The 230,686-nt window shown below is 68.9% G+C and carries 178 protein-coding genes and 1 tRNA gene; 97 read left to right on the forward strand and 82 right to left on the reverse strand.

Annotation, left to right across the window (positions count from 1 at the left end):
- Window positions 1-170: 170 nt before the first annotated feature.
- The 6 genes from ACLJQ7_RS34325 to ACLJQ7_RS34350 all read left to right on the forward strand — a co-directional run bounded on the left by ACLJQ7_RS34325 (window position 171) and on the right by ACLJQ7_RS34350 (window position 8,685).
- Complete coding sequence (locus ACLJQ7_RS34325; RefSeq protein WP_410652313.1) at window positions 171-467, forward strand: DUF1330 domain-containing protein; 297 nt, start codon at window positions 171-173, stop codon at window positions 465-467.
- Between the two features lie 167 nt (window positions 468-634).
- A complete protein-coding gene (locus ACLJQ7_RS34330; protein ID WP_410652314.1) occupies window positions 635-1,048 on the forward strand; it encodes a hypothetical protein in 414 nt (137 codons plus the stop codon).
- A gap of 53 nt (window positions 1,049-1,101) precedes the next feature.
- Entirely contained in the window at window positions 1,102-3,837 is a 2,736-nt protein-coding gene (locus tag ACLJQ7_RS34335; protein WP_410652315.1) for an ATP-binding protein, read from the forward strand.
- Window positions 3,838-4,081: 244 nt separating this feature from the next.
- A complete protein-coding gene (locus tag ACLJQ7_RS34340) occupies window positions 4,082-5,632 on the forward strand; it encodes a S8 family serine peptidase (RefSeq protein WP_410652316.1) in 1,551 nt (516 codons plus the stop codon).
- A gap of 26 nt (window positions 5,633-5,658) precedes the next feature.
- Window positions 5,659-7,119 carry a trypsin-like serine protease gene (locus ACLJQ7_RS34345; RefSeq protein WP_410652317.1) on the forward strand — a complete coding sequence of 487 codons (1,461 nt, stop codon included), beginning with the start codon at window positions 5,659-5,661 and terminating at the stop codon, window positions 7,117-7,119.
- A gap of 27 nt (window positions 7,120-7,146) precedes the next feature.
- Window positions 7,147-8,685 (forward strand): S8 family peptidase, encoded by a 1,539-nt coding sequence (locus tag ACLJQ7_RS34350; protein WP_410652318.1) that lies wholly within the window; start codon window positions 7,147-7,149, stop codon window positions 8,683-8,685.
- 206 nt (window positions 8,686-8,891) lie between these two features.
- On the opposite strand, the gene ACLJQ7_RS34355 is transcribed toward ACLJQ7_RS34350, so the two are convergent.
- Both ACLJQ7_RS34355 and ACLJQ7_RS34360 read right to left on the reverse strand, forming a co-directional pair.
- On the reverse strand, window positions 8,892-9,707 hold the full coding sequence (locus ACLJQ7_RS34355) for a hypothetical protein (RefSeq protein WP_410652319.1): 816 nt from the start codon (window positions 9,705-9,707) through the stop codon (window positions 8,892-8,894).
- Entirely contained in the window at window positions 9,704-10,093 is a 390-nt protein-coding gene (locus tag ACLJQ7_RS34360; protein WP_410652320.1) for a hypothetical protein, read from the reverse strand. The genes ACLJQ7_RS34355 and ACLJQ7_RS34360 overlap by 4 nt, the downstream gene beginning before the upstream one ends.
- 62 nt (window positions 10,094-10,155) lie before the next feature.
- Between ACLJQ7_RS34360 and ACLJQ7_RS34365 the strand changes: the two genes are divergently transcribed.
- The 3 genes from ACLJQ7_RS34365 to ACLJQ7_RS34375 all read left to right on the forward strand — a co-directional run bounded on the left by ACLJQ7_RS34365 (window position 10,156) and on the right by ACLJQ7_RS34375 (window position 17,495).
- Window positions 10,156-15,846: a CHAT domain-containing protein gene (locus tag ACLJQ7_RS34365; RefSeq protein WP_410652321.1), complete on the forward strand. Its 5,691-nt coding sequence runs from the start codon at window positions 10,156-10,158 to the stop codon at window positions 15,844-15,846.
- A gap of 108 nt (window positions 15,847-15,954) precedes the next feature.
- Complete coding sequence (locus ACLJQ7_RS34370; RefSeq protein ID WP_410652322.1) at window positions 15,955-16,725, forward strand: alpha/beta fold hydrolase; 771 nt, start codon at window positions 15,955-15,957, stop codon at window positions 16,723-16,725.
- Complete coding sequence (locus ACLJQ7_RS34375) at window positions 16,722-17,495, forward strand: MerR family transcriptional regulator (RefSeq protein ID WP_410652323.1); 774 nt, start codon at window positions 16,722-16,724, stop codon at window positions 17,493-17,495. Before ACLJQ7_RS34370 ends, ACLJQ7_RS34375 begins: the two co-directional genes overlap by 4 nt.
- 136 nt (window positions 17,496-17,631) lie before the next feature.
- Here ACLJQ7_RS34375 and ACLJQ7_RS34380 read toward each other — a convergent pair whose 3' ends face one another.
- Both ACLJQ7_RS34380 and ACLJQ7_RS34385 read right to left on the reverse strand, forming a co-directional pair.
- Window positions 17,632-18,795, reverse strand: coding sequence for a serine hydrolase domain-containing protein (locus ACLJQ7_RS34380; RefSeq protein ID WP_410652324.1), 1,164 nt, complete (start codon window positions 18,793-18,795; stop codon window positions 17,632-17,634).
- Between the two features lie 62 nt (window positions 18,796-18,857).
- Window positions 18,858-21,983 carry a BTAD domain-containing putative transcriptional regulator gene (locus ACLJQ7_RS34385; protein ID WP_410652325.1) on the reverse strand — a complete coding sequence of 1,042 codons (3,126 nt, stop codon included), beginning with the start codon at window positions 21,981-21,983 and terminating at the stop codon, window positions 18,858-18,860.
- A gap of 193 nt (window positions 21,984-22,176) precedes the next feature.
- Between ACLJQ7_RS34385 and ACLJQ7_RS34390 the strand changes: the two genes are divergently transcribed.
- Complete coding sequence (locus ACLJQ7_RS34390; RefSeq protein WP_410652326.1) at window positions 22,177-23,136, forward strand: aldo/keto reductase; 960 nt, start codon at window positions 22,177-22,179, stop codon at window positions 23,134-23,136.
- A 223-nt stretch (window positions 23,137-23,359) separates the two neighbouring features.
- On the opposite strand, the gene ACLJQ7_RS34395 is transcribed toward ACLJQ7_RS34390, so the two are convergent.
- Together ACLJQ7_RS34395 and ACLJQ7_RS34400 are read right to left on the reverse strand one after the other, a co-directional pair.
- Window positions 23,360-24,286 carry an NmrA family NAD(P)-binding protein gene (locus tag ACLJQ7_RS34395; protein ID WP_410652327.1) on the reverse strand — a complete coding sequence of 309 codons (927 nt, stop codon included), beginning with the start codon at window positions 24,284-24,286 and terminating at the stop codon, window positions 23,360-23,362.
- The gene (locus ACLJQ7_RS34400) at window positions 24,283-25,107 is read right to left on the reverse strand and encodes a polysaccharide deacetylase family protein (protein WP_410652328.1); all 825 of its coding nucleotides are present in this window, start codon (window positions 25,105-25,107) and stop codon (window positions 24,283-24,285) included. The genes ACLJQ7_RS34395 and ACLJQ7_RS34400 overlap by 4 nt, the downstream gene beginning before the upstream one ends.
- A 90-nt stretch (window positions 25,108-25,197) precedes the next feature.
- Here ACLJQ7_RS34400 and ACLJQ7_RS34405 point away from each other — a divergent pair, with 90 nt between their 5' ends.
- Together ACLJQ7_RS34405 and ACLJQ7_RS34410 are read left to right on the forward strand one after the other, a co-directional pair.
- Complete coding sequence (locus tag ACLJQ7_RS34405) at window positions 25,198-25,548, forward strand: winged helix-turn-helix transcriptional regulator (RefSeq protein WP_410652329.1); 351 nt, start codon at window positions 25,198-25,200, stop codon at window positions 25,546-25,548.
- 235 nt (window positions 25,549-25,783) lie between these two features.
- On the forward strand, window positions 25,784-26,812 hold the full coding sequence (locus ACLJQ7_RS34410; protein WP_410652330.1) for a S66 peptidase family protein: 1,029 nt from the start codon (window positions 25,784-25,786) through the stop codon (window positions 26,810-26,812).
- A 157-nt stretch (window positions 26,813-26,969) separates the two neighbouring features.
- On the opposite strand, the gene ACLJQ7_RS34415 is transcribed toward ACLJQ7_RS34410, so the two are convergent.
- Window positions 26,970-27,929 (reverse strand): helix-turn-helix transcriptional regulator, encoded by a 960-nt coding sequence (locus tag ACLJQ7_RS34415; protein ID WP_410652331.1) that lies wholly within the window; start codon window positions 27,927-27,929, stop codon window positions 26,970-26,972.
- A 63-nt stretch (window positions 27,930-27,992) separates the two neighbouring features.
- Between ACLJQ7_RS34415 and ACLJQ7_RS34420 the strand changes: the two genes are divergently transcribed.
- Window positions 27,993-29,171, forward strand: a complete 1,179-nt coding sequence (locus ACLJQ7_RS34420; RefSeq protein ID WP_410652332.1) for an epoxide hydrolase family protein — start codon at window positions 27,993-27,995, stop codon at window positions 29,169-29,171.
- Window position 29,172: 1 nt separating this feature from the next.
- On the forward strand, window positions 29,173-30,264 hold the full coding sequence (locus ACLJQ7_RS34425; RefSeq protein ID WP_410652333.1) for a winged helix DNA-binding domain-containing protein: 1,092 nt from the start codon (window positions 29,173-29,175) through the stop codon (window positions 30,262-30,264).
- Window positions 30,265-30,363: 99 nt separating this feature from the next.
- Here the strand turns inward: ACLJQ7_RS34425 and ACLJQ7_RS34430 are convergent, their stop codons facing one another.
- Window positions 30,364-31,077 (reverse strand): hypothetical protein, encoded by a 714-nt coding sequence (locus tag ACLJQ7_RS34430; protein ID WP_410652334.1) that lies wholly within the window; start codon window positions 31,075-31,077, stop codon window positions 30,364-30,366.
- A gap of 477 nt (window positions 31,078-31,554) precedes the next feature.
- Here ACLJQ7_RS34430 and ACLJQ7_RS34435 point away from each other — a divergent pair.
- Window positions 31,555-31,638 (forward strand) — tRNA-Leu (locus tag ACLJQ7_RS34435).
- Here the strand turns inward: ACLJQ7_RS34435 and ACLJQ7_RS34440 are convergent.
- The 5 genes from ACLJQ7_RS34440 to ACLJQ7_RS34460 form a co-directional block, all read right to left on the reverse strand.
- Window positions 31,620-32,723, reverse strand: coding sequence for a recombinase family protein (locus tag ACLJQ7_RS34440; protein ID WP_410652335.1), 1,104 nt, complete (start codon window positions 32,721-32,723; stop codon window positions 31,620-31,622). The two genes, ACLJQ7_RS34435 and ACLJQ7_RS34440, sit on opposite strands and share 19 nt — an antisense overlap.
- A 103-nt stretch (window positions 32,724-32,826) precedes the next feature.
- Window positions 32,827-34,116, reverse strand: a complete 1,290-nt coding sequence (locus ACLJQ7_RS34445) for a Wadjet anti-phage system protein JetD domain-containing protein (protein ID WP_410652336.1) — start codon at window positions 34,114-34,116, stop codon at window positions 32,827-32,829.
- Window positions 34,116-37,517, reverse strand: coding sequence for an ATP-binding protein (locus ACLJQ7_RS34450; protein ID WP_410652337.1), 3,402 nt, complete (start codon window positions 37,515-37,517; stop codon window positions 34,116-34,118). The genes ACLJQ7_RS34445 and ACLJQ7_RS34450 overlap by 1 nt, the downstream gene beginning before the upstream one ends.
- Window positions 37,514-38,176 carry a DUF4194 domain-containing protein gene (locus ACLJQ7_RS34455; protein ID WP_410652338.1) on the reverse strand — a complete coding sequence of 221 codons (663 nt, stop codon included), beginning with the start codon at window positions 38,174-38,176 and terminating at the stop codon, window positions 37,514-37,516. Before ACLJQ7_RS34455 ends, ACLJQ7_RS34450 begins: the two co-directional genes overlap by 4 nt.
- Window positions 38,173-39,642: a DUF3375 family protein gene (locus tag ACLJQ7_RS34460; protein ID WP_410652339.1), complete on the reverse strand. Its 1,470-nt coding sequence runs from the start codon at window positions 39,640-39,642 to the stop codon at window positions 38,173-38,175. Before ACLJQ7_RS34460 ends, ACLJQ7_RS34455 begins: the two co-directional genes overlap by 4 nt.
- A 1,471-nt stretch (window positions 39,643-41,113) precedes the next feature.
- Here ACLJQ7_RS34460 and ACLJQ7_RS34465 point away from each other — a divergent pair.
- Window positions 41,114-43,924 carry a tetratricopeptide repeat protein gene (locus ACLJQ7_RS34465; RefSeq protein WP_410652340.1) on the forward strand — a complete coding sequence of 937 codons (2,811 nt, stop codon included), beginning with the start codon at window positions 41,114-41,116 and terminating at the stop codon, window positions 43,922-43,924.
- Here the strand turns inward: ACLJQ7_RS34465 and ACLJQ7_RS34470 are convergent.
- Window positions 43,809-44,744: a serine/threonine protein kinase gene (locus tag ACLJQ7_RS34470; RefSeq protein WP_410652341.1), complete on the reverse strand. Its 936-nt coding sequence runs from the start codon at window positions 44,742-44,744 to the stop codon at window positions 43,809-43,811. The genes ACLJQ7_RS34465 and ACLJQ7_RS34470 overlap by 116 nt on opposite strands.
- Window positions 44,745-44,769: 25 nt before the next feature.
- Here ACLJQ7_RS34470 and ACLJQ7_RS34475 point away from each other — a divergent pair, with 25 nt between their 5' ends.
- From ACLJQ7_RS34475 to ACLJQ7_RS34490, 4 genes are read left to right on the forward strand one after another with little or no spacing between them, the layout of a single operon-like run.
- Window positions 44,770-46,359 (forward strand): PD-(D/E)XK nuclease family protein, encoded by a 1,590-nt coding sequence (locus ACLJQ7_RS34475; protein WP_410652342.1) that lies wholly within the window; start codon window positions 44,770-44,772, stop codon window positions 46,357-46,359.
- Entirely contained in the window at window positions 46,352-47,392 is a 1,041-nt protein-coding gene (locus ACLJQ7_RS34480; protein ID WP_410652343.1) for a hypothetical protein, read from the forward strand. The genes ACLJQ7_RS34475 and ACLJQ7_RS34480 overlap by 8 nt, the downstream gene beginning before the upstream one ends.
- The gene (locus ACLJQ7_RS34485) at window positions 47,379-50,801 is read left to right on the forward strand and encodes a hypothetical protein (RefSeq protein WP_410652344.1); all 3,423 of its coding nucleotides are present in this window, start codon (window positions 47,379-47,381) and stop codon (window positions 50,799-50,801) included. Before ACLJQ7_RS34480 ends, ACLJQ7_RS34485 begins: the two co-directional genes overlap by 14 nt.
- A gap of 8 nt (window positions 50,802-50,809) precedes the next feature.
- Window positions 50,810-53,446, forward strand: coding sequence for a pPIWI_RE module domain-containing protein (locus ACLJQ7_RS34490; RefSeq protein ID WP_410652345.1), 2,637 nt, complete (start codon window positions 50,810-50,812; stop codon window positions 53,444-53,446).
- Between the two features lie 359 nt (window positions 53,447-53,805).
- Here the strand turns inward: ACLJQ7_RS34490 and ACLJQ7_RS34495 are convergent, their stop codons facing one another.
- Window positions 53,806-54,072: a hypothetical protein gene (locus ACLJQ7_RS34495; RefSeq protein ID WP_410652346.1), complete on the reverse strand. Its 267-nt coding sequence runs from the start codon at window positions 54,070-54,072 to the stop codon at window positions 53,806-53,808.
- Window positions 54,073-54,569: 497 nt separating this feature from the next.
- Here ACLJQ7_RS34495 and ACLJQ7_RS34500 point away from each other — a divergent pair, with 497 nt between their 5' ends.
- Both ACLJQ7_RS34500 and ACLJQ7_RS34505 read left to right on the forward strand, forming a co-directional pair.
- The gene (locus ACLJQ7_RS34500) at window positions 54,570-55,592 is read left to right on the forward strand and encodes an LLM class flavin-dependent oxidoreductase (RefSeq protein WP_410652347.1); all 1,023 of its coding nucleotides are present in this window, start codon (window positions 54,570-54,572) and stop codon (window positions 55,590-55,592) included.
- A 76-nt stretch (window positions 55,593-55,668) separates the two neighbouring features.
- Window positions 55,669-56,328 carry a S1 family peptidase gene (locus ACLJQ7_RS34505; protein WP_410652348.1) on the forward strand — a complete coding sequence of 220 codons (660 nt, stop codon included), beginning with the start codon at window positions 55,669-55,671 and terminating at the stop codon, window positions 56,326-56,328.
- On the opposite strand, the gene ACLJQ7_RS34510 is transcribed toward ACLJQ7_RS34505, so the two are convergent.
- Both ACLJQ7_RS34510 and ACLJQ7_RS34515 read right to left on the reverse strand, forming a co-directional pair.
- Window positions 56,325-57,698 carry an alpha/beta hydrolase family protein gene (locus ACLJQ7_RS34510; protein ID WP_410652349.1) on the reverse strand — a complete coding sequence of 458 codons (1,374 nt, stop codon included), beginning with the start codon at window positions 57,696-57,698 and terminating at the stop codon, window positions 56,325-56,327. The genes ACLJQ7_RS34505 and ACLJQ7_RS34510 overlap by 4 nt on opposite strands.
- A gap of 61 nt (window positions 57,699-57,759) precedes the next feature.
- Window positions 57,760-58,104 carry a hypothetical protein gene (locus tag ACLJQ7_RS34515; protein ID WP_410652350.1) on the reverse strand — a complete coding sequence of 115 codons (345 nt, stop codon included), beginning with the start codon at window positions 58,102-58,104 and terminating at the stop codon, window positions 57,760-57,762.
- A 103-nt stretch (window positions 58,105-58,207) separates the two neighbouring features.
- On the opposite strand from ACLJQ7_RS34515, the gene ACLJQ7_RS34520 reads away from it, so the two are divergent.
- From ACLJQ7_RS34520 to ACLJQ7_RS34540, 5 genes are all read left to right on the forward strand, one after another.
- The gene (locus ACLJQ7_RS34520) at window positions 58,208-59,365 is read left to right on the forward strand and encodes an acyl-CoA dehydrogenase family protein (protein ID WP_410652351.1); all 1,158 of its coding nucleotides are present in this window, start codon (window positions 58,208-58,210) and stop codon (window positions 59,363-59,365) included.
- Window positions 59,362-60,528: a CaiB/BaiF CoA transferase family protein gene (locus tag ACLJQ7_RS34525; protein WP_410652352.1), complete on the forward strand. Its 1,167-nt coding sequence runs from the start codon at window positions 59,362-59,364 to the stop codon at window positions 60,526-60,528. The genes ACLJQ7_RS34520 and ACLJQ7_RS34525 overlap by 4 nt, the downstream gene beginning before the upstream one ends.
- Before the next feature lie 43 nt (window positions 60,529-60,571).
- Window positions 60,572-61,411: an LLM class F420-dependent oxidoreductase gene (locus ACLJQ7_RS34530; RefSeq protein ID WP_410652353.1), complete on the forward strand. Its 840-nt coding sequence runs from the start codon at window positions 60,572-60,574 to the stop codon at window positions 61,409-61,411.
- Window positions 61,412-62,207: 796 nt separating this feature from the next.
- Window positions 62,208-63,854, forward strand: coding sequence for a GMC family oxidoreductase (locus ACLJQ7_RS34535; protein WP_410652354.1), 1,647 nt, complete (start codon window positions 62,208-62,210; stop codon window positions 63,852-63,854).
- Window positions 63,855-63,930: 76 nt separating this feature from the next.
- Window positions 63,931-65,505 (forward strand): succinic semialdehyde dehydrogenase, encoded by a 1,575-nt coding sequence (locus ACLJQ7_RS34540; RefSeq protein ID WP_410652355.1) that lies wholly within the window; start codon window positions 63,931-63,933, stop codon window positions 65,503-65,505.
- Here the strand turns inward: ACLJQ7_RS34540 and ACLJQ7_RS34545 are convergent.
- Window positions 65,502-66,782, reverse strand: coding sequence for an MFS transporter (locus ACLJQ7_RS34545; RefSeq protein WP_410652356.1), 1,281 nt, complete (start codon window positions 66,780-66,782; stop codon window positions 65,502-65,504). The two genes, ACLJQ7_RS34540 and ACLJQ7_RS34545, sit on opposite strands and share 4 nt — an antisense overlap.
- Window positions 66,779-68,440, reverse strand: coding sequence for an amidohydrolase (locus ACLJQ7_RS34550; protein WP_410652357.1), 1,662 nt, complete (start codon window positions 68,438-68,440; stop codon window positions 66,779-66,781). The genes ACLJQ7_RS34545 and ACLJQ7_RS34550 overlap by 4 nt, the downstream gene beginning before the upstream one ends.
- Before the next feature lie 208 nt (window positions 68,441-68,648).
- Between ACLJQ7_RS34550 and ACLJQ7_RS34555 the strand changes: the two genes are divergently transcribed.
- The 3 genes from ACLJQ7_RS34555 (at window position 68,649) to ACLJQ7_RS34565 (ending at window position 71,845) form a co-directional block, all read left to right on the forward strand.
- The gene (locus ACLJQ7_RS34555; RefSeq protein WP_410652358.1) at window positions 68,649-69,554 is read left to right on the forward strand and encodes an Lrp/AsnC family transcriptional regulator; all 906 of its coding nucleotides are present in this window, start codon (window positions 68,649-68,651) and stop codon (window positions 69,552-69,554) included.
- 445 nt (window positions 69,555-69,999) lie between these two features.
- Window positions 70,000-71,253, forward strand: coding sequence for a DUF222 domain-containing protein (locus ACLJQ7_RS34560; RefSeq protein WP_410652359.1), 1,254 nt, complete (start codon window positions 70,000-70,002; stop codon window positions 71,251-71,253).
- Window positions 71,254-71,443: 190 nt separating this feature from the next.
- On the forward strand, window positions 71,444-71,845 hold the full coding sequence (locus ACLJQ7_RS34565; RefSeq protein WP_410652360.1) for a hypothetical protein: 402 nt from the start codon (window positions 71,444-71,446) through the stop codon (window positions 71,843-71,845).
- 129 nt (window positions 71,846-71,974) lie between these two features.
- On the opposite strand, the gene ACLJQ7_RS34570 is transcribed toward ACLJQ7_RS34565, so the two are convergent.
- From ACLJQ7_RS34570 to ACLJQ7_RS34585, 4 genes are read right to left on the reverse strand one after another with little or no spacing between them, the layout of a single operon-like run.
- Complete coding sequence (locus ACLJQ7_RS34570; RefSeq protein ID WP_410652361.1) at window positions 71,975-72,856, reverse strand: pyridoxal-phosphate dependent enzyme; 882 nt, start codon at window positions 72,854-72,856, stop codon at window positions 71,975-71,977.
- 14 nt (window positions 72,857-72,870) lie between these two features.
- Window positions 72,871-79,641 carry an amino acid adenylation domain-containing protein gene (locus ACLJQ7_RS34575; RefSeq protein WP_410652362.1) on the reverse strand — a complete coding sequence of 2,257 codons (6,771 nt, stop codon included), beginning with the start codon at window positions 79,639-79,641 and terminating at the stop codon, window positions 72,871-72,873.
- Window positions 79,642-79,657: 16 nt separating this feature from the next.
- On the reverse strand, window positions 79,658-80,659 hold the full coding sequence (locus ACLJQ7_RS34580; protein ID WP_410652363.1) for an aldo/keto reductase: 1,002 nt from the start codon (window positions 80,657-80,659) through the stop codon (window positions 79,658-79,660).
- Window positions 80,652-83,879, reverse strand: a complete 3,228-nt coding sequence (locus ACLJQ7_RS34585; RefSeq protein WP_410652364.1) for a non-ribosomal peptide synthetase — start codon at window positions 83,877-83,879, stop codon at window positions 80,652-80,654. Before ACLJQ7_RS34585 ends, ACLJQ7_RS34580 begins: the two co-directional genes overlap by 8 nt.
- Window positions 83,880-84,004: 125 nt before the next feature.
- On the opposite strand from ACLJQ7_RS34585, the gene ACLJQ7_RS34590 reads away from it, so the two are divergent.
- The 6 genes from ACLJQ7_RS34590 to ACLJQ7_RS34615 all read left to right on the forward strand — a co-directional run bounded on the left by ACLJQ7_RS34590 (window position 84,005) and on the right by ACLJQ7_RS34615 (window position 89,074).
- Entirely contained in the window at window positions 84,005-84,844 is an 840-nt protein-coding gene (locus tag ACLJQ7_RS34590) for a hypothetical protein (protein ID WP_410652365.1), read from the forward strand.
- A complete protein-coding gene (menC, locus tag ACLJQ7_RS34595; RefSeq protein WP_410652366.1) occupies window positions 84,841-85,950 on the forward strand; it encodes an o-succinylbenzoate synthase in 1,110 nt (369 codons plus the stop codon). The genes ACLJQ7_RS34590 and menC overlap by 4 nt, the downstream gene beginning before the upstream one ends.
- 59 nt (window positions 85,951-86,009) lie before the next feature.
- Entirely contained in the window at window positions 86,010-86,372 is a 363-nt protein-coding gene (locus ACLJQ7_RS34600; RefSeq protein ID WP_410652367.1) for an epoxide hydrolase N-terminal domain-containing protein, read from the forward strand.
- A 220-nt stretch (window positions 86,373-86,592) separates the two neighbouring features.
- Entirely contained in the window at window positions 86,593-86,799 is a 207-nt protein-coding gene (locus ACLJQ7_RS34605) for a hypothetical protein (RefSeq protein WP_410652368.1), read from the forward strand.
- Between the two features lie 84 nt (window positions 86,800-86,883).
- Window positions 86,884-88,179 (forward strand): choice-of-anchor B family protein, encoded by a 1,296-nt coding sequence (locus tag ACLJQ7_RS34610; protein ID WP_410652369.1) that lies wholly within the window; start codon window positions 86,884-86,886, stop codon window positions 88,177-88,179.
- Window positions 88,180-88,192: 13 nt separating this feature from the next.
- A complete protein-coding gene (locus tag ACLJQ7_RS34615; RefSeq protein WP_410652370.1) occupies window positions 88,193-89,074 on the forward strand; it encodes a hypothetical protein in 882 nt (293 codons plus the stop codon).
- Here ACLJQ7_RS34615 and ACLJQ7_RS34620 read toward each other — a convergent pair.
- Window positions 89,055-89,750, reverse strand: a complete 696-nt coding sequence (locus ACLJQ7_RS34620) for a GntR family transcriptional regulator (RefSeq protein WP_410652371.1) — start codon at window positions 89,748-89,750, stop codon at window positions 89,055-89,057. The genes ACLJQ7_RS34615 and ACLJQ7_RS34620 overlap by 20 nt on opposite strands.
- Before the next feature lie 55 nt (window positions 89,751-89,805).
- Between ACLJQ7_RS34620 and ACLJQ7_RS34625 the strand changes: the two genes are divergently transcribed.
- The 5 genes from ACLJQ7_RS34625 (at window position 89,806) to ACLJQ7_RS34645 (ending at window position 94,448) form a co-directional block, all read left to right on the forward strand.
- Window positions 89,806-90,801: a YbhB/YbcL family Raf kinase inhibitor-like protein gene (locus ACLJQ7_RS34625; RefSeq protein WP_410652372.1), complete on the forward strand. Its 996-nt coding sequence runs from the start codon at window positions 89,806-89,808 to the stop codon at window positions 90,799-90,801.
- 18 nt (window positions 90,802-90,819) lie between these two features.
- Complete coding sequence (locus ACLJQ7_RS34630) at window positions 90,820-91,431, forward strand: SecDF P1 head subdomain-containing protein (RefSeq protein WP_410652373.1); 612 nt, start codon at window positions 90,820-90,822, stop codon at window positions 91,429-91,431.
- Window positions 91,432-91,967: 536 nt separating this feature from the next.
- A complete protein-coding gene (locus tag ACLJQ7_RS34635; protein WP_410652374.1) occupies window positions 91,968-93,023 on the forward strand; it encodes an LLM class flavin-dependent oxidoreductase in 1,056 nt (351 codons plus the stop codon).
- A gap of 10 nt (window positions 93,024-93,033) precedes the next feature.
- Window positions 93,034-93,924: a helix-turn-helix domain-containing protein gene (locus ACLJQ7_RS34640; protein WP_410652375.1), complete on the forward strand. Its 891-nt coding sequence runs from the start codon at window positions 93,034-93,036 to the stop codon at window positions 93,922-93,924.
- Between the two features lie 59 nt (window positions 93,925-93,983).
- Window positions 93,984-94,448 (forward strand): SRPBCC family protein, encoded by a 465-nt coding sequence (locus ACLJQ7_RS34645; protein WP_410652376.1) that lies wholly within the window; start codon window positions 93,984-93,986, stop codon window positions 94,446-94,448.
- Window positions 94,449-94,455: 7 nt separating this feature from the next.
- On the opposite strand, the gene ACLJQ7_RS34650 is transcribed toward ACLJQ7_RS34645, so the two are convergent.
- The gene (locus ACLJQ7_RS34650; protein WP_410652377.1) at window positions 94,456-95,418 is read right to left on the reverse strand and encodes a M64 family metallopeptidase; all 963 of its coding nucleotides are present in this window, start codon (window positions 95,416-95,418) and stop codon (window positions 94,456-94,458) included.
- A gap of 93 nt (window positions 95,419-95,511) precedes the next feature.
- On the opposite strand from ACLJQ7_RS34650, the gene ACLJQ7_RS34655 reads away from it, so the two are divergent.
- From ACLJQ7_RS34655 to ACLJQ7_RS34665, 3 genes are all read left to right on the forward strand, one after another.
- Window positions 95,512-96,480: a LysR family transcriptional regulator gene (locus ACLJQ7_RS34655; protein ID WP_410652378.1), complete on the forward strand. Its 969-nt coding sequence runs from the start codon at window positions 95,512-95,514 to the stop codon at window positions 96,478-96,480.
- Between the two features lie 74 nt (window positions 96,481-96,554).
- The gene (locus ACLJQ7_RS34660) at window positions 96,555-97,307 is read left to right on the forward strand and encodes a S1 family peptidase (protein WP_410652379.1); all 753 of its coding nucleotides are present in this window, start codon (window positions 96,555-96,557) and stop codon (window positions 97,305-97,307) included.
- Between the two features lie 55 nt (window positions 97,308-97,362).
- Window positions 97,363-97,641 (forward strand): hypothetical protein, encoded by a 279-nt coding sequence (locus tag ACLJQ7_RS34665; protein ID WP_410652380.1) that lies wholly within the window; start codon window positions 97,363-97,365, stop codon window positions 97,639-97,641.
- Here ACLJQ7_RS34665 and ACLJQ7_RS34670 read toward each other — a convergent pair.
- The 4 genes from ACLJQ7_RS34670 to ACLJQ7_RS34685 all read right to left on the reverse strand — a co-directional run bounded on the left by ACLJQ7_RS34670 (window position 97,631) and on the right by ACLJQ7_RS34685 (window position 100,692).
- The gene (locus ACLJQ7_RS34670; RefSeq protein WP_410652381.1) at window positions 97,631-97,762 is read right to left on the reverse strand and encodes a hypothetical protein; all 132 of its coding nucleotides are present in this window, start codon (window positions 97,760-97,762) and stop codon (window positions 97,631-97,633) included. The genes ACLJQ7_RS34665 and ACLJQ7_RS34670 overlap by 11 nt on opposite strands.
- Before the next feature lie 153 nt (window positions 97,763-97,915).
- Complete coding sequence (locus tag ACLJQ7_RS34675) at window positions 97,916-98,914, reverse strand: LuxR C-terminal-related transcriptional regulator (RefSeq protein ID WP_410652382.1); 999 nt, start codon at window positions 98,912-98,914, stop codon at window positions 97,916-97,918.
- A 400-nt stretch (window positions 98,915-99,314) separates the two neighbouring features.
- Complete coding sequence (locus ACLJQ7_RS34680; RefSeq protein WP_410652383.1) at window positions 99,315-99,968, reverse strand: S1 family peptidase; 654 nt, start codon at window positions 99,966-99,968, stop codon at window positions 99,315-99,317.
- A 379-nt stretch (window positions 99,969-100,347) separates the two neighbouring features.
- Complete coding sequence (locus ACLJQ7_RS34685) at window positions 100,348-100,692, reverse strand: hypothetical protein (RefSeq protein ID WP_410652384.1); 345 nt, start codon at window positions 100,690-100,692, stop codon at window positions 100,348-100,350.
- Window positions 100,693-100,974: 282 nt separating this feature from the next.
- Here ACLJQ7_RS34685 and ACLJQ7_RS34690 point away from each other — a divergent pair, with 282 nt between their 5' ends.
- Window positions 100,975-104,667 (forward strand): CARDB domain-containing protein, encoded by a 3,693-nt coding sequence (locus ACLJQ7_RS34690; RefSeq protein ID WP_410652385.1) that lies wholly within the window; start codon window positions 100,975-100,977, stop codon window positions 104,665-104,667.
- A gap of 47 nt (window positions 104,668-104,714) precedes the next feature.
- Here ACLJQ7_RS34690 and ACLJQ7_RS34695 read toward each other — a convergent pair whose 3' ends face one another.
- On the reverse strand, window positions 104,715-105,272 hold the full coding sequence (locus tag ACLJQ7_RS34695) for a TetR/AcrR family transcriptional regulator (protein ID WP_410652386.1): 558 nt from the start codon (window positions 105,270-105,272) through the stop codon (window positions 104,715-104,717).
- 97 nt (window positions 105,273-105,369) lie between these two features.
- Here ACLJQ7_RS34695 and ACLJQ7_RS34700 point away from each other — a divergent pair, with 97 nt between their 5' ends.
- The 4 genes from ACLJQ7_RS34700 (at window position 105,370) to ACLJQ7_RS34715 (ending at window position 108,769) form a co-directional block, all read left to right on the forward strand.
- Window positions 105,370-106,272, forward strand: coding sequence for an NmrA family NAD(P)-binding protein (locus ACLJQ7_RS34700; protein ID WP_410652387.1), 903 nt, complete (start codon window positions 105,370-105,372; stop codon window positions 106,270-106,272).
- A gap of 245 nt (window positions 106,273-106,517) precedes the next feature.
- Window positions 106,518-107,447: an alpha/beta hydrolase family protein gene (locus ACLJQ7_RS34705; protein WP_410652388.1), complete on the forward strand. Its 930-nt coding sequence runs from the start codon at window positions 106,518-106,520 to the stop codon at window positions 107,445-107,447.
- A 36-nt stretch (window positions 107,448-107,483) separates the two neighbouring features.
- The gene (locus ACLJQ7_RS34710; protein WP_410652389.1) at window positions 107,484-108,002 is read left to right on the forward strand and encodes a PadR family transcriptional regulator; all 519 of its coding nucleotides are present in this window, start codon (window positions 107,484-107,486) and stop codon (window positions 108,000-108,002) included.
- A complete protein-coding gene (locus tag ACLJQ7_RS34715) occupies window positions 107,999-108,769 on the forward strand; it encodes an alpha/beta fold hydrolase (protein ID WP_410652390.1) in 771 nt (256 codons plus the stop codon). Before ACLJQ7_RS34710 ends, ACLJQ7_RS34715 begins: the two co-directional genes overlap by 4 nt.
- A 128-nt stretch (window positions 108,770-108,897) precedes the next feature.
- On the opposite strand, the gene ACLJQ7_RS34720 is transcribed toward ACLJQ7_RS34715, so the two are convergent.
- The gene (locus tag ACLJQ7_RS34720; RefSeq protein WP_410652391.1) at window positions 108,898-109,293 is read right to left on the reverse strand and encodes an ATP-binding protein; all 396 of its coding nucleotides are present in this window, start codon (window positions 109,291-109,293) and stop codon (window positions 108,898-108,900) included.
- Window positions 109,294-109,368: 75 nt separating this feature from the next.
- Entirely contained in the window at window positions 109,369-109,794 is a 426-nt protein-coding gene (locus ACLJQ7_RS34725; RefSeq protein ID WP_410652392.1) for a RidA family protein, read from the reverse strand.
- Window positions 109,795-109,886: 92 nt separating this feature from the next.
- Between ACLJQ7_RS34725 and ACLJQ7_RS34730 the strand changes: the two genes are divergently transcribed.
- From ACLJQ7_RS34730 to ACLJQ7_RS34740, 3 genes are all read left to right on the forward strand, one after another.
- On the forward strand, window positions 109,887-110,363 hold the full coding sequence (locus ACLJQ7_RS34730) for a MarR family winged helix-turn-helix transcriptional regulator (RefSeq protein WP_410652393.1): 477 nt from the start codon (window positions 109,887-109,889) through the stop codon (window positions 110,361-110,363).
- A 269-nt stretch (window positions 110,364-110,632) separates the two neighbouring features.
- Complete coding sequence (locus ACLJQ7_RS34735) at window positions 110,633-111,175, forward strand: hypothetical protein (protein WP_410652394.1); 543 nt, start codon at window positions 110,633-110,635, stop codon at window positions 111,173-111,175.
- A gap of 333 nt (window positions 111,176-111,508) precedes the next feature.
- Window positions 111,509-113,383, forward strand: coding sequence for a Calx-beta domain-containing protein (locus ACLJQ7_RS34740; protein ID WP_410652395.1), 1,875 nt, complete (start codon window positions 111,509-111,511; stop codon window positions 113,381-113,383).
- A gap of 54 nt (window positions 113,384-113,437) precedes the next feature.
- Here the strand turns inward: ACLJQ7_RS34740 and bla are convergent, their stop codons facing one another.
- Window positions 113,438-114,331, reverse strand: a complete 894-nt coding sequence (gene bla, locus ACLJQ7_RS34745; RefSeq protein ID WP_410652396.1) for a class A beta-lactamase — start codon at window positions 114,329-114,331, stop codon at window positions 113,438-113,440.
- 101 nt (window positions 114,332-114,432) lie between these two features.
- On the opposite strand from bla, the gene ACLJQ7_RS34750 reads away from it, so the two are divergent.
- The 10 genes from ACLJQ7_RS34750 (at window position 114,433) to ACLJQ7_RS34795 (ending at window position 132,093) form a co-directional block, all read left to right on the forward strand.
- The gene (locus ACLJQ7_RS34750; protein ID WP_410652397.1) at window positions 114,433-115,314 is read left to right on the forward strand and encodes a LysR family transcriptional regulator; all 882 of its coding nucleotides are present in this window, start codon (window positions 114,433-114,435) and stop codon (window positions 115,312-115,314) included.
- On the forward strand, window positions 115,311-116,213 hold the full coding sequence (locus ACLJQ7_RS34755; protein ID WP_410652398.1) for a serine hydrolase: 903 nt from the start codon (window positions 115,311-115,313) through the stop codon (window positions 116,211-116,213). The genes ACLJQ7_RS34750 and ACLJQ7_RS34755 overlap by 4 nt, the downstream gene beginning before the upstream one ends.
- 63 nt (window positions 116,214-116,276) lie before the next feature.
- On the forward strand, window positions 116,277-116,729 hold the full coding sequence (locus tag ACLJQ7_RS34760; protein WP_410652399.1) for a flavodoxin family protein: 453 nt from the start codon (window positions 116,277-116,279) through the stop codon (window positions 116,727-116,729).
- Between the two features lie 43 nt (window positions 116,730-116,772).
- Window positions 116,773-117,747 (forward strand): polyphosphate kinase 2, encoded by a 975-nt coding sequence (gene ppk2 / locus ACLJQ7_RS34765; protein WP_410652400.1) that lies wholly within the window; start codon window positions 116,773-116,775, stop codon window positions 117,745-117,747.
- A 228-nt stretch (window positions 117,748-117,975) separates the two neighbouring features.
- Window positions 117,976-119,745, forward strand: a complete 1,770-nt coding sequence (locus tag ACLJQ7_RS34770; RefSeq protein WP_410652401.1) for an alpha/beta hydrolase — start codon at window positions 117,976-117,978, stop codon at window positions 119,743-119,745.
- 298 nt (window positions 119,746-120,043) lie between these two features.
- Window positions 120,044-120,961, forward strand: a complete 918-nt coding sequence (locus ACLJQ7_RS34775; RefSeq protein WP_410652402.1) for a helix-turn-helix domain-containing protein — start codon at window positions 120,044-120,046, stop codon at window positions 120,959-120,961.
- Window positions 120,962-121,360: 399 nt separating this feature from the next.
- On the forward strand, window positions 121,361-123,121 hold the full coding sequence (locus ACLJQ7_RS34780; RefSeq protein WP_410652403.1) for a fatty acyl-AMP ligase: 1,761 nt from the start codon (window positions 121,361-121,363) through the stop codon (window positions 123,119-123,121).
- On the forward strand, window positions 123,118-129,540 hold the full coding sequence (locus ACLJQ7_RS34785) for an SDR family NAD(P)-dependent oxidoreductase (RefSeq protein ID WP_410652404.1): 6,423 nt from the start codon (window positions 123,118-123,120) through the stop codon (window positions 129,538-129,540). Before ACLJQ7_RS34780 ends, ACLJQ7_RS34785 begins: the two co-directional genes overlap by 4 nt.
- A complete protein-coding gene (locus ACLJQ7_RS34790; protein WP_410652405.1) occupies window positions 129,537-131,102 on the forward strand; it encodes an acyl-CoA carboxylase subunit beta in 1,566 nt (521 codons plus the stop codon). The genes ACLJQ7_RS34785 and ACLJQ7_RS34790 overlap by 4 nt, the downstream gene beginning before the upstream one ends.
- A gap of 13 nt (window positions 131,103-131,115) precedes the next feature.
- Window positions 131,116-132,093, forward strand: a complete 978-nt coding sequence (locus ACLJQ7_RS34795) for an alpha/beta hydrolase (protein ID WP_410652406.1) — start codon at window positions 131,116-131,118, stop codon at window positions 132,091-132,093.
- Between the two features lie 273 nt (window positions 132,094-132,366).
- Here ACLJQ7_RS34795 and ACLJQ7_RS34800 read toward each other — a convergent pair whose 3' ends face one another.
- The 3 genes from ACLJQ7_RS34800 to ACLJQ7_RS34810 are packed head-to-tail and all read right to left on the reverse strand — an operon-like array spanning window position 132,367 to window position 134,313.
- Window positions 132,367-133,326, reverse strand: coding sequence for a pyridoxal-phosphate dependent enzyme (locus ACLJQ7_RS34800; RefSeq protein ID WP_410652407.1), 960 nt, complete (start codon window positions 133,324-133,326; stop codon window positions 132,367-132,369).
- Window positions 133,323-133,967 carry a transcriptional regulator gene (locus ACLJQ7_RS34805; RefSeq protein WP_410652408.1) on the reverse strand — a complete coding sequence of 215 codons (645 nt, stop codon included), beginning with the start codon at window positions 133,965-133,967 and terminating at the stop codon, window positions 133,323-133,325. The genes ACLJQ7_RS34800 and ACLJQ7_RS34805 overlap by 4 nt, the downstream gene beginning before the upstream one ends.
- A complete protein-coding gene (locus tag ACLJQ7_RS34810; protein ID WP_410652409.1) occupies window positions 133,960-134,313 on the reverse strand; it encodes a RidA family protein in 354 nt (117 codons plus the stop codon). Before ACLJQ7_RS34810 ends, ACLJQ7_RS34805 begins: the two co-directional genes overlap by 8 nt.
- 216 nt (window positions 134,314-134,529) lie before the next feature.
- Here ACLJQ7_RS34810 and ACLJQ7_RS34815 point away from each other — a divergent pair, with 216 nt between their 5' ends.
- Complete coding sequence (locus ACLJQ7_RS34815; RefSeq protein WP_410652410.1) at window positions 134,530-134,661, forward strand: hypothetical protein; 132 nt, start codon at window positions 134,530-134,532, stop codon at window positions 134,659-134,661.
- Between the two features lie 63 nt (window positions 134,662-134,724).
- Here the strand turns inward: ACLJQ7_RS34815 and ACLJQ7_RS34820 are convergent, their stop codons facing one another.
- Window positions 134,725-136,293 carry a multicopper oxidase family protein gene (locus ACLJQ7_RS34820; RefSeq protein WP_410652411.1) on the reverse strand — a complete coding sequence of 523 codons (1,569 nt, stop codon included), beginning with the start codon at window positions 136,291-136,293 and terminating at the stop codon, window positions 134,725-134,727.
- Window positions 136,290-136,697 (reverse strand): hypothetical protein, encoded by a 408-nt coding sequence (locus ACLJQ7_RS34825; protein WP_410652412.1) that lies wholly within the window; start codon window positions 136,695-136,697, stop codon window positions 136,290-136,292. Before ACLJQ7_RS34825 ends, ACLJQ7_RS34820 begins: the two co-directional genes overlap by 4 nt.
- 80 nt (window positions 136,698-136,777) lie before the next feature.
- Between ACLJQ7_RS34825 and ACLJQ7_RS34830 the strand changes: the two genes are divergently transcribed.
- Window positions 136,778-137,674, forward strand: coding sequence for a LysR family transcriptional regulator (locus tag ACLJQ7_RS34830; RefSeq protein ID WP_410652413.1), 897 nt, complete (start codon window positions 136,778-136,780; stop codon window positions 137,672-137,674).
- Window positions 137,675-137,695: 21 nt separating this feature from the next.
- Here the strand turns inward: ACLJQ7_RS34830 and ACLJQ7_RS34835 are convergent, their stop codons facing one another.
- The 3 genes from ACLJQ7_RS34835 to ACLJQ7_RS34845 all read right to left on the reverse strand — a co-directional run bounded on the left by ACLJQ7_RS34835 (window position 137,696) and on the right by ACLJQ7_RS34845 (window position 140,740).
- Window positions 137,696-138,790, reverse strand: coding sequence for an alpha-lytic protease prodomain-containing protein (locus ACLJQ7_RS34835; RefSeq protein ID WP_410652414.1), 1,095 nt, complete (start codon window positions 138,788-138,790; stop codon window positions 137,696-137,698).
- Window positions 138,791-139,010: 220 nt separating this feature from the next.
- Window positions 139,011-140,159: a GDSL-type esterase/lipase family protein gene (locus ACLJQ7_RS34840; protein WP_410652415.1), complete on the reverse strand. Its 1,149-nt coding sequence runs from the start codon at window positions 140,157-140,159 to the stop codon at window positions 139,011-139,013.
- A gap of 8 nt (window positions 140,160-140,167) precedes the next feature.
- Window positions 140,168-140,740: a TetR/AcrR family transcriptional regulator gene (locus ACLJQ7_RS34845; protein ID WP_410652416.1), complete on the reverse strand. Its 573-nt coding sequence runs from the start codon at window positions 140,738-140,740 to the stop codon at window positions 140,168-140,170.
- A 117-nt stretch (window positions 140,741-140,857) separates the two neighbouring features.
- On the opposite strand from ACLJQ7_RS34845, the gene ACLJQ7_RS34850 reads away from it, so the two are divergent.
- A complete protein-coding gene (locus ACLJQ7_RS34850; protein WP_410652417.1) occupies window positions 140,858-141,709 on the forward strand; it encodes a hypothetical protein in 852 nt (283 codons plus the stop codon).
- Between the two features lie 14 nt (window positions 141,710-141,723).
- On the forward strand, window positions 141,724-142,719 hold the full coding sequence (locus tag ACLJQ7_RS34855; protein WP_410652418.1) for a hypothetical protein: 996 nt from the start codon (window positions 141,724-141,726) through the stop codon (window positions 142,717-142,719).
- Here ACLJQ7_RS34855 and ACLJQ7_RS34860 read toward each other — a convergent pair.
- Both ACLJQ7_RS34860 and ACLJQ7_RS34865 read right to left on the reverse strand, forming a co-directional pair.
- Window positions 142,699-143,136, reverse strand: a complete 438-nt coding sequence (locus ACLJQ7_RS34860) for a Dabb family protein (RefSeq protein WP_410652419.1) — start codon at window positions 143,134-143,136, stop codon at window positions 142,699-142,701. The two genes, ACLJQ7_RS34855 and ACLJQ7_RS34860, sit on opposite strands and share 21 nt — an antisense overlap.
- Window positions 143,133-144,305: an MFS transporter gene (locus tag ACLJQ7_RS34865; protein ID WP_410652420.1), complete on the reverse strand. Its 1,173-nt coding sequence runs from the start codon at window positions 144,303-144,305 to the stop codon at window positions 143,133-143,135. The genes ACLJQ7_RS34860 and ACLJQ7_RS34865 overlap by 4 nt, the downstream gene beginning before the upstream one ends.
- A gap of 112 nt (window positions 144,306-144,417) precedes the next feature.
- On the opposite strand from ACLJQ7_RS34865, the gene ACLJQ7_RS34870 reads away from it, so the two are divergent.
- Together ACLJQ7_RS34870 and ACLJQ7_RS34875 are read left to right on the forward strand one after the other, a co-directional pair.
- Window positions 144,418-145,164, forward strand: coding sequence for an EI24 domain-containing protein (locus ACLJQ7_RS34870; protein WP_410652421.1), 747 nt, complete (start codon window positions 144,418-144,420; stop codon window positions 145,162-145,164).
- Between the two features lie 78 nt (window positions 145,165-145,242).
- A complete protein-coding gene (locus ACLJQ7_RS34875; RefSeq protein WP_410652422.1) occupies window positions 145,243-147,036 on the forward strand; it encodes a collagen binding domain-containing protein in 1,794 nt (597 codons plus the stop codon).
- Between the two features lie 303 nt (window positions 147,037-147,339).
- On the opposite strand, the gene ACLJQ7_RS34880 is transcribed toward ACLJQ7_RS34875, so the two are convergent.
- Complete coding sequence (locus ACLJQ7_RS34880) at window positions 147,340-150,324, reverse strand: family 16 glycoside hydrolase (RefSeq protein WP_410652423.1); 2,985 nt, start codon at window positions 150,322-150,324, stop codon at window positions 147,340-147,342.
- Window positions 150,325-150,478: 154 nt separating this feature from the next.
- Here ACLJQ7_RS34880 and ACLJQ7_RS34885 point away from each other — a divergent pair, with 154 nt between their 5' ends.
- The 6 genes from ACLJQ7_RS34885 to ACLJQ7_RS34910 all read left to right on the forward strand — a co-directional run bounded on the left by ACLJQ7_RS34885 (window position 150,479) and on the right by ACLJQ7_RS34910 (window position 158,821).
- Window positions 150,479-151,792 (forward strand): hypothetical protein, encoded by a 1,314-nt coding sequence (locus ACLJQ7_RS34885; RefSeq protein WP_410652424.1) that lies wholly within the window; start codon window positions 150,479-150,481, stop codon window positions 151,790-151,792.
- Entirely contained in the window at window positions 151,789-152,844 is a 1,056-nt protein-coding gene (locus ACLJQ7_RS34890; RefSeq protein ID WP_410652425.1) for a hypothetical protein, read from the forward strand. The genes ACLJQ7_RS34885 and ACLJQ7_RS34890 overlap by 4 nt, the downstream gene beginning before the upstream one ends.
- Window positions 152,831-155,869, forward strand: coding sequence for a hypothetical protein (locus ACLJQ7_RS34895; RefSeq protein WP_410652426.1), 3,039 nt, complete (start codon window positions 152,831-152,833; stop codon window positions 155,867-155,869). The genes ACLJQ7_RS34890 and ACLJQ7_RS34895 overlap by 14 nt, the downstream gene beginning before the upstream one ends.
- Window positions 155,870-155,927: 58 nt before the next feature.
- Window positions 155,928-156,455 (forward strand): hypothetical protein, encoded by a 528-nt coding sequence (locus ACLJQ7_RS34900; protein ID WP_410652427.1) that lies wholly within the window; start codon window positions 155,928-155,930, stop codon window positions 156,453-156,455.
- Window positions 156,456-156,640: 185 nt separating this feature from the next.
- Window positions 156,641-157,486 (forward strand): DUF3592 domain-containing protein, encoded by an 846-nt coding sequence (locus tag ACLJQ7_RS34905; protein ID WP_410652428.1) that lies wholly within the window; start codon window positions 156,641-156,643, stop codon window positions 157,484-157,486.
- A 21-nt stretch (window positions 157,487-157,507) separates the two neighbouring features.
- Window positions 157,508-158,821, forward strand: a complete 1,314-nt coding sequence (locus tag ACLJQ7_RS34910; protein WP_410652429.1) for an MFS transporter — start codon at window positions 157,508-157,510, stop codon at window positions 158,819-158,821.
- On the opposite strand, the gene ACLJQ7_RS34915 is transcribed toward ACLJQ7_RS34910, so the two are convergent.
- Together ACLJQ7_RS34915 and ACLJQ7_RS34920 are read right to left on the reverse strand one after the other, a co-directional pair.
- Window positions 158,814-159,629, reverse strand: a complete 816-nt coding sequence (locus ACLJQ7_RS34915) for a hydrolase (RefSeq protein WP_410652430.1) — start codon at window positions 159,627-159,629, stop codon at window positions 158,814-158,816. The two genes, ACLJQ7_RS34910 and ACLJQ7_RS34915, sit on opposite strands and share 8 nt — an antisense overlap.
- Before the next feature lie 82 nt (window positions 159,630-159,711).
- Window positions 159,712-160,308 carry a DUF6801 domain-containing protein gene (locus ACLJQ7_RS34920; protein WP_410652431.1) on the reverse strand — a complete coding sequence of 199 codons (597 nt, stop codon included), beginning with the start codon at window positions 160,306-160,308 and terminating at the stop codon, window positions 159,712-159,714.
- A 228-nt stretch (window positions 160,309-160,536) separates the two neighbouring features.
- Here ACLJQ7_RS34920 and ACLJQ7_RS34925 point away from each other — a divergent pair, with 228 nt between their 5' ends.
- The gene (locus ACLJQ7_RS34925; protein ID WP_410652432.1) at window positions 160,537-161,334 is read left to right on the forward strand and encodes an adenylate/guanylate cyclase domain-containing protein; all 798 of its coding nucleotides are present in this window, start codon (window positions 160,537-160,539) and stop codon (window positions 161,332-161,334) included.
- Window positions 161,335-161,454: 120 nt separating this feature from the next.
- Here the strand turns inward: ACLJQ7_RS34925 and ACLJQ7_RS34930 are convergent, their stop codons facing one another.
- A complete protein-coding gene (locus ACLJQ7_RS34930; protein ID WP_410652433.1) occupies window positions 161,455-162,843 on the reverse strand; it encodes a Gfo/Idh/MocA family protein in 1,389 nt (462 codons plus the stop codon).
- 172 nt (window positions 162,844-163,015) lie between these two features.
- Window positions 163,016-163,711, reverse strand: a complete 696-nt coding sequence (locus ACLJQ7_RS34935; RefSeq protein ID WP_410652434.1) for a nitroreductase family protein — start codon at window positions 163,709-163,711, stop codon at window positions 163,016-163,018.
- Window positions 163,712-163,991: 280 nt separating this feature from the next.
- On the opposite strand from ACLJQ7_RS34935, the gene ACLJQ7_RS34940 reads away from it, so the two are divergent.
- Window positions 163,992-164,711 (forward strand): S1 family peptidase, encoded by a 720-nt coding sequence (locus ACLJQ7_RS34940; RefSeq protein WP_276370208.1) that lies wholly within the window; start codon window positions 163,992-163,994, stop codon window positions 164,709-164,711.
- Window positions 164,712-165,232: 521 nt separating this feature from the next.
- On the opposite strand, the gene ACLJQ7_RS34945 is transcribed toward ACLJQ7_RS34940, so the two are convergent.
- Complete coding sequence (locus ACLJQ7_RS34945) at window positions 165,233-166,000, reverse strand: twin-arginine translocation pathway signal protein (RefSeq protein WP_410652435.1); 768 nt, start codon at window positions 165,998-166,000, stop codon at window positions 165,233-165,235.
- Between the two features lie 194 nt (window positions 166,001-166,194).
- Window positions 166,195-166,758 (reverse strand): CGNR zinc finger domain-containing protein, encoded by a 564-nt coding sequence (locus tag ACLJQ7_RS34950; protein WP_410652436.1) that lies wholly within the window; start codon window positions 166,756-166,758, stop codon window positions 166,195-166,197.
- Between the two features lie 64 nt (window positions 166,759-166,822).
- On the opposite strand from ACLJQ7_RS34950, the gene ACLJQ7_RS34955 reads away from it, so the two are divergent.
- The 6 genes from ACLJQ7_RS34955 (at window position 166,823) to ACLJQ7_RS34980 (ending at window position 174,670) form a co-directional block, all read left to right on the forward strand.
- On the forward strand, window positions 166,823-167,461 hold the full coding sequence (locus ACLJQ7_RS34955) for a haloacid dehalogenase type II (protein ID WP_410652437.1): 639 nt from the start codon (window positions 166,823-166,825) through the stop codon (window positions 167,459-167,461).
- A gap of 71 nt (window positions 167,462-167,532) precedes the next feature.
- Window positions 167,533-168,030, forward strand: coding sequence for a hypothetical protein (locus ACLJQ7_RS34960; protein ID WP_410652438.1), 498 nt, complete (start codon window positions 167,533-167,535; stop codon window positions 168,028-168,030).
- On the forward strand, window positions 168,030-169,409 hold the full coding sequence (locus ACLJQ7_RS34965; RefSeq protein WP_410652439.1) for a hypothetical protein: 1,380 nt from the start codon (window positions 168,030-168,032) through the stop codon (window positions 169,407-169,409). The genes ACLJQ7_RS34960 and ACLJQ7_RS34965 overlap by 1 nt, the downstream gene beginning before the upstream one ends.
- Window positions 169,406-170,776 carry a VWA domain-containing protein gene (locus ACLJQ7_RS34970; protein WP_410652440.1) on the forward strand — a complete coding sequence of 457 codons (1,371 nt, stop codon included), beginning with the start codon at window positions 169,406-169,408 and terminating at the stop codon, window positions 170,774-170,776. Before ACLJQ7_RS34965 ends, ACLJQ7_RS34970 begins: the two co-directional genes overlap by 4 nt.
- A 19-nt stretch (window positions 170,777-170,795) precedes the next feature.
- Window positions 170,796-171,908, forward strand: coding sequence for an ATP-binding protein (locus ACLJQ7_RS34975; protein ID WP_410652441.1), 1,113 nt, complete (start codon window positions 170,796-170,798; stop codon window positions 171,906-171,908).
- Window positions 171,905-174,670, forward strand: coding sequence for a DUF5682 family protein (locus tag ACLJQ7_RS34980; RefSeq protein ID WP_410652442.1), 2,766 nt, complete (start codon window positions 171,905-171,907; stop codon window positions 174,668-174,670). The genes ACLJQ7_RS34975 and ACLJQ7_RS34980 overlap by 4 nt, the downstream gene beginning before the upstream one ends.
- A 42-nt stretch (window positions 174,671-174,712) precedes the next feature.
- Here the strand turns inward: ACLJQ7_RS34980 and ACLJQ7_RS34985 are convergent, their stop codons facing one another.
- The gene (locus tag ACLJQ7_RS34985) at window positions 174,713-176,170 is read right to left on the reverse strand and encodes a carotenoid oxygenase family protein (RefSeq protein WP_410652443.1); all 1,458 of its coding nucleotides are present in this window, start codon (window positions 176,168-176,170) and stop codon (window positions 174,713-174,715) included.
- A gap of 83 nt (window positions 176,171-176,253) precedes the next feature.
- On the opposite strand from ACLJQ7_RS34985, the gene ACLJQ7_RS34990 reads away from it, so the two are divergent.
- On the forward strand, window positions 176,254-176,973 hold the full coding sequence (locus tag ACLJQ7_RS34990; RefSeq protein WP_410652444.1) for a TetR/AcrR family transcriptional regulator: 720 nt from the start codon (window positions 176,254-176,256) through the stop codon (window positions 176,971-176,973).
- Here ACLJQ7_RS34990 and ACLJQ7_RS34995 read toward each other — a convergent pair.
- Window positions 176,957-177,562: a TetR/AcrR family transcriptional regulator gene (locus ACLJQ7_RS34995; protein WP_410652445.1), complete on the reverse strand. Its 606-nt coding sequence runs from the start codon at window positions 177,560-177,562 to the stop codon at window positions 176,957-176,959. The two genes, ACLJQ7_RS34990 and ACLJQ7_RS34995, sit on opposite strands and share 17 nt — an antisense overlap.
- 89 nt (window positions 177,563-177,651) lie before the next feature.
- Here ACLJQ7_RS34995 and ACLJQ7_RS35000 point away from each other — a divergent pair, with 89 nt between their 5' ends.
- Window positions 177,652-178,524 (forward strand): alpha/beta fold hydrolase, encoded by an 873-nt coding sequence (locus tag ACLJQ7_RS35000; RefSeq protein ID WP_410652446.1) that lies wholly within the window; start codon window positions 177,652-177,654, stop codon window positions 178,522-178,524.
- Here the strand turns inward: ACLJQ7_RS35000 and ACLJQ7_RS35005 are convergent.
- Window positions 178,506-179,114 (reverse strand): TIGR03086 family metal-binding protein, encoded by a 609-nt coding sequence (locus ACLJQ7_RS35005; protein ID WP_410652447.1) that lies wholly within the window; start codon window positions 179,112-179,114, stop codon window positions 178,506-178,508. The genes ACLJQ7_RS35000 and ACLJQ7_RS35005 overlap by 19 nt on opposite strands.
- Before the next feature lie 70 nt (window positions 179,115-179,184).
- Between ACLJQ7_RS35005 and ACLJQ7_RS35010 the strand changes: the two genes are divergently transcribed.
- Window positions 179,185-179,613 carry a MarR family winged helix-turn-helix transcriptional regulator gene (locus ACLJQ7_RS35010; protein WP_410652448.1) on the forward strand — a complete coding sequence of 143 codons (429 nt, stop codon included), beginning with the start codon at window positions 179,185-179,187 and terminating at the stop codon, window positions 179,611-179,613.
- Between the two features lie 6 nt (window positions 179,614-179,619).
- On the opposite strand, the gene ACLJQ7_RS35015 is transcribed toward ACLJQ7_RS35010, so the two are convergent.
- Window positions 179,620-180,240 carry a hypothetical protein gene (locus ACLJQ7_RS35015; RefSeq protein ID WP_410652449.1) on the reverse strand — a complete coding sequence of 207 codons (621 nt, stop codon included), beginning with the start codon at window positions 180,238-180,240 and terminating at the stop codon, window positions 179,620-179,622.
- An 83-nt stretch (window positions 180,241-180,323) separates the two neighbouring features.
- On the opposite strand from ACLJQ7_RS35015, the gene ACLJQ7_RS35020 reads away from it, so the two are divergent.
- On the forward strand, window positions 180,324-183,320 hold the full coding sequence (locus tag ACLJQ7_RS35020) for a DEAD/DEAH box helicase (RefSeq protein ID WP_410652450.1): 2,997 nt from the start codon (window positions 180,324-180,326) through the stop codon (window positions 183,318-183,320).
- Entirely contained in the window at window positions 183,313-184,017 is a 705-nt protein-coding gene (locus tag ACLJQ7_RS35025; protein WP_410652451.1) for an SWIM zinc finger family protein, read from the forward strand. Before ACLJQ7_RS35020 ends, ACLJQ7_RS35025 begins: the two co-directional genes overlap by 8 nt.
- Here the strand turns inward: ACLJQ7_RS35025 and ACLJQ7_RS35030 are convergent.
- The gene (locus ACLJQ7_RS35030) at window positions 184,005-185,003 is read right to left on the reverse strand and encodes an enoyl-CoA hydratase/isomerase family protein (RefSeq protein WP_410652452.1); all 999 of its coding nucleotides are present in this window, start codon (window positions 185,001-185,003) and stop codon (window positions 184,005-184,007) included. The genes ACLJQ7_RS35025 and ACLJQ7_RS35030 overlap by 13 nt on opposite strands.
- Window positions 185,004-185,136: 133 nt before the next feature.
- Between ACLJQ7_RS35030 and ACLJQ7_RS35035 the strand changes: the two genes are divergently transcribed.
- Window positions 185,137-186,792 (forward strand): DUF885 domain-containing protein, encoded by a 1,656-nt coding sequence (locus ACLJQ7_RS35035; RefSeq protein WP_410652453.1) that lies wholly within the window; start codon window positions 185,137-185,139, stop codon window positions 186,790-186,792.
- Between the two features lie 24 nt (window positions 186,793-186,816).
- On the opposite strand, the gene ACLJQ7_RS35040 is transcribed toward ACLJQ7_RS35035, so the two are convergent.
- Window positions 186,817-189,270, reverse strand: coding sequence for a LamG-like jellyroll fold domain-containing protein (locus ACLJQ7_RS35040; RefSeq protein WP_410652490.1), 2,454 nt, complete (start codon window positions 189,268-189,270; stop codon window positions 186,817-186,819).
- A gap of 710 nt (window positions 189,271-189,980) precedes the next feature.
- On the opposite strand from ACLJQ7_RS35040, the gene ACLJQ7_RS35045 reads away from it, so the two are divergent.
- Window positions 189,981-191,564, forward strand: a complete 1,584-nt coding sequence (locus tag ACLJQ7_RS35045; protein WP_410652454.1) for an FAD-binding oxidoreductase — start codon at window positions 189,981-189,983, stop codon at window positions 191,562-191,564.
- Between the two features lie 286 nt (window positions 191,565-191,850).
- Here the strand turns inward: ACLJQ7_RS35045 and ACLJQ7_RS35050 are convergent, their stop codons facing one another.
- Window positions 191,851-192,081: a LysR family transcriptional regulator gene (locus tag ACLJQ7_RS35050; protein WP_410652455.1), complete on the reverse strand. Its 231-nt coding sequence runs from the start codon at window positions 192,079-192,081 to the stop codon at window positions 191,851-191,853.
- Window positions 192,082-192,201: 120 nt separating this feature from the next.
- Here ACLJQ7_RS35050 and ACLJQ7_RS35055 point away from each other — a divergent pair, with 120 nt between their 5' ends.
- Window positions 192,202-193,587, forward strand: a complete 1,386-nt coding sequence (locus ACLJQ7_RS35055) for a M20 family metallopeptidase (RefSeq protein WP_410652456.1) — start codon at window positions 192,202-192,204, stop codon at window positions 193,585-193,587.
- 510 nt (window positions 193,588-194,097) lie between these two features.
- Here the strand turns inward: ACLJQ7_RS35055 and ACLJQ7_RS35060 are convergent.
- The 3 genes from ACLJQ7_RS35060 to ACLJQ7_RS35070 form a co-directional block, all read right to left on the reverse strand.
- Window positions 194,098-195,342, reverse strand: coding sequence for a DUF222 domain-containing protein (locus ACLJQ7_RS35060; RefSeq protein WP_410652457.1), 1,245 nt, complete (start codon window positions 195,340-195,342; stop codon window positions 194,098-194,100).
- 309 nt (window positions 195,343-195,651) lie between these two features.
- Window positions 195,652-197,235: an AMP-binding protein gene (locus tag ACLJQ7_RS35065; RefSeq protein WP_410652458.1), complete on the reverse strand. Its 1,584-nt coding sequence runs from the start codon at window positions 197,233-197,235 to the stop codon at window positions 195,652-195,654.
- A 79-nt stretch (window positions 197,236-197,314) separates the two neighbouring features.
- On the reverse strand, window positions 197,315-197,875 hold the full coding sequence (locus ACLJQ7_RS35070; RefSeq protein WP_410652459.1) for a TetR/AcrR family transcriptional regulator: 561 nt from the start codon (window positions 197,873-197,875) through the stop codon (window positions 197,315-197,317).
- Window positions 197,876-198,001: 126 nt separating this feature from the next.
- Here ACLJQ7_RS35070 and ACLJQ7_RS35075 point away from each other — a divergent pair, with 126 nt between their 5' ends.
- From ACLJQ7_RS35075 to ACLJQ7_RS35085, 3 genes are all read left to right on the forward strand, one after another.
- The gene (locus ACLJQ7_RS35075; protein ID WP_410652460.1) at window positions 198,002-198,706 is read left to right on the forward strand and encodes an alpha/beta fold hydrolase; all 705 of its coding nucleotides are present in this window, start codon (window positions 198,002-198,004) and stop codon (window positions 198,704-198,706) included.
- 63 nt (window positions 198,707-198,769) lie between these two features.
- A complete protein-coding gene (locus ACLJQ7_RS35080) occupies window positions 198,770-199,414 on the forward strand; it encodes a flavodoxin family protein (RefSeq protein WP_410652461.1) in 645 nt (214 codons plus the stop codon).
- Window positions 199,415-200,440: a LacI family DNA-binding transcriptional regulator gene (locus ACLJQ7_RS35085; protein WP_410652462.1), complete on the forward strand. Its 1,026-nt coding sequence runs from the start codon at window positions 199,415-199,417 to the stop codon at window positions 200,438-200,440.
- On the opposite strand, the gene ACLJQ7_RS35090 is transcribed toward ACLJQ7_RS35085, so the two are convergent.
- From ACLJQ7_RS35090 to ACLJQ7_RS35135, 10 genes are all read right to left on the reverse strand, one after another.
- A complete protein-coding gene (locus tag ACLJQ7_RS35090) occupies window positions 200,430-201,596 on the reverse strand; it encodes a cytochrome P450 (protein ID WP_410652491.1) in 1,167 nt (388 codons plus the stop codon). The two genes, ACLJQ7_RS35085 and ACLJQ7_RS35090, sit on opposite strands and share 11 nt — an antisense overlap.
- A gap of 120 nt (window positions 201,597-201,716) precedes the next feature.
- Window positions 201,717-203,018 (reverse strand): serine/threonine-protein kinase, encoded by a 1,302-nt coding sequence (locus ACLJQ7_RS35095; protein WP_410652463.1) that lies wholly within the window; start codon window positions 203,016-203,018, stop codon window positions 201,717-201,719.
- A 16-nt stretch (window positions 203,019-203,034) separates the two neighbouring features.
- A complete protein-coding gene (locus ACLJQ7_RS35100; RefSeq protein ID WP_410652464.1) occupies window positions 203,035-203,667 on the reverse strand; it encodes an SGNH/GDSL hydrolase family protein in 633 nt (210 codons plus the stop codon).
- Window positions 203,664-204,425: a sugar phosphate isomerase/epimerase family protein gene (locus ACLJQ7_RS35105; protein ID WP_410652465.1), complete on the reverse strand. Its 762-nt coding sequence runs from the start codon at window positions 204,423-204,425 to the stop codon at window positions 203,664-203,666. Before ACLJQ7_RS35105 ends, ACLJQ7_RS35100 begins: the two co-directional genes overlap by 4 nt.
- Complete coding sequence (locus ACLJQ7_RS35110; RefSeq protein WP_410652466.1) at window positions 204,422-205,459, reverse strand: LacI family DNA-binding transcriptional regulator; 1,038 nt, start codon at window positions 205,457-205,459, stop codon at window positions 204,422-204,424. Before ACLJQ7_RS35110 ends, ACLJQ7_RS35105 begins: the two co-directional genes overlap by 4 nt.
- Window positions 205,460-205,542: 83 nt before the next feature.
- Window positions 205,543-206,985, reverse strand: a complete 1,443-nt coding sequence (locus tag ACLJQ7_RS35115) for a chondroitinase-B domain-containing protein (RefSeq protein ID WP_410652467.1) — start codon at window positions 206,983-206,985, stop codon at window positions 205,543-205,545.
- A 13-nt stretch (window positions 206,986-206,998) separates the two neighbouring features.
- On the reverse strand, window positions 206,999-208,300 hold the full coding sequence (locus ACLJQ7_RS35120; protein WP_410652468.1) for an alpha-L-fucosidase: 1,302 nt from the start codon (window positions 208,298-208,300) through the stop codon (window positions 206,999-207,001).
- 25 nt (window positions 208,301-208,325) lie between these two features.
- Window positions 208,326-209,192 (reverse strand): carbohydrate ABC transporter permease, encoded by an 867-nt coding sequence (locus ACLJQ7_RS35125; protein ID WP_125784541.1) that lies wholly within the window; start codon window positions 209,190-209,192, stop codon window positions 208,326-208,328.
- The gene (locus ACLJQ7_RS35130) at window positions 209,189-210,145 is read right to left on the reverse strand and encodes a carbohydrate ABC transporter permease (RefSeq protein ID WP_410652469.1); all 957 of its coding nucleotides are present in this window, start codon (window positions 210,143-210,145) and stop codon (window positions 209,189-209,191) included. The genes ACLJQ7_RS35125 and ACLJQ7_RS35130 overlap by 4 nt, the downstream gene beginning before the upstream one ends.
- Window positions 210,142-211,470 carry an extracellular solute-binding protein gene (locus tag ACLJQ7_RS35135; RefSeq protein ID WP_410652470.1) on the reverse strand — a complete coding sequence of 443 codons (1,329 nt, stop codon included), beginning with the start codon at window positions 211,468-211,470 and terminating at the stop codon, window positions 210,142-210,144. Before ACLJQ7_RS35135 ends, ACLJQ7_RS35130 begins: the two co-directional genes overlap by 4 nt.
- Window positions 211,471-211,652: 182 nt before the next feature.
- On the opposite strand from ACLJQ7_RS35135, the gene ACLJQ7_RS35140 reads away from it, so the two are divergent.
- On the forward strand, window positions 211,653-212,660 hold the full coding sequence (locus ACLJQ7_RS35140; RefSeq protein WP_410652471.1) for a hydroxyacid dehydrogenase: 1,008 nt from the start codon (window positions 211,653-211,655) through the stop codon (window positions 212,658-212,660).
- 36 nt (window positions 212,661-212,696) lie between these two features.
- Window positions 212,697-212,897 (forward strand): hypothetical protein, encoded by a 201-nt coding sequence (locus ACLJQ7_RS35145; RefSeq protein WP_410652472.1) that lies wholly within the window; start codon window positions 212,697-212,699, stop codon window positions 212,895-212,897.
- Between the two features lie 1,345 nt (window positions 212,898-214,242).
- Here the strand turns inward: ACLJQ7_RS35145 and ACLJQ7_RS35150 are convergent.
- The 5 genes from ACLJQ7_RS35150 to ACLJQ7_RS35170 all read right to left on the reverse strand — a co-directional run bounded on the left by ACLJQ7_RS35150 (window position 214,243) and on the right by ACLJQ7_RS35170 (window position 219,059).
- Window positions 214,243-215,334, reverse strand: a complete 1,092-nt coding sequence (locus ACLJQ7_RS35150; protein WP_410652473.1) for an aldo/keto reductase — start codon at window positions 215,332-215,334, stop codon at window positions 214,243-214,245.
- A gap of 12 nt (window positions 215,335-215,346) precedes the next feature.
- Window positions 215,347-215,823 carry a DUF6130 family protein gene (locus ACLJQ7_RS35155; RefSeq protein WP_410652474.1) on the reverse strand — a complete coding sequence of 159 codons (477 nt, stop codon included), beginning with the start codon at window positions 215,821-215,823 and terminating at the stop codon, window positions 215,347-215,349.
- 256 nt (window positions 215,824-216,079) lie between these two features.
- Window positions 216,080-217,081, reverse strand: a complete 1,002-nt coding sequence (locus ACLJQ7_RS35160; protein WP_410652475.1) for a LysR family transcriptional regulator — start codon at window positions 217,079-217,081, stop codon at window positions 216,080-216,082.
- Window positions 217,078-217,719 carry a sigma-70 family RNA polymerase sigma factor gene (locus ACLJQ7_RS35165; protein ID WP_410652476.1) on the reverse strand — a complete coding sequence of 214 codons (642 nt, stop codon included), beginning with the start codon at window positions 217,717-217,719 and terminating at the stop codon, window positions 217,078-217,080. Before ACLJQ7_RS35165 ends, ACLJQ7_RS35160 begins: the two co-directional genes overlap by 4 nt.
- Entirely contained in the window at window positions 217,704-219,059 is a 1,356-nt protein-coding gene (locus ACLJQ7_RS35170) for an alpha-lytic protease prodomain-containing protein (RefSeq protein WP_410652477.1), read from the reverse strand. Before ACLJQ7_RS35170 ends, ACLJQ7_RS35165 begins: the two co-directional genes overlap by 16 nt.
- A gap of 387 nt (window positions 219,060-219,446) precedes the next feature.
- On the opposite strand from ACLJQ7_RS35170, the gene ACLJQ7_RS35175 reads away from it, so the two are divergent.
- Entirely contained in the window at window positions 219,447-222,149 is a 2,703-nt protein-coding gene (locus tag ACLJQ7_RS35175; RefSeq protein ID WP_410652478.1) for a helix-turn-helix transcriptional regulator, read from the forward strand.
- A gap of 29 nt (window positions 222,150-222,178) precedes the next feature.
- Here ACLJQ7_RS35175 and ACLJQ7_RS35180 read toward each other — a convergent pair whose 3' ends face one another.
- The 7 genes from ACLJQ7_RS35180 to ACLJQ7_RS35210 all read right to left on the reverse strand — a co-directional run bounded on the left by ACLJQ7_RS35180 (window position 222,179) and on the right by ACLJQ7_RS35210 (window position 230,054).
- Window positions 222,179-222,610: an organic hydroperoxide resistance protein gene (locus ACLJQ7_RS35180; protein WP_410652479.1), complete on the reverse strand. Its 432-nt coding sequence runs from the start codon at window positions 222,608-222,610 to the stop codon at window positions 222,179-222,181.
- Between the two features lie 111 nt (window positions 222,611-222,721).
- Window positions 222,722-224,320 carry a glycoside hydrolase family 13 protein gene (locus ACLJQ7_RS35185; protein ID WP_410652480.1) on the reverse strand — a complete coding sequence of 533 codons (1,599 nt, stop codon included), beginning with the start codon at window positions 224,318-224,320 and terminating at the stop codon, window positions 222,722-222,724.
- A 51-nt stretch (window positions 224,321-224,371) separates the two neighbouring features.
- Window positions 224,372-225,241, reverse strand: a complete 870-nt coding sequence (locus tag ACLJQ7_RS35190) for a carbohydrate ABC transporter permease (protein ID WP_410652481.1) — start codon at window positions 225,239-225,241, stop codon at window positions 224,372-224,374.
- A complete protein-coding gene (locus ACLJQ7_RS35195) occupies window positions 225,238-226,212 on the reverse strand; it encodes a carbohydrate ABC transporter permease (protein WP_410652482.1) in 975 nt (324 codons plus the stop codon). The genes ACLJQ7_RS35190 and ACLJQ7_RS35195 overlap by 4 nt, the downstream gene beginning before the upstream one ends.
- Window positions 226,190-227,563, reverse strand: coding sequence for an ABC transporter substrate-binding protein (locus tag ACLJQ7_RS35200; protein ID WP_410652483.1), 1,374 nt, complete (start codon window positions 227,561-227,563; stop codon window positions 226,190-226,192). The genes ACLJQ7_RS35195 and ACLJQ7_RS35200 overlap by 23 nt, the downstream gene beginning before the upstream one ends.
- 257 nt (window positions 227,564-227,820) lie before the next feature.
- Complete coding sequence (locus ACLJQ7_RS35205; RefSeq protein WP_410652484.1) at window positions 227,821-228,825, reverse strand: LacI family DNA-binding transcriptional regulator; 1,005 nt, start codon at window positions 228,823-228,825, stop codon at window positions 227,821-227,823.
- Between the two features lie 32 nt (window positions 228,826-228,857).
- Window positions 228,858-230,054: an MFS transporter gene (locus ACLJQ7_RS35210; RefSeq protein WP_410652485.1), complete on the reverse strand. Its 1,197-nt coding sequence runs from the start codon at window positions 230,052-230,054 to the stop codon at window positions 228,858-228,860.
- 56 nt (window positions 230,055-230,110) lie between these two features.
- Between ACLJQ7_RS35210 and ACLJQ7_RS35215 the strand changes: the two genes are divergently transcribed.
- Window positions 230,111-230,656, forward strand: coding sequence for a hypothetical protein (locus ACLJQ7_RS35215; RefSeq protein ID WP_410652486.1), 546 nt, complete (start codon window positions 230,111-230,113; stop codon window positions 230,654-230,656).
- Window positions 230,657-230,686: the final 30 nt, after the last annotated feature.

A 230,686-nucleotide genomic window follows, 5' to 3' on the forward strand; every position in this document is an offset into this window, starting at 1 on the left:
ATCGAAAACCCTGCTCTGCCCATCGAAGCATGATCACCGCAAAAACCCTGGTCACCACACCGACAGACCGGTCAGTGTCCGTGAGGTCCTGAAACATCAACTGTCCGACATGTCCTGAACTCAGACATGTCGTTCTAACGATCATTACCACTCACGACACCGGAGGTTCCATGTCCAAGGGCTACTGGGTCAGCGTGTACCCCACCATCACCGACCCCGCGAGTCTTGACGTCTACAACGAGCTGGCCGGTCTGGCCGTCAAGGCCGCGGGCGGGCGGACGTTCGCCCGCGGCGGCAGCCGGGTCGTCGCACACGAAGCCGGAATCGCCGAGCGCGTCGTCCTGATCGAGTTCGACAGCTTCGAAAAGGCGGTCGCCGCCTACGAGAGTGCGGCCTACCGAAAGGCGCTGGCCGCACTGCCCGACGGCTTCGAGCGCGACTTCCGCATCGTCGAAGGCCTCGACTGACGATCGCGCCGATTCCCTGTACACCCCGGGGTAGCCCGCATCACACGGTAAATGTCAGACATTCGGTGCTAGGGCGGCCCCCGACGGTGAGTGGTCTTTCTCTACGGGTCCTCATCTATCGCCTTCGGCCTGGCTGAAGCCCCGGTGCGCCGGGAAGGCTGGGGCACGTGCCGAAGCGATCCGAGGAGCCCGCGACAGCCCCCACCCTCGGAACGCGTTACGTACGGGACCGGATGGTGGCCGGCGTGCTTCGCCGCATGGCGAACATGGCGGACGTCGCCCCGTACCTGCGGGGGCCGTCACGCGCGGCGGTGATCCGGCTGACGGGCGAAGTGCTGTCACGATGCCTCGACGCGCTGGAGCCCGAAGGCCGGCTCAGCGGAGGCGAAGACGCGCTGCGGCCGCGTGCCGGGGAGCCCGCCGCGGTCGGGATCGTGCTGGCCAGGGTGCTGGGCAGGCTCGCCTGGGAACAGCTGGCCGAGGTCATCGGCCCGTTCGAGGCGCCGCCGCTGGCCGTGTGCCGGTCCGCGGAGGTCCTGTTCGACAGCCTCGTCGAGCTGGCCCGCCCGGCCCCGCATTAAATGAGGGCCCTTAGAGAAATCCCGTACGGGGCGTTCGCGCTTAAAGTCGTTTCATGAACGGTGCGACGGCACGGGCGATCGCCCGGTGTCCCGCGTTCGCCGTGGTCGAGGGCGAACCAGGGGCCGGACGGACGTGGCTGCTCGACGAGCTCGCCCGGCGCGAACCCCGGGAGTCCGCCGTGATCCGGGTCCGCTGCGCCGGGCGGCGGCGCCCCGTCCCGCTCGGCCCGGTGCTCGACGCGCTGAGCGCCGACCTCGGCCGTTGGACCTCGGTCGCCGCACGCCTGTCGCCGCTCGCCGGCGTCCTCCGGCCGCTGCTGCCCGAACTGACCGGGACGCTCCCGTCGGTGACGGCCGACGCGAACGACCGTCATCTGGTGTTCCGGGCGATCCGGGAACTGCTGACCACGCACGAACGCACCGTCCTGCTCGTCGATGACGCCGATGAGGCCGACGAAGAGACCCAAGACCTCCTCCGGTTCCTGGCGGCCGATCCTTCGCCGCGGCTGGCGGTCGTCGCCACCTCGACGATCCGGGCGCACCGGGCCGTGCCGGGCGAGTCCTGGTGGCCGCCCAGGTCCGGAGTGACCGCGAGAGTCACCTTGGCGCCACTGGAAGTCGAGGACGTCGTGGCACTGGCGGGCTCGCGGGAGCTCGGTGAACTGGTTCACCGGCGAACCGGCGGCCTGCGCGGAGCCGTTCACGCGGTCCTCGAGTCACCGGGCACTCCCGTCCCCGCGGCGTGGTCCGCCGCGCTCGTGGCCAGGTTCGCGAAAGCGGACCCGGGCTGCGCCAGGGTCGTCGAGGCGGCCGTGGTCTTCGGCCGTCCGGTGAGCGGGGGAGAGCTGGCCATCGTGTCCGGCCTGGACGAGGACGCCGTCATCGACGCGCTGCTTTCCGCCCTCGACGCGGGATTCCTGCGCGATCTCGGCAGGGGACGCTACGCCGCACGCAGTCCTCTGGTGGCGGAGGTGGTCCATGCCGCGATCCCCGGCCCTCGCCGGTGTCATCTGCACGGTCGCGTCGCTCGTCTCCTCTCCGCGGGGGACGAACCGGACGCGCCGAGGATCGCCCAGCACCATCGGGAGGCCGGTGAACTCGGCGAATGGGTGCGGTGGACCTCGGCGGCCGTGGACGGGGCGGTGACCGAGGGCAAGCCGGAAGAGGCCGTGCGCCTGCTCGAAACCGCGCTCGAAGACGAGGGACTTTCCCGCGCGGACAGGGAGAACTTCGCCGTCCGCCTCAGCAGGGTGACCGCCTACGAACTGGTCAAGGAGCCGACGGTCCGGTTGCTGCGCACCGCGGTGCGGGACTGGCCGATGAGCAAGTCCGCCCGCGGCGAGATCCGGATCAACATCGGCCGCCTGCTGATCAACCAGACCGGGCAGATCGACGCCGGGCGCTCGGAGATCCAGCTGGCCGTCGCCGACCTCTCCGGACACCGGGCGCTGCTCGCGCGGGGACTGGTCACCCTGGCGCTCCCGCACGTCGGCGCGGTCCCCGTCGAAGAGAACCTGCGCTGGCTCGACCAGGCGGTGCGGGCCAGTGAAGGCGTCCGCGACGTCGAACTGCTCGCCGCGGTGACCGCGAACCGGATGTCCAGCCGGATGCAGGTGGCCGATCCCGGCGTCTGGCAGGACGTCGGCACGCTCCCGGCCTCGCCGCGCTCGGCCGACGTGCGCCGGCAGGTCTGCCGGACCTACATCAACCTCGCGGACGCGGCGGCGTGGAACGGCTACTACCCGGTGGCCAGGTCGTATCTCGCCACGGCGCGACGGCTGATCCAGGACGAGCATCAGCCCTACCTGGAGGCACTGGCCGCGGGCACCGATCTGCGGCTCGACGTCGCGATGGGTCTTTGGTCCACCGTGGACACCGAGGCGCGTGCGCTCGTCGCGCGGATGGGGGAGGACGCGTCCCTGTCGGCCGAGCCCCTGCTGGCGCTCGGCTGGTACGACTTCGGCCGCGGCCGGCGGGCGGCGGCCCTGCGCGACTTCGACGCCGCGTCCGCGCTTTCGGCGGGCAGCGTTCCCCTGCAGGCTTCGTCGTTCGCGGGACGGGCGGCGGTCCGGCTCGCGGGCAAGGACCTCGCGGCGGCGCGCCGTCTCGTCGAGTACGGGCTGGAGAACGTCCGCCGCAAGAACAACTGGGTGTGGGCGGCCGAACTCCTCCCGTTGGCGGTCCGGATCCTGATCGGCCAGGGGGAAACCGGAATCGCCGAGACGCTGCTGGCCGAATACCAGGAGGGGATCACCGGCCGCGACGCGCCGCTCGCCCACGCGGCCGATCTCTTCTGCCAGGGTTTGCTCGCCCGGCCCCACGCCGCCGAAGCCGCCGAACTGTTCAGCCGTTCGGCCCGGTGCTACCAGGCGTTGCCGCGTCCCTACGCGGCAGCGGGCGCGGAAGAACTCGCCGGCGAGTGCCACGCCGAACTCGGCGACCACGAACGGGTGCTGGGCGCCCTCACCTCGGCCGAGACGACCTACCGGGCACTGGACTCCCTCGCCGACGCGCAGCGGTGCCGCCGGGCGCTGGCGGCGCACGATCCGGACATCCCGCGACGGGGGCGGCGCGGTTACGGCAAGGCGTTGTCACCCCGTGAACTCGAGGTCGTCGGCCTGGCCGCGCGGAACCTCACGAACCGCCAGATCGCCGAGCGGCTGTTCCTGTCCGCGCGCACCGTCGAAGTCCATCTCGGCCGCGCGCTGGCCAAACTCGACCTGCCGTCCCGCGCCGTCCTGAGTGAAGAACTGCTGCGCGATCGGGTCGCCGCGTCGAAAACCGCCTGAATCGTGTGGTTCAATCGGCTTTGCCTCTTCGTGTCCGCACAGATTGATGAGGTCCCGTACTTTTTCGGACTACGGTCCTAATAGGAACGGTTTCCGGCCGATAGCACCGGGTTTTCGGCAAAAGCCCTGGCAGTGACGCCGTGAATTTAATGGGTGGTCCATCGTGGACGACCACTATTGTTCTCGGCTCCCCGGAAATTCACTGTTGTCATCGCGCCGATTCCCCACCATCAGGAGTAAGCCGATGCGTCAACACTTCCGCCCCCGAAAGGTTTTGGCCCTCGCCACGGCCTTGTCCGCCGCCCTGCTCCTACCGGCCGTCGCCTCCGCCGGCGAACAGGCCGTTCTGAAAGGGGGCCCCGGTGCCATCCCGGGTGCCTACCTCGTCACGTTCAAGCCAGGGCAGGCCTCCACCGCCGACGCTCACTCGCTGGCCGCCGGCTACGGCGCGCAGGTCACCCGCACCTACGGCGCCGCGCTGCACGGGTTCGCCGGTCGCATGACCGAGTCGCAGGCCCGCGCACTCGCCGCGGACCCGGCGGTCGCGACGGTCGAACGGGATTCCCTCGCCCACGCCACCGACACCCAGAACGATCCCACCTGGGGACTGGACCGGATCGACCAGAAAGATCTGCCGCTGGACAAGAAATACAGCTACGCCAACAAGGGCGACGGTGCCACCGTCTACGTCCTCGACACCGGGACCGACTACCGGCAGTCCGAGTTCGGCGGCCGCGCGAGCAGCGGCTACGACTTCGTCGACAACGACAGTGACGCGTCGGACTGTCATGGCCACGGCACGCACGTCGCGGGCACCGTCGGCAGTACGACCTACGGGGTCGCGAAGGGTGTGAAGATCGTCGCCGTCCGCGTGCTCGGCTGCAACTCCAGCGCGCCGTGGTCGACGATCGTCTCCGGGATCGACTGGGTCACCAAGAACGCCACGAAGCCCGCCGTGCTCACGATGAGCATCGGGGGCGGTGCGACGTCCACTGTGGACCAGGCGGTGCAGGGTGCGGTCCGGGCTGGGATCACCGTCACGGTCGCCGCGGGCAACGAGGGACAGGACGCCTGCAACGTCTCGCCCGCCCGTACGCCCGAGGCGATCACGGTCGCGGCGAGCGACGCGCAGGACCGGCGGTCGATCTTCAACTCGTCGCAGTCCTCGAACTACGGCACCTGCACCGACCTGTTCGGACCGGGCAGCAACATCACCTCCACCCGCAACGGCGGCGGCACGCAGCAGATGAGCGGCACCTCGATGGCCACCCCGCACGTCGCCGGCGCCGCCGCGCTCTACCTGACCGCGAATCCGTCGGCCACCCCGGCGCAGGTCACCAAGGCGCTGCTCGACAACACCACGCCCGGCAAGATCACCGACGTCAAGGGCTCGCCCAACAAGCTGCTGTACACCGGTTTCCTCGACGGCGGCACGCCGAATCCGCCGTCCTGCGCGGGCGGCACCAGCACCGACGACGTCGCGATCCCGGACGCCGGTGCCGCCGTGGCCAGTACCGTGACGATCGGCTCCTGCGATGCCAAGGGCACTTCGGGCACCTCGGTCGCCGTGGCGGTCAAGCACCCCTACTCGGGCGATCTGAAGATCGACCTCGTGACGCCGAGCGGCAAGGTCGTCGCCCTCAAGCAGGCCGGTGGCGAAAGCTCGATCGACCTGTCCAAGACCTACACCGTCGACACCTCGGGCGAGAACCGTTCCGGCGACTGGAAGCTGCGCGTCCAGGACCTCTACCGCTTCGACTCCGGCGTCATCGACAGCTTCGGCCTGACCTTCTGATTTCCCTCCCTGTGAAAGGAAGAACCGTGCAGAGAAAGAGAATGCTGGGCCTGCTGGCCCTGGGCATGACGGCGCTGTCGATCCCCATCGCGAGCGGAACCGCCGGAGCGGCGCCCCAGCCGACCGCGTCCGCCGTCGCTCCGACCGGCGACGTCCGGCTCCCCGAGGGCGCCCACGCCCAGGGTATCGGCGGCGTGCCGGCCTCGGTGAAGGACTACCCCTTTGCCATCGCGGCCCTGCGTGAGGGCGGCTCGCGGCCCAAGGGGCAGAGCTGCAGCGGTTCCGTCGTGGCGCCCCGCAAGGTGATGGTCGCGGCGCACTGCAAGGAACTGGCCGGCGAGAAGTCTGTCCTTTATGGACTCGATGACCTGGTGAGCACGGGCGGCACCCAGCTCAAGGCCGTCGACTACCAGCTCCACCCGAAGTTCACCCAGCCCTGGAACGGTTACGACGTCGCGATCATCACCACCGACGCCGACATCCCCGTTCCCGCCGGCGGTTACGCGAAGGTCGCCACCTCCGCCGACACCGGCCTGGAAACCCCGGGCAAGGACGGGTTCAGCCTCGGCTACGGCAAGAAGACCTACAACGACAGCCCCGCCGACGTCACCCTGCAGAAGCTGACGCTGCCGATCGTCAACCCGAACCAGTGCACCGGTGTCGAGAACGGCGTCGACCCCAAGACGATGATCTGCGCCGGGTACTCCGATGGCCGCAAGACCGTCCTTCCCGGTGACAGCGGTGGCCCGTTCATCGTCAACGGCGTGGTCGTCGGCATCACGTCGTGGAGCCGCAGCGACTTCAAGTGGTACAGCGTCTACAGCCGCCTGAACAACGAGATGGGTGACTGGGTCAAGCAGCAGATCGGCGAGGTGCCCAGCACCGACAAGTTCACCCTCGCGGCGTCACCGGGTTCGGTGAAGGTCGACCCCGGCAAGTACATCTCGACGTCGATCACGAGCAAGCCGGGCAAGAACGGCGCCGAGGACGTCGCGCTGACCGCGTCCGGGCTTCCCGACGGTGCCAAGGCGACCTTCCAGCCCTCGACCATCAAGTCGGGAGACACCGCGAAGCTCACGATCGAGACCGCGGCGGGCACCCCGGAACGGGACTACCCGATCACCGTCTCCGGCAAGGGAACGACCGACACCGCGACCACCACGCTGACCCTGACCGTCGGCAAGGGCGGCAGCGAGCCCGGTGACCTCAAGGTGACGCTCGACCCCGCTTCCGGGACCGCCAGGCCGGGTTCGATGGTCAGCACGAAGGTCTCCGTGACCGGCGGCAGCGGTTCCATCACGCTCTCCGCCTCCGGCGCGGGCCTGCCGATCGCGCCGTTCTTCAACCCGCAGACCATCTCCAGCGGCGGCACCTCGACGATGCAGGTCTTCCCGCCGTTCCAGACCGGCACCTACCCGATCACCGTCACGGCGAAGGACGGCTCCGGCAAGACCTCGACCGCCACGTACACCCTCACCGTCCAGTGACCACGACGACCACGGAGGTGATCCACCATGCTTAATACTCGAAAACTCCTGTTGGCGCTGGGTGCCCTGACTCCCTTGCTGGCGCTCGGCGCCGGGAACGCCGTCGCCGCCGAAGCCGAAGGTGTGGTGATCCAAGCGAAACAGCACTACGGCGACCAGTACATCGTGGTGCTGAAGGACGGCCTGGCGACCGCGCAGGCGTCGTCCGCTTCGTTGACCCAGCGTTTCGGCGGCGAGGTCCGCTCGACCTGGTCGGCCGCGCTGAACGGCTTCTCGGTCAAGAAGATGACCGAGAAGCAGGCGCGGCGGCTCGCGGCCGATCCGTCGGTCAAGGCCGTCTACCAGGACGGTACGGCCCGCGGCACGGACACGCAGACCAACCCGACATGGGGTCTGGACCGCGTCGACCAGAAGGCCCTGCCGCTGGACAAGAAGTACACCTACAACAACAGCGGTGAGGGCGTCACCGCGTACGACCTCGACAGCGGCATCAACCCCGGCAACCCGGAGTACGAAGGCCGGGCGAGTCTCGGCAAGGACTTCATGGGCGGGGACGGCAAGGACTGCCACGGACACGGCAGCCACACCGCGGGCACGATCGGCAGCAAGACCTACGGTGTCGCCAAGAAGGTCAAGATCGTCGGGCTGAAGGTGCTCGGCTGCGACAACACCGGGCCTGACTCGGGCATCATCGACGCGGTCGACTGGGTGACGGCCAACGCGGTGAAACCGGCCGTGGCGAACATGAGCCTGACCACGGACGCGCCGGGGGTCGGTGACGACGCGGTCAAGCGGTCCATCGCGTCGGGTGTCGTCTACGGCATCGCGTCGGGCAACGCCTCCACCGACGCGTGCAACACCAGCCCCGCCAGGGTGCCCGAAGCGATCACGGTGAACGCCACGGATTCCAGCGACAACCGGTCGTCGTTCTCGAACTACGGTTCCTGCACGGACATCTTCGCGCCGGGCAGCAACATCACCTCGCTGAGCCCGAGCAACGGCGGCACCGCGGTGATGAACGGGACCTCCATGGCGACGCCGCACGTCGTCGGCGCGGCCGCGCTCTACCTGGCGGCCAACCCGTCCGCGACGCCCAAGCAGGTCCGGGACGCGTTGGTGAACAACGCTTCCGACGGGGTCGTCAAGAACCCGGGCAGCGGTTCGCTGAACAAACTGCTCAACGTCTCGTTCATCGGCGGCGGCGGCCCCGCGCCGAAGTGCGGCACGAAGTCGAACACGACCCCGGTGGCCATTCCGGACGCCGGTGCCGCCGTGACGAGCGCGGTGACGCAGGACGGTTGTGACGGCAGGGCGTCCTCGTCGCTGCCGGTGAAGGTGGACATCTCGCACACCTACACCGCGGACCTGGTGCTCGACCTGATCGGCCCGAGCGGGAAAGCGTACCGGCTCAAAGGTTCCGGCGGGGTCGGCACGGCGGCCGGTGTCCACGAGACGTACACGGTGGACGCTTCCGGCGAGAACGCCAACGGCACCTGGAAGCTGAGCGCCCAGGACGTCTACCGGTTCGACACCGGCTCGATCGACGGGTTCACCGTCACCTTCTGACCGGGCGGCGGAGGGACGAGGTGGGGCCGGACTCCGTGTCCGGTCCCACCTCGGTGCCGTTTCCCGGGCTTCGTCCCCGGCGAGCGGGCATGGTGACGACGGATCCCGTGCTGCGGCCCAGATCGTCCAGCAGCGACTCGGCGCTACGGCAGGCACGCCGTCCACTGTGGACACTGGTCATCGGCGACCCGCCGGCTTGTCCGTGGTCAGTCGCCCTTGGCCAACCGGTCGTTGATCCGGCGGGCGAGATCGTCGGTGAAGCCCACGGCAGGCATGGTGTGACCGAGAGCGGTCACGATCGTGTCGAGATGGGTGTCCACCGTGCCTTCGATCAACGTGGTGAGCGTCGCGGTGGTGGAGCGGGCCCGGCTCCACCCCAGCACTGCGGTGCCGATTCCGACCAGAACCGCCGGATACCAAAAGATCCCGAGGCCGAGGTACAGCACGCCCCAGCCGACGAGCCTGGTGGCCGACCTGAATCGGGATTCGGCCGCCTGCACCGGAGTGCGGACCGTTTCCGGGACCAGCAACCACAACCGCGGCCACGCCAAGCCCAGATCGAGTCCGTGGTACTGCCCGGCGATCCGGGCGTTCAGCAGCCGGAACCGCTCGCCGATCCAGGCCGGGTGGCGGGGGCGGTAGGCGGATACCGGGTCCACCCCCGCCCTGGCCGCCGCCCGATCGAACAGCCTGCCGCGTAAGGCCACCAACCCCCGCGCGAGCCAGGCGGCAGGTCCACGCCACGGTCTGGTCCAGACGGCCTCGGCCAGGCTGCCGACCGCCTGCGCGGCCATGGCCGCCGCCGTGGCACCGGCCAGCAGGAAGAACGCCGTCACCGCGACCGGCAGGCGTGGCGCCTCCCGCACGATCCATCCGGTCACCGAGACGAGGTCGAACGCGGAGCGGTGGCCCAGCCGGGCCGCGCACACCGCCGCGGCGACGAACAACGCCCCCGGCAGCACGAGGGTCGCGACCCATCGCTCGGCGAGCTTGCCGCTCAGAGACGACAAGAAGGGGTTCACGGCGTCGCACCCGTCGGCAGCATCGGCTCGTTGTCGAACAAGGCGCACACGGGCGGGTGGCCGTCGTCGTCCCGATGATCGTGGCGCATGCACAACTTGCGCGGGCAGCCGTACTCGCCGCGTCCGGTCCGTGGCAGGCGAGGGCTCCGCGAGCTGGGATATACGGGCATTTGGTCGGGACTGCCCGCGCTCCTGGTGGGCTCCGCCGACTCGGCGTCGAGCAGGTCGAACTGCCGGCACGCGTCCAACGCCGAACCACCCTCGCGCACTCGGGAGGCGGCGCGTTCGAGTCTGGCGGTCCACCGGCCGGCGATGGCGGCCCGGCGCAGGTCCGACATGGCGGTGCACCACAGAACGAGCGCTTGTCCCTCGTCGAATCCCGCCACTTCGCCCCTCCCTTGTGCCATCCTGAATCGTCTATCGCACCGTAGTGGGTGGAGAGGGGGGAGTGGACATCTCGCTCTTGGAACGCATTCGCCGTTGTCTGGAAACAGGCGAGCCCGACGAGGTCACCACTCCCGACGCCGTGGCGGACGCCGCCCGCTTGGTCCTGCCCGCCATCGGTACCGGCTTGCCTCCCGAGATGCTGCGAGAACTCGGAATGCTGCACTGGATGCGGCATTGCGCCCTGCCGCCGGGCGGTATCGGGCCTGATATCCAGATCTGTACGGAACTGTTCGCCCCGCTCGCCGAATCCTTCCCGGGGGTAGTGCCGCCACCGGTGCTCGGCTGGCTTCAGGAAAACCGCTATCCGGGATTGGCACCCGCGGAACTCGGACCGTTCTACGCGTCGGTGATCACCGACGCCGCCTTGACGGCCGCGGATCCCGTCCTGACGGATCTGGGGATAGCCGCATGTCGAGCCGCCGTCGACGCCGGCAGTGAGGCCGACCGTCCTGCGCACCTGTTCAACCTGATGATGTTGCTGAACCAGCGCTTCGAATGGACGGCCGCCGAGACGGATCTGGACGACGCCGTCGCAGCGGGCCGCGCGGCACTCGAGTCGGCCGAGCACCCGATCACCCCCGCGGTGCGGTTCCCCCTCGGGCTCGCTCTGCTCAACCGGTTCGGCATCCGCGGGCGGGAACGGGACCTCACCGACAGCACGGTGCTCCTGCGCGAAACGGCGTCGTCTCTGCCGCCCGGTGACCCGAACCGCGTCGCCTGCCTGTCGCAGCTCGCCGTGGCATTGGAGACCCAGTGCAATATCGGCGGTCCGCTCGCCGTGGTCGAGGAGTACGTCGAGGTGACCGGGGAAGTCCTCGCGAGCTGCGCCTCGGACGACCCGGTATTCGGTGAGGCGCTCCTGCTGCGAGGCAGCGCCCTGCGGGTCAGGTTCGTCCGTACGGGCGATGCCACCGACATCGCCGAAAGTGTCCGGTACCTGCGGGAGGCGCTGGGGCGCCTCCCCGAGGGCTGCGAGTCGCATGTCCCCGCGCTGCTCAACCTCGCGAGTTCGCTCCAGACCCGGTACTCGTACGCCTCGGCGTTCACCACACCTGCTGGTCCCGACGAGGACGACCTGGCCGAAGCCGTCGCACTGGCCAGGGAGGCCGACGCGGCCGTTGGAGAAGGCCACCCGCTGAGGTGGGCGGTCGAGGCCACGCTGGCGACCGTGCTACGAGCCGAAGGCACGGACCCTGCCGAGGTGATACGGGCGGCAAGAGCGACCTTGGCGGCTCTGCCCGCGGACAGCCCGCTTCGTGGGACCGCGCTGCTGTCCCTCGGTGAGGCACTTCGCCGCCAGTACCAGGCAACCGGGGGAGTGGAGGTCCTCCGGGAAGCCGTGGACGTCCTTCGTGAGGCGAAGACGGCCGGCGCAGGCGGTCCACTCGGCCGGACGCCGATGCTCACGGCCCTGTCGATGGTGCTGTACGAGGCGATCAAGCGCGCGGACACCGACGGCGAGATCGATGACAGTGAGCTCGACGAAGCCATCGAGACAACGAGAGCGGCCGCGCAGGACATCCCCGGTGACACGGTGATTCGTGGCCAGCAGCTCTGGCAGCTGGCGGAACTGCTGCGGTGGCGCTTCCTGCGCACAGGCCACGCCACGAACCTCGACGAACGGATCGAGACGCTGCGGGCGACGGTGCCGCTGGCTCCCGACACCCCCGCGTTGACGCAGTGTTTGTTCGCGCTCGCGGACGCACTCAGCTTCCGGTACGGCCGGAATCCGGATCCAGCCGACCTCGAAGAGTCCATCGCCGCGTTGTGCCGGATCGCCGAGACCCTGCCCGCGGACGACCCCGGACTGCCCGACCTGCGGGCGGACACCGCGTTGGCGTACCTGCAACGCTTCGAGGCCAGGGGCGAGGCCGCCGACCGGGAGACGGCGACCCGGCTGATCCGCTCAGCGCTCGCCGCCACCGGCTCCGACGACTCGAGCCGCTATCGAACGCTCGGCGTTCTCGCCGCGATCCTCAACTCGACCGCCACCTCCGAGCGCGACCCCGAGAAGCTGACCGAAGTCATCGAAACCTGCCACGCGGCGACGCCACCCGGCGCGGTTCCGAAGGTGGCGGTCACCCTCACCCTGGGCAACGCGCTCATGTCCCGCTACGAGAACACCGGTGCCGAAGCGGACCTGGAGGCGGCAGCCACGCCATTGCGGTCCGCGTTGGCGCACGCGACCGGGATGAACCGGCTCATGCTCGTGAACAACCTCATCCTGGTGCTTCGCATCCGTTTTTATCGCCATGGCGATAAAAACGCCCTGACCGAGGCGATCGACAGCGGTAAGGCAGTCCTGCGGACCAGCCCCGATGCGTTGCTGCTGGCGGGGAATGTCGCCGCCGCGCAGACCGACCGGTACGAGTGGGCCCGCGACCCCGCCGATCTCACCGAGGCCGTCGACGCACTGCGGTCGGTGCTCAGCCGGGCCCGGGCGGACAGTCCGGATCTGCTGACGCTCCGGTTCTATCTCGGCTATGCCCTCCGGGCCCGCTTCCAGGCCACGGCCTCGACCGCCGATCTGGACGAGGCGATCGAGGTGCTGCGGCTCGGCCTTTCTTCGGCCAGATCGCGCGACCAGACGGTTCAAGTCAGCCTGATGCTGGGAATCGCGCTGTCGCTTCACGGGCAGTGGTCGAACGACCAGGCCGCGCTCGCCGAGGCGAGCGAATTGCTGAGAGTCGCGGGCGACGGGCTGCCGGTGGCGAGCCCGGGCCGGATCACGGCCGGGACCTTCTTGGCGAGCACGCTCCGCCTGCGTTTTCTCAACTCCGGAGAAGAGACTCTGCTCGCCGAAGCGATCGCGATCGGCAGAGACATCCTCGCCCGCACCCAGGACGAGGAGCCCAACCGGGCGTACGCACTGATCATGCTGGGCACCCTGCTGGCCCTGCGGTTCGAGCGGACTGGCGACGTCGAGGTGCTGACCGAGTCGATCGAGGTGCTGCGCCGCGGGGTGGCCGCCGCGGGCACGAACAACGCGATAGCGGCGAACGCCTTGTCCGAGCTGGCGTACGCACTGCGTGGCCGGTACAGCGTCCTGGCGGAGCCCGCCGATCTGAACGAGGCCATCGCGGCCGCGGAGCGCGCCACGACCCTGCCGGGCACGACACCGGCCGAACGGAGTGTCCAGTTCACCGCACTGGCCGGTGGCCTGCTGACCAGATCGCTGGCCACCGGCGATCTCGACGACCTCAACGCCGCCGTCGACCTGGGGCGCGAGGCCGCCCACGCGCCCAACTGGCACGTCGCCTCGGCGATCAACCTGATGACGCTGGGGCTGGCACTGTGGTCCCGGTTCGATCGGACCGGAACGGTTTCCGACCTCAATGCCGCCATCGACGCGTTGTTCGAAGCGGCGGAGGACGCCCATTCCGGGCACACGATGCGGCCCATCATGCTGACCAACCTGTCCAACGTGCTCCGCACGCGGGCGGGTCTGCTCGGCTCGGCCGCCGACCTCGACGCCGCCGTGGACGCCGGGCGATCGGCCGTCGCGGCCGCGCCGGCGGACCATCCGGCGGTGTCGATGTGCCTGATGAACCTCGGGACCGCGCTGCACATCCGGTATCTGGAAAAGCAGGACACCGCGGATCTCGACGCCGCCGTCGCGGCCTTGACCGAGGCGGTGGACCGCAGCACGCCCCAGAGCCCGAACCGGAGGGAGATCCTGATGAACCTGGCGGGGCTGCTGCGCACCCGCCGTGACCGGTCTCCGAGCCGGGACGCGCTGGATCGGGCCGTCGCACTCGTCCGGGAGGCGATCACGATCACCGACGTCACGCACTCGATGTACCCGCTGTGCGTCCTCAGCCTTTCGACCGTGCTGCACACCCGGTACGACCGCGGTGGTGACGACGCGGACGCGGCCGAATCGATCGAGTCGGCCAGACGGGCGATCGACTGCATGACCGCCGGTGATCCTCGAGCCGCGGTGGCCTGGGTGACGCTGGGAAGGCTGCACGAGCGCAGGCGGGTCGAAGGCAGGGTCGACCTCGACGCCGCGGTCGCCGCCTACCGGACGGCGGTCGAATCTCCCGCCACCGCACCGACGTATCGGGCGGCCGCAGCGAGACTGTGGGCCGAGCTGGCCGTCCGGCACCGCGATTGGACCTCCGCGACGGAGGCGTTCGGCGTCGCTGTCGCGCTGCTGCCCCACGTGGCCTGGCACGGCGTCGAACGCGACGCGCGCGAGCGCAGGCTGACGATGTGGGAAGGCCTGGCGAGGGCGGCCGCCGCCGCGGCGCTGGAGGCCGGTGACCCCGGCCGTGCCGTGGAACTGCTCGAGCAGGGCCGGTCCGTGTTGTGGTCGCAGGCGCTGCAGATCAGGGACGACCTGTCGATGCTGCGGGAACGTGACCTCGCGTTGCACGATCGGCTGCGCGCGGTGGCGACGAAGCTGGCGGCCACGACCGCGCCCGAAATCCCGGAGGCCGCCGCCACGACCGATCCGTGGAGCGACCCGAGCCAGCGTATGCGGTCCGACCGGATCAAGCTGGCGCAGGACTGGGACCGGTTGCTCGCCGAAGCACGCGCCTTGCCCGGACTGGAATACCTGCTGCGGATCCCGCCGCTGGCCACCCTCCGCGAGGGTCTGCCCGATGGTCCCATCGTCCTGCTCAATGTCGACGAAGCCCGATGTGACGCCTTGATCGTGCACCGGGACCGCGACGTCGAGCACGTCCCGCTGCCGGCTCTGTCGTATGTGGAGGCCGGGCGACAGGCAGAGGGGTACCTGCGGGCGTTGAAGCTGCTGGAAAACCCCGGCGGGCCCGGCGACCTCGCCACCACCGGCGCCAGGCAAACGGTGCACGCGACCCTGGAATGGTTGTGGGACACCGTCGCCGATCCGGTGCTGACCCGGCTGGGCTACACCGGGCACGCTGAGCCGTTGCCACGACTGTGGTGGTGCCCTACCGGATCACTGACCCTGCTCCCGCTGCACGCCGCCGGTTACCACGACCCGGCCGACACTCCCGCCGGCCGCACGGTGATCGACCGCGCGGTGTCTTCCTACACACCGACACTGCGCGCGCTGACGAAGGCGAACACCGAGAGCGTTGTCGAGCCCGCCGACCGACGTGTCCTCGTGGTCGGCATGCCGGAGACCCCACCGGTTCCAGGCATCCCGGAAATGTTCCCCCTGCCCTGTGCCCGGGAGGAAGCCGAGTTCCTTTCTCGTGCCCCGTCCCTCAGCGGCACGTTACGCGTCGCCGACACCGCCACTCACGCCGCGATAACCGCCGACCTACGCACGCACGCCTACGCACATTTCGCCTGCCACGGCGGGCAAAACCTGCGAGAACCGTCAACCGGCAGTCTCTACCTGTGGGACAGACCACTGACCGTGCTCGAGGTCGCGGAACTGGATCTCGAGCACGCCGAACTCGCCTACCTGTCGGCCTGCAGCACGGCGATCGGTGGCACGAATCTGCCCGACGAGGCCATCCACCTCGCCGCGGCGCTCCAGCTCGCGGGTTACCGGCAGGTGATCGCGACCCTGTGGACCATCACGGACCGGACCGCGGTCGAGGTGACCAAGATGATGTACACCGGGCTGCTCGGGCCTTCGGGTCTGCGTCTCGGCGACACCGCCCACCTGCTCCACCGCACCGTGCGTGCGCTGCGCGACTCGGCCCCCCGCAACCCGGCGATCTGGGCCCCGTACGTCCACTTCGGACCGTGAAGCGCGAAGCCCTGTCGGTCGTCTCTGCCAGCTTGACCTTGCCCTTGGGGCAGGCCCCAGGCTGGCCGGGTGAATCATTACGAGAACATACGGCCTGCTCGTACGGACATGGTGTGGACGGACGACACGGCGCTGGCCGTGACCGACAGCGGCGAGGCGGGGCGACCGGTGGTGTATCTGAACGGCGCTTTCAGCAGTCAGCGTGCGTGGCATCGCGTCATCGCCGAGCTCGGGTCACCTTGGCGGCACGTCGGTTACGACATGCGTGGGCGGGGCCGGTCTCGAAGGTCCTCCGATTACACCTTCGGCACAGCCGTGCGAGACCTGGGTGCCGTGCTGGACGCCACCGGGATCGACCGGCCGGTCCTCGTCGGTTGGTCGTACGGGGCGGCTGTCGCGCTGCACTGGGCGGCGTCGAATCCCTCCCGCACGCACGGCCTGGTACTGGTCGACGGCGGCTACCCGTACGACTGGGTCGACGACGACGCGCGAGCTCGGATCCGCCGCCGGTTCCGCCGGGCGCGGTGGATGTTCCCGGTGCTGCGCCGGCTGGGCATGGCGGGCCGGATGTCCGCCGAGGAGCATGCCGAGGTCAGCATCGAGGCCAACGAGGTCATGGGCGCGCTCGACGGTGTCTACGACGCGGTGACCTGCCCGGTACGGTTCATCGCCGCCTCGGGTACGAGCGTCGGGGGCACCGGCTCGGAGTTCGCCCGGATGCGCGCCACCCTCGACCCGGTCCTCGCCCGCGATCCCCACGTCCGGCTCCACGCGACCGTCCCGAGCAACCACGTCACCATCCTGCGGAAGGATTTCCGGGCCGTGGCGGACGCCGTCCGCCACACCGCCGCCGACGACCGACACCGGACAGGACCATGACAAGTCACGGACTCACCATCGGGCAAGCCGCGTCGTTCGCCGGTGTCACGACGAAGACCGTGCGCCACTACCACCGCCTCGGACTCGTCGACGAACCTCCTCGCGACCGGTCCGGGTACCGGCGATACGGATCCATGGAGCTGTTACAGCTCGTCCAGGCCAGAACCCTCGCTCTGGCAGGCCTGCCGCTGACCGATATCCCGGACCTGCTCGCCGCCGGCCCCGACGAGTTCGCGGCCACCGTCGCCGAGGTCGACCGCCGGCTCGCCGGCCGCATAGCGGAACTCACCGCCCGCCGCGAGACCCTGAACCGCCTCGGCAGCGGTGACCGAGCCTTACTGCCCGATCGGGCCTGTGCACTGCTCGACGGTCTCAGACGGCACGGCTTCGGCGACGAAACCGTCCACACGTTCCGCGAAGGCCTCGTGTTGGCCAAGGCGCTCATCCCGGGCGACTTCCAGGACTACCTTCGGCGACTCGAGGTCGCCTTCGCCGACCCTCGATACGTCGAACTGCTCAAGAAATGCTGGGGTGTCGCCGAGTGGGAGCCCGACGATCCGCGCATCGACGACCTCGCCGCGGTCGTGGCCGGGTACCTGCTGGAACATCCCCCACTTCTGGAAATCCCGCCCGAGCTGCGGATGCGCTCCGACGGCGCTACCCGCTATGGCCTGATCAACCACCACCGGCAGGGTCAGGCGCCTTCCTGGGCACGCCTGACCGACCGGATCGAGGCTCGATTGCGCGCCGCGGGAATCACGGTCCCCTGAGCGGGCGAGGAAGCCTGAGGCCGACCGCGCCGCCGCTTCGGGCGGTCGCTCCGCCGCCACCGTGGTGGTGGCGGCGGAGCCGATGAGTCACGCGAGCCGCGCCGAAGACGACCGTTCGGCGCGGCGACGCGGCCGGTCAGACCGTCAAGGAGAGACCGGGGGCGCCGAATTCCGCTTGCAGGAGGTCGTCGAGGATCGGGAAGGTGGCCCAGTCGTTGTTGGTGTGGACGGCCAAAAGGTGGGAGCCGTCGGGGGTGCCCATCACGAAGGTGCAGGTGCCATAGCTTTGTCCGGTGCCGCCGCGCAGTTTCGTGCCGTCGGACAAGGTCAGTTCGTACAGACCCAGGCCGTAGCGGGTGTTCGCGAGCCAGTGCGCGCCTTCGGTGGAGACGGTGGTCCACATCTTCTCGTACTGCGCGGGCGGCAGCAGGCTGCCCGTGATCATCGCGGTGAAGAACACGCGCAACTCGTCGAGCGTCGACACGACGTTGGCCGCACCCCAGCCGGCGGAGGTGTTGACCTCGGTGACGTCGAAAGGCGGCAGTGCGGGGTCCTCCAGCATCGAGGGCCAGTTCTCCGGGGTGACCTCGTCCGGGCGCGCTCCTTCCCGCAGGAAGACCTTCGAATAAGCCCGGGGGTGGCGTCCCCGGTATCCGGTTTCCTCGCGGTGGCGCGCGAAGGTGTGCTTCAGTCCCAGCGGACGCACCAGAGTTCGGTCCACTTCGGACTCGAAGCTGCTTCCGGTGGCCTTCTCGACGATCGCCGCGGCGAAACCGAAGCCGCCGTTCGAGTACCAGAACGCTTCGCCCGGCTGGTAGGCCGGCGGTTCCGAGATGGCGAGCTCCAGCACATCCGCCGGCTGGAACACTTCGAAGCGGTGCTCGTCGAAGGCGGAGCGGACGTTGTATCGGCGCTGTACCTCTTTCGCCATGCCGGTGGCGAACAGGCCGCTGGTGTTGGACAGCAACTGGCGGATGGTGATCTTGGAGCCGTCGTAGCCGCTTCCGTCCATCGCGCCCGGCAGCCAGTGTTCGACCGTGTCGTCGATGTCCAGCAGACCTTCGGCTTCGAGCTGGAGCACGGTGGCCGCGGTGAAGGCTTTGGAGATGCTGCCGGTGTGCAGGTGCTCGCCGGGCACCCGACGGGCACCGGTCGCTGTGTCGGCCTGTCCGATGGAGCCGAACCAGGTCCCCTCCCTGTCCTGGATCTGGACGACGACGCTGGGCGCGCCCAGCTCGCTCACCGCACGGTCCATGGCTTCGCGTACCTTCGGGCGTCCCGTGCTTTCGACCTCTGTCATGCCGATTCCTCTCAACTGGTTGTCGTACGCCTCAACGGTGGCCGTCGGCGATGACAACCGGCTTACAAGGCGCTGACAGCGGCTGAGAGGGCTGTCAGCCTGGCGATCGCGTCGGGCGGGGCGAGCCGTGCGCCAGTCCCGAACGCGTCGGTGTAGCCGCGTTCGCCGAGCTGTCGCGTCAGGTCCGCCACCAGCTCGCGCAGCTCGGGGTCACCGTGGTCGAAGGCCCCGCGCACGGCTTGGCTCAGCCCGAGCGCCGTCGCCGCGCCGACCGGGTCGTCCTCGAGGAACAGCAACCGCGCCAGCTGCTGGGCGGCGGGGGCAGGGTTTCCGTTGTTCCGCGCCGCGGCGATCGCCGCGGGCAGTAGCGCACGGGAGCCGTCCGCGTCCCTGGTCGTCAGGCGAAGGGCGATCCTGGCCGGCGCCGAGATGGTCTCCACCTCCGGCAGCCGCTCGCGCCCTGCCAGCGTGGCGAGCTCGTCGAGTTCCCGCTCCGATCGCCCGAAGTCGCCGGAGCGCCGGTGGAGCTCGGCGCGGCCAAGGTGGATTTCGAACTCCATGTACCGCAGGCTCAGCGAACGCGTCAGTTCCTCGGCTGCGTCGATGTCCCGCCCGGCGCCGTCGAGATCACCGGCGCGCATCCGAACGGAGGCCAGACCGACGAGGTAGGAGACCTCGTCTTGCGACCCGGACCCGGCGCATAACTCCAGGGAGCGCTCCAGCGCGGCGATCGCCGCCTTGTGGTCGCCGCCGATGGTGTGCACTTCCGCCAGGAGTGCCGTCGACACCGCTGTCCACAGCCGGTCGCCGGTGCCCGCGAACTCGGCCGTCGCGCGTTCGCGCGCGGCGGCGAGCAGTGCCCAGTCGCCACGATCCCCGGCCGCGGTGGCTTCCAGCAAGGACGCCCAGGCCCTGGCCCAGGCGTCGGAAGCGTTCCTCATCCGGGCGATCTCGGACATGACCAGGTCGTCGAGGCCCAGCGGCAGTACCGCGGGCAGGGTCGCCATCGCGAGGAACGGATACCGTTCGAAGGCTCCGGATTTCGAGCAGTCGGCGAGCAGGGCGCGCACGCGGTTCGCATCGGTGCACGGCGCGTTCTCACCGATGAGGGCGTCGAGCGCGGCGAGAGCGGCCCGGGTGTCGCGGGGGAGCGCGTCGCCCAGAGCGAGCGCCTCGGCGACGAAGGACTCCGTCCGGGCGTCGTAGCGAACCGCGTACCAGTACCAGTGCAACAGGCCGAACAGTCGCACCACAGCGCCCACATCCCGGCCGTCGAGGGCCGACTGTAACGCGAACACCAGGTTGTCGTACTCGCCGGCGATGATCGCGAGCGAGGCCGGTTGGTCGTGCGACCGCGCGAGCACCTCGTGTTCGGCCGCCAAGGCGGCGAAATGACGAACGTATCGGTCCCGGATCATGTCCTGTTCGCCCGCTTGGGCGAGTTCCTCGGCCGCGAAGACGCGGATGCTTTCCAGCATGCGGTAGCCGGTGCCGCCGTGCTCTACGAACGACTTGCCGACAAGCGAGTCGAGCACGTAGAGGTTGTCCGAACAGACCGCTTCGATCGCGTCGGAGGTGGCCGGCGCGGGGAAGAAGGCCAGCCGTCGCGCCATGATCCGTTCGCGGTCGCTCAGCAGGTCCCAGCTCCATTCGATCATCGCGCGCAAGGTGCGCTGGCGGGGAAGAGCCGCTCGGTTGCCGGTGGAAAGCAACCGGAACCGGTCGTCGAGTTGGCGTGCGACCTGGCCGACGCTCATCGAGCGCAGCCGTGCCGCGGCCAGTTCCAGCGCGAGCGGCAAGCCGTCGAGGCGGCGCACCACCTTCACCACCGAGTCCACTGTGGACTCATCCAGGATGAAGCCGGGGGTGACGGTGGTCGCGCGTTCGGTGAACAGCCGTACCGCGGTGGAATCGCCGGGCTCGGTGTGTTCGTCCGGGAGGTCGAGGGGGCCGAGGCGGCAGAGCGCTTCGCCGAGAACGTCCAACGGTTCTCTGCTGGTGGCCAGGATGGTCAGCCGCGGTCGGGTTTCGAGCAGGTACTGGGCGATTCGCGCGACTTCGGCGACGAGGTGCTCGCAGTTGTCCAGTACCAGCACGGCGTCATCGCCGCCGAGCAGCGTGGCCACGCGATCCACCGGTTCCGCGGTGCCGCCGGCCAAGCGCCCGCCGCCGAGTGCGCCGAGGATCGCGTCGGCGACTTTCTGAGGCCGTTCGACGCCGGCCAGCGGGACGAGCCACAGCCTCCCGTGTTCACAGGCGCGATGCCGGGACGCCACTTCACAAGCCAGCCGAGTCTTCCCGACGCCTCCGGGGCCGGCCACGGTGACCAACCTGGACGTCTCAAGCAGGTCAGCGAGCAACGCGGACTCAACGGTGCGGCCGACGAACGATGTCAGCCGGGACGGCAGCCTTCCCGGCACGGGCGCCGAGCGGACCGCCGTTCGCTCTGTCTCTCCGCGGAGCACGGCGACGTGCGTCCGCCGCAGCAAAACGGAAGGATCGGTACCGAGTTCGACGGCGAGCCTGCCGCGGATGTCCTCGAACGCGGCGAGCGCCTCGGACCGACGGCCCGCCGCGGCGAGTGCGCTCATCCGCAACGCGGTCAGGCGTTCCCGCAAAGGGTGCGCGGCGCACGCCGCCTCCAGATCGGCCAGGATTTCGGAATGCCGACCCAGTCGCAGCTCCGCGTCAAAGCGGTCCTCGCTCGCCGCTGACCTCAGTTCATCCAGGCGCGCTGCGGCGATTCCCGCGAACGGAGCGGCGAGCACGTCCGCGAACGCGTCGCCGTACCAGAGCGCGAGCGCGTCACTGAGCGTGGCGGTGGCACGTTCGGGCTCGTCCGCCAGAAGCTCACGCCTCCCGCGCGCGGCCAAGACTTCGAATCGGTGCGCGTCCACGCTGTCGGCGGACAGGGCCAGCCGATAACCCGCCGCAGGCGACTCCACGACACCCCGCTCCGGCAGCGAACGCCGAAGCCGGTGCACCAGCGCGTGCAAGGTGTTCGTGGTGACTTCCGGCGATTCCGCGCCCCAGATGTCCTCGATGAGGGCGCCGTACGACACCGCCCGGCCCGCCACCAGCGCGAGCCTGCCCAGCAGCATCCGCGGCTTCGCACCACCGATCCGGACCTGTTCGCCGTCATCGCCGACGACCCTCACCGGTCCCAGCACCGTCACCTTCAACCCCACGGCGAGAAGCCTACGCAGCACATCCCCCGATCCTTCGTGGTGTGGTCGCGGAGCATTCTGTGTCCGTGGGCTCACCGGTCATGGCCGGCTGAAACGGCGACGCACTGCCCTCAGCGCCAAGGTGCGTTACCCGTCCGGTCGGAGATCGCCCGGGCTGAAACCATCCCGGGCGCGACGTGCGTTGGGAGCTGACGTGACTGAACTTCGCCGGCTCGGCTCGTCCGGCCTCCTCGTCTCGCCCCTTTGCCTGGGCGGCAACGTCTTCGGCTGGACCGCCGACCAGGCCCAGTCCTTCGCGGTGCTGGACGCCTACCTCGCCGGAGGCGGCAACTTCGTCGACACCTCCGACTCGTACATGAACTACTTCCCGGAACAGGGAAACGAACCCGGCCAGTCCGAGACCATCATCGGCAACTGGATGGCCGGCCGCGGCAACCGCGACGACGTGGTCGTGGCGACCAAGGTCGGTGACCACCCGCGCTATCTCGGCCTCGCCCCCGCCACCATCACAGCCGCCGTCGAGGAGTCGCTGCGGCGACTGCGCACCGACCACATCGACCTCTACTACACTCACTTCGACCGGGACGAGTCCATTCCGGTCGACGAAATCATCGGCGCACTGGACCAACTCGTGCAGGCGGGCAAGGTGCGCGCCATCGGCGCCTCCAACATCAGCCCCGAGCGGCTCGCCGCGTCACTGGCCTTCGCCGACCGCGCAGGCACCGCCCGCTACGTGGCGCTTCAGCCTCCGTACAACCTCATCTCGCGCGACACTTACGAAGGCGCGCGACGCGAGATCGTGCAGCGCGAGGGACTGGCGTGCGTGCCGTACTTCGCGCTCGCCTCGGGGTTCCTCACCGGCAAGTACCGCCCGGGCCAGACCGTCGAGAACGTGCGCAACGTGCCCGGGCTGGCAGGCGGCTACGCGGACACCGAACGCGGCGCGCGGGTGCTCGACGCGTTGGCCCAGGTCGCCACCGCCCGCGGAGTGGAGATGGCCACCGTGGCGCTGGCCTGGCTCGGGCAGCAGCCGACGGTGACCGCACCGATCGCCTCCGCCCGCACCGTCGAGCAGTTGCCCGCGCTGCTCGCAGCCCACGACCTGCACCTCTCGGACGCCGAGTTGCACACGCTCGCCTCCGCCTCGTCTTGACCGGTGCCCCGCGGCCAGAGCGCCGTGGTGCGATCGACGGTAAACGCTGTCGATTCCGTTGATGCCCTTTTCCGGAGAGTGTCCTATCTTTCCTGCGCGTCTCCCGTCGTCCAACCTCCCGCAGACAACGACGACACGATCTCCACCTCACCCACCGCTTCCGGACCACCGTCTTCGACCGCGTCCCGTTCCGTCACGCGTTCGGCCTTGACGCGCCGCGTGGTCATCCCGCCCATTCGGTGTGGTGCAGCCAATCCTCGAAGGTCATCAGGCCGGGGTGCAGGCGGCGCAGCAGGTCGATGTCGCGGTCTTGGGCGTAGAGATCACGGTCGGCGAAGAACTGGAACATCGCCAGGTAGTCGTGGCTGAAACCGGGGACGGCGGCGCGCAGTTCGTCCTGCGACATCGGGAGGTAGCTGCTCGGGACGCCCGTGACCCGAGCGAAGGTAGCGGCTATCTCGTCGCCGACGAGGCTGTCGCCGATCACCGCGAGGTCGCGGGCGCCCCAGGACTGCCAGTTGTCGAACATGTGGCAGGCGAACCAGGCGATGTCGTCGAGGGCCACGAGCGGGTAGCGGGCGGTGCCGAGGGGGAGCCTGAAGGTCAGGCCGCCCCGGCCGTCGGGCCGGGGGGTGAGTCGGTCCCGCAGGTTTTCGAAGTACGGCGCCGTCGTCAGTACCGAGACGTGGTTCGTGTACCAGCCGTCGGTGTCCTCGCGGAGCATTTCCTCCGACCGCATCAGGTCGATGTGGGCGGCGACCGCGGCTTTGCTGTCGAAGTGCGGGACGGGGTGACCGGTCAGGGACACCGCGCTGTCCAACGAGGACCAGATGAAACGCTCCACACCTGCCCGCTCCGCGGCGGCCAGCAAGCGCAGCCCTTGTCGATACTCACCCACGGCGCTGCCCGTCGCGAAGAAGTCTGTGTTGGCGAACACGCGATCGGCCTGCCCGATCAAGACCTCGAGGGACGCTGGGGCGCAGCGGACCAGTCGCACGCGGTCGAGCGCGGAGGCGGCGAGTTCGGTGGCGTGGGCGGACTCCGGGCGGCGGGTGGGGACGGTGATGGTGGCGTCGGTCTTGGCCAAAAGGTGTTGGACGACGTGGCTGCCCATGGCTCCGGTGCCACCGACGACGAGGACGTGGGTCACGGCGTTTCTCCCTGGTGTGTCAGGACGTGTTCGGCCAGCTGGGCGTGGGTGACGACCCAGATGTCATCTGACTCACGAATGTGGTCGAGGATCTGGCCGACCATGCCCGCGAGGAGCGGTCGCCCTCCGACGTGGGCGTGCACGGTCAGGTGGAAGACGCCCGGGCCGGGGGCGTCGAGCAGCTGGTCCAGGAGTTCACGGTGCAGGTCGCGGTAGGCGTGCGGGCCTGCCGCGGCATCGCGAACGTCGGAGTGGTCGCCGTGCATCAGGGAGACGAGCGGACCGTGCTCGGTGGACAGGACCTGCGGGAGATCGCGGTCGCTGTGGTCGCCGGTCCAGCGGTAGCCTGCCTCGGTGAGCAGGTCGGCGGTATGCCTCGAACCGGTGGCGCGCGGGCTCATCCACCCCGTCGGTGCAGTACCCGTGACTCGGCGAAGGATGTCAGTGCAGCGACGGATATCGGTCCGCTCGGCATCGACATCCAGCAGCGCGGGCACCACGTCCTGGGCCCAGGAATGTGCGGCGATCTCGTGACCCGCCTCGTGCACGGCCATGACGGTCTCGGGGTGCCGCTCGGCCACCAGTCCATTGACGCCGAAGGTGGCGGGCAGGTCACCGAGGACGTCGAGCAACCGCCAGACGCCGGTGGTGACACCGTAATTCGCCCAGGAGGCGCTGTGTGTGTCGTCGATGCCGGGCAGCGGCCACGCCGCAGCCATCGGCGCGTAGGCGGGCCAGTGCCCTGGTGACCACAGCTCCAACGCGACTGTGATCAGCGTGACGACCTTTCGCCCACCCGGCCAGTCGATTTCTTCTCGCATTCGGCCTCTCCCGATCGATGCCTTTACGCCATGGACGCTAGTGAAGCGGTAGGTACCTCCAGGTTCCTGGCAGCGGGCTACCGTCGGGGCATGCGTGACTACCCCGGGAGCGTCTTCCTCGCCGACTGCCCGGCTCGGCTGGCGATCGAGATAATCGCCGACAAATGGGCCGTGGTCGTGCTGTTCGCGTTGAGCCGTGAGCCGTGCAGGCACGGCGAGTTGATCGACCTGATCGGCGGAATCTCGCGGAAAGTCCTGACCCAGACGCTGCGACGGTTGCAGGGTTACGGCCTGGTCGACCGCCACGTCGACGCCGGGAAGGTCGAGTATGCGCTGACCGACCTGGGCCGGACGCTGGTACGGCCGATCGCTGTGCTGACCGAGTGGGCTCACGAGCACGGTGTGGCCGTGGCGGGATTTCAAGAGTCCAAACCGGACTGAAAGGTATTCGGCCTTGCGTCGCATCGGACGACGAGGATGACACCACCGCCGAGGACTCCGGGGAAGCCCACCGACTGTTGTCACACCTCGGACAGCCGCCGCTTTCTGACCGGCACCCCAGCCAATCCGGTTGCGAATCCCAGTACCTCGCGCGCCCTTCAAAATGCACGCACATGCCGATGAGCGGTCATCAAATAGGTGGCCGCGTGGGGTACTGGTGGATAGCGTTGGATGCGTGGATGTGAGATTTCCCGTCGCGCTCAAGCCTGGCGACAGGGTCGGCGTCACCGCGCCCTCCAGCGGTGTACCGGAGAAGCTCCGCGCCCGGATCGATGTCGCGATCGAGACCATCAAGGCGCGAGGTCACGAAGTCGTGGTCGGCGACTGCATGAACGGTGCCGGGCATCTCAGCGCACCTGCCCCGCAGAGGGCGGCGGAGCTGACAGCCATGCTGACCGACCCGGCGATCCGGGCCGTGGTGCCGCCCTGGGGCGGCGAGACCGCGATCGACCTGCTTCCCCTGCTGGACTGGGCCGCCATCGGCGCGGCCGAACCAACGTGGGTGGTCGGGTTCTCGGATATCTCCACGGTCATCACGCCCTTGACGTTGCTGACCGGACTGGCGACCGTGCACGGCAACAATGTGATGGACACGCCTTATCAAGTCCCATCCGGCCTGATGTCCTGGTTGGACATCGTCGCCGCGGATCCCGGCACCACACTCATCCAGACACCACCCGGCCGCTACCGCGCAAAAGGGCACGATGACTACCAGCTGAATCCGCACGTCTGCGACTTCACCCTCGATCAGGCCGGCAGCTGGACGCGGCTGGACAGCGACGACGATGTGATCGTCGAAGGCCGGCTCATTGGCGGCTGTATCGAAACCCTGAGCAACGTGGCCGGCACGCCCTACGGCGACGTCGCGGCGTTCGCCCGCCACGCTGCTCCGGAAGGCTTGCTGGTCTACGTCGAAGCAGCCGGTGACGATGCCTTGGGGATTTGCCGGAATCTGCACGGTATGCGCCTGGCCGGGTTCTTCGCGGCGGCGAACGCAATACTGATCGGCCGTACCCGCGCCCCCGCCACGGAATCGCTGACTCAAACCGCGGCCGTACTGGACGCTTTGGGCTGCCTTGGCGTGCCGATCATCGCCGATGTCGAATGCGGCCATGTCCCGCCGTTCATGCCGATGATCAACGGCGCCCATGGTCGGCTCGTGTGCACCACGGATGACAACAGGCTCGATCAGACCTTGGCGTAGGGCGGACGCGTGAACACGCTCGTGCCGCGATCAAGTCATCACTGGACGAGTAAGTACTCCTGCGGACGTGACTATTCGCTCATACATTCTGGTGAGTCTGCGGCCACGGTCCGAGTGTGCCGCGTCCTCGGTGGAACAGCCTTGACCCGGCGCGAGGTCAAGCCTCGATCGCGCGCAGGCACCGTTCCGCCTGCTGCCGGAGCGCGCCTTCGAGTTCCGGCGGCCCGCTGACCAAGGTGAAATCGGTCTGCACCGAGGTGATCATCCACACCAGGTCGGACGTCGTCGGAGCGCCGAGGTGCAGGAGACAGCGGTATTCGTCGACGGCCTCGACGGCGCCCATCCCCGGCCACACCCGGTCGGCCACCGCGGCGGCCGATTCGTGCAGTTCGACCGTCGCCTGGTACGGCCAGGTGCGCGCGGAAAGCTGCTGCGCCAGATAGGCCGCGACGTCGTCGAACGGCGGCTCGCGGGGCGTGAACCGGGCGCCGACCGGCGGCCGCGGGGTGAGGCGATCGACGCGGAAGGTGCGCCAGTCGTCGCGGTCGACGTCGAAGGCGACGAGGTACCAGTGCCTGCCGAAGTTGACCAGGCGGTAGGGCTCGGCGTGCCGCCGGGACGCACCGCCGCGCGGGCTGAGGTAGTCGAAGCGCAGGCGTTCGTGGCGGCGGCACGCGTTCGCGATGGTCATCAGCGTGTCCGCCGAGATCTTCGGGGCGGGCGCCACCCCGGCGCGCACGGTCGTGGTCTGGAGTGTGTTCACCCGATGCCGAAGCCGCGACGGCAGCACCTGCTCCAGCTTGGTGAGCGCGCGCAACGCGGTCTCCTCGATGCCGGTGACCGAACTGCCGGTGGCGGTGCGCAGTCCGACGGCCACCGCGACGGCTTCGTCGTCGTCGAGCAGAAGCGGTGGCAGGGACGCGCCCACGCCGAGCCGATAGCCGGGCGTGCCTTGGAGCGCGTGCACCGGATAGCCGAGTTCCCGCAGGCGCTCGACGTCCCGTCGCACGGTCCGCGTGGTGACGCCGAGGCGTTCGGCCAGGTCGGCACCCGGCCAGTCGCGGTGGGTCTGCAGCAGCGACAGGAGCTTCAGCAGTCGTGCGGAGGTTTCCAGCATGGTTTTCATTCTGCCGTCCGGTTAGGACCGAAGTCGTCCTAACCGGTTTCTAGCGTGGTTCTCATGACACAGGAGATCCACCCTTTCTCGATCGACATCCCGCAGGCCGACCTCGACGACCTCGCCACGCGCCTGGCCGCCACTCGCTGGCCGAGCGAGCTGCCGGACGTCGGCTGGAGCCGGGGTGTGCCCGCCGGTTACCTCGCCGGACTCGCCGAGTACTGGCGCACCGGTTTCGACTGGCGGGCGCAGGAGGCCGCGCTCAACGCGCACCCGCAGTTCGTCACCACCATCGACGGTCAGCGCCTGCACTTCCTCCACGTACGCTCGCCGGAGCGGGACGCCACGCCGCTGATCCTGCTGCACGGGTGGCCGGGCGGGGTGACCGACTTCCTCGACGTGATCGGGCCCCTTTCGGACCCGCGGGCGCACGGGGGAGACCCGGCCGACGCCTTCCACCTGGTGATCCCGTCCTTGCCTGGGTTCGGGTTCTCCACGCCGCTGGCCGGCCCGGGGATGAGCGCCGCAAAGATGGCAGGCCTGTTCACCCGGCTGATGGCCGCGCTCGGCTACGAGCGGTACGGCGTGCACGGCTACGACACGGGTTCGTGGGTCGCGCCGGAGATCGGCAAGCAGGATCCGGGACACGTGCTCGGTGTGCACCTCAACGCGATGATCACGTTCCCGATCGGCGCCGAGGGCGAACTGGACGACCTCCCCGAGGCCGACCAGCGCCGCTGGGAGTCGATGCAGAACTTCAACGACGGCTACCTGCAGTGCAACTCCAAGCGTCCGCAGACGGTGGCCTACGCCCTGCACGACTCGCCCGCCGGTCAGCTCGCGTGGATCGTGGAGAAGTTCAGGGAACTGACCATGCCCGAAGACGCGCTGCCCGAGGAATGCGTGGATCGCGACCGCATGCTCGCCACGATCTCGTTGTACTGGTTCACCGGTACCGCCGGTTCGGCCGCCCAGATCTACTACGAGGAGATTTCGGCGAACGACTGGAGCGGCGGCGAATCCGGTGACTGGGGAGCCGGCGACTGGAGCGGCGCTGCGGCGCCGACCGTGCCCACCGGTGTGCTCGTGTCCGCGCACGACGTGACAGTCCGTCGTTGGGCCGAGCGCGACCACCACGTCGTGCACTGGACCGAACTCGGCCACGGCGGGCACTTCCTCGCCATGGAGGCTCCCGCCGCGCTGGTCGACGACGTCCGCGTGTTCTTCCGGAAGGTGCGCTGAGATGGGCGCCCGCGGGACCGCGGTGCTGAGCCCGCGGGCGCTCAACCGCGCCCTTCTCGGCAGGCAGCTTCTCCTCGGCCGTGTCGATCTCGGAGTGGCCGAGGCGACCGAACACCTCTTCGGACTGAATGCGCAGGACCCGGATCTCGCGTACTTCGCGCTCTGGAACCGGCTCGAACGATTCGCCGTCCAGGACCTCACCGTAGCCATCGAGCGCGGTGTCCTTGTTCGGTCCACGATGATGCGGGCCACCCAGCACCTGATGTCGGCGGCCGACTTCCGGCTGGTCCGGCCGGTGCTGGCGCCGCTGTTGCGGCGGGTGCAACGCAACGCCTTCGGCGGCCGCACCACCGGTGTCGACCTCGGCGAACTGATCGCCGACGCGGCCGAACTGCTCGACGGCAGCGGCATTCTCACCCGGCCCGAGCTGGGGCGGGCGCTCGCGCGGACCCGGCCGGGTGCCGACGCGCAGGCGCTCGGCTGGACCGTGCAGTACCTGCTCGCGCTGGTGCACCCCGCCCCGAGCGGAACGTGGGGCAAACGCGGTGCGACCCCGTTCGCCGTCTTTCCCGGTGTACCCGAAGCCGCCACCGCCGACGACGTGCGCGAGCTGATCCGGCGTTACCTCGCCGCGTTCGGTCCGGCCACCGTCGCCGACGCCCGCACCTGGTCCGGGGTGAGCGGACTGCGTGAGATCTTCGAGCAGCTGCGGCCGGAACTGCGGACATACACCGACGAAGCGGGGCGCGAGCTGTTCGACCTGCCGGACCAAGAGATCCCTCCGCTGGATCTGCCCGCGCCCGTCCGGCTCCTCGCGGAGTTCGACGCGACCCTGCTCGCCCACGCCGACCGCACGCGCGTGATGACCGAGCCGATCCGGCGTCAGGTCTGCCAGGGCGCGGCGGTCGCGGCCACCGTGCTCGTCGACGGCACGGTGGCCGCGACCTGGACGAAGGACCGCACAGGTGTGCTCACGGTCGTGCCGCTGCGCTCGATCTCCGCCGCCGACCGAGCGGCCATCGAAGCCGAAGCGCTGCGGCTACTGGAGTTCGCCGCTCCCGGCGCCGTTCACGACGTCCGGTTCAGCGGATAGCCCACAGATGACCGAAGCCGTGTGGAGCGCCGCGCGGCTCCGGCCACCGTGGGCCGATGCGCCACGTCCGAATCCGCTGCGTGCCACTGACGAACGCACTCAACGATCCGAGAGCCTTGAGCCAAGCTCTGTCACGGGCCATGACTGTGGCGCGGGGCCGAATGCGCGTCGGGTGGCTCGGACTGCCAGGCCGGCGAGAGTGGCGTTGGCCCCACCGCCGATGATCGCGCCGATGCCGAATGGAGCTACCCGGCCGAGCACGATGACGCCTTGCTTCGCGCCGTACTTGGTGATGAAGTTCTTGCCCAGGACGCTGTTGATCTGGCGCAGCGTCGCCATGGGCACCTTGTTGACCAGCTGGCGGGCCCAATGCTGACCGGTGCGCTCGGCGACCTTGCCGACGATGGTCGTGGAACCTGACTGGCCGAGCAAAATCCCCATGACCAGCGTCCGCCGTCGTTCGATCTCGTCCAGCCGAACGCCGTGGACCTCGGCGACCGACAGCACGAACAGGGTGCTCAGCTCGAGTGACGAGAAGGCCTCGCCCGCCGACAACGCCAGCGCGACCCCGGTGCCGACGGCGGGAGCGGCCGCGGTGGCCCCGGCCGCTGCCCCCGTGCCCGCCAGCGCACTGACGTACATCCGCTCCAGAGTGCGCACGACCTCCGCCGGTGTCGCCTCCGGGTTGCGCTGACGGGCCCGCGCGATGTTCTTGCGCACCAGCGGTGTCTGCAAGCCAATGGCCTTGTCCAGCAGCTCAAGGACCGCCTGCCCCGGCCCACCCGACACCGGCACCGGCCGTTCAAGGGCCACAACGAACTCCTTCGCGTCGTCGAGATGCCGCTCAGTCTCTCACCCGCGCGGCCAGAACCCAGTCGGCCGGCGGCGAGCTCACTCGCGAATCTCAGAACTCCAGTGTTTGCGTGGTCTTCTCGCCTTCCGGCGCAACCCCTGTCTCGCGAACTGGCGGCATCGTCCTGACCGAGAGTCGCCCGGGCGGGTGCGCCTAGCCTGTTACACGTACCGGGAAGCGCCATCCGCCCACGAGCTATCTCCGGGAGGGGCTGCTGCGGGACGCGGTGAACGGGTGGATCGGTGGTCTGTTCGATCGGCAGAATGTTGAGCAGACCGTCAGCCAGCTCGTGGGCCTGCTGGGCTCACCGGCCCATTCGACAGAGCGGATGTTGTCAGAGGGTAACCGATCATCGTCCCAATGTAGGTCTGCGTGACGATACGGACCCCCCTGATTGAGGCCTCCGAGACGACGTATACTCTTCTTCACATCAGCAAGTCCGAGTGGCGGAATGGCAGACGCGCTAGCTTGAGGTGCTAGTGTCCTTAACGGACGTGGGGGTTCAAGTCCCCCCTCGGACACCCGCATTATTCACACGCAAAGAGGTCGTCGCGTAGACGGCCTCTTTTTCGTTGTCGTACCGCAGGTCAAGCCTCAGATCCCGGTACAGCCTTGCCAGCTTCCCCGGCTCACTGTCGGCGAGGGCAGCCCCGATGTCACCCAGCGAGTCGATCATCGCGTAGACCTCGGCGTCGGTGATCCCCGCAGGCTCGCCCGCGGCCGCTAACGCACCTTGCGCTGCCGCTCGGTCCGCTTGGGCCTCGTTGATGCTCTCGACCAGCGCCGTCGGGTCGACGCCAGCGGCGATCGCGTCTTGGAAGCGCCTGAGCTTGGCTTCCGCCTCCTCCAACTGCTTGCTTGCGACTCCATCACCCTCGGCTCGCACCGCTGGCTGGGCGCTCACGAGCTGGTTGACGGTTCGCTCAATGTTCTGCTGATCGAACAGGCCGCCAATCCAGCCGTTCACCGCGTCCCGTAGAGGCTCCTCCCGGAGATAGATCGTGGGCGGATGCGTGAGCAAGGCCTGTGCACCCGGCGCCAAAGTTCGGGCTGGGCATCGGTAGTACATGCCGTACTTGCGCGGACTGCCTTCCATCTTCCGTTCGCATGCGGCACACCGAATGAGACCGCGGAACAAGTACACGTGCTTCACCGGGCGACCAGCACGTTCGGCCTTGCGAGCTGTCCGGAGGCCGCCAGCCGCTTTGGCTCGCCGGATCAACTGCGCCTGCGTGAAGTCCTCGACCGAGACGATCTCCGGGTGAGCAGGCTTACGTGACCGCACCACCCGATCCGGCTTGGCTCGCCGGAACCGCACGACGTTGCCGGCGGCGACGTCATCGGGGTCGAATAGCATCTCCTGCCGAGCCGACCGCCCAAAGACCGCATAGCCGGTATAGCGCGGATTCTCCAGGATCGATCGCGTAGTGCTGCCCTGCCAGCCATCGGCGAGTCGATGCCGGTTCTGCTCCGGCCGTCGAGCCGAAGGGCACGGGATCCCATCACGGTTGAGCCCGTTCGCGATAGCTCGATCACCCCTCCCGTCGAGGTACTCGGCGAAGATGCGGCGCACGACTTCGGCTGCCGGTTCGTCGATTGCGAGCACCCGCAGACGGAACCCCTCCGCCGCCTTCCTCGGGTTCGGATGTGGTCCGCCATCTACAACCATGTACCCGTACGGTGCACGGCCCCCCTGGTGACGTCCCTCGTTAACGACCTGCGCGTCCATCGCCGCCCGGACGCGCGCCTGAACGTGCTGCCGCTCCGACTCGCTCATGCCACCGAGCACGCTCATCAGCATCTTGTGCGAAGGGTTCCGCAGGTCGAACCGTCCGCCGAGCGTCCAGCACTCCTGACAATTGCAGTAGAACGTACTCCCAGGGCAACCGTTCCTGCTCGAGGCGTAAGTATCCCTCGCCGTCGGCCAGCTGCGCGAGTGTCTCCAGTTCGGCGGCAGTGAGCGTCGGATCGGGGGCGGCGACCCTGCTGGTGGGATCTTCGACCGTGAGATCGTGGTGCCGCTCGAGGGTGCGGCGATCCATGAGGACGGACTTGATTTCCGGGTGGACGGTCCGAGCTCGAGAGAGCAACGCCAGACCCGCGCGGTCCAGGTCACCCCAGTACCAGACGCACGCACCGGAGATCCAGGGGAGCTCATCGAGCGCTGAAAGGAAGTTCCCGAGTGAGTGGATGACCACCGCGCCGGGCCGGTCGGGAACCGGCAGTGCTGACTCCTTGTTCTCGACAACGAGGACGTGCCGGGGGCGGAGGGGGAGCGCGGCGATCTCACCCAGCGGGGCGCGGAGGTGGCGAAGCCCAGCCAGTGAGCGCCGGTCGGCCGGGTCGAGGAGGATGATGTCGGCCTGGCGCGGCACTGGCCGTAGTCCGAGCAGGTCAACGTCTTCGGGGGTGAGTTCGTCGTCACTTTCCGGCGACGAAGGCGAAGGATCGAGGTCCAGCAAAGCCAGGACGAGTCGGCGGTGGCGCGCGAGCCATTTGGTGTGCAGGCCGCGGATCGGTACTTGACGCATGGTCAGCCCGGACTGCGGATGTTCGGCGAACCACTGCGCGGCGAGCAGTAGGAGGCCGAAGTCGCGGTCGTCGAGGTCGACGATCTCGGCGAGCCGGGGCTTGAGCCTGAGATGCGGTGCGAGCAGCTGTAGGTAACGTTGCTGTGCTCTGGCCCAGTGCGCCGCGGTCTCGGGAGAGAGGCCCGCCAAGGCATCGACGTCGTCCACCTCTACGTGGGTGTAGATCTCCTGTGCGCCGATGAGTGTGCGACGGGTTGTGCTGCGCAGGCGGGCTTTGGGGTGCTCGCCGGCCCAAGTCCGCCACGCGCGCAGCCAGTCGCCTACCTTCGTGGCTTCACGTGCCGTTGTGGTGACGTCCGGCGCCGCGAGAGAGAACGAGAATCCGTTCGGTGGTGAGACGAGCCAGTCGCGCCAGCCGTTCGAGTAGCGGGTGCGGATCTGCGCGAGGATCTCCCTCGGCGAGCGCATCAAGGGGCTTCCTCGCCGTCCACGCTGAGAGCTTGTTCGATGGTCATCGGGTAGATCCGCACGGCTGTGGGATTGCGAGGATCGGTGTTGATGTACGCGACCGTCTCGATGTGCTCTTCGAATGCCGTCGCCTTCTCGCGCGGTGCCCCGACGATGAGCTGAAAGCCCAGCGCACGGAGCGCGGCGAGAGCGCGCCCCGTGTACTCGCTGTCCGCTTTGACGAAGCCTTCATCGAGGACGATCGAAGCATAAGTCGGTGGCGCTTCACTGCCCTCACCGAGCCGGTAGCGCAGCGCGGCCCCCAAGATGAACGCGATCAGCTCCTGACCTTCGCCGCCACTCATCCCGGCAACGCCTTCGTGGACGATTTCGGCACCATCAGCTCGCGTCTCGATGGCGCGGAACTCCACGTGCTCCCGGGCGTCGAACACCCGCCGCCGCCAGCCCTCGCCGTAGCGGGTGGGATCGTTGAGGCGGGCGAGACCTTTGCGCAGCCGGACGAACGCCACTTCGATCTCGTCGGCGTCACGGCTGACGTCTTGCAGCAGAGTGTTGCTGGTGTACCGGGTGATGAGGTCGCGGAACTCCTTGAGGTCCGTGCTGGGCCGGTCGACGGTCTCGATGGTCAGCACGGAGCCTTCGCGGAACGGGACGCCTTGGAGCACCGAGTTGATCGGATGTAGACCGCGCCTGATCTGTCGGCCGTCCTCGTCGATCTGCACCAGCAGGCTGCGCAACTGGGTGTTCATCTCCTGATCAACCTTGCGCAGCCACTTGTGCTTCGCGCGGGGAAGGTCGTCGGTGACCAACTGGGCGTAGAGGTCGAGGAGCGCGGCGAGGCTTTCGATGGTCTCATCCAGCTCACGGGCCGTGCGCTCGTCGATGTTGCGGTACGCCCGGATGGTCACGAGAATTAGCTGTTCGTGTGACTCGCGGTCCTTCTTGTGCTGTTCGATCTGGTGGCTGAGATCGTCCTCGGCGGTCAGCCTGCTTTGTTTGATCGCGGCTACCTCGGGGCTGGCAGGGGCCGCGAACGGCACCCCTGCCAGCGCAGCGCGCTCTTCGTCCGTCAGCGCCGGCTCGTCGTCGATCGTCCTGGTGGCGGTGTCTCGCACATCCACGAGCTGACCCCAGACAGCGCCGATCGCGGCCAGCTTGTCTTCGAGTTTCTCGACGACAAGGCCGGTCTTGCGCAGCTTTTCGTTCGCCAGGTTCAGCCGTTTCCGCAACTCTCGGGTTTCCGGGGTGTCGGCGCGCTCGAGCTGTTCCTCGAGCACGCCGATCCGCTGGAGCACGGGTGCGGTGTCGATGCGGGTCCATGCGATGCCTTCTTGCAGCACTTCCAGCCGCAGAACGCTGTCTCGGCACGCGTCGCGTGCCGCGCCAGCCTGGTCGGCCTTGAGCTCGCTTGACGGAAGCTCACTCCGGAGTGAGCCGACTTCTTCGGCGAGGTCGGCGCGCAGCTGGTTGTTGTCCCAACCGATCCACTTGTAGGGGCTCTTGCGGTCGTTCTTCACGTACCGGTCGCGCGCACCTGTGCGCATGCCGGCGAGGGTGACAGAGCCGATGGTGCCGGGCGGCCGTAGTTCGCCCAGTTCGCTGTCGTGCTCCACGCACCAGTAGGAGAAGTGCTCGACCAATTCGCGCACGAGCCAATCGCGATAGGGCGAATCCGCGATGTCGAGCAGTGCCGGGACGGTGTTGGCGATCGGCGCGTGAACTGATCCGGGAGTCCGGACTCGAACCAGCGTGATCGCGCCTCCCACGTCGTTGTCGTTGACATAGCGGCGTACGACGGGCAAGTCCGCTTCGGCGACGGCCAGTTGCTGTGCCAGTCCACGCAGGACGCTCAGCACTGCATGCTCCCAGCGCCGGTGCTCGGGCTTGAGCTGAAGCAGCTCGCCGAGGTACGGCAGACGATCAGCGGGTAGTCGCGTGGCTCGCGCGATGCGGTTACGCATGCCTTCCGCTTCCTCGGGGATGTTGCCGCGGCGCTGCTTGAGCTGCTCGATCTCCTTGGTCAGCTTCGCGATGCGGCGCTTCAAAAGCGCCAGATCGGCCTGTCTCTCATGCGCTTGTCGGTCGAGTTCGGCCTGGTCGGCCGTCAACTTCGCGTGGATCTCCGCCATGCTGGCCTGGAGGAGCGTCAGATCGCCTTGAGAAGTGGGCAGCACGAGACCGAACTCGGCGAGCTGCGCGGTCAGCTCGCCTCGGGTCTCCTCAAGGTCGTCGAGTTCTTTGCGGGCATTTTCGAGCTGCAGCGCAAGTGTCTTGGTCGGGTCACCACCAGCGGCCGTGAGGGTGTCGATGACGTCGTCGAAGGCGTCCTTGGCTGTCTTGGCGTTCAGGCGGGCAGCCTGTGCCTCTTCGTCTACCTCCGCGTGCTCGATCCGGTTGGTGTCGGTTTCCCGGGCCGCCCACTCCGCCATTTTCTCTGCATGCCAGACCTGCAGCCGGGACGGAGCGCCGGTGTCCGGCTCTTCCCGCAGCCGCTGCTTGGCGACGTAATCCCTTCCCGCTGTGGCGTACCGCTCCCCGAGCGTGGGCAGGTGGGCGAGCGCGTCGAGCCGCTTTCGCGCATATTCGAATTCGTCGTACAGCAGGCTCGCTTCCCGGTAGGCCGCCAGCGCCGTGTCCCACCGGGTCATCGCCAGCGGCTCGGTCAACACGAATTCCTTGAATAGCGCGTTGATGTTGAAGATGCCCTTCGACGCTTGGGCGCGGCGCAAGAGCTGCATCGCGAGCCGCTGAGATTCGTCGGTGCGTCCCATGGACATGGCGGTGCGCATTTTGGCGTGCATCCGGCTCTGCGACGGATCGACGACGTCTCCGCGGTCGGAGTCGATGAGGGTGCCCAGAGAGGATTTCGACAGCGGCGAAGCGCCGACCCGGACACCTGACAAGCCGTCGAGGCCCGCCAGGTCGAAATCGTCGTGTACGAACCCGTACACGGTGTTCGCGCCGATCATGTCCGCCCCGGTCGTGTCCGAGGCCACCCAGGCGAGGCGAAACGCGGTGACCCGGGCGGCCACACCGTCCGACCACGTGATCGCAGTGCCACTGGCGAAGCCGGCACTCCCCGGCGGCCGGAGGTAGGTAGTCGTCCCCGAGCGCTTGTTCTCGTCGCGGCGATGGTCGGTGTGCCCGCGGGCGTAACTGTAGATCGTGCGTTCGCGCTTGCGGCCCTTGTCGTCTCGGGCGGCTTGGTTGAATTCCTGCGGGTTCGGCATGATCACGGACGCCATCGCGTCGAGCAAGGTCGACTTGCCCCGGCCGGACGGGCCCAGGATGGCGGTACCGGAACGCCCGACGTGCATGACCTGCAAGCCAGAGTACGCGCCCCAGTTGAGGACTTGGACCTTCTCGATACGGAACTGTCCGGGGAGGTCTTCCGGTGTCACTCGGGTACCTCCCCCTCGGTTCGGTCGTCCGTTCGGGGTGGTTCGGGCAGTTCCACGCTCTGGCGGTAGACGTCTTCGAGTCTGATGAGCTCGTCTGCGCCGATCAGCGAGACCACGACCGGCGACACCGTGAAGAGATAGCTGGCGTCCGGATCGGCGGTGAGCAGGCGCAACTCGGTGAGCGCGCGGATGGCGGTGCCGACGCGGCGTTCGAAGCGCGCCGCGTCATTGTCGCCTTCCTCCCGGTACGCGCGGAGAAACTCTTCGAGCTGTGCACGGTTGACTACGACCGGACCGTCGGCGGCGTCGGTGTAGGCGCACTCCTGTCGGAGGAACACCAGGAGGAAGGAGGCGTCCCGGGACAACGGCCGTTCACGCCGCAGGACCCGCGGTGCGTCCTCGGCGACCTTCTGCCGTTTGAACGCGACTTCCAGGTCCCGGTCCACGACCAGTTCCAAGAACAGGTCGGAGAGGCGCTCACGGATTTCGTGCTCGTAGGCCAGCAGCGAATCCCAGGCCTGGCGGTTCCGGGCCCGGGTGATGAACCGGGCGGTCAGGAGCATTGTCAGGGCACGCCGGGCCGCGTCGGGAAGCCCGACCGCGTCGCCCTCGCCGAATGCGTCGAGTTCCTGGTCAATGTTGCTTTCTTCTACGCTCATGAGTCCTCATCCGCCTCGAGGGGATTGTCGAAGACGATGTGGGGGAACACGACGTGCAGCGCGCATCTCCGATCGCCTCCGATGGTCACCCGCTCACGGGCGGCGACTTCCACCCGGCCGTGAGTGACAGCCAGATCGAGCAAGGTCACGAGCGCGCCCAGCCGCTGGAACTCGGCGGGTGTCGCCTCGTACACCTCCGCCCCGGTGACGACACGCCGGTCCTTCAGCAGAGTGTTGATGGTCCGCAACACCGCGCGGCGGCTCGTCCCGGCCGCCAGGCGCAGCGCCGCCCGGTCCAGCTCCGGAAGCGGGAGGGCGTCCTGCTGCACCTGGACCACCACCGTCTGCGGACTGAGGTCGCGCCACAGCTGGATCTGCGAGACGTCGGTGAACGCGAACACCCCGATGCCCAGGAGGTCGCCGTCCAGGAACCTTGCGCCGGGATCTTGCTCGGCCCAGGTCGCTCCGGTGTGCAACGCGCGGTCGGCGAGGCTCAGCAGGCGCCCGTGACGGCCATGCGCGGAGCGGGTCAAGAAGCGGCGCAACGAGGCAGTCCACCGCACGTAGCTCTCCTGTACACGCAGTTCGGCCGCCAGCAGCGTAGAGAACATCGTTTCCAGCTGTGCCCGTTGGTTCGCTTTCATGTAATCGTGGGCGAAATCCTGCGCGAGAATTTGGTCGACGTCCTTCCGGATCGTGCGTGCTTGCTGGGAGGAGGCGAGCATCCGGGAGAAGCCGAGGTAGGCCAGGCCCTCCGGAGTCCTGGTCAGCAGGTCGTTCTCGTGGAGGTAGTCTTCGACCAGATCGGCCTTTGCCGGGCCGTCGGTCATCGCGTGGCGCGCCACCTTCTGGTGCCGGTTCTCGACCAACGTGCGCAGCTGTCGGAAGTCCGCCGGCAGAGAGCGGGTCATTGCGAGGACCTCACGGAGCTGTTGCTGCATCTCGTCGAGGGTCGCCAGCCTGGCCTGGCCCGAGGCGACCGCGTCACGCCGATGCCGCAGCTCCTCGATCTGCTCGTCGAGCCGGCGCACTTGGACCTCGCGATCCGGGTTGGTTATGTCAGCCAGCCGGCGGACCGCGTGTGCGATGCTGCCCAGTCGGGCACCCGAGACGCTGCTTTCGCCTTCGGCTATCTCCTTCACGATTCGCAATGCTCGAAGCGAGTGTGGAGACAGCCGGTACCGCAATCTCCCGGAATCTGTCTCCGTTTCGAGCCAGCGGGACTCGACCCATCTGCGGCAGTGCTCCGTTGGTGAGCGGTCACCCTGCCAGTCCGGGATGCGGCCGAGCGCCTCGGTGACGCGCTCGTGGAACCACTCGGCGGACACCGAACCGTCGACCTGTTCGAGGTGCTCGGCGAACAGTGGGAGAACCCAATCGCGGCTGTACGCGTTCAGGAGCTTCAACGTCGCATTGCTCGACAGCGCGCTCCTGATCTCCTCCGGCGTCACTCCGCCAGCATCCACCGCCTCACCTCCCGAGTCAGCTCCTGACAGTTTCGCTCGCGGCACCGACAAAAGTCCGCGTCTACACCGGGGTCGCCGAAGCAGGCCGAGTTGTTACCTAGGGTGGCGTTCCGCCCCTACCTGCTGACGAAGATTACAAAAACGCCCTCCTCGTCGTGGGCATGATCAACCGGCGACAGGTGGCTGTGCGCGATTCGGAGAACTTCGCCTCGACACGCTGACGACGTGAGCGGCCGATGCTTAGAACGGGCGGGGATTCTTCCCCAACATCGCGCTCTGGCCAGTTCGTACCGTAACTCCAAGTTCAACCGCTGGTAGAGCCGAGCCATCCCAGCTGGCTTCGCATCAGCGAGCATCGCTCCGACATCACCGAGCGAATTGATCACCACATAGGCCTCCGGCTCCGTGACTCTCCGGCTCGCAGGAGCGCCTTCCAGCTCGGCCTTAGCTGCAGCGCGCTCCGCTTGTGCCTGGCACACGGTCCGACGTCGAGCCGGGCTTGTTCCACGATCTGCGCGGCGCCCTGGATCCACGCGCTGCCGGCGCTGCGCAGAGCCGCCCGCGACGTCGACGGACTGCCCATCCTGGCGACGTTGGCTACACCGGTGCGGGCGCCGACATGCACACCCGATCCGACATCCCCAGTCCACTGCACGTCGACAACCGCACCCACAACAAGCTCCTGCGGCGGCGTCCTGGTCAAGGGCGAACGCGCCCGCCGCCGGACTCAAACAGCACTGGCACGCACTACAGCACGTCACCCTCAGTCCAAGTTGCACCGTCTCGATCGCCAAACCGGCACCGGTCCTCGACAACGCCTGGCACTGATCTTCTGTTGAGAAACCTCACTGTCGCGATCACTGGTTAAGGCCGCACCCGGCCAGAGCACGGAGGCCCGTTGTCCACAGTGACCAACGGGCCTCCGGCATGCGGAGGGACAGTCGTACCGACCTAGCCAGCCAACGCCAACACTTCGACGACCCGCGAAGTGTCACCACGCCTCACTCGATCAAATGAATTGGACACTGGCTGCGTGTCGCTTCGGATCAGCCGCATTGCATTGCTACGAGCAGCGAGTCCGACCTACGTCCCGTGACGACGCCGCAGCGGCGGATCGTTACGGTATTCGCCTGCCTATCGGCGTTGGCCGGAGTGACTTTCGACTTACGGGACCCCCTTTTCGGCACCCCGCGCGGGGGCCACGACCGCTTGGGTCGCTTGCCATTGGAGTAGATCGCCGTGGTGTTCGTCATGGTTCTTCTCCTGAGATCTCTGGAAATTTCGTCGACCGGTGCGGGATTCGATCACGTCTTTCGACCGGCTCGGAGCGGAGCTTGGCACACCTACCGCCATCCGCACCGGCGGCAAGTATGGGTGAAGTATGGGTCGAGACTTCGTGCGCCGGCGGCAGGATCTGGTCGTGCCAGTCGTCAGCCTGTTGGAACAGTAGATCCCACCCGTAGGAGAAGTAGTGCAGATCCACTTGCTCGGGCAGTTCGCAGTGCATCGGGGCGAAACAATGGTCGCCATCAGGCCTCAGCCGAGGGTCGTGCTGGTGATCGCCGTGCTCTCGCCCGGCCAGGCAGCGCCGAATGCCCAGATCGCCAACGCTCTGTGGCCGCACGGGCCTGCCAAGTCAATCCCCGAGGCAACCCAGGAACTGCGCAAAGTCCTGCCTGAAGTTGAGCAGATACTCCATGTCCGGGGAATGTGCGTGCTGCAGCTCAACCCAGATGACGTCGACATCCTCCGGGTCAGGCGCAACGTGACCGCGGCCAAGTTCACGTCCGGGCGCGACCGGCTGAACCTCCTCCGAGCCGCTGTGGCGGAGTGGCAGGGACCGCCGCTGACGGGGCCGGAGTGGGACGGCTACGACCTGGACGCCGAAAGGAAGCTGCTCGACAACGAGTGGCTGAGCACCATCATCGACTTCCTCCACGCCCTACAGGACTGCGAGGAGGAGCCGGAGTTCGACCGGGAGCTCCGGAAGGCACTGGACCAGTGGCCGGGCGCACCAGCGCTGGTCACGCTCAAGGCGACAACCCTGATCAACATGGGCAAATCGGCCGAGGCGGTGCAGTTCGTCCAGGACTGCATTCGTGATCACGGCGACGAACGCGGTCAACTGGAGGGGTTGATGAACGAACTGACCCCGCCCGGTTCCACCCGGCTCGAACCGATCGTGCCGAACCAACTCCCCGGGCAGCACGTGGACCTGCACTGCCGTGGGCCGCTCGAGCAAGAACTGGACGACCGTCTGCTCGGCATAAACGAGGGCGGCGCCGCGGTCGTGGTGCTCCACGGCATGGCAGGCGTGGGCAAGTCCCAGCTCGCGAGGTCGTGGGCAAGTTCGAGGAGCGCATACTTCGACGGTGGGATTCTCTACGCCGAGTTACGGGGGTTCGGCCCCAAGGAAGCGTCCCGGCCTCAAGAGGTGCTCGAACAGTTCCTCGTCGAACTGGGCGTGGCCTCGCCCGTCCGCACGCTGGACGGGATGATCTCCACCTTCCGCACAGCGACCGTAGGCAGGAACCTGCTCGTCGTCCTGGACAACGCCCGCGACGCCGACCAGGTCCGACCGCTGCTGCCTGGGATCGGCTGCACCGCCCTGGTCACCAGCAGGCTGCGGCTCGACGGCCTCGTCGTGCAGGAGGGAGCTGTCCAGTGCCTGGTCGAGCCGTTCGACGAGAACACTGCATGTGACGTCCTCGCACGCCTTGCCCGTCTCCAAGCCGACGGCAACCCGCTGGTGGCGGATATCGCCCGCTTCACCGGCGGACTTGCCCTCGCGCTCGCGATCGTCGCCGCTGTGATCAGAGCCCGGCCGGAGAACGCCGGTGTGCTCCGGGGCATCCGCGATGGTTTGAGGGAGCAGCGGACCCGCCTGGACACGTTGAAGCTGGCCGGGGACGCGAACCTCGATATACGTGCGGTTCTGTCGTACTCCTACAACCACCTGAGCGCCGACGCCAAGACCTTGCTCTGCCTCATCGCCCATCACCCCGGCCCTACCATCGGCTCGGCCGCAATCACCGCCGTCGCCGAACCCGATGCAAGGACCCGGATCGGCGAACTCTCCTCACTGCACCTCGTCGAAGAACCCGAGTTCGAGCGGTTCCGCGTCCATGACCTGATCCGGACGTTCGCGCTGGAGCAGGTCGACACGCTGGACAGCCAGGCACGAGATCGGGCCAGCCAACGGCTGCTGAGCCACCTGCTGCAGAACGCATGGACCTGTGACCAGGTGCTAGTACCCGGCCGGAGGCTGCCGGTCATCATTTCCAGCGACCTTCCTGTCGTCCGAATCGCAACGATCGACCAGGCGACCCGGTGGTTCGAGCAGGAGCAGGCAACGATCAGCAGGGCCGTCGACCACGCAGTCGAGATCGGCGACGACCACCATACCTGGCTGCTCCCGACTGCCTTTGCCACCTACCTCTGGCACCGCAACCACTATCACGAGGCGGAGCGCATTCTGGAACATGCGGGAAAGGCGGTGGAGCGGCTGCGCGAGGAAGGCGACGTGAGCGCAGTACCGACAGCGGCGGACGAAGCCTTCGTGTACAGACTCCTGGCGGGCTCCCGTCGTGGCATGCGGTCCCCCAAGGCTCGAGGAGCGCAGGCCAGGGCCCTCCAACTGAGCCGGGACGCGGGCGACCGCTACGGGGTGGCCTACGGGCACATCGGGTTGGCGGTGCTGCGAGGCGAGGAAAACGAATTCGCCGGTGCGGTGTCCGAGTACCGATTGGCTTTGGAAGCCTTCCGCGAGCTCGGCGAGCGGCTGGGCGAGGCGGATGCCCTTTCCGGCCTTGCGATGATGCTCGTCGACCTCGGTCGACTCGTCGAGGCTGACGAGCACGTGACGGCGGCGCTGGCGATCTACGAACAGGTCCTTGACGTCAATGCCCGGGCCAACGCCATGGTGATCTTGGGGAGGGTGCACGCCGAGGAAGGCAACCTCGGTCGCGCCGCAGCTGTGTTCGACACGGCCGTCGCCGAGTACCGGAAGCTGGACCGTGCCAACCGCGAGGCGCCGACCCAGGTTCGCCTGGCCGAAGTCCTGTTCGCGGATCACCGGGCGGTTGAAGGACAGGCCGCTCTCGAACGTGCGCGTGAACTCTACTCGGCGCTGGCGGACAAGAAGGGCCTCGCCGAGGTCGAAGGCCTCACGACGACAGGGGGACACGCTCCTGCCGCTGGAGCAGCTCCCACCACCAACGCACCGGGTCGTGGCTCAGCCGAGGCGGAGCGGGAGAAGACGCCTCCGGCAGAACGGAACTGAGCTCATCGCGGACCTCGGCCGCCGTGGGCCTGTCCGCTGGGTCCCATTCGAGCATCGCAACACAGACCCGTCGCACAACAGGGTCGACGTTCACGAGCTTGTCGACCGGAAGCGGGCGACGAGCCATCGCGTAACCGGTCTCGTTGAGGAACGGAAACTCCATGGTCAACATCCGGAACAGCAAGCACCCTGCGGAAAACATGTCGAGGCTGGTTTCGACGACTCCACGGGAGGCAGCTTCTGGAGCGAGGTAACCAAAAGTACCCGCAGGTATCTCGGGTTCTTTACCGGAAGGCAAGGAATTTCCCAGATCGATCAGCGTGACCACACCCTGCCGGGAGATCAACGCGTTCTCCAGCTTGATGTCCCGGTGCACGAAGCCGCGCGAGTGGATCTGGTGCAGGACAGTGCACAACTGCACGAGCACCGCAGCTGAACGAACAGAGGAGACGGGCTGTGCCCGAGCCAGAAACTCACCGAGGTCGAATCCGTCGACACGATCCATTACGAAGTATGTGCGACCGCGATGGTCCCCAAAATCTAGAGGAGTAACGACACCGCTGATTCTGCCAAGCGAAGTGCCCATTGCGATTTCGTTGCGGGCATCCTCACCATAGAGACCATAGCTGTTGGTGGACTCCAGATATCGGGGTTGCTGAATCTTGAGGGCCAGGACAGCACCTGATCGCAGATCCAGGACTTCATACACCTCTCCGCCTGAGCCTTCTCCCAATTCGGAGAGGACCTGGTAACGCTCGCCGATTACATGACCTGCCGTGAACACGATGAACGCTCCGTTTCCGAACAGTTCTCTCAGCACGCGAACCTACTCGAAAGGTGCACACATGACTGGGTGGCAGCCACCTGACGGCGTGTCAGGCGACTATTCCGCCATCAAGGTCTCCGTAGGCATGCTCGGACCGCCTCGCTTTCGTTGCCCCGCCCGTGACGCGATGGCGGCGCGGCAGGGGTTGCGCGCCGAAACGTTGGCGCGCCGGAAGCCCGAATACCTCGAAGACTTCGCGAACGGTCCCTTCATGCGGGCGATGGACTTGATCGAGTTCCACCGAAAGCCGGCGGGCCTGGCGCTGCGGGCGGCTTGCGCGTCGACGGTGCCTGGCCGAGTAGTCCACGCATCCGTCGAACAGTGGGCCGAGCACGGGGTCTTCGGGTACCTGCAAGCCTTCGCCGACGACTCCGAGGTGGTACCGGCCAGGGAGAATTGGCGCTACTTCAGGGAATGGAGCGTCCCCGACCAGCGGGGTGCCAAGCGGTACGCGATCTCGGTGTGGGGACGCTGCTACGCCTCGGAAGACCACCGCCTCCGCGAGCTCAGACTGCTCACCAATAGGGCGGACGGGCGGACGAGGACGGAGGCGGAAGTCGCCGTCGCGGCCTTGGTCCTCGCTTCGGCACTGCCCCAGCCACTCCCAGAACGCGTCCGGATCCGGCAGTTCGCACTGCTCGACGGTACGACGACCACTTTGTTCGACGGTTCGAGGCAGGCCGCACTCGACCTCTATGACGTGGCGGGAAAGCCCGCACTGGCAGGCATCGTGGACGCACCTGGCGGCCTCGACTACCGACCCGGATCGGCCTGCGCGGACTGCCCATTCGCGGCGGTGTGCCCTGCCCTGCCGCGTAAGGCGGGCGTGCTCGGTGTGCAGGACGACCGCAGACCGCGGCGCACGTGGTCCCCGACGACCAGCCGCTCGTATCGGCGCTGTCCTGCGCAGGAGTTCTCCCGCAGGCAGCGGCTACCGCTGGACCAGTCCATTGAACGAGGAGAATCCGCCGAGCGCGGTAGGGCCGTGCACCGGTACTTGGAGGACCTCCACGGTGTCGGAACAGCGTCGCCTTGCGACTCCCGGATCCCGGACAACTGGGTTCCCGGCGAGTTCGCCCTGCCCGACAGAGAACGCGAGCTGGGCGCGGATTTGCTTCGGCACCACGCCGAGGTGTGCCCCCTCAAGCTCGCATCGTCGCCGGCCGACGTGCGGGTGGAACCGGACATCGTGTTCCACGACCCTGACGCCGACACCGTGGTGTTGGCGAAGCCTGACCTGCTCTATCGCGACCGGGGTGGGTGGGTGTGGCGCGAGGTCAAGACCTCGACGTCGACCGTGAGGCCGTCCCGGTGGTTCGACTACTACCCGCAACTAGCGCTGGCCGTGGTCCTCGCGGGACGCGGCGATTTCGGGCCGGGTCGCAGCAGGGTCGAACTTGAAGTGCTACGGCCGTCCGGAGTGGACCTTGTTGTGTTCGACCCGGACACCCCACGGGTCTTGGCGGAGGCAGAGTCCTCGCTCCGGGAACAGTTCCGCCCTTGGCACCTGGACGACCGATTCGCGCCGAAGCCCGACGACCACTGCCGTTCCTGTGAGGTCTCGCGCTGGTGCACCGCAGCTGATGGAGGAAGAGCTGACAATGGTTAAGCCCACGACCGAAGCAACCGGCCTGCTCATACAGATCGCCCGAGGTGTGGTTGCGTTGTCCGCGCACAGCGATCGTCGCGGCGCGACGCCTCCGCCCTACCCGCACGAGACGCAGAGCGCTCTCGACCAACTGGTGTTGTGGGCACTGCGGGAGAACCACACCCCGCCGGCCGGTGTCCCGGATCTCGTCTCCTGGTGCACCGGACGGACTCTCGCCCAATGGGCGGCGATAGGCATCGGCGGAATCCCCGAACCCGCCCAGCGTCTCGTCCACTCGGTAGGACAAGCACCCTCACGAGCCTGCATGGAGATCACCGGTCAGGCGGAGTTCGCCGACCGCCTGTTCGCCACGGCCATCGCCGAACTCGATGCTGCTGACGTTGGCCGCGTGCGGTCGTTCCTACAGCGCAATGTGGTGTTGAGCAACACCGGACACCGCGACCTCGTCAACTTCGACCCGAGACTGATCACGGTGGTCAAGGCTGTCCGCCACCTCTACGAGCCCGTGCCGACCCGATTAATTTCGGCTGGCGAGATCGCCCTGTGCCCGACCTGTCGACTCCCCGCCCTGCCCGCCGAACTGCCCGAGCACGGCACCATTTGGTGTGAAGCCGAGGTCTGCCCGCGCGACAAGCCGGTGACGGACAGCCCGAGAGCAGCGGATGTCCTACTGCTCCACCGGGCACTGAGGCTGTTCCTGGCACTTCCCGGTCTGGTGGAACAGAGTTGCCTCGAACGACTGCGGGACGCGGGCACGCCCCTGTCGCAGCGCACCACCGGCACCTACACGGGCCGTCTCGACGAAACCGATGCCGTGGTCCGCTTCTACGACCGCGCCTGCGCCACCCACTTGGCCGGGCAGGTGGTCAAAGACCTGGTCACCATCGCGGTGCTCCCGGCCAACACCTTCGACTACGGGTTCCGTCGCGCCTTCGAAAACTCCCTGCCCGACGACACGGAGATCAGCTTGCTTTCGGACGAGGAATTCGTCCTCCGGATGACCACGAAGGAGAAGGCTGATGCGAAGCGGTAGGAGCACCCTCAAGCCCTTGATCGACGAACTGCGGAAGAAGGGCGGGCTCCGGCTCAAGGACGCCGAACGCCTGTGCGAAGTCGAACTCGGGTTGTACCTGCTCTCGAAGATCGCACCCACCGAGCCGGCGGTCAGCGCCTGGACGCTGTTCAGCGGGTACCCGTACGCGGCGACGCGCGGCCTGACCACCGTCCCAGGTGCGGCGGAGGCAGTGCGGTCGGGACGGTTCACCCTGTGGGCGCTGTCGAGGCGGAGCTCCTGGCTCGAAGCCATGCAGCACTACCGGAATTTGAACACAAGCGTACGAGCGTTCAACATCCCCTCTAACGAGGGAGCCGCAACAGTACTGCCCACGGCAGGGATCGGCGACGACCGCTGGGACATCTACGACGCGCTGCTCGGCAACGCACCACCGTTCGAGGGCGAGTTGCCCACCTTCGCCACTGAGGGTGTGCATCGCTTTCCTGTCGGCAGGAGTAATCGCAAAGTGGTCCTGCCGGACATGTCGGCGTTCGACCGGCCCGCCGGGCACGACCTGCACCGCAGGCAGGTCAACGGGGGGAAACCGATCGAGCTCCTTTGGGAGGATCTCGAAGCCACGGCCGAGATGATGGACGACCTCGAAGAGGTCCTGATCACCGACGAGTCCAAGCGCGGCAGATGGGTGGAACGCCTTGGCGCGGTGGAATTGTTCCTGCCCTCGGGGGAGAGCTTCCGAAAGAGGAGGCCGCGCCAGAAGTTCACGATCGATCGGCTTCAGCACCTGCTCGGCATAGTCGGTGCGGGGAAGAGCACACTCCGCGACATCCTGGCCATCCACCTGGTCAACCTGGGCATGCGCGTCACAGTGGTGGTCGGCGATGTCGCCGACGTGTTGAAGCTCGTCCGGCTGTACAAGTTCCACACTGACGGCTCGGCGGCCCCCGTCCTAGGCGCGAACGGGAAGGACCGCCACGCACGGCGGCTCCACCGCAGGTCGACCGGGCGGGGAAAGCAGAACCTGCTGGCGCACAACGATCAAGGATTCGAATACCTGAGCACTTCGTGTGCTCTCAACGCCTTGCTGTACGACGACGAAGAACCACTGGCGTTTAACCAGGCTCCCTGCACCCAGCTCCAGGCGAAGGGAAAGACCGACGAAGATGCTTCACACACCACCTGGCTGCGAGGCAAGCGCGCGTGCCCTTGCTGGGCGAAGTGTCCTCGCCACCGGAGTTCCCACGAGCTCGTGGAGGCCGCCGCGTGGGTGGCCACGCCGGCGGGGCTTGTCGATGCTCGGGTTCCGTGGCCCCAGAACGGCGAACGAGTGCGCTACCTGGAATTGGCGTGCAGGCGCAGCGACCTGGTCATCGTGGACGAAGCAGACCGCGTGCAGATGAACCTCGACGCGCTCTTCGCTCCGGCCGCGCCGCTAATCGGAGTCGGGGACAGTCGATCGCTCTGGGATGACCTGATGAAGCACAAGACCAACCAGCTCCAGGAAGGCGAGCGCACACAGCTGTCCAACTCGGACGTCGAGAAATGGACAGCTGCCGTCAACACGATCACCAGCGCCACCGATCGGCTCTACGCGATGCTCGTGGGCAGCGAAGCGCTGAGGGAGTGGGTGCGGGTCGGATACTTCAGCTCATGGACCTTGCAGCTCCGGCTGGTCGAGGAGCGCTACCCCGCGATGGCCAGGGCCGAGGGAAACCCGGTGGACCTCCTCACCAGGCTGCTCGACGAACTGCGGGACAACCCGTTCGGCGACCGGCGACGCGCCGAGGTGCCGCGGCTCATCGCACTGATCGCCGAGCTGCTGCACACCCAGGACGAGGCCTATACCCGCGAGAAGCTGAGGGACGAGACTGTGCGGATCTTCGACCTCTATCCCGAGGTGGAACGCCGGCGGAGACTGGACGCGGCACGTGGTCAGCAGTCGGCTCGGAGGGGGAAGCAGAAGCGGTCGACGCAACCGCCGGATACCGAAACCTGGATGAAGCTGATGGCGGAGCGGTTCGAGTTCACGTTGCTGCTGTGCGCGCTGGAACCCAAGTTGGCGTTGATGAACGCGATGTGGCCACGAGTGGAGTCGGTGCTCAAGCTCGACTTCAACGAGATGTACCAACGGCCGCGCGACTACGGTCCGATGGTCCCAGAGTCGCCGATGGGCAATCTGCTCGGCTTTCAGTTCATCCCGAACGGGCGCGCCGACGAGGGGGTGCAGAGCGGCGAGCTGCGGTACTTCCGGTGCAGCGGGGTCGGGCGGGAACTGCTCCGACGTATACCGGAGATCCCGGAGGCCGACGGGCACCCCCCGACCAACCTGCTGTTGATGTCCGGCAGTAGCTGGGCGGGCACCTCCAGCCGGTACCACATCCAGGTACCGGTGGGAATGATCATCAAGCCTCCGGCAGCGAAGGTCAGGGCAGTCGCGCGTGGCACCCACATGCGCGTAGAACTGCTCAAGGACAACAATGGCGTGCCGCTCAGGGTGTCGGGAGCAGGCGTGCTGCAACGCCCCGAAATCCTCCGCCGGATGGTGGTAAAGCTCGGCGAGGAGGACCACGGCGGTAGCAGACTCCAGCGCGAGCTCCGCTCGCTGCCCGAGAACCGGCGGCGGATCCTGCTCCTGGTTGGTTCCTACGAGGAGGCCGCGCTCGTCGCGGACACCCTGCACACCCTGGCCCCTCGCTGGCAGGGTCAGGTGGCCCGCCTCGTCTCCGACGACTACGAGACGACCGACAACCCCGAGGGCGACGACAGTCACGCGCCTATCCTGCGCCGGGGCGACGTCGACACCCTCTTCGAGACACCGGCCCAGGTCCTCGTGGCGCCACTGCTCGCCGTCGAACGCGGGCACAACATCCTTAACGAGGACCAAGTGGCGGCTATCGGCACGGTCTACTTTCTAGCCCGGCCGAATCCACGCCCTGACGACCTGATGCTTGCCGTGCACACCGTCAACGACTGGATCCTGCGGTTCGTCGCGGAGCCGAGCGGCTTCGTGGAGGTGCTGCACAACGCGACCAGCCTCGCCGAGGGTGCGGCCGAGGTCCGCGCGCTGGGCAGGAAGGAGTGGTACAGGGCGCTCGCCCGGCCCCTGGCCTGGAGCCGCCTCGGTACGCGGCTGGATCCGGTGACCTGGGACCTTCTCGTCCTTATCTGGCAGGTAATCGGACGACTGGTGCGCGGTGGGGTGCCCGCCAAGGTGGTGTTCGTCGACGCGGCGTTCGTCCCGATGCACGCAGAGGGGCGGACAGCAGAAGAGACACGTGAGACGAGCCTCCTGGTCAATATCCATCACGTGCTCGACCAGTACCTCCGTCCGGGCAGCACCCACCGCGCCGACGAGCGCTTCATCGTCAAAGCCCTCTACCAACCGCTGTGGGCCGCACTGGGCGCGTGCCTCGGCTTCCTCGCCGACTAGGAGAAACCATGTATAACCAGATCAGGACCTGTGCGTTTGAGCATGATCCATCACGTGACCCGTGGGTCGAACAGTTCCTCGTGGCGAAGTTCGCCGAGCAGTGGCAGACCGAGCTGACAGACCTGTACGCCGTCGGCTGGCGCAGCCGGGAGGCCATGGTCGGTCTGCCAGTCAAACATCTGAACCAGGTGTTGCGCGCCGCAGCCCCTGGGGTGTTGGCGACTGGTCGCGGCGCAGCGGCCGATCCGTCGGTACCCTGGATCTACACCGACGGCGAGGTGCCCGCCGAGGTTGTGCGGGCGGCGTTCCTGACCTGGGTGATGTCACTGCGACCCGAGCCCGAGCACCAAGCCGCGCTGGGCCGGGTGCTCGACTCGATCAGCGATACCGCCATCGAGTGGTTGCCAGTGGAAGTAGACCTCACCTCGGTCGGCCTGTCAGCGGGAGGAACCGCGCTACCACCGAGGAGGCTGTACTCGCTACTGCCCGAACTGGTCGCAACGCGTTTGGCACAGCGCTCTTTCCGCGCTCGGGAGTCGGACAGGGAGACCCGGTTCCGGGTGGTCAATCGCGATCAGGGAACCGAACTCGTGGCGTGGCCTCCGAAGTCCACCCCGTTCGACGGGGGTGGGCACTTCTACTCGGCAGTCGTCAGGGTCACCTGTCACACCGTCCCGTTCACCTCACGCCTGCGGGTGCATGTCTCCACAGGGATCCGGCGGTGGGTCGCGGGAGACCGGTTGTTCCTGCCGCACCGACGATCCGCGACTGTACTTGTCGATACCCCGTCGCCCTGGGGAGACGGCGGGTCCGCGGCTCGGACCCGACTGTCGGTCAACAGCATCCGCTACGACGCGCGGCAGGGGCGGGTGGTCTGGGGCCGAAACAGTCCCCTCGGACTACTCGGCGACCTCGACGTCATCGGCAGCTACCCGAAGGCCGAGGAGGTGATCTCCTCCCCGAAGGCATGGCTGACAGGCAGAGAGGGAAAGGCGGTGGGCATCGTGCACAGCACGGCGTTGGAGGCACCCCACGCGGTCGGCACGGGACTGATGCCCGACGAGCGCGCGGAACTGGACGAGTGGGTTGCCGAAGGGTTGGAGCCACTGCTGCGGCGGGTACCGGATCTGGCCCGGGTTTCTCGGGTAAGGAACAAGCCCGCGCTGCTGCCAGTGGTACCGAAAACCAAGCCCGAGCAGCGCGAGAGCTTCGACCGACAGGTCAAGGCGGATCGGCGGCGTGGATTGCGGGCCGCGTTGGCCGGTGATCCGCTGCACGTGGATGTCGTGACGATCTTTCCCGAGTCGGCAGACCGGATCCTGCGCGAGTTCACCCGCCAGCTCGGCTGCCCCGAGGAGCAGGTCACCACCGAGGTGCGACAGCGGTGGTTCTTCGATGGACTGGAAGTACGCCTCACTGTGTCGTCCCTTGGTGATCTCGCCCGCAAAGTCGATGTTCCGAAGCCTGGAACACGGCAGCGCCCCGCAGCCGTGCGAGAAGCTCACCGAGCTCGACGGCTGGCAACCGGCGCGGCCTTCCCTCGGCTCGACGCCCCCGCCATCGCCCTGGTCGAGCTACCCGGTGATGACCGCTTCACCGAGCCGGACTCCGATCCGAAGTCGGCGCTACGGCTCGGTTTCGCCGACAGTGGGCGCCTTACGCAGTTCATCCGCCCCTTACCCGGTTCGGGTGATGCCGTCGATCAGCGAGTGCGGTCGGCATGCCTCGACGCATTCCGGCAGCTCGGTGTCTTCACCTCCGCCGAGCCGCGCACGAGATCGCCGCTGCCGACCGGCTTGCAGTACGTCGGTCTGTGGGTCGTCCGAGGAGCGCAGGGCAGGCGGCTCGTGGCGGTCCGGGTTCGACCCAGTGAAGAGGTGCAACAGGTCACCGCATGGGACGACAGGGTCAAGGACTGGGTTCCCTACCGGCGTTTCCTGTTGACCTCGGCGACCGCAGCTGCGTCGTTCCGCGCCAAGCGTCGGCGGAACGCGGAGGATGATCGGCTGGACGTGGAGCGGCGGATCAGGTCGATCCTGTACCAGGCCCGGGACCGCCCCACGTTGCTGTTGGTCAACAGCGGAAACCTCCGCGAGTCCTGGCCGTCGTTGGCCAACGGCTCTCTTACGAGGGACCACCTGGGATTCACCGGCATCCAGGACCAGCGGGCAGGAGCATACGGTGAGGAACTCCGCGTGGTCCTGGTACGTGACCGGAACAGCCGGGAGGAGGTGCCACAGTGGTACGCACCCACCCCCGAGGGAAAGCCCGCAGGCTTCGCCAGCGGATTGTGGTGCCCCGAAGACGCGGCACACGACAACCGGGTCTTCGCGAGCACCGCAGACCTTCCACGCAGCTTCCCGAAGACCCCGAGGGGGCTCCGAAAGCTCGGAGACGATGTGCCCTCACAATACGGCGCGACCGTCTCGGCGTGGAACCCGCAGTACCTCGAGATCACTTCGCTGTGCGTTGCATCAAGTGATACAGACTCACAGGACAGCGCGGCCGAGTGGGCATCGGTCGCCCATCAACAGCGCTTCCACAACGAGCACGACCCGCTGGCCCAGCCCTTCCCCATACACCTGGCCAAGAAGGCAGAGGAGTACTGCTTCTCTACCGAGTCGACCGAAGATGAGGTGGAATAGTCGAGCCTGGCGAGGGCGAGCAATCACGAGGAAACTGCTACTCGGCTGAGCGGCTGAAGACGCGTTCACCGCGTTGAAGAGATCTCGCAGCACGCGAACATGAAGTTGCACGAGGTCGCCACGATGATCGTCGCCGCGGCCAGCCAGGCCGAGAAGACCCTGCCTGATCTGGACGTGGTGCGCGCGGTGCTGGACGAGGCCGAAGATCCGTCCTCGTCGCGACCTTCGGCCAGTGACAATGGCGTCCTGCCGGTCCACACGGCTGGACCGGCAGGACTCAGGTCAATGCCGCTTTGGACAAGGACCCTTCACGGAATGTCCACCACCACCACGCATGCTAGACCAGCGTGCGCCTTCCGTCAGTCCTCCGGCAGCAGCTGGGTGTGCTTCTCGGCGAGGATTTCAGCTAGGCGGACGAGCTTGATGTTGAGGTCCTGGGAAGTACGGCGACTGCTGCTCGATCTCCACCTGGTTCCCGGTGATCTCGGCGATAACGTAGAGGTGCGTGCAGTTCCAGGCGGCCCGGCTCGAGAAAGCTCCAGGTCACCGTTCGAACTCGCACGCGCCGTCGAGTTCTCGAACAGCGACCGGCCGCGGCCGTCGGGCAGCAACGCCAGATCGGTCATCTCCATCGAGCCGCACTCGTAAGCCAGAGGCGTGTGGATAGTGAGCAACACGCCCCTCGGACACCCGCATTATTCACACCCAAAGAGGTCGTCGCGTAGACGGCCTCTTTTTCGTTGTCGTACCGCAGGTCAAGCCTCAGATCCCGGTAGAGCCTTGCCGGCTTCCCCGGCTGGCTGTCGGCCAGCGCTGCCCCGATGTCGCCGAGCGAGTCGATCATCGCGTAGACCTCTGTATCGGTGATCCCCGCGGCCGCCAACGCTCCTCGCGCTGCCGCCCGGTCCGCTTGAGCCTCGTTAATGCTCTCGACCAGCACCGTCGGGGCAACCCAGCTGCGATAGCTTCCTGGAAGCGCCTGAGCTTGGCTTCCGCCTCCTCCAACTGCTTGCTCGCGACCCCATCACCCTCGGCTCGGACCACGGGCTGAGCGGTAGCAGTAAGTGACTGGTCGGTGGGGGCGGCAGGGAATCAAACCCGGTCACCGGACGCTTACAACGGCGTGAAGAAGATTGGTTTCCTGTCCTTCGGCCACTGGTCGGCGAGCGCGCACTCCGAGACGCGGTCCGCCGCCGACTTCCTGCATCAGTCGATCGACCTGGCCGTCGCGGCCGAGGAACTCGGCGTGGACGGCGCGTACTTCCGGGTGCACCACTTCGCGCGGCAGGCGGGCAGTCCGTTCCCGTTGCTGTCGGCGATCGGGGCGCGGACGTCGAAGATCGAGATCGGTACCGGCGTGATCGACATGCGCTACGAGAACCCGATGTACATGGCCGAGGAGGCGGGCGCCGCCGACCTCATCTCGCGCGGCAGGCTCCAGCTCGGGGTCAGCCGGGGATCCACGGAGCAGGTGATCGACGGGTGGCGGTACTTCGGTTATGGCCCGGCGGAGGGGGAGACCGCCGCGGACATGGCTCGTCAGCGCATCGAGGTCTTCCTCAAGCTGCTCGACGGCGAGGGGTTCGCGCAGCCGAATCCGCGGCCGATGTTCGCCAACCCTCCCGGGCTGCTGCGGCTGGAACCGCATTCCGAGGGGTTGCGCGAGCGGATCTGGTGGGGTTCCAGTTCGAACGCGACCGCGGTGTGGGCGGCGGAGCAGGGCATGAATCTGCAGAGTTCGACGCTCAAGGACGACGAGACGGGCGAGCCGCTGCACGTTCAGCAGCGCAAGCAGATCGAGGCCTACCGCGAAGCCTGGAAGGCGGCCGGTCACTCGCGCGAGCCGCGGGTGTCGGTCAGCCGCAGCATTTTCGCGTTGACCAGCGACCTGGACCGCGCCTATTTCGGCCGTGACCGGAACTCTCGGGACCAGGTCGGCATGATCGACGAGACGACCAGGGCGATCTTCGGGCGGTCGTACGCCGCCGAGCCGGACGAGCTGGTGCGGGCGCTCAAGGAGGACGAGGCGATCGAGGCCGCGGACACCTTGTTGCTGACCATCCCGAACCAGCTCGGCGTCGAGTACAACGCGCACGTGCTGGAAAGCATCCTCGAGCACGTGGCGCCGGAGCTCGGCTGGCGCTGAGAATGCGCGATTCGGCGGATGGGCCGGGGCGTCACGCTCGTTACGATCGGGGCATCCCCGGCCATCGGAGGGTCCCGTGAGACTGCCCCGATCCCTGTCCTGCCTGGTCTTGGCGTTCGGCCTGGCGTTCCCGTCGACGGCGCACGCGAGCGCTCCCGCCCCGCTCGGCGGCGGGAGTGTGTTGCAGACCGGCGTCTCGTTCCGGTGCACGGCCGGGTTCGCCGCTGTCTCGGGGAAGACCGGCTATCTGATCGCGAGTTCCGCCTGCGGCAGACCCGGCGACACCGTTCGCAGCGCGGGCCGGGTGGTCGGGGTCGTCCTAGGTGCTCAATCCCCGCCGACGGGTGCGATCGTCATCCGCGTGACCAACACGACCGACTGGCGGCTGGTGGGCTCGATTCCGCCCACCGACAGCCGGGTGACGATCACCGGGTCGGTCGAGGCCCCGGTCGGTGCGTCGGTGTGCAGGTACGGCGCGACCACCGGCTGGCACTGCGGGATCATCCAGGCGAAGAACGTGTCGATCACCTTCCCCGAAGGAACGCTGACCGGGCTGACCCGGACCTCCGTCTGCGCCGAGCCGGGTGACAACGGCGGGCCGTTCGTCAGCGGGACGCAGGCGCAGGGAGTGCTGGTCGGCGGCAGCGGGAACTGCTCCAGCGGCGGCACCACCTTCTTCCTCCCGGTCAACCGCGTCTTGTCCGCCTATGGGTTGACGATCCTCACCGGTCCCTAGAACGGCAGGATCCTCGGATACGGGGGAGGGGTGTGCCGCGCGAACGCCGGCGTGGTCGTCACCCGGGTTTCCCCGACGGAGTCGAAGATCGTTTGGTGTTCCGGCGCGAGGCCGCCGGCTTCGGCGTTCAGCGCGGCAGGCCCGCTCGACGGCCAGTGCCCGGCGTCCATCCGCCGTTCCAGCGTGCGCAGGGCGGTGATCTCCTCGGACGCGGTGAACACACAGTGACCAGCGCGGTTCACGAACAGCTGCCGGAGATCACCGCCCGGCCCGGCTCGTTCGGCGTAGGCGCGTTCGTGCGCCGCGGGTGCGGTGCCGTCCGCGACGGTGTGCATGGTCAGCACCGGGACCGGCGTGCGTCCCAGCGGCAGCCCGAACCGCGCCAGATAACCGGCCGCGGCCGGATCGGGTGCGATTCGCGGCGCCTTCGCCAGCTTGTCGAGGTCGGCGTCGAGATCGAGCCCCGCCTCCGCGTAGGCCCGTTCCACCAGCGGCCGCTCGCCTGCCTTCGCCAGGATCCGCCGGTAGTCGACGCCCACGTTCCAGCTCGGGTTGCCGCCCGCGCGCTGTTCCAGCGCGACCCTGTCCACGCCGAACGCGCTGACGCGGTAGAAGCGATCCCAGATGCTCTGCCAGAAAACCTGGTCTGCGACAGCACTCGGCCGGGGCCGGGTGGCGTCGAACCAGCCGGGGATTTCGGCCAGCGCGTTCGCCAGCGCGAGCCGGGCTTGGCCTTGCGGGTTCGCGGTGGCGGCCTGGACCACGCCGATGAACCGGCCAGCGTTGGCCGCGGGGTCGGCGATCCGCACCAGTTCCAGCCGCGCGTCGAGCAGCGTGTTCAGCGCGTATCCGAGATCGAGGCCGGAGTTCCAGTGCGCGGCCCCGCCGGCCAGGTTGCCGCACAACGTCATCAAACCGGCGAACCGGCGCGGGTTCCGCTCGGCGAGCAGGGTCGCGGTGATGGCTCCCACCGATTCGCCCGTCGCGATGGTCCGTCCCGGCGGGCCGACCGTGCGGGAGAACCAGTCGTGCAACCGGATCTGGTCGGTCAGCGCCTCTTCGATCGACCAGCCGCGCACGGTCCGATATTGGGACGCGGCCAGTGCGTAGCCCTGCTCCAGTAGATAAGACTCGGTCGTGGGCTGTGAGGTCAGCGGAATCCGATCCGGCTCCGGATAGGCCAGGGAGTACATCCCGTGGCTCCACAGCATGAGCGTGCCGTTCCAGTTCTTCGGCACCAGCACCAGATAGCGTGCGCCTTCGAGTTCACCCTCGTATCTGGTGACCGGCTCGGCGGCCGCGGCGCGGGGAACCAGCAGCCCCAGAAAGATCGTGAACAGGGCCAGGAAAACGAGACCACGTCGGGCCATGACGACCACCCCCGGGACTCATCATTCGCCGCCCCGGGTGCAGTGTCGAGATCCGCTCGGCCTAACTGAAGACGACCGAGCGCAGGAGAAGCCTGTCCGAGCCTCGGCCGCCGTAGGGGCGGAGCGAAAAGTAGGAGTCGCTCTTGCAGTCGTCGTCCAGGAACACCACCGCCCTCGAGTCGGTGTCGTTGCGCGGACGGAACGCGTCGACGTCCCAGTCGGCTATTTCGGGGATCTCTATGCATTTGCCGCTGGGCGGGTCCACCAGGACACCGATCTTGAGCTCTTCGTTTTCGTCGTAGTAGCGGTAGGTGAATTCGCCTTCGGCCGCGGAAGCCGCCGCGGGGATCGTGAAGCACAGGGCGACGGCGCCGGCGATGGCGAGGAAAGCGGTACGTGTACGCATGAGAACGACGTTAGGGCGAAGATCAAGTTCTTCGGTAGGTGTCACGTCCAGGTCCACTCGGGGGAGTGGACCGAAGTCCGCCCGGTGATCGATAGTGAGGGGCATGTACACCGGCAACCCCGACGTCCCCGACGACGTGTTCGCGGACGTTCTCGGCCAGATCGACGACTTCGTCCGCACCCGCGTGATGCCCCGCGAGCTGGAGATCATGAGCACGGACGCCATCCCGGTGGATCTGCGGACGCAGGCCGCGGAGATGGGGTTGTTCGGGTACGCGATCCCGCCGGAGTGGGGCGGGCTCGGACTCGATCTGGTGCAGGACGTCGAGGTCGCGATGACGCTGGGTTACACGTCCTTGGCGTTGCGGTCGATGTTCGGGACGAACAACGGGATCGCCGGGCAGGTGCTGGTCGGATTCGGCACGGACGAGCAGCGTGCGCGGTGGTTGCCGGGTATCGCGTCAGGTGAGGTCGTCGCGTCGTTCGCGCTCACCGAGCCAGGTGCCGGATCGAACCCGGCCGGACTGCGGACCACCGCTAAGCCGGACGGCGACGGCTGGGTGATCGACGGCGGCAAGCAGTTCATCACCAACGCCACCGAGGCCGGTCTGTTCGTGGTCTTCGCGCGGATGGGCACGGGTATCGCGGTGTTCCTGGTGCCCGCGGACACGCCCGGCATCACGGTCGGGCCGAAGGACGCGAAGATGGGGCAGGAAGGCTCGCGCACCGCGGACGTCACCTTCTCGCAGGTCCGTGTAGGGCCGGAGGCGCTCGTCGGCGGGGACGGGGAAGTCGGGTACAAAGCGGCGATGACGTCGCTGGCGCGCGGCCGGATCCACATGGCGGGTCTCGCGGTCGGGACGGCGCAGCGGGCGCTCGACGAGTCCGTCTCGTATGCCGCGACGGTGACTCAGGGTGGTACGCCGATCGGGGATTTCCAGCTGGTGCAGGCGATGCTCGCCGATCAGCAGACCGGTGTGCTCGCCGGCCGGGCGCTCGCTCGGGAGGCCGCGCGGTTGTACGTGACGGGAGAGGACCGGCGGATCGCGCCGTCCGCCGCGAAGCTCTTCTGCACCGAAATGGCGGGGAAGGCCGCGGATCTCGCGGTGCAGGTTCACGGAGGCAGTGGGTACATGCGCGAGGTCGCGGTCGAGCGCATCTACCGTGACGTCCGGTTGATGCGGCTGTACGAGGGCACGAGCGAGATCCAGCGGTTGATCATCGGCGGTGGCCTGGTACGGGCCGAAAAGAAGAAAGCATGACCCGGCCACTCGACGGGGTCACCGTCGTCGCCATCGAGCAGGCCGTCGCCGCCCCGCTGGCCACGCGCAATCTCGCCGACCTCGGCGCGCGGGTGATCAAGGTCGAGCGCGTCGACGGCGGGGATTTCGCGCGCGCCTACGACCACGCCGTACACGGCAGCGGCGCGCATTTCGTGTGGCTCAACCGGGGCAAGGAGTCGCTCGCCGTCGACCTCAAGACCGCCGAAGGCCGTGACGTCGTCCGGCGGCTGGTCGCGAAGGCGGACGTGTTCGTGCAGAACCTGGCGCCCGGCGCGGCCGAGCGGCTCGGTTTCGGTGAGCTGCGGACGGATCACCCGGAGCTTGTCGTGGTGAACCTGTCCGGATTCGGGGCGGGCGGGCCGATGGAGCAGCGCAAGGCCTACGACATGCTGATCCAGGCCGAGGCCGGTCTCATCGCGATCACCGGCACACCCGAAGCCCCGGCGAAGACCGGGATCCCGACCGCTGACATCGCCTCGGGTATGTACTGCGCGCAGGCGGTGCTCGCGGCGTTGCTGCGCCGCTGGCGCACCGGCGAAGGTGCGACGATCGAGGTCTCCATGCTGGAGGCCACCGTCGAATGGATGGGCTACGCGCTCAACACCCGGATGTACGCCGGGACCGAGCCGGAGCGGATGGGGTTGAGCCACAGTTCGATCGCGCCGTACGACGCTTTCCCCACCCGCGACGGCCAGATACTGATCGGCGTCCAGAACGACACCGGCTGGCGCACCCTCGTCACCGACGTTCTCGACGCGCCCGAACTCGCCGATGACCCCCGCTTCACCACGAACGTGCAACGCGTGGCCCACCGCGCGGAATGCGACGCCGCCGTCGCGGCCCGGACTTCGCGGTGGTCCAACAGCGAACTCGACGAACGGCTCGCCGCGGCCGGGGTTCCCGCCGCCCAGCTCAAGGACGTCGGCCAGGTCGCCGATCATCCCCAGCTGCGGGCCCGGGATCGCTGGCGCAAGATCGGCACCGAATTCGCCCGGATCGACGCTTTGCTGCCGCCGGTGACCTTCGAGGATTTCGAGGCGTGCATGGGCGACGTCCCGGCGCTGGGGGAGCACACTCGGGCCTTGCTCGTCGAGTCCGGAGTGGACGCCGAGGACTATCTTCGCCGTGGCATCGCCCGCTGAATTCGGGCGCGACTGGAGGAACTCCAGGTTTACGATCAAGATCATGCGATTCGCCATCAAGACTTCGCCGCAGGACACCGTTTGGTCCGACATGCTCGCCGTCTGGCAGGCCGCCGACGAAATCGAACTCTTCGAGTCCGGCTGGACCTTCGATCACTTCTATCCCATTTTTTCGGATTCGACCGGTCCGTGCCTGGAAGGGTGGGTGACGCTCACCGCGCTCGCGCAGGCCACGAAACGGCTCCGGCTGGGCACGCTGGTCAGCGGGATCCACTACCGTCACCCCGCGCTGCTCGCGAACATGGCCGCGACACTGGACATTGTTTCCGGCGGCCGTCTGGAGATCGGCGTCGGCGCGGGCTGGAACGAGGAGGAATCCGGCGCGTACGGCATGGAACTCGGCACCATCAAGGAACGCAGTGACCGGTTCGAGGAGGCTTGCGAGGTCCTCGTCGGCCTGCTGACCCAGGAGACCACCACGTTCCAGGGCGAGCACTACCGGCTGACCGACGCCCGCTGTGAACCGAAGGGTGTGCAGAAGCCGCATCCGCCGATCTGCATCGGTGGCAGCGGCGAGAAGCGGACCCTGCGCACGGCCGCCAAGTACGCCCAGCACTGGAACTTCGTCGGCGGCACGCCGGAGGAGTTCGCGCACAAGCGTTCGGTGCTGCACCGGCATTGCGCGGACATCGGCCGGGATCCGAGCGAGATCACGTTGTCCTCGCACGTGCGTCTCGGCACGGACGGTGACTACGCCAAGGTCGCCGCGGACGTCGAAGCCCTCGGTGAAGCGGGCCTCGACCTGGCGATCATCTACCTGCCGCCGCCGCACACCCCCGCCGTGCTGGAGCCACTGGCGAAGGCGCTCGAACCGCTGCGCTGAGGGCCATGGAGTCGTGCGTGGTAGGTGGCGTTCTCCGCCACCTACCACGCACGATCCCCGGGGCAGATGTCACCGTCGACCGCGCCGCCGATGCTGATGCCGTCGGTACGGTTGTCGACCTTGTAGTGGAGGTCCCCCAGTTACCGTTCGGCGATACCCAGATTTCTTTCCAGCACTCGTTGCTCGGGTACCGATCATATCCCCATACGGTCACACCGGAACGGTTCCAGATCGACGAGGTCTCGTCGCCGTACCCTGTCGCGCCGATGTTGTAGAAGTCGTTGGCGACGTACGCGCGGCCCCAGCCGCCGTTTTCGTGGCGGGCCCCGTAATGCCTGAAGTAGCAGAACTCAAGATAGCTGCAGCCCAGATGTAGTAGTCCGAACCCGCTGGTGGCAGGTCAGCCGATGGCCTCGCGGCCGCCGTCCCGGTGCAGGCCGGCATGACCACGACGACAAGGCAGGCGATTCTTCGGAAGAAGGATCTTCTCACGATGACTCCAGCACGTAGTAGTGGAAAATTCAGAGAAATCGGCGGAACTTCGCGGAATTCGGAATTCGTCGGTTCCGATATGGGGCGGTTTTCGGGTTGTCTGAAATGAGCGGATTCTGGCAAGGGCGTGGAGCCTTCGGTGGTACCGCGGGCAGGCGTCGTCGTGCCGCTTCGAGTGCACGGCCAGGCGCTCGCCGGGACACGTGCTGGGCCTGGCCCGTTGCGGAACCGGCCGGTCTCGCTATACGGTGACAGAACTAGAACAGGTTGCAGTTCTGCACGGTGGGCTGACCGAGGAGCGGACATGGCGAACAGGGCTGCGCGCGGCGACGAGGCCGACTACGTGGTCGTCGGATCGGGCAGCTCGGGCGCCGCGATCGCCGGCAGGCTGGCGGAGTCCGGGGCCAGCGTGATCGTGCTCGAGGCGGGCAAGAGCGACGACAAGCTGCTCGTCAGGAAGCCGGGGCTGGTCGGCCCGATGCACGCGGTGCCCCAGCTGAAGAAGCCCTTCGACTGGGGTTACTACTCGGTGCCGCAGAAACATGTTCTCGATCGGCGGATGCCGGTGCCGCGCGGCAAGGTGGTCGGCGGCTCCAGCTCCATCAACGGCATGGTCTACGTCCGCGGCAACCGCGCCAACTTCGACTCCTGGGCCGCCGAGGGCAACAAGGGCTGGGACGCGGACAGCGTCAACGCCGCGTACAAGCGGATGGAGGACTTCGAGGACGGCGAGAGCGAGTTCCGCGGCGCGGGCGGGCCGATCCGGGTCACCCGCAACAAGACCCCACAGGAGGGCACGCTCCAGTTCCTCCAGGCGACCGCCGAGGCGATCGGCTGCGAGATCCTCGACGACTACAACGCCGAGTCCCAAGAGGGCGTCAGCCGGATGCAGCAGAACGCCGCCGACGGCCTTCGGTACAGCGCCTCGCGCGGCTACATCCACCAGCTCGCGCCGGCCACGCTGCAGGTCCAGTCCGGGGTGCTGGCGAAGAGGGTGCTCATCGAGAACGGCCGTGCGGTCGGCGTCGAGGTCGTCGACGCGAACGGGGGACAGCGAACGCTGCGCGCGGGCAAGGAGGTCATCCTCTCGGCGGGCTTCGTCGGGTCCGCGCATCTGCTGATGCTGTCCGGGATCGGGCACGCCGAGCACCTCAAGGAGCACGGCATCGACGTCGTCGCGGACCTGCCGGTCGGCGACAACCTGCACGACCACATGTTCCACGCGCTGACCTTCCGCGCGTCGTCGAGCAAGAACCGGGGTACGCCGCCGTACTTCGCGCGCGGCCTCGTCAGCGAACTGCTGCGGCCCGGCACGACGTTCCTGGCGAACTCGGTCTTCGAGGCGGTCGCCTTCCTCAAGACCTCCCAGGCCGCCGAGGTACCCGATCTCCAGCTGCACCTCTTGCCGTGGGCGTACGTGACCCCCAACCAGGACGCGCCGATCCGGCACGACGTCGACAAACGGCCCGCGCTCACCGTGCTGACCACGCTGATCTACCCGAAGAGCCGCGGCACGCTGCGCCTCGCTTCGGCCGATCCCACGGCGGCGCCGCTCATCGACCCCCAGTACCTGTCCGACCCGGCCGATCTCGAAGTGCTCGCCGAGGGCTCGGAGATGGTGCGCGAGATCTTCGCGTCGGGCGCTTTCAACGGCTCGATCAAGGAAGAACTGCACCCGGGCAAGTCGCTGCGGGGCCAGGAGTTGCGCGACGCGATCCTGAACCGTGCGACGTCGGTCTACCACGGCGTCGGTACCTGCCGGATGGGCGTCGACGAACTCGCGGTCGTGAGTCCTGATCTCAAGGTCCGCGGTGTCGACGGCCTGCTGGTCTGCGACGCCTCGATCATGCCGTCGATCACCGGCGGCAACACCAACGCGCCCGCCATCATGATCGGCGAGATGGGCGCGCAGCTCGTCCTCTCGGACTCGGGTGGCGGAGCTGAGCCATGACCGGAAAAGGGACCGGATGCGTGAACCGGCCGCGGGTTCACCAACAGCCACTCGGACAACTGACGGAAAGAGGGCCATGACCGTCACACCGCTCGCGCTCACCCGTCCGGCGTCGGTGACCGACGCGCTCCTGCGGCGGCTCGCCGCCCGCGTGCCGGGCTCGTCCGGCGCGACCTGGAAGCTCACCGAGGTCTACACCGGTGACGTGCTCGTCGAGCTGCCCCAGTCGACACCCGCCGACATCGAGCAGGCGTTCACCACCGCGCGCGCCGCGCAGGAGAAATGGGCCGCCACCCCGCTCAAGCGGCGGCTGGAGGTGTTCAACCGAGCGCACACGCTCTTCGTCGACAACGCGCCGGCCGTCACCGACCTCATACAGGCCGAGAGCGGCAAAAACCGGCGAATGGCGATCGAGGAGACCTGCGACCCGGCGATGGTGATGAGCCATTACCTCACGCGGGCCGCCAAACTGCTGGCGCCGACGAAACGCGGCGGACCGGTCCCGTTCCTGACCACGTCCACCGAGATCAGGCAACCCAAGGGCGTGGTCGGCATCATCGCGCCGTGGAACTTCCCGTTCGCCACCGGCATTTCCGACGCCATTCCGGCGTTGATGGCCGGCAACGCGGTGGTGCTGAAGCCCGACAACAAGACCGCGCTGTCCCCGCTCTACGGTGTCGAGCTGCTGGAGCAGGCCGGGCTGCCGAAGGGTCTGTTCCAGGTGGTGTGCGGTGAAGGCCCGGACGTCGGCCCCACGCTCATCGACCAGGCGAACTACGTGATGTTCACCGGTTCCACGGCGACCGGCCGGGTGATCGGCGAACGGGCGGGCCGCAACCTCATCGGCTGCTGTCTCGAACTCGGTGGCAAGAACCCGATGATCGTGCTCGAAGACGCCGACCTCGCCGAGACCGTGCAGGGCGCGATCTTCGGCGCTTTCGGCAACACCGGGCAGATCTGCATGCACATCGAGCGGATCTACCTGCCGGAGTCCCGGTACGACGAGTTCAAGAACGCGTACGTGGCCAAGACCAAGGTGCTCGACGTCCGCGCCGCCTACGACTTCGGGCCGGACATGGGCTCGCTTGTCTCCGTCGACCACATGAACCGGGTCAAGTCCCATGTGGACGACGCCGTCGCGAAGGGCGCGACCGTCCTTTGTGGAGGAAAGCCGCGGCCCGACCTCGGCCCGGCGTTCTTCGAACCGACGATCCTCGAAGGCGTCACGAAGGACATGCTCTGCGGCGTCACCGAGACCTTCGGACCCGTGGTCGCACTGCACAAGTACCGCACGGTCGACGAGGCCGTCGCGTTCGCCAACGACACCGAGTACGGCCTCAACGCCTCGGTCTGGGGCGCCGACGTCGGCGCCGCGCGCGCCGTGGCGGCGCGGATCGAGTCCGGCAACGTCAACATCAACGACATCCTGGCCACCGCGTACGCCTCGAAGGGGACGCCGTCCGGGGGAGTCAAGAACTCCGGCGTCGGTGCCCGCCACGGGGACCAGGGCCTGCTCAAGTACACCGACGTGAAGAACGTGGCGGTGCTCAAGAAACAGGTCATGGGTCCCCGCGGCGGCCAGACCTACGAGAAGTACGTCGAGGGGATGCTGTCCGGGCTGAAACTCATGCGGCGGCTGCGCATCCGTTAGACGTCGTCGGTGTGCTGCGGCGCGGCCAGCACACAGGCGATGCTCAGCACGCACATCCCGATCAGCAGGCCGATCGCCGGCCAGATACTGCCGGTCGCCTGGAACAGCAGCGTCGACACCAACGGCGAGAGGCCACCGAAGAGCGCGCCAGCCAGCTGATACGACAGCGAAATGCTCGTGTAGCGCGCCCGCGGGCGGAACATCTGCGACAGGATGGCGGCGATCGGGCTGTAGGTCGCCGTCATCGCCAGGCGCATCGCCACGAACGCCGCGATGATCAGCGCCGCGTTCTTGGTCGAGAGCACCAGGAACTGCGGAGCCGCGAGCACGGCGACGCCGATCAGGCCGATCACGACCACCCGCACCCGGCCGAAGCGATCGCCGAGCCACGCCGCGCCGAAGCTGACGACCAGTTCGACGAACGCGGCGATGGTGAGCGCGTTGAGCACGAGCGATTCGGAGACGCCGACGGCCGGATCGGTCGCGTACGCCGTCGCGAAGGTGGTGACCAGGTAGTAGCCGCCGACCGCGACGGGCAGCACACAGATGCCCAGCAGGATCGGCTTCCAGTTCGTCCGGACGGCGTAGAGGAGGGGAACGCCGGCTTCTTCGGCGGTTTCCTCGAAGACCGGCGACTCCTCGACCTTCAGGCGCACGATGAGGCCGACGCCGATGAGCAGCACGGACGCGAAGAAGGGAATCCGCCAGCCCCACGTGGTGAGCCATTCGGTGCCGCCGATGCTCAGGAGACTGAACAGGCCGGTGGCCAGCAGCGCGCCCGCCGGGTTCCCCGCCTGCGCGAAGGCACCGTAGAAGGTCTTCTTGCCCGGTGGCGCGTGTTCGACGGCCATGAGCACGGCGCCGCCCCACTCACCGCCGACGGCGAGACCCTGGACGAACCTGAGCACCACGAGCAGGATGGGCGCCCACGTGCCGATCTGCGCGTATCCGGGCAGGCAGCCGACGAGGAAGGTCGCCGCACCCATCATGGTCAGGGTCACCACGAGCGCGGTCTTGCGGCCGACCCGGTCACCGACGTGCCCGAACACGATGCCGCCGAGCGGCCGGGCGAAGAAGCCGACCGCGTACGTCGCGAAGGCCGCCGCGATCCCGGTCAGCCGGTCGCCGGTTTCGGGGAAGAACACGGTGCCGAAGACCAGGCTCGCCGCCGTGGCGTAGATGTAGAAGTCGTACCACTCGATCGTGGTGCCGACGAAGGCCGCGAGCCCGGCTCGGCGGGCGCGGCGAAGCGAGTGGGTGCCGGTCTGGACGGTCATCGGGCCACCTCGCCGTCGATCCAGGTTTCCACCACGCGGATACCGGCGATCCGGTCCGGAGCGCAGGTGAGGGGATTCTCGCCGAGCAGCACGAAATCGGCGCGTTTGCCGGGGGTGATCGAGCCGAGGTCGCGCTCGCGGCCGAGCACCCTGGCACCGGCGATCGTGTGCGCGGCGACGGCCGACCGGACGTCGATCAGCAGTTCGTCGCCGCCGAGCCGGTGACCGCGGCGGGTCGTCCTGGTCACCGCGGTCTGGATGGCTTCGAGCGGGTTCGGCTCCGCGACCGGGGCGTCCGAGCTCAGCGTGACCGGGACGCCCGCCGCCTGGAACTCGCCGAGGGGGTTGAACCGCTCGCCGGGGGTGCCGACGGCGTCGGTGACGCCTTCGCCCCAGTTGTAGTAGTGCTGCGGCTGGTTGACCGGATGGACGCCGAGCACGGCCATGCGCTTGATCTGCTCCGGGGACGGCAGCCCGCAATGCTCGATGCGGTGCCGGGCCTCCGGCCGGGGATTCCGCTGCTGAGCGTCCTCGATGGCGTCGAGCACCATGGCGATCGCGTCGGGGGACTGGGCGTGGGTCGCGGTCTGGAGCCCGGCCTCGTGCGCCTTGCCGATCAGCGCCGAGTAATCCTTCGGGTCGTGGTACAGCTGCCCGGTGCGGCACGGATCGCCGACGTAGCCGTCGGGGAAGTACGCGGTCCAGCCGCCGAGCGTGCCGTCGGCGTAGAACTTGATGCCCGCGAAGGCGAGGCGAGTGGTGCCGAAAGCGCCGTGCAGCCCCATTTCCAGGGCCTGGTCGAGCAGATGCGACAGCAGGTACATGTGCACCCGGGTCTTGAGCTGCCCGGCTTCGTCCAGCCGCAGATACATGTCGAATTCGCGGCGCGTCACCTGGGCGTCGCCGATCGCGGTCACCCCCGCGGCGAGGAATTTCTCCTGCGCGGCGGCCAGTTGCCGCGCGTGCTCCTCCGGCTCGTCCTCGAGGTGGAAGTTCGGCCCGTGCCGCCCGACCTTCACCCCGGTGACGCCGGTGAGGATGTTGCACGCCGCGTCCGACAGTTCCCCGGTGAGTTCACCGTGCTCGTCACGGAAGAACACCCCGCCGTCGGGATCCGGGGTATCCCGGGTGACGCCGTTGCTCCGCAACGTGAAGCTGTTGACCACGCCGCCGTGCCCGCTCGCGTTCATGAGGTAGACCTCGCGGTCTTCGGCGACCGCGTCGAGTTCCTCCTTGCGGGGGTGGCGTTTCTCGGCGAGGTTGCGGTGCTCGTAGCCGTAACCTCGGACGGGCCTGCCCGCCGGGGTGTTCTCGGCCGCTTCGCGCAGCAACGCGACGATCTCGGGAATGGTCGACGCGCGCTCGGGACCGCAGTCGACCCAGGTCATCATCTGCCCGTACATCAGGGGATGCGCGTGCGGATCGACGAAACCGGGCAGAAGCGTGCCCGGCAACCGCCGCACCTCCGGCTCGGGACGGCCGAGGCCCGCCGCGCGGGCGCGGCACTCGTCCACCGAGCCGACGGCGGCGATCTCCTCGCCGAACACGAGTACCGCTTCGGCGCCTTCGGTGGCGTCGTCGACGGGCACCAGTTCGTCGGGAAGCAGGATCGTCGCTCTCGCGTCGAGGACTGAACGATCGAGGGGCAGCAGACGCATCGCGCGGACTCCAGGGATTCGACGGTGAAGTGGGGCGAAGGTAAGCGACGAAAACCGGGAGCGCAATCAGATCGTTCGTATACGTACAGTGTTCACGATCGATATGCCAGGGTTCATGGACAGAACGTGCTATCTCGGCTGTCGTGTGCGCTTCCGGCCGGTGATATGGTGCCGTGTGCCACCGGAAATTCAGCAGAGGAGAACCGCCGTGGACAACGCGTTAGTCGCGGCTTTGCGCGCGGACGGCCGGATGAGCGTGGCCGATCTGGCCCACCGCGTCGGGGCGTCACGGTCCGCCGTATCGGCGCGGCTGGAGCAGCTGAAGGCCGACGGATCACTCAACGTGGTCGCGGCGGTCCACCCCGAGTTCCTCGGCCTGACCGCGTACGCGCATCTCGCGATCCGCACGTCGGGCCGTTCGCGGGCGACGACGGACGCCATCGCGGCGCTGCCCGCCGCGGCGTTCGTCTCCGCGGTGAGCGGGGAGTACCAGACCGTCGCCGAGCTGCGGTTGCCCGATTCCCCGGAGCTGTACCGCACGGTGGCGGACATCCGCGGCCTGCCGGAGGTGGAGCAGGTCAACACGCTCGTCTATGTGGACGTGGTCAAGGGCCTGTTCATGCCCGGCCGCCCGCTGCCGCCCTGGCTGCGGCTCGACGACCGCGACCTCGCGATCATGCTGCGATTGCAGGCCGACGGCAGGGAAAGTTACGCGCGCATCGCCGAGCACGTCGGGCTTTCGCCGTCGGCCACCCGCACCCGCGTGCGCTTCCTCGTGGAGCACGACGTCATCCGGATCGCGCCGGTGCTCAGCCGTGCCCGTCCGGACGCCGGTCTGGTCTGCGGGATCGGCCTCACCGTGCGAGGCGCCGGTGACTCCGTGACAGCGGCGCTCGCCGCACGCGACGACACGGAGTTCCTCGCCAGGACCATCGGCCGGTTCGACGTCGTCGCCACGATCGCGGCGCAGTCCGCCCGCGACCTCGACCGGGCGCTCGAAGAGATCAGCGGCAGACCCGATGTCGTGACGGCGGAGACCTGGGTCCACCTCCGCATCGCCAAGGAACGGTACGAGTGGCCGTTGCCGACCGCGGACGAACTCGCGCGGCGTTAGTCGTTGTCCCGCAAGGATTTCCGGATCTCGTTCTTGAGCGCCCTTGTCGATCTTGGACCGGGAAGGTCCGGCCAGATCAGGATCTCCTTGGGGTTTTAGTCGGTGTCCTTTGAGTCTGTTCGATGGTCGTGGTGAGGGCTGATTCGAGCTGGGCCGCGGGTCAAGTCACTGCGTGCTGTTCTCCTTCTTGTCGGATCGGGTTCTGTTCACTCTTGCTTTGTCCTGTGGTCTGGCAGCGGTGTTGAAAGTAAGCGCTTACTGGTGGCTCACACTGGCTGCGTGTGTTGAAAAGGAAGGGAGATAGTTAGCAGCCGGAGTTTGCTCGACCGTTACCGGATCCGGTTGGATTGGGGACGTCGGATCACTCTTCAGTGGTAAATGTGCACTTTCATTGTTGCTTAAAATTACGAACATGTGTTCGATTAGTGTGGGGTATTATGGAGGGGTGTCCGAGACTTTCCTTCCTGAGTTGCCGCAGGAGTTGTGGCGTGCTGGCAAGCTGGAGCTTGCGCATGGTGTGCAGCAGTCTTTGCGGGTGATCAGGATGGCTACCGCCGGGTTGGGGCAGTATTTGGCGGAGGTCGAGTCTCGGGGCGTCAAAGACTTGTACGGGTATGGGTCGACGGCTGCTTGGTTCGCGGATGTGGCGGGGTTGTCGCGTGGTGAGGCTCAGCCTGTGGTGAGCCGGGCGCTGGCGTTGAATCCGACCCGAGCGTTGGATGGCACCGAAGTTCCCGCTGTCGCACCGGTTACTGCTGCGGTGGCTGCGGAGGGGTTGGTCGGGGATGAGCGGGTCGATCAGATTCTGGAGTTCTTGAAGAAGCTCCCGGCTGAGACGTCTGTTGAGGATCGGGCGGGTGCGGAGAAGATTCTCGCGACTCTCGCCCGCGAGGCTGGTCCCCGGCAGCTCGCGGACGCCGAACAGAACCTGCTTGGGTTGCTGGATCCGGACGGCAACGAGCCGAAGGACCCGGAGCCGAAGGAGCCGCGCCGGGAGATCACGCTGGAGCGGCGTAAGGACGGGTTCTGGAAGCTGACCGGTCTCCTCGATGACGAGACCGGTGCCCGCACTCACGCCGCTCTCGAGGCGTATGCCCAGCCCCGCCCAGTGGACGAGTTCGGCCAAGCCGACCTGCGGATGAAATGCGAGCGCATGGGAGACGCGTGGGTCGACATCCTCGACCTCGCCATCGCCTGCCCCGACCAACCCGGCACCAACGGCTACCGGACCCTGGTGCATGTCACCATCGGACTGGACGAACTCAAGTCCGGTCTCGGGACCGCGTGCCTGGATTTCGTCGGGACGATGACCGCGCGGGAAGCGAGGCTCGCTGCTTGTGACTGCCTCATGCTGCCGGTCGTGATGAGCGCCGCCGGGGAACCCCTCGACGTGGGACGGCTGCGGCGGTTCGTCACCCCCGGCCAACGCCGTGCACTCAACATCCGCGACGGCGGCTGCGCCTTCCCCGGCTGCCACCAGAAACCCAAAAACTGCCACGCCCACCACATCCATCACTGGGCAGACGGAGGACCGACGGATCTCCGCAATCTGGTGCTGCTCTGCGGCTTCCACCACCGATTGATTCATCACGGCGACTGGGAAGTCCGGATGGCCGCCGACGGATTACCGGAATTCATCCCGCCCCAATACCGGGATCCGCTCCGACAACCCCGCCGTAACACCCTGCATCACGTCTGACCCCCGAGGAGCCCGCCAGCCACACCGGCGACGGGCCCCTCGCCATGCCCGCACCCCACAGGAACGTCCGGCTTATCGCCAAAGCCTGGACCCATCACGACACCTGTCACCACGTCGGACCCGAGGTGCACATCGGCCACTCCGTGCACCGGGAAATCACGCTTAGACTGCGGTCATGCAAGGTGGTCAGGTGCCGCTCTGGACGACACTGGCAGTGGCGCTGCTGGGAGTTACGGGCGTGGTCGCAGGGCAGCTCGTCAATGCCCATCGTGAAGACCGACGCTGGCGCAGGGAGCAAGTCCGCGAAGAGCTGCGTTGGGCCCGTGAGCGGCAGCGATGGACCGATGAACGTGAACTCGAGACTGAGCGGTACTGGCGTGATCAACGTCTTCGGATCTACACAGCCTTCCTTGCTGCGATCTCCAATGTGCGGGTGGAAATGAGATACGCCGGTGACACGCTTCGAGACGGTGGAGAACTCGACCGAGCGCGTCATGAACGTCTCCTCGACCTCGCCGCGACCGCCGAGACCTTTACGCACCGTTGGGCGTGGTCGGTCCCGCCGATGTTCGTGACCAGGCCACTGAGCTGATCCGCGTATTCGCGGAGAACCTCGCCAGCCTCCTTGACGGTCATCCGGTGGACACAGCGCCTCTGCTCGCGCTGGTGCGGAACTTCACCGTGACCACCAGGTACGTCCTCGGTACCGAACCGGAAGACCTCACCGGCCACTCAACAGAACGATCTGAGTCCCCCTGACCACACCCCTCCGACACCACGCCACCAGCCCCGCCACCGCGGCCGAACCAGCCGCCGTCGCCTGCGCTCCATGGCGCGCCAGCAACGCCTGAGCGGCGACGAGTTCGTCGTCGTCCACCGCGTGCACGGCACCGCCGGAGCCGTCGATGGCGGCCAGCGCGTCGGGACCGTGAAGGGCGTGCCAGTTCACCAAGGGCTCGTTGTGCTCCGTCGTGACGACCGCGTCGCGAGGCAGTGTCCGGTACGGGCCCGGCCAGCTCGTCACGATCGGGTTGTTGCCGGGGGAGCCGACGCCATGGAGGGTCACCGGCCAGCGAAGTGCCCGAAGTCGCCGGTGGGCGGCGACGATCGTCGTGCCGTTTCCGACGGGGATCCACAGGGACGCCGGCTCGGGGCCCAGCTTTCGGTGCAGCGTATCGATGACGTGGCCGTGTCCTTCGAGGATCACGTCCTTGTACGGCCCGTCGACGTTGCCGTCCATCGCGCCTTCGGAGCGCGCGATGCGGTGGGAGGCGTCGACGGCGTCTTCGTAGCCACCGGGAACCAAGCGGACGTCGGCTCCGGTCGCGGCGGCGAAGGCGCCACCGTCGCCCCAATCGGCGGGCAGTACGACGGTGCAGCGCACGCCGGCCGCCGCGCAGGCCGTCGCCATCGCCCGGCCGTAGCTGCCGCACGAGCCGACGACGACCCGATCGTGGCCTTCGGCGAGAGCGCGGGCCACGATCGCGTGGGCGGCGGGTTCTTTGTGGCTGCCGGAGGGGTAGTGGGTCTCGTCCGCGAGGACCACGCGGATCCCTGGCAGCAGGTCTTCCGCGGGGGCGGGTATGGAGATCTGAGGTAGCACGAAACCGTTCCCCTTCACCGGTTGTGGGCGGCGAGCAGCTCGTCGGCCTCGCGTTGCAGGTCGTCGCGGGTGCCGATGTTCGCGGGCGGGACGGCGTCGGGCAGTTCGTCTTCGATCAGCCGTAGCCGGGCGGTGAACCAGCCTCGGACGGCCCACGCCAGCTGCAGCAGTCCACTGAGGACGATCAGCAGCGCGAGACCGCGGCCCGGTGAATCGAACATCGGCTGGACGAACCGTTCCGCGAGCGGTCCGACGACGAGGTAGCCCAGCGGCATCGTGAGCATCATCAGGGTGATGAACAGGGACAGCACCCGGCCCTGCAGTTCGAGGTTGACCTTGCTCTGGATGATGGCGATCCAGTGGCCGTCGGCGAGGGATTCACCGAACCCGACGAGGAACATGCCCGCGATGATCAGCGCCGGAGACGTGGAGACCCCGACGAGGACCATCGCGACACTCCCGATGCCCATCGCGATGAGCATCCCGTGGCTGCGCCGGGCCGTCCCGCCCCAGAGCCCCATCACGACGCTGCCGACGAGCGCGCCGACGCCGCCCGAGCCCAGCGCCATGCCCAGCACCGCGGCGGGTTGCTCCAGCAGCAGCATCGGCGTGATCACGGCGAAACCCAGGGTGTAGAAGACGTGATCGATGACGAAGAACCGCAGCGCGGCGCGCAGGCCTGGACGGCGGGTGATGAACTGCCAGCCGTTCCGGATCTCCGTGCGGAAGTTCTCCTCGCGCCGCCGGAACAGCAGGTTCGGGAAGCGGACGAACAGCAGGGTGAGCGCGCCGGCGGCGAAGGTGCCCATGTCGACGAGCAGAACGCCGCTGATCCCGATCGGGCCGATCAGCGCGGCGCCGAGCATGGGGGAGAACACCAGTCCGACCCCGACGCCGAGCTGTCCGATCCCGCTGGCATGGCCGAGATAGCGTTTCGGCACCAGCTGGGCGACGGCCGCGAGGTAGGCGGGCCGCTGGAACGCACCTGCCAGCGAAGTCACCGTCACGGCCAGGTAGACGTGCCAGAGATGCAGGCCGTCCGACAGCATCAGGAACGCCAGCGCCGCCATCGCAAGGCCCGCCATACTGTCGCTCACCAGCATGACCTTGCGCCGGTCCCACCGGTCGGCGACGGCACCGGCGACCGGTCCGGCCAGGATGCCGGGCAACAGGCCGATCGCGCTGACGGTGGCGAAAGAGGTGATCGAGCCGGTCTGCTGGAGCACCCAGATACTCAGCACCAGGGTGCTCAGGCCGCTGCCGACCATCGACAGGAGCTGGCCGAACGCGACCACCGCGAACTTGCGCAGATCCGGTTCCGCACGCGGGACCGGAGCCGGCTCCTCGGCGACCGATCGTCCGGCGACGAACGCGACCAGCGCCTCGGCGAGCGGTTCCGCGTGGCTCTTGACGAAGAAGTGCCCGGCCTGCGGCAGCACGGCGAGGCCGACGTCGCCTTCGGTGAAGTGCCGCCATTCCTGACGGCGTTCCTGATAGTGCTCGGTGACGCGGTCGCGCGCGCCGACGACGGTGAGCACCGGCGCCTTCAGCGGCTCGAAAGTCCCTCGGTACGCGGCGGTGAAGTACTCCTCCGCGTCGCGCGCGTCGTGCCGGACATTGCGGAGCACGAAGGCCTTCTGGTCCTCGTCGTCCAGATCGGTGAAGCCGCCGCGCGCGCGGAGATAGGCGAGGTATTCGCGGTCCGAGGTGAAGCGGTCCACCGGAAAGTGCCGGTAGATCCAGTCGAAGAACCGCCCCGGCAGCCGGGCCGTCGGGAACCCCGCGCCGAGTGCGACGCCGGCCACGGGCAGGCCGGCGGCCTCGGCACGCCGTGCCACCTCCACGGTGAGCGCGACGCCGAGGCAGTGTCCATAAAGGACGATCGGGCCGTCGATCGCCCGCAGTTCTTCGACGATACGGCCGGAGACGACGGCGATCGGCTCCAGCTCCTCGTCGGGCCGGGAGCGGTCGTGGCCGGGCAGTTCCGCCGCGTGCAGCGCCCAGCCGGACGGTAACGCGTCGGCGAGCGGCTGGTAGGCGACGGCGCTGCCGCCGGAATAAGGTACCGCCACGACCGTGTGGCCACCGACGGCCGCGTCCGTCGCGGTCAGCCGGTGCAACAGCCGCCGCTCGGTGTCCGGACGCGTGTCGAGATGCGCGGCCAGCCGCCGGATGGTGGCGTGCTGGTACAGCTCGACCAGGCTGGGGGAGGGCTCGATCCGCCGGACGACCTTGAGCGCGGCGAAGGAATCCCCGCCCAGGGCGAAAAAGCTGTCGTCGATGCCCGGATCGGATATGCCGAGGACGTCCGACCAAGCGGCCGCGATCCGTTTCTCGGTGTCGGTCCGTGCGAGGCAGCCGGTGGCCCGAGGCCCACCACCCGAGGGCGCCGGCAGCGCGCGTCGATCCAGCTTTCCGTTGGGCGACAGGGGAAGAGCGGGCAGGGTGAGGATTCTGGCGGGGACCATCTGCGGCGGCAGGCCCGCCGCGAGCGTCTCGCGGTAGACGGCCTCGTCGGCGTCCGACCCGTCGCGCGTCACGACGTAGCCGACGAGCTGGGCGCCCTGCGGAGCGGCCGCGCAGGCCACCACTTCGGGCAAGGCGCCGAGCGCGGCCTCGACCTCGCCGAGTTCGATCCGGTAGCCGTTGACCTTGACCTGATCGTCGAGCCTGCCGAGGAAGTCGACCGTGCCGTCGAGCTGGAACCGCGCCGAATCACCGGTGCGGTACATCCGGGCGCCGGGGACGAACGGGTCGGGCACGAACCGGTCCTCGGTCAGTTCCGGTCGCTCGTGATAGCCGGGGACGACGCCGAGCCCGCCGAGGTACAGCTCACCGACGACGCCCGCGGGCACCGGCCGGCGGCAGGAATCGAGGACGTAGACGCGGTTGTTCGGGAACGGCCGCCCGATGGGCAACGGCGCGTCGTCGGCGAGATGGTCGACCGAACCCTCGAAAAAGACATTGTCGACGGTGACTTCGGTGACGCCGTAGGAGTTGACGACCCGGTTGCCCGGCCCGACGAGCCGCCTCGCGAGCCGGAACTCCCGGACGTGCCACTTCTCGCCGCCACCGATCAGCAGGTCGACGAAGCGGAGGTCCTCCCCGCCGCGGTCGGTGTGGTCGAGCAGCGCGCGCAGGACCGCGGGGACGAGTTCGGTGCAGTTCACCCGCTCGGCCCGCATCAACGCGAGGAGTTCGGCGGGGTCGAGCAGTGTCTCGCGGGGCGCGACGACCAGGCGGCCGCCGCTGAGCTGCGCCCGCAGGGTCTCGCCGACGAACATGTCGAACGAGAAACTGGCCGCCTGCAGATACGTCCACTCCGGACGCAGCCGGTACGCCCGCTGCCACATTCCCGCCGCGTGCACCAGGTTCCCGTGCGTGACGACGACTCCCTTGGGCCTGCCGGTGGACCCCGAGGTGTAGATGACGTACGCCGGATCGCCGGCGGTGTTGACCGAGGGCAGGCAGGTGTCGTCGTCGGGGAGTCCCTCGGCGAGGTAGTCCGCGTCGATGACCACGGTCGGCGCGCTGTCGGCGAGCATGTACTCGAGACGATCCGCGGGGTAGGCCGGATCGAGCGGCACGTAGGCGCCGCCGGCCTTGAGCACCGCCCACATCGCGGTGAAGAGCGCCGTGCCGCGGTCGAGGTTGATCGCGACCCGATGGCCGGGCCGCACTCCTTCGCCACGGAGACGGCGGGCCAGCCGGTTGGCCCGGCGATCGAGTTCGCCGTAGCCGAGTGTCTCGCGGCCGACGGTGAGCGCGGGCGCGTCCGGTGTCGCGCGAGCGTGGCGTTCGAACAACTCGTGCACGGCCGTCGTGTCGGGTACCGGGATGACGTTGTCGTTCCAGTCGTCCACGACGCGACGGTGCTCGGCGGCGGTGAGCATCGGCAGGCTCGTGATCGGCGTCGTGGGGTCCGAGGTCGCCGCGGCCAGCACGGTCAGCAGGTGATCGAGGACCGCTTCGGCCCGTGCGCCGTCGAAGAGTTCGGTGGCGTAGTCGGCGTGCAGGACCGCGCCGTCGGCGGGGAAATCGAGTCCGATCGCCAGGTCGACCATCGAGGCGCGCGGCGGCAGTTCCCCCGCGTAGCTCAGGATCGGGTCGGCAGGAGCCGGGGTGTTGTGCACGGTGAGCATGACCGGGCTCAGCCGTTTGGTGCCGGGCCGGGCCAGCACGGTCACCAGATCCGGCAACGCCAGGTCCTGGTGATCGAGGTCGCCGAGCACGGTTTCCCGCACTCGGGCGACGAGTTCGGGGAACGACGGCTCGCCGGTCACGTCGCCCCGCAACGGCAGCACGTTCAGCGCGGGACCGATCAGCGACGCGAGTCCGCCCCCCGAGCGGCCCGCCACCGGCGACAGCACGGTGACGTCGGTGCGACCGGTGTACCGCCGCAGCACGACCTGCAAACCGGCCAGCACCACCATGAACAGGCTCGCCCGTTGCGCACCGGCGTAGGCGCGCAGCCGGCCCAGCAGAGCGGGGTCGAGCCGTCGGGCGACGCGTTCGGAGGCGTACGTGCGGGCGGCCGGGCGGGGGCGGTCGGCGGGTAGTTCGAGGTCGAGTTCGGCGCCATCGAACCGATTCCGCCAGTACGAGACGAGCTGTTGGTCGGCCTTTGCCCCAGCGGCCCGGGCGGCGAGATCGGGGACGGGAAGCGCGGGCAGCAGCGGCGTACCCGAATACAGGGCGGCGAGTTCCTGGCCCAAGACACCCGCCGACCAGCCGTCGAAGGCGAGGTGGTGCACGATCAGGACGAGTTCGTCGCCGTCCAGGAACGCGTGCGCGACCGGTCCGTGCCGGTAGTCGATCCCGTCGCGATCCGGCTCACCGAGCGTCAACGGGATCGTCGCCGCCGGATCGACGACCATGCTCGGTTCGGTGCCGTCGTCGGGGAAGCGCGCCCGGAGCAGCGGATGCCGGCGGGACAGTTCGGCGAGCGCGGCGGTCAGCGCCGAGACGTCGACCTTTTCGGCCCAGCGGTACCGGATGCCCAAGGTGTAGACGGGAAGCCCGGCGCACAGCTGCTCGGCGATCCAGTAGTCCCGTTGCATCGGGCTCAGCGGATGCGGGATCCCCTCGGTGAGGTCCGGGACGGTGGCTTCGGCCGTTCCGGTCGCTTCGGAGAGGACGACGGCGAGCGCGGCGACGGTCGGATCCGCGTACCACCGGGTGAGGGTCAGCTCCGCGCCGTGACGCAGGCGCGCCGCGGCGATCAGGCGGACCGCGTCCAGCGAATCCCCGCCGAGGGCGAGGAAATCGTCGGCCGCGCCGGTAACGGCACCACCGAGGATCTCCTCGAACAGCTTGGCCGCGGACTTCTCGGCCGCCGTGAACGCGCTGTCGTCGACGACTTCGGCCGGGATCTCCGCCGCCAGCGCCTTCTTGTCGATCTTTCCTTGCGGCGTCAGCGGAAACCGGTCGTGCCGCACCAGGCCCGCCGGGACGAGATGGGCGGGCAGGACGTCGCCCAGCGCGTTCCGCACCGAAGACAGGTCGGTCTCGTCCGTGACCAGATGCCCGATCAGCCTGGCGCGGCCGGTCCGATCGTCGACGAGGACGACGGCGTCCGCGACGCCCTCCAGCTCCAGGAGCGCCGCCTGCACCTCCGCGGGCTCCACGCGATGCCCGCGGATCTTGACCTGATCGTCGAGCCGCCCCAGGAATTCCAGCTGTCCGTCCTCGGACCAGCGGACCCGGTCGCCGGTGCGGTATTCGCGGCCCCGGCCGGGGGTCGTCACGAACCGTTCGGCGGTCAGCTCCGGCCGGTTCAGGTAGCCCTCGGCCACGCCGATCCCGCCGATCAGCAGTTCGCCGTCGTCGCCGATCCGGCAGGTCACCCCCGGATGCGGAACCCCGATCGGCACCACCTCACCGGACCATTCGGTCACGTCGGTGGCCGTCGCGCCCACGGTGGTCTCGGTCGGCCCGTAGCTGTTGAACAACCGCGTCGCACCGCCCACCGCGGCCTGCCACCGGCGGACCGCGTCGGGCCGCGCGGTCTCCCCGCCGATGATCACGCACCGCACGCTCGCCGGGACGGCGGTCTCACCGCGGTCGAGTGCCGTGACCAGCTCGTGCCAGTACGCCGTCGGCAGGTCCAGCACGGTGATCCCGAGCGTGCCGCAGCGCTCGAAGAACAGGTCCGGCCTGCTGATCATGTCGTCGTCGCGCAGGACGAGGGTCGCGCCCCGGAGCAGCGGGCAGAAGATCTCCTCGACGCTGGTGTCGAAGCTCAGCGACGCGAACTGCAGGATCCGGTCGCCCGCGGCGAAGGCGAACCTGTCCGCGAAGGCGTCGGTGAAGTCGCGCAGCGAGCGCCGGCCGATCAGGACGCCTTTCGGGCGGCCCGTCGAACCCGAGGTGAAGATGACGTACGCGGGATCGCGGTGCCGCGGCCCGCCTTCGAGCGGGACCACGCCGTCCGAGGTGATCAGCGCGCTGGGCCGGGTCTCCTCGATCATCATGGCGAGCCGGGCTTCCGGATAGGCCGGGTCCAACGGCACGTAGCCCGCTCCGGCCCGCAGCACCGCGAGGATGGCCACGATGGCGTCCCGGCCGCGTGGCAACCGGATGCCGACCAGGTCGCCCGGCCGCACCCCGGCGTCGGTCAGCCTGGTGGCCATCGCGGCGGTCAGGCCGATGAGGGTTTGGTAGTCGAGCTCGCCGTGGGTGTCGGCCAGCGCCACCGCATGGGGTGTCCGGACGGCCTGTCCGGCCACGGACACCCAGATATCACCCTCCACAGTGGACAAGGGCGGTTCGTGGGTTCTGGTCACCGGTTCTCCTCGGCAATCACATCGACCAGTGCGTTGGCGTCCGGTCCCAGCGGTGGGCGCGCAGCGCGTCGAGCAGTTCGGGGGGCAGCGGCTCGGCTCCGGACACCGCCAGGTTCGCCCGCACGTGCTCGGGTCGGCGCATCCCCGGGATCACCGCGGACACGGCCGGGTGCTGGAGAATGAAGCGCAGCGCCAGCTCCGGCATGGTCATGCCTTCGGGAAGCAGGTCCCGGAGCGCGTCGACCCGTTCGACCGTGGGCGGCAGGTTCTCCGGTCCGAAGTAGACGGCGCGCCAGTCCTCGGGCGGGAAGGTGGCGCCGGCGTCGATGTTCCCGGTGAGGGACCCTTCGTCGAACGGCACTCGCGCGATGATCGCGATGTCCTCCTCGAGCGCGCGGGGGAAGAGTTCGTCCTCGGGAGCCTGGTCGAAGACGTTGTAGATGACCTGGATCGCGTCGACCAGCCCGGTGTCGAGCGCGGCGAAGCAGTTCGCCGGCTCCCAGCGGTTGACGCTGATGCCGAAACCGTCGATCAGGCCTTGGTCCTTGAGCCGCGCGACGACCCGTTGCCAGCCTGGTTCGGCGGCCCAGCGGTCCTCCCAGACGTGGAACTGCAGGAGATCGATCTTGTCGACGCCGAGGTTGTCCAGGCTGCGTTTGGTGTAGTCGAGAACGTGTTCGACGGGAAAGACGTCTTCGAGCGTGTCCTGCGGTCGCGGCGGCCATTCGCGATTGAGCGGCGGGATCTTGGTGGCCAGCCGCATCCCGGCGCCGGGATGACGACGGCGCAGTTCGCCGAGCAGGCTCTCCGACTTGCCACGGCCGTAGACCCAGGCCGTGTCGAAGAAGGTGCACCCCAGTTCGATGGCGAGGTCGAGAGCGTCCGGCGCGATGTCGTAGTCCCACCCGGTGAATCCGCCCGGGCCGCCTCCGATGCCCCACATGCCGTAGCCGACTTCGCCGACCTTCCAGCCCATCCGTCCCATGGTGCGCTGCCGCATCTCATTCCTCTCAAGCACTGGCGGGTTCCTTCGGCCGTGTGGCGGAAGTGGTGAACAGCGCCGGGTTGTCCTGCAAAAGGTTCTCGAGTACTTCGCGGACGGCCGTCTCGTCGGCGGTCCGCCCGTCGGCACGGTGTTCGATGATCGCCAGCAGCAGGCCCGGTTCGACGTCGGCCGAGGCCCGCAGAAGGCCGAGGAAATCCAGGCAGGACACCCGATCCGCGCCCACGGCAAGTTCGTCGAACCGCACGGTCCCCGGGCTGTAGACGTGCAGTGCGCGCCCCAGCACGGCCGGGTCCTGAACGGCCTCCACGACGATGCGCGCCACCGTGTCGACGGGGCTGTAGTCCGACCGGATCCTCGCGTTGGGCACCGACCCGAGCCGCTCGAAAGCGGTCAGCAGCAAATGGGTCAGCGCCGCCGGGTTGGGGACGGCGACGTCGGTCGCGGGCATGACCTCGCCAAGGCGCAGCACCGACACCGGAAGATCGGCGGCGGCCGTCACCAGCCGCTCGCCCGCCCATTTGGACAGGCTGTAGCCACTCGACGGCGGGGTCACGCCCTCGAGGTCGACGTCTTCGGTCACCACGTGCCCGCTGGTCAGGGCGTGGTCGTACAACGCGCCGAGCGTCGAGATGTAGTGCAGCGGGATGCCCCCCGCCGCGCGGGCGAAGCGGATCACCTCCGCCGTGCCCAGCACGTTGGGCTCGCGGTGCATGCGGTAGTCGTACAAGAGGTTGACCAGGGCGCCGGCGTGGACGACGAGGTCGCATTCTTCGGCGAGCGATCGCCACCGCGGCGCCGTCAGCCCGAACCCGGGCCGGGCGAGGTCGCCTGCCACCACGGTGATCCGTGCGGTGTCGCACTCCAGGCGTTGTGCGGCGAGGGCGGTCAGAACACGGTGCCGCGCATGGGCATCGTCGTGGCCGCGGACCAGGCAGCGCACCGTCAGGCCGGTGCTTTCGAGCAGTTCGTGCAGGAGCCGGGCGCCCACGAACCCTGTCGCGCCGGTGAGCAGCACCGTGCACGCCGTCCGGTCCCGCTTGTCGCGCAACGGGGTCCGCGTCGTGCTGAGGCTCGCGAGGTCGGCGGTGACCAGTTCCGAGGAGACCGGTACGCGGTCGCGCCGCCCGATCAGGTCACGCAGCCCGGCGGCCGTCGGACGGTCCGCGAGGTCACGGACCCCGACGTCCACGCCGAACCGGTCGCTCAGCTCGACCACGGCCGCGACGGCCTGCAGCGAGTTCGCGCCCGCGGCGAAGAAGTCCTCGTCGACGCCGAGATCCGGGCGCCGCAAGGCGTTGCGCAGGACGGCCAGTACGGGATCGGCGCCGGAATCCGGTGGCGTCGCTGGCCGTTCGACCATGGCCGCCAGCGCGCGGCGGTCGATCTTGCCCGCCGCCGTCAGCGGTAGTTCGCCGACGGCCACCGCGCGGCGCGGCATGCTGCCCCGCGGCAGCCTGTCCCGCAGCTGGGCAAGCACCTGCGAAGCGCTCGCGGTGCCGGTAACGGCGAGCACCGGCTCACCGGCCACGGCGAGCGCCACCGCACGCAGCACTCCCGCGCAGGACAGGGCGGCCGTCTCGATCTCGCCCGGTTCGACCCGGACCCCGTCGATCTTGAGCTGATGGTCGATCCGGCCGCCGAAGTGGAACCGGCCCTCGGCGTCGACGTGCCCGAGGTCGCCGGTGCGGTACATCCGGCCGGACGTCGGGGAAGTGAAGAAGCGTTCGGCGGTGCGGCGAGGTTCGCCGTGGTAACCGGCGCCGACGCAGGCTCCGCCGATGACGATCTCGCCGGTCACCCCCGGCGGCAAAGGCCGCACGTCGACGTCGACGACGACCGCCGCGCAATTGTCGATCGGCCGTCCCAGCGGCACGACGTCGCCGTCGCGGGCCGTCACCTCGTGGAAGATCATGCCGATGGAGGCTTCGGTCGGGCCGTAGGCGTTGCTGACCCGCAGTCCCGGCAGCAGTTCCCGCAGGCGGTGCACGTCGAGCGGGTTGATCTGCTCGCCACCGACCACGAGATGGCGCAGCGAACGCAGCCGCCCGGCCGTGGCGGGCCGTTGGCGCAGCAGGGTCAGCAACGCGCTCAGGACCGCGGGCACGAAGTCCGTGACGGTCACCTCGTGGGCCTCGATGAGGTCGATTGTGTGCCGGAGGTCGTGGTGGTCCCCGGCGGAGGGCACCACCGTCGCGCCGCCGGTGGTCAACGGCCAGAAGAGCTGCCAGAACGCGGAATCGAACGTGTGGCGGGTGTTCTGCAGGACCACCTCGCGGGTGGCGGGCTCGCCGAACCAGCGGTTCATGAACGCCAGCCGGTTCGTCAGGCCCCGGTGCAGATTCACCGCGCACAACGGAGTTCCGGTCGTGCCGGAGGTGTAGACGCCGTAGACGACGTCGTCCGGCCCCGGGTCGGGCGGGTCGTCGAGGACGTCGTACTCGCCGAGGTCGACGACGAGCGCCCGGTCGCGATGCGCGGCGGGGATGACCGCGATGTCGGCGCACAGCACCACCGGGGCGTCGAGCAGATCGAGGACCTGCGCGATCCGTGCGGCCGGCCAATGAGGATCGACCGGGACGTACCCGGCTCCGGCGATCATCACCGCCGCCCAGGACACCGGAAGGACGCGGCCGTCGGCGACGAGTACGGGCAGCAGGCGCCCGGGTTCCGTTGTCACCGAACGGATCCGGGCGGCCAGCGCGTCGGCGTGACCGACGAACCGCGCGTAGGTCAGCGTTCCGTCGGCGGCGTACACGGCCACCGTGTCCGGTGTGGATCGGGCGATCGCGCGGATCTGGGCCGGGATACTGCGATAGGGACCATGGTCGACGTCGGTTCTCGCGTGCACCGCCGCTTTCGTGGCGGCGGACAGTGCGTCGAGCCCGGCCAGGTCCGCCTCCGGATCGGTCAGCACTCCGCCGAGCAGTTCCGCGTGCATCTCCGCGACCGCCGGTGCGGCGCGTTCCCAGGGATCTCCCGGTGGACAGCGCAGTTCGACGGACACCAGGCCGGGGGAGTCGAGCCACGCGTGCGCGACGGGTCCGGCGGCCCCGTCGGAGACGTCGCGGGCGTAGACGGCGACGCCCGAACCGCTGAACGTCGCGGTGGACAGGGTGAGGTCCCGGTCCAGACGCCGGGCCACTTCGGCGAATGCCTTGGCGGCCGCGTCCGGCAGCGGGACCCCGGGTCTGAGCGGAGCGTGACGGCGATGGTTACCCCATCCGAGGGTCATGTCCCTCAACCAAGTGACCGTAGGAATCCGTTGCACGGCCAGGAGACAACGCTTACCCAAACTCGATCTGAACGATGATCGCGCTGCCTGCGAGGTCACCTTTCGTTGATCGAAGATGCAGAGTTGTGGATCTCAGCGCGCGGGCGAGTGCGGCGAAGGCCGCCGGGAAGTCCGGTGTCCGGATGGCGGCACTGGAATCGATGACGGACGCGTTCGCGTGCGAGCGGTTTCTGAGCGAGGTGTGGCGGACCGGTCCAGACCACCCACCGATCCCCGCCGACGTCGTCAAGGCGATGGCCGACGCCGGGAGTTACGTGACCGGCGCGTTCGACGGGGACCGGCTGCTCGGTGCCTGTATCGGCCTGTGGGGTCCGCCGGGTCGGGCCGGGATGCACAGCCACATCGCGGGCGTCCATCCCGACGCTCGCGGTCGCGACGTCGGGTTCGCGCTGAAACTGGACCAGCGGGCGTACGTCCTCGAAAACGGTGGCACCGAGATCAGCTGGACGTTCGACCCGCTCGTCGCCCGCAACGCCCACTTCAACCTGGGCAAACTCGGTGGTACGGCGGAGGAGTACCTGACCGACTACTACGGGCCGCTGTCCGACGGGCTCAACCACGACGACGAGTCGGATCGCCTCATGCTGCGCTGGGACCTGCTCGGCGAACGGGCCCGGGCCGCCTGCGACGAGGGCTCGCCTCCCGATCGCTTCGAGCGAAGTCCCGGAGTATTGCTGGACATTGAGGACGATCGCCCGGTTCCCCGGCCGTGCGGCGACCGAACGGTCCTGATCGCCGTTCCGCCGGACATCGAGCTTCTCCGTACGCGGAAACCGGCTGTCGCGAGGGAGTGGCGGCTCGCCGTCCGCGATACCTTGGGCGCACTGCTGGCCGACGGCGCCCAGGTGGTCGGCTTCGACCGGGCCGCGTGCGGCTACGTTCTCACCCGGGGCGAGGGACGATGAAGATCGAGCGCGTCGTACTCCGGCGGATCGCGTTGCCGCTGGTCAGCCCGTTTCGTACGTCCCTTGGCAGCGAATACGAGCGCGTGGCGCTGCTGGTGCACGTGACCACACCGGACGCCGAAGGCTGGGGAGAATGCGTCGCCGGGGCCGACGCCAGCTACTCGTCCGAATACGTCGAAGGCGCCGAAGACGTCCTCGTGCGGCATCTGGTCCCGCCACTGCTGGCGGCCGGGAACGTCACGGCGCACACCGTGGCGCCTCTCCTCGCCGGAGTCAAAGGTCATCGGATGGCGAAGGCCGCGCTGGAGATGGCGGTCATGGACGCCGAGTTGCGCGGCCATGGACTGTCCTTCGCGGCCGGCCTGGGAGCCGTCGCCGACAGCGTCCCGAGCGGGGTTTCCGTGGGCATCATGGATTCGGTGCCGGAACTGCTCGACGCCGTCACGGGCTACCTGGCTCAGGGTTACCGGCGGATCAAGCTCAAGATCGAACCCGGCTGGGACGTCGGGCCGGTGCGGGCGGTCCGCGAACGGTTCGGTGACGAGACGCTCCTGCAGGTCGACGCGAACGCCGCCTACACGCGCGCGGACGTCCGTCAGCTGGCCCGCCTGGACGACTTCGACCTGCTGCTGATCGAGCAACCGCTCGACGAGGAGGATCTGCTCGGCCACGCGGAACTCGCCCGGAGCCTCCGCACCCCGATCTGCCTCGACGAATCCGTCGTGTCCGCGCGGTCGGCCGCCGACGCGATCGCGCTGGGCGCGTGCCGGATCGTCAACGTCAAACCCGGCCGCGTGGGCGGCTACCTCGAGGCCCGTCGCATCCACGACGTCTGCGCGGCGTCCGGTGTCCCGGTGTGGTGCGGCGGAATGCTCGAAACCGGGCTGGGCAGGGCGGGCAACCTCGCCCTCGCCGCGCTGCCGAACTTCACCCTGCCCGGCGACGTCTCCGCCTCGGACCGGTACTACGAAACCGATATCACCGCACCGTTCGTCCTGCGGGACGGGAACCTGTCCGTGCCGGCGGGGCCCGGGCTCGGGGTCACGCCGGTTCCCGCGGTGCTGGACGAGGTCACGACGTCGGTGCGCGAACTGCGCAATTCCTGACCGCCGAACGCCGATTCCGGGCATGGGAAAACTCGTGACCCGCCCGTAGTTTCGGCGCCGTGCCCGAAATCGAACCGTTCACCATCCATGTTCCCGACCGCGAGCTGGCCGATCTCCACACTCGCCTGGCCCGGGTGCGCCTTCCCGAAGCCGAGACGGTTTCCGACGCCACCCAAGGGATCGAGCTGGCCCGGCTGACGGCGTTGCTGGGGGCGTGGCGGGAACACGACTGGCGGGCAAGGGAGATCCGATGGAACACGATTCCCCACCACCGGACCCGGATCGACGGGCTGGACATCGGCTTCTGGCATGTCCGCTCGCCCGAACGCACGGCGCTCCCGCTGATCCTGACCCACGGCTGGCCGGGTTCCCCCCTTCAATTCGAAAAGGTGATCGGACCGCTCAGCGATCCGGTCGCCTGATCGACCTGGGCGTATCGTGCGATCCGGCGCTGTGGCACGCCGATCGAAACGCCTTGCATATCAGGTCGTTCCGCGATTTCGTCGCCGTCGCGATCCGGTCGGCCCTCGGCTGGATCTGCCGCCCCACCACGTTGCGAAAGCCACTTTCGCAACCTTCAACGTTGCGAAAGTGGCTTTCGCAACGTCGTCACGGCCCCACAAAAGCGCTTGTCAGCGGTGCGTGTCCTCCGGCGTCCGGCTCGCCAGGTTCGCCGACCACTCGGTCACCCGCCGCGCACGTGCGCGACGCTGGGCGGAGCGCCGCTACCGGAACCTGCACCGGTGGACCGAACGCGACCGCGGCGGGCACTTCCCGGGACTGGAACAGCCGGACCTGCTGGTGTCCGAGATCCGGGCCGCCTTTCGGGATCTCCCGGTAAACGGTTAAAAACCCCCGACGTTCGAGGGGATACATCGGGAGTGGGCGCTCCTAACGTCGGAAGCCGACCGAAACCCGGTGAGGAGCACCTCGATGAAACTCGTGCGCATGATGGGGATGGCCGTTCTGACGGCCTCCGCGTTGGTGTTCTCGATGACGGCGGCGTCCGCGCACGATCCCGAGACGGCGGAGGGGCAGGCCGCGGCCCGGACCTTCCTCGCCGACCACGTCCCGGCGGAACGGCACGCGGTCACCGGCACCGCGGCGGGTGTTCCGTGCGTCGACGGCAAGGCCGACAAATACCCGTGCAAGAACGTCGACCTGCTCAGCGTGCTCCCGTTGTCCGGTCTCGGCGGCGGGAACGGCAACGACATCTGGGGCTGGACCGATCCGTCGTCCGGCAAGGAATACGCCATCGTCGGGCGGACCAACGGCACCGCGTTCGTCGACCTCAGCGTCCCGACCTCGCCGAAGTTCCTCGGCAACCTGCCCTCCAACGGCGGCAGCAGCTCGTGGCGGGACATGAAGGTGTACAAGAACCACGCGTTCATCGTGGCCGACTTCATCACCGGGCACGGGATGCAGGTGTTCGACCTGACCAGGCTCCGTACCGTCACCACACCGCAGACCTTCACCGCCGACGCGCTGTACCGGGAATTCGGTCCCGCGCACAACATCGCCATCAACGAGGAGACCGGATTCGCCTACGCGATCGGCTCCAACACGTGCAGCGGCGGACCGCATGTCGTCAACATCCAGAACCCGAAGGCGCCGGCCAAGGCGGGCTGCGTTTCGCAGGACGGCTACACCCACGACACGCAGTGCGTCGTCTACCGCGGACCGGACACGGCCTACAGCGGCAGGGAAATCTGCTTCAACGCCAACGAGGACACGCTGACCATCGTCGACGTCACCGACAAGGCCAGGCCGGTCCAGATCTCGCGCAAGGGCTACTCGGGCGCGCAATACTCGCACCAGGGCTGGCTGACCGGCGACCAGCGCTACTTCCTGCTCGACGACGAACTGGACGAGTCGCGCGGCACCGACAAGCGCACCAAGACCTACATCTGGGACCTGGCCAAGCTGTCCGCCCCCGTGCACACCGGCGTCTACAGTTCGCCCGCCACCGCGATCGACCACAACCAGTACATCAAGGGCAAGTACTCCTACCAGGCGAACTACCAGGCGGGCCTGCGCATCCTGGACGTCAGTGGCGTCGCTTCGGCGCGGTTGTCCGAGGTCGGCTACTTCGATATCTACCCGGCGGGCAACGCGGCGAGCTTCAACGGCGCGTGGAGCAACTACCCGTACTTCGCCAGTGGCATCGTCATCGTCAACGGCATCGAACAGGGCCTGGTCGTGGTGAAGCCGAACCTCGGCGGCAAGTGACCGGAGGGCAGGCGTGCGCAAGCCCCGGATCACGGATTGGTTGTTCCTCGCGCTGGCACTGGTGATCGGCGTGGCCGCGGTGTTCGTCGCGCTCCGGCCGACACCCGGCTCCGCGCACTCCGCCCACCAGCAGCCCGTCGTGACCGCGGATCTGCTGCCCGCCGCGCACAGCGACGGGCTGTCGGAGGCGGAAAGCGGGTACCGGTTCGAGCGGGTGACCACGCCGGCCGTCCGCGGCCCCGAAGTGCCGGTCGCGTTCCGGATCCTCGGGCCCGACGGGCGTCCGGTCACCCGCTTCCTGGACAACCAGACCAAACAGATGCACTTCTTCGCCGTGCGCGACGACATGAACGTCTTCCAGCACGTGCATCCGACGCTGGACGGCGACACCTGGCACACGAGCCTCGCGCTGACCGACGGCGGCGCCTACCGGATGTTCGCCGAGTTCGTCCCGCTCGACACCAAGGATCCGAAGCATCCGGTGGTGCTCGGTGTCCCGTTCACCGTGCCGGGCGACACGACCTTCGTTCCGGTGCCCGCTCCGGCGGGCGACACGGTGACGGCCACGGGATATCGCGTGGCGCGGGTGGACGGGGAGGCCCGGATCCCGGCGATGCGGGCGCAGGTCCTCCGCTTCGCCCTCCGCGGCCCCGACGGCGCGCTCGTCACCGCGGTCGACCCGCACCTGGGTGCCAACGGCCATATGACCGGATTCCACACCATGCTGTTGTCGGCCACGCATCTGCATCCGGTGCAGCCGCTCGGCGCGGCACTGGTCGACGGCGAGCTGACCTTCCACTCGCTGTTCTCGGAACGCGGGGAGTACCGGCTGTTCCTCGAATTCTCCCACGGCGGGCGGGTGCACACGGCGGCCATCACGGTGGCGGTGGACTGACCGGAACGGCTTCCGCGCCCGGCTTTTCGGTCAGCGCCGCCGCGGTCAGGGTGAGATGCCGGGTCAGTGCTTCGGCCGCGGCGTCGGCGTCTCGGGCCAGTGCGGTCTCTTCCAGCAGGCGGTGTTCGGCGAGATGGTCGCGGCCGGGGGAGCGCCGTGCGGCCCAGCGGCGGGCGAGTTCGCTCGCGGTCCACAGCCGGTCGAAGGTTTCGAGCAGGACGGGATTTCCGCAGCCGTCCAGCAAGGTGCGGTGGAAGACGCGGTGCGCTTCGGACCACTCGCCGCTGAGGTGTTCGCCTTCGCCGTCATCGAACGGCGGCGTCCGGCTCAAGCGGTGATGAGCGGCGCGGACGCGGCCCTCCCAGTCTAGGTCGCCGCGTTCGACGGAGAGGCGCAGCACGAGCGGTTCGATCGTCCGGCGGGCCTCCGTGATCTCCTGCCAACGGCGGTCGGAGAAGGCCGGGACGGCGAAACCGCGGTTGGGGAGCCGGTCGGCGAGGCCGTCGCCGACCACGCGCACGAGCGCTTCGCGGACGACCGCCAGGCTCACGTCGTGTTCCCTGGCGAGGTCTTGCGGTCTGAGCGGGGCGCCGGGGGCGTGGTCGCCGCGCATGATCGCGTCCCGCAGGCGGGTGTACACCTGCTCGGAGAGCATCTGCTTGTCCGGTGAAGCCATCCGCGAAGCATAGACGAACCGATAGATAATCGATTATCTGTGTTATAGTCGATTCATGAACGATCCCTTCGCCCGGCTGCCCGAGGTGGCCTCCTTCGTTGTCACCAGTACTTCTACCGCCGACAGTGCCGCTTGGTCGCCGGCTCAGCTGGCCGGTAAGGACCTCTCGCCACAACTGAGCTGGAGTGGCGCCCCGCGCGGCACGAAGAGCTACGCCGTCACCGTCTACGACCCCGACGCCCCCACCGGCTCCGGTTTTTGGCACTGGGCGGTCGCCGACATCCCCGCGACCGTCACCGAGTTGCCGGAAGGGGCCGGCGACGACAGCGGCTCCGCGCTTCCCGAAGGTGCCTTTCAGGTCCCCAACGATGCGCGTCTGGCCCGCTTCGTCGGTGCCGCACCGCCTGCCGGCCACGGCGTGCACCGCTACTTCGTCGTGGTGCACGCCCTCGACGTCGAGTCGCTCGGCGTCCCGGCCGACTGCACGCCCGCCTTCCTGGGCTTCACCATCTCCCAGCACGTACTCGGTCGCGCCGTCCTGGTCGCCACGGCGGAAACCCCCGGCCCCGAACGCATCGAGGTCTCCCGGCTCGTCCCGGCTCCCGCCGAGGCGATCTTCGCCGTCTTGAGCGACCCGAAGGGCCACGTCGACATCGACGCGTCAGGAATGCTCCTCGACGCGGAAGGGGGCCTGGTCGAGCAGGCGGGAGACCGGTTCGTCGTGCACATGGACCGGGAGGCGCTCGGGGACGTGCCCTTGGGCAAGTACGACGTCGAGGTCGTCATCACCACCCTCGTCCCGGACGAGGAGATCGCCTGGACCGTCGAAGGCCGGGTCCGGCCGCATGCCCGGCACGTCTACGGCTACCGGCTGGAGCCCGCCGAGGGCGGCACGCTCGTCACGTCCTACTACGACTGGTCGGAGGTCGGCGAGGAGTGGAAGGAGCGCATCACGTTCCCCGTGGTCCCGGAGTCGGCGCTCAAGGCCACGCTCGGAATTCTCGAACGGACCGTGCGGCGTCGAGGCGTTTCGCCCACGCGCGAGGACTGAACACGGCAGAATACGTCCGTGCGGAACATCCTCGTAGCGCTCGCCCTCGTCCTGCTCGGTGTCACCGGATGCGAGGGCGGGGTTTCCGGCCAAGCCGAGCCGGAAGATGACAGTTTCGCGATCAAGGACGGATCGCGGCTGCGGTTCCGCCCGGTCCTGGCGGAGCTGCCGTCCGGTCCGGCGACGGGCGCGGCGACCGATCGGCAGAGCACCGATCCCGCCGAACAGCAGGCCGCCGCGGCGGCACTGGACTGCTCGCAGGGAACGGATCCGTTGGACGGCCGTGACGATCCGGCGCTCCCGCTGGTCAGCTGTGACCGCGTGCAGGGCACCAAATACCTGCTCGGCCCGGCCTTCCTCACCGGAGCCGGCCTCAGCCGGGCGAACGCTCTCCTCGATTCGCAGTCGGGTGGCCCGCTCGTCGGGCTCAGCTTCACCGACGCGGGTGCGCGGACGTGGGCCGACTGGACCGCGGCGAACGTCGGCAAACAGGTCGCGATGGTGCTGAAGAGCCGGGTGCTGACCGCGCCGACGATCCAGTCCGCCATCACCGGCGGGGAAACCCAGATCACCGGCAAGTTCACCATGTCCGACGCCCGACAGCTGGCGCGGGACATCGCCGGGGCCTGAAGCTCGCGGGAAGTCCGTGAAGGCCTCCTTGTCTACCCTGTGGGTAGGGTCCCGGCAAAGTCGTCTATCCGCTGGTCAAGGTGGTGGCGGAGGGGCGCGTCAAGGTGGCCTGACACCTACGCGACCGTCCACAGGGGACACTTTCGGGGGTGACCGTGTCCGATTCGGGCATTTTGTGAAGGGGTCGTGAGTGATAAGGAGCGTTAGAACCACCCTTAATACTCACGACCCCGTCCGAAACCGTGCAGAGAAGCATCAAATGGACACCAATCTGTCACCTGGTGTCCTTTGTGGACATTATCCGTTCGGGCCCCTCGGACATCTGTCCCGTTGGAGGTCCAGTCGAATCATCAATAGCGGCACCGCCGGCGTTTATGCGACTTTGCCGGGACCCTGACCTTCAGGGTAGGAAAGGAGGCCTTCACGGACTTTCGACCGCAGTACGTGCCTGAGACACCCTTGGCTCTGACCGTCCCGGCGCGGAATACGATCATCGAGCCCGACGTTTGAGCGTTCAACTACTTGAGGAGTTGGACATGGGTTACGAGATCCTGGGCACCCCGCAGCGGCCGACCTTCGGCCTGGACACCTTCGGCGACGTCGAGAACGGCGCCGACGGCCAGCCGGTGAGCCAGGCCGAAGCCATCCGCCAGGTCGTGGCCGAGGGTGTTCTCGCCGACCAGGTGGGCGTGGACTACTTCGGCGTCGGCGAACATCACCGCGCGGAGATGGCGGTGTCCTCGCCGGACGTCGTGCTGGCCGCGATCGCGGGGCAGACCGAACGGATCCGGCTGGGCACGGCGGTCACGGTGCTCAGTTCGGACGACCCGGTGCGCGTGTACGAGCGGTTCGCCACGCTGGACGCCGTTTCCCGGGGGCGCGCCGAGGTCACGCTCGGCCGGGGCTCGTTCACCGAGTCGTTCCCGCTGTTCGGTTACTCGCTGGAGGACTACGAAGCGCTCTTCGCCGAGAAGCTCGACCTGTTCACGCGTCTGCAAGGGGAGAAGCCGGTCGACTGGTCCGGGACCGTCCGCCCCGCACTGGAAGGCGCGCAGGCGTTCCCGGTCACCGAATCGGGCGGTCTGCCCGCGTGGGTCGGGGTCGGCGGCACCCCGCAGTCGGTGGTCCGCGCGGCCGCGTACGGCCTGCCGCTGGTGATGGCCGTGATCGGCGGGTCTCCGGAGCGGTTCGCTCCGCTCGCGGACCTGTACCGGCGCGCGGTGAAGGAGGCGGGCCACCAGGAGCTGCCGATCTCGATGCACAGCCCCGGCCACGTCGCCGAGACCGACGAACTCGCCGTCGCCCAGCACTTCGCGCATCACCAGGCCGCTTTCGCCAAGATCGGCGCCGAACGTGGCTGGGGACCGATGTCCAGGGCCGACTACGACGCCATGGCCGGACCGCGCGGCGCGCTGTTCGTCGGCTCTCCGGAGACGGTCGCGCGGAAGATCGCGTGGGCGGTGCGGGCCCTCGGCCTGTCGCGATTCCAGCTCAAATACAGCGTCGGCGCGCTTCCGCACGAGCAGCGCCTGAACTCGATCCGGCTTTACGGCGAGCAGGTCGTCCCGCGCGTGAAGGAGCTGCTCGGCTAGCCTCGAAGGCGTGGTGTTCGATTCCGAGCGGTTCGACCTTCAGCCGTACACCGGTTTCGACATGTCCCGCTATGTCCGGCGGACGTATTGCAGCTGGGAGGATTCCGGCTGGGAGTCGCTGCTCGTCCAGCGATTCGACCACGTTCCCGTCGCCGAGGACATGCGGCTGCCCGCCGTCGCGGATCTGCATCTGGTCCTGCCGCTTTCGGGACGGGCGGTGATGGAGACCCGCGGCGAACGCCGGTGGAACCGGCACCAGTGGGGGCCGGGACGGCTCGAACTCGCCGTTCCCGGCATGCCGCTGCAGCGCCGCTACCGCGGTGACGAAGCGATGCGAAGCCTGCAGGTGCACATCCCGGGGACCACGGTGGAGTCGGTGGCCGCGCGGCTGGGTGGCCGCGCGGTGGACCACGAGGCGATGGCCGCGTCCGTCGCCGGGGGAGACCCGCTGCTCGACGAGCTGGTGCGGGCGGTCGGGAACGCCAGGGAGCAGGACGACCTCTACGCCGAATCCGCGGCCGCCTTCCTCACCGTGCACCTGCTCACCCGCCACGCGCGGAAGCCGGAGCCGCCGGACGCGGGACGGGAGGATCACCGGGTCCGCGCCGCGGTGGCGATGATGCGCGACCGGCTGGCCGAACCGCTCAGCGTCGCCGAAATCGCCGGAGAAGTGCATTTGAGCGTCTACCACTTCATCCGGGTCTTCAAGGAAAAGACCGGCCGGACCCCGCACCGTTTTCTCGCCGGGCTACGGATGGAGGAAGCGCGAAGGCTGCTGCGCGACACCGACCTGCCGATCGCCGGGATCGCCGACAGATGCGGGTTCGCCACTCCGGGCGCCTTGTCGGCCGCTTTCCTGAAGCACACCGGATCGCGCCCGTCGGAGTACCGCAATTCCTGACCGCCGCCCCGCAATCGGACGCATGGTGAGCCCGTCCGCCCGTTCCTAGGGTGAGGCGTGTGAGTAGCTCTGGAACGCAGTCGTACGACGTCACCGCCGAATCGCCGGCGCCGCCCGCCGCGGTGTGGGCACTGTTGCTGGACGCCCGCAGCTGGCCGGTCTGGTCACGGGTGGGTTCACTGGAAGTCGCCGCGTCGCAAGGACTTTCCGCCGACGGCCGTGACGGCGTCGGCGCGGTACGTGCCTTCCGCACCGGCAAGACGCTCACCAAGGAGCGGATCACCGCCCTCGACCCCGAACGGCGGTTCGCCTACGAGGGCGTGGACGTGCCGGTGATGGTCGATTATCAGGCCTCGGTCGATCTGTGCGAATCGCCCGGCGGCGGAACCCGGATCCGCTGGCACGGAACGTATCGCGTCGGCAAGGGCAACGCGTGGATCTTCCGCTGGTACCTTCGCCGCTTCATGCGCGACATGGCGACCGGGCTCGCCGCCCATGCCGGGAGCCCGGTCCGGAAGCCATGACGAGGAATCAGTGCCGATGGGCGGTTTCGCGGTGGAAGCCCGCGATCATCGCTTCGGTGCTCGGCGGGTTGAAGGGCCGGCCGAGGGTGCGCATGAGCGAGTTCACGCTGGGGCGGAACATCCCGGTCTTGCAGTAGCGGGATCCCTCGAAAGCGCCGACCGTGCCGCCGTCCGGCGAGGGCTTGCCGAGCCAGGTGTACCACTTGGCGCGGCGGTCCTTCATCTGTTGGGCCGTGAGCGCGGAAGCGTTGGGCTCCCGGGGTTCGCGGGTGTCGCAGGTGCCGTAGTCGTATTCGTCGGCGAGCCCACCGATGGAGTGTCCGAGTTCGTGGGCGACGATCTGGCTGGCCTGGATGTTGCCGCCCGATGAGGTCGCTACGCCGCCACCGGCACCGCCGTACTTGGTGGTGTTCGCGAGCATGATGACCTGATCGACGTCCGGCGCGGCCGCGGCGTACTGGTTCGCCTTGGTCTCGTTGACGCACAACAGCCGTTCGATGCCGCCGCACCAGAAGTACGAGCCCAGCGCGGTGTTGCGCCGCACCCCCTGGGTCGGGTCGTTGGTGATGCCGGACTGCGGTGACACGACGTCGACCTGCCAGAGGTTGAACTGCTTGCGGTGGCTCTTGTACGGCTCGATGGCGAACAACGCCGCGATGCTGTTGCGGACGTGCTGCGAGTACGTGCCCAGCTGCGTCGAGGTGTAGCCGTCACCGACGAAGACCAGGTCGAACGTGGTCTCACTGGGGCCGTTGGTTTCGATCGGGGTCACCGCGGCGGCGGTCGCGATCTGCCGCGGCGCGGCGGTTCTGTCCGAAGCGGGCCGGGTGACGTCCACCCGGGTGATGGTCCCTCCTGGTTCGAAGGCCTCCATCGACGTCGTGAATCCGGGCGCCGCCGACGCCGTCGCGGGAACGAGCCCGGCGACGAGGGTGGCGGTCAGCGCGACCATCAGGCAGGCGCGTCGCATGCGTACTCCTTGCGGGGACGAGGGGGAGTACGAAAAACGATCCCGACTTTCGACGGCTTCCGGCACATCCCAAGTGGCCATAAGGTCCGCGTGATGGACGTCGAGTTACGTCACCTGCGAGTGGTGTGCGCCGTCGCCGACGCGGGCAGCATCACGCGCGCGGCGATCGCGATCGGGAGCACCCAGCCCGCGTTGACCGCCGCCCTGCAACGGATCGAGCGCGCGTTCGGGGGAACCTTGTTCGTCCGCGGGCGTGACGGGGTGTTTCCGACGGCGTTCGGTGAATGCGTGCTCGTCCGCGCCCGCGCCGTCCTCGCCGCGGCGGACACGATGCACCGGGACGCGGCGCGTTTCCTGGCGGAAGGCGAGAAGCGCCCGGTCGCGCTGGGTGGGATCGGCGGTTCGATGGTCGTCGAGCTGGCGGACCGGCTCGGTGATTCCGGCCGGGGGCAAGCGGTTTCGGTGACCACCGAGTTCTCGCCCCTGCGGTTGCTGGATCTCGTGGCGGGCGGGCAACTCGACGCGGCCGTGGTCGCGGACTACCCCGGGCACAGCCTGCCGTCGGCCCCCGGGGTGGCGTCGCGACCCTTGGCCGCGCAACCGGTGTTCGTGGCGATCGCCGCGGATCATCCGGCCGCCCGACGCGCCGAGATCGACCTCGCCGATCTGGCCGCGGAGCGATGGGTGCTCGGGCCGCCCGACGGTGCCGGCTGGCCGGAGTGCTTCGAGGAAGCCTGTGCTCAGGCGGGATTCCGGCCGCTGGTCGCGCACCGGAGCACCGAGTTGCGGCCCCTGCAACGCCTGATCGCCGCCGGCCGGGCGATTTCCCCGTGCCAGGTCACCTTCCCCGCCTCACCCGGGATCGCGATCCGGCCCCTCGCGGAGGATCCGCTGTGGATGCGGTACCTGATCGCCTGGAGCACGGAAGGTGCCTTCGGCGCGGACAGCGACGTCCTGATCGCCGCGGCCGAGGCGGCCTACCGGTCCGACACCGAAAGCAGCCATTCCTATCGGCATTGGCTCGAACGTCGCGAGCAACCGGCCCGGCGTGCCATCGGGTGACACCTGGTCGGGGAATTCCCCTTGTCGCGCAGGGGTCTTAGCCTCGGGTCAGCTCATCGACGAAGGGTAAGAAATTGCGTCTGCGCGCCCTGCTGGCCGCTGCTGTCCTGACCATCACCACCGCTCCGGCCGCGTTCGCCGCGCCGGACATCGCCCATGGCACCGATGTGCCATTGGGGCAGTTCGGGTTCGTCGCGAAGATCGCGATGACGAAGATCCCGCGCCCGGACGGCTCGACCTACAGCAGTTACTGCACGGGTGCGCTGGTCGCACCCGGGTGGGTCGTCACCACCGGGCACTGCTTCCACGACGCGAACCGCAAGCGTGTCGCGGGCAAGGTGCCATACCCGACGACGGTGACGTTGGGCCTCGTCGACGAGGCGATCGAATCGGGCGTGGCCCGCAAGGCGACCGAAGTGCTGCAGGCGAAGGAAAACGACGTCGCCCTCATCAAACTGGACACCCCGGTGACGATGGTGACCCCGCTGACGGTGAACCGCGTTCTCCCGAAGATCGGCCAGCAGCTGACGCTGGCGGGCTGGGGCAGCCTGACCGCCAAGAACCCCGCTCCGGCCACCCGGATGCAGCAAGGCACGGTCCAGGTGGCGACGGTCGCCCCGACGACGATGGGTGTCCGCGGCGCGGCACCCGCGATCACGACCAGTGCCTGCACGTACGACTCGGGTGCGCCGTATTTCGTCCCGGGAGGCAAGAGCGGCGCCTTGGTCTCGCTGGAGACCACTGGGCCGGACTGCCCGCACGCCGGGATCGAGACGACCTCGCGCGCGGACGTCATCGCGGACTGGATCGCCACCCAGACGGGCTAAGGAGCCGTTTCGTCCGGTGGCCGATCGGGTAGAGGCGTGAGCAGGAGGTAGTGCGATGACGAATGCTCGAATGACCGCGCCTCCGGCGCCGCCGAACCCCATGCCGCCTGACCCCGGCGTTCCCGGCCCCGGGATTCCCGAACCGGTGCCGGACCCGGGCAGGCCGGAGCCGGTGCCGGACCCGGGTAGGCCGGAGCCGGTGCCGGACCCGGGTAGGCCGGTGCCGGATCCCGGGGTGCCCGAACGGGTCCCCGATCCGGGTCCGGACCGTCCGGTGCCCGAGCCGGAGAGCCCGCCGGAAGCCCAGCCGGGACCGGCGGGACTCAGAGGGTGAACGCGAGCCAGAGCGCGAGCCAGGCGCAGGCCGCGACCGCGACGACGACCGCGATCACCCGCAGGCCGGCGGCGGCGATCCGGAGCGACGCGGTGCCGGTGTGGTGTCGGTGGTTCCCCATGATTCCGCCCTCCTTTCAAGATCACCATCCGCTCTCGGCGCCTTCGCCGCCACCCGGGTGACCCCGTCCGGGTGAGCTCCCCGCGTTTCGTCCTCTGAATGCGATCGTTCGCATTGCCAACTACCGCATTCAGAGGACGAAATGCGGGGGAGCTCAGAGCCAATCGTTGTGCGCGGCGAAGATCCCCAGCTGGAACCGGCTGGAAACACCGGCGCGGTGCATCAGGTTCTCGAGATAACGGAACAGGGTTCGCCTGCTGACGCCGAGTTCGGCGGCGATCTCGTCGTCCTTGCGCCCGGCGGCGAGCAGGAGCAGCAGTTCCCGTTCGACCGGCCGGATCGGCTGCTCGGACGTCCGTCCCTGCCGGTCCAGTGGAAGCGCCGTCGCCCAGGAGGTCTCGAACAATCCCTCCAGTGCGGAGAAAAGGCTGCAAGGGCGGACGATGACGATGGACTGGTTGCGATCGGCCTCGCGGATGGTCAGCGCGATGGTCGCCGCGCGGTCGTCGAACAGCGTCAGTTTCACCGGGAGCTCGGGCAGGAGGCGGGCCTGTTCGCCGGCGCGCAGGCACGGCAGGATGTTCGCGGCGAGATAGCCGGGATCGCCGAGCGACGCTCCACTGTAGACACAACGGTAGGTGATCCCGCGCCGCAGTTGCTCCTCCTCCAGGAGATTCCGGCGGCCGCCGGTGAAATAGGGCGGGGAGTCGAGGCGGCGCACCTGATGCCGCACCGTGGTCGCGAGATGCTGAAGCCGGGGGATGATGGCGTCGCCGGTGACCACTTCGAGCAGGTCCTGCGCGTTCGGCATCCCCGAATGCGCCCGCCGGAAGGCGCGGTACGCGGTCTGGACCGCGAGCCGCGCGTCGTGCAGTTCGGCCTGCCGTCGCGTGGTCAGCGCGGTGAGCGCTTCGCTGGGGTTCGCGGGGAGGTACTCGGATCCGTCCACTCCGGACGACACCGCGAGCCCCGCGTCGGCCAGTTCCTTCAGTGCCAGCTGGACGATTTCCGGGTCGTCCTCCCGCCAGGCCAGCTCGTCGGCGGTGACGGGCGCGCTTTCGAGCATCCGCCGGTAGAGCCGGGCGGCGGTCGCGCCGAGACCCAGTCTGGCGAGCTGCGTGCCGAGCCCGTCCGGGGGCGTCGTCGATACCACTTTCCACCTGCCCTCTCAGCGGTCCTGGAGCGGTGGCGCCATCGCTCCAGGACCGGTTCGCCGTGACTTATCGAGGGACAAGGCAAACGTGTCGGGTCCCGAGAGCGCGAGCGGCCCGGTCGGCACAGATCCGCCGCGCTGCGACTGTCCATAAGGGACTTAGGGTCACTGTTCGGTGCCCGATTTGAGCACTTTGGGCATTTGCGCCGGGGTCGCGAGTGGGAATGAGCGTTAGAACGACCATTGCCACTCGCGACCCCGAGCAAAGCGCCCAAATCGGACACGCGGAGAAGCCTCTATGTCCTGTATGGACAATTGGCTTGCGCCACGAAGACCCACCTTGGCAGTCGATGGGACAGTCTGTGCGACAGGGCGCACACCACGACACGTTCGCCGTGACCTAGACGCCCGAGGTGTCGCGGATCCAGGTGCGGTTCGCCGAAATGCTGGTGTGCGTCGAGGTGTCCACCTTGTTGCCGGCGATGTGCACGCCGACCTGCTTGCCGCCGACGAAGACCGGACCGCCCGAGTCGCCGCCGTTGGTCAGCCCGTCGCCGCGGCGGGCCTTGATCAATCCATTCCCGACACTGGTCACCGTCATCCGTGCGACCTTGAGGTAGCGCTGCAGGTCACCGTTTTCGTTGTAGCCCCAGCCATAGACGTGTTCGGTGTCGCCGACGGCGACGGAAGTACCGAGGGACGCGTACGTCGTGCTCACCGAGCGGTCGAGCCGCAGCAGCGCGATGTCGGCGCCGCTGGAGGGGGTGTGGATGTCGGCCGCCACGGCGTACGTTCCGGCCCGATGGTCGACGTCGCCCACCCGGACGGAGTAGTCGGCGCCGGGTTCGTCGATGCAGTGCCGGGCGGTGAGCACCCAGCGGGCGCTGATGATCGAACCGGAGCACCACTGCTCGCCGTTCTGTTCGATCATGGCGGCCCACGGGCCGGACTGGGCGTATTCGCCGTCGATGATGGGGGCCGCGACGGCGGCGGGTGCGACCGTCGTGAGCCCGGCCGCGCACAGCAGGGCGGTGAGGAGACCTCGGATGCGCATGGGTGCCTTCCAAAGCAGGGGAAACAGGGGAATCGGGGAAAGAGTCGACGGGTCACCCGTTTTGCGGCCGCGACGGATCGCCAGGGATCGCCCGGCCGGATCCGAAATCGGTTTTGCCATGCTAGGCAGGCGGATACGGCGGTCGATAGCGACTAAAGACGGGAGAAGGCCGCGCCGGACGGTGCCGGGCCTGGGGCTTTCGGCACGAGAGTGCCGATGGCACCGATGGGCCACGGGGGAGTCGTGGCCTGCTGATCCTCGAAGTACATGAAGGCCCCCTTCACTGCGCTAGACGCAATGAAGGGGGCCTTCATGTTTCCTCGGCTGAACCGAGGGATGGGGCCTTCGGGCGACGTGCGCGCCGCGAGCTACCCCGCGGTCATCGGCGACGGGGCCTCGCGTCGAGCAGTTCCTCGGCGAGCAGGATCGTCCGATCCGACAGCGTGGCGGACAACCGCTCGACCGACTCGCCGATCCGGCCCGCCTCCCGGCGCACTCCCTCGCCCGCGGGCATGTTGTGGCGTTCGGCGAGGCCGGCGAGCCTGCTTCCGGAGACCAGGACCAGATCCGCGAGTCGCTCGCCCAGTTCGGTCAGCCGGTTCGCCGTCCGGCCCGCGCGGCGCGCCACGAGGTCTTCGGTCTCTCGTCGCAGCTCCCGGACCGCGGACCTCGACTCGTTCGTCGTCCCGGTGAGTGCGGACCTCAGGGTTTTCGTCACGTCCATCAGGAATCGACCTCCACGCGGCTAGCCTGAGTTGAGTGTACAGCTGTACTCCGTATTGACGGAATACGAGATCTCGTATTCCGCCGCAGGAAACAAAAACGTCGAATCTGGGAGAACGAGCGTAGGCGCAACGCTGAGCCCGGTGAGGGTCGAGAGGTATCGAGTTCGGCGGAAGTCGCAAAATTTCTGAAACATGTCTACTTCTTGCATTTTGTCACCGGGTTGTTGCATGCTCGTACGGCTCTGGCTCCCTCCCCGCCGTCTCAAAGAAGAGAAGACGCCATGACACGTATGCGCCTGTCCCGGCTCATCGCCGGTCTCCTGGTCTCGGGGCTTTCCGTCGCCGGACTCTCCCTCGCTTCCGCCGCGAGCGGGCCACCTCCCGACCCCGTCGCCGCCCCCGTTCCGGCCGCACTCGCCGAAGTGCCGTTGACCCGCACGGTGTCGGCGAGCAGCGCGCTGCCCGGTTATCCCGTCGCGAACGCCGTCGACGGGAACCAGGAGAGCTACTGGGAATCCGCCGGCAACGCGTTCCCGCAGTGGATCCAGGCCGACCTCGGTACCGCGAAATCCCTCTCGCGGATCGTGCTGAAACTCCCCGCGGGCTGGGAATCCCGCACCCAGACGCTGGCCGTGCGCGGAAGCACCGACGGCACGGCGTTCACCGATCTCGCCGCGCCGACCGGCTACGCGTTCGCTCCCGGCACCAACACCGTCACCATCCCGATGACCGCGTCGGCCCGCTACGTGCGGCTGCAGGTCACCGCGAACTCGCGGTGGCCCGCCGCGCAACTCGCGGAATTCGAGCTGTACGGGCCGGACACCGGCGACACGCAGGCGCCGAGCGCGCCGGCGAATCTCGCGCTGACCGAGCCTGCCGCCGGTCAGATCCGGCTGACCTGGTCGCCCTCGGCGGACAACGTGGGCGTCTCCGGCTACACCGTCTATCGCGACGGGACGCCGGTCACCTCGATCACCGGCACCACGTTCACCGAAGCCAGGCCCACGGGGACACGGATCGAGTACTTCGTGCGCGCCAAGGACGCGGCAGGCAACGAATCCGGCGACAGCAACCACGTCGTGCGCTCCGGGACGAGCGCGGGCGCGAACCTGGCTGCGGGTAAACCGATCGAGGCCACGTCGACGGTCCATTCGTTCGTCGCGGCCAACGCCAACGACAACAACGCCGCCACATACTGGGAATCCGCTGCGGGGTACCCGAACGCGCTGACGGTGAAGCTCGGGGTCGACGCGGACGTCGACTCGGTCGTGGTGAAACTCGACCCGGACGCGATCTGGGGTGCGCGGACGCAGAACTTCGAGGTCCTCGGCCGTCCGCAGGGTTCCACCGCGTTCACCGCCCTGTCGGCGCGAGCCGACCACCGCTTCGACCCGGCCATCAACCGGAATTCGGTGGTCATCCCGGTCAGCGGACGCGCTTCGGAGGTGCGCCTTCAGTTCTTCGCCAACTCCGGTGCCCCCGGCGGTCAGGTCGCGGAATTCCAGGTGATCGGTACTCCCGCGCCGAACCCGGACCTCGTCGTCACCGGCACCACCTGGACACCGGCGAACCCGACCGAGACCAGCAGGCTCGCCGTGTCCGCGACGGTCAAGAACACCGGCACCGCGAACGCGGCGGCCACCACCGTGAACGTCGGCCTGGGCGGCACCGTCGTCGGTGACGCGGCGGTCGGGGCGCTCGCCGCCGGCGAGTCCGCCACGGTGACCGTCGACGCGGGAACGCGTCCACAAGGGACGTACACCGTGGCCGCCACCACCGACCCCGCCGGCAAGGTGGCCGAGCAGGACGAAACGAACAACACCTACACCTCGCCGACCCCGTTGGTCGTCGCCCAGTCGCCGGGGCCCGACCTCGAGGTCACCGGCATCACCTCGAACCCGCCCAATCCGGCGGCCGGTTCGGCGGTGTCCTTCACCGTCGCCGTGCGCAACCGCGGCACGAGCGCCGCAGGCGCTTCGGTGACCCGGCTGGCGGTCGGCGACACCAGGCTGACCGGTGCCACCGGGGCGATCGAGGCGGGTGCCACCGCGAACGTCGCGATCTCGGGCACGTGGACCGCCGCCGACGGTGGCGCGACCCTGACCGCGACGGCCGACGCGAACGGCACGGTGACCGAGACCAACGAGTCCAACAACAGCCTCTCGCGGGCGATCGTCGTGGGCCGCGGCGCGGCGGTCCCGTACGTCGAATACGAGGCGGAAGCCGCGCAGTACCAAGGACAACTGCTGGAGGCCGACCCGCTTCGCACGTTCGGCCACACGAACTTCGGGACCGAATCGTCGGGCCGGAAGTCCGTGCGGCTGGCGAACCAGGGACAGTACGTGGAGTTCACGTCGGCGAACCAGGCGAACTCGATCGTCGTGCGCAACTCCATTCCCGACGCCCCCGGTGGCGGCGGGCAGGACGCGACGCTCAGCCTGTACGTCAACGGGACTTTCGCGCAGAAACTGACGTTGTCGTCGAAGCACAGCTGGCTCTACGGCAGCACCGACGATCCCGAAGGCCTGACCAACACCCCGCAGGCCAACGCCCGTCGGCTGTTCGACGAGTCGCACGCGCTGCTGTCGCAGTCGTATCCGCCGGGCACGAAGTTCAAGCTGCAGCGGGACAGCGGTGACAACGCGGCGTTCTACATCGTCGACCTCATCGATCTGGAACAGGTCGCCCCGGCGTCGGCGAAGCCCGCGAACTGCGTGTCGATCACGGAGTACGGCGCGGTGCCGAACGACGGGAACGACGACTCGGCGGCGATCCAGCGCGCGGTGACCGACGACCAGAACGGCGTGATCGGCTGCGTCTGGATCCCGGCGGGGCAGTGGCGCCAGGAGAAGAAGATCCTGACCGACGACCCGAACGTGCCGAACGGCGGCGGCCAGTACAACCAGATCGGCATCTCCAACGTGACGATCCGCGGGTCAGGCATGTGGCATTCGCAGCTCTACTCGCAGATCGAGCCGCAGAACGCGGGCGGCATCAACCATCCGCACGAGGGCAACTTCGGGTTCGACATCGACAAGAACACGCAGATCTCCGACATCGCCATCCTCGGTTCCGGCCGGATCCGCGGCGGCGACGGCGGCGCGGAAGGCGGCGTCGGCCTCAACGGCCGGTTCGGCACCGGCACGAAGATCTCCAACGTGTGGATCGAGCACGCCAACGTCGGCGTGTGGGTCGGCCGGGACTACAGCAACCTCCCGGCGCTGTGGGGCCCGGGTGACGGCCTCGAGTTCAGCGGTATGCGGATCCGGAACACTTACGCCGACGGCATCAACTTCACCAATGGCACCCGGAACTCGAAGGTGTTCAACTCTTCGTTCCGTACCACCGGTGACGATTCGCTCGCGGTGTGGGCGAACCAGTACGTGAAGGATCCGTCGCAGGACATCGCGCACGACAACGTGTTCGCCAACAACACGGTCCAGCTCCCGTGGCGGGCCAACGGGATCGCGATCTACGGCGGCTACGGCAACAAGATCGAGAACAACATCGTCCACGACACGATGAACTACCCGGGCATCATGCTGGCGACGGATCACGACCCGCTGCCGTTCTCCGGGGAGACGCTCATCGCGAACAACGCCCTGTACCGCTGCGGCGGCGTGTTCTGGGGCGAGCAGCAGGAGTTCGGCGCGATCACGTTCTTCGCGCAGGGCAAGGACATCCCCGGGGTCGTCCTGCGGGACACGGAGATCCACGACTCGACCTACGACGGTGTCCAGTTCAAGACGGGGGGCGGCGTCGTGACCGCGGCCCTCAGAGGCGTCAAGATCGACAAGTCGAACAACGGCGCGGGCATCCTCGCGATGAGCGGCGCCCGCGGCAGCGCGACCTTGACGAATGTGACGATCACGAACTCCGCGAACGGCGACATCGTCCGTGAGCCGGGGTCGCAGTTCGTGATCAACGGCGGGCCGGTGCCGGCGGTGGCCTCGTCGGGCCGACGTACGCGATAGGCCGGAAGTGATCCGGGGCCGGAGCGGGAGACCGCTCCGGCCCTGTTTCATGCCCGGGGGCTCAGGCCCGCTACGGCCAACCGGAACAACCGGTCCGCCTGTGCGGCGGGATCCGGGTAGTGCTCGGTGGCCAGGACGATGCCGACGATCAGGGTGATCAGGTCGGCGACGGTGACGTCCGAGGACACCACGCCGTCCCGCGCTGCCCGCCGCACGAGCGGATCTCCGGCTTCCTCGATGGCGACGGAACAGGAGTTCTCGTGCTCCAGGGGACCGTCGTAGGCGAGCGCGGCCGCCAAACCGCGGGCGGAGACGCAGTAGGTGACGACCTCGTCGAGCCAGGTCAAAAGCGCGTTCCGGCTGTCGTCCTCGCCGGTCAGCTCGACGGCGCGGGCGCACAACGCCGCGATCCGGTTCGCGGAGACCGCCTCCAGCAGGGCCCGGCGGGTGGGGAAGTGGCGCCGCACGGTCGCCGAGCCGACGTTGGCGGTCCGCGCGATCTGCTCCAGGGAGGCGCCGGAGCCGTAGGCCGCGACCTCGTCTTCGGCCACCGCGAGGATGCGCGCGTAGTTGCGCCGTGCATCGGCACGCCTGCCGTCGGACATGTCTTCACCTCGAAGTTTGCGTAAGTGGCGGGCCCCGCCATATTGTAGCGGACGAGAAGTGGCGGGCCCCGCCACTTAGTCGCCCGAAGGAGTCACCTTGTCCTCTGCCCCCGTTTTGGTCACCGGCGCCACCGGCAGGCAGGGCGGTGCGACCGCCCGCGCCCTGCTCGCGGCCGGTGTTCCCGTCCGCGCGCTGGTGCGCGACCCGGCCAGGGCGAAAGCCGTCGAAGCGCTCGGCGCCGAACTCGTCTTCGGCGACCTCCACGACGTCGATTCCGTGATCCGGGGGGCCAAGGGTGCCCGCGCCGTCTTCTCGGTACAGATGCCGGGCATGAACGCCGACGGATTCGACTTCTCCGGCGAGGTGACTCAGGGCGTCAACCTCATCGAGGGCGCGAAGGCGGCCGGCGTGCCGCAGTTCGTGCACACCTCCGTTTCGGGTGCGGGTCAGCACGTCGAGGCGGACGGGTGGGCCGAAGGGCGCTGGACGTCGATGGAGCCCACGCTGGGCGCCAAGGCCGCGATCCAAGACCGTCTCCGCGAAGCCGGATTCCCCCGGTGGACCCTGCTCAAGCCGGGTTTCTTCATGGAGAACTTCCTGCCCGACATGAAGTTCCTCTTCCCTCGCGGAGTGGACGGCGGTCTGGTGAGCGTGATCAAGCCGTCGACGTCCCTTTCGCTGGCCGCCGTCGACGACATCGGCACCGCGGCCGCCGCCGTCGTCGCCGACCCGGACCGGTTCACCGGGGTCGAACTGGAGCTGGCGAGCGACTTCCTGACCATGGCGGAGATCGCCGAGATCCTCTCCGGCGCGCTGGGCATCCGGCTGGCGGCACCGGACATGACCGTCGAGCAGGCGGTCGCCGCCGGGATGCCGCCGATGGGCGCCTCGCACGAGTGGCTGAACGTGGTCGGCCAGCCCGGACGGCCGGACCATGCCCGTGAACTCGGCCTCCCGCTCACCGGATTCGCCGACTGGGTGCGGAAATACCTTGCGTAGCGGGTGATGCGCATCGAGCCTCTGCCGGATATTTCGATCGTGAGGATCCCGGCGGCGCCGCGCTGACGCTCGACGGCGACGGACGCGCGCTGCTCGAACGTGCGCGGGCGGGCTACCTCGGTACGACTTCCGATGCTGGACCGGGCTTCGGCCGAGGGGCGTTTGACAAAGCGGAACGATGCTCCGTATGTTTGTGGAACATTGCTCCGCTTAACGCGGCACCGTCTCACAAGGGAAGAATCACCATGAGCACGCCAGTAATCTCGATCGCCCCGGTGACGCTGCCGTCCCCGGGCCGTGCCGTGGACCTGCGGGTTCGGGTCTCCGCGCCGATGACCGGTGGCGGGCTGCCGATCATCCTGCTGTCGCACGGCCAGGGTCCTTCGAATCATCTGTCGTCGCTGAACGGCTATGCCCCGCTCGTGAACTACTGGGCGGCGCACGGATTCGTCGTACTCCAGCCGACGCACCTCAGTTCCAGGACTCTGGATCTGGGGCCCGATCACCCCGAAGCGCCGCTGTATCAACGGTCCCGGGCCGAGGACATGATCGGCATCCTCGACCGGCTCGACGAGATCGAGGCCGCGGTGCCCGGCCTGCGCGGACGAGTGGATCGGGGCAAGGTCGCCGTGGCCGGGCATTCGATGGGCGGGCATACCGCGAGCCTGCTGCTGGGCGCGCGGTACACCGAGCCCGGTGATGGCACGGTGGTGAACCTGGCCGAGCCCCGTGTCTCCGCCGGAGTGCTGCTCGCCGCGCCCGGTCGCGGCGGCGACGCCGTCACAAAATTCGTGGCGGAGCACTATCCCTTCTTCGTCAGTACCGATTTCTCCACGATGACGACTCCCGCCCTCGTGGTCGCCGGTGACAAGGACTCCTCGGCGCATCTGACGGTCCGTGGCCCGGAATGGCACACCGATCCGTATTTCCTTTCGCCGGGGCGCAAGACCTTGCTCACCCTGTTCGGCGCGGAACACGGTCTCGGCGGGATTTCCGGCTACGACGTCGCCGAGACCACGGACGAGAACCCGGAGCGAGTGGCCGCGGTCCAGCGGCTCACGACGGCCTATCTCCGCAGCGAGCTCTATCCGGCTGATCCTGCCTGGCAGGAGGCGACCGACGCGCTGGCGACGGAGTCCGATCCGGTCGGGCGGGTCGAATCGAAGGAGTCCTAGTTGACAAGTCCTATAGAGGACTAGTCTACTAGTGGCATGGTTCTTTCCCGCCTCATCCTGGGGTTGCTCGCCCTCGCACCCATGACCGGCTACGACCTCAAGCGCCATTTCGAGTCGACCGTCGGCCACTTCTGGGCGGCCGACAAGGCGCAGATCTATCGCACCCTTGTCCGGCTCGTCACGGACGGGCTCGCCGAGGTCGAAAAAGTGGCCGGTTCCGGAGCGCCGGACCGGCAGGAACACCGCATCACCGCCGAGGGGCGGGCGGCGCTCGCCGAGTGGCTGGCGAGTGAGCCCGAGCGGCACGTCGAACGCGATCCGTTCCTCGCGCGGGTGTTCTTCGGCGCGGACCTCGACGATGACACCTTCCGCTCGCTCGTGGCGACACATCGCGAGGCGACTCGGGCACGGCTGGACCGGTTCGAGCGGACGCGGGCGGAGTCCGGGGCGCCTGACCGGGCGGCCCGGCTGCGACTGTCCACACTGGACAACGGAATCGCGCATCTGCGCGTCGAACTGGACTGGCTCGACGCACTCGAGAAGGAGCTCTCGTGAGCGCGTTCCCCGAGGTGCATTCCGCCGGAACGGCCACGGCGGAGCGGCCGGTGGTACTGCTGCACGGCGGCAACGTGGCGAACTGGATGTGGGAGCCGCAGCTGTCCGCGTTCGGCGATCGGACGGTGCTCACGCCGGATCTGCCGGGCTTCGGCGAACGGGTCCGCGAGGACTGGCCGGGGCTGGACGCGGTGGCGGACGACGTCATCGCGAGAGTGACCGGGCACGGTGCCGACGGCCAGTTCGATCTCGTCGGGCTTTCCCTGGGCGCGCTGACGGCGTTGCGTGTGCTGGCGCGGCATCCGGACCGGGTGAGCTCGGCGTTCCTGACCAGCGCGCCGCTCACGCCCGCCGGGGCCGGGATGCGTTTGTACTGCGTGCTGCAGTCGGCGTTCTCGCGAGCCCGCTGGTACTGGCGTGCCCAAGCGGCCGTCTTCGGGCTCCCCGAGGACGCCCGTGCCCGGTATGTCGAGCACGGTCTCTCGGTGCGCCGCGAAACCGCGTCCGCGATGTCCGCCGAGGTGTGCGCGGGCGGGGTGCCGGCGGAGGTACGCCGCTATACCGGGCCGTTGCTCGCGATAGCGGGGGAGAAGGATTCCGCGGCGGTGCGACGATCCCTCGCGGAAATCGCTCGGGCCGCGCCCCAGACGCGGTCCCGGGTCGCGCCGGGGATGCACCACATCTGGAGCGTGGAGGATCCCGAATTCTTCAACGGAGTCCTTCGTGCCTGGCTCGGGGGAGCCGTGGATCCGCGTCTCCTGAACTGACCGCGGGTTCGACGGTGAGCGTGCCCGCGGCCGTGAGGTCGGCCAGCCGGTCTTCGTCCCGGCCAGGAAACCCGGCGGTCGAGCGCGTGCGCCCCGGCTTCGACGCCCAGTGTCACCCGATGATCGTGTCAGAGCACCGGGATCTCCGCCCACACCGTTTTGCGCCTCGCGCCGGCGACCACACCCCATCGGGCGCTGATCGCCTCGACCAGCGCCAGCCCTCGCCCGTGGGGACTCGTCGGATCCGCTTTGGTCACGCGGTACGGCCGCAGGCGCGGCCGGCGGTCGTCGACTTCGACGCGGACGACGTCCCGGCCCGAGGGTACGGAGACCCTGAGCTCGGCGACGCCATCCGCGTGTTCGTGCGCGTTGGTGACCAGTTCCGTGGTCAGCAGTTCGGTGTCCGCGATGGTGGTGCGGCCGACCTCGCTCAGCCGCTCTCGCAGCCAGGCCCGGACCTCTCCCAGCGGCGGGGCGACGCCGGCGGGGAATTCGTAAGCCTGTCGTGTTCTCGTGATACCCACGCGTTCTCCTTAGCGGGTTTCCCAGCTTGGCCAAGAGCATGGGCGCGGTAAGGGAGTACCCAGGCAGAAGGGGATTCACACGCGGGAACGCCCGGCGATCGCGGTGACTCTGATCTCGACCCGCATTCCCGGTGCGCCGAGAGCCGGAACGCCGGTCTCCGTCCAGATCGGCGCACGGTCGCCCATGCGCTCGCGGAACTGCTCGACCATCACGCGGTTGTGGGTCTCGCCGAGGAAACCGGGGGTTTCCGGGACGTGGTACGAGTTCACGGCGATGACGTCGCGCCAGGTGGCGCCCGCCGTGGCGAGGGTCCGCTCGACGTTCTCGAAGGCCTTGACGATCTCCTCTTCGAGCGATTCGGGGAAGTTCAAGTCGTCGTCCCAGCCTCCTTGCCCTGAGATCTCGACGCGATCGCCGACGCGCACCGCCTGGCTGTAGCGCATCACTTTCAGTTGCCGGTCGCCGTAGCCGGGCGTGGCGAAGAACTCCGGCTGGGTCATGGTGGATCCTCTCGTTGACTTCATCCTTGAAGTGAACGTAGCACACTTTTACTTCACGTGTGAAGTCGTCGAGTTCTGGGTAAGGTTCCGCCATGGCCACCCCGGACCCCGACGAAGCACTGTGGCTGTCCGCTGCCGAAAAAGAGGCTTGGACCGGCCTGGTCTCCCTGGTTCTCCTGCTGCCGGGACGGCTCGAGTCGCCTCTGCAGCAGGACGCCGGGCTGACGCTGTTCGAGTACCTGACCCTCAGCCATATTTCGGAGGCTCCGGACCGGCGGCTGCGGATGAGCGAGCTGGCCTACCTCGCCAACGGCTCGCTCTCGCGTCTGTCCAATGTGGTCAAACGCTTCGAGCAGCGGGGCTGGGTGGAACGGACGCCGGATCCCGGAGACGGCCGGTACACGCTCGCCGTGCTCACCGACGACGGCTACGACGTGGTCGTCGCGGCCGCTCCCACGCACGTCCGTTCGGTGCGGGAGCTCGTCCTCGACCCGTTGACCGCGGAGGATCAGCAGGCGCTGGCCCGGATCGCCGCCAAACTGCGGACGCGGCCCGCCGACCTCGCTTAGGTGGGGTAAGGCAAATCTGGTGCGTCCGAAAATGGCTTTCGGGACGGGGAGCGGCTGCTGAATTTCCGTGAAGGGCCCTTCACTACCCTCAAGGTAGGCAGGGAGGCCTTCACGGACTTTGCCTGCCGCTGGCCCATATGCCACGTCTTGCCCTGCCCTCGGTCAGGTACGTCGAGGCAGTCGATCGTGCGCGCGAACGTACCTTGTGCTCGCGTTCCGGACTCTGGTCCCCTGACGGGGTTCATTTCGCGCGAAGAGGGGGGACTCTCGTGTTCAAGAAGATATTCGCCGTCGTGTCGGTGTTTTCGCTGACGCTCCTGGGTGTCGCGGGAACGGCACACGCCGGGATCGTGCAATGGTCCGACGGTTACGAATCCAATCCCTACGGCGTATGGGAACGGGGGATCCAGGGCGGTGACGGGCATTCCTGGTTCGACATCGGCATGGGAGTGGCGCGGACCGGCAACAACAACGGCTGGCTCTTCGCCGGCAACGGCTGGTCGGCGATGCGGACCGCGAAGTCGCTCGCGAGTTTCCCGTCGAACCGATCGAATTGTGCCGCCGCGATCCACGCCGACCCGGTCGGCGGCGGGGCGAACATCGGCCTCGAGATCTGGGATCCCAACGGCTGGCGGAAAATCTCCCACACGGTGAGGTGGATCGACGACGGGGCGGGCTATCAGCTCATCACTTTGCCCGATCTCAATCTGAACGGCGTGGGCACCGTCTATCTTCAGCCGATCTACGGCAACAACGGCGGACCGGCGAAGTACATCCGCTTGGACGACGCGATCATCCAGTGCGTCTACTGACGAGCCGAGTCGACCGGCGGGCGACGTTGCGACATTCGGTGAATATCCGCTGATAAATTCGGATTTCCGCCCGATGAGTCATCACGGAAAACGCCGGAATCCCCGGCACCTCTCACGCTGAAGTGTGAGAGGTGCCCAACGTCCTTCGGCTGGACGGCGCAATGCGGACCTGGTCCGCGTAGCCCGGATTCGCGGTAACAGCCCCGTTGGGCGCCTTGACACAGGGCGCTCTGGGTGAAGTGCGGTTCTCGCGCTAACGAAAAGCGAAATTATTCCGTCTTCTCCACCGAGTCCAGGAATTCCGGCTTCGGCCGGGTCTCGAAAGGGAAGTCCATGTCTCGAAGACCACTGCTCGTCGTCCTTGCCGCCGTTTCGGCGATGCTCGCGTCCACCGCGGTCGCCGCCGCGGCTCCACCGGGAGTGGACCCGGCCACGCTCGACCTCACCCTGAACGCGGGGCAGAGCACGACCGTGACCAAGAACGTGACGACCTCGGCCGTGCCGCCGAACCCCGACCTCGTCCTGCTCGCGGACACCACGGGCAGCATGGGCGGCCCGATCGGCAACGTGCGGACGAACGCCGGCGCCATCACCGGTGACGTCCTCGCCGCGCAGCCGACGGCACAGTTCGGTGTCGCCGAGTACAAGGACTTCACCGACTCGGTGCCGTTCAAGGTCAATCAGGGCATCACCGGGGACACGACCGCCGTCCAGGCCGGGATCAACCAGTGGGTGGCCTCGGGTGGCGGGGACACGCCGGAGGCGAACCTGAACGCGCTCTACCAGCTGGCCACCGGCGCGGTCACCTTCCGGCCGGACGGCACCCGCATCATCGCGTGGTTCGGCGACGCGCCGTCGCACGACCCGAGCGGCGGGCACACCCTGGCCCAGACCATCGCGGCGTTGCAGGCGGCGAAGATCCGCGTGGTCGCCGTCAACGTCGGCGCGCTCGACGCCACGGGGCAGGCTTCCGCCATCACCTCGGCCACGGGCGGCGTACTGCTGAACAACGTCCCGGCCGGTCAGGTTTCCCAGGCCATCTTGGACGGCATCAAGTCCATCGAGGTCACGGTGATCCCGAAGGTGACCAGCTGCGATCCGCAGCTCACCGTCACCAACGCCCCGGGCAGCGTCACGGTGGCCAGCGGCGGGGTCGCCACGTTCACCGAGACGATCAAGGTCGCCGCCAATGCCGCACCCGGTACCTACCAGTGCGTCGTCGACTACCAGGTCGACGGGGCTTCGCGGGGATACCTCGAGACAACGACCGTGCGCGTGCTCGGCTTGAGCGTCGACGACGTGACGGTCGGCGAGGGCTCCGGTGGCGCGCAGGTACCGGCGACGTTCACGGTGTCGCTGCTCGGCGGCCCCAGCCCGAATCCGGTGACGGTCCAGTACGCGACCGCCGACGGCACCGCGACCGCGTCCGCCGACTACACGGCCGCGAACGGGACGGTCACGTTCGCGCCGGGCCAGACGACCCGGCCGGTGACCGTGCTGGTCAACCCGGACACCGTCGACGAGCCGGCCGAGACGTTCACGGTGAACCTGTCGGCCCCGTCGGGCGCCGGTCTCATCGACGCGACCGGGGTCGGCACGATCCTCGACGACGACCGTGACGGCGTCTTCTCCTGCACCGGCACCGCGGCGAACGTCCTCGGGGTGACCGCTGCGCGGGCCAACCCGGCGAACCTGCCTTGTGCCGACGACAGCAGCACCGTCGCCGCCGCGACGCTCAACGCCGGCCTGATCAAGGTCGACACCAAGGTGCTGACCGCCTCGACCGACCTCACGCCGGACGACCAGTCGGCGGCCCCGGCCGCGGGCGATCGCGCGCTGGCGTCGGCCAAGATCGACAAGACGGTGATCAGCACGCTCGGGCTGACCGTCGAACTCGGCGTGATCCAGTCGCAGGCGACCGCGACCTGTCAGCCGTCGCCGGGCGGGCTCGCCCCGGTGCTGACGGGCAGTTCGAACGTCGCCTCGCTGAAGATCAACGGTGAATCGATCACCGTGGGCTCGGCGCCGTTGACCATCCCGCTGGTCATCGGTTCGTTGAAGCTCAACGGCCAGACCGTGGCGAACGGCGTGGTGAAGCAGCAGGCCGTCGCACTGGACACCGCGCTCGCGAAGATCGTGCTCGCGGAGTCCCAGGCCGACGTGCACGGAACCTCGGCGCATCCGGCGGGCAACCCCTGCCGTCGCTGAGCCGCTGAACCCCGCCGGGACGGACGGAACCTCGTCCGTCCCGGCGGTTTTCGCTCAGGGAAGGGCTTTCACCGCGGCCGCGGTGGCGTCGGCAAGGAGCTTGTTGTCGATCTCGGCGTCCTTCTCCGACCGGTCGGTCAGCACCGAGATGACGATCGGCGCCCGGTTCGGCGGCCACACCACCCCGATGTCGTTGCGTGTCCCGTAGGACGCCGTTCCGGTCTTGTCGGCGACCGGCCAGCCGGGCACCCCGGCGCGGATGTTCTGGTCGCCGGTGGTGCTGGCCCGCATCATGTCGACCAGGATCTTGCGTTTGTCCTGGGGGAGGGCGTCGCCGAGGGCGAAGGCGCGCAGGCTCACGGCGAGCGCTCGCGGTGTGCTCGTGTCCCGGGTGTCGCCGGGCGCGGTGTCGTTGAGTTCCGGTTCGATCCGGTCGGCGTGGCTCGTGGTGTCGCCGATCCCGCGCAGGACCGTGTTGAGCCCTTCGGGGCCGCCGAGTTCGCGGAAGAGCAGGTTCCCGCCGGTGTTGTCGCTGTACCGGAGGGTCGCGTCCATGACGGCGCGCAGCGGCATCCCGGTGGCCACGTGTTTTTCCGTGACCGGCGAATTCACGACCAGGTCCTTGCGGTCGTAGGTCACCGTGCGGTCCAGATCCGCGACCGGCGTCCGCTGCAGGACACCACCGGCGCTGAACACCTTGTGCGTCGAGGCGTAGGCGAAGCGTTCGTCGGCGCGGAAGGCGACTTCGCGCCCGGACGCGGTGTCCACCGCGTACACCCCGAGCCGGGCGCGGTAGGCGCGTTCGAGCTGTTCGAAGTCGGCTCGCCCGGTCGCCGCGGCAGGAGAGGAGGTGGCGGGCGGCGGCACGGGGGCGGGCGTGGAACACGCGGCGAGTGACGCGACCGAGAGTGCCAGCAGGGCGGCCCAGCGGCGGGAAGTGACGGACACGGTGGTTCCTTTCGAGATCGTTCGATGTCCGCAGTCTGGCCAGCACCGGTCATGCTGTCCAAGACACGAACGACCTCTTTCATGCATGATCGGCATAGTATGTGGTCGTGGACCTGATCGGGAGCTGCCGAGCGTTCGTGAGCGTGAGCGAGGCCGGGACTTTCACCGCGGGAGCCGCGATCGCGCGTATCCCCCAGCCGGTGGCGAGCCGCCGGATCGCGGCGCTGGAACGGCATTTCGGGGAGCGACTGTTCGACCGCTCCACCCGCCGCGCCGTGCTCACCCCGTTCGGCCGGGATCTGCTGCCGTCGGCGAAACGGCTGGTGGCGCTGGCCGACGCCATGGAGCACGACGCGCACCGCGCCAGACTGCGGCCGATGCGGCTGGCGATGCCGGACACCTGCACCGTCCGCGAACTCGCCGAACTCGACGCGGCGGCGCGAGCGCTGGACGTCTTCCTGGAATTCCGGCAGGCGCCGCCGGGGGAGCGGGCGGAACTCGTGCGCACACAGGAGGTTCGCGCGGCGCTCACGGCCGTTCCCGCCGAAGAGGGCGTCTGGACGGTGCCGCTCGGGTTGGCGGGTGGGGGCAGGCCGCGGGCGGGCGCCCTCCATCTGGAAACGCTGCGCGTCGGCCGGTCCGGCCGGTCGCCGCGCCGGGTCTGGATCCAGCCCGAGGACGACGTGCCGCATATCCGGGATCGCCTCTTCCGGATCCGTGACTCGGTGGGCTTGCGGCCCGCGCAGGTGTCCGTCGCCGACGCGCTCACCGCGGCCGCCGCGGCGGTGTTCGGTTCGGACGATCTGCTGCTCTGTTCGGCGGCCCAGGCCACCGAACTCGGCCTGAACTGGCGGACGATCGGCGAAACCCGGCTCGCGCGCGGGTTCGAGATCACGGCGGGGCCCGGCGAGGACGCTCAGCGGCTCCGGGCACGATTGTGGCCGGACATCGCCCGGTGTCTCGGCGCGGAGGAGACGACATGAACACGGAGACCCTGCTCCTCGGGCTGCGGGCCGAACTGGATGACGGTGGCCTGCGAGGCTCGTTCCTCGTGCGCGATCTGCGGACCGGATACGAGATCGGCATCGACCCGGACCTGGAGTTTCCGAGTGCCTCGCTGGTGAAGATCCCGCTCGCCGCGGCGACGCTGGAGCGGATCCGCCGGGGTGAGCTGGACGGCTCCACGCCGATCGACGTCGAGCCGGGACGGGCCACCGCCCCCGGGCCGACCGGGCTGACGCGGTTCCGGCATCCGGCCACGGTGGCGATCGACGACCTGCTCTACCTGACGATGGCCATCAGCGACGAGACCGCCGCGGACGCGCTCTTCGCGCTGACGCCGCCCGCCGAGGTCACCAGGATGACGCGGGAATGGGGCGTTTCCGGGATCACCGCGCGGCATCCGGCCGCGGACCTCAGTGACACGCCTGCCGAACGGTTCGCCCCGGCCGACGTCCACCTCGCGCACGCGCTCGCGATCAACGCGGGCACCGCCGGGCAAGGCCATCCCGTTCCGCAGCTCGACGTCACACGCGCGAGTTCCGGCTCGGCCCGCGCGTTCGTGAACCTCCTCGAAGCGCTGTGGAAACCGTCCAAAGTGGACGGAGAGGTGGCGGTGCGGGTGCGCGAACTCATGGGGCTGAACCTGCTGCGTCAGCGGCTGAGCCCCGATTTCGTCTCCGACGCCACGAAATGGTCGTCGAAGACCGGCACGGTGCTGAACCTGCGGCACGAGGTCGGGGTGGTCGAACACGCCGACGGCGGGACGTACGCGATCGCCGCGCTGACCGGATCCCAGGTGCCCGCCGCGATCCAGCCCGAGGCCGAAGTGCTGATGGCCCGCGTCGCGCGAGCGCTGCGGGATCACCTGCGCGAAGGGTGATGTCACGTTCTACGCCGCTGCTCGGTTCTCATGGGGAGAGAACCGGCGAAGTGGAGGATCGGCATGAAGGTCGTCATCGTGTGCGTTTCGGTGTCCCACGGCAACACGGCACGGATCGCCGAGGTGCTGGCGGGAGTTCTCGACGCCCGCGTCGTCAGCCCCGAGGAGCTCGACCCGGCCGACCTCGATTCCTGTGACCTCGTGGGTTTCGGCTCGGGGATCTTCGGCATGGACTTCCACCCGCGCCTGCGGCGTCTCGTCGAGATGCCGTCGAAGCAGCGGAGGAAGGCGTTCGTGTTCAGCACGAGCGGGCTCCCGGAACCGCGATTCCGGCGCTACTCCCGTCGCCTGGCGAAGTCGCTCGGCCGCAAGGGCTTCGAGGTGGTGGGCACGTTCTCGTGCCGGGGTTTCGACACCTGGCTCCCGTTCAGGCTCGTCGGCGGGATCGGCAGGAACCGGCCCGGTACGGCCGATCTCGAAGCGGCGCGGCGGTTCGCCGAAGGGCTCGGTGGTTGACGCACCGCGTTTGCGAGCCCTCCCGTAGGGGTATCAGCGGCACGTGCTCGACCACTCGTATTTCCCGGAACTGAGGGACCAGCGTCTCGTCGTCGACTACGAGGACGCCGACGACCCGGTGCTGCTCCGCCCCGACGGATCGCCGATCGACACCTGGCGGGAGAACTACCCGTACCCGGCGCGAATGTCGCGCGAGGAATACGAGGTCGTGAAACGGTCGCTGCAGATCGAACTGCTGAAACTGCAGTACTGGATCAAGGACACCGGCGGCCGCATGGTGATCCTGTTCGAGGGGCGCGACGCGGCGGGCAAGGGCGGCACCATCAAGCGGTTCACCGAACACCTCAACCCGCGCGGCGCGAGAGTGGTGGCGCTGAGCAAGCCCACCGACCGCGAGCAGGGCGAGTGGTACTTCCAGCGTTACGTGAACCACCTGCCCACCGAGGGTGAGATCGTGCTGTTCGACCGGTCCTGGTACAACCGGGCGGGCGTCGAACGGGTGATGGAGTACTGCACGGACGAACAGTACGAGCGCTTCATGCGGCAGGCGCCGACGTTCGAGGAGATGCTCGTCGACGACGGGATCGTCCTCGTCAAACTCTGGTTCTCGGTGTCGAAGTCCGAGCAGCGCACCCGGTTCCTCATCCGGCAGGTCGATCCGGTGCGGCAATGGAAACTGAGCCCCAACGACATCAAGTCGCTCGACCGCTGGGACGCCTACACCGAAGCGAAGGTCGCGATGTTCCGGTCCACCGACACGGAGATCGCGCCGTGGACGGTGGTCAAGAGCAACGACAAGAAGCGGGCTCGGGTCGAGGCGATGCGCAGTGTCCTCGCTCGCGTGGACTACGCGGACAAGGACGAGGAGGCCGTCGGCGAGCCGGACCTGAAGGTGGTCGGCGCCGCCGCGACCCTGCTGGAGGAGGGGGAGGACGAAGCTTCGCTCAGCCCGACCCCGATCGCGCCGTCGTCGGACCCCGATCACGGCCCGGGACTGCACCCGGAAGACAAGTCGTGACTCGCGAGTTAGGCCTCTGATCACGCGAGTTACGCTTCTGATCACGCGAGTCACGCCTCTGGTCACGCGAGTCACGAGATGTCGAGATCCTGCCATGTCGGGTATCCGCCATCTTCCGGCCGTGTGGGAGACCTGATCACCCGTCTTTACTTCACGTACGGACGTCGGGGGCACGTGTCGAAAGGGATCATGGTGATCAGTAGTACGAAAAAGACGCGGAGAGGCACGGTGGCCGTGGCCGCCGCTGCGTTCCTGGCCTCCGGCCTGGTACTGGCTCCGGCAACGGGTGCGGCTCCCGCGGCCAAGGCCGAGCCGGACACCGCCGCGCTCGCCGGTGCGCTGACCAAGCAGGCCGTGGCCTGGGGCGAGTGCTCCTTCCCCTCGGTCGCGCCGGCGACGGAAGCCGAACTGAAGAAGGTCAAGGGCCTGGCCTGCGCCACCGTCCAGGTGCCGCGTGACTGGCACAACCCGCAGGACGGCAACACCATCGGCGTCCGCGTCTCCAAGACCGCGACCGCCTACCCCGGCACCGGCAGGCAGGGCATCGCGCTGGTCAACCCCGGCGGACCCGGCGGCGAAGGTCTCCCGTGGGGCGCCGCGATGGCGATGCGCAGCCCCGTGCTGGCCTCGCAGTACGACTTCGTCGGTTTCGACCCCCGCGGTGTCGGCGAGAGCACCCCGCTGACCTGTAGCTACACCGTCCCGGACAGCACGGACCAGAACGTGATCAGCCGGGCGAAGGTCGAGGGCTGCCTGAAGAACCCGCTGACGAAGTTCATCACCACCGAGCAGACCGCGTACGACATGGACTTCATCCGGGTGCTGCTCGGGGAGAAGAAGACCAGCTACATCGGTTACTCGTACGGCACGTGGCTCGGTACCTGGTACGCCACCACGTTCCCGGCCAAGGCGCACCGGTTCCTGCTCGACTCGTCGACCGACGCGAGCCGCTCGACGCTGGAGAAGACCTGGGATCTGCAGCCGCGCAGCCGTGACCGCCAGTTCCAGGAGGCGCTGCTGCCTTACGTCGCGCGCAACGACGCCAAGTACAAGGCGGGCACCGACCCGCTCGAGATCCGCCGCAACTGGGAGAAGGCGGGCGGCACCCGGGAGTTCACGGGCATGCTCCACGCCGCGTGGTTCATCATCCCGGCGATGTACGACACCTCCCAGTACCCGTCCGCGGCTTCCATGGTGGCCGCGCTGGCGAAGGGACCGGCGCCGACCGGGACCGACGCGGAGAAACTGGAGCAGGTCGTCGCGAAGGCGCTCGCCACTCCAGGGCTGACCGACGCGAACAAGGCGTTCCTGAACAAGGCCAAGGGCAACGCGCTGGAGGCCATCGCGAAGAAGGACTCGGTCGAGCGCAAGGCCTCCTACCAGGGCGGCGCCGAGGTCGAGACCTGGGATGCCGCGTTCGAGGCGATCCGCTGCCAAGACGGCCAGTGGAACCAGAACCTGCACTACTGGAACTACTGGCAGGCCGACCTGACCGTGAACGCACCGTTCATCGCGCCGATCATGGCCCTGTCGGGCGCGCCCCTGTGCGCGTTCTGGCCGACCACCAACGCCAAGCCGGCGCCGGACGCCAAGACGTTCCCGAAGCTGCTGATCGCGCAGACCGAACTCGACGCGGCCACGCCGTACGAGGGCGCGCTCGCGACCGCGAACGGCCTGCCGGGCGCCAAGATGATCAGCGTCGACAACGAAGGCAGCCACGGGATCTTCCCGTACAACACCGACTGCGTCGACGACCCGATCGTCGCCTACTTCCAGACCGGGTTCACGCCCAAGAAGAAGTTCACCGGCTGCCAGGGTCTCCCGCTGCCGGGTGAGGACAAGACGGCCGAGGTCGGCGGCCACCTCGGGCACGACGGGAAGATCAAGCTCAAGATGATCACGCCCCAGGTGCGCAAGGCGAACGAGATCGTCCGTGAGCTGCTGGAAGGCACCGCGACGCCGGAAGCGGACGAGAAGGGCATGCCCGCCAACGCCTAGGCACTGTCCTTCTGTTCGCTGGCTCGTGACCCAGGTGGTTCCTGGCGGTGCGGGCGGGGGGTTGTACTCGGCTGAGCCGACAATGCTTAGCCCCAGACGGTGTTGACGAGAGGCTCCCGCGGGCCGGTCCGGCTCACGGGAGCCTCTTCGGCATGATCTGTGACGCTTTTCGTTATCGGTTCAGGCGCACGATCAGGTGATTTTCCCCCTCAAGACCTGTGAGCGGAAACAGCCAATCCGCCAGGCGTGACATCGATGTCACGTCGGTCGATCCCGGCGTGGGGGGAGGAGAAGCGTCATGCTCGCCGAGTCGCGGGGCCTGTCGATGGAGGCCGAGCAGCTCTACCGGGCCCTGCTGGACGGGCGCCCGATCACGCCCGGCGCCGAACTGGCGGAGCTGGAGCGGTTCGGCCTGATCCGGGATGGCGCGTCCGGGGTCGAGGTGTGCCCGCCGCGCGCGGCGCTGTCGGCGTTCGCGGCGCAGCACGAGGCCGCGGCGATCCGCGCGCGGGAAGCGGCCGAGGTGCTCGGCGCCGCCTACTCGCTGCGGGCCGGTCGCGACGCGGACTTCGTCGAGGTGCTGCGCAGCCGGGACGAGGTGATCGCCACCTTCGAAGCGATGCAGACCCAGGCGGGCGTCGACATCGTCGCGCTGGACCCGGGGTCGTACATGAGCCCGAAGGCCGAAGTGAGCACGGTGCAGCCCGGCTCGATGGCGCGCGGCATCGCGTACCGCGTCGTCTACGACTCGTCGGTGCTGCAGTACGACGACGGCTTCACCCAGGTGCAGTCGAGCATCGCCCTCGGCGAGCAGGCCAGGGTGTTTCCGGGGCTGCCGCTGAAGCTGGTGATCGCCGACAGCAACCGGGCGCTGATCGCCGTCCCGAATTCCGACGCCGGTGACGTCCTGGCCCTCTTGATCCATCCGTCGATGCTGTTGAGCGCGCTGATCGAGTTGTTCGCATCCTTCTGGCGGATGGCCGTGCCCGTCCGGGCGGGCGGGCCGGACGACGCGGAAGCGGCGCAGGAACCGACCGTCGCCACGCGCCGCCTGCTCGCGCTGCTGAGCGGAGGCCTGACCGACGAGGCGATCGCGCGCGAGCTCGGGATCAGTGAGCGGACGGTGCTCCGGCGGATCAGCCGGTTGCAGCAAGTGCTGGGCGCGCGGACCAGGTTCCAGCTGGGAGCGCAGGCGTCACGCCAAGGCTGGCTCTGAAACGCCGGTGCTCAAGTGGCGGCCACGCCCGTGTCGTCCATCCGATCACGCGTGTCGTCCGCCGGATCACATGTGCCGTCCATCCGATCACGCGTGCCGTCCATCCGATCACGCGTGCCGTCCATCCGATCACGCGAAACGGTCCTTACCGTTCACCCTCGATCCCGCCCGCGCCGAAGTTCGTGCCGAAGTGACAAGCGTAGTGCCCCCTTTCTCGCGTCCCCGTGAGCACGTCCGCGTCTTCGACGGCGTTCCATCATCCTTTCATTGACACTCTTCCCGGGACATCCATACAGTTCCGGGCAGATAAAGAACGGTCTCCGGAATGGAATCCGCTTTCGGCAACGGCGCCGTTCCGAATTCACCCGCTCCTGCACGAGTCGTCAAAAACGAGGGGCCATGGAAACCATTTCGGAATCGGTCGGCGCCGTCTGCGCGCCGGACGACGCACGCGGCGGGGAGTCGTTCGCGACGCTGCTGAGGTACTGGGCGTGGCGGCTCGGCGACGACGTCGCGGTGACCTACCTCGACCATCGTGCCGGGGCGGACGGCCGGGCGATCACCCTGTCCTGGCGCGAACTCGACGACCGGGTCGACGCCCTCGCCACGCGGCTGACCGGGTTCACCGGCCCGGGAGACCGGGCCGCGATCCTGGCACCGCAGTCCGTCGACTACGTCGTCGCCTTCCTCGGCGCGATCCGTGCGGGCCTGGTCGCGGTTCCGCTGTTCTCCCCGGGCCTTCCCGGGCACGCGGGCAGGCTGGCCGCCGTGCTCGCCGACTGCGCGCCGAGAGTCGTGCTCACGACCACCGACGGACTCGAAGACGCCGCCGGTTTCCTCGCCTCGACGGATTTCGAGCGGCCCGCCGTGCTCGCCGTCGACACCACTACTCCGGTCGCGGCCGGTGATCGCTCCTGGCCGCGACCGGAACCGGACGGAGTGGCGTACCTGCAGTACACGTCCGGTTCCACGCGGACGCCGGCCGGCGTGATGCTGACGCATCGCAACGCGCTCACCAACGCCCGTCAGGCTTGCGACGCCTACGCGATCGAAACCGGGACGACGTCGGCCGTCAGCTGGCTGCCGCTCTTCCACGACATGGGCCTGATCCTCGGGATCGGCGCGCCGCTGGCGGCGGGCGCGGCATCGGTCCTGATGGATCCGCGCGCCTTCCTGGAACGGCCGTCGCGGTGGCTGCGCGCGCTCTCGGCCAGTCCCGGCGCGATCAGCGCGGCCCCGAATTTCGCCTACGCCTACACCGCTTCCCGGGTCACCGAGAACGAGAAGAGCTACCTCGAACTGAGCCGGGTCGTCTCGCTGATCAACGGCAGCGAGCCGGTTCTTCCTTCGACCATCGCGAAGTTCCACGGCGCTTTCGAGGAATGCGGCCTGCGCCCGGAGGTGCACCGGTCCTCCTACGGGCTGGCCGAGGCCACGGTGCTCGTCTCCGTCACCGAGGCGGGCAAGGCACCACGGCAGGTCGACTTCGACCGTGACGGCCTCGGCGCCGGACTGGCCGCGCCGGCGCTCCCCGGCGCGGCGTCCACCACGCTCGTCTCCTGCGGTTTCCCGGTGGGACAACGGGTCCGCCTCGCCGATCCGGTCACCGGCGCGCTGGTCGAACCGGGCAGGGTGGGGGAGATCCAGGTCAACGGCCCGAACGTCGGCGTGGGCTACTGGGGACGGCCGGCCGCTTCGGAACGCGTCTTCGGCCTGCCCCCGATCGACCCGGACTCCGGCGCGGGCTGGCTCGCGACCGGCGATCTCGGTGTGCGGTACGAGGGCGAACTGTTCATGACCGGCAGGCTCAAGGACCTCGTCATCGTCGACGGCCGCAACCACTACCCGCAGGACATCGAACAGACCGTGGAGACGCATCCCGCCGTCCGGCCGCATTCCGCCGCGGCCTTCGCGATCGAGCACGAAGACGGCGAAGTGGCGGTCGTGCTGGCGGAGCGTGCCAAGGAGACCGGGGCCGACCTCGCCGTGGCGGCCACGGAGATCCGGAGGGTCGTCTCGGGCGTGCACGGTCTGCGGCCCCACGACGTCGTCTTCCTCGCCCCGGGCGAGGTGCCGCGGACCTCCAGCGGCAAGATCAGCCGTGCCCGGTGCCGGAAGTCCTATCTGGACGGTTCGCTGACCGCGCGGCGGCTCGGGTGACCGCGGAGATCCGTGCCTGGCTCATCGCGCGGGTGGCGGAGCGGACCGGGTCGCCCGCGGCGCAGGTCGATCCGGACCGGCCGTTGCACGAGAGCGGGCTTTCCTCGCGGGAGTCGATGGAACTGGCGGCGGATCTGGGCCGCTATCTCGGCCGCCCGTTGCCGCCGACCCTGGTGTGGCAGTACCCGACGATCGCCGCCCTCGCCGCTCGTCTGTCCACAGTAGAAGATCCCGCGCTCGTGCGCGGTGAAGGCCGTGAAGAGGAACCGATCGCGATCGTCGGCGTCGGCTGTCGCCTGCCGGGTGGCGCGGACTCCCCGGAGCGCTATTGGCGCCTCCTTGAGGCCGGGCGCGACGGCATCCGCGAGGTTCCGGAGCAGCGCTGGGAGGCCCCCGCGCGCGGCGGGTTCCTCGGCGACATCGCCGGTTTCGACGCCGACTTCTTCGGCATCACCCCGGGCGAGGCCGAAGCGATGGATCCCCAGCAGCGGATACTGCTCGAAGTGGCGTGGGCGGCGCTGGAGCACGCCGGGATCCCGCCGTCCACGCTGCGGGGAAGCCGGACCGGGGTGTTCGTCGGGCTTTCGGCGGGCGAGTACGGCCACCTGACGATGGCCGATCCCGCCGCCGTCGACGTCTGGTCGGCCACCGGTGCCGCGACGAGTATCGCCGCCAACCGGCTGTCGTACTTTTTCGACCTGCGCGGGCCGAGCCTCACCGTCGACACCGCCTGCTCGTCCTCGTTGGTCGCGGTACACCAAGCGGTGCAGAGCCTCCGTCGCGGTGAATGCGGGACGGCGCTCGCCGCCGGGGTGAACCTGCTGCTCTCGCCGGCGGTCACCGCGTCCTTCCAGCGTGCCGGGGTGCTGGCCCCGGACGGATATTGCAAACCGTTCGACGCCGCCGCCGACGGCATCGCCCGCGGCGAGGGCTGTGGCGTGATCGTGCTCAAGCCGCTGAAGGCCGCTCGCCGCGCGGGAGACCGGGTGCTCGCGGTGATCCGCGGCAGCGCGGTCAATTCCGACGGCCGGTCCAACGGTCTCGTCGCGCCCAGCCCCGGCGCGCAGGCCGACCTGTTGCGGGACGCCTACGCGGCGTCGGGTGTCGAACCGTCCACTGTGGACTATGTGGAGGCGCACGGGACCGGGACCGAGGTGGGCGACCCGATCGAGGCGGGCGCGCTCGGTGAGGTGCTCGGAGCCGGACGCGAACCCGCCCGCCCGCTCCTGATCGGCTCGGTGAAGGGGAATCTGGGCCATCTGGAGGGCGCGGCCGGGATGGCCGGGCTGATCAAGGTCGTCCTCGCCATGGTCCACCGGCGACTGCCGCCGACCCCGCATCATCACGAACCCAGCCCGCATATCGATTTCGCCGGTCTCGGCCTGCGGGTGGTGGACACCATGACGGGCTGGCCGCGCTACTCCGACGTCGTGCGCGCCGGCGTCTCGGCGTTCGGCTTCGGTGGCACCAACGCTCACGTCGTCCTCGAAGAATGGCCTGCCGCGTCGTTCGCCGCTCGCGGCGCGGAGACCGGGCGCCCGCGGATCTTCGCGTTGTCCGCGCGGTCGGCCGAGGTGCTCCGGGCGCGAGCCGCCGATCTGGCGGACTGGCTCGAAGACCCCGCCCACCGGTCGGTTCCCCTGGACGCGGTGGCCGCGACACTGGCCCGGAGCCGTGACCACCTGCCCGTCCGTGGCGCCGTCATCGCGGAGGAACGCGACCGGGTGGCCGCCGCCTTGCGCGAGATGGCCGCCGGACGCACGGGCGGTGATGTCGTCCTCGGCGAGGCAGGACCTGTGCCGGGCGTCGTGTTCGTCTTCTCCGGCTACGGCTCCCAGTGGCCCGGGATGGGCCGCGTCCTGGTGCGCACCGAGCCCGCGTTCCGGGCCGAGGTGGAGGCACTCGATCCGGTGTTCCGGGCCGAGGCGGGCTTCACGCTGAGCGAGGTGTTCTCCGGCACGCGCGATCTGCCGGACCTCGCGGAGACCCAGCTCGCGTTGTTCGGCATGCAGCTGGCGCTGGCCGGGCTCTGGCGCGCGCACGGCGTCGTCCCGGCCGCGGTGCTCGGGCATTCGATGGGCGAGGTCGCGGCCGCCGTCGTCGCGGGGGCGCTGGACGTCGCCGACGGCCTGCGGGTGATGGCCACCCGCGCCCGGCTGCTGGCCGAGGTCGACGCTTCCGGCGACGGCGCGATGGCGGTGGTCGAGCTGTCCCCGGCCGAACTCGCCGAGCTGGAGGCGGACTTCCCCGGGATCACCGTCGCGGTCTACGCCTCGCCGGTCCAGTGCACGGTCAGCGGCGGCGCCGGACAGGTCGAGGCGCTGGTCTCGCACGTGGAGAGTCTCGACAGGCTCGCCAAGCGGCTGCCGGTCGGGGGTGCGGGCCATTCGGAAGCCGTCGACGCCGTTCTCGGCCGGTTCCGCGCCGAACTCGGCGACCTTTCCCCGCGACCAGTGGAGATTCCCTGCTACAGCAGCGTTCTCGACGAACCACAAAGGTCAGTGGTGTTCGACGTCGAGTACTGGGCGGCGAATCTGCGCCGTCCCGTGCGCTTCAGCCAGGCGCTGGCGGCGGCGACCGCCGACGGGTACGGCGTGTTCGTCGAGATCTCGCCGCATCCCGTGGCGCTGGCCGCGATCGAGCAGAGCACCGGCGCGCTCGCGCTTCCGACCGCGAGCCGCAAGAGCGACGAGGCAGTGGCGTTTCTGACCACGCTCGCCCGGCTCCACACCCTCGGGCTGCCCGTCGTGCTCGACGACGGCGGCCCCCGGCCGCTTCCGGTCGAGCTGCCCGGTCCGCGCTGGCGGCACCGGCGGTTCTGGCCGCGGCGCCCGGCGGCCCGGACCGGTGGCGCACATCCGTTGCTGGGTGTCCACATCGAACAGCCCACCGGCGGCGGGCACCTGTGGCACGCGGACGTCGGGACCGAGGCGCTGCCGTGGCTGGCCGACCACGCGGCGATGGGTGTCCCGCTGTTCCCCGCCGCCGGATTCCTGGAGCTCGCGCTCGCGGCGGCGAAAACGGTCCTGCGCCCCGCCGGGCGGCTGCGCATCGGCGGTCTCGAACTGCACCGGGTTCTCCCGCTCGCCGCGCACACCGAGGTGACGACCAGCCTGAGCGACGGAAGCGTGGACGTCTACGCGCGGTCCGCGGACGGCGGCTGGGTGCGGCACGCCACCGCCCGCGTCCGCGACGGGGACACCGCGATGGTGCCGTTCGGCGCGGTCGGCGACGACGCCCGGCCGGTCGACCTCTATCAGGTGCTGGTCGGGGCGGGGCAGAGCTACGGCCCCGCGTTCCGCGGGCTGTGTGACGTCTTGGCCGCGCCGGGCCGGGCCTCGGCGTCGATCAGCCTGCCCGTCGACGACCCGGCCTACGTCCTGCATCCGGTGATCGCCGACGCCTGCCTGCACGCGCTGGCCGCGGCCGCCGGGGACGCGCTGCGCACGGCCGATGGCGTGTTCCTGCCCCTGACCTTGGGCGAGGTCGTCCTCGCCGGTGATCCGCGCCGCGGTGTCCGGGTCGACGCGGTCCTCGACTCGCTCGATCCGGCGGGCGACGGCCTGGTCGGCGGTGTCCAGCTGGTCGACGCCGACGACGTCGTCGTGGTCGAGTTCCGCGAGGTCTACTGCCGCCGGTTCCGGCGTTCGGCGCTTCCGGTGCCCATGGCGGACCTGCTGTTCGAAACGGTCTGGCGGGAGGCTGACCTGCCGGTGGCGGCACCGGGCGCGCGTCGCTGGGTCGTGCTGCACGAAGACGCGCCGTGGCTGACGGAGTTGCGCGACCGGCTCACCGAAGCCGGGGACGAACTCGTGACGGTCCGGCTTGGGGACAGGAAGGCGCTCGCGGAAGCGCTGAAGTCTCGCGAGGTGTCGGGAGTCCTCGCGTGCGCCGGGACTTCCGACGGGCTCGATCCCATGAGCGCCGCGCGGACGGTCACCGAGTTCTCCGGCATCCTCACCGAACTGGTCGAAGCCGCGCCGCGGTTGTGGCTCGTCAGCACGGGTGCCTCGGCCATCGAATCCGGCGAGCGTGGCGACCCCGGCCAGGCCTGGTTGCGCGGACTGGTCCGGGTCCTCGCCTTCGAGCACCCCGGGCTGCGGGCGAGCCAGGTCGACTTCGACGCCGAGCCGGACCCGGCCCGCCTGTGGGTCGCCAGGCTGGTGGCGGAGATCCGCGCGGACGCGCCGGACGACGAGATCGCCTGGCGTGAGGGCGTCCGGTACACGCGGCTCCTGGCCCGCCCGAAACTCGGTGAACCCCGCCACGAAACCGTGGTACGCGACGGCGCTTACGTGCTCACCGGTGGTCTCGGCGGCCTCGGCCTGGTCGCGGCGGACTGGTTGGCGGCGCGCGGTGCGACCAGGCTCGTCCTTTCCGGCCGGCGCGGTGCGAGCCCTGCCGTCGAGCCGCTTCTGGCGGACTTGCGCGAGCAGGGTGTCGACGTCCGCGTGGTGACCGGTGACATCGCCGAACCGGGGACGGCCGAAGCGCTGGTCGCGGTCGCGGCCGAAGGCGGCATGCCGTTGCGCGGGGTGCTGCACGCGGCCGGTGTGCTGTCCGACGGCGCCGCCGACAGCCTCGACGCCGACGCCGTCGAGGCTGTCTGGCGCGCGAAAGCGCTGGGTGCTTGGCGAATGCACGAGGCGACGGCCGGACACGAACTTGATTGGTGGCTGACGTATTCGTCGGCGGCGGCGTTGTTCGGATCACCGGGGCAGACGGCCTACGCCACCGCGAACGCCTGGGTGGACGCCCTCGTCGCGTGGCGCCGCGCCGCGGGATTGACGGCGGCGACCATCGGCTGGGGCGCCTGGGGAGAGGCCGGAGCGGCCGTCGGCAGCCGCAACCCCGTCCTCGAACCGCTCGGCACGGAGGAGGCGCTGGCGGCGATGGACGCCGTGCTGCGCCGCGATCGCGCGTCGACCGGGATCGCCAGGGTCGACGCCGGGACCGTACTCGCCCTGTTCCCCCTGCTGGCCGGACGGCCGTTCTTCGAGATCCTGGTACCGGGTGAGGAGCCTGCCGCCGGACCGTCCACTTGGGACGGACTGGAGGCGCTGCGGGCGGTCCTGCCGGAGGCCGCCCGCGAGATGCTGGCCGACTACCTCGCCGGGCTCGTCGCCGGGATGCTCGGCCTCGCCGCGGACGAGATCGACCGGCGGGCGCCGCTCACCCGGCTCGGCCTGGACTCGCTCTCCGCCCTGCGCGCCAGGGGAGTCGTGGAACGCGACTTCGGCCTGACGCTGCCGATTCCGCTGCTGTTGCGGGGTGCGGGCCTCGCCGAAGTCGCCGACCATCTCGCCGATCAGGCGGGGTTCGGCGAGACCGGCGCCCGGCCCGCCGGACCGGTCACGGCCGTCGGGCCCCGCGATCCGGCCGAACGCTGGATCGCCCGGCACTGGCAAGCGGAACTCGGCGGCGCGCAGCCCGGCGTCCACGACGACTTCTTCGCCGCCGGTGGCGACGCCGCGGCGGCCGAGCGGTTGCGGGCCGTGTTCGCCGGGCAGCTGGGAGCCGTTCCCGAACGGCTCTTCGCCACCCCGACGATCGCCGCGATGGCCGACCTGCTGCGTGACGAGATCGAGGGACGTGGAGGCTGCCCTGTCCGGCCGCTGCGCGAAGGCGGCGCGGATCCGGTGTTCCTGTTTCATCCGGCGGGTGGTCCGACGAGCGTCTACGAGGGGCTCGTCCGCCTGCTGCCCGAGGACGGAGCCGTCTACGGGCTCGAACGGATCGACGACGAGGACACCGTCGAGGACAAGGCCGAGTGCTACGTCGAGCTGATCCGGGAAATCCAGCCGCGGGGCCCGTACCGGCTGGGCGGGTGGTCGTTCGGCGGCTGTCTCGCCTACGAGACCGCGCGGCGGCTGACCGCGGCCGGCGAGCGGGTCGATCTCGTGTTCCTGATCGACAGCATCCTGCCGCTGCCCGCGCCGGGGAAACCGGCCGGGGAGATCCTGCTGGACCGCTTCGACCGGTTCGCCGAGCACGTCGAGCGCACCTACGGCGTCCCGCTGGACATCCCGCGTGAAGACCTCGCCCGGCTCGGCGACGACGAACAGATCCGGCTCGTGATCGGACGGCTGGCCGCGCAGGTGCCCGAGCTGGGACACGGCGTGCTGCGGCACCAGTACGAGTCCTATGTGGACGCACGGGTCGCCGAACGGTACGAGCCGGAACCCTATGCCGGGCCGGTGCTGCTGGTGCGCGCGCAGGAGCCGCATCCGCTGACCACCACCCTCGATCCGCGGTACCTGCGCACCGACGACGCTCTGGGCTGGGACGCCTTCTGCCCGGACCTGGAGGTCGTGCTGGTGCCGGGCGATCACCTGTCGATGATCGATCCGCCGCACGTCGAGGTGGTCGCCGCGGCTCTCGCGGCCCGGCTCGGGGCACCGAGGACGGCGCGATCATGACCGACACGACGGCGTTCCGGATCGCCGATCTCGCCGCCCGCCGCGAAGACCTCCGGACCGCGGAGAAACGGGCTGTCGACCGGCAGCACGCCAAGGGAAAGCTGACCGCGCGCGAACGCGTCGAGGAGTTGCTGGACCCGGGTTCCTTCGTCGAACTCGACCAGTTCGCCCGGCACCGGTGCACCGAATTCGGGATGGACACCAACCGGCCGTACGGCGACGGAGTGGTGACCGGGCACGGCACCGTCGACGGCAGGCAGGTCTGCGTGTTCTCCCAGGATTTCACCGTGTTCGGCGGCAGCATGGGCGAGGTCTTCGGCGAGAAGGTCCTGAAAGTGATGGACCTGGCGATGACGCTCGGCTGTCCCGTGGTCGGGATCAACGACTCCGGTGGCGCCCGGATCCAGGAAGGCGTCGTCTCGCTCGCCTACTACGCGGAACTCGGCAGGCGCAACACGCTGGCGTCCGGCGTGATCCCACAGATTTCGCTGATCATGGGTCCCTGCGCGGGCGGGGCGGTCTACTCGCCGGCGATCACCGACTTCACCGTGATGGTCGACGAGACCGCGCAGATGTTCGTCACCGGGCCGGACGTCGTGCACGCTGTCAGCGGCGAACGGGTCACCGCCCAGCGGCTCGGCGGCGCCGCGGTGAACAGCGAGGTCTCCGGGAACGCCCACCACCGGGCCACCGACGAACACGACGCCATCGACTGGGTGCGGACCTTGCTCGGGTACCTGCCGTCCAACAACCTCGACGCCGTCCCGGAATACGCCGACGAGACCGCGCCCGAACCCACCGCCGCCGACCTCGAACTCGATCGGCTGGTGCCCGATTCGCTGAACCAGGCGTACGACATGACCGAGGTGATCTCGCGTCTCGTCGACGACGCCGACTTCATGGAGGTGCACCGCGGCTTCGCACCGAACATGATCTGCGCGTTCGGCCGGATCCGGGGCCGCACGGTCGGTGTCGTGGCGAACCAGCCGTGCCATCGAGCGGGCGTGATCGACATCGACGCCTCGGAGAAGGCCGCGCGGTTCGTCCGGTTCTGCGACGCTTTCGGCATCCCGATCCTCACCCTCGCCGACGTTCCCGGCTATCTGCCCGGCGAGGCGCAGGAACGGCACGGGATCATCCGGCGTGGCGCCAAACTGATCTACGCCTACGCCGAGGCGACCGTGCCGAAGGTGACCGTCGTGATCCGCAAGGCCTACGGCGGCGGCTACGCGGTGATGGGGTCGAAACATCTCGGCGCGGACGTCAACCTGGCCTGGCCCACCGCGGAGATCGCGGTGATGGGCGCCGAGGGCGCGGTGCGGGTGCTGCACCGGCACGAACTGGCCGCGCTACCGCCGGAACAGCGGTCCGCCGAACGGCGACGGATCACCGAGGCGTACCGCGAACGGCACTCGAACCCATATCCGGCGGCCGAACGCGGCTACGTCGATCGGGTCATCGCGCCGTCGGAGACCCGCCTTCAGGTGGCGAGCGCGTTGCAGGCGCTGCGGACCAAACGGCAGACCCTCCCGGCCAAGAAGCACGGAAACATCCCGTTGTGAGCAAGGAGAAACGATGAAGCGAACCCGGCGGTGGGGTCTGCTGGCACTGGCCATGGCCGTCCTGCTCGGAAGCCCGGTCCCCGCGAGCGCGGCGCCCGCGCCGGTCACCGCCGACAACGGCGCGAAGGTCGTCGAGGAGACGTGGCTGGACGCACGCACCGTCGACCTCAAGATCAGTTCGCCCTCGCTCGGCACCACCGGCATGGTCCGCCTGCTGGTCCCGGCGGGCTGGGCCGCGCAACCCACGCGGTCCTGGCCGACGCTGTTCCTGCTGCACGGTTGCTGCGAACCGGTCGACTACCGCTCGTGGGACCAGTTCACCGACGTCAAGGCGTTCATGGCGGACAAGGACGCCCTCGTCGTCATGCCGACCGGCGGGCCGGCCGGGATGTACACGAAGTGGTGGAACTTCGGCCTCAAGAGCACTCCCGACTGGGACACCTTCCACACCCTGGAGGTGCGGCAGATCGTCGAACGCGGCTACCGGGCCGGTACGCGCCGGGCGATCGCCGGACTGTCGATCGGCGGCTACGGCGCGCTCGCGTACTCGTACAAGCACAAGGGCATGTTCACCGCGGCCGCGTCCTACAGCGGCGTGCCGAACACCCTCAACCAGGGAGCACCGCTGTTCATCCAGGGGATCCTGGCTCGCGCGGGGATCTTCAACTACCTCGAACTCTGGGGCGACTCCTGGGGGATGCGGCCGCTCTGGACGGCGAACAACCCGTACGACAACGTCGACGGCCTGCGTGGCACGGCGCTGTACATCTCGTGCGGGACCGGCAAGACCGGCCCGCTCGACCCGCCGGGGCAGTCCGACATCTTCGAACCGCAGGCGCTGGCTTCCTCGGTCAGCTTCACGGATCGGTTGAAGGCCAAGGGGATTTCGGCGACCGTCGACTACTACGGCGACGGGACGCACAGCTGGCCGTACTGGCAACGGGCGCTGCGGAACTCCTGGCCGGTGCTGGCGGGCGGGCTCGGCCTGTGAGGTGACCGAACGCCGAACTCGGGTGATCAGAGGCGTAACTCGCGTGATTGGAGGCCGCACATCGAGTTACGCCTCCAATCACGTGAGTTACGCCTTCGATCACGTGAGTTCGGCCCCTGATCACGCGAGTCACGCGAGTCACGCGTTAGACCCTCGTCAAGGCGTTGCGAAAGCCACTTTCGCAACCTTCAACGTTGCGAAAGTGGCTTTCGCAACGTCAGCACCGCGGGTCGTTCACGGACCACCGCATCGAGAGGACTAAATGCGGAGAGGTCAGCCGGCGATCAACTCGGCGAAGCGTTCCGGGCTGACGTTCCCGCCGCTGATGATCACCCCGACCCGGCCCGAAACGGGCACCTGGCCGCTGAGCAGCGCCGCCAGTCCGGTCGCCCCGCTCGGTTCGATGACGAGCTTCAGCCGTTCGAACGCGAACCGCATCGCGTCGCGGACCTGGTCGTCGGTGACCAGCGCGATGTCGTCGACGAGCCGCCGGTTGATCGAGAAGGTCAGTTCGCCCGGAATGGAGGCGGCCTGGCCGTCGGCGATGGTCCGCGGCACCGGGATCGACACGCGTTCCCCGGCTTCCAGCGAGCGTTTGGTGTCGTCGCCCTCGGCGGGTTCGACGCCGACGACGCGGATGCCGGGCCGCACGGCCTTCGCGGCGGTCGAGCTGCCCGCGATCAGGCCACCGCCGCCGACCGGGACGACGAGCGTCTCGAGGGAATCGGTGTCCTCCAGCAGTTCCAGCGCCGCGGTGCCTTGGCCGGCGATCACGTGCGGGTGCTCGTACGGCGGGATGAGCGCGAGACCGCGATCGGCCGCCAGCGCCTCACCGATCGCGACGCGGTCGCCGGTGTACCGGTCGTAGGTGACGATCTCGGCGCCGTAGCCCGCGGTGGCGTCCTTTTTGGACTGCGGGGTGTCCTCCGGGATCAGGATGACCGCGCTGCTCCCGAGTTCCCGCGCGGCGAGCGCGACGGCCTGGGCGTGGTTCCCCGACGAGTAGGCGGCGATGCCCTTGGCCAGCTGCTCCGGCGAAAGTCGCGAAGCGGCGTTGTACGCGCCACGGAACTTGAAGGCCCCGACGCGCTGAAGGTTCTCACACTTGATGACGACCTCGGCGCCGACGAGGTCGTCGAGGGTCCGGGAACGCACGACCGGGGTGCGGTGCGCGACACCGGCCAGACGGGCGGCGGCGTCACGGATGTCGTCGATGGTCACGGGGGCGGTCATGATGCTCCTTGATCACGGATTTCGGCGAGATAGTTGTAAGCGGAGGCACGGGAGATCCCGATGCGGGAGGCGACCTGGGGCACGGCCCGCCGCACCGCGAAGACGCCGCGCGCGTGCAGGCTGCGGAACAGGTCGAGGCGTTCCTCGCGGTTGAGCGCGGTCCAGGGTTTGTTCAGCCGGAGTTGATGTTCGTCGACGATCGCGTCCACCACCGCGTCGACGTCGTCGCCGAAGGTGGTGGTCGGCGTTTCGGTGACGGCACCGACGTCGGCGAGCTCGCCGACCAGGGTCTTGAGCTGGCCCAGCGCGGTGACGTCGAGGTTCACGCACAAGGCGCCGAACACCGAGCCGCCGCTGTCGCGCAGCAGCATGGTCGACGACTTCACGAGCTTCCCGGACGCCGTCCTGGTCACGTAGTTCAGCTGGTCTTCGGCGTCGTCACCGCGGGCGAGCAGGCCCATGCCGATCTCGCTCATCGACCCGCCCACGGTGCGGTCGGTGACCGAGCCGGCGATCGCGACCACCGACTGCTCCGGACGGCGGAAATCGTGCACCACGACCTCGCAGAACGAGCCGAGCGTGGCCGCGATGCCGTCGGCGACCGGGGCGAGCGCGTCGAGGATCGCGTCCTGCTCAGACATCGCGTACTCGGGCGATGGCCTCGACTTCGACGGCGCCGCCGTAGGGCAGTGACGCGACCCCGACACAAGTCCGGGCGGGCCGCGGCTCGGCGAAGAACTCTTCGTAGACCCGGTTGAGGCCATCGCGGTCGGCGATGTCGGTCAGGTACACGACGACCTTCATCACGTCGGCCCGGGTCGCGCCCACCGACCGCAGCGCGGCGTCGAGGTTGGCGAAGGCCTGTGGGCATTCGGCGCCGAATCCGCCTGGTACCAGCTCTCCGGTTTCGGTCACGCCGAGCCGTCCGGACACGGAAACCAGGTCGCCGCTGCGGAAGGCGGGCGGATACGGATGTTCGTTGGTCACGAGACTGACTGTATAAGTCCTGGACGGAAAGTCCAACCAGATAGGAAGTGACCTACCGCTCACGTGGTGAACGGGGTGTTACTCGCGGGTAGTCGTTGGGGTTAACGGGCTTCACTCGACTACTGTTTCCTGATCGTCGAATGGCGGTGAACCGTCTTGTCCGGCCTTCGGCGATCAAGGCAGCGTCCTCGGCGTGCGCGACACCCCTGGCTGCCGATGCTCGCCGTCTTCGGCGGATCGGCGTCGGCGGCGGAGCTCACGCCGATCGCCGAGTACCTCGACAGCACCATCGCCGGCCTGTCCGCGTCGTTGGTCGAGGCGCTCGCGGCCCTGCTCGGCGTGGGCTGAGCCGGTCCGGACGTATCGGGAAAGGGCCGTTTTTCGTTCTGAACGACCCTTTCCCGACCTCGCTCAGACCACCTCGAAGTTCGCCATCATCGCCATGTCCTCGTGTTCGGCGTTGTGGCAATGGAAGACGTAGCGGCCGCGATAGCCGTCGAACCGCGCGATGACCTCGACCGACTCACCGGGGGCAAGGTCCACGGTGTCCTTGATCCCGCCGTCGAACGGCCCTGGTGCTCGCCCGCCCCGCGAGAGGATCCGGAAGCCCACCAGATGCAGATGCACGGGATGATGGATGTCGGCGACGAACCGCCAGATCTCCGTGTCGCCGAGGCGTGGGCTCGCCGACATCACGTCCGGTGAGAACGGTTCCCCGCCGATCACCCAGCCCGCGCGGCCGTGGACGGTGCCCGCCCGGAACGAGAAGTTCCGCGTGGTCGTGGCCTGTTCGCGAGTGAGCGGCGGGATTTCGCCGAGTTTCGCCGGAACCCGGCTGTCGTCCGCCGCGCGGCGTGCGACGACGAACCGCATGACCTTGGCGGTCGAACCGGTGCCGAGCCGGTTCACGAGGGTGACCTCGGTGCCGACCGGATACCGGCCGAAGTCGACGACGAGGTCGTACCGTTCCGCCGGTGCGATGGGGAGATGGTCGTGTTCGCGCGGTGCGTCCAGGAGGCCTTGGTCGGCGCCGATCTGCACGAAACCGCCTCCGCCGGGCGGCGGTGGGTCCAGCGCCAGGTCGTAGCGCCGGGCGTTGGACCCGTTGAGGACACGCAGGCGGTACTTGACGGCCGCCACCTCGTGCACCGGCCAAGGCGCGCCGTTGACCAGGATGACGTCACCGAAAACGCCCTCCACGTAAGCACTTTCGACGCCCGGCGTGGTCCGCAGCGACCGGTCGAGGGAGGGATAGGCGAAGGCGCCGTGTTCGTCGAAGGACCGGTCGGCGATCATCAGCGGCAGCTCACGGTCCCCGGCCGGGAGCCCCAGCGAGTCTTCCTCGTCGTCGCGGACCAGATGGAAGCCGGCCAGGCCCCGGTACACGGCCGGACCGGTGAAGTCCATGCGATGGTCGTGGTACCACAGGGTCGCGGCCCGTTGCCGCAGCGGGAAGACGTAATCGCGTTCCCCGGTCGAGACCCGGGCGCGGGCGTCGACCATCCCGTGCCCGGTATGCGCGGTGCTCCAGCCCGACCGCGGCAGGACGAGATCGGTCGGATAGCCGTCGGAATCGGCAGGAGTGTGCCCGCCGTGCAGGTGGACCACGGTCGGCACGGGGAGTTCGTTGCGGTGGTGCGCCACCACCGTCCGGTCCCGCCGCGATTCGATCGTCGGACCGGGGAAGATCCCGTCGTAGCCCCAGATCGGCGTCCGGACACCGGGCAGGATCTCGGCCGTCGCCGCCCGCTGGGTGATCGTGTAGTGATCGGCGTCGGTGGTCCTTTGTGGACGCAGGACCGGCGGGATCGGCAGCGGAACCCGGAAAGGCTCCGGCAACGGGAGCCCGCTGCGCAGCAACTCGCCGGTCCCCGGAGCACCCTGCGCGAGCAGGCGGGGAGCCGCGATCCCCGCGGCGACGAGGACACCGGCCCCGCCGGCGAGGCCGAGGAAGGTCCTGCGGGGCAGCCGCCTGCTCATCGGCCGGCCCGCCAGGTCTGGGGCCGCCAGACGGCGATGGTCGTCAGCACCGTCGCGGTGACGAGGGCGACGCCGAGCGGGATGTGCAGATCGAGCGCGCCCTTCATTCCGGCGAGATACTGCCCGGTCTCGCCCAGCGCGAGCAGCAGGCTGATCCAGAACAGCCAGCGCGGTCCACGGACCAGCCATAGGACCAGCGCCGCCAGGATCTGCGCGTACGCCAGGTACGACACGGCGTCGGCGCCCCAGCGGTGCAGCCAGAGCATGTCGTAGTCGCCGCCGAGATAGCCGCCGGCGAACACCGGCTGGCCGATGATCGCGACGGCGTGGGCGCTCGCCAGCACCCGGTTCACCACCAGCGTCCCGTTCGCCTTCCGGCTCGGGCTGGTCAGGTTTTCACTCACGTGATCGAACGTAGGAGCCGACGCCTTATGCTGTCCAAGACAAGATCGGTTATCTGTTCATAACAGGTGAGGTATCAGCAGTGGACCTTCTGGCGCTCCGGTACTTCCAGACGGTCGCCCGGCTCGAACACGTCGGCCGCGCCGCCGAAAAGCTGCGGGTCGCGCAACCCTCGCTCAGCCGGACCTTGGCCAGGCTGGAGAACGACCTCGGCGTACCGCTGTTCGACCGGCACGGCCGCCGGATCCGGCTCAACCGGTTCGGCATCGCGTTCCTTCGCCGCGTCGACCGGGCGCTGGCCGAACTCGACGACGCCCGTCAGGAACTCGACGACGCCGCCGGGCTGGAACGCGGCACCGTCGCCGTCGCGGCCGAAAGCTTGCTCGTCCTCACCGAACCGCTTCGCACCTTCGTGCCCGGCCATCCCCTGGTGGACGTGCGGCTTTCCCAGGCGTCGGGGGAGGGGATGGCGGAGAAGCTGAAGGCCGGCGACGTCGACCTGTGCGTCACGTCGCAACCCTTGGCGGGCAACGACATCCGCAGCCGCGTGCTTCTCGACGAAGCGGTGATGCTCTGCGTGCCCGCCGGGCACCGGCTCGCCGAGCGCGGCAGCGTCGGCCTGGCGGACCTCGCGGGAGAACCGTTCCTCACCACGCGACCCGGTTACTGGCAACGTGCGCTCGTCGATCGTCTTTTCGCGAAGGCCGGGCTCGAACTGCACGTCGTCTGCGAGGGAGACGAAGCCGCGGTGCTCTTCCAGCTCATCGACGCGGGGCTCGGCATCGCGCTGGTGCCGTCCCTGGGGTTGCGCGCCGTCACCGGTTCGGCGGTGGTCTGGCTCGACGTCGACGATCCGGAATGCCGGCGCGTGCTCAGCGTCGCGTGGCGCGAGGACACCTACCTTTCCGTCGCCACCCAACGTTTTCGCGACCACCTGGTCGGCCACTTCCACGCGCGGGCCGAGCCCCGGTCGAGGTGACCGGGGCCCGGTGGGGCGCGTTTACGGGTTGAGCGTGACGCTGTAGGCGCTCAGCGCCTCGCCGATCGGCTGGTAGTACGAAGTGCCACTGCCCTTGCCGGAGGTGATGCCGAGGCCGACGCTGCCGGAGAAGAGGCAGCCGCCCGAGTCGCCGGGGTTGGCCAGCGCGTTGGTCTGGATCAGCTGGTACACCGAGCCTTCGGCGTAGTTCACCGTGACGTTCAGCCGCTGCACCGAACCCGAGGTCAGGCGCGTGGTGCTGCCGCTCTTGCTGATCCGCTGCCCGACGGTGGCGGTACCGGCGGAGGCGATCCGCTGGGTGGAGCCGTTCCACAGGGTGACGGCGCCGGGTGCGCTGCCGGTGGTGTTGCGGATCAGGCCGTAGTCGTTGGTCGGGAAGCTGGCGCCCTGCGACGGCCCGACGTTCCACTGCGAGACCGCGCGGGTGCAGTGGCCGGCGTCGAGGATGTAGTTCTGGCCGCCGCGGTTGGTGTTGAACCCGACCGAGCACCGGGTGCCGCCGCCGGTGATGGCCTCACCGTTGTAGATCGCGGTGTGCATCTCGCCGGTGGTCCGCTCCACACGGACGCGGTCACCGAGTGCTTCGGCGGCCTTCACCAGGGCTTCGGTGCCCTTCGCCGCGTCGGAGATGGTCAGCACGACCTGGTTGGCCTTCGGGTCGAGGCCGATCGACGTGTGCGCGACCGTCGGCAGCGCCTGCAGGGCGTTCTGCGCCCCCGCCAGCGCGGCGCTGGAGTGCTTGACCACCCGGGCCTGCGCCCCGGTCGCGGTCACCTGGTCCGCGGCGGCCTGGTCGAGCACGTTCACCACCGGCTTGGCGGCGTCGTCGAGGTACCCGTCGGCGGCACGGGAGCCGAGCGACGCGGTGACCTGCTGCAGTTTCTCGACACTCGCCGTCTGCGTCCGGAGGAACTCGACGGCGGCGGCCTGGCTGATCCCGGCTTCGGCGGCGAGGGACGTCACGGCCTCTTGCTGCACCGTGGGGGAGTAGCCCGCGATGGTGGTGGCGGTGGCCGTGGACGGGGCGAGGAAGCCGATGACCGCGGCCGCGGCCACCAGTGTGGTGGCGGTACGGGCTAAGGGGTTTGTGCGCATACCGGTGACTCACTTTCGCGAGGGGACAGCCAGCGCGAGGGGTGGCCGCACTGGACACGGTGGGTAGCCGGGCACGGCCAAGGCGACCCGGCACCGGTGATCCGGTGCCGATCATGGTGTTCCGCCGCACCGGTGGCGGATACCGACTTTCGTTGGACAGGAAGAAAAATAGGTAGCCGCCGTTCGGCCTACCGACGGATACGCGCACAGCAAACGGTGATCACGTGAGTGCGGTGTCGAAGACCAGCCGCGCGAAGCGTTCCCCGATGAGCCGGTGCGTGGCCGCGTCCGGGTGGAGGGCGTCGGGCAGCGGCAGTTCGGCGTGGTCGGCCTCGCCGTACAGTTCGAGGCCGTCGAGGTAGCGCAGGTTCGGATCAGCGGCGCTCCGTTCCTTGGCGATGCGGGCGAGTTCGTCGCGGATCACGGTGAGCGTCAGTTTTCCCGAGGCGGTTTTGGCGGGATCACCGGTGGCCCTGAACCGGACTTTCCCTTCGCGCAGGGCGTCCGGGTCGAGCTCGCCCGGCCCCGGCGTGTGTTCGTGGATGGGGCAATGGATCGGCGACACGACCAGCAACGGCGTGGTGGGATGGCCGTCCCGGATGGTGTCGAGGAAACCGTGCACCGCCGGGCCGAACGCGCGCAGCCGCATCAGGTCGGCGTTGACGACGTTGATGCCGATCTTGACACTGACGAGGTCGGCGGCCGTGTCCCGCATCGCGCGGGCGGTGAACGGGTCGAGCAGCGCGCTGCCGCTGAAGCCCAGGTTGATCAGATCCACCCCGGCGAGGGTCGCGGCCGTGGCAGGCCACGTCCCGGTCGGCGTCGTCGCGTTGGAACCGTGACTGATGGAGCTGCCGTGGTGCAGCCAGGTCCGGCGACCGCTCGACGGTGCACTGTGGACGGATGCGTCGGCACGCAGGGCGACCAGCCGGGTCGTTTCGTTGTGCGGCAGCCAGATTTCGACGGTCTTCTCGTGACCGGGCAGGCCGTCGAACCGCAGGGTCCGCACGGGGCCGGGCTCGTGCCGGGCGGCTCCGGTGGCCAGGTCGACGCTGATCGTGTCGCCGTCGGCCACGCTCGCCTGCCCTGAGCGCCGTCCGTCGACGAACAGTTCGTAGACGCCGTCGGGACGAGGCGGTGTGCCGGCGAAGACCCGTTTGGTGGCAAGGACGTCGAGTTCGACGAGGGACGCCGCGGTGCGGAAGACCAGCCGTACGCCGGACGGCTGTGATTCCGCCATGGTCAGCTGGCCGTCGGGGATCTGCTGCCTGGCGCGCGCGGGCAGCCGGTGGGGGAGCACACCGCGTTCGGTGAACTCGAGGTCGAGCGCGCCGCGGACGAGGTCGGCGGTGATCGGGGTGGTGAGCATTCTTCCGTTCATTTCGTTCGGGGCCAGGCGCGCAGCAGGACGTCGAGCGCGTCGAGGATCTCGGTCCAGCTCTCCTGCGAGCCGGGGGTGCTGTGGCTGAAACCTCCGGCGGCCTCCAGGCCGACGAAGCCGCTGAACACACTGCCCAGCAACCGGACCGCGTGCGTCTGGTGCGGTTCGGCGAGGTCGTAGCCGCGCAGGATCGCCCGCAGCAGGGCGGCATGGCGGACGCCGGCGCTGGTGGCGGCGGTGTCCGGCGCGAGCCGGAATCTCGCGGCGGTGAACCGGCCCGGGTGTTCGATCGCGTAGTCCCGGTGGACGTTCGCCAAGGCGGCCAGCGCGTCCTTGCCCGCCAGGCCTGCCACCGCGGTGGCGGCGAGATCGGCGAGCTCGGCCAAGGCCAGCAGGGCGATCTCGGTCTTCAGTTCGTGGGCATTCTTCACGTGCGAATACAGGCTGGCCGTCTTGACGCCGCATCGTTTCGCGAGCTCGGTTGGCGTTACATGCTCGAAACCGATCTCGTCGGCCAGTTCCGCGCCCGCCCGGACCACCCGTTCCGCCGTCAATCCCGCCCTTGCCATGACGATCACCGTACCATAGTCCATTCTGGATTTGCCTAATGTCATTAGGTAGCGGAAACCTGGGTTCGGTAGCACCGGGCCCGATGAAGGCTGGGCTCAGGACGAACGGAGGTGGACATGATGAACACGGTGGACCCGGCCAAGGCCCGGCACGACCGGATCGAGCGGTGGCGGGGAGATCGCCGCCTGCTCGTGGGCGCGGCGCTGGCTTCGCTGGTCACCCTGGCCTGCGGTTACCTGACCGGGCACGGGTTCGGTGCGCTCCTCGAGCAGTTCCGGACGACGGTGATCGACAGCGTCTTCGACGACCGCGGTGACGGCGAGCCGCCGTATGGCCCCATCTGGGGGACCATCGGCCTCCTCGGTTGTCTCGCCGCGGGCAACCTCGCGAGCGCCGCGGTGCGGCGCTACCAAGGGCGGCGCTCGGGGCCGGCATTCCCGGTCGTCCTGGCTTTCGCGGCCAGTACGCTCGGCCTCTGGGACTCTTCACGAGGGTGGCTGCCGCCGCTCGCCGTCGGCACGGCGGTCGACCCCGTGTTCCACGAAGACGAAAAGTGGGGCTTCTGGGCGTGGTTCCTGTACTACGCCGACTGGTGGGCGCCCGCCTTCGTGCTCGTACTGACGTTTCTGGCCCTCTGGTACGCCGTCCAGGTTTCGCGGCACCAAGCCGAACTGGCCCGCACCAGGGAACGGCTGATGCGGCACGGCCGCCGGGTGCCCGCCGCGATCGTCGAAGTGAAGCTGCGCCGGGGAGGGGACGAGTCGGGCACCCGGGTCGTCGGCGCGGACGTGACGGTGTCGTTCGTCGACCTCTCGGGCGTCCGGCATTGGGTGACCCGCCGCACCGGTGATACCGCAATCGCCGGCGCGGAAGTGCTGTTCGACCCGGCGTCACCCGACGATGACAAGAAGATCTTCGTGGCGTTGCGGCGCCATCCCGCCCTCAGCGACTGGCTGCCCGCGAACTGAGCTTTGGAGTGTTCATGCCGTTCACCCTTGTCCGCGGGTTCCTGACCGGGATCATCAGCGGGACGACCCTGTGCGCGTTCATCGCCGGCATCGTCATCGACCACGTCCCGCTGATCGTCACGGGCGTCGGGCTGCCGATCGTCTACGGGATCCTGCTCCACCTCGCCGGGGCACCGCGACGTGCCCGCGAGGCGAAGATCGTTCCGGTGATCGCGCTCGCCAAGATCGAAAGCCTTCGTGCCGGGGGCACCGAGACGGGCGACATCCCGGTCGACTTCGTCTTCACCGTCGCCCCCGAAGGCATGGCCACGTTCCGGCTGAAGGTCGCCCACAGCATCAACCTGGTCGACATCTCCGATTACCGGACGGGCGACGTCCTCGTGGTCCGGTACCCGCCGGACCGGCCGTGGAAGGCGGAGATCGTGGACCGGCCGCCGCCGTCGTGGGAACGCCGCGCGGCCGAAACGACGATCGAATCCGCCCCGGAGTCCAGCCTGGTGCAGGAACCGCCGGAGGGCTGTGGGTTCGCCGCGCTCGCCGTCCTCGGGTTCCTGCTCGGCGCGGGGCTCGTGCTGTTCCTGTTCCGCGCGGAGCTGTTCGCGCCGGAAGCGCCCGCCCGGACGGAAGAGACCCAGTCCGGCGTGACCACGTCCTCCTCGGGATCCGCGACCGTCGAGGTCAGCGGATCCCTGCTGGGCGAAGGGGAATTGCGGCGGGCGATCGACTCATTGGCGCAGGCCGCGGACGTTTCGCAGGTGATCACCGTGGTCGTCGAGGACCGGAGGATGACCGTGGTCTTCGCGCCGACGGGCGCCCAGGTGCCGCGGTTCGACCTCCGCGCGCTGGAGGCCGACCGCGTCCCTTCCCTGGTGCGGCGGGCGAAGGCGACCATCGAGGTCGGGGAACCGCGGACGTGGCAGGTCACGATCGTCCCGTTCGGCACCGCGGTGAGCACCCGGGTGATCGTGACCGGCCCCGACGGCAGTGGTTCACTCGCGGACGGTGGCTGAGGCCGATCCGTGCTTACCCGGCGCGGCGCTGCCGGAGTACTCGCCGAGATCGGAGATCAGCGCGGTCAGCTCGGCGTCGTTGTCGTAGCGACGCTGGTGCAGATCGGCGATCTTCGCGCCCATCTCCGGATCCGGGTCGTCGGTGATGTCGAAGGACGCGAACCTGTCGACCAGCGGCAGCCCGACCCGGTCGGTGTTCCGGTGCGCCGGGTGCATGAGGTACTCCCAGTAGCCGTCGAGGTCTTCGATCGCGAAAACGGCGCCCCATTCGTAGTCACCGCCGAAATCGCGGCCGACGACGAAGGACTTCACCGACGGGATGACCCGGCCCTGGTTGCGGAGGCTTTCCAAGGCTTCTTCGACCTGCTCCGGGGAGGCGTCGGGCCGCAGGGTGAAACGGTTGCCGTGGTAGATCATCGTGTTTCCTTTCCGTTGTTCCGGTTCGGGAGGAGAGCGGCGAGTGCCGCTCCGGCGCCCATGGCGACACCGGTCCAGGTGAACGCGCCGGCGATGCCGACACCCTGGACGAGTGGCTGGACGACGAGCGGGGACAGGAACTGCCCGAGGAAGATCCCGGCGACCAGGCCGCTGAGCACGCGGCCGCGGTGCGCGGGATGGGCGAGGTCGGCCAGGCGCAGGTTGAGGTTCGGGACGACGAAGCCGACGCCGAACCCGCCGACGAGCAGTCCGGCCACGACCTGGGCGACGGTGCCCGCCGTGCCGATCACCAGCCAGCCCGCGCCCATGAGCGCGACGCTCACCGTGGTGATCGCCGTGGGGCTCAGGCGCGCACGCAGGCGAGGGAACGCCAGCGCGCCGACGACGCTGGTCAATGTGCTGCCGGCGACCACGGCCCCGACGACGGCGGGACCGCTGCCGAACCCCTCCAGCAGGAAGGGCAACTGCGTCGGCGCCATGTAGAAGACCAGCGTCGCCACCAACGCGAGGACGTAGACGCCGATGACGCGAGCGGGCAGCCGGGTCCGCTCGCTCTCACCGGCCGTGGGGGTGTTCCGGACCGGTTCGCGCAGGGACACGATCGCGAAGATCGCCACGACCGCCGAGACCGAATAGATCCAGAACGGCGCCTGCCAGCCGACCGTGGCCAGTACCCCCGCGAGCGGCAGGAAGACGACCCCGCCGAGACTCGCGAAAGCCTGCTGCAACGCGAGGAACGAGGCGCGGCGCTCGCCGGAGAACCAGTCGGTGATCAGGGTGCTGACCGCGGTCATGATCCCGCCGACGGCGAAGCCGAGGCCCGCCCGGGTGATCAGCAGCAGGTAGAGGTCGTTCACGAAGAATCCGGCCGTCCCGGAGAGCGCGTAGAGCACAAGGCCCGCCAAGAGCAGCGGGCGGCGTCCGGCGCGGTCGGCGACCATCCCGGACAGGGGCGCGCTGATCGCGATCGCGAGCGAGGTCACGGTCAGCGTCAACCGCACGAGAAGGCCGGAGCCGGAAGTGCCGGCGAAGGCGTCCCGCATCGCGGGCAGGCTGGGCGCGATGATGGCCGCGGCCATGATGGTCAGCGGCGCCGCGGCCAGTACGGTGCCGCGGGCCAGGCGGGTCGGCGCCAACGTGTTCGTCACGCCACCAACCTCGCACCGGGACGCACGGGTTCGCGTCGGTGAAAATCGCCTATCTCCGCGCGCACCCACCAGGTTCGGCGGCGTCCAACCCGGACACTGGTAGAAATGTCCGATGCGGGATTTCTTCAAGGGTTTCCGGATGTTCGGGCAAGGCCTGGGCATCCTTCTGCGCTCGCCGAGACTGCTGCTGATCGGCGCGCTGCCCGCGTTGCTGACCACCCTGTTGCTGATCGGTGGCATCGTCGCGCTGGCGTTCTGGATCGATGATCTCTCGCTGCTGCTCACGCCGTTCGCCGACGACTGGTCGCCGGGCTGGCAGACGACGATCCGGGTGGCGGCCGGTGTCGCGGTGTTCGGGGCGGCGCTGGCCATCGCCATGATCGGGTTCACGGCGATCACCCTCGCCGTCGGCGGGCCGTTCTACGAGCACATCGCGGAGAAGGTCGAGGACGACCTCGGCGGCGTGCCCGGCGCGGTGGACCTGTCGTGGTGGCGGTTGCTGGTGCTGGGCCTGAAGGACGGCCTCGCGCTCGTGCTCCGCTCGCTGCTGTTCACGATCCCGCTGCTGATCGCGGGTTTCATCCCCGTGGTGGGGCAAACCGTCGTGCCGGTCCTGCTGGCCTTGGTGACGGCCTGGTTCCTCGCGCTGGAACTGATCGCCGTGCCGTTCTACCGGCGGGGGATGGGCCTGAAGCAGCGTCGGCCGTTGCTGCGACGGCACCGCGCGCTCGCCCTCGGGCTGGGGCTTCCCGTTTCGCTGCTGTGCCTGATCCCGTTCGCCGCGCTGATCGTGATGCCGGTGGGATTCGTCGGCGGCGTGCTCGTCGCGCGCGACGTCCTCGCGGCGGAGGAGGCCTGAGCTTCGTCTGTGTCAGATGACGCAGACACCGCGGGCTCCCCGGCGCCATCGTTGGCGCGACACTGAGGGGAGCTTCCGATGAAGAGAGTACTGTTCCTGGCCGCCGCCATACCGATCGCGGCCCTGCTGGCGACCGGTCCGGCCGTCGCCGACGAGGGAATCGTGTCCGGGGTGGTCAAAGCCGCGGGCTCCGGGGAACCGATCGCCGGAGCGTGCGTGACGCTGTTCGATCTCGATCTGCAGGAGACGGGCTCGGGATGCGCGGGCGCGGACGGCCGCTACGAGATCACCGGTGTCGTCCCCGGCAAGTACAAGGCACGCGCGACCGCCGCCGGATACGCCGAGCTTTGGGCGTACAACAAGGGAAGCGCGCTCGCCGCGGAGGTGGTGGACCTGCCGCACGGACTGGACTTCGGCCTGCGGCAAGACACGGCGACCGTGCGCGGGCAGATCACCGACCAGGGAAAGCCCGCAGCGGGGGCGTCGGTGAGCCTCACCGACCAGAACCAGCGGTGGTGGTCGACGGTCCTCACCGCGGCGGACGGCACGTACTCGTTCACCGGCGTGAAGGCGGACACCTACACGATGGTGATCACCCACGGCGATCGCACGCAATGGATCCGGCAGAAGGCGAGCTTCCCGGAGGCGGAGACCTTCGCCGTCACCGATGATCAGGTCACCGTCGTCGACGAGGCCATCGCACCGTACGGAAAGCTCCGGGTCGTCGCGACGGACGAGAAGACCGGCGCGCCCGTCGCGGGTGCGTGCTCGCAGGTCGAACAAGGGCATCCGCCGCAGCTGAGGAAATGCGCCGGCGCGGATGGCGTCATGCTCTACGAGGACATGCCGCCGTTCGGCTACTACACGCTGAGCGTCTGGGGCCCGGACGGTTCCTACCGACCGGTGAACGGGGAGCGTGTCCATCTGGCTCCGGGAGAGACCACCGAATTCCGGGCGTCGATGAAACCCGCCGCTTCGATCGTGACCACCGTGCGGGACGCGAAGACCAAGGCGCCGTTGGCGCGGATCTGTGTCGACACCTACGCCCTTCCGGTCGTCGGTATCCTCGACGCCGACTATCAGTACTACTGCAGCGACGAGCACGGGAAGCTGGTGATCGGGCCGATCGACCCCGGCGCGTACAAGCTGCTGGTCAAGCCGTTGGACGAGCGTTACGGCATGCAGTGGGCCGGGACGGACGGCGGCACCGGCGACATCGGGCAGGCCCGCACGGTCACCGCCGAACTCGGCAAGGTCGTCTCGACGCCGGACATCAGGATGGATCCCGCCGGGACGATCACCGGCAAGGTCACCGATCGCGCCACGGCGGCCGCGGTGGGCGGCGTCTGTGTCTACCCGTACGCGGTCGATCCCCGGATCGGCTTCCGCTTCGACGTGAACTGCAGCCGGAACGACGGCACCTACACGATCAAAGGCCTTGGACCGTACAGGTGGCCGCTCGAGTTCGCGTCGTCCCGAGGCGACTACGCGTGGCAGTGGTCGGGAGGCGCCGCGGACCGGTTCACCGCCCGTCCGGTGCGGGTGCGGCCCGGCACGACGGTGACCGAGAACGCCGCGCTCGTACCGAACGGCTCGGTCAGCGGACGGATCCTCGGCGCGGACGGCAAGCCGGTCTTCGGTTACGTCTACACCTACAACGCGCGTACCGGAGACATCGTCGACTGGGCCACGCCTGACTCGAACGGGCAGTACACCGTCAACGGCCTCACCACGCAGAACGTCAAGATCAGGTACTACACCGACACCGAATGCTGGTACCGCGACGCGGCCGATTTCGCTTCCGCCACACCGATTCCGGTCACCGCCGGGCAGACCACCGGCGGAGTGGACCTCAGCCCCTGCCGCCGCTGAGGCGGGTTGGTCGTGAGTGGTAAGGGTCGTTCTAACGACCTTTGCCACTCACGAGTCCTGACCGGCGATGTCACGTGACTGACCGGACGACACGCGTGATCCGGCGGACGACACGCGTGACTGGACGGACGACACGACGCGCGGCCGGGCGCCGCCGCGTGTCGTCCGTCCAATCACGCGTGTCGTCCATCCAGTCACGTGTGTCGTCCATCCAGTCACGCGAAACCGCCATCCGTGCACCGTCGTGAAGGCCTCCTTGAGGACCCAGAGTCCCTCAAGGAGGCCTTCACGGACAGCTCCGTCCTAGCCGATGGGCTCGATCCAGATGTTGCGGAACCGCGGGTTCTCGCCGGGATCCCCGTGGTCCTGCAGCCGGATGGCGCCCGGTGCCGCGCTTTCCGGGATGTTGTCGCCCGTGCCGCCGTCGATCGCCACGTCGTTGTGGACCACGACGCCGTTCCAGACCACGGTCACGCGGGCGTTGTCGGTCTTGTTCCCGGCACCGTCGAACCGCGCGGCACGGAACGTGACGTCGTAGGTCTGCCAGGTTCCGGGGGCCGTCGCCATGTTCCGGTCAGGTGCCTTCTTCGAGTAGATCGCGCCCGCTTCGTTGTTGGCGAGCGTGGTGTCCCCGAAGGATTCGAGCACCTGCAGTTCGTAGCGTTCCTGGAGGTAGACGCCGCTGTTGCCCCTGGCCTGCCCGGTGACCTCGGGCGGATAGTTCGGCTCGTTCCACTCGACGTGCAGCCGGAAATCGCCGAACTGCTGTTTCGTGCGGATGTCCCCGCCGTTCGACTCCATCGCGCCGCCCGAGACCGGCCAGGTCGCGGCGCCGCCCGCGCGTTTCTCCCACGCGTTCAGATCGGTGCCCTTGAACAACTGGATCCGCCGGGACTCGGTCAGGGTGAGGCTGTCGAGATTGACGTTGCCCGCGTCACCCGTGTCGTACCGGTAGGAGATCGTGTTCGATCCGGCTTTCAGGTTCAGCGTCTCGGGTTGTGTGTTCCAGGTGTCCCAGTTGCCCGTGCTGGCGAGCCTGACCTGTTTCGTCTTCGTGCCGTTGACGTAGACGGTCACCGATTTGACCCCTGGCGCCGGATCCGGGCCGTTCGAGTAGCGAAGGGCCGCGTTGTAGGCACCGGATTTCGGCGCGTTCACGGTGAACGTCGTCGCGGCGCCCTGGTTCCAGTAACCGTCGACGAATCCGGTGCCGGTGTAGCCGGCGTGGTTCGTGTTCGTCCCGGCACCACCGCTCAGCGCGGCCCGCTCGGCCTCGTAGGTCGTGCTCGCCGCCGGACCGCCGACCAATGAGTTCAGCGTGTACCAGGCCTCGGTGCTCCACAGCGCCGCACCGGATTCAGCCGCGAACGGACGCGGCGACCGCACGTGGACCACATGCCCGGCCTTCAGTCCCGTCATCTGCAGCGTGACCTTCTTGCGGTCGGCCGAGAGGCTCGCGGACGTGACGGACAGGGTCTGCTCGTCGATCTTCGGCCCGCCGTACGCGGAAGTGGGCTGGTAGCGCCACTGCTGGGCCTGGTACTTCGCCGCGAGGTTCTGCGCGGTCTCAGCCGACAGCGGCTGGGTGTACTCCAGTTCGAATCCGCCCGCGACGGCTCGCATGGCACGGATGTCGAAGGCGTTGGTGCCGTTGGGCGTCACCTTCTGGAGGCCATAGGCGAGTTTGCCGGGCTGTCCCCAGTTCCCGCCGCCGTCGATCCCGCCGGTGTAGATCGCGCCGTCGGGGCCGAGGCTGATCCGGCTCACACCCGACTCGAGCCCTTGCGTGAGGCGGAAAACGGCACCCTGGTATTCGCCGTTGACCTTCTCCAGGAACGCTCGCTGAAGCCCACCGTAGGTCACGTCGCCGTACACCATCTGCCCGGCGAACGGGCCCTGCGACAGCATGACCATGTTGCTCGGCGAGTTCGCGATCTCGTTGTGCGGCAACCACAACACGGGTGCGGTGACCGGCTTCGCGTCGAACGGGCCCGGGGGATTGGTGTAGTGGTTGAAGAACCGGTCCTGCTTGACCCGCACCAGCTTGTTCGCCGGCAGCCAGCCACCCTGGTTGTCGGTGACGAAGACGTCGCCTTCCGGTCCCCAGCCGATGCCGTGCGGCGTGCGCAGCCCACCGGCGATGTAGGAAACCTTGCCGGTGGCCTTTTCGACCTTGATCGTCGTGCCGCGGTTCGGCGCGGGCTGCGGATCGGTCGTGGCGCCGCCGTAGTTGATGGACACCGAAAGGTTGGCGTAGAAGAAGCCGTCCTTGTACAGCAGGCCGAACGCGAACTCGTGGAAGTTGCCGCCGAACGGCCAGGTGGCCACGGTGCGGTAGTCGTCGGTCACGCCGTCGCCGGTGGTGTCGTTCAGTTCGACGAGCCGCGTCTTCTCCGACACGTAGAGCTTGCCGTCGACGTACTTGACGCCCATGGGTTCCTTCAGCCCGCTGGCGACGCGCTGGGTGCGGACCTTGCTCGGATCGGTGTTCCCGCTGACGTTGCTCAGCAGATGGACCTCACCGAGTACCTTGTCGGAGCCACCCCAGGTGGCGATCGCGAGCCGTCCGTCCGGCAGCCAGTCCATGCCGGTGACCTGAGGCTGGAACCCCTCGGGACGCAGGTTCGTCAGGGTGAAGCCGGGGTGGACGCCGTTGAGCGGCAGGCCGTCACCGGGCGAGTCCGTGGCGCCCTCGCATTCCTTGCGCCCAGGCGAAGTCACCCGGACGACGTCGGCGTCGGTGCTGAGCACGGAATTCGGTACGAGCGCGAAGTCCGCCGCGCCCGGCGGCCGCCATTCGAGGGTGACCTGCTGGTCGTGGAGGTTGTCGAAATGGTCGATCCGCAGCGCGTGATATCCGGTGCTCAACGGAACCGAACCGGTCGCCGGGGTCGCGCCGTGCAGGCCGTCGTGGTTGATCACCGTCTGGCCGTCGATCCGGAGCCGGGAGCCGTCGTCGCTGGTGAGCCGGAATTCGTACTGCCCGGCGGTGCCGATGTCGATGTTCCCGATGACCTCCGAGACGAACTGCTCGTTGAGGCCGAAGTCGGCGGTGGTGGTCCAGTTGATCGTCGGCATCAGCTTGTCGACGTTGGGAGTTTGGCCGGATTTGATCGTGCAGAGCTTGGTGAGTTCGCGCTGCAGGTCGTACGTGCGGAGCGTGACACCGGGTTGCTGGGGCGGAATGGCCGCTTCTGCCGGGGCTGTCACCAGCCCGGACACTGCCGTGACCAGCGCCAGCGAGGCGACGATGGACCGGGTGAAGCGCTTGCGGACAGACGGAAGCATCGTTGCTCCTCGGGTCGGCGGCGGAGCACCTCTGTGACGTCCGCTGAACCTAAGAGGACTTTCGGTTGAAGTCAACGAAAGTATGTACAGAACGGACGAAAGTTAGTCCGAACGGTCTCTCGGATAGAGTTACGGCCGGACGTGGGGAGGGCGATTGACGACGGAATCGGGCGGGCCCCGGCTGCGTTCGGCCGTCCTCGCTCAAGCCTGGGCGAGCATCCCCGGGGTGGAAGTCCTGTCGTCGGCCGACGGCGGCCCCCTGACCCGGACGATCAAGAAGATCATCGACCCGCTGGTGATCCGCACCGCGGCGCGTCCCCGGCTCGGTCGTCCCGTGCTGGACGCGACCACGGCGGCCGAGTTGGCGGAATTGCTGCTGGCCGACGCGGAAAGGCTCCGCGCGACGGCTTCGTGGTTCACCCACCTCAAACGGCAGCGCCGCGCCTTGCGCATCACGGCGGGCAACGTCCAGGACGTCTGCTTCCCGCTCGCCTATGAACTGGCCACGGGTTTCGGCTCGCCTGGTCCGGACGCGGCGGAGACGGCCGCGGTGGCGTTGCGGGATCTGCACGGTGAGGGCGGCGCGGTGGGCGTCGATCAGCTCACGTCCTACCTGGCGGATCCGCGGCACTCGGCCGAGCTGACCGCGGAACTGCGGCGCCGCTGGCACGCCGAAACCGCCCTGCCGCCGGACATCACCGCGCTTCGGGCGTTCGTCGACGGTCTTTCCGACTCGGCCTGGCGTGCACTCGCCGATTCGGCGGCCGGGCACGCGCTCGGGCTGATGCTGCGACAGCCGGGCGGGTCCCGAGGCTTGGGTGAAGCCGTCCAGGAGATTTCGGGGCTGCCCCCGACGGATCTCGGCCTGCAGCGCGGAGATCGCACCGCCGTCCCGCCGCTGAGCAGGAGCGGCGAAACCGGAGCCGAACTCCTCGAACGCAGTATCGAACGGCGGGTACGCGCGACTCTGCGCCGTCTTGCCCCGGACGAGCGGGCGCCCGTCGCCGAACTCGTCGACGACGAACTCACCAGGGTCGCCGCCGGATTCGGGCTCGGTCTGCCAGCGCTGGCCGCGTGTTTCGCGCTCGGCGTCGTCCTGGCGCCCGCGCTGCGGCCGCTCGACGGCGCGGCGCCCGCCGGTGTTCCCGAATTCGCGCGGCAGCTCAACGCGCAGGTCGCCCGCGAGGGTTACGTCCTGCACGCTCGCCGGGCTTTGGCCGGTGCCACGCCGCTCACTCCGCGGCCCGACGCCGAACTCCTGCGCGATCTTCGCGAGTTCGCCAAGCACTTCCTCAGCAGGCTGTGGGTCCGGCTGCACGGCTTCGACGTCCGCGGCGACCTGCCCTCCGACGCCGCCGACGTACGCGACCTCGTCACCGGGGTGGTCCGTTCAACCTCACTGGATCTGCGGACGAAGGTGCGGCGCGCGCTCATGGCCCGTCTGCCGGAGCTGGAGGCCGTGTCGTGACGCATCCGGTGCACACTCCCGTCATCGCGGCCGACGGCGGCCTCATCCGCTTCGCCCTGGCCGATCTTCTCGCCGGCCGGACGACCACGATGCACATCGAACTCACCGACGCTGGAGCCGCCGAACCCTGGCTGACCAGGCTCGCCGGTGCCGAGGCGAGCCTCGCCGCGCTCGGCCGGGGCCACGCCGAGCTTCCTGCCCGGCCGGAACTCGGCAGGCTTGCTTTGCTGCTCTGGCTCCGTCGCTGGTGGCCTGCCGGCCCGTCGCTCGGGGTTCCTTCGCTGGATCCCGCCTTGCTGGACGTCGAGACGGCGGTCGCGACGGCCGATGTCGAAGATCTCGCCGAAGGTCTTCTCGACGGGTTCGAAGCCTCTCCGGCCGAACTGTTCGACGCGGCGGTCGCGGCGGGCGCCCTCCTGGCGGCGGCACCGCCGGTCGCCGAAGACGTCCGCGGACTGTGCACCCGCCTCGCCGCCTGGTTCGACGACGAGGACGACGTCGTGCGCGCCGAAGCAGCGGCCGAAGTGGTGGCACAGCTGGAAACGGCGACAACGGGCCAACGCGAGTACGCGCTGGCCGCGGGCCTCGATCCGCTCTCACCCGGCGAAGGGGTACTGGCGACGGGACGCGCGAGCGTCGATTGGGCGCGCGTGCCACCGGGGATCCTGGACGCCGGTGAGGACACGGTGACCTGGCGGATCGTCGCCGCCCCTGCCGCCACGGCGCTCGAAGTCGTCGTCGCGGGCGCGTTCGCCGACGCGACCATCACCGCTTTCGCGAGTCACGAGGGCGAGCCGTTCGCGGAGGTGCCGCTGGAGCTGGGCGCCGGGAGGTTCTCCGGCGCGGCGGAGCTGGACGAGGCCGCGGTCAGGCTAGCCGCCAGTGTCCACAGTGGACAGATTGCCGTCGTCGTCGGTGTCGAGGGAGAAGGGGTCGTCGGGACCACGGCGGAAGACCGGGCGGAGGTGGTCGCGCTCGTGCGGGCCCGCCCGCCGGCAGCGAGGACACTCGCCGAACGGGCGGCGGCCGCTTCCGCCGATGAGGAGTTCTGACGTGCTCGTCGGCATGCCACCGCCCCGGAATCGACCGGACCGGCCGCTCCCGCCCGAACTGGGCCCTGCGACGTCGCACGGGTACAACTGTCGTTGTGTCGCAAGGCATTTCGGCCTCGATCCGGCGCCGTACGGCGAACTGCCCGCGTGCTCGCTGTCCGAACGCCAGTACCGGAAGCTGCTCGTCGACGCGGTGAAACTCCAGGACAAGGCCAAACGGCTCGCCGCGGCCCGGGACGTCGCCGGCGCGCACCGGACGTACGGCAAGATGCGGGAGATCGCGCAGCGGCTCGACCGGACGGATCTGGACCTCGCCGCGGTCAGCGATCTGGCCACCGTCTGCTACTCCGCCGGCGACCTTCGCAACGCCCGTCAGTGCGCCGAAGCCGTGCTCCAGGTCTTCAAGGTCAGCACCACCGCGATCGTCCACTATGGACAGTACGCCGAAATCCGGATGATCGAAGGCTCCCGGGAGGTCGCCGAGCGCGTGCTCATCTCCTTGAGCACGGAGGAAGGTGACGTCGCCAAGGCGCGGGAGCTGATCGCCGGGCAACGCCGCCGGGCGGCCCTGCGCAAGGACGAGGGGCCGGAACAGTATCCGCCCGAACTGCTCGACGTGCACGGCGCGGACGAGCTGGAGCTGCGGATCTTCGACGTGCGCGTCCAGATCGCCGCCGGGGACATGGCGGGCGCGCGGGGCGCGATCGAGGAGATCCTCACGGCGTTGGACGCCATCGCGGAGATCGACGAGGTCCGCGGGCAAGTGGCGGCACTGCGGGCGATGGCGCGAGCCGAGCGGGCCCGCGTCCGCCAGGCGGGTGGCGAAGACGCCGACGCGCGCGCGGATCTGCTGCGGCTGAGCGCCCAGCACGAAGGCCGTCCCTTGGCCGCCAGGGCGAGCATCGAACTGGCGGCCGACCGGGCGTTCGGTGGCGACCTCCCCGGAGCGGTCGCCGCGATCGTGGCCGCCCGCGACGAACTCGCGGACGCGGGCCTGACCGGCGACGTCGCGGAGGCGAGCCACGCGCTGGGCACCCTGCTGCTGTTCACGGGTGATGTCGCGCAGGCGAGGGAACAGTTCGAGCACGCGGGGAAGATTTGGACGACCAACGCGGACATTCCGGGCCTGCGGCGTCTCGACGTCGCGCTGGCCCGCTGCGCGATGGCCGAAGGAGACTGGGCAGCGGCGCGGGATTACGTGACCCGCGCCCGGGAGTCGGCGCGGACGGCGGGGGACTGGTCGGACCGCCTGCACACGGATTTCGTGGCGGCCACGATCGGCTTCGCCCACGGCGAAGACCTCCCGGCCGTGCTGGATCTGCTGCTCCCGCTCGCCCTCGCGGCGGCGGAGTACCGGTTCGAGTTCACCTCGCCGCAGGCACGCACGGCCTGGGCGCGCGACGTCGCCGGACCGGCGACGGAAATGCTGATGGCGCTGCTGGCGCAGCTCCAGGAGCCGAGGCTGGCGGCGGAACTGATCGAACGCACCTGCGCCGTCGGCGCGTACACCGGCGTGGAGGGGCGCTCGCTGGACCTCACCGGCGCGCTGCCCACCCTCGAAGTAGGCGCGGTGGTCGAAGGGCTTCCGTTGGTGGCACTGGGTTCCGTGACGTCGTCGCTCCCGCTGCGGCTCGCCCCGCCGCCCGCGCTGCGCTGGTCGCCGTCGTCTCCGATGGAGCTGGACCCGTGGCTCCGCCTCGCCGCCGAGCGGTATCGGCTACCCCGCGCGGTCGCCGAAACCGTCGAGACCTGGCCGTCCGCGAAGCCCGGACGTGAGACCTTCCTCCTGCGCTACGCCGACGCCGGCCACACCTTCCTGACCTGGCGGACCACCGAGGACCTCGACACCGTCCACACCCATCCGATCGAATTCGCCCTGGTCGGGACCGTTCGCCAGTACTTGGACGCCGCGTCGCCCACTCCGCGCGAAGGCGAGAGCGCGGCCGACGCCGTCCGTCGCTCACTGAGCGAAGACGCCTTCGGCAGTTTCGCCGGCGAACAACGCCTGGCGCGCGTCCTCGCTCTCAACCTCCTGCCCGCGGATCTGGTCGAGCGGCTCCGGCGTGCCGCCGACGGCGGAAACCGCCCGCTCCTGCGGATCCAGCCGTCCCCGAGCCTGGCCGGTGTCCCGTGGGGACTGCTGGCCTTGCCCGACCGACGGGCCGACCACGTGCTGGAGATCGACGAGATCGGCAGCTGTTTCGACAGTGACGAGCGCGTTCTCGACGTCACCGACGTCTCGCTGCTCGCCCCCACCGCGATCCCGCGCCGCCCGCCCGCCGCCGACGGTCCGCCCGTCTATCTGCTCGACCCGCGTATCCCCGGCCAGAGTGCCTTCGGCGAACTGGGTTCCGTGCTCGGCAAGCAGGATCCGGCGTCGCCGCTGATCCGCCATCTCGACGAGCGGATCGCCGACGGTCCCGTCCTTCCCGCCGCCCGCGGGCTCGATCTGGTCCGCCGCACCGACACCGACCGCCGTCTGCTCGCCGAACTGCTGGCGGGCCCCTGTTCCCGCTTGGTGTTCGTCGGACACGTCAGCCGGGTCCGCGACGAGTACGGCGCGCAGACCGCGCTGCACCTGTCCTGTTCCGCCGATCTTCCCGGGACGGCCGCGCCGATCGGACCGCACCGGCCGTTCACCGCCGCCGACCTCGCACTGTCCGAAATGGACAGCATGCCCACGCGGGTGGCACTGATCGGCTGCGCCAGCGCGGGCGATTTCGGCCTGGCCGAACCGTTCGGCGTGCTGCTCGCCGCCGTCGCGGCCGGAGCGGGACTGGTCGCCGCCACGGTCTGGGCGCTGCCGACCTCGGCGGCGGTGCCCGGTTCGGACCCGATGTCCGAACTCGTCATCGCCGTCGACACCGCGCTGGCCGGGCAAGATCCGGTCACCGAGCTGTGCGCCTGGCAGCGGTCCCGGCTCGCCCGCTGGCGCGAAAAGCCCGAACCGGCGACCTCACCGGTGTTCTGGGCGCCGCTGACCTGCCTCGACGCGACCGACGACGGGAAAACCTGGGTTCGGTAGCGCGAGGGCCCGCCGAAGCTGTGTCCAGCACGAACGACACGGCGAAAGGCGGCACCCGATGTTCAAGAAGATCCGCGACAAGATCAACGACGCGACACAGCAGGGCATGGCTCGGGGCGCGCAGGACTTCCAGCGCCACGCGGAACAGTTCCGGCAGGCCGCCGCCGCGCAGGGCCACGACATCACCCCGCAGCTGCCGACGCCGCAGCTGGCCGCGCAGGCGTTCCGGAACCTCGACGCAGACCCGGACATGGCGGCGTTCCTGGCGCTGCCGATGGACGAGCAACTGCGTCAGCAGCAGGAACTCCAGGCCTATGGCACCGAACTGCGTCGGCTCTACGACACCTGCGAGCCCGCCACCCTCGTGGTCCGCGCGCTGGAGGCGACCGGCCGGAAGATCGCCGGGCAGGCGCAGTACACCGCGACCCTCGAGGTCACCCGCACCGACGGAACGACCTACCGGACGGTGACGCAGCTGATCGCGCCGCTGGCGACGATCCAGCAGTACGCGCCCGGCACCCGCCACGAGGCCCGCGTCGACCCCGCCGACCCGGCGAAGGTCGCCGTGTTCGGCCCGATCTCTTAGCGCTGGTAGGCGGAGCTGCGCTAGGTCCAGAGAAGTGACCATATGCGTGAACCCGCCCGGCCGAAGGCCCCGCTATCGCGGTGGCAGGGCGCCTTGCTCGCTAGACATGACCTTTTTTGCCATACCGCGCCCTGCCGACGTCGATCGCGGTCGCGGGTTCACCCACGAAAGTTAGGCGGCCGGCGATGTTCGGGTCCTTCGAGTTCGGGCTGCCGGGAGACCCCCGGCAGGCCCGCCGTCCAGGATTGCGCCTGTGGTTGCTCGGCGTGCCGACGACGCTCGCCTGGGCGGCCGTGGGCTGGTCGGGCGCACTCGGCCTGCTGGACGGCTTCCGGTTGATGTCGCTGAACCGCGTCGACACGTGGGGGCCCGACGCGGGCCCGGCGGTTTCGCTCGTCCTGTTCTTCAGCGTCTCGATCACGGTGGCCTCGTCGCTCGGGTTCGCGATGCTGTGGGGCGGCGGGATGTCCCTGCGCGGGATGGGCGTCGGTTTCCGGGCGAGCAGCCTCGCCGCGTCCCTCGGCATCGCGCTCGGCAGCGGCGTCGCGATCCCTTCCTGGACGCCGCCCGAGGCGGTGGGGAAGCGGCTGCCGTCCGAACCGTGGACCGAGGTGGACTGGGTCGTCTACTACGAGCCGTACCTCGTTCCGGCGGTGGCCGGGGCGGCCGCGCTGGTCATGATCATGGTGCTGGGGCGGGCGTTCGTCACCAAGGCCGAGGCGGACGACCGGGCGCAGGCGCTGGCCCAGACGGGCCGTCAGGTGATGGGCAACGTACTCGGCGTCGAGTTCACGAACGTCTGGGTGATGGGGAATCCGCGGTTCACCGTGCAGGTCCGGTTCCCCACGGACGACGGCGAGCGGACCGTCGTCACGACGATGATCACGCCGCCGCTGCAGGCCCCCGCCCGCGGTTCGACGGTGAAGGTCACCTACGACCCGCGGAACCCCGACTCGGTCCAGGTGGATCCGGATCCGGCCGATCGGGCCGCCGGCGGAAACTTCGGTGCGTTCCTGCCTCCGCTGTTCTGATCGACCTCTACACTCCCGCGGATGGACGAACAGACGGCAGAGGTGTCCACCGCCTCAGCGGTGCGCAAGGCGATGATCCGGCTGGTCCCGTTACTCGGGCTGCTCTATCTGCTCAACTATCTCGACCGGGTCAACGTCGGGTTCGCGGCGCTCACGATGAACGCCGACCTCGGCATCAGCTCGGCCGCCTACGGGCTCGGCGCGGGCCTGTTCTTCGTCGGGTACTTCTTCTTCGAGGTGCCCAGCAACGTCATCCTGCACAAGGTCGGCGCCCGGATCTGGATCGCGCGGATCATGGTCACCTGGGGCATCGTCGCCTCGGCCACCGCGTTCATCCAGGGCGAGGTCAGTTTCTACATCGTCCGGGTACTGCTCGGCATCGCCGAGGCCGGGTTCTTCCCCGGCATCATCCTGTACCTGACCTACTGGTTCCCGCGTAAGCAGCGGGCCAAGATCGTCGCGCTGTTCTTCCTCGCGGTGCCGCTCTCCTCGGTCATCGGCAGCCCGGTCTCCTCCCTGCTGATCAAGCACGGCGACGGCGTCCTGGGCTTCGACGCGGGCTGGCGTTTCATGTTCTTCGCCGAAGGGGTGCCGTCGATCCTGCTCGGGGTGGCGGTGTTCTTCCTGCTGCCGAGCAAGCCGAAGGACGCGAAGTGGCTGACGCCGCAGGAGCGCACGTCGTTGCAGTCGGCCATCGACGCGGAAGACGTCCGTGAGGTCGGCAAGGAGGTGAGCACCCGATCGGCGCTGACCGACCCGCGCGTGCTCGCGCTGAGCGCCGTCTACTTCGGCATCATCTTCGGCCTCTACGTGCTCGCGTTCTTCCTCCCGCAGGTGATCAAGGGCTTCCAGGAACAGTTCCAGACCAGCTACACCATCGTGGAGATCGGGCTGATCACGGCGATCCCGTACGCCGTGGCCGCCGTCGCCATGGTGTTGTGGGCACGCCATTCCGACCGCACCGGCGAACGGGCGGGTCACGTCGCCATCGCCGCGTTCGTCGGCGCGGTCGCGATCGCCGGTGCGCTGTATCTCGGCTCCCCACTGTGGGTGATGATCGCGGTGACTGTCTGCGCGGTCGGCGTGTTCACCGCGATCCCGGTGTTCTGGCAGCTGCCCAACGCCTTCCTGACCGGTGTCGGTGCCGCCGCCGGGATCGGCCTGATCAACTCCTTCGGTAACCTGTCGGGCTTCGTCGGCCCCTATCTCACCGGCTGGTTGCAGGGGTTGACCGGGAGCTTCCGCGCCGGGATGTGGGCCGTCGCGTTCTTCATGGCGATGGCGGGGGCCATCGCGTTGACCTTCCGCGGCAAGGACAAACGCGCGATCAAGTGAGGTGGTCGAAGTCGCCGTTCACCCACCGGACATGGGTTTCGGCGCTTCGGCGCACCACCGCGCGGGCATCTTGGTCGATGGTGTCACCGCCGAGGGTGTAGAGCCGGTCGTAGGCGAATTCGTCGAGCCGGTCGACGATCCGCCGGACCACGGCCGCCGAAAGCGGGATGTGCTTGGGGAAGTTGCGCTGGAACGAAACCCAGCCCGGCGCGAGCCCACCCGAGATCGTGTCCCCGGCCAGGATGCTGCCGTCCGGCGTCCTGGCCACGGCGCTGCCGCGCATATGCCCGCCGAGCCGGACGAGTTCGAGGCCCGGCAAGGGTTCCACGTGCTCGTCCCAGAACTCGAACGCCGGATCGGAGGCGGGCAGCCATTCGCGGTTGCGTTCGTTGACCAGCACCGGGACCCCGCCCAGCGCGCGGCTCCAGCCGAGCTGGGCGCCGAACATATGCGGATGACTGGTGGCGATCACGGCGACGTCGCCGAGCCCGCGCACGACGTCGAGCACCTCGGTGTCCAACCAGGACGGCGGATCCCAGAGCAGGGTGCCCGCCGGCGTCACCGCGATGAAGGACCAATGTCCGATCGCGAAGGCCGGCTCCCGTTTGATGCTGTGCAGGCCACGTCCGTGATCGCGGTGCAAGGTCTTGTGCGGCGCGGAGATCAGTTCCTCGTGCGTCCACCAGCGTCCGGTGTGCGCGCCGAGGTCGCCTGCTTCCTCGATGCCGACCTCGCCGCGGTCGAGGACGCACCGGGGAGGCTCGGGAGTGGCGGGATGTTCGATACCGCACCTGTCGCAGATCCACATGATCGACAGCTTGCGACCTCCAGTGCGCTGGAGGTCAAGACGAGTCTTCCCCCGGCTCGGTGAGCCGGGGGAAGACGGGGGTTCAGCTGACGGTCGTCTTGCCGAGGACGGCGTCCTGGTCGGGCGGGTCGAGCGCGAGCTGGACGTCGAACTCGCCGAGCGAGCTGTCGGTGACGATATGCGAGGTCGCCGCGGCGTCCACGCTGCTGGTCGCCTCACCGGCGGGGGTGCCCGCGGGGACGGTGAAGTCGACCTTGCCCTCCGCGGTGAACTTCAGCGGCCCTTCGGCGGGCACCTCGGTGTCCGGGATCGGCAGCTCGATGGGGATCGAGATCTTCTGCTCGCCGAGCGCGATGTTCACCTTCGAGCTGATCGTGCCGGAGATCTTCTTGGCGCCGACGAGCCGGAGCCCGTCGCCCGCGGCCTGACCGGCGTCGACGTCGAGGGTGAACGGCACCGAAACCGGCTCCCCGGCCTTCGCCGCCGCCGGGATTTCCGCCTTCACGACCACGGCCACCTTCTGGTCGCCGATGATGGGGAAGCCGCCCTTGTACGTGAGATTCTTTTCGACGGCGGCAGCGGTTCCCGCCGCGGCGAGCATGACCGTCCCGGCGACCGCGGCCGCGATCCCGGCCGCGCAGAACCGCCGAACACCCTTGCGTACGAGGGTTTTCGTCATGTCAGGTCCTTTCGTCGTTGAATGGGCTCGAAGCCGAATGTAGGTGGAAAGTCACCAACGAGGAAAGGGAAAGATCTCTCGCGTTTTCTTTACGCTTCGATCTTGTCACGCGTAGGCGGAATGGTGAGTTCGTGAATTGTCATGTGGAGGAGGAACGGGGAAATAGCGTCGGCATTATTGTCACCCCGGTGACAGGTGCGCCGGATCGGAGGCGAGCGGACTAGGGTCTTGATCGTGACCGAACGACCCGAGCCGTGGCACCTCCGGACCCGCAGGTTCCTGCGCGCGACGGACCAGCGCGGCGAACTGGTGCGCGGGGCACGGTTCCTCCGCGGGCTCGTCCCGGGGGACGGCACGCCCGGTGATCCGCTGGCGCCGTCGACGGGCCGTTCGTCCGACCGGCTGGCCCGCCTGCTCGCCGAGGCGGGCGCGGACCGGCCCAGTGCCACCCGTGAGCTGGGACTTGCCGCCGTGCAGGCCTGGCAGGCCGTCCGCCGGACCGGCGCGCCGCCGATGTCGTCGGACGGGATCACGGTGCTGTTCACCGACCTGGTCGGCTTCTCGACCTGGGCGTTGCAGGCGGGCGACGAGCGCGTGCTGGAGCTGCTGCGTTCGGTCGCCGAGGTGACCGAATCGGTCGTCACCGGGCACCGCGGCAGCATCGTGAAAGGGCTCGGCGACGGCGTGATGGCCGTGTTCGCCGACCCGGGCGAGGCGGTGAAAGCCGCGTACGAGACGTGCTCCGCCGTCAGCGTGATCAAGGCCGAGGGTTATCTGCCCCATCTACGCGCGGGGCTTCACCGCGGCAACCCGAGCCGCGTCGGCAACGACTACCTCGGCGTCGACGTGAACATCGCCGCCCGGATCATGGCCGCCGCCGACGGCGACGAGGTGCTGGCCAGCGGAAGCGTCGTCGACGAGCTCGACCCCGGCGCGGTCATCGTGCGACCGCGCCGGAGTTTCCGCGCCAAGGGGACCCCGAAGGACCTCCGTGTCTACCGCGTCGTGCCTCGCTACTCCACGTGAGTGGGCAGTGGATTCCGGCTGCGGGTTGAGGCCGGGTTCGGTCCGTGAAGGCCTCCTTGAGGGACTCTGGGTCCCTCAAGGAGGCCTTCACGGACTCGGGAGGGCCAGGGGCAGCGGGACCTAGCCGGGCATCTCCGAAGGCTGCGAGTCCAGCCCTGCCCGCGGCTTCGTCCAGCCACCGCGCGTGAAGTCCGGTACCGCGACCGGCTTCCCGCCGCGTGCCAGGGAAACCACGCTCAAGGGCACGGGGGAGCACCAGGCCGCCGAATCGTAGACGTCGATGTCCGGCACCAGCCCGGCACGCATCTGCTGCACGATCCGCCACTGCAGCACGTAGTCCATGCCACCGTGCCCGCCGAGGTTCGGGTCGTCCTTGAGCTTCTTCCACAGCCAGTGGTCGTGGCGTTCGCGGTACGGCCCGAAGTCCTTCCACGCGTGGCCGCTGTGGTCGGGCTCGACGTAGATGCGGGCGGGGTAGTCCTCCACGATGCCGCGGCTGCCGGCGAGGCTGTTGATACGGCTGTACGGACGCGGTGAGCTGACGTCGTGCTCGGCGCGGATGATCCGGCCCTGTTCGGTCTCGATCAGGCAGGTCACCAGATCGCCGTTGACGTAGGTCTCTTTCCACGACGGGTGGCCCGGCGGCATGTGGCGTTTCCGGTAGTCGGCGAGCCCCTTCGGCTCGGTCGCCGTGGCGCGCAGCGTGGCGAACCGGTCGCCGCGGTTGACGTCCATGCAGGCGGCGATCGGCGCGAGACCGTGCATCGGGTAGAAACTCGCGGTGCTGCGGGTGTGCCACTTCCGGCGCCACGCGTCGGTGTAGTACGTGTCGGAGAACAGCAGCTCCCGCAGGTCGTGCAGGTAGCCGCCGTGCCCGTTGGTGACCTCGCCGAAGACACCCTCGTGCGCCATCTTGAGGATGGCCAGCTCGTTGCGGCCGTAGCTGCAGTTCTCGGCCAGGAACAGGTGTTTGCGGGTCCGCTCACTGGTGTTGACGAGGTCCCACAGCTGGTCGAGCTCGGTGGCGATGGGCAGTTCGACACCGACGTGCTTGCCCGCCAGCAGCGCGGCCTTGCCCTGCGGGTAGTGGAACTCCCACGGGGTGGCGATGTAGACGAGGTCGATGTCGTCGCGGGAGATCATCTTCTTGTAGGCCTCGGCGGATCCGCCGTACTCGGCCGGACGCGGACGCCCGGCGGCGGCGAGTTTGTCCGCGGCGGCCTTCGCGCGCTCGGCGCGGATGTCGCAGACCGCGGTGACCACGGCGCCGGGGACGGCGCTCCACCCGCCGATCATGGACATACCGCGGTTGCCGAGACCGATGAGCGCGATCCGGACGGTCTGATGCCGCTCGAACGGGACTCCGATCATGCTGCGCTGACCAGGGCGGCGGGGCGCGCTTTCCGCCTCTTCCGCCGCGGTCGCGCTCGTCGGGATCGCGGCGAGCGCCCCGGCGGCGAGCGCGCCGCCGAACAGTGTCCGCCGGGAGACTGAGGGCAGGTCGGCCATGAAGAACACTCCTTCGTGTCGCCTTCGGTGCCCAGACCTTGTCCAATCGCCGCCGGATATGTCAAGAGATGCGCCAAAGTGCGCAATAAACTGCACTAATGAGCAATTTAGATGCTTGTTGGTGGGTGTTTCGCGCAGCCCGGGTGCGCGTACACCCGGGCCGCGCCGACGGTCACCGGCGGATCAGCACCTGGTCGATCGACTTGCGCACCAGGTTCGGCACCACGCAGTCGTCCGCCGGATAGCCGACCGGGATGACGGCGAACGCCTTCTCGTTCTGTGGCCGCTCGAGCAGTTCGCCGAGGAACCGCATCGGCGACGGCGTATGCGTCAACGCGGCCAGCCCGGACAGGTGCAACGCCGTGAGCAGCATGCCGACCGCGATGCCCACCGACTCGTCGACGTAGTAGTGCTTGTGCTTGGTGCCGTCCTCGTCGAGGAAGTAGCGCTGCTGGAAGACGATGACGAGGTACGGGGCGTCGGTGAGATGGGTCTTGACGGCGTCGGTGCCCAGCGGGCGCAAGGCGGACAGCCACTCCTCGCCGAGCCGGCCCTCGTATGAGACGCGTTCTTCCTCTTCGGCGGCCTCGCGGATCCGTCGTTTGGTTTCGGCGTCCTTGATGAGCACGAACGTCCAGGGCTGCTGGTGCGCACCGCTGGGCGCCGTCGCCGCCACCGCGATGGCGTCCACCAGCACCTGCTCGGGCACCGGGTCCGTCGAGAACATCCGCACGGTGCGGCGGGTGTCCATCCGGTGGCGCAGGTCGGCGGCGGTGGCCAGCGATTCTTCCTCGGACATGCGCGCCGGACGGTAGGGCACCGGCTCGAAGGGGTCGCCGTAGGTCGGGGTCCACTCTGCTGTGGTCATGATGGCGATTCTGGCGGCGGACCCGGTTTTCGGGAAGCCCCGGAGCGAGGTTATGTCCTTGGAGTTATGCCGCCGTCTGTCTCAAGTGGACGGACGCCGGTCGTCGTAACCGAGGGACGTTCCCGGTACCTAGAGCGCCACTTAGCGGTGATCGCGGCGTAGAGATAGGTATCCACTGCACGACTTTCGTCGGTGTCAGGTTTCTCTTGCCGCGCACCAGAATCAGCACACCCGTCCCCGTCGCGCGGCCGAACCCGGGCCGCAGAAATGAGTCGGAACCATGCGACTGCGCTCCTTCGCCCTGATCGCCGGCACCGCCTTCGCGGCGCTGCTCGGCGTCACCGCCCCCGTGGCCTCCGCCGCGGAACCGTCCTCCGACGTCCAGCCGATGATCATCGGCGGCCAGAACGCGTCGAGCGGCCCGTGGGCGGCCAGGCTCTTCGCCAACGGCAGGCAGACCTGTACCTCGACGATCATCGCACCGCAGTACATCCTGACCGCGAAGCACTGTGTGGCCGGCAGTGGCACGTTCACCTTCCGGATCGGCAGCCTCGACCAGCAGAGCGGTGGCACCATGGCCACCGGCTCCACCGTCACCCGGCACCCGAGCGCCGACCTCGCGATCGTGCGGCTGACCGCACCGGTGAACGCGACGTACTCGCCGCTGGGCACCACCGCCAACGTCTCCGTCGGCCAGACCGTCCAGGTCTACGGCTGGGGCGCGACCAGCCAGTGCGGCTCGGAGATCAACTGCCAGTCCCGCTACCTGAAGGTCGCCAACGTGTCGGTCACGTCGGTCTCCTGCCGTGACTACAACGGCGGCATCGCGGTGTGCGCGCGCCGCGGCGACGGCATCACCGCCGGCGGGGACTCGGGTGGCCCGATGTTCGCCTCCGGCCGTCAGGTCGGCGTCGCCTCGACGAGCGACCGGCAGACGACCACCGCGTACACGAACATCACGCGGTACCGGCCCTGGATCCAGCAGATCGCCGGCGTCTGAGGGATAACGGCAGACGTGGCTTGATCCAGCACGGGGCCGAACTGGCTGACTTGAGTGCTGATGAGGCTTATCGAAAGGTAAGGCAAACGTGTCGCGGTCCCAGTGACTGCCAAAGGCGGGTCTTCGTGGCGCGAAGCCGATCACGACGCCAATTATCCATAAAGGACAGAGAACGGGTTCCGCGCGTCCGATTTGGGTGCTTTCGCGCGAGGTCGTGAGTGACAATGGTCGTTCTGACCCTCTTTATCACTCACGACCCCGACGCAAAATGCGCGAAGTACTCAAATCGGGCGCCGAGGACGGATTTTCAGTCCCCTATGGACAGGTGTAGCCGCGTCGGTCCTTTGTGACGACCGGGCCGCTCTGAGGCTTTCGAGACCTGACGCGTTTGCCTTCCCCCTCATCAGAACGCTCATTGCCACTCACGGTCCCCTTGTGGAATCGGGCAATCGCGCGCTATCCAACCTTAAAAAAAATAGGGCCCTCCCCGGCGCTCGCCGGGGAGGGCCCTGTTGCTTGCTCTAGTCGGGGCGGCCGACTTGGGTGTTCGACAGGTCGAGACCGATCGCGAAGTCCGCCGTGTAGCCGCTTCCGGTCTGCTGGGGACGCAGCAGCATCTGGGCCCCGCCGTTGCGGTAGATCGAGTCCCGGCTGTTGGTCGTGTCGGCCGGCCCTTTCCGCCGGTACGGTTCGGTCCGCAGATAGGCCGCGCCGAATTCGGGTGTGAAATAAAGCTGAGAGGTGAACTCGTACGGTCGGCCGTTGGTTCCGACGGTGCGGATTTTGACGTGGATATGCAGCGTGCGTCCCGTGTACCAGCCTGGCAGAATGGTGGTGAACCGGGCCGCTCCCGTTTGGTCGGTGTTCTGGTAACCGCGCAGGAAACGGCGGCCGCGACTGCCCTGGGACGGAATGTCGGAGTACAATCCGAACGCGTCGCACTGCCAGAGGTCGACCATGGCTCCCGGTAGTGGCGTGCACTGCTGCTGGCGGATTTGCTGAACGGTGAAATTGATCGCCAGCGCGGTGCCGGGAACCAGTTGCCCGGTGGAGGGCTCACTGCGGATATCGGAGCGGTTGAGCCGTTCGTCGACGAAGTACGGGCCCTCCATTTGCTCCGGTTTGACCACGCAATCCAGCGTGCAGATATCGGGCGCGCCAGGGCTGGAGGTGGTGGCACTCGCGGTGGCGGATCCGGCGACGGCGAGTGTCGCGCCGGCGGCGCCGAGGAGAATCAACGCCTGCCGCCTGCCGAGAACTCGGCCTACTGGCTCATCATCGTCATGCATGGGGTTCCTTTTCGCCAAATGATGGGAGTAAGGGAACTGAACGCGACAAGTGTCGGCCGCAGGGTGTCGCGCGCATCCGATTTTCCGCCATGATCCGGCCGCTGTCGAGAAAGTTCACTCGCGTGCATCATACTTCGAAGCGGGCACTGTTCTTTGATGGGCCGAATTCGTGAACCGTTACTACGGCATTTCGCCTATGGCGCCTCGAAAAATCCAGCTTTGGAAAGCTTGCGTGCCCGATGGTTCGCGACGTTGACGCGATTCCCGCATAACCCTGGCATGCAATAGCGGCGCCGTCCGGGGCGCGTCGTGTCGATGAACGCGCCTCGGCAAGTGGGCGCGCCGCACGCTCGGAACCGTTCCACGCCGAGAGACTGGACGACGCCGAGTATTCCGACGCCGCAGGCCAGGGCCAGGGAGTCCGCGACGGTCGCGCCAGGCCGGACCGAAACGGCCCATCGTGCGCTGCCGGTCAGAAGGGTGACGTCGCCGATCGACGAGGTGAGCGCGGTGGCGCCGGTGATGAGGCGCGCCCGGTCCGGGTGGTCGACCAGGTCGCGCACCGTGACGCGCAGCCGGTGAACGGCACGCAGATCACCGGGCCGGGCGTGCACGGGCAAGGAGTGCATGTCGGCGAAGGCGACGAGGGATGCCAGGTCAGACAACTTGTCCTCGCCGTGCCAGACCTCCGGGGCGGTGTTGACCAGGTCGGTCGCGACGCCTGCCGCCCAGACGTAATCGTCTAACGCTACTTGCATCCCTTACCGACCTCTCGTACGTTCACGGTTAACCGCTACTTTAACCCTTACCGGGAGGTTGTCCGTGGAGATCGACGCCTTGGTGTTCGACATTCTCGGCACGCTCGTCGACGAGCCGGCCGGGATCCGCGAGGCGGTTCGGCAAGCCGTGCCTGCTGCCGACGCGGATGAGCTAGTCGACCTGTGGCTGGGCCACGTCGAGACCGAGCAGCGGCGCATCGTCGCGGGAGAGAGGCCGTACGCCCCGAGCGACGTTCTCGACCGCGAAGCGGCCCAGTTGGTCACCAAGACGGACGTGGTGCCGAAGCTCTCGCCCTGGCCCGACACCGTCGAAGGGCTGGCCGAGCTCGCTCGACACCACACGCTGATCGGCCTCTCCAACGCCGGCCGGACGACGCTCTTGCGGATGAACGCCTACGCGGGCCTCCGCTGGCATCAGGCGCTCTCCGCTGAAGAGGTGCAGTCCTACAAACCGGACCCGGTGGTCTACGAACTGGCCGTCAAGGTCTCCGGCGTGCCGCCGGAGCGACTGATGATGGTCGCCGCCCACGCGTGGGACCTGAGGGGCGCGCAGCGCGTCGGTCTTCGGACCGCCTACGTCGCCAGGCCCGTCGGTGACCCGCCGTCGGCGGCGGATCGTTTCGACCTCCATGCCGACGGCCTCGCCGATCTGGCCGGTCAGCTCGCGAAAAGCCGGATGTGATCGAAACTGTCGGTGCCTCCCGCTAGGTTCATCCCAGTCCCCACCGAGGCACCCCGCAAGGAGAAGATGCGTTGTCAGACTGGGAAAGAGCAAGCACGGCCAGGGTGCTGGCACCCGCTCGCCCGCGCAAGCTCGCGAAGGTCCCGTTCGTCGAACTGGCCGACGGACGGGTGCAGGGCGTGGTGTCCAGCGGATCGGACATCGGCCGGGTGTACGTCTCGTCGGTCGCGGCGAGCACGTACGAGTTTGCCTGCAGTACCAACAACAACCGGCCCTGCGGCGGGGCGCGGGGGATGTTCTGCAACCATATTCTCGCCCTGATCAACGAATCCACCCTGCAGTACGGCGCCGAGCGGGTCGCGCGGTACCTACGCGTCGACGTTCCGGAGCCGACCGCACAGGCCATTTCGCAGACCATGAGCGCGACGCGGCCGTCGCAGGGTGACAACACCGCCGCCGCTTCCGTGTTCAGCCAGTTCTTGCGGCACTTGGCCTACCTCGAATTCGAGCCGTCGACGGCGCCGGTACCGGAGCTGCAGTGGTTCCCGCCGACGAGGGCGGTGGTCTGATGCGCGTCGATCTGCTCACCGATCCCCTCACCGGTCTCGATGAGGCGCTGGCGGTTGTCGATGCCTTCGACGACATGCTCGTCGCAGGCTTGCTCCGTCCCCAGAAGATCGCGGGCTTGACGGCGCTGGCCGATGCCGTCGCCGGGTCGCCGCTGGCGTCGCGGGTCGCGGAGGCGGCGGAGAAGACCGCGGCCGGGGCGGCAGGGGAGGAGCATTTCGTTTCCCTTGCCGCGGCACGGATCGCGGTGTTCGGCTCCGTGCACGACGCGGTTCTCGCGCGCCTGGTCGAAGCGACCGGTCGCCCGCTGGGCGACGACTTCGCCGGGCAAGCCGCTGAGCCGGAACCGCCCAATCTGCTGGTCGCCGCACGGTCCTGGCTGTCCGATCTGGCTCGCGCCGGCTGGCAGGGTATCGACCACGACCTGATCTCGGCTTCGGCGCAGGTGATCTCCGCGTTGCTCGCGGAGCCGAGCCTGCGCCGGCCGGCCGTCCTGCTCGACGGTTTCGCCGCGGAACTCGCGGCGTCCTGTCCTGGTGCGGCGTTGGAGCGCATTTCTGCCCGGCGCTGGGGCGACCTGTGGTCGCGCGGAATGCTGCTGACCCTGCCCGGGGCGGCGGCCACGCCGGCGATCGGTACGGTCACCGGCCGCCTGCTGCCGCTCGGGGTCGATCTGCTGGAACATTCGACAGCCGCGCAAGCCCAGGTCCACGCGGTATTCGAGCCCGACGACGGCGGCCCGCCGCGGCTCGTGCGCGCGAACGTGACCGCGCCGAAGCCGGACACGATCATCGGCGCCGGGATCTGGCAGTCGCTGCGCCCGCGTCTTTCCCTGCTCACGGCGGTCAGCGAGGGCCGCTCGATGGACCTCGCCGACATGCCGGTCACCGCGGAGGGCGACCTCCTCTGGCGAGACGAACACGCTCGTCTCGGAGAGCCCGCGGACGCGTTCTCCACGGCGCGCGTCGCTCTGCCGAAGGCCGTCACGCCGCCGGTCGCGCCGCTGGATCGCCACCCGGTGCGGCTCGCCGTTCCTGTCTTCCTCGAGGGGTACGGCATCGAGGGCGACGAAGACGCGCTCATGTTCACCTTCGCCGGTAATCGGCTCGCGGTCGAGACCGATCGCATACCGGCCGCCGGTCCGCTGACACCGAAGGCGGTCGCGGGTTCCAGCGCGTGCATCGGCCTGATCCGGTGGGACGGCGGGTTCCGTCTCCAGCCGCTCGCCGTCGAGACCACCGTGCGCAAGAAGACCACCGCCGTGCACGCCGGAGCCTGGGCAGGCGGCACCACGGACAAGGCCGGGGTGAAGGCCGAGAAGGCGGCCACCGACGCCGCGGCCGTACTGCGCGAGCGCGCCGGAAGGCTGTTGCGGAAATGACCGAACCCGAGGACAACCGCCGCCAGGTTCTGTACTGGCGCCTGCTCGCCCGGCTCTTCGACTCCGAGGAGCAGGCCGCGCTCGAAGCGGCGAGTGTGGCCGTGGTCGAGGACATCGGCCTGCCGTCCGCCGTGCTGGATCCGAACGTCGCGGTCGATTCGGTCGTCCAGCGTCATCCGGAGCTGGCAGCCGAGTTCGACGGGCTGATGGTCCCCGAAGCCGAGGAGAGCCGGGACAAGGCCGCGGAAGTGCGGTGCGCGGCGCTCGTGTCGAAGGTGCTGCTCAACGTCTTCGCTCCCGCGCCGCCCACGGTGACGGCGGGGCAGCTGTCCCGCTGGCAGGCCGACGCGGGCTGGCTGGAGCGCGCGTTGGGCTGCCGTCCGGGCGAGTTGCGCGGAGGTCGTCGCGGCGGCGCACCGACCGGCCTCGGCGGCACGGGCGGTGGCGGCACGCCCGACCTGAGCACCCTGCTCCCGGCGATCGGCCCGGAGCTCGGCGGCATCGAGGCGGACCTCGTCAAACGGATGCGGCTGCGTGAGGTCCTCGCCGACCCCGCGCTCGCGGCGAAGCTGACCCCGAGCATGTCGCTCATCGAACAGTTGTTGCGGGACAAGGACAATCTGTCCGGAGTCGCGTTGGCCAACGCCAAATCGCTCATCCGCCGCTACGTCGACGAGATCGCGGAAGTCCTGCGGACCCAGGTCGAGAAGGCTTCGACGGGCAAGGTGGACCGTTCGGTCCCGCCGAAACGCGTCTACCGCAACCTCGACCTCGATCGCACCATCTGGAAGAACCTCACCAACTGGAGCCCCGAAGAGGAGCGGCTCTACGTCGATCGCCTCTACTACAAGCAGACCGCGAAGAAGACCACGCCGCAGCGGCTCATCGCGGTCGTCGACCAGTCGGGTTCCATGGTGGACTCGATGGTCAACTGCGCGGTGCTGGCCTCGATCTTCGCCGGACTGCCCAAGGTGGACGTTCACCTGATCGCCTACGACACGCAGGCGCTCGACCTCACGCCGTGGGTGCACGACCCCTTCGAAACGCTGTTGCGCACCAACCTGGGCGGTGGCAACGACGGCATGGTCGCGATGGCGCTGACCCAGCCGAAGATCGCCGAACCCGCGAACACCGTGGTGGTGTGGATCTCCGACTTCTACGAGACCCGCGTCGAGCAGCTCTTCGAAAGCATGGCCGCGATCCACCGGTCCGGGGCGAAGTTCATCCCGGTCGGCTCGGTCACCAGTGCCGGCCGGGGCAGCGTGAACCCCTGGTTCCGCGAGCGCTTCAAGGATCTTGGCACACCGGTGATCTCCGGCCACATCACCAAGCTCGTGCACGAACTCAAGACTTTCCTCACCTCCTGAACCTTCCGAAAGGCAAGACATGTCCGACCTGTTGCGCGCCCCCGCCGAGATCAAGTACGCCGAGGAGCTGGATTGGCTGGAGTCGGTCGACGACAACCCCAAGCCGTTCGCCTGGCGTCTGTCCCCGAAAATGCTGCGCCTGTTCATCCTCGGTTCCGAACGCGCCGACGGCCTCGACCGCGAGATCGCGCAGAAATGGTTCGGCGACCGGAACATCGTCGAGCGGGCCATCGTCACGCTCGCCTCGGACCGCGGGCTCCTGCTGATCGGCGACCCCGGCACCGGCAAGAGCTGGCTCGCCGAACTGCTGGCCGCGGCCATCTCCCGCGACTCCACCCTCGTCGTGCAGGGTACCGCCGGCACCACCGAGGACCACATCAAGTACTCGTGGAACGTCTCCATGGTCATCGCCAAGGGCCAGTCCCGCGAGTCGATGATCCCGTCGCCGATCATGACCGCGATGGAGGCGGGTTCGATCGGCCGTTTCGAGGAGCTGACCCGCTCCACCAGCGACGTGCAGGACGCGCTGATCTCGATCCTGTCGGAGAAGTACATCTCGGTACCGGAACTGGACAGTGACGGCATCGTCTTCGCCAAACCCGGGTTCTCCGTGATCGCCACCGCCAACAGCCGCGACCGCGGTGTCAACGACCTGTCGTCCGCGCTCAAGCGCCGCTTCAACTTCGTCCGCATCCCGGTGGTGACCAACAAGAAGAGCGAGGCGGAGATCGTCCGCTTCCGCACCGAGGAACTCCTGCGCCGTCACCAGATCGAGCTGGACGTTCCGCCCACGCTGCTCGACGTGCTGCTGCGCAGCTTCGGCGACCTGCGTGCCGCGGCGGCGTCGGCGGGCAGCGACGACGAGAAGCTGGAGTCCGCGTTGTCCACCGCCGAGCAGATCGGTGTGCTCGAAGACGCGGTGCTGCACAGCAACTTCTTCGGCGAACGCGAGCTGACCGCCCGCACGCTGGCGTCCTCGCTGGTCGGTTCGCTCGCCCGTCGCGAGCCGGAGGATCTGGCGATCCTCAACAAGTACCTGCACGGTGTCGTCGAGCCGCGCAGCAAGGACGAGGGCGGTGACTGGCCCGAGTTCCTCGACGGCGGCCGCGACGCGATCGCCTCCCTCTCGTGAGCGGCGCCTTCGAGGCGTTGCGCGGCCAGTTGCAGGAGGCCGCGACCGCCTTCGCCGACGGGCCCGGCGCTCTGGAGGGCATCCTGCTCGGGCTCGTCGACGACGTCGACCGCGCGGTGCGCGAGCCGTTGGAGATCTTCCCGGTCTGCCACCATTCCCCGGCGTCGGCCGTGGCGATGGCAAGGCGGCTGCGGGAGAAGCAGCCGAAGGTGGTCTACCTCGAACTGTGCGAAGACATGGCACCGTTGCTGACCGAGCTGCGCAACTGCCGTCTCCCCGTGGCGGTTCAGGCGTTCGCGACGGAGGTGAAGGGATTCCCCGCGGAATGGGCGCCGCTGTCCGTGGTCGCGCCGATCACCGAGGCTTCGGCCGAGTACCAGGCGATCGCGTACGCCCTCGACACCCCGGGCGTCGAGCTCGTCCTCGTCGACCGGTCGACGGACCACGTCTTCCAGTGGAACGAAAGCGAACCGTCCCCGGAACCGGACGCGTCGCCCGCCGAGGAAGAGGCGGCACTGCACGGTGACGCGGTCGGTGTCGAGATCGGTGATCTCCGGCCGCGCTTCGCCGAACTCGAGGAGCACCTGCTGCGGCACGGGCGGGTGCGGCACTGGTCGGAGTGGTGGCACCAGTACGTCGAGCTGCCGCTCGGCGACAGCGACCACGACACCTACCGCCAGGTCATGTTCCTGATCGGCAGCCTGTTCCGCCGTCTCGCGCCGGGCGACACCCGGCGCGTCCGGGTGGACGAAGACCGCGAGCGCTACATGTGGACCCGCATGCGCGAGCACCTCGCCGCCTCGGGCGCGGATCCCGCGGACTGTCTCTACATCTGCGGCGCGTTCCACGCGGCCAGCCGGGTCGCGGAGTTCGGCGTCGACGGTACGGACGGGTTCGTGATCAGCCCGCGCAGTGAGAGCACGTGGCAGTACGGGCTCATCCCGTCAAGCCACGCCTCGATCGAGGCGCAGTTCGGGCTCGCCGGGGGATCGGTGTCGATCGCCGCGACAGAGTGGGCGAAGAACCTCAAACGCACCAAGGTGAAGCAGTTCCAGCTGGAAGGTCAGGTAGGCGGGCCGAAGCGGAAGAAGGCCGCGGAGCTGCCCGCGCCGACGCCGGATCCGGTGGCAGTGGATCCATCGGACCAGCTTTCCGGCTTTCTGCAACGGCCTCCGGTGCTCGACCGGCTGGACGAGGCGGAACTGCTGGGGTGGTCGGTCGAGATCGTCCGGGCGGCGCGCCGCAACGGGTACCTGGCCTCGACCGCCGACGCCATCGCGGTGTTCGAGACCTCGATCTTGCTGGCGGGCCTGCGCGACCGGGCCAAGCCGACGCCGTACGACTTCCAGGACGCGGCGGTCACCTGTATCGAAAAGGAGGTCGTGCCCGGCAGGCGCGATGTGCGCCGCCTCGTCGAGATCATGATGGGCGGCGACCGGATCGGCCAGGTCGGTTACGACGCGTTGCCTCCGCTGGCGCGCGACGTGCACGATCGGCTCGAACCCCTGAACCTCAAGCTGCATCAACGAGGTGTGCAACGTGCGCTGCTCGACATCGCGTCGAGGCCGGAGCTGGAGCCCTGTTCCGATCTGCTGTGGATGCTGCGCTACCTGATGCCCCACGGTGCGGCGCGGCCGATCATGGGGGAGCGGCGGCTCGGTGAACGGCCGATCCAGGAGTCGTGGGATCTGGCGCTGGGCACCCACCAGCGGGCCCTCATCGAGCTGGGCTACGAGGGCGTCAGCGTCGAACAGGTGCTGGAGCAACGACTTCGGCGAGCGGCCTACCACCCGCAGGCCACCGCCGCGAAGGTGCTCGGCTCCGTCGAGGACGCGACGCTCTACCTTCGCAGCGCCCGGCTGGCGGGAGAGCTGGGCACGCGTGCCCTGGAGGTACTGGCCACCGAACGCACCGTCGACGGTGCCCCGGAGGTGCTGCGGCGGGTGCGAAGGCTGCTGGCGCACTACCGGACCAGCGAGCCGGTGCTGCCCCGGTGGATCGAGGATTTCGTCCGGACGGGGTACGCGCACTACTGCACGCTGCTCCCGGCGGCCTTCGCCGACGAGGAGGCCGGTGTCGAGCAGGTCGCCGCGATGCTGGGCTTCCTGTTCAGCATGGAGGCGCTCGCGTTGTCCCTGGGATGCGACCGTACGCAGCTGGAGCTGGCGATCGCCGGATCGCATCCGGAGGAGCCGTCGAAGGTGGCGCTGCTGTGGGCGGCGCAGGTCCAGCTCGGCCGTGTCTCGCGCGCGGAACTGCGTGAGCGCTGCGCCGGACTGCTGGCGAACCCGATGGTGCTGCCCGCCTATCCGCGCTACCTGAGCGGTTTCATGCACGCGTTGGAACCGGCGCCGGGATTGGCCGACTTCGTCGTCGAGGCGGTGTCGAACGCTTTCGCCGAGCTACCGGACAGGCTACTGCTGCCGTGGCTGCCGACGTTGATCACCACGTTGCGGTCTCGCGGCGCCGAGCTGGTGCCGCTGCTCGTGCGCGAGGCAGGACGGATCTTCCCCGGCAGGCTCGCGGCGCTCGACGAATGGGTCCCACCCTGGAAGGACCAGCCGGAACACCGTGCGGTGACGAGGAAGACCCGCGGTGGTGGCCTCGCGTTGCTGGCGGCACATCCGGCGGCCTGCGACGCCGTGGCGAGTCTGCTGGGCTGCGAGGAGCCGTGGGGGAGCACCGCGCCCACCGGCTTGGCGCTGCTCGAGCGGTATCCGGACTCCGCCGCCGCGTTGGAGGAGGTGCTCACCGGAGTGTGAACCCGAGGGGCGGTCGCCGGATGTCCGGCGACCGCCGATCCGTCAGTCGGCGACCCAGCTGCCGTGGAAGCCCAGCGGCACCGGCCTGGGCAGGTGGATGCGGGCGAGTGGCTTGGCGGTGAAGTCCTGTGCCGCGAGGATCACCAGGTCCGAGGCGTCGCGATCGGGATCGTTCACGTAGGCGAGGGCGTAACCGTCGTCTTCGGACTTGCTGCGGGACGACGGCACGAACACCGCTTCGCTCGCGTCGGCGCCCCGACCGAAGCGGTGCACTTCCGACCGTCCGTTCCGCAGGTCGTGCTTGATCAGCGCGTTGCCGAAGGAACCGGAGGGCTTGTCCAGGTAGACGTCGAACAGTTCGCCGGGCGAGGCCGAGTATCCATACCTGTGCCGTCGTGACACCAGGCTTTCGTTGACCCGCGGGAACTCCTGCGGCCGGTCGTCGAGCACGCGGCGCCGGACCCGTCCCCGCGCGAGATCGATCGTCCAGCGCTCCAGCACCGGCGGGCCCGACGCCGACGGGCCGCCGAAGCCCTGCTTGCCCGCCACCTCGAACGGAGCAGGCATCGTGGTCAGGTCGACCACCACCGTCGAGCCCTGCTCGTAGGCGTTGAGCGTGTGCGAGTAGAAGACCGGATCCATCCCGAACCAGCGGACCGGGCCGCCGTCGCGGTTCATCACCCCGACCCTGGCCGGATGGTCCGGGTTCCACTTGTAGGGCACGACCTTGCCCGGCTGCGGATCGAAGGTGACCGGCACGTCGAAGACGACCACGTAGTTTTCGGTGAGCCCGAAGTCGTGCATCATCGGGCTGTCGCTGACCGGGATCCGGGTGGTGCGCACGACGCGGCCGGTCCGGTCGACCATCAGATGCCGTACGTGATCCCACGTCGGGTGATAGGTCACCGCGTGGAGCTCGTCGGCGCGGGCGTCGAACTTGGTGTGCGCGGTGTAGGAGCCGTCCAGTGAACCGCCGAAGTCGAACGGCCCCAACGTGTTCAGTTCGCCGTCGAGCTCGTACGGCGGTGCGCCGGATTCCTGCAGGGTCAGGATGCGGCCATGGTGACCGATCACGTGCGTGTTCGGCGCGAAATCCTCGGCGGGCACCGGCCACGGGTACCGCTCGCCCAGTTTCGCCGCGACGCCGGACGAACGCACCCAGCGGTTGCGGTACCACTCGGCCTTCCCGTCGCGCAGCCGGACGCCGTGCACCATCCCCTCACCCAGCATCCAGTGGTGAGCGCGCGGGTCTTCGAGCCCGAGCACATTCGGCCCGGTGCGCAGGTAGCGCCCGCAGAGGTCCCGGGGAATGCGGCCGGTGACCGGCAGGCCGAATGCGGTCACCTCCTCCTTCACCGGCGCGAACGCGCCTTCGACGAACGGGTGGCGCAAATTCGGCGCGGCGAAGGCGGATTCGCTGCTCGCGAAAGTCGCGGCGGCCCCGCCGATGGCCAGCGCGGCCGCCCCGCGGAGCACGTTCCGCCTGGTCGGTTCGGTCATGGTCGATCCCCCAGATCGTCTAGTAACTGTGTATGTCATGAACAGTGTATGCCTTTACCTGTTTTGGGTGCAACAATGCGGCCATGGACGACGTCGAGATCGAGTTGCTGCCGCCGGGCACCGCGCCGGCGTGGGGGCACACCCCCGCGCCCCGCCGCGGGCCGAAACCGGGATACAGCCTCGAGCAGATCGTCGACGCGGCCATCGCGCAGGCGGACGCGGAGGGCTATGCGGCGCTGTCCATGCCGTCGATCGCCAAACGTCTCGGCATCACCGCGAACGCGCTCTACCGGTACCTGAGTTCCAAAGAGGAGCTGCTCGTCCTGGTGGCCGAGGCGGCGTGGGGTCCGCCGCCGGAGCCGGTTTCCGGCGATTGGCGCGCGGCGGTCACCGTCTGGGCGCGTGCGCTCCTCGAACGCTGCCGTCGCCATCCGTGGCTGATCGACCTGCCGGTGCGGCGCGCGCCGAGTACGCCGAATCTGCTGGGGTGGCTGGAGAACTTCCTCGAGGGGATGGCGGACTCGGGTCTGAGTGTCCAGGACGTGACCGGTTGCGCCGTCCTGGTCGACGGATGGGTCCGCAGTACCGCTTCCTTGCTCCGGGACGTGAACGCGAGCCCGCCTGATCAGGTCCGGGCGCTGAGCGCGTTCCTCGGCCCACGCCTCGAAGGGCGGGGTTACACGCGCGTCGCCGCCGTGATCTCCGGTGCGGCGTACGGCGAAGAGGGCATGGAGGAAGCCGACGTCGAGTTCGGCCTCGGCCGCATCCTGGACGGTATCGAGGCGCTCATCGAGCGCCGGTGAACACCCCGTCGAGCCGGTAGTCGACGATCTCCGCCGCGCGTTCTGCCGTGTAGGCGTCGACCATGATCCCCGTGACGAGGCCGGCGGACATCGTCGCGAGCGCGTCCGCCTCGAGCAGGGGGTCGAGCCGGGCGGGGATGTCACCTTTCTCTTGTGCCGCCCGGAGCAGGCCGGCGATCGCCTGGACCAGGTGGGGCAGCAGTGGTTCCTGATCCGGAGCCTGGCTCCCGCGCGTGACGTCGACGGCGAAGTACGCGATCTGGACCGCGGCCAGCATGCGGCGGCGCTCACCGTCCGGCAGGACGGCGGTCAGGTAGGCGCGCACGATGGTGCGTTCGTTCCCCGTCTTCATCGCCTCGCCGATGGTCTTCCCGGAGTGCTCCATGGTCAGTTCGACGACCCGCTGCCAGGCGAACCGCAGCATCTCTTCCTTGGTCGGGAAGTAGTACTGGACCAGGTTCATCGAGATGCCCGCCTCCGCGGCCACCGCACGCAGGGTGACCGCCTGCAGGCCTTGGGCGGCGGCGATCCGGAAGAGGGCCTCCGCGATCTCGCGTCTGCGCTCTTGGTGGTCGACACGTTTCGGCACGTGATCACTCTGCCATGTCGGCGAGGGGTGGCCGGAACGACCACCCGCTGTTATGGTGCAAGTGCACCATAAAACTTCGAGGAGGTCCGATGCCGGGGGAGTTCATCGACAAGAAGGCCGAAGAGCGATTCTTCGCGGCCTATGACGCGATCTTGCGGAAGTGGCCGGTCCCCGCCGAGGAACTGGATATCGCGACGAGATTCGGCCCGACCCGGGTCCGGAGTTGCGGGCCGGAAGACGGTTCACCGATCGTGCTGCTTCCCGGGACGATGGGCACGTCACTGTCCTGGTATCCGCATATCGCCGAACTCGCCGTCCGGCACCGGATCCACGCCGTCGACACGATCGGCGAGCCGGGGCGGTCGGTCCAGACCGCGCCCATCAAGTCCACAGAGGACTGCGCGGACTGGCTCGCCGAGGTCGTCGACGGGGTGCTCGCGGGAACCGGCCACGAAAAGGTCCACCTCGCCGGTGTTTCGCGAGGCGGCTGGCTCGCCCTGAACCTCGCCACCCGGGCGACCGACCGGATCGCCGGTGTCGTCACCATCGAAGCCGCGGGGTTCGGCGTGATCGACCGGAGCTTCATCTGGTGGAGCTTCCGCGAGATCTTCCTCTGGTTTCTGCCGAAGTGGCTTTTCCGACTGGTGGGGTCCGGCGATCCGGACGTGCGGCACACCTTTCGGCCCCTGTTGTTCGCCGCGCTCAAGTACAAACAGCGGCTGCCCGAGATGCACCTGTTCAGCGACGACGAACTGGCCGGAATCGACGTGCCCACCCGGATCATCGTCGCCGAACGCAGCGTCATCCTCCGCGCCCGCGAGGTGGCGGCCCGGCTCGGCTCACTGAACCCGCACATCGAGGTCGAAGTCGTGCCCAAGACGACTCATGGGCTGCCCCTGGAGAAACCGGAGCTGGTCACCGCCCGGATTCTCGAGGCTGCGCATCACGCCGCGGCCACCTGATCCGGCCAGGACGGCGAACGGCCGAGCAGGGCGACGATCGTGTCCAGATCGGACGGACCCGTCTCGTCGACGGCCGGGCCGAAGGCGGCGCCAGGAGCCTTCCGGTTCTTCCCGTCCGGGATCGCCTTGGCGAAGGCCAGTCCGGCGTCGAGTACCTCTCGCTGGAACTCGAGCGGCAGGCCGAGGGTTTTGGCCACGTCCCAGGAGTGCACCAGGTAGTCGACGAAATGGAAGCCCAGCGCCTGCTCCGCGGTGAAGGTGATCTCGGTGGAGAACTCGGGAAGGGTGAACTTCCGGTCGGCGAGGTCGTGGGGGACGAAGGCGTTCAGGACTCGGTTCACCGAGGCGCGATAGGTGGCGATGGGGTCGTCGCCCAGCGGGAGCAGCCGCCAATGGTCGAGGCTGCTCTCGCCCTCGGCCGCGGCGGCGAAGCCGTGGTGCTGGGTGGCCATATGCGCCAGCAGTCCGTGCAGGGTCCAGGCGCTGCACGGGGTCGGCTTGACCAGGTCCGCGGGGGTGATCTTGCCGACGAGGTCGAGGCTAGTCCGGGTCACCAGGGCGTCGAGGATGCGAAGTTCATCAATAGGCATACGCATATCATCTACATATGCACACGAGTTCGTCAACAGGTTTCGCGAACGAGGTCGGTATGGTCTGCGCATGGCGGAGCAGGGGAGGCCGGATCTCGCGGCGATGCTCGGCGGGCTGATGCGACGGCTGATGAACGCCGAGACGCCGGTGCTGGCCGAGCACGGGTTGACCATGTGGGGTTATGTGGTGCTGAGCGCGCTCGACGACGGGCCCGTCCGCACGCAGGCCGCCCTCGCGAAGGCGATCGGCGCGGACAAGACCCGGATCATCGGCACCCTCGACAACCTTCAAGAGAACGGGCTGATCACGCGCGAGCCGGACCCGAAGGACCGCCGGGTCCGGCTGCTGGGGATCACCGAAGCCGGCCGCGCCGCGCGAAGGTCGGCCCAGTCGAAGATCCAGGAGCAGGAGGAGCGGTTGCTCGGCCAGCTTCCCGCCGCCGATCGCGAAGCCTTCCTTCGTGCCGCGCGTGTGCTGTCCGAAGCCGAGTGGCCGTGACGGGGTTCAGCCGAGTACTTCGGTGACCATGCCCGGCGGGTAGTCCGACGGCGACCGGCGCCACCACGCGCCGAAGGCCTGAGCCAGCCGCCGTGGCACCTCGACCTGCGCGCCGCCGCCGTGGAAATCGATCGTGACCAGCACGCCGCCGATTTCCGAGGTGTGCCAAGGGATTCGGCGGACCAGTTTCGCGTAGTCGGCGCTGGCGGACACGAACGTGACCACGTTCGCCGCCCCGAGCCGGCGGGCCTCGCCGAGCACGGCGTCTTCGAGCACTCCCGGCGGCCAGTCGCCGAGCTTGAGTTTCCGGTCGTAGTAAGCGATCGGCTCGTCGGCGCGCAGGATCCCGTAACCACCGCTGAGGATCAGCGACCGTCCGGACGCGGCGGCCTCGCCGAGGACGCCACCGACGTTCCGGTAGAAGTTCCCGGTGTAGCGGAGCCACGCGGGCCGCAGCCCGCCGCCGTCGACCTTGGACCGCGTCAGGACCTCGGCCCGCGCGCGAAGCATCGGCTCGGGCCAGAGCGCGCCAGGCCCCGCGGACGCGTCGCCGCCTCGATTCTTGGCCTTCGAGGGGCCGAGGACGATCAGGCTCTCGCCGGGCTCGATCGCGTTCAGAACGGTCACCCGCGAAACCCTAAAGTGCCTCGCTGACCGGACGCTGATCGGTCCCGGGCATGCTGGAGGGATCAGACCGCGGAAGGGGGATCATGTCGCCACTCGTCGTGCACGGCCTGTGGTCCCGTGGCCGTGGGATCGTGCTCTGGGGTGAGCACGGCGACCGCCCGGCGACGACGTCGATGCGGCCGTCGAGCGCTGCCCGGCCGCATCCGTTCGCCGCGTCGGTCGCGGATCTGACCGCCTTGCACCCCGGCAAACCGGCGTCGGCCGTCCTTCTGCTTCCGTCGCGCCGCGGCGGCCCCGTCGCCTCGCCCGAACTGGGCTCCCGAAGCCGTCCGCAGCAGGAACTGACGCTGGAACCCTGGTCGGTGCCCGCGCTCCTGATCGACCCCTCGGAACTGGAAGACCTGGCCGAGACGGTCGGCTACGGCACCTCGGTCCGCCATCTCCGCGCCGTCGTCCGGCTGGCGGACGATCTGGTGCGCCGCGGCCGGGTGCTGCCCACCCTCGTGCGCGACGAGATCGTGGCGCGGGCGCGCTGGCGGCCCGTGGCCCGGGGCGGTGACGCGGTCGCGGTCCGGGCGCTGATCGCGGCCACCCCGCCGGTCGGCCGGGCCGAACACCCCGGACCGGATCCGGCGGCGCTCGTCACCGACGCGCTCCACACCCTGGTCGACGCCGCGGTCCGCGATCGCCTCGCCGCCGCCGGACACGCCACGGAAAGCGATGGCCGCGAAGGCCCGTTCGGATCGTGGCTCCACGCGCTGAAGAGCGCGGACGACCGGATCGGCCAGGCGCCGGGGCGCATGGGGATCGTCGCCGAGGGCATCGCCGCCTGGGACGCGGTCGGCGACACCGACCTGACCGAGGGCACGGTCTGCTTCCGGCTCGACGAGGTACCTACGCTCCACGGCCCGGCCGACGACCCCGACGACCAGACCGGCGACGGGACCAAGTGGCAGCTGCGGTTCCTCCTGCGCTCCACGGCCGATCCCAGCCTCCAGCTCCCGTCGGATGCCGTCTGGTCCGGCGAGGCCGCCGCCAAGTTCACCGACCCCGAAGGCCTGTTCACCGCCGAGCTGGAACGCGCCGCCGGTGTGCTGCCGCTGCTCGGCCCCGCGGTCGACGCCGCGAAGCCGGGCATCTACGACCTCACCGTCGCCGAAACCGTGGAGTTCCTCGACGGCGGCGCGGAACGGCTGGTGGCGGCCGGATTCGACGTCCAGCTCCCGGCGAGCTGGGGCGGCAGGCGCAAGCTGGCGCTCAAGCTGTCCGTCCGCGGCGCGCCGGTCGACCAGGCCGCCGTGCACCGGCTCGGCCGCCACCAGCTCGCTTCCTACCGCTGGGCACTCGCCGTCGGAGAAGACGCCCTGACCGACGAAGAACTCGCCGGGCTCGCGGCCGCGAAGTCGTCACTGGTCCGGCTGCGCGGTCGCTGGGTGAGCGTGGACCCCGAACTGCTGCGCGCTGGTCTCGAATACCTCCGCCGCGACCCGGACCGCGAGAAACCGCCGCTGCCCACACCGGCGGACCTGCTGGCGTTGCTCCGCGGCGGCTTCGAAACGCCGCTCCCGGTCACCGAGGTCACGACCGACGGCTGGATCGACGACTTCCTCGCCGGCCGTGTCCAGCGCACGATCGAGCCGGTCGAGCCGCCGGCCACGTTCCTGGCCACCCTGCGGCCTTACCAGAGCCGCGGTGTCGCGTGGCTTTCGTTCATGGCGTCGATCGGGCTCGGGGCCTGCCTCGCCGACGACATGGGACTGGGCAAGACCGTCCAGCTGCTCGCGCTCGAAGCGATCGAGCGGGCACAGGGCGACAGGCGGCCGACACTGCTGGTCTGCCCGATGTCGCTGCTCGGGACGTGGCAACGGGAAGCGGCCAAGTTCGCGCCGGAACTGCGCGTTCACCTCCATCACGGCGCCGATCGCGGCCGCGTCCGGACCGAGGGCGCGGACCTGGTCGTCACCACCTACTCGACCGCCGCCCGCGACGCCGACGAGCTCGCGGCCATCCGCTGGCACCGGCTCGTGCTCGACGAGGCGCAGGCGGTCAAGAACCAGAACACCGGGCCCGCGCAGGCCTTGCGCCGGATCCCCGCCGGGCACCGGATCGCGCTGACCGGGACGCCGGTGGAGAACCGGCTCGCCGACCTGTGGTCGCTTTCGGACCTGCTCAACCCCGGTGTGCTCGGGAGCAGGCAGGAGTTCCGCGAGCGGTTCGAGGTGCCCATCGAGCGCCGGGGCGATCTTCCCTCGGCCACCGAGCTGCGCCGGCTGACCCGGCCGTTCCTGTTGCGGCGCCTCAAATCCGATCCCACGGTGCTCGCCGACCTTCCCGAGAAGATCGAGATCCTCCAGGAGTACCGCCTCACCCGCGAACAGGTGACGTTGTACCGCGCCACCGTGGACGAGATGATGACCAAGATCGCCGACAGCGCCGGGGTCAAACGGCGCGGCAACATCCTCGCCGCGATCACCAAGCTCAAGCAGATCTGCAACCATCCAGCGCACCTGCTGCACGACGGCTCGCCGATCGGGCACCGGTCCGGCAAGGTCAACCGGCTCGAAGAGCTCCTGGCGGAGATCCTCGACGCCGGCGATCGCGCGTTGTGCTTCACCCAGTTCGCCGAATTCGGGCACCTGCTCGTCCCGCATCTTTCGCACCGGCTGAACGCGAAGATCGCCTTCCTGCACGGCGGCTTGTCGCAGCGGCGCCGCGACTCGATCGTCGAGCACTTCCAGTCTGGCGAGGGCCCGTCGATCCTGCTCGCGTCACTGAAGACCGGGGGAGCGGGGCTGACGCTCACCGCGGCCACCCACGTCCTTCATCTCGACCGCTGGTGGAATCCGGCGGTCGAGGAACAGGCCACCGACCGCGCCTTCCGCATCGGCCAGCGGCACAGCGTCCAGGTGCGGAAGTTCGTCTGCCCCGGCACCATCGAGGAGCGGATCGACGCCGTCATCACCAAGAAGGAGGCGCTGGCCGGCCTCGTCGTCACCGAAGGGGAGGACTGGCTCACGGAGCTGTCCGCCGATTCACTGCGCGAGGTCTTCGCGCTCGGGCGGGAGGCGGGCGATGACTGACGGATTCCGCCGGGCACTCGGCGAACTGGGTGTCCACAAAGGACTTGTGCCGCCGTGCCGGGTCGACACGCTCACGATCGGGCCCGGCGCCGCGGTCGCCGTTGTCCGGGTGACCCGGCAGCGGTTCTACGAGGTCCGCATCGGCTTGCCGACGTTCGGCAAGCAGGTGTGGACGGCGGTCGTCGGCGCCATCGTCAAGGACGAGAGCGCGAAGACTGCCTTGCTCGACGGCCGGATCCCGGACGACATCGATCGGTTCTTCGCCGCCGAGCAGGTGCCGTTGTTCCCCGAGGCGGCCTGGGAACTTTCGCTGGACTGCACGTGTCCTGGCACTCGCGTGCCCTGCGATCACCTCGTCGCCGCGCTGATCGCGCTCGAAGACGAGGAGGACCCGTTCGCGATCTTCACGCTTCGCGGCCGCGATCGCACCGCTTTGCTCGACGAGATCGGGCGGCAGGCGGGTGCGCGTGTGACCGCCCCGTCAGCGGAAGCCGAGACACCCGGCCTCGACGAGGTGATGGACGACTTCTTCGGCTGGGGTCCGGCCGGTGACGTCACGAACACGCGACGGCCGCGAGCCGGGGATCCCTTGGGACTGCTCGACGAGGTCCCGCCACTGAAGGCCACGGTGGACGGAAGGTCGGTCACCGCCCTGCTGCGGCCGCTCTACCGGGCGATCACCGGTCAGGCGAAGTAGGCGTCGACGAGCTCCTCGTCCACTTCGGACAGGGTGGCGGGGGACCACTTCGGGGAGCGGTCCTTGTCGATGATCTGCGCGCGGATCCCCTCGGCGAACTCGGCGGTCGAGAGCGCGTGGGTCGAGATCCGGAGCTCCTGGGCCAGCGCGGTTTCCAGATCGGGCATCGCGGCGGCCGACCGGAGTGCCCGCAGGGTCACCTTCAGCGCGGTCGGCGACTTCGCCTCGATCTCCTTGGCCGCGGTGGCCGCGGCGTCACCCTCGGCGTGGAGCCTGGCCAGGATCTCCTCGACGGTGTCCGCCGCGTAGCACCGGTCGATCCAGCCGGCGTCCCCGGCCAGCGTACTCGGCGGCGCGGGTTCGGCGATCAGCTCCAGCGCGTCGTCCGGTGTGCGGACCGCCAGCGCGTCGAGCAGGTCCGGAATCCGTTCGCTGGCCACGAAATGGTCGGCGAGTCCACAGTGGATCGCGTCGGGTCCCGAGATCGCCCCGGCGGTGAGCGCGATATGCGTCCCGAGTTCGCCGGGCGTGCGGGACAACAGGTACGTGCCGCCGACGTCCGGGACGAAGCCGATCCCGGTCTCCGGCATGCCGACCCGGGAGCGTTCGGTGACGATCCGGTGGCTGCCGTGCGCGGAGACGCCGACGCCGCCACCCATGACGAGCCCGTCCATCAACGCGAGGTAGGGCTTCGGGTAGCGCGAGATCATGGCGTTGAGGCGGTACTCGTCGGCCCAGAACCGCAGGGACGCGGTGCCGCAGGCGCGGGCGTCCTCGTAGATGGCGCGGATGTCGCCGCCCGCGCAGAGCCCGCGATCACCCGCGCCGTCGATCAGCACCGCGCGGACACCCGGGTCGGTGCGCCACGCTTCGAGGTGGTCGAGCATGGCGAGGACCATGCCGTGGTTCAGCGAGTTCAGCGCACGCGGCCGGTTCAGCGTGATCCGGCCGATTCCGCTCTCGACGAGGAACTGGACGTCGTTCACGAAGCCACCCTAAAAGTAGGACGTCCGACCATGTGGAGCTTGTGGCGCACGCCTCAGCGCACCGTTCGGGCTCGCGTTCGCGAATGCGAAATTCTGCCAGCGGGCGCCGTGTGGATTCTGGTAGTCCTCGGATATGAGCGAACAGCCCACAGCGGCGGAGCTTGCCGACGAACTCCTCGACGTCCTCGCGGCCGAGATGCCCTTGATGGCGACCTTCGACAACGTCCCGGGACACGATCACGAGCTGCGGGACGTCTCGGAGGCGGGTGACGACGGGCTGAGGGAGCGGGCCGCCCGCATCGCCGAATACGCCGCCCGCTCCACGGATCCGGACCGGATCACCCTCGGCGTCATCGCCCACCACGCCGAATCGCTGCTGAACAGGCTGGATTCGCGGCTGACCGAGTTCGTTCTCGCCGATCCGATGGTGTCCGAGGGAATCGGGGTGCTGTCCTGGCTTCCGCAGCTCGCACCGTCGGGGGAGCAGGCGGAAGAGGACTACCTGGCCAGGCTGGCGGTGTTCCCGGAGTTCTTCGCGGCGCTGGCCGACCGCCACCGCGCCGGGGTCGCGGCGGGCCGGACCCCGGTGGAACGGGCGGTACGCGGCGCGATCGACCACGTCGACCGGTTCCTGGCCGCCGAACCCAACCCGCTGCTCGTCCCACCGCTGACCGGCGACCGCGCGGAGCGACGACAGCGGCTCTTCGCCGAGAAGGTGCGGCCGGCGCTCATCGCCTATCGCGAGGTGCTCGCCCGCGAGATCGCCGGACGTGGCCGTCCCGACGATCGGCCGGGCCTCTGCTGGCTGGACGGTGGCAAGGAAAGCTACGCGGGTCTGGTCAAGACGCACACCACCACCGGGATCTCGCCGGAAGAACTGCACGAGATCGGCCTCGCGATCGGCCGGGCGCTGGACGAGGAGTACCGGCGGCTCGGTGCGGCCGTGTTCGGCGACGAAGACCCCGTCGCGGTCCGGCGGCGGATGCGCACCGATCCGTCGCTGTGCTGGCGGGACGCGGACGAGATGATCGCGACCGCGACGGAAGCGGTCGCGCGCGCCACGGCCGCCGCTCCCGGCTGGTTCCGCCGGGTGCCGTCGGCCGAATGCGTGGTGCGCGCCGTGCCGGAAGCTGACGGCCCCTCCGCCGCGCAGGCGTACTACATGCCGCCGTCGGCCGACGGCACCCGGCCCGGCGTCTACTCCACCAACACCTACCGGGTGACCGAACGGTTCCGGTTCATCGCCGAGTCGGTCGCTTTCCACGAAGCCGTCCCCGGGCACCATTTCCAGGCTTGCGTGTCCTACGAGCTGGAGGATCTGCCCCGGCTGCGCAGACTGGTCCCGCTTTCGGCGTTCGACGAAGGCTGGGCGCTCTACACCGAGCGGCTCGCCGACGAGATGGGCCTGTACTCCGACGATGTCATGCGGCTGGGCATGGTCGCCGAGGACTCGTTGCGCGCGGCGCGGCTCGTCGTCGACACCGGGCTGCACGCGCTGGGCTGGACCCGGCAGCAGTGCGTCGACTACCTCACGGAGCATTGCGTGTTGAGCGACGTCGAAGTGCGGTCCGAGACCGACCGGTACATCGAATGGCCCGGTCAGGCACTGTCGTACATGACGGGCAGGCTGGAAATCCAGCGGTTGCGTGCCTTCGCCGAGGAGCAGCTGGGCGCGTCCTTCGACATCCGGGATTTCCACGACGTCGTACTGGGGAACGGGCAGGTACCGTTGCCGGTGCTCGGCGGCATCGTGCGGGAGTGGGTGGCCGGCACGCGGCGCCGGGGGTGACCCTCCGGCGCCGCGTGTCCGGGCTCAGTCGCGCTTGGCGAGCGTCGCGACTTCGGCGTCGGTCAGCGGCCGGTCGTAGAGCCGGACGTCGTCCACCGCGCCGCGCAGGAAGTCGACCTGCTGACCGCCGTACTGGCCGCGGCCGATCACCGTGTGGCCGGTGCTCGGTGGGGCGGAGCAGGCGTTCTGCGCGGCGACCTTCTTGCCGTCGACGTAGAGCGACAACGTGCCCGCCTTCGCGTCGCGGACGCCGGTCAGGTGGTACCAGCGGCCGACTTCCGGCTTCTCCGGCGACAGGGCACGGAGGCCGACGAAGCTCATCGCCCACCGCTGGTCCTGTCCGGAGTACTGCAGGAAGAATGCGCTGTCGCGGCCGGTGTCCTGGCTGACGACGGTCTGGAACGCGCCGCTCGCCTCATCCAGCTTGGCCCACGCCGAAACCGAGTAGCTGCCGGCCGTGTTCACGAGGTTCGCCCCGGTGTCGGCCTGCCCGTTGCCCGCGAAGGCCAGCGCGCCACCCTGCACACCGCCTGCCCACTGCGCGTTGGTCAGCGTGGCGTGCGCGGTGCCGACCGAGTCCTTGGCGCTGGATCCGGTGCCCTCGTCGAACTCGTAGGCGTGCACGCCGGTGAGTCCCGGAGTGCCGGGGCCTGGGTCGGGAGCGCCGGAGCCGCTGCCGTCGGCGTTGCGGATGATCGCCTGGTTGACCGCGCGCACCTGCGCGAAGTCCATCTTCTTCACCTGCCTGTCGGAGGTGAAGAAGCCGTTGACCTCGTGCTCGACGTCGGTGATCTGCGTGTAGATCGAGCCGCTGATGCCGCAGCTCTGCGCCGACGCGAGCACGTCGCGCTGGTTCTGGACGTAGCGGCTGTTCAGGGTCGCCTGGTCCTTCACCATCTCGTAGGCGTGGCCTTCGCCGAACCACATGTGGTTCTCGACCTCAAGACCGTAGCCGCCGTGTTCGCCGTCGATCGAGATCCGCTTGGCGTCGGGCATCGGCTTGGCGGGGCCGGGGTAGGCGTGCCAGTCGATGACGTCACCCTTGCCGGAGTCGCCGAGGGAGTCACAACAGTTGACGCCGCTGTGCGCGTTGACCAGCCGGGTCGGATCCTGGGCCTTGACGTCGTCGGCGATCTTGCCGGTGGTCTCGCGCGACCACTCGCCCCAGCCCTCGTTGAACGGCACGTAACCGACGATCGAGGTCCAGTTCTTCTTCTGCTCCACCAGTTCCTTCAGCTCGACCTGGAACTGCCGCTGGGCGTCGGCGGGCGGACGTCCGCCGGTGCGCATCGACGGCATGTCCTGCCAGACGAGCAGGCCGAGTTCGTCGGCGTGGTGGTACCAGCGGTCGGGTTCGGTCTTGATGTGCTTGCGGACCGTGTTGAACCCGAGGACCTTGTGCTGTTCGAGGTCGAAGCGCAGCGCCTGATCGGTCGGCGCGGTGTAGATGCCGTCCGGCCAGTAGCCTTGGTCCAAAGTGGACTGCAGGAAGAGGATCTTGCCGTTGAGGGTGAACCGGAGTTTGCCGTCGGCGCCCTTGGCGGTGCCGAATTCGCGCATGCCGAAGTAGGACGAAACCTTGTCCACGGTGCGGCGGCCGTCCTTCAGTTCGACGTCGAGGTCGTAGAGGAACGGCGTATCCGGTGACCAGAGCTTCGCCTTGGGCACCGGCAGGGAGATCGTCCCGGTGGCGGCCGCCTTGCTGCGGCTGACCACCTTCCTGCCGTCGCGGACCACGGCCTCGACGGTGAGCCCGGAGTTCCCGCCGGTGTCCACGGTGAGCTTGAGCGTGGAGGACTTGAGATCCGGGACCATGCCGAGCGTGCCGATGTGCTTCGCCGCGACCGGCTCCATCCAGACCGTCTGCCAGATGCCGGAGGCGCCCTCGTAGAAGATCCCGCGATCGGGGACCAGCCGCTGCTTGCCGACGGGCTGCCAGGTCGCGTCGGCGCGATCCTCGACACCGACGATGATCTCCTGCTCTCCCTTGGGTTTCAGCGCCGAGGTCACGTCCGCGGAGAACGCGCCGTAACCGCCTTGGTGCGCGGCCACCTCCTTGCCGTTGACGTAAACCTTCGCCTTGTAGTCGACGGCGCCGAAGTTGATCCGGAGCGTGTTGTCCCTGCCGACGTTCCAGTGCCTGGGCACGGTGAACGTCCGCCGGTACCACATGAAGTCCTCGTGTCGCTGGATCCCGGAAAGCGCCGATTCGGTGGGGTAGGGGACCAGGATCTTCTCGGCGAGCTTCTCGCCGAAGGGCGGGACTTCGCCGGGCGCGGCGCCGGCGAACTCCCAGACCCCGTTGAGGTTCTGCCAGTTCTCGCGCACCAGTTGCGGCCGGGGGTACTCGGGTAACGCGTTGGTGGGCGACACCTGGTTCGTCCACGGGGTGGTCAGGCGTGGCTTGCCCATCTTCCAGCCGCTCTCCGCGGCCGTCGCGGCCCCCGACGTCAACGCCAGGGCGGTTATGGCGACCACCGCGGCGGTCAGGGGTTTCCGGAAGCGTCTCGGCCTCCGGGGACGTTGTGACAACGTTGGCAACATCTGCTCGACACCCTTCTCCGGGGGCGGCCGCCTCGGCGGAGGTGCGCCTCCCACTGGACCTGTGCAGGCGTGAAACCACGACCCCGTGGCCGGGGGAACCGGTGTGAACTGGGCCACGGCTGGCCGTGAGGATGTTTTTACATCGTTGATACAACGTTGTAAAGCTTCGAAGGCGTCGAATCGGTCCTGGGCGGGAGAGCTGTCCGGTGTGTCAGGAGCGGCGGGTTTTGCGCAGCCAGCCGCCGAGTTCGCGGTAGTCGGCGCCGGTCAGGCCGTGCCGGGGATCGACGCGGTGCAGCAGGCAGGCCCGTGTGGTGGCAGGCCACCCGGTCGCGATCGACCTCGGAGATCTCGTCGTCTACCCAGGGGCCGGGTTTTCCGGTGCAGACCGATTCGGGCCAGTCCGCCACCGGCAAGCGGGGCAGGCCGAGCTCGGGGCGAGAGCGTCGTTGGCGTCATGCGGCCTGGTCGTGGCCCAGACGAGTTATCCGTGGAGTGCCTTCAGTCGCGCCCCATGCGGCGAGGGGCCGAACACCGGAGAGCGGGAAGGCTGTAGCCCGCGCGGCACGCGGTAGCGGTGCTCATTGACACGATAACTGACCGATAAGTAACTTACTGGGGAGTCAGATCAACCGGAGGCGACGATGCCGACCGAAGAACGGTCTTGGTGGGGCTGGGGCACCCTCGACGGCGAACTGTCCCGAGAGGAGTCCGACGCGCTGGTCGCCCGCACCGCGGGTGTGCTGCCCGGCCACGACTTCACCGACCACGCTCCGCCCGATCCGGCGGAGCTCGGCGTCCCGGCATCGCGGGTCCGCCCACCCGCGACGCTCGCCGCGTTGTGCAGTGACGGCCCGGCCGACCGGTTGTCCCACGCCCGCGGCAAGGCGTTCCGCGACGTCGTCCGCAATCTGCTCGGACAGGTCGAGCACGTCCCGGATCTGGTCGCCCGTCCGCGTACGGAGCAGGACGTCGTCGACCTCCTCGACTGGTGCGCCGCGTCCGGGACCCCGCTGATTCCTTACGGTGGCGGCAGTTCCGTGGTCGGCGGGGTCGAACCGCGGTTCGACGGGCCGGCGGTCTCGATGGATCTGGCGGGCCTCGGTGACGTGCTCGAAGTGGACACGGTCAGCCGTGCGGCGCGGATCCAGGCCGGGATCTTCGGGCCGGCCCTGGAAGACCGCCTCCGCCCGCTGGGGCTCACCCTGCGGCATTTCCCGCAGTCGTTCGCCCATTCGACACTCGGCGGCTGGCTCGCCACCCGGGCGGGCGGGCATTTCGCCACTCTCGCCACGCATATCGACGATCTCACCGAAGCGATGCGCGTCGTCACGCCCGCCGGGATCAGTGCATCGCGACGCCTGCCGGGCTCGGGCGCCGGCCCTTCGCCGGACCGGATGTTCCTCGGCTCCGAGGGCACGCTCGGCGTGATCACCGAAGCCTGGATGCGCCTGCAGGACCGGCCGGTGTGGCAGGTGACCGCGTCCGTCGCCTTCGAACGGCAGGAGGACGCGGTCGCCGCCACCCGCGCGATCGCGCAGTCCGGGCTCCACCCGTCGAACTGCCGACTCCTCGATCCGGCGGAGGCGTTCATCAACGCGGGCGCGAGTGTGGGCGGTGGCCTCCTGCTGGTCGCGTTCGAATCCGCCGACCATCCGGTCGACACCTGGCTCGACCGCGCGCTCGAAGTGACCGCGGGTCACGGGGGTGTCGTGAAAGCCAGGCGCAGCAAGGATTCCGCCGGTCAGGACAGCGCTTCGACGTGGCGATCCTCCTTCCTGCGGATGCCCTATCAACGCGACGCGCTCGCCCGCCGGTCGCTGATCGTGGAGACCTTCGAGACCGCGTGCACTTGGGACGGTTTCCCGGATTTCCACGACGCGATCACCTCGGCGGCGCGTACCGCGATCGACGAGGTGTGCGGCGGCGCCGGTGTCGTGACGTGCCGGTTCAGCCACGTGTACCCCGACGGTCCCGCGCCGTACTACGGGATCTACGCCGCTGGGCGCTGGGGGAGCACGGTCGCCCAGTGGGACGAGATCAAGGCCGCGGTTTCGGAGGCGATCGCGGGCCACGGCGGCACGATCACCCATCACCACGCCGTCGGCCGCGATCACCGGCCCTGGTACGACCGGCAGCGTCCCGGCCCGTTCGCCACCGCGTTCGCCGCCGCCAAGTCCGCGCTCGACCCGGCCGGGATCCTCAATCCCGGGGTGCTGATCGGCTGACCGGCGGCCGGACGAACGAGGTCGGCAGCGCGGTGAACCACAGGGCCGCCAAGGACAACGTCCGGCTCGCGACTGGTCAGCGGGTGATCGAACGGGACGACCGCGTACACCGTGCTGAGGTCCGGTCGCGAACGTGACGGCGACGTCTGCCGCGCCTTCGAGCACCCGCCGAGTCGCTTCTGCCCTGGTGACGACGTCGCTGTGGAACGGTGACGTCGTGCTCGCGCCGGAGGGCGGTGATCGCCTGGGACCACGCGGCGGGCGAACCCCTCGGAACAGGCGACCGTCAGGGACCGGGCGTGCAGTCCGCGGCCGGTGCGGAGTTCGTCGACCAGAACGGCCGATTCGGCCCTCGCTGCGCCGAAGGTGGTCGAGCAGCCGCGCGGATGCCGGACGAACAACGGCACCTCGAGACTGCTTCGAGTTTGGCGACCTGGCGGCTGATCGCTGAGGGCGCCACCGAGCTGGTGCGGGCGACTTCGAGGAAGTACGCCAGCGCGATCGGCAGTAGTCGCATCAGATCTCCGCAGGTTTGCCGCAATGAGAACGCGGAGCACGGTAAACGGCAATGGTCAGAGTATGCGAACCGACTTACGCTCCTCTGCGACACTCGACGAGCGAATCGGGAGACAACGCGGTGATTCCTGCAGAACTGGTCGCGAAGGCCCACGAGCACGTCGACTCGGGAGCGTTCTTCGCCGAACTCGCCGAACTCGTCCGGTATCCGACCGTGAGTGATCATCCGAGCGGTCGCGTTGCCATCAGGGCATACCTGGACGAGGTGCTGGCGCCCGCGCTGACCGCGCTCGGCTGCGCCGTGGCGATCCACCCCAATCCAGATCCCGGCGGCGGCCCGTTCCTGATCGGCACCCGGATGGAGTCCCCGAAGTTACCGACACTCCTGTGCTACGGCCACGCGGACGTCGTCGACGGGCACGAAGGCCGGTGGAGTGACGGCCGGGACCCGTGGACCCTGGCCGCCGACGGCGAGCGCTGGTACGGCCGCGGCTCCGCGGACAACAAGGGGCAGCACCTGATCAACCTGACCGCGCTCAGGCTGCTCCTCGCCGAGACGGGTTCGCTCGGGTTCAACCTCAAGTTCCTGTTCGAGACCGGGGAAGAAATCGGCTCGCCGGGCCTCGACGAGTTCGTCTCGGCGCACCGGGAGGCACTGAGCGCCGACGTCCTCATCGCGTCCGACGGCCCGCGACTGGACGCGGCGACGCCGACGCTGTTCCTCGGCGCGCGAGGCAGTGTCCGGATCGCCCTCGACGTCGACCTCCGCCCCGACGCCTACCACTCGGGGAACTGGGGCGGCGTGCTGCGCAACCCCGCCACCACCCTCGCCGGGGCGATCGCCTGTCTGGTCGACGGACACGGCCGCGTCCAGGTGCCGGGACTCCTGCCGCCCGAACTTCCGGACAGCGTCCGCGCGGCGCTCGCCGAAGTCGAGATCGGGAACACGCCGGGCGATCCGGCGCTGGACGCGGGCTGGGGCGACACCGGGCTGACCGCGGCGGAGCGGCTATACGGCTGGAACACCCTCGAAGTCCTCTCGCTCGGCGCCGCCGACATCGACCGGCCGGTCAACGCCATCCCCGGCCGCGCGCGGGCGATGCTGCAACTGCGCTACGTCGCGGGCACCGACGTCGACGGAGTGGGCGAGGCGATCAAGAAACACCTTGCCGCGCAGGGGTTTTCCATGGTCGACGTCACAGCCGAGGGCAGTTTCCGCGCCAGCCGTACCCCGGTCGACGACCCGTGGGCCGGCTGGGCGAAGAGTGTCCTCGACGAGGTCACCGATCGGCGCGTGGCGATCCTGCCGAGCTTCGGCGGGGGACTGCCGAACCACGTGTTCACCGACCTCCTCGGCCTCCCGACGCTGTGGCTGCCGCACTCCTATCCCGGATGCCTGCAGCACGCGCCCGACGAACACCTTCTCGCGCCGATCGCCCGCGAGGGAGTCGTCCTCGCCGCGGCCCTGTTCCACGCGCTCGGGCGGCGCGGCGGGGAAGCAGGATGAGCGAGCGGACGGCGGCCAGGCCGCGCACGCCGTCGTTCACCCGGCGCGCGATCGCCGCCACGACTTCGGCGAGCTTCTGTCGGTGATGGCGGACGTGTTCCCGGCGCACACCAGGGCGACAGGGCTTTCGTTCGCCTATGACGCCACTGTCGGGATTTTCGGCGGGTTCACACCGACCATCGCGATCGCGATGATCGCGGCCACCGGTCACCGGTTTCGCCCGGCTACTACCTTTTGGTGACCGCCTCGCTGAGCATCGTCGCGCTGGTCGCAGCGAATCGGCGGCGCAGGATTCGTTGAAGTCCGGTGCGTCGGTCAGCGTTGGGGTCCAGAGTGGACGGACGGATGGTTTTGTTGAGGCGTGGGGCAAAGGTGGCGTGTTCCGCCAGGTAGGGAACGTTGTGGCGAAAGAGTGCTCTACGTCCTGACAGGTATCACCCCGGCCATCGCTCCGTGCCCCGGGCATGCCGAAGGGCCCGTCGCCGGTGGTGGTCGGCGGGCTTTTCGGGTTCAGCGGTGGTTGCGGCGTGGGGTTTGTAGCGGGTCGAGGTATTGGGGTGGGATGAATTCGGGTCGGCCGTCGGTGATTTGGGCTTTCCAGCCGGATTGGCCGTGGATGAGCATGTGGTGGTAGCGGCAGAGTAGGCAGAGGTTGTCGAGGTCGGTGTCGCCGTGGTGGCCCCAGGGCAAGATGTGGTGGGCTTCGCAGTGTTTGGGTTTGCGGTGGCAGCCGGGGAAGGCGCAGCCGCGATCCCGCAGGTTCAGTGCTCGCCGTTGTGCTGGGGTGACGCTGCGCGTGGCGCGGCCGATGTCGAGGGGTTCGCTTTCGGTCCCGAGGACGGCGGGAATGATCTTCGCGTCGCAGGCGAGCATGCGGGCGTGGCGTGCGGTGATCTGGGTGACCTCGTCCACGCAGGCCGCCCCGAGCCCGGAGATCAGGGTCTCCAGCGGGATGGTGACGACGATGGTGGTGCGGTCTCCGGAGAGGGTGGGGGCTTTGTCGTTGGTCATGGCGTAGTGGATGGCGTCGAACAAGGCGTCGCCATTGCGCTCGCCGGGGGTGCGGGGGTCGCGGTTGCCGTCCTTATCGACGGGTCTTCGTTGTCCCCAGGTTTCGAACAACGCGTTGGCTCTGGCCCCGAATTCGGGGTCGAGGAGGCCATTGAGTCGCCACCAGCCGTCGTCGCGTTTGCGGAGATGGACCTCGCGTGAGGGTAATTTCAGGTCTTCGTCTTGGGGTTCGTCGCCGTCGGGGTCCAGGTGCGCCACGAGGTCGGCGCCGGCGTTGGTGATCTGCTGCGGCCCGGCGTGGCGGGCGAGGTCGACCAGGATCTGTTCGGCGCCGGAGCGGTCTTCGGCGGAGACGTCGGCGGGGATTTTCTTCAGTGCGGCGAGGATGGGGTCGAGTTGCTGGTGCCCGAGGTCGCCTTCCGCGGCGGCGGCCCCGGCGAGCGGCGCGAACGCTGGGGCGGGGGTGCCGTCGAGGTTGCGGCTTGCGTTCACCGCCAGCGCCCGGGTCACGGTGTCGCGGGCTTCTTTCGGGGTGATACGAGCGGTCTCGGCGAACCAGCCCGCCGTCGACCCGTGCCCGAACAGTTCCATCGGGCCACGGGACTCGATCTCGGTCAGGTACTGCCCGACCTCCGCCATGGCCTGTCGTGCCACCGACAACCGCTCCACCACCCCGTGCGCGAGTTCGCGCGCACCGGCACGCCACAGCTCCTGTGGCGGTTCGAGGATTCGTTGGCTGGACACCCTGCGATAATACCAGTCATCGAACAGGTGTGCGAATGTGAAAAGTCCTCAAGAATCGTTTGCGCATCTGGCGATATGGGCGGCAACCTGAGCGTGTCAGGAATTGTTGAGAGGCAAGGGAAATGAAAGTCCATTTTCGCAACGTCTGTGGAGGCAAGATGAGTGGACGGCCCGGTGGAGCGAAGGCCTCTTTGTCTGGTCCTGCAGGTAGGAGGAGTGCTTGCTGCCTTGTCGACCACCTCTTCCTTGTCCCACGACAACTTGCGGGAGAGCGGAAGACGCTCAAAGTATGTCCAATGTAGACAGACCTCACAACTCCCGCAAAAGATACCGTTGCAACTTCCCGCTCGCATTGCGCGGCAACGCCTCGATGAACCGCACACGCCGCGGATACTTGTACGGCGCCGCGGTCGCCTTGGCGTGGTCCTGCAGCGCCCGCACCAGATCCGCCCCCGGCTCGATACCGGGCCGGGGGACGACGAACGCCGTCACGACCGAGCCGCGGTCGGGATCCGGGGTGCCGATCACGGCGCATTCGTCGACGTCCGGATGGGTGAGCAGGACCTCCTCGACCTCGGGGGCGGCGATGTTGTACCCCGACGAGATGATCATGTCGTCGCTGCGCGCGACGAACCGGAAATAGCCGTCGGCGTCACGGACGTAGGTGTCGCCGGTGAAGTTCCAGCCGCCGCGGACGTAGTCGCGCTGGCGCGGGTCTTCGAGGTAGCGGCAACCGGTGGGCCCTCGCACCGCGAGGAAGCCGGGGGTGCCGTCGGGAACGGGTGATCCGTCGACATCGAGGACGGCCGCCCGGTAGCCGGGCACGACCTTGCCGGTGGCGCCGGGACGCGCGTCGCCGTCGGCGGCGGAGATGAACACGTGCAGCATTTCGGTGCTGCCGAGCCCGTCGATGAGCGGCCGTCCGACGGTCTCCCGGTACTGCTCGGCCACGGGAGCGGGAAGCGACTCGCCCGCCGAGATGGCCCGGCGTACTCCGGCCAGCAACTGGCTCTCGCCGGCGTTCAGGATCGCCCGGTACGCGGTCGGGGCGGTGAAGAGGACGGTGACGTTCTTGTCGGCGACGATGGCGGCGAGTTCCGCCGGGGTGGCGCGCTCGACGAGCAATGTCGCCGCGCCCGCGCGCAGCGGGAAGACCAGCAGGCCGCCGAGGCCGAAGGTGAAGGCCAAGGGTGGCGTACCGCAGAAGAGATCGTCGGACGTCGGGCGCACCACGTGGCGGGAGAACGTGTCGGCGATCGCGAGCAGGTCGCGATGAAAATGCATTGTCGCCTTCGGTGATCCCGTCGTCCCGGAGGTGAAAGCCAGCAGGGCGACGTCGTCGGCCGCGGTCGGGACGTCGGCGAACGTCGCCGGATACCGTTCCGCGCGATCGGCGAGTTCGGTTCCGTAGGACACCACGGGAAGATCGGGCGGGAGTTCGTCCAGCAGGCGCTCGTCGCAGACCGCGACCGCGGGCTTCGCGCGGCCGACGATCTTGTCGAGTTCGGCCCGCCGCAGCATCGGCATGGTCGTGACGGCCACCGCGCCCGCCTTGAGCACGGCCAGCCACGCCATCGCGAGCCACAGGGTGTTGGTGCCCCGCAACAGCACGCGATGGCCGGGCACCACGCCGAAATCGGTGACCAGGACGTGGGCGACGCGGTTCGCGCGGGCCAGGACTTCGCCGTATGTCCACGTTTCGGCGGGGGAGAGCAGGCACGGCCTGTCGTGGCCGAGCCGCGCGGCGGTGTCGTCGAGCAGCGCGGTCGCGGCGTTCAGTCTGTCGGGGTACCGAAGTTCCGGCAGGTCGAACACGAACTCCGGCCACTGGTCGGCGGGCGGCAGCCGATCGCGGCAGAACGGGTCGACGTGCGCGCTGGGAGAAAGCCTCATCGTCGCCGCTCCTCGGTCCGGACGTGCCCCCTCCGCGAAGGTAGCACTTGTTACGACCGTCGAGAAGACGCGATGAAGCTCAGGGGACGAGGTCGGCCACGGCCCGGTGCAAAGTGGCGCGAACGGTCTCGGCGTCGTCGAGGTTCCCGCCGTGAAGCGCGCCGTCGCGGAGGAGGACGAGGGTGCGGGCGGCGTGCTCGGGGTCGGCATGACCTGCGTCGCGTGCCAGATCGCGAAGCACGCCGAGGAACCAGCCCCGGTGGTCGTCGATGACCTGGCGCACCTGGTGCGTGGGATCGGGGTATTCGGCCGCGGCGTTGAGGAACTGGCAGCCGCGGAAGTCGTCGTCGAGCGTCCGGTTGCCGACGATGCCCAGCGCGGCGCGCAGTGCTTCGCGCGCGGGCTTCCCTTGCGTCACCGCGTCGACGCCCGCGCGGATCCGCTCGCTCGTGATGCTCAGGTAGGCGGCGACGAGGTCGTCCTTGGTGGGGTAGTGGCGGTAGAACGTCGCCCTGGTCACGGCCGCTTCGGAGACCAGGCGCTCCACGCCGACGGCATGGATGCCCTCGGCGTAGAAGAGTCGCGACGCTGTCTCGAGCAGCCGGATCTTCGGGTGGACCTCCCGGTCGACAGTCGGCATCTTCCAACCTTAGAGAAAGAACGGTCATTCCACTAGGCCGGCTTCGTCACGTTGCGGAAGCCCTCGCCGAGGAGCATCGTTCAGGCAGAAAGACCGATCGTTCTCCCTGATCCTGAAGGAGTCACCATGCGCAACCAGAAGCCCACCATCGTCCTGGTCCACGGTGCTTTCGCCGACTCGTCCAGCTGGAACGGCGTCGTCCCGAAGCTGCGTGAGCAGGGCTACGGCGTCCTGGCCGCTTCGAACCCGCTGCGTGGCATCGAGTCCGACGCGGACTACGTCGCCGACGTCGTCAACGGCGTGGACGGCCCCGTCGTGCTGGCCGGGCATTCCTATGGCGGCGTGGTGATCAGCCGCGCGGCCGCCGCCGCGCCGAACGTCAAGGCGCTCGTCTACATCGCCGCGTTCCAGCCGGAGGCGGGGGAGAGCGTGTTCGAGCTGTCCGGCCGGTTCGAAGGCGGCAAGCTCGGCCCGGACACCACGAACGTCCTGGCCGCGCAGGGCGAGTTGTCGATCAAACCCGAGAACTTCTCGGACGTGTTCGCGGCCGACGTCCGCGCGGAGATCGCCGACGTTATGGCGGTCACCCAGCGTCCGGTCACCGAGCGCGCGCTCGCCACGCCGTTCGACGGCGAGCCGGCGTGGAAGACCTTGCCCTCGTGGGCGCTGATCGCCGAGCAGGACCACGCGATCCCCGCCGCGGCGCAGGCGTTCATGGCCGAGCGTGCCGGCTCGGAGATCACCAGGGTCGAGGCTTCGCACGCTGTTTCGGTCTCGCGGCCGGATGTCGTCGCGGAGGTCGTCCTCGCGGCGGCGGCCAAGATCGCTTGACAGGTGAAACCCTCCCCGGAGAGACTGCTAAAACGTTTTGGCAGTCTCTCTGGGGAGAATCACGTGAAGGTCTTGGTGCTCGATTCGAGCCCGCGTCGTGAAGGCAACTCCTGGGCGCTCGCGCAGGCGCTGGCCAAGGGGGCGGAGGAAGCGGGGCACACGGTGGGCTTCGTCCGCCTGTCCGATTTCGTCGAATCGCCGCTGGGGGACTGTCGAGACTGCCGGTTGAGCGACCGGTCCTGCGGTATCGACGACGGCTACGAGCGTTTGCTGTTCGACCACGTGCTCCCGGCGGACGTGATCGTCTACGCGACACCGTTGCATTGGTACGGCATGACCGGACGGCTCAAGTCCTTCTTCGACCGGCTTTTCTGTTACACCTCCGGCAGTTCGCCGCACACCTCGGAGGTCGTGCCGGGGTTGATGCACAAACGCGCCGCGGTGCTGATCTCCTGCGAGGAGAGCTACCGCGGTGCGACGCTCGGCCTGGAGGCCCAGTTCCAGGAGCTCACCCGATATCTGCGTCAGGAGCTCGCCGGGATCGTGGTCGGCGTCGGCAACAGCCGGGGCGAGGTGGAGCGCGATCCCGCGCGGCCGCTGGAGGCGGCGGCGGACCTCGGCCGTAGGCTGGGCGACGCCCACGTCACCGACTATCGGCTGGACACCGACCGGCCGAACCGCGTTTGGGGACCGCCCATGGAGGCCTGAGTGTCGCCGACCATCCGTGACGTCGCCGCCGCCGCGGGGGTTTCGATCACCACCGTTTCCCATGTGCTCAGCGGGCAAGGCCGGATTTCCGAGGAGACCCGGCAGCGCGTCGCGAGGGCGGCCGCCGAACTCGGTTACCAGGCCAGCGTGCACGCGCAGCAGCTGGTCACCCGGCGCAGCCGCACCTTGGCGATCCAGCTCGCGAACTCGGTCGACGCGAGCAGCGACTGCGCGCTCGTGCCCAATTCGGACTACTTCCTCGAGGTCCTCAACGGCGCGGCCGAGGCCGCGTCGAAACGTTCGTACGCCCTGCTCCTGACCCCGATGGACGCGGACCTCGACCGGCTGAACGCCTTCTCCGTCGACGGTGCGATCCTGGTGGATCCCCGCGGAGACGAGCCGTTCTTCGCGACCGGCTGGTGTCAGGACCGGCCGTTGGTGACCGTCGGGCGTCCGATGGCGGCGCCGCGCCCGGTGCCGGTCGTCGTCGACAACGATCTGGTCGCGGCCGCCCGGCTGATGCTGGATCACCTGGCGGACAACGGTTACGAGCGGCCGTCGATGATCGCCACCGACACCGCCCGCTCCTACGCGGCCGATCTGGTCGCGGGGTACACCGGCTGGATGGAGGACCGGGACCTGGAGGCGGTGGTGGTCGAGATCGACGAGCCGCCCACCACCGAAGGCACCGCGGCGGCACTGGGCAGGCTCCTCGACCGGAGGGTATGCCCGGACGCCGTCTTCACGACGTCGGAGAACCTCGCCCTCGGTGTCCTTCACGAAGCCCGCCGCCGGCGGCTCGAGGTACCCGGCGTGCTCGGGATCTGCAGTGCGGTGGACAGCGGTTCGCTCCGGCTCGTTTCGCCGCAGGTGACCGGGATGTTCGTGCATCCGCGTGAGGTGGGCGGCCGGGCGGCCACGGCGTTGATGGATCTCGTCGAGGGTGTGGCCGCGGATCAGCCGCACCGGATCGAGGTTCCGGTGCGGCTGAACCCGCGGGAATCCACGAGCCGGTTCACCAGCTGACGGGCAGTTCCCGCACCGTGTAGAAGACCGCGTTCTCGTCGAACCTCAGTTCTTCCGGTGGTACGGCGAGTTTCAGCGTCGGTATACGCCGGAAGAGCGTGCCGTACCCGACCTGGAGCTCCATCCGCGCCAGCGGAGCACCGAGGCAGACGTGCCTGCCGTGGCCGAAAGCGACGTGATGGCGGGCCTTGCGCCGGACGTCGACGGTGTCGGGGTCCGGAAAGGCCACCGGATCCCGGTTGGCCGTGCTCTTGACCGCGATGATGCCCTCGCCGGCGCGGATGAGCGTGCCGCCGATCTCCAGGTCCTCCAGCGCGACGCGACGTGCTTCGGTGTGGGTGATGGACAAGTAGCGCAGGAGTTCCTCCACCGCGCCGGGGGCGTCGGCGCGGACAAGGTCGAGCTGGTCCGGGTTCGCCAAGAGCGCGGCCGTGCCCAGCGCGATCATGCTCGCGGTGGTGTCGTGTCCGGCCACCAGCAGGAGCTGGCCCATCGTGGCGATCTCGCGCGGGGTCATCGCGCCGGTCCGGAACCGCTCGACGGTCAGGGTGCTGAGCAGATCCTCGCCGGGCGCCGCGTTCTTACGGGCCACCAGCTCTTCCAGATAGGCGTTCAGCTCCTCACTGGCGGCCAGGGCCCGGCCGGGATCGGACTCGCCCATGACGAGGGTGCGGGCCACCTCCCGGAAGAAACCTCGATCGGCGTAGGGCACGCCGAGCAGTTCGCAGATCACCTGCGTGGGGACCGGCAACGCGAACGCCGTCACCAGATCCACCGGCTTGGGGCCGTCGAGCATCTCGTCGACGAGGTCGTCGACGATCCGCTGAACCCGTGGTCGCAGTGCCGCCATCTTCTCGATCGTGAACTCCGGGGTCAGCAACCGCCGCTGGGCGGTGTGCTCCGGCGCGTCCATCTGCATCAGCGTCTTCATCGTCGTGTCCCGGGCCTTGCTCACCGCGTTGGTGTGCGGAAAGCCGGGACAGGTGGCATCGACACCGACCCGCGGATCGGCCAAGACCGTCCGCACGTCCTCGTACCGGGTGATCAGCCACGGTGTGCCGCCATCCCAGAGCCTTACCCGGGAGACCGGGTCCTGGCCGGCCTGCCGTACCAGGTCCGGTGCGGGGTCGAAGGGGCAGTCCGCCGCGCGTGTCATGGGGAATCGCCGGTCTTCCACGTTTCTCCTTGCTGTCGAGTGCATCGCGCTCGCAGCATGCCGGTGCGGAGAGACCCGGTAATCGGACAAAACAGACGTGAATTGCGTCACATTCTTCGCTCAGGAGCTCCGGCACGTGGCGACCGGCGCGATCCCGCCGTCGTCCTCGGTGGTCGCGATGAACCCGAAGGTGGTCGTCCCGCCGACGGGCAGGACCGCGTTCCAGTCCACTTCGGACACTCGTACGCGGTCTCCGTCCTGCGCCAGGGAACCGTTCCACAGATTGGCGATTCGGGTGCCCGGCGGCAGAGTCCAACTGACCTCCCAGCCGGTGAGCCGGCTGTCCTTGGCGTTTCGGACGGACACGCGGATCTCCGAGCCGCCGGGCCAGCGGTTGGCGATCTCGTACCGCGCTTCGCACACCGGTTCCGCGGCCGAAGGCACCGGCGCCGCCACCGGTGCGGCGGCGCCGGGCGGATCGCCGTCAAGCAGCAGGATCCCGGTCAGGACACCACCCGCCACGACCACGCCGCCCGCGATGGCGAACGGCAGCCGCGAACGACGGGTGGGCGCGGGAAGCCGTTCGGTACCGGACAGGATCGCCGGGCGACCGTCGGCGACGGCGGCGAGCATCCGCGCGGTCTCGCCCATGTCCGGCCGCTCCAGCGGATCGCGCCGGAGCAGCCGCAGCAGGACTTCGGTGAGCGGACCGGTGGACTTCGGCGCGGTGATCTCACCGCGGGCGACCCGTTTGAGGAGCGCGATCTGGTTGCCGTCGGTGCCGAATGGCGGCGCGCCCTCCAGCACGGTGTAGAGCGTGGAGCCGAGCGAGAACACGTCCGACGGGTAGCCGGGTTCCTCACCGTCGGCGACCTCGGGGGAGAGGTACGCCGGGGTACCGACGACGAGACCGTCGCCGGTCATCGTCCCTTCGCCCGTGACGTGGGACAGGCCGAAGTCGGCGATCTTCGCTTGGCCGTCTTCGGTGATCAGGATGTTGTTGGGGGTGACGTCGCGGTGCAGGATGCCGTCTTCGTGGGCGGCGGCCAGCGCCGAGGCGATCTGCGCGCCGAGTTCCGCGACGCGTCCCGCGGGCTGCGGTCCGTCGTCCGCGAGGAGTTCTGTCAGCGGCCGCGACGGCAGGAACTCCATGATCAGGTAAGGGGTTCCGTCCTGTTCCACGACGTCGTAGACGGTGACGGCGTGCGGATGCTTCAGCCGCGCGGCGACTCGGGCCTCCCGCATCGCGCGCACGATCGACCGGAACGGTGCGTCGCCCGGCGAAGTGTCCGGCAGCAGTTGCTTGACCGCGACCGTGCGGTCGAGCCGCTCGTCCCGCGCCTGCCACACCACGCCCATCGAGCCCCGGCCGACCTTGTGCTCCAGCCGGTAACGACCGGCGATGATGGCGTTCCGGTTCACCGGGCAACTGTATCCGCTAAGGAAGCCCGGCCTCCTCGACCGGCGAACCGGCCGTCGAGAGCCAGGCTTCGGCGAGCAGCCGGTGGCCCAGCGGGCTGGGGTGGACGCCGTCCGGGGCCAGCGTCGCCGCCCCGTGCTCAGCCGCCGCGCGCGGCATGAACAGGTCCGCGCGCACCAGCCGCGCGCCGAACTCGGTCGCCACGTCGATCGCCGCTTCGACGCGGGGCGCCAGATCGCCGATCCATTCCTGCTGTTCCGGTTCCACCGGCAACAGGAAGGGCGTGACCACGTACAACTCGGCCGGGAGGTGCTCCCGCGCGCTCGCCAGCAGCCGGGAGTAGGCCGCACGGAACTTCCCGATCGGGCTCGACAGGCCGCGGTCGAAGGTCCGCCAGGTGTCGTTGATGCCGATCTTCACCGTCAGCACCGTGGGGCGCGCCGCGAGGACGTCGGTGGCCCAACGGGCTTCGAGGTCGTAGATCCGGTTTCCGTTGACGCCCCGGTTGATCACCGCCGGCCCGTCGCCGAGGAGGTCCGCGATCTGCCGGACGTAACCCTTGCCCAGTGACGCGGGATCGGCGCGATCGCGGCTGGAGTCGGTGATGGAGTCGCCGGCGAAGAGCAGCCTGTCGGCTTCGGTGAACCTCACGCGCCCGCCTCGATCAGCTTCCGCAGCGAGTCGGCCTCGCCGGGGAGCAGGTCCGGATCGTTGCCCGGGACGAACTCCAGCAGCGCGTCGAGCGGCCGTCCGGCCTTGGCGAGCAGGCCGAACGCCCGCGTCCACAGGTCCGCCCGGAAGGTCAGCGGATGCCGCTCGTTGCTGGGCCACCACGAGAAGACGTGCACCGCGCGCACGTGGCCGAGCACCAGTTCCAGTCCGGCCAGCGCCTGGTCGTCCGGCAGGTCCTGCGGCGGTTGCCAGTAGGTGCCGAGATTGTCGCGGCCGACCTCTTCGAGCAGCCGGACGGTCGATTCCGCGGTGTCGGTCAGGGTCCCGCCGTGGAACTCCAACGCGACCTCCAGACCGTGTTCGTTCGCGACGTCGGCGGCCTCGCGGAGACCGGCGACGACCTGCTCGCGTTCGTCGGGGTCGACGTCCGCGGAGCCCGCTTTGCCCGCCCACACCCGGATCCGCGAGGCACCGAGCCGGACCGCGGTGGCGGCGATCTCGCCGAATTTCCCGGCTTCGGCCGGGGTGGCGCGGAAGTAGGAACCGTAGGAGTCGCAGGTCAGTCCGTGCCGCGCCATGGCCTCGAACGCGCGCTCGGCCGCCCAGTCGTCGCCGGGGCGCACATGGACGTCGGCGCCCCACTCGATCACTCGCAGGCCCGCCTTTTCGGCGCGGCTGGCGACTTCGTCGGCGTCCAGTCGGCGCAGCGTCACCGAACACAGTCCCGGGCGGATCATTTTCCCTCCAGCGGTCGAGTACTTTCGCGCAGCACGACCTCACCGGTGATCGGCTTGACCCGGGGAACGGCCGCGCGGTCGTCGAGGATGAAGTCGAGTGCCTGTTCGCCCATGCGCTCGATCGGCACGCGCACAGTCGACAGGGAAGGCCTTATGTCGCGCAAGGTGATAATGTCGTCGAAGCCCGCGATCGCGATCTGCGCGGGGACCTGCAGCCCGCGGTCGCGGCAGGCGGCCATCGCGCCGACGGCCATCACGTCGTTGACCGCGAAAACGCAACCGCGGAAGCCGTCCTCGATCGCCCGCACCATCGCCGCGTAGCCGCCGTCGCGGGTGAATTCCGCGCGCAGCACGTGGTTCTCGGACAGCGGGATACCGTGCCGGGCGAGTCCGTCACGGAAGCCGAGGACGCGATCCCGCGACGTCAGCAGACCGGGTGGCCCGGCGAGCACGAGGAAGTCCCGGTGCCCGAGCGCGGCGAGGTTCTCCGCCAGATCCGCCGCTCCGGCGCGGTTCTCCAGCATGACGGTGTCGAACGGCAGTCTCCGCTGGCCGATCACCACGACCTGACCGTCGGCGGCCTCGAACGCCTTGAGTTCCTTGGTCAGATTCCGTTGCAGGGAACTGTCTTCGTTACGCGAACCGGCGAGGATGACCGCTCGCGCCCGTTGCCCGCGCAACGTGGTGACGTACTCGAGTTCCTTCTCCGGATGGTTCTCGGTGCTGGCGATGGTGACCGTCAACCCGTGACGCGCGGCCACGCGCATGACGCCGGACGCGATCGAGGAGAAGTACGGGTCGACGATGTCGTGCACCAGCAGCCCGACGACGTTGCCGCGCCCGCGGGCCATGGCCTGCGCGGGTACGTTCGCCGTGTACTGGAGCCGTTCCGCGGCCCGCAGCACCGATTCGCGCAGCGTCACGCTGACCTGTCTGGTCCCGCCGTTGAGCGCCCTCGACGCCGTCGCGAGCGACACTCCGGCCTCGCGGGCGACGTCGGCCAGGGTGGCCGAACCCGCGGCGCGCTGCGCCATGGTTACCTCCTCGGTGGTGCGGTGGGCTCACGCCGGCGTGGGCTGACACCGGCGTGAGCCCGGCTCTGATGCCGACCGCCTGGCTACGGCGCGCCGGGGCCGACGTCCGCGGTGGTGAGCGGCCGGTTGGCGATGGCGGCCGTCGAGTACTCGTCGGCGCCGACGTCACGCCGGCTGCCGCGAGCCTGACCGTCGATGTCCAGCGTGACGGGTGCGCCCGCCCGGGTCGCCGCGTCGATCGCGGGGCTGCCCGCGGCGAGCCGCGAGACGCCGTCGCTGCCCTGCACGAGCTTCGGGTCGACCCGGCGGAAGGTGCCCGCCGGGATGTTGCCGTTCCCGCCCGAACCCCACAGGATGTTGCCCGACCACGTGAAGTTGCCCGTGGTGCTCATCGTGACCAGGTCGCCGTTGCCGCCGACGAAGATGTTGTCGGAGATCGTGCAGTCGCGCGGTTCGATCGTCCGTTTGGTCTCGCCGGAAAGCGTGCCGCTGTTGTTCAGCAGCGTGTTGTGCGCGATGAGCACGCGGTCCGCCGCGTCGTTGCCGCGCCGTGATTCCTTCGATTCACCCGGGAAGTGGTCACGGACGGAGCCGCTGCCGACGACCAGCGCGCTGCCGGACACTCCGGCGATGTAGTTGTTGAGGATCTTGTGGTCGTTGCCGTAGATCCGGATGCCTTCCTTGCCGCCGAGGATGAAGTTCGATTCGACGACGGACTTGTTCCCGTGGCGCAGCACGATGCCGCCGAGGCTGTTCCGGATGGTGTTGTTGCGGATGAAGTTGCCCGACGACTTGACCGAGATCGCCTCCGGGTCGCCGTTCGCGCGTTCGAACAGGTTGAACTCGATCTTGGCGCCGGCGGTGGTCAGCGCCCGCGGGCTGACGCCGAGCCGGATCGGCTCCCCGCCGTTGTCACCGGGGAAGGTGTGGTCGGAGAAGTAGTTCCGGAAGACCTCGACGTCCGCGGCCATCTTGTCTTCGCCCGCACCCTCGATGCAGAGCATGACGCCGAGGGTCGTCTTGTGGTGGAAGTGGTTGCGGTCGATCTTGCTGTTGTCGGCGCGGACCATCACCCAGTGCAGGTCGGGGAGGTCGGCGAACTGGAGATCGTTGCGGGTCAGCCGGATTCGCGAGCAATTCGCCGGGATTTCCAGCGTGGTGCTCTGGCGGAACTTGAACCCGCTGATCGTGACGCCGGTGGAGTCATCGAAGACGAAGCTCTGCTCGCCGTTCAGCGTCACGCCGCCACGGGACTGCGCGACGATCGTGATCGGCTGGTCCTTCGTGCCGCGCCTGCCCTTGATGCTGATCGGCTTGCCCGTGGGCACGGTGTAGGTGCCGTTGTTCACGGTGATGACCGCACCGGGGCCCGCCTGGTTGATCGCGTTCTGCAGTTCGGTCAGCGAACTGACGTTCAGGGCGCACAGTTTCTTCGGTTTGGCCGACGCCGTGCCCGCGGTGACCCAGGGGACGGTGATCAGCGCGGCGCCGAGGGTGGCGCCGCTGAGGAACCTTCTGCGATCCATGATGCCTCCGTGCTCAATCGGTGGGGAGGGTGGCGGCGGCGGGGCTTTCGGTGCTCAGGAACAGTTCGATCACCGGAACCGGGGTGTCCGGTTTCCGGATGGGGAGCTTGAGGGTGAGCGTGCCTTCCGGCTGCCCGCCCATCTGGGTGTTCTGCGCGGTCTGGCCGGGATCCGTGTGCACCTGCCGGATCTCCGAGGCGTCGTCGAGCAGCTGGGCGTAGCGCACCCGTCCGGCCAATCCGGGCAGGTGGACGTGGTTCATCGGCCAGCTGAACAGGTGCAGGTACAGCCGGTCGCCGCGCTGGGTGTAGCGACCGTCGGCGGGCGCGGTGAACTCGGCGGGCCCGCAGCCGCGGATGGAGCGTTCGTGCCGGTCCATCCAGCGGCCGAGTTCGGCGAGCACCTCGAGCGCCCGCGGGTCGATCTCGCCCCGGCCGTTCGGCCCGACGTTGAGCAGCAGGTTGCCGTCCTTGGACACGCCGTCGACCAGCATCCGGATGAGCAGTTCCGGGCTCTTGTAGTCGAGGTTGTCGCGGTCGTAACCCCAGCTGCCGTTCAGCGTCTGGCACGCCTCCCACACCACCGGGACGCCGTCGCGGGTCATCGGGCCGGACGGCTGGTACTGCTCCGGGGTGATGAAGTCCCCCGGGATCCCGGTGCGGTCGTTGACGAGGATGCCGGGCTGGAGTTCCCGGACCAGCGCGAGCAGGCCGGGGGAGTCCCAGTCGTCCGGTCCCTTGCCGCCCCACCATTCCTTGCGGCCCTTGTACGAGAAGTCGAAGAACAGGTAGTCGATCGTGCCGAAACGGGTGAGCAGTTCGCGCACCTGGCCATGGAGATAGAGCTGGTACTCGGCGATGTCGGCGTACTGGTGCGCCGCGATGTATTCGGCGTCGTCACGGCGGGGATGGGTGCCGTCGACGGGGAACGCGGGGTGATGCCAGTCGATCAGCGAGTGATAGAAGCCGACTTTCAAACCCTCTTCGCGGCAGGCGTCGACGAACGGGCCGAGCAGATCCTTGCCATACGGCGTGTTCGTCACCTTGAAGTCGGTGAGTTCGCTGTCCCACAGGCAGAAACCGTCGTGGTGCTTGGTGGTGAGCACGACGTAGGTCATGCCCGCGGCCTTCGCGGCGCGCGCCCAGGACCGGGGGTCGTACTTGTCCGGTTCGAAGTGGTCGAAGTAGACCCGGTACTGCTCGTCGGTCAGCTTTTCGCGGTTCTGCACCCATTCGTGCCGGGCGGCCAGGGAATACAGTCCCCAGTGGACGAACATCCCGAACCGGTCGTGGGTGAACCAGGCGGTGGAACTCACTTCGCTCCTTGTTTTCTTTGGTGACTCAGCCCTTGAGCGCGCCCGAGGCGAGGCCGCGGACGAACGAACGCTGGAAGAACAGGAACGCGGCGACCGACGGGAGCAGCGCCAGCAGCGACGCGGCCATGATCACGCCGGGCGTGACGTTCGTGTCGATCCGCAGTGTCCGCAGGGCCAGCGGCAGGGTGTAGGTCGAAGCGTCGGTCGACACCAGCAACGGCAGCAGGTACTGGTCCCAGATCATCGTGAAGCCGAAGACGCCGATCACGCCGAGCGCGGGCTTGCACATCGGGAGGATGATCTGCGCGAAGATCCGCAGGTCGCCCGCCCCGTCGATCCGTGCGGCCTCTTCGAGTTCGCGGGGGACGTCCTTCATGAACTCGGTCATCACCAGGATCGAGAAGGCCCACGCGCCCAGCGGCACGATCATCCCGGCGAGGCTGCCGATCAGGTTGAAGTGCACCAGCGGCAGATCCGAGAGGATCAGCGACAGCGGGATCGCGAGGATCTCCTCCGGCAGCATCAGCGTCGCCAGGATCGCGACCAGCACGAAGGTCATGAACCGGAACTTCTTGCGCGCCAACGCGTAACCGGCCAGCACCGAGACGATGACCTGTAGCAGCAGGCCGAAGCCGACCACCAGGAACGAGTTGAGCAGGTACATCCCGACGCCGAGGTCGAACGCGATGCCGAAGTTGTCCAAGGTCGGGCTCGACGGGACGACGCTCAGCGCCGTCGGATCGGAGACGTTGTTGAACGCGCTGACCAGCAGCGCCAGCAGCGGCCCGGCGAACACCAGGAGCAACAGGGTGTACAGGACGAACTTCAGGATCCGTCCGCCCGGCGACTTGACGGCGTCGAGGCCGAGTGCCGAATCGTTGGCCGCGGTCATGCGTCTCGCCTCCGTCGGAGCACCTGGACGAACAGCGTCAGCACGAGCGTCGCGAGGAACAGCAGGACCGCACCCGCCGCGCCGACGCCCAGCCGGTTCTGTTCCAGGCCGAGTTTGTAGATCAGGGTCATCGCGACTTCGGTCGAGCCGTTCGGCCCGCCGTTGGTCAGTAGGAACACCTCGGTGAACACCCGCAGACCGCGGATCGCCGCGAGGACGAACAGGATCGAGAACACCGACCGCAGGCCCGGCAGCGTCACGTGGAGGATCTTGCGCCAGCGGGAGGCACCGTCCACAGTGGCCGCTTCGTAGAGGCCTCTGTCGATTCCAGCCAGTCCGGCGAGGAAGATCATCATGTCGTACGGGGCGCCGCGCCAGATCCCGGTGATGATGACCGAGAGCATCGAGCTGTCGGGATCGTTGATGAAGCCCGACGGGCCCATCCCGACCAGGCCGAGGATGGAGTTCAGCATCCCGTCCTCGGTTGGGTGGTACATGATGCGCCAGAGTTCGGCGACCACCGCGATCGGCACGACCACCGGCAGGAACGCCGCCGACCGCAGGAACTTCAGCCGCTTGCTCTGGCCCTCCATCAGCAGGGCGAGGGCGAGGCCGATGATCATCGATCCCGCGGTCTGCCCGACCGCGATCACGACGGTGTGCCAGATCGCGGAGTGGAACGCCTCGTCACCGAGGACGGTGCTGTAGTTCTGCCCGCCGACCCACGTGTTGCCCAGGTACGGCTGGACGTCCTGGAAGGACATCGTCACCGCGGTGAACATCGGGATGAACTTGAAGTACACGAACAGGATCAGGGCGGGGGCCAGGAACAGCCACGGCGTCCACCATTTCCCGTCGCGGTCGCTGCGCCTGCGGGCCTTCGGCGCGGGCGTCCGCTTGACGGCGGGACGGTCCGCGCCGACGGCCGCCGGCTTGGCGTGATCTACGGTCATGAGGCGCTGATCCCCTGTTGCTGCAACGTCGCGGTGAGCTTGGTGTCGAGTTTGGACAGTTCCGCCTTGAGGTCCAGCTTGCAGTCGGCGACGAGCGCGCTGATCGTGTCGGCGGTGTCCTGGCGGACCGGCGTCCAGTTCGGGATGGACGGCGCGTAGTGGCCGGACTTGGTGTAGATGTCGGCGTAGGTCTTCCAGCGCGGGTCGGAGCGGACCTGGGTGATGTCGACGTTCTTGTTCACCGGAAGCTGGACGATGAAGGCCGATTCGCCCTCCATGCCGATCTTCTGGCCCTCGACCGAGATCGCGAAGTCACCGAAGGCGTCCTGCCCGGCCTGGTTCGGCGAACCGGCCATCATGTAGATCGACAGGCCCTCGGCAAGGACGTCGGCGTTCTTGGCGCCCTTCGGCATCGGGACGACCTCGTACTTGTCCTTGCCGAGCGACTTGTCGAATCGCGGCAGCAGGTACGGGCCGACGACGTACATCCCGGCCTTGCCCGCTTCGAAGGTCTCGTTGGTCGCCGGGGTCGGCATGGTGACCGAACCGGGCTGGATGACGTTGTCCTTGCAGCCGAGGTCGCGGAACCACTGCACCGCGGCCGCGGATTCGGGCGTGCTCATCGCGGGCTTGTACTTGCCACCACCGGTCTCGGAGATGAAGTCGCCGCCGGCGGCCCAGAGGAAGTTCGAGAAGTACCAGGAGGCGTAGCCCCGCTTGGTCGACAGCGTCGCGTTCAGGCCCGCGGTGTCGGCCTTGCCGTTGCCGTCGGGGTCGCCGGTGGTGAAGGCCTTGGCGAGGTCCGCCAGCTCGGCCCAGCTCTGCGGGACGCTCTTGCCGAGCTTCTCGCGCCAGTCCTTGCGGATGAGCAGCGCCGAGGCCTGCGCGCTGTAGGGCAGGCCGTACAGTTTGCCGTCTGCGGTCTGGTTCGACTTCAGCGCCTGCTCGGTGAGCTCCGAGCTGTGCTTGATCTTGCCCGGGTCGACCTCGCGGACCAGGCCCTGACTCTTCAGCGTGCCCAGCTGCGTGACGTCGTTCATCACGATGTCCGGCAGGTCGCGCTGGGCGGCGCGCTGGGCCAGCTTCGTCTCGAAGTCGTCGAAGATCGCGGTGACCTGCACCTTGAACCCCGTGGCCTTCTCGAAGGCTTCCGCGAGCCGTTTGGTGGCCTGCTCGCCGGCGCCGCCGGGGGTCGTCCGAGTCCACAGTTCCAAGGGTGCCTTGGTGTCCTGCGCGACGTTCGTTCCGGCGGGGCCTGCCGAGCAGCCCGAAAGGACCAGCGCTGAGACAGTGAGTCCCACGCCGATCCACCGCGATTTCCGCATCGCATCTCCTGTTCACTGTGGACCACGCTGTCTACTTCGCAGGGGGACGGTAAGCGCTTTCCCGGGGTCCGGTCAATGGTCCGATGATTACGAATTTCAATCGGCACGGTTTGCCTGTGCGCGGGACTCGCCGCCCGTGGACCGGGGTAAGCATCCGATGTATGGTCGCCGCGGAGGTAGGAATGACCGAGCTGCGACACCGGCCGACGGCACTTCTCGTGATGGAGGAACGCCGCCGCGACGACGTTTACCCCGAGGCGGTGCTGAAGGAGATCGAAACGCTGGTGGACCCGCGTGAGCCGCTCACCCGTGAGCGGCTGGCGGAGGACCCGGCGGCACTGCATGGCGTCGAAATCCTGCTGTCCGGCTGGGGTGCCCCGGTGCTGGACTCCGTCCTCTTGGGACACGCGCGGGACCTGCGGGCCGTGCTTGTCGCCGCCGGCTCGGTCCGGCCGCTGACCACGCCCGAGTTCTGGGCGCGCGAGCTGCCGATCGTGTCGGCCGCGGCCGCGAACGCCGTCCCGGTCGCCGAGTTCACCCTTGCCCAGGTCCTTTTAGGACTGAAGCAGGTGCACCGGATCTCCCGGGAGATCCGGGAGCGGCGGGCCTATCCGCCGGACCCGAGGGTCGCGGGCGCCTACCGGTCCCGGGTCGGGCTGCTCGGCCTCGGCGAGATCGGTGCTCTCGTCGCGTCGCATTTGCGCGGTTTCGACGTGGAGGTGCTCGCGAGCGACCCCGTCGTCGACCCGGCGACGGCCGACGGCCTCGGGGTGCGGCTGGTGGGCCTGGACGAACTGTTCGCCACGTGTCCCGTGGTCAGCCTGCACGCGCCGCTGCTGCCGGAGACCGAAGGGCTGGTCGACGGGGAGCTGGTGGCCAGGATGGGTATCGGCGCGACCTTGATCAACACCGCTCGGGGCGCCGTCGTCGACGAGCCGTCGGTGATCCCGGTGTTGCGCGACCGACCGGACCTCACGGCGATCCTCGACGTCACCTGGCCCGAGCCGCCCGAGCCGGACTCGCCGCTGTACACGTTGCCGAACGTGGTGCTCACCCCGCATCTGGCGGGCGCGCTGGGCGCCGAACGCGCTCGGATGGGTGAACTGGTCGCGCGAGAGCTCCGGCGGTTCGTGCTCGGGGAGCCGCTTCAGCACGCTGTCGCGCCGGACCGGGCTCATCTGCGGGCGTGATTCTCGCTGTTCGAGAGAGCGGTCTGCGTGCTTGGGATGATTTCGGTATCCGGTCGCCGTGCTGCTCGCCTGCTGGGACGCGTCCGGCGGCTGGTCGTCGAGGACACTCCGCTTTCGGCTCACGCGCCCCTCGAGCCGCTGCCGTTCGACTGGCGGCTGATCATGGCCGAAATTCCGGCCTGTGGGACCGGCTCGCCGCGATTACCGACTCTGCTGGTCGGCGGACGTCACCCGTGAGTCGCTGGAGCGGGTGTTCGGGCTGCCGCCTGGTGACCATCGAAGAGGCGGGGTATCGGGTGCGCAGCACCAAACCGGAGGAGATCGCGGCGGTGGCGGGGGAGTTCCTCGGTCCGGTGTAGCCGTGGCTACGGGTGATCTACGGCCTGATCTCGCGAAGTGGGCTGTATAACGTCTCGGTGGTTCATGCCGCCGAGCGGCGACAGGCCCGGTGCGGTCGTCGCCGCCAAATGGCGACGGATGGGGAACCGGGCTCAGTCCGCCACGGTCGCATGGTCTGTTGCCGCGAAACGGCGACGCTTTGGAGCGTTGCCGCGAAACGGTGACGCTCTGGAGCTGGCGAAGTTTTGGGATCTGGATCGAGTCGGGTCGGCTGTGGGTCGTTGCCGAGAAACGGCGGCGGTCCCAGTGGGAGTTGGAGGCCATGGTCGTCTTCGACGGGTATGGCGACACATCGATGAGCTGCGGCTTGTTGTCGTGAATCGGCGACGGGTAGTGGGGGCGGCTACGCGACATGGTCACCGGTGGATTGTCGCCAGGAATCGGCGACGCTGGGCGGCGGTGTGGGATGCGGTTGCTCCGCGGTACGGCCGGTGGCTCGTTGTCGAGAATCGGCGACGGGCCGGGTGGCCCACGTCCCGTTGCCGTGAATCGGTGACGCGTCGGGTAGTGGTGCGGCTATGCGACATGGCGCCTGGCGGATTGTCGCCGGAAATTGGCGACGCTGGGCGGCGGTGTGGGATGCGGTTGCTCCGCGGTACGGCCGGTGGCTCGTTGCCGTGAATCGGCGACGGGCCGGGTGGCCCACGTCCCGTTGCCGTGAAACGGCGACGCGTCGCGTAGTGGGGCGGCTATGCGACATGGTCACCAGGGGATTGTCGCCGGGAATCGGCGACCCCGGGCGGTGGTGCGGATGCAGCTCTTCCGCCGTACGGCCGATGGCTCGTTGCCGCGAATCGGCGACGAGCTGGATGACCTGCGGCTTGTTGCCGTGAAACGGCGACGCGCGTCGGTTAGCTGGGCGGTTACGCGACATGGTCACTGACGGATTGTCACCGGGAATCGACGACGCCGGGCGGTGGCGCGGGATGCGACTCCTCCGCCGTACGGCCGAAGGCCGTTGCCGTGAAACGGCGACGAGCGGGATGACCCACGGCCCGTTGCCGCGAATCGGCGACGGGCGATGGGTGACGACTAGCGGCGGGAACCGGGGCGGCAACGCGACCCGGTCACCAGCGGATTGCCGCCGGAAATCGGCAACCAACCAACGCCATACAGCCCTCCACAACACACCCCCAGCCCGTTGCCGCAAAACGGCAACAGCCAAGCCACCCCAGTGGTCAGGTCACCAGTTCCGCACCGTGGGCGCGTATCCCGCCGGCTTGTCCCCGACCTTCACCCCGGGGCTGATCACCCAGTTCTGGTACGCGGGCGTGAACATCCGGTACACCGACTCCGGCGGCACGGCGCTGGCCTCGTCGAGGAGCGCCCGCAGGTCGGGAGGCAGGGTGAAGTCCAGCGCGGCCATGCTCTTGCCCAGCTGATCGGCGCTGCTCGCGCCGACGATCGCGGCCGCGACGCCCGGCTGGGTCGCGACCCAGTTGATCGCGACCTGGGCCATCGTGACGCCGAGTTCGGTCGCGACCTTCGCCAGCGGCTTCAGCAGCGCCCAGTCGCGGTCGGTCCATGACTTCCCGGCGTTCCCCGGATCGCTCAGCCTGCCGTCGCCGGACGGAGCCTCGCCGGTCTGGCGGTACTTGCCGGTGAGAAAACCACCCGCCAACGGGCTCCACGCGGTGATGCCGAGCCCGAGATGCTGTCCCATCGGCACGTGTTCGGTCTCGATCGTCCGTTCCACGAGCGAGTAGGGCAGCTGGAGATTGACGGCCGGGGTGAGCGCGTTCGCCTCGGCGAAGCTCTGCGCGCGGGCGGCGTACCAGGCGGGTACGTCGGAGAGCCCGGCGTAGCGGATCTTTCCCGCGCGCACCAGGTCGTCGAACGTGCGCATCACCTCTTCCGCCGGGGTGACACGGTCCCAGGTGTGCAGCAGGAAGAGGTCGACGTGGTCGGTGCCCAGCCGCCGCAACGACGCTTCCAGCGCCCGGATCAGATGCTTGCGCCCGTTGCCGCCCGCATTCGGGTCGCCGGGGTCGACGCTGTTGGTGTACTTGGTGGTGAGCACGACCCGGTCGCGCACCTTCGCCTCGGCGATGAGACGGCCGAGGATGGTCTCGCTCTCACCCGCGGTGTAGAAGTCCGCGGTGTCGATGAAGTTCCCGCCCGCCTCCAGGTACTTGCGGAAGATCGGGCGGACCTCGTCCTCGGATTTCCCGTACGCGGCGTGGAAGCCGCCGGTACCGAAGTTCATCGTGCCGAGCGCGATCCGGCTGACGCGCAGTCCGGAGCGGCCGAGCAGGTAGTACTGATCCAGTGTCATGGAAACGTCTCCTCAGTGGTGTCCGGTGTGGGCGGGAACTACGAAGTTCACCGTCTTCTGGTCAAGGATCTTGTGCGTCGGGTCGGCGAGACCGATCCACACCTTGTGCGGTCCCGCGGGCAGTGACTGGATGATCAGCGGCTCGCCGCTGCCGTCCGCCCAGTGCCACGCCGCGTCGTCGACGGTCACGTGGACATGGCCGATGCGGGGCGAGACGTCCAGGGCGGCGGGGCCGTACACCGGGACGATCCGGAGGTTTTCCGCCCGGTACCGCAGCACGATCAGGCCCATCGCGAGCTGCTCGGGCAACGGCGCGTCCACGACCAGCGACGGCGGCGGCTGGGACGGCAGCGGCACCACGGGAGCGGGTGACCAGTCGGCGGCGGCCGCGGCAGGGGGAGCGGCCACCGGCGGAGCGGGCGAGGGAGCACTGCAGGCGGCGGTGAGCAGAACGGCGGCGGCGAGAGCGGCATTTCCCAGTGCGGGCATGAATTCACGCTAGGACGGCCGAAGGTGCCGCGGCGCCCGTCGGACGACGTCATCGGTGTACGTCACCGTGACACTTTCCGGTGATCACCCAGTGAACCGGCCGGATCCGGGGAAGACTCGAATCACCGCCCTGGCGGCCGCGGTGCCCAACAGCCCGAACCAGTCCTACGCACGCCGGTGAGCTGCCTCGAGACCGACGCAGAGCCCGCAACGCACCTTCGGCGTCGGTCTCGACCGCATCCAGCGCTGAATCCGGTCAGGTGCCGAGCCAGCCGGGATTGGCGGCCGCCCATTCGGGAAGCCGATGCCGGATCGCGGCCGGCTCGGTGATCGCGTGCATCAGTCCACTTCGGACAGCGGGTACGTCGATGGACGATCCGTCCCGCCACAGCAGGAGATGCCGCGTCCTCAGCGGCACACCCCGCAACGCCACCACCGGGCCTGGGATCGTGGAGCCGGAATCGAGGGAGCGGACGGGCGTCACCGCGCGGGGCTCGTGCCCGACGGTTTGCCGCGACATCGCCGGGTCCAGCTTCCGCACGGTGATCGCGCCGAGGCCGGCGCGGGCGCACTGGTCGGTCAGGTGAGCGTGGAACTCGTCGTCCTCGCCCGAAGTCGTCAGCCAGACCGAGCCGTCGAGTTCGGCCAGGGAAACCTCGCCGCGTCCGGCGACGGGATGGCCGGGGGACACGACCACGAGGACCGGCTCCGTGCCGACGGGTAGCAGGTGGACGCCTTCGGGCGGAACGATCTCGTGGCCGGGGTGATCCACGTACAGCGCCAATTCCACCGTGCCGTCGAGCAGCGCCGAGAACAACTCCGCCCGGCTGGTGACCGCGAGCAGCTCGACCGGACGGCCGGGGGTCACCGCGGCGACCACGCCGCTCAGCGTCTCGGCCAAGACGGTCGGGAGCGCGCCGATCCGGAGCAGTTCCTCGGAAGGTGCGCTGTGGAACCGGCGGATCGCCAGTTCGAGGTCGTCCGCCGCGGCCAGTACCCGGCGCGCGTGATTCAGCAGCACCTCGCCCAGCGCGGTGGGGCGCAGGCCGTGCCGGTCGCGTTCGAACACCGTCCATTCCAAAGCCCGCTCGACGCGGTGGAGCTGCCCGCTCAACGCGGGCTGGGAGAGCCCGAGCGCGGTCGCGGCCTTCGCGATGCTGCCCGCCGACGCGATCGCGTCGAGGAGGCGCAGATGCCGGACGTCGATCTCCGCCGGCCAGGTGTGGCCGTCCCCGGGACCGATCAGGGGGCTGATCACAGGTCGTCCTCGCTGAGGATCGTGCGGAGTTTGTGCAGGGCGCGATGCTGGGCGACCCGGACGAGGCCGGGGCTCACCCGCAGGACCGCGCCCGCCTCGGGCGCCGTCATGCCGACCGTGATCCGCAGCCGGAGGATCTCCTGCTGGATACCGGGCAGGGTGCTCATCAGCCGCGTCAACCGGTCGTGCCCGTCGGCGGCCAGCGCCTGGCGCTCGGGTTCGTTGGGTTCGGGTGTCGCGCGTTCGGGCGGATCGGGCGTGGGTTCCGATCGGTCCCGGGCTCGCCTCCGGAAGGCAGCGGCGACCTTCCGGGCGGCGATCCCCAGTACGACGGCGAGGAAGGAACCGCCGGTGGTCCGCGTGGTGGGCAGTGCGGTGAGCACGGCGAGGCAGGTCTCCTGCGCGACGTCGTCCGCGGCGATCTCCCGCGCGTCCGTTCCGTCCATCCGGCTCCGGCAGTAGTCCGCGACCACCGGCTGGACGATGTTCATCAGCTCGTTCGTCGCGGCGGGGTCGCCGCGGCGGGCGCGGGGGACGAGGGATTCGAGATCCGCCGTCGGCGCGTCGTCGTCAAGGGGAGGAGCCGCCCCCGGCGAAGTGAGGTCGCCGGGGGCGGTCCAGGTCAGGCGAGTTCCCAAAGCGCGGGCACGTTCGGCGGCTCCCAGCCGGGCATGGAGGTGTGCGGCTGGATGACCCGGTAGTTGCTGCCGCCGTAGCTGGCGGTCGCGCCGGAGCCGTAGTACGTGTACGGCGCCCAGGTGCCGCCCGGCGGGTTTGACGTGGTCGGGCTGGTCGGGGTGGTGGGCGTGGTCGGCGTCGTCGGCGTCGTGGTGGTGCTGGACGGCGGGTTGCCGTTGACCGTCAGACGCAGGTTGTAGACGCTCAGGATCTCCGAGATCGGCTGGAAGTAGATGGTGCCGCCGGAGGTGCAGTTGCCGGAGCCACCGGAGGTGACGCCCTGCGCCTGGTCGCCGGTGAGCCACGAACCGCCGGAGTCACCGGGCTCGGCGCAGGCGTTGGTCCGGGTCAGGCCGGTGATGGTGCCCTCGGGGTAGGTGACCGAGGTGTTCTTCTGCAGGATGGTGCCGCAGCGCCAGCCGGTGGTGGAGCCGGAGCGGCACACCGACGAGTTGACCGGGGCCTCGGTCGAACCGGCGACCGGCACGGTGCCGGGGTAGCGGTTCACCAGCGGGCGCGGGGTGTTGCCCGCGTCGGCACGGACCCAGGCGTAGTCGTTGCCGGGGAAGCTGGAGCCGGCGACGGATCCGCTGGGGTTCGAGGTGCGCGTGCCGGTCCTGCCGCAGTGCCCGGCGGTCACGAAGCCGCCGTCGACCGCGAAACCGATGGAGCAGCGGCCCGAGCCGAAGGTGTAGGCGTTACCGCCGATGATGTCGATCAGCGCACGCGGCTGCTCGGTGCTGGCCTCGACCCGGACCAGGTCGGAGGGCACACCGGACTCGGCAGCCCACGACTTCGCGGCGCCATCGCCACCGGCGTTGGCGAGTACGACGATCGAGTTGGTGGTGACGTCGGTGAACCAGCCCGGCACGGTCTTCGGTGCCTTGGCGGACGTGGCGTCGAGCCGCAGTTTCGCCGCGTCGAGATCGGCGGCACTGCGGGCGACCGTCTTCGGGGTGGCACCCGCGGCACGCACCAGATCGCCCACGGCGGCGTCGGTGACCGCCACGGTCAGCGTGGTCCCGGTGCCGTCCAGCCACGATCCGGCGTACGACGTGCCGAGTTGCTTCTTCAGCGTGGTGTCGGCGACCGCGGCGCGCTGTTCGCTCGCGAGCCGGAGTTTGGCCTGCTCCGGGCTGATCTTCAGGTCGCGGGCCATCGCGGCCAGCATTTCGGACTGGGACTGGTCACCGGCGGTGGCCTGCTGACCGGCGCTCGCGTTGGGGGTGAGGGCGATGGCCGTGACCAGACCGGCCCCGGTTATCGCCGCGGCTGTGGCGGCTAAGATCTTTCTGTTCATTTCGACGCTTTCCTCGAAACGGGCGGGGGAGGGGGATTCGTCCCCGACCGTACGAGGCGGATCACGCAACTGGTACATACCATTTGGGTCATACCACCCGGCTGGAACGTGGGGTGATATGGCGGTGTTCCGTGCTGATCCGGCAGGCGCTTTCGTTGCGGTGCAACGGTTCAGTCGCCGCCGGCAAAAAGGTGGCACCGGCTCGTGATTCGGTGTCCCGTGTCGTCAATACCGTACTTTTGAGGGGTATGGCAAAGGGGACGCCGGAACTTCTCACAGTGTGGGGAGGTGCCCGGCCGGCGGTGCCGCCGCCGGAAGTCCTAACCGGACGGTTTGGGTATCGTCGGACGGGCGGCCGCCCACGGCCGACGGGAGGAACGACGCACCATGCCGCTTTTCGGACGGGAAGCCGAGCTGAAGGATCTGGCCGAGCTCGTCGACGGTCCCGCCGCGGGCCGCGGTGGCGTGCTCATCCAGGGCGAACCCGGCGCCGGGAAGTCCGCACTCGCCGCGGAGGCGATGGCCGCGGCGACGCTCGGAGGCCTGCGGGTGCTGCGCACGGCCGGCGTCGAGGCCGAACGGAACTTCGCGTACGCCGCCCTGCACCGGTTGCTCCATCCGGTCCGCGCCGGTGCCGACGGCCTGCCCGCGCCGCAGCGGTCCGCGCTCTGGGCGGCGCTGGGGCTCGCCGAAGCGGCCGAGCCCAACGCGTACCTGGTCGGGCTCGCCACGTTGACGCTGCTTTCGGACGAAGCGGCGGTCAAGCCGTTGCTGATCGTCGCCGAGGACGTCCACTGGATGGACCGCGAGAGCGCAGGCGCGCTCGCGTTCGTCGCCAGGCGGATCGAGACGGAGCCGATCGTGCTGCTCGCGACCGTCCGGGACGGGGAGCCGTCGCCACTGCGCGACGCGGGACTGTCCTCAATGGACCTCGAACGTCTTCCCGGTGACGTGTCGGCCGAGTTGCTCGACTCCGTCGCTCCCGGGCTCTCCTCGCCGCTCCGGTCACGGGTGCTCGCCGAGGCAGCCGGGAATCCGCTGGCGCTGACCGAGTTGCCGTCGGCCGTGACCGAGGCGCCCGATCCCGTGCTGCCCTTGACCGAACGGCTCGAGCGGACATTCGGGGCCCGGTTCACCGCGCTGCCGGAACCGGCCCGCACGACCTTGCTGGTCGCCGCGCTCAACGAGACGGGCTCGCTCGCCGAGACACTCGCGGCGGCAGGCGCGTTGCTGGGCGTCGGCGTGGAGCCCGCGGCGCTGGCGCCGGCCGCCGATGCCCGGTTGGTCGACCTCGAAGCCCGGGCGGTCTCGTTCCGGCATCCGTTGATGCGTTCGGCGATCCCGGCTTCGGTGCCGTTCGAGGAACGGCGCCGCGCGCACCTGAGCCTCGCCGGCGTCCTCCGCGGGCAGCCGGATCGCAGTGCCTGGCATCGGGCGGCCGCCGTGACCGGCGCCGACGAGGACGTGGCCAGGGAACTGGAGCGCGCCGCCGATCGCGCCCGGCACCGCGGTGGAGTGACGGCCGCCGTCGCCGCGCTGGAGCGAGCGGCGCTGGTGAGCGCCGATCCGGAACGGCGGGCGGACCGCTTGCTGCGCGCGGCCGAGCTGGCCGTCGAATCCGGCGGCCGCGAGACGGCGGAACGGCTCGTCCGGGACGCCCGCGCGGGCGAACTCACGCCACGGCAACGAGCGACGGCGAGCTGGCTGCTCAGCGGGTTCGAGGACGGCGTCCGAGAGGACCTGTCGCGGATCGCGGAACTGGCGCGGCTGGCCGAGTCGGTCGCGGAGGACGGGCAGCCGGATCCGGCGATGCGCGTCCTGTGGGGCGCCGCGATGCGCTGTTTCTGGGCCGAACCCGGCGAGGACACGCGACGCAAGCTGCTGGCCGTCGCGGACCGCCTCCCGCTCGACGACTCGGACCCGCGCCTGGTCGCCGTCGCCGCCTACGTGGCGCCGTTCGACCGGGCCGGATCGGTGCTCGGTGAGCTGCGCGAACTCGCCGCCGCCACCGGCGCCGATCCCGAGGCCGACCGGTTCCTCGGCAGCGCGTCGCTGCAGGTCGGCGCGGTCGATCTGGCGGCCCGGTTCTCGGCGGCCGCGGCGCCGGGGCTGCGGGCACAGGGCAGGCTCGGCCTGCTGCCGCGAGCGCTGGCGGTCCAGGCGTGGAGCCGGGTCCGGCTCGGCGACCTCGCCGGGGCCGTGCCGATCGCGGCGGAGGCGGCCGAATTCGCCAAGGAGACCGGACAGCCGTTCATGTACGGCCTCGCCACCGCGGTACAGGCCGAGATCGCGGCGCTGCGGGGTGAACACAGACAGGCCAAGGCGCTGGCCGACGAGGCGGAGCGGACCGCGCTCGCCGCCGGTGCCCGTCCCGTGCTGGCGACCGTGCAGCTCGCCAGGGGGATCGCCGCGTCGAGCGAGGGCCGCTTCGACGACGCGTTCGCGGACCTGCGGCGCCTGTTCGACCCCGCCGACCCCGCCTTCCAGCAGGCGTTGCGCGTCTACTTCGTCGCGGAACTCACCGAGGTCGCGGTCCGGGCGGGTCAGGTCGACGCGCTGCGCGAGATCGTCGCGGAGATGGAACAGCTCGCGCTGAAGACGCCGGCGCCCGCGTTGCACATCGGTCTGCGCTTCGCCCGCGCCGTGCTCGCACCGAGTGACGAACTGTTCGAGGCCGCACTGCGGGCGGAGCTGGACGGCTGGCCCGCCGAACGCGGGCGGCTCCACCTGGCCTACGGCGAATGGTTACGGCGGCAGCGGCGCGCCGTGGACTCACGGGCGCACCTGCGCACCGCGCGGGAGACGTTCGACGCGCTCGGTATGACCGCGTGGGCCGAACGCGCGCGCCGTGAACTGCGGAGCGCGGGGGAGTCCAGCCCCAATCGCGGCCCCGACGCGCGGGAGAAGCTGACCCCGCACGAGCTGAGCATCGTGCAGCTGGCCGCGGAGGGCCTGACGAACCGGGAGATCGGGCAGCGGCTTTACCTGTCGCACCGGACGGTCGGCACGCACCTGCACCGGATCTTTCCCAAGCTCGGGGTGAAGTCCCGCGCCGAGCTGAAAGATGTCGTGAGTGAACCGGGCCGTTAGAACGACCCGTATCACTCACGACATCTGTATCACGCGACCGTCGCGTCCAGCGTGACCTCGACGTTCCCCCGCGTCGCCTTGGAGTACGGGCACACCTGGTGCGCGCCCTGGACCAGCTCGTCGGCGGTGGCCTGGTCGATTCCGGTGACCTCCAGGTGCAGTGCGGCGCTCAGGTGGAATTCGCCCGCCTCGGTGTCGTGGTGCAGTGTCACCTCGGCGACGACGGCGAGGTCCTCCACCTTGACCTTCTTGACGCCCGCGACGCGGCGGACGGCCCCGACGAAGCACGATGCCCAGCCCGCGGCGAACAGCTGCTCGGGGTTCGTGCCGTCGCCGGAGCCGCCGAACGCCTTGGGAACGGCGAGGCCGACGTCGAGCACGCCGTCGTCGGAGGTCGCCCGGCCACCGTTGCGGCCTTCCGCGGTCGAAGTGGCGACGGCGGTGTACGTGGTTTCAGACATACCGCAACCGTAGGAATCCCGCCCTGACGGCGGCGAGCGTCGGATGACGTCATTCTTGTACGTCACGGGTGGACGACGTACGCCGAACCGCCACCCACGGCCGGTCGTCGATCAGGTGCGCAGCCACACCGCCGTATCCGTCGGGAGTTCGCCCTCGACGGGGCCACTGGCCATGAGCACTTCGCGGTGCGGCGGCAACGCCACCGGCTTGTCCGAGAAGTTCAACACGAAGGCGAAACCCGGCTCCCGGGTGAACGCGAGCACGCCGTCGCCCAGTGTCAGCCATTCCAGCTCGCCGGGACCGAGCGCGGGAAGCTCGCTCCGCACGCGCAAACCGGCGCGGTAGAGCCGGAGCATCGACGCCGGTTCGGCCGCCTGCGCCTCCGCCGTACTGGAGCGCCATTCCCCGGGCTGCGGCAGCCACGTCCCACCGGTGCCGAAACCGAACGGCGGCGCGTCGCCGGACCAGGGAAGCGGGACACGGCAGCCGTCCCGGCCGGGATCGGCGCCGTTCGTGCGGGCCCACACCGGATCCTGGCGCAGTCCGCCCGGGATGTCCTCGATCTCCCACAGGCCGAGTTCCTCCCCCTGGTAGACGTACAGACCACCGGGTAGCGCCATGGTCAGCAACGCCGCCGCCCGCGCCCGTCGGGTCCCGAGTTCGCGGTCCACCGGGGTGCCGTGCAGCCGATCGGCGAACGCGAAACCGGTGTCGCCTTCGCGGCCGTACCGGGTCACATGCCGGGTGACGTCGTGGTTCGACAGCACCCAGGCCGCGGGCGCGCCGACCTCCTCGTGCGCCGCCAGCGTCCGCTCGATGACGTCCCGGAAGCGCGCCGAATCCCACGGGCACACCAGGAAATCGAAGTTGAACGCCGCGTGCAGTTCGTCGCGCCGCAGATAGCGCGCGGCCCGCGACATGTCCGGCAGCCACATCTCACCGACCATCACCCGGTCGCCGGGATAGCTGTCGGCGATCTTGCGCCACGACCGGTAGATCTCGTGCAGCCCCTCCTGATCGGAGAACGGCGTCTCGTCGCCGGGATCGACGTCGGGCAGCCTCGGGTCCTTCACCAGTCCGTCGGCGACGTCGATGCGGAAACCGTCGACCCCGCGGTCGAACCAGAACCGCAGCACGTCTTCGAAATCGGCGCGGATGTCCTGGTTGTCCCAGTTGAAGTCCGGCTGGCGCGAGCTGTACAGATGCAGGTACCACTCGCCGTCCGGGACCCGTGTCCACGCGGAGCCGCCGAAGCGCGACTGCCAGTTGTTCGGCGGCTCGGAGCCGTCCGGCCCGCGACCCGGCCGGAACCAGAACCGTTGCCGCTCCGGTGATCCCGGTTCCGCCGCGAGTGCGTCGGCGAACCAGCGGTGCTCGTCGGAGCAGTGGTTCGGCACGATGTCGATGATCACCCGGATCCCCTTGGCGTGGGCCGCGGCGATCAGGTCCTCCGCTTCGGCGAGCGTGCCGAAGAGCGGGTCGATCTCCCGGAAGTCGGCGACGTCGTAGCCGCCGTCGTCCATCGGCGACGGATACCACGGGGTGAACCAGATCGCGTCGATCCCCAGTTCGGCCAGGTAGTCCAGCCGCGCGCGGACCCCGGCGAGATCGCCGACGCCGTCGCCGTTCCCGTCGGCGAAACTGCGGATGTAGACCTGGTAGATCGCCGCGCTCCGCCACCATCCGGCGGACTGCCCCAATGCGGTCACGGAAATGCCCTCCTCAGTCGTTCGTGGATACCCCGAAATGCGGCGAAGGACTCAGCCCTTGACGCTGCCGGCGGTGAGCCCGGCGAGAATGTGCCGCTGGAACACCAGGAACAGCGCCACCATCGGCAGGCTGGCCAGCACCATGCCCGCGACGAGCACGTTCAGCGGCATGTCGATGGCCACCCGCTGCAGCATCACCGACAGCGTCTGCTTTTCGGTGTCCGGGAACACCAGCAGCGGCCAGATGAAGTCCTTCCACGCGGCCACCACCGCGAGGATCGAGACCACGGCCAGGATCGGCCGGGAGATCGGCAGGATGACGCGCCACAGTGTGCGCACCGGCCCGGCGCCGTCGAGCCGGGCGGCCTCGATCAGCTCGTCCGGGATCTGGTCGAAGAACCGTTTCAGCAGGTAGATGTTGAACGCGTTCGCGGCGGCGGGCAGCCAGACCGCCGCCGGCGAGTTGATCAGGTTGATGTTCAGCAGCGGCAGATCGGTGATCGTCACGTAGGTGGGGACCAGCAGCGCCGCCGCCGGGAGCATCAGCGTCACGAGCATCAGCCCGAGCACGACGTTGCCGAATTTCGGCCGCAGCTTCGACAGCGCGAACGCCGCGGGGACGTCGATCGCCAGCTGGGCCAGCCAGGCGCCACCCGCGACGACAACGGTGTTGAGGAAGTACTTGCCGAGGCTCAGCTGGTCCCACGCGTCGGCGAAGGTCCCGGGATGCCACTCGTTCGGGATGAACGTCGCAGGGGTCTGCGCCAGCTCCTGCGGCGACTTCATCGCGCCGGTCACCGCCCAGTACAGCGGGAACAGGAACGCGATCACGAACAGGAGCAGGGTGCAGCCGAAGATCACGGCGTACCCGATCTTGCCGCCGGGGCTGCGGAGCGTGCTGGGGGAGACGAGCGTCCTCATGACTGATCCGCCTTCCGGGTCAGGCGCACGTACAACGCGGAGAACACCCCGAGCGCGACGAACAGCAGCAGGCTCAACGCGCTGGCCGAGCCGAAGTCGTTGTAGACGAAGGCATAGCGGTACAGCAGCAGGAGCACGGTGACGGTCGAGTCGTCCGGCCCGCCGCCGGTCATCACGTACGGTTCGGTGAACACCTGCATGGTCGCGACGACCTGCAGCAACAGCAGCACCAGCAACACGAACCGGGTCTGCGGCAGCGTGACATGGATCAGGCGTTTCCACAGTCCGGCGCCGTCGAGCTCCGCGGCTTCGTAGAGCTCACCGGGGATCGTGCCGAGCGCGGCGAGGTAGATCAGCGTGGTGCTGCCCATGTTCGCCCACGTCGACACGAACACCAGCGACAACATCGACGTGTCGCTCGAGTCGAGCCACTGGCCACCGGGCAGGCCCACGGCGCCGAGCGCGGAGTTGAACAGGCCGGCGCCCGGGTCGTAGAACCACTTCCACATCAGGGCGGTGACCACCGGTGGCAGCATCACCGGCAGGTAGACCGCGAGCCGGAAGAACGCCTTGGCGTGGCGCAGTTCGTTGAGCAGCACCGCGGTCACGAAAGGCACCACGAACCCGAAGACCAGGGCGAGCAGGGTGAACAACAGCGTGTTGCGCCAGGCGACGCCGAACAGCGGGTCTTCGAACAGGCGGGTGAAGTTGTCGAAGCCGACCCACGTCGGCGGGTTGACGAAGTCGACCTGCTGGAAGCTCAGCAGCACCCCGCGCACGATCGGATACCAGGAGAACAGCGCGAACACCACGAGCGCGGCGCACAACAGGCCGTACGCGGTGAGATTCTCCTTGAGCTTGCGGCGCAACCGGTTCCGGCGGCGTTCGGTGGCCGAAGCGACCGGGCGACCGGCCCGCGACGACGCTCTCGCGGGCCAGTCGAGGACGCTACTTGACCTGGGCGAGGACACTGTTGACCTTCGACACGGCCGACGAGAGCTGCTGATCGATATTCGCGTTTCGATCGGTGAGCACCGCCTGCATCACACTGTCGAGAATGGCGTAGACCTGCTGCGCGTTCGGCGGTTCGATACTGCCCTTGATCCGCGAGCCGGCGTCCACATAGGACTGGTAGTTCGCGGCGGGGACGTTGGCGTGCTTGGCCTTGATCGCGAGCTGCTGGTCACGGATGGCGCCCTGCCAGACGTCGGGGGTGGGCTCGGCGGGCAGCCCCACCGGCTGTTTGCCGTCGACGTACTGCTGGACGTGCTTCTCGAAGCGCTCCGGGTTGAGGTACTTCCAGCGGACCCATTCCAGACCCGCCTTGATCTTCTCCGGCGAGGCCTTCGGGTTGATCATGTAGCCCTCGCCGCCGAGCAGCGTGCCCTGCCCGCCCGGCATCCCGGCGACGCCGTAGTCCTCGTACTTGCCGTTGAACTGCTTGACCAGCACCGGGACGTTGTCCGGGGCGGCCATGTACATGCCGAGCCGCCCCGCGCCCATCATGCGCTGGACGTCCTGCGCTTCGAGCAGTTGCTTGCTGCCCATGGTGTCGTCTTCCCACCGCATGGCGCGCAGCTGGTTCAGGGCGGCCTTGGCCTTGTCGTTGTCGAACGCGGCGACCCACTTGTCGCCGTCCTTGCGAGCGACCTCGCTGCCCATCGAGTAGAGCCAGGCGGTCAGATGCCAGCCGCCCTGGTTGTTCTTGCTGTAGTCGGCGTACCCGACCGTGCCGTCGCCCAGCGCGGCGATCTTCTTCGCGGCTTCGCGGACCTCGTCCCAGGTCTGCGGCGGTTTGTTCGGGTCCAGCCCGGCCTTCTGGAACAGCGGGCGGCTGTAGACCAGGCCCATGCTGTAGTTCATCGTCGGCAGGCCGTAGAGCTTGCCGTCGGCATCCCGGAAGTTGTCCAGTAATTCCGGTTTGATGTCGCCGAAGTTCTTCAGGCCCTTGGCCGCTTCGGTGATGTCGGCGGCCTGGCGGCGCGCGATGATCTGCGCCGGGTCGGTGAAGTAGACGTAGTAGACGTCTTCGAGCTGACCGCCGGCGAGCTTGGCGGAGAACGTCTTCGGATCCATGAACCCTTCGTGGGGCTCGATGTCGATGTCCGGGTGGGACTCCTCGAACTCCTTGACGTCGGCGTCGAACACGCCGCGCTCGAACGGCTGACTGGTCGGGGGCTGACCGGTCACGGTGATCTTGACCTTGCCCCCGGTGCCTTCACCGGAGCCGGAACCGCAGGCGGCCACCCCCAGGGTGAGTCCGCCCGCGAGGAGCAGGCAGAACATCCGGCGGCGCACGGTGGGGGACCAAGTGCTGCTCATCTTCAAGCCTCATCTCGGGATCGCGACGGCTGTCACGTGATTGCGGTCACTCTAAAGTGAAGCACCGGATCAACGCAATAACTGGATGAGAACTTGCAACTTTGCGACAGCCGTTGCCCCGGTGGTCCCCTCAAGCGCGTGAAGGCCCCCTTCCCTCGGCTCAGTCGAGGGAAGGGGGCCTTCACGCTGCCGTTGTGGCTGGTGGATTTCCGGTCCGGTGGCTCGCGACGAGGCTCATCGCCCCCGCAAGTAGTCGGCTAAATGCGGCGGGCGGTGGAGCCCCGGACGACGAGTTCGGGGGCGAACAGTAGCTCTTCGGCCGCCACCTCGCCGCCGTTTATGCGCTTGACCAGCAGTTCCACCACGGCGCGGCCCATCGCCTCGATCGGCTGGCGGGTCGTGGTCAGTGGCGGATCGGTGCAGTTCATCAGGGCCGAATCGTCATAGCCGACCACCGAGACGTCTTCGGGCACCGACAAACCCTGCCGCCGGGCCGCGCGGATCGCGCCCAGTGCCAGGAGGTCGCTCGCGCACAGGACGGCCGTCGCGCCGCGCGGGTACAGCCTGGCCGCGGCCGCGTGGCCGCCTTCGATGGAGAACATGCCGTGTTCGACGAGTTCGTCCAGGACCGGCAGACCCAGCTTCGCCGCGTAGGCGCGGAACGCCTCGAGTTTCCGCTGCGACGGCACGTGGTCGGTCGGACCGAGGACGAGGCCGATCTTCTCGTGGCCGAGCGAGCTCAAGTGCCCGATGACCTGCTCGACGGCGACAGCGTCGTCGCACGAGATCTGCGGCAGCCCGAGGTGGTCGACGGCGGCGTTGATCAGCACCGTCGGCAGGCGGCGCTCGGCGAGATGGTGGTAGTGGGAGTGCACCGCGTCGGCCTGGGCGTAGAGCCCGCCGGCGAACACGACACCGGAAACCTGCTGTTGCAGCAGCAGTTCGACGTACTCCGCTTCGGAGACGCCACCCGCGGTGCGGGTGCACAGCACCGGGGTGAAGCCCTGCTGGGCGAGCGCGTTGCCCATGATCTCGGCCAGCGCGGGGAAGATGGGGTTCTGGAGTTCGGGAAGGACCAGTCCGACCAGGCGGGCGCGATCCCCGCGCAGCTGGGTCGGCCGTTCGTAGCCCATCACGTCCAGCGCGGTGAGGACGGCGGCCCGGGTGCCGGCGGAGACCCCGGACCGGCCGTTGAGCACCCGGCTGACCGTGGCTTCACTGACCCCGACCTTGCGGGCGACTTCGGCAAGACGACGCGTCATGGATGAAACTTTACCGCAAGCGAGCGCAAAACCTAGACACTCTTGATCGGTGCGGCGGCCCGGAAATCCCGCGACGACGGAACGAGCGCGGCGGCCGCCGGCGCGGCGAAGCAAACGACCGCGCACGCCGTCAGCACCGGTGCCGCCCCGAACCGGTCGATCGCGGGTGCGATGAGCGCCAGCCCGGCCGGCGCCAGTCCATAGGAGAACAGGAAGTCCAAAGAGGACACTCGCGCGAGCTTCCCCGGCTCGACCTCCCGCTGGGTCGCGGTGAACCACGGAACGTTGAACAGTTCGATGCCCAGCCCCGCGACGGCGTAGGCGGCGACGACGAAGACCGGGTGCACCGGGAACAGCAGGCTCAGTGGCGCGAAGCCGTAACAGCCGAGCCCGATCAGCGCCGCCCAGCCCTGTCGTTTCGGGCGCCACCGCGCGATGACGACCGCGCCCACGAGCGCGCCGACCGTGTACGCGGTGAGCCCGGCGGCCAGGACGGCTTCGGTGTCATAGCGGTCGCGGCTGACCAGTGGCAGCACGACACCGGTGGCGGAATAGCCGGTCGCGATCACGGCGGTCAGCGCGCCGAGCCCGGCCAGGAACCACGGGTGACGGCGGGCTTCGCGGAGCCCGTCGGCGAATTCGCCGAAGAAGTGGACCTTGGTCGTGGCCGGGGCAGGCGCGAAGGTGCCTCGCGGCGGGATCAGCGCCGCCCCCAGCCACAGCACGCCGGTCCCGAGCACCAGGGCCGGCGTCGGAGCGAACTGCGAGAGCAAGGCGGTGAGCCCGGGCGCGACCAATGTGGTGACCCGGACGGCGAGTGTCATCGCGGCGTTGACCTGCTGACGCCGGTCCTCGGCGATCACCTCGGCGGTCAGCGCCTGGAACGCCGGGCGGCACGCGCCCTGCCCGACCCCGACGACGGCGGCCGCGGCGGCCGTCACCAGGACCGAACGGCCCATACCGGCCGCGATCAGGGGAGTGGCGAGACCGGCGACGAGACCTGCCCAGAGCACGACCCCGCGTCGCGAATACCGGTCGGCCAGTACGCCGGCCACCGGTACGGCCACGAGGAATCCCGCGGTCCGCGCGGCGAGCACGATGCCGAGGTCCACAGCCGAAAGCGACCGTTCCAGCACCGCGAGTCCAAGGATGAACGGCAGGGCCCAGGTCGCCAGCCCGGAGGCGGTGTTCCCGGTCCAGAGCCGGAGGAACGACAGGCTGCGGAACACCGGGTGACGATAGCAAGGAGAGACAGCGGGCCCTGTCGCGCTCTACTCTGCCTCCCGTGCGCACGCCGACCCCGACCCGAGGCCCGGCCAGGCGCCTCCGCGGCGGGGCCGTGGGGGTCCTGACCGGCACTTTGGCGACCGCTGCCCACGCCGGGACCAGCGGACGCGTCCCCGACCTCGGCGTGGTCGTGCTGCTCGTGGCCCTGCTGAGCTGGGTGGCGTACGCGTTCGCGGGACGCCGTCGCGGTCCGTTCGCCATCCTCTGCCTGGTGGCGGGCGGGCAACTGGCCATGCACGCCTGCTTGACGTTCCTGACCTGGCAGTCGCACGCCCATCACGACGAGAACCCGGGCAACGGCCCGGCCATGGCGGCCGGGCACGCCGCGGCGACCCTCGTGGTGGCCATGGTGCTCGCGGGCGCCGAGCGCGTCCTGTTCGCACTCACGGCAGTGATCGCTTCGGTCCTTCCGCGCCGTCTGACGCCGCGGCCGGCGACAGCGCCGCTGCGGATCCGGGTCCCGCTCGCGGTGAAGTTCCCCGCGACCGAGGCGCTCCTGCGAGACGTGCTCTCACGGCGCGGTCCGCCGGTGACGTTCGCCTGACCCCCGAAACCCTGCCTAGACCCCTGTCGC

The sequence above is a fragment of the Amycolatopsis sp. cmx-4-54 genome (genome assembly GCF_046548895.1).
GTDB lineage: Bacteria > Actinomycetota > Actinomycetes > Mycobacteriales > Pseudonocardiaceae > Amycolatopsis.

Excerpts from the sequence above, each read along its gene's own strand:
- ACLJQ7_RS34325 (WP_410652313.1), top strand. The coding sequence starts at position 171 with ATGTCCAAGGGCTACTGGGTCAGCGTGTACCCCACCATCACCGACCCC.
- ACLJQ7_RS34335 (WP_410652315.1), top strand. The coding sequence starts at position 1,102 with ATGAACGGTGCGACGGCACGGGCGATCGCCCGGTGTCCCGCGTTCGCC.
- ACLJQ7_RS34340 (WP_410652316.1), top strand. The coding sequence starts at position 4,082 with ATGCGTCAACACTTCCGCCCCCGAAAGGTTTTGGCCCTCGCCACGGCC.
- ACLJQ7_RS34350 (WP_410652318.1), top strand. The coding sequence starts at position 7,147 with ATGCTTAATACTCGAAAACTCCTGTTGGCGCTGGGTGCCCTGACTCCC.
- ACLJQ7_RS34370 (WP_410652322.1), top strand. The coding sequence starts at position 15,955 with ATGGTGTGGACGGACGACACGGCGCTGGCCGTGACCGACAGCGGCGAG.
- ACLJQ7_RS34375 (WP_410652323.1), top strand. The coding sequence starts at position 16,722 with ATGACAAGTCACGGACTCACCATCGGGCAAGCCGCGTCGTTCGCCGGT.
- ACLJQ7_RS34380 (WP_410652324.1), bottom strand. The coding sequence starts at position 18,795 with ATGACAGAGGTCGAAAGCACGGGACGCCCGAAGGTACGCGAAGCCATG.
- ACLJQ7_RS34400 (WP_410652328.1), bottom strand. The coding sequence starts at position 25,107 with ATGCGAGAAGAAATCGACTGGCCGGGTGGGCGAAAGGTCGTCACGCTG.
- ACLJQ7_RS34405 (WP_410652329.1), top strand. The coding sequence starts at position 25,198 with ATGCGTGACTACCCCGGGAGCGTCTTCCTCGCCGACTGCCCGGCTCGG.
- ACLJQ7_RS34415 (WP_410652331.1), bottom strand. The coding sequence starts at position 27,929 with ATGCTGGAAACCTCCGCACGACTGCTGAAGCTCCTGTCGCTGCTGCAG.
- ACLJQ7_RS34420 (WP_410652332.1), top strand. The coding sequence starts at position 27,993 with ATGACACAGGAGATCCACCCTTTCTCGATCGACATCCCGCAGGCCGAC.
- ACLJQ7_RS34425 (WP_410652333.1), top strand. The coding sequence starts at position 29,173 with ATGGGCGCCCGCGGGACCGCGGTGCTGAGCCCGCGGGCGCTCAACCGC.
- ACLJQ7_RS34445 (WP_410652336.1), bottom strand. The coding sequence starts at position 34,116 with ATGCGCTCGCCGAGGGAGATCCTCGCGCAGATCCGCACCCGCTACTCG.
- ACLJQ7_RS34455 (WP_410652338.1), bottom strand. The coding sequence starts at position 38,176 with ATGAGCGTAGAAGAAAGCAACATTGACCAGGAACTCGACGCATTCGGC.
- ACLJQ7_RS34475 (WP_410652342.1), top strand. The coding sequence starts at position 44,770 with ATGACTGGGTGGCAGCCACCTGACGGCGTGTCAGGCGACTATTCCGCC.
- ACLJQ7_RS34480 (WP_410652343.1), top strand. The coding sequence starts at position 46,352 with ATGGTTAAGCCCACGACCGAAGCAACCGGCCTGCTCATACAGATCGCC.
- ACLJQ7_RS34485 (WP_410652344.1), top strand. The coding sequence starts at position 47,379 with ATGCGAAGCGGTAGGAGCACCCTCAAGCCCTTGATCGACGAACTGCGG.
- ACLJQ7_RS34490 (WP_410652345.1), top strand. The coding sequence starts at position 50,810 with ATGTATAACCAGATCAGGACCTGTGCGTTTGAGCATGATCCATCACGT.
- ACLJQ7_RS34495 (WP_410652346.1), bottom strand. The coding sequence starts at position 54,072 with ATGACCGATCTGGCGTTGCTGCCCGACGGCCGCGGCCGGTCGCTGTTC.
- ACLJQ7_RS34510 (WP_410652349.1), bottom strand. The coding sequence starts at position 57,698 with ATGGCCCGACGTGGTCTCGTTTTCCTGGCCCTGTTCACGATCTTTCTG.
- ACLJQ7_RS34515 (WP_410652350.1), bottom strand. The coding sequence starts at position 58,104 with ATGCGTACACGTACCGCTTTCCTCGCCATCGCCGGCGCCGTCGCCCTG.
- ACLJQ7_RS34520 (WP_410652351.1), top strand. The coding sequence starts at position 58,208 with ATGTACACCGGCAACCCCGACGTCCCCGACGACGTGTTCGCGGACGTT.
- ACLJQ7_RS34525 (WP_410652352.1), top strand. The coding sequence starts at position 59,362 with ATGACCCGGCCACTCGACGGGGTCACCGTCGTCGCCATCGAGCAGGCC.
- ACLJQ7_RS34530 (WP_410652353.1), top strand. The coding sequence starts at position 60,572 with ATGCGATTCGCCATCAAGACTTCGCCGCAGGACACCGTTTGGTCCGAC.
- ACLJQ7_RS34535 (WP_410652354.1), top strand. The coding sequence starts at position 62,208 with ATGGCGAACAGGGCTGCGCGCGGCGACGAGGCCGACTACGTGGTCGTC.
- ACLJQ7_RS34540 (WP_410652355.1), top strand. The coding sequence starts at position 63,931 with ATGACCGTCACACCGCTCGCGCTCACCCGTCCGGCGTCGGTGACCGAC.
- ACLJQ7_RS34545 (WP_410652356.1), bottom strand. The coding sequence starts at position 66,782 with ATGACCGTCCAGACCGGCACCCACTCGCTTCGCCGCGCCCGCCGAGCC.
- ACLJQ7_RS34550 (WP_410652357.1), bottom strand. The coding sequence starts at position 68,440 with ATGCGTCTGCTGCCCCTCGATCGTTCAGTCCTCGACGCGAGAGCGACG.
- ACLJQ7_RS34585 (WP_410652364.1), bottom strand. The coding sequence starts at position 83,879 with ATGACCCTCGGATGGGGTAACCATCGCCGTCACGCTCCGCTCAGACCC.
- menC (WP_410652366.1), top strand. The coding sequence starts at position 84,841 with ATGAAGATCGAGCGCGTCGTACTCCGGCGGATCGCGTTGCCGCTGGTC.
- ACLJQ7_RS34610 (WP_410652369.1), top strand. The coding sequence starts at position 86,884 with ATGAAACTCGTGCGCATGATGGGGATGGCCGTTCTGACGGCCTCCGCG.
- ACLJQ7_RS34620 (WP_410652371.1), bottom strand. The coding sequence starts at position 89,750 with ATGGCTTCACCGGACAAGCAGATGCTCTCCGAGCAGGTGTACACCCGC.
- ACLJQ7_RS34625 (WP_410652372.1), top strand. The coding sequence starts at position 89,806 with ATGAACGATCCCTTCGCCCGGCTGCCCGAGGTGGCCTCCTTCGTTGTC.
- ACLJQ7_RS34635 (WP_410652374.1), top strand. The coding sequence starts at position 91,968 with ATGGGTTACGAGATCCTGGGCACCCCGCAGCGGCCGACCTTCGGCCTG.
- ACLJQ7_RS34650 (WP_410652377.1), bottom strand. The coding sequence starts at position 95,418 with ATGCGACGCGCCTGCCTGATGGTCGCGCTGACCGCCACCCTCGTCGCC.
- ACLJQ7_RS34655 (WP_410652378.1), top strand. The coding sequence starts at position 95,512 with ATGGACGTCGAGTTACGTCACCTGCGAGTGGTGTGCGCCGTCGCCGAC.
- ACLJQ7_RS34665 (WP_410652380.1), top strand. The coding sequence starts at position 97,363 with ATGACGAATGCTCGAATGACCGCGCCTCCGGCGCCGCCGAACCCCATG.
- ACLJQ7_RS34670 (WP_410652381.1), bottom strand. The coding sequence starts at position 97,762 with ATGGGGAACCACCGACACCACACCGGCACCGCGTCGCTCCGGATCGCC.
- ACLJQ7_RS34680 (WP_410652383.1), bottom strand. The coding sequence starts at position 99,968 with ATGCGCATCCGAGGTCTCCTCACCGCCCTGCTGTGCGCGGCCGGGCTC.
- ACLJQ7_RS34685 (WP_410652384.1), bottom strand. The coding sequence starts at position 100,692 with ATGGACGTGACGAAAACCCTGAGGTCCGCACTCACCGGGACGACGAAC.
- ACLJQ7_RS34690 (WP_410652385.1), top strand. The coding sequence starts at position 100,975 with ATGACACGTATGCGCCTGTCCCGGCTCATCGCCGGTCTCCTGGTCTCG.
- ACLJQ7_RS34695 (WP_410652386.1), bottom strand. The coding sequence starts at position 105,272 with ATGTCCGACGGCAGGCGTGCCGATGCACGGCGCAACTACGCGCGCATC.
- ACLJQ7_RS34705 (WP_410652388.1), top strand. The coding sequence starts at position 106,518 with ATGAGCACGCCAGTAATCTCGATCGCCCCGGTGACGCTGCCGTCCCCG.
- ACLJQ7_RS34710 (WP_410652389.1), top strand. The coding sequence starts at position 107,484 with ATGGTTCTTTCCCGCCTCATCCTGGGGTTGCTCGCCCTCGCACCCATG.
- ACLJQ7_RS34725 (WP_410652392.1), bottom strand. The coding sequence starts at position 109,794 with ATGACCCAGCCGGAGTTCTTCGCCACGCCCGGCTACGGCGACCGGCAA.
- ACLJQ7_RS34730 (WP_410652393.1), top strand. The coding sequence starts at position 109,887 with ATGGCCACCCCGGACCCCGACGAAGCACTGTGGCTGTCCGCTGCCGAA.
- ACLJQ7_RS34740 (WP_410652395.1), top strand. The coding sequence starts at position 111,509 with ATGTCTCGAAGACCACTGCTCGTCGTCCTTGCCGCCGTTTCGGCGATG.
- ACLJQ7_RS34755 (WP_410652398.1), top strand. The coding sequence starts at position 115,311 with ATGAACACGGAGACCCTGCTCCTCGGGCTGCGGGCCGAACTGGATGAC.
- ACLJQ7_RS34760 (WP_410652399.1), top strand. The coding sequence starts at position 116,277 with ATGAAGGTCGTCATCGTGTGCGTTTCGGTGTCCCACGGCAACACGGCA.
- ACLJQ7_RS34775 (WP_410652402.1), top strand. The coding sequence starts at position 120,044 with ATGCTCGCCGAGTCGCGGGGCCTGTCGATGGAGGCCGAGCAGCTCTAC.
- ACLJQ7_RS34780 (WP_410652403.1), top strand. The coding sequence starts at position 121,361 with ATGGAAACCATTTCGGAATCGGTCGGCGCCGTCTGCGCGCCGGACGAC.
- ACLJQ7_RS34790 (WP_410652405.1), top strand. The coding sequence starts at position 129,537 with ATGACCGACACGACGGCGTTCCGGATCGCCGATCTCGCCGCCCGCCGC.
- ACLJQ7_RS34795 (WP_410652406.1), top strand. The coding sequence starts at position 131,116 with ATGAAGCGAACCCGGCGGTGGGGTCTGCTGGCACTGGCCATGGCCGTC.
- ACLJQ7_RS34800 (WP_410652407.1), bottom strand. The coding sequence starts at position 133,326 with ATGACCGCCCCCGTGACCATCGACGACATCCGTGACGCCGCCGCCCGT.
- ACLJQ7_RS34805 (WP_410652408.1), bottom strand. The coding sequence starts at position 133,967 with ATGTCTGAGCAGGACGCGATCCTCGACGCGCTCGCCCCGGTCGCCGAC.
- ACLJQ7_RS34815 (WP_410652410.1), top strand. The coding sequence starts at position 134,530 with ATGCTCGCCGTCTTCGGCGGATCGGCGTCGGCGGCGGAGCTCACGCCG.
- ACLJQ7_RS34820 (WP_410652411.1), bottom strand. The coding sequence starts at position 136,293 with ATGAGCAGGCGGCTGCCCCGCAGGACCTTCCTCGGCCTCGCCGGCGGG.
- ACLJQ7_RS34835 (WP_410652414.1), bottom strand. The coding sequence starts at position 138,790 with ATGCGCACAAACCCCTTAGCCCGTACCGCCACCACACTGGTGGCCGCG.
- ACLJQ7_RS34840 (WP_410652415.1), bottom strand. The coding sequence starts at position 140,159 with ATGCTCACCACCCCGATCACCGCCGACCTCGTCCGCGGCGCGCTCGAC.
- ACLJQ7_RS34845 (WP_410652416.1), bottom strand. The coding sequence starts at position 140,740 with ATGGCAAGGGCGGGATTGACGGCGGAACGGGTGGTCCGGGCGGGCGCG.
- ACLJQ7_RS34850 (WP_410652417.1), top strand. The coding sequence starts at position 140,858 with ATGATGAACACGGTGGACCCGGCCAAGGCCCGGCACGACCGGATCGAG.
- ACLJQ7_RS34855 (WP_410652418.1), top strand. The coding sequence starts at position 141,724 with ATGCCGTTCACCCTTGTCCGCGGGTTCCTGACCGGGATCATCAGCGGG.
- ACLJQ7_RS34860 (WP_410652419.1), bottom strand. The coding sequence starts at position 143,136 with ATGATCTACCACGGCAACCGTTTCACCCTGCGGCCCGACGCCTCCCCG.
- ACLJQ7_RS34870 (WP_410652421.1), top strand. The coding sequence starts at position 144,418 with ATGCGGGATTTCTTCAAGGGTTTCCGGATGTTCGGGCAAGGCCTGGGC.
- ACLJQ7_RS34875 (WP_410652422.1), top strand. The coding sequence starts at position 145,243 with ATGAAGAGAGTACTGTTCCTGGCCGCCGCCATACCGATCGCGGCCCTG.
- ACLJQ7_RS34880 (WP_410652423.1), bottom strand. The coding sequence starts at position 150,324 with ATGCTTCCGTCTGTCCGCAAGCGCTTCACCCGGTCCATCGTCGCCTCG.
- ACLJQ7_RS34895 (WP_410652426.1), top strand. The coding sequence starts at position 152,831 with ATGAGGAGTTCTGACGTGCTCGTCGGCATGCCACCGCCCCGGAATCGA.
- ACLJQ7_RS34900 (WP_410652427.1), top strand. The coding sequence starts at position 155,928 with ATGTTCAAGAAGATCCGCGACAAGATCAACGACGCGACACAGCAGGGC.
- ACLJQ7_RS34905 (WP_410652428.1), top strand. The coding sequence starts at position 156,641 with ATGTTCGGGTCCTTCGAGTTCGGGCTGCCGGGAGACCCCCGGCAGGCC.
- ACLJQ7_RS34910 (WP_410652429.1), top strand. The coding sequence starts at position 157,508 with ATGGACGAACAGACGGCAGAGGTGTCCACCGCCTCAGCGGTGCGCAAG.
- ACLJQ7_RS34915 (WP_410652430.1), bottom strand. The coding sequence starts at position 159,629 with ATGTGGATCTGCGACAGGTGCGGTATCGAACATCCCGCCACTCCCGAG.
- ACLJQ7_RS34920 (WP_410652431.1), bottom strand. The coding sequence starts at position 160,308 with ATGACGAAAACCCTCGTACGCAAGGGTGTTCGGCGGTTCTGCGCGGCC.
- ACLJQ7_RS34930 (WP_410652433.1), bottom strand. The coding sequence starts at position 162,843 with ATGGCCGACCTGCCCTCAGTCTCCCGGCGGACACTGTTCGGCGGCGCG.
- ACLJQ7_RS34935 (WP_410652434.1), bottom strand. The coding sequence starts at position 163,711 with ATGACCACAGCAGAGTGGACCCCGACCTACGGCGACCCCTTCGAGCCG.
- ACLJQ7_RS34940 (WP_276370208.1), top strand. The coding sequence starts at position 163,992 with ATGCGACTGCGCTCCTTCGCCCTGATCGCCGGCACCGCCTTCGCGGCG.
- ACLJQ7_RS34945 (WP_410652435.1), bottom strand. The coding sequence starts at position 166,000 with ATGCATGACGATGATGAGCCAGTAGGCCGAGTTCTCGGCAGGCGGCAG.
- ACLJQ7_RS34950 (WP_410652436.1), bottom strand. The coding sequence starts at position 166,758 with ATGCAAGTAGCGTTAGACGATTACGTCTGGGCGGCAGGCGTCGCGACC.
- ACLJQ7_RS34965 (WP_410652439.1), top strand. The coding sequence starts at position 168,030 with ATGCGCGTCGATCTGCTCACCGATCCCCTCACCGGTCTCGATGAGGCG.
- ACLJQ7_RS34970 (WP_410652440.1), top strand. The coding sequence starts at position 169,406 with ATGACCGAACCCGAGGACAACCGCCGCCAGGTTCTGTACTGGCGCCTG.
- ACLJQ7_RS34975 (WP_410652441.1), top strand. The coding sequence starts at position 170,796 with ATGTCCGACCTGTTGCGCGCCCCCGCCGAGATCAAGTACGCCGAGGAG.
- ACLJQ7_RS34985 (WP_410652443.1), bottom strand. The coding sequence starts at position 176,170 with ATGACCGAACCGACCAGGCGGAACGTGCTCCGCGGGGCGGCCGCGCTG.
- ACLJQ7_RS34990 (WP_410652444.1), top strand. The coding sequence starts at position 176,254 with ATGGACGACGTCGAGATCGAGTTGCTGCCGCCGGGCACCGCGCCGGCG.
- ACLJQ7_RS35000 (WP_410652446.1), top strand. The coding sequence starts at position 177,652 with ATGCCGGGGGAGTTCATCGACAAGAAGGCCGAAGAGCGATTCTTCGCG.
- ACLJQ7_RS35005 (WP_410652447.1), bottom strand. The coding sequence starts at position 179,114 with ATGCCTATTGATGAACTTCGCATCCTCGACGCCCTGGTGACCCGGACT.
- ACLJQ7_RS35010 (WP_410652448.1), top strand. The coding sequence starts at position 179,185 with ATGGCGGAGCAGGGGAGGCCGGATCTCGCGGCGATGCTCGGCGGGCTG.
- ACLJQ7_RS35020 (WP_410652450.1), top strand. The coding sequence starts at position 180,324 with ATGTCGCCACTCGTCGTGCACGGCCTGTGGTCCCGTGGCCGTGGGATC.
- ACLJQ7_RS35025 (WP_410652451.1), top strand. The coding sequence starts at position 183,313 with ATGACTGACGGATTCCGCCGGGCACTCGGCGAACTGGGTGTCCACAAA.
- ACLJQ7_RS35035 (WP_410652453.1), top strand. The coding sequence starts at position 185,137 with ATGAGCGAACAGCCCACAGCGGCGGAGCTTGCCGACGAACTCCTCGAC.
- ACLJQ7_RS35045 (WP_410652454.1), top strand. The coding sequence starts at position 189,981 with ATGCCGACCGAAGAACGGTCTTGGTGGGGCTGGGGCACCCTCGACGGC.
- ACLJQ7_RS35050 (WP_410652455.1), bottom strand. The coding sequence starts at position 192,081 with ATGCGACTACTGCCGATCGCGCTGGCGTACTTCCTCGAAGTCGCCCGC.
- ACLJQ7_RS35065 (WP_410652458.1), bottom strand. The coding sequence starts at position 197,235 with ATGAGGCTTTCTCCCAGCGCGCACGTCGACCCGTTCTGCCGCGATCGG.
- ACLJQ7_RS35070 (WP_410652459.1), bottom strand. The coding sequence starts at position 197,875 with ATGCCGACTGTCGACCGGGAGGTCCACCCGAAGATCCGGCTGCTCGAG.
- ACLJQ7_RS35075 (WP_410652460.1), top strand. The coding sequence starts at position 198,002 with ATGCGCAACCAGAAGCCCACCATCGTCCTGGTCCACGGTGCTTTCGCC.
- ACLJQ7_RS35090 (WP_410652491.1), bottom strand. The coding sequence starts at position 201,596 with ATGACACGCGCGGCGGACTGCCCCTTCGACCCCGCACCGGACCTGGTA.
- ACLJQ7_RS35105 (WP_410652465.1), bottom strand. The coding sequence starts at position 204,425 with ATGATCCGCCCGGGACTGTGTTCGGTGACGCTGCGCCGACTGGACGCC.
- ACLJQ7_RS35110 (WP_410652466.1), bottom strand. The coding sequence starts at position 205,459 with ATGGCGCAGCGCGCCGCGGGTTCGGCCACCCTGGCCGACGTCGCCCGC.
- ACLJQ7_RS35115 (WP_410652467.1), bottom strand. The coding sequence starts at position 206,985 with ATGGATCGCAGAAGGTTCCTCAGCGGCGCCACCCTCGGCGCCGCGCTG.
- ACLJQ7_RS35125 (WP_125784541.1), bottom strand. The coding sequence starts at position 209,192 with ATGACCGCGGCCAACGATTCGGCACTCGGCCTCGACGCCGTCAAGTCG.
- ACLJQ7_RS35130 (WP_410652469.1), bottom strand. The coding sequence starts at position 210,145 with ATGACCGTAGATCACGCCAAGCCGGCGGCCGTCGGCGCGGACCGTCCC.
- ACLJQ7_RS35135 (WP_410652470.1), bottom strand. The coding sequence starts at position 211,470 with ATGCGGAAATCGCGGTGGATCGGCGTGGGACTCACTGTCTCAGCGCTG.
- ACLJQ7_RS35140 (WP_410652471.1), top strand. The coding sequence starts at position 211,653 with ATGACCGAGCTGCGACACCGGCCGACGGCACTTCTCGTGATGGAGGAA.
- ACLJQ7_RS35145 (WP_410652472.1), top strand. The coding sequence starts at position 212,697 with ATGATTTCGGTATCCGGTCGCCGTGCTGCTCGCCTGCTGGGACGCGTC.
- ACLJQ7_RS35150 (WP_410652473.1), bottom strand. The coding sequence starts at position 215,334 with ATGACACTGGATCAGTACTACCTGCTCGGCCGCTCCGGACTGCGCGTC.
- ACLJQ7_RS35155 (WP_410652474.1), bottom strand. The coding sequence starts at position 215,823 with ATGCCCGCACTGGGAAATGCCGCTCTCGCCGCCGCCGTTCTGCTCACC.
- ACLJQ7_RS35170 (WP_410652477.1), bottom strand. The coding sequence starts at position 219,059 with ATGAACAGAAAGATCTTAGCCGCCACAGCCGCGGCGATAACCGGGGCC.
- ACLJQ7_RS35175 (WP_410652478.1), top strand. The coding sequence starts at position 219,447 with ATGCCGCTTTTCGGACGGGAAGCCGAGCTGAAGGATCTGGCCGAGCTC.
- ACLJQ7_RS35180 (WP_410652479.1), bottom strand. The coding sequence starts at position 222,610 with ATGTCTGAAACCACGTACACCGCCGTCGCCACTTCGACCGCGGAAGGC.
- ACLJQ7_RS35190 (WP_410652481.1), bottom strand. The coding sequence starts at position 225,241 with ATGAGGACGCTCGTCTCCCCCAGCACGCTCCGCAGCCCCGGCGGCAAG.
- ACLJQ7_RS35200 (WP_410652483.1), bottom strand. The coding sequence starts at position 227,563 with ATGAGCAGCACTTGGTCCCCCACCGTGCGCCGCCGGATGTTCTGCCTG.
- ACLJQ7_RS35205 (WP_410652484.1), bottom strand. The coding sequence starts at position 228,825 with ATGACGCGTCGTCTTGCCGAAGTCGCCCGCAAGGTCGGGGTCAGTGAA.